The organism is Pseudomonas sp. TE3910 (genome assembly GCF_056279025.1).
Genome location: NZ_JBWBQN010000001.1, coordinates 1999701 through 2227958, shown reverse-complemented (window position 1 = coordinate 2227958; position 228258 = coordinate 1999701). Strand labels below are relative to the sequence as shown.

The following is a 228258-nucleotide window of genomic DNA, read 5'->3' as shown; positions in this document are numbered from 1 at the left end:
GCAGATAGATTCGCCTGACAAATGATGTCCCTTTCCCGTGTTGGTGTTCCGTCATAGTCGTCGATCTTTTTTGGGGCGCCGTTTATTGCATAATTTGCATGAATATTGTTGAGTATTCGGTTGCGATTGCGGAGTGGCTTTACAGGCCATTTCACGGTTGCTACGGGTAGCAACACAAAGTAATGGCCTTTTGATGCGGAGGGCGTGCTATTCGCTGCTCTCACTGGCATCGGCCTGAGCCCAATTGGCACGCCACAACTGGTTCAATGCCTGGTCGACGGGAGCGGTAAACACGCCCGCATTACCTGCAATGTAGCCGGCTTTCCAGAACGCGTAGCCTTGGGTGAAGTCTGGTACGGGTCCTTTACCTTTAAGTGACGTAACGCTGGCCTCAATGGCCGACCTGGCGAAGGGCATGTGTGGCATTGCGCTGTAGCTACCCTGAGCCCGGGCGTTCGGCATTTGGAACCCATCGACGCGAACATGCAACACATCGCCCATGTCGGGGTAGTGCTCGACCTTGAGAATGGTCAGGGTTGAGGCTTGTTCGTTGGGCCGGGTTTTATAAGACCAGATTTGGCCGGGTTGAAAGTCTTGAGCCAGAACACTGCTGGAAAGCAGCATGGCGGCGAGAGCGACGTGCGGGTAGCGCATGACAAATCCTTTTGAGCATGAAAAACAGAAGTAAATCGCAATGCTTATCGGCACGAAGTTGATTGACTGTAATCGGCGTCGACACTGATGGCTCCGACGCACGTGTTGCATTGCTATAGTGTGTTTCAAACCTCGACGCTCCGGGATGACGCTATGTATGCCGCCTATCTGCAGCCTTTGAATGACCGTGAACTGGGTAGGCTGGATGACCTCCTGCTCAAGTACGGCAACGACGATGCAATACAGACCCTGTCCGAGCTGGATGGCCTGTTCGTTGCGCTGGCTAGCTCGCCAAGTGCATTGATGCCAAGCCAATGGCTGCCTGAAATCAGTGGTGGGCGAAAGGTGAAGTTCAAAAAGGAGGCCGAGGGAGAGGCTTACTACGCGCTGTTGCTGCGACATATGAACAGTATCGAGCAAAGCCTGCAGGATGCTACCGACCGGTTTGAACCGCCTTTCCTGGGCTGCAGCGAGGGAATAGGTGTCGCAGACATGATTGAAGACTGGTGTTTCGGTTACATGCGCGGGGTTCAGCTTGCGCAATGGCCAGAGCTACCGGTAGAGCAGGCAGCCCACCTGGCCGCTATTGAACTGCACGGCCTGGAAGAAAACCTCTCCAAAGTAGAAGCGCTTACTAAAGAAGAGCATTCCGCGTCGATCGAACCCATTGTTGTCGCCGCTCGCGCCTTGAATGGCTATTTTCTGGCGCAGCGCGCTCCAGAAGACGGCGCCTCGTAGCCGATCTGATTAACCCCTTCAGCGGGGGCGGCTTTGTGGTCACGGCTGTTGCCGGAGAGGAAAGGTCGGGCTTTCCAGATAGCTATATAAGTAGCGATTCTTCTTTTTGCGGCGTTTCCAGTATTAGTGCTTGACGCCCCGTTTCATCTCTCTATAATGCGCACCTCTTCCGGCGCAGTCGAAACGGAAAACTCCTTGGTAATCAATGAGTTAGATGTTTAACGAGGGTGCTGGAAGTGCTTCGGTCGAATAGATCGGTAGCGGTGAAAAAGGTGGTTGACAGCGAGTTGAAATGCTGTAGAATTCGCCTCCCGCTAACGAGAGATCGAAGCGAGTCAAGTGGTTGAAGTTGAACGGAAAATTCTGAAAAACTTCAAAATAAACGCTTGACAGAGACAGGGGAAAGCGTAGAATGCGCGCCTCGGTTGAGACGAAAAGCTCTTAACCAACCGCTCTTTAACAATCGAATCAAGCAATTCGTGTGGGTGCTTGTGAAATCAGACTGATAGTCAAAAAGATTATCAGCATCACAAGTGACTACACGAGAAATCGAAATAGTCATTTGAGATTGCTGAGCCAAGTTTAGGGTTTTCTCAAAACCCAAGCAGTATTGAACTGAAGAGTTTGATCATGGCTCAGATTGAACGCTGGCGGCAGGCCTAACACATGCAAGTCGAGCGGATGACGGGAGCTTGCTCCTTGATTCAGCGGCGGACGGGTGAGTAATACCTAGGAATCTGCCTGATAGTGGGGGACAACGTTTCGAAAGGAACGCTAATACCGCATACGTCCTACGGGAGAAAGCAGGGGACCTTCGGGCCTTGCGCTATCAGATGAGCCTAGGTCGGATTAGCTAGTTGGTGAGGTAATGGCTCACCAAGGCGACGATCCGTAACTGGTCTGAGAGGATGATCAGTCACACTGGAACTGAGACACGGTCCAGACTCCTACGGGAGGCAGCAGTGGGGAATATTGGACAATGGGCGAAAGCCTGATCCAGCCATGCCGCGTGTGTGAAGAAGGTCTTCGGATTGTAAAGCACTTTAAGTTGGGAGGAAGGGCAGTAAGCTAATACCTTGCTGTTTTGACGTTACCGACAGAATAAGCACCGGCTAACTCTGTGCCAGCAGCCGCGGTAATACAGAGGGTGCAAGCGTTAATCGGAATTACTGGGCGTAAAGCGCGCGTAGGTGGTTCGTTAAGTTGGATGTGAAATCCCCGGGCTCAACCTGGGAACTGCATCCAAAACTGGCGAGCTAGAGTAGGGCAGAGGGTGGTGGAATTTCCTGTGTAGCGGTGAAATGCGTAGATATAGGAAGGAACACCAGTGGCGAAGGCGACCACCTGGGCTCATACTGACACTGAGGTGCGAAAGCGTGGGGAGCAAACAGGATTAGATACCCTGGTAGTCCACGCCGTAAACGATGTCAACTAGCCGTTGGAATCCTTGAGATTTTAGTGGCGCAGCTAACGCATTAAGTTGACCGCCTGGGGAGTACGGCCGCAAGGTTAAAACTCAAATGAATTGACGGGGGCCCGCACAAGCGGTGGAGCATGTGGTTTAATTCGAAGCAACGCGAAGAACCTTACCAGGCCTTGACATCCAATGAACTTTCCAGAGATGGATTGGTGCCTTCGGGAACATTGAGACAGGTGCTGCATGGCTGTCGTCAGCTCGTGTCGTGAGATGTTGGGTTAAGTCCCGTAACGAGCGCAACCCTTGTCCTTAGTTACCAGCACGTTATGGTGGGCACTCTAAGGAGACTGCCGGTGACAAACCGGAGGAAGGTGGGGATGACGTCAAGTCATCATGGCCCTTACGGCCTGGGCTACACACGTGCTACAATGGTCGGTACAGAGGGTTGCCAAGCCGCGAGGTGGAGCTAATCTCACAAAACCGATCGTAGTCCGGATCGCAGTCTGCAACTCGACTGCGTGAAGTCGGAATCGCTAGTAATCGCGAATCAGAATGTCGCGGTGAATACGTTCCCGGGCCTTGTACACACCGCCCGTCACACCATGGGAGTGGGTTGCACCAGAAGTAGCTAGTCTAACCTTCGGGAGGACGGTTACCACGGTGTGATTCATGACTGGGGTGAAGTCGTAACAAGGTAGCCGTAGGGGAACCTGCGGCTGGATCACCTCCTTAATCGACGACATCAGCTGCTTCATAAGCTCCCACACGAATTGCTTGATTCATTGAAGAAGACGATTGGGTCTGTAGCTCAGTTGGTTAGAGCGCACCCCTGATAAGGGTGAGGTCGGCAGTTCGAATCTGCCCAGACCCACCAATTACTTGTGGTGAAAGCCTGTAGCAATACGGGGCCATAGCTCAGCTGGGAGAGCGCCTGCCTTGCACGCAGGAGGTCAGCGGTTCGATCCCGCTTGGCTCCACCATCTCCACTTGCTTACCACGTCAAAGCTTAGAAATGAATATTCGCGTCGAATATTGATTTCTGAACTTTTTCAGAATCGTTCTTTAAAAATTTGGGTATGTGATAGAAATAGACTGAATAGCACTTTCACTGGTGTTTATTCAGGCTAAGGTAAAATTTGTGAGTGTCTCTTAAGTCTTAAGAGTATTGCGAATTTTCGGCGAATGTCGTCTTCACAGTATAACCAGATTGCTTGGGGTTATATGGTCAAGTGAAGAAGCGCATACGGTGGATGCCTTGGCAGTCAGAGGCGATGAAAGACGTGGTAGCCTGCGATAAGCTTCGGGGAGTCGGCAAACAGACTTTGATCCGGAGATCTCTGAATGGGGGAACCCACCTAGGATAACCTAGGTATCTTGTACTGAATACATAGGTGCAAGAGGCGAACCAGGGGAACTGAAACATCTAAGTACCCTGAGGAAAAGAAATCAACCGAGATTCCCTTAGTAGTGGCGAGCGAACGGGGACTAGCCCTTAAGTTGATTTGAGATTAGCGGAACGCTCTGGAAAGTGCGGCCATAGTGGGTGATAGCCCTGTACGCGAAAATCTCTTATCAATGAAATCGAGTAGGACGGAGCACGAGAAACTTTGTCTGAATATGGGGGGACCATCCTCCAAGGCTAAATACTACTGACTGACCGATAGTGAACTAGTACCGTGAGGGAAAGGCGAAAAGAACCCCGGAGAGGGGAGTGAAATAGATCCTGAAACCGTATGCGTACAAGCAGTGGGAGCCTACTTTGTTAGGTGACTGCGTACCTTTTGTATAATGGGTCAGCGACTTATATTCAGTGGCGAGCTTAACCGAATAGGGGAGGCGTAGCGAAAGCGAGTCTTAATAGGGCGTTTAGTCGCTGGGTATAGACCCGAAACCGGGCGATCTATCCATGGGCAGGTTGAAGGTTAGGTAACACTGACTGGAGGACCGAACCGACTACCGTTGAAAAGTTAGCGGATGACCTGTGGATCGGAGTGAAAGGCTAATCAAGCTCGGAGATAGCTGGTTCTCCTCGAAAGCTATTTAGGTAGCGCCTCATGTATCACTGTAGGGGGTAGAGCACTGTTTCGGCTAGGGGGTCATCCCGACTTACCAAACCGATGCAAACTCCGAATACCTACAAGTGCCGAGCATGGGAGACACACGGCGGGTGCTAACGTCCGTCGTGAAAAGGGAAACAACCCAGACCGTCAGCTAAGGTCCCAAAGTCATGGTTAAGTGGGAAACGATGTGGGAAGGCTTAGACAGCTAGGAGGTTGGCTTAGAAGCAGCCACCCTTTAAAGAAAGCGTAATAGCTCACTAGTCGAGTCGGCCTGCGCGGAAGATGTAACGGGGCTCAAACCATGCACCGAAGCTACGGGTGTCACTTAGGTGACGCGGTAGAGGAGCGTTCTGTAAGCCTGTGAAGGTGAGTTGAGAAGCTTGCTGGAGGTATCAGAAGTGCGAATGCTGACATGAGTAACGACAATGGGAGTGAAAAACTCCCACGCCGAAAGACCAAGGTTTCCTGCGCAACGTTAATCGACGCAGGGTTAGTCGGTCCCTAAGGCGAGGCTGAAAAGCGTAGTCGATGGAAAACAGGTTAATATTCCTGTACTTCTGGTTATTGCGATGGAGGGACGGAGAAGGCTAGGCCAGCTTGGCGTTGGTTGTCCAAGTTTAAGGTGGTAGGCTGAGATCTTAGGTAAATCCGGGATCTTAAGGCCGAGAGCTGATGACGAGTGCTCTTTAGAGCGCGAAGTGGTTGATGCCATGCTTCCAAGAAAAGCTTCTAAGCTTCAGATAACCAGGAACCGTACCCCAAACCGACACAGGTGGTTGGGTAGAGAATACCAAGGCGCTTGAGAGAACTCGGGTGAAGGAACTAGGCAAAATGGCACCGTAACTTCGGGAGAAGGTGCGCCGGTGAGGGTGAAGGACTTGCTCCGTAAGCCCATGCCGGTCGAAGATACCAGGCCGCTGCGACTGTTTATTAAAAACACAGCACTCTGCAAACACGAAAGTGGACGTATAGGGTGTGACGCCTGCCCGGTGCCGGAAGGTTAATTGATGGGGTTAGCTAACGCGAAGCTCTTGATCGAAGCCCCGGTAAACGGCGGCCGTAACTATAACGGTCCTAAGGTAGCGAAATTCCTTGTCGGGTAAGTTCCGACCTGCACGAATGGCGTAACGATGGCGGCGCTGTCTCCACCCGAGACTCAGTGAAATTGAAATCGCTGTGAAGATGCAGTGTATCCGCGGCTAGACGGAAAGACCCCGTGAACCTTTACTATAGCTTTGCACTGGACTTTGAATTTGCTTGTGTAGGATAGGTGGGAGGCTTTGAAGCGTGGACGCCAGTTCGCGTGGAGCCATCCTTGAAATACCACCCTGGCAACTTTGAGGTTCTAACTCAGGTCCGTCATCCGGATCGAGGACAGTGTATGGTGGGTAGTTTGACTGGGGCGGTCTCCTCCTAAAGAGTAACGGAGGAGTACGAAGGTGCGCTCAGACCGGTCGGAAATCGGTCGTAGAGTATAAAGGCAAAAGCGCGCTTGACTGCGAGACAGACACGTCGAGCAGGTACGAAAGTAGGTCTTAGTGATCCGGTGGTTCTGTATGGAAGGGCCATCGCTCAACGGATAAAAGGTACTCCGGGGATAACAGGCTGATACCGCCCAAGAGTTCATATCGACGGCGGTGTTTGGCACCTCGATGTCGGCTCATCACATCCTGGGGCTGAAGCCGGTCCCAAGGGTATGGCTGTTCGCCATTTAAAGTGGTACGCGAGCTGGGTTTAGAACGTCGTGAGACAGTTCGGTCCCTATCTGCCGTGGACGTTTGAGATTTGAGAGGGGCTGCTCCTAGTACGAGAGGACCGGAGTGGACGAACCTCTGGTGTTCCGGTTGTCACGCCAGTGGCATTGCCGGGTAGCTATGTTCGGAAGAGATAACCGCTGAAAGCATCTAAGCGGGAAACTTGCCTCAAGATGAGATCTCACTGGAGCCTTGAGCTCCCTGAAGGGCCGTCGAAGACTACGACGTTGATAGGTTGGGTGTGTAAGTGCTGTGAGGCATTGAGCTAACCAATACTAATTGCCCGTGAGGCTTGACCATATAACACCCAAGCAATTTGCGTCGAAAGGCCAGATTGCGGTGTTGTGAAGACGAAACGAACCGAAAGTTTGCGACTCACAACTATCACATACCCGATTTGCTGGAGCGTCGAAAGACGGTCTGGTACACAGAATTTCTTGACGACCATAGAGCATTGGAACCACCTGATCCCATCCCGAACTCAGCAGTGAAACGATGCATCGCCGATGGTAGTGTGGGGTTTCCCCATGTGAGAGTAGGTCATCGTCAAGATTAAATTCCGAAACCCCTATCTGCACATGCAGGTAGGGGTTTTGTCTTTGTGGCGTTTTTGATAGCTGGCCGTAGCCAAGTTGCCCTAAAAGGAATTAGACATGGAAGTTGATCACCTTTTTATCTGCGTAACCAATCCCACCCAAAGCGCCGCCTTGAGCGCCCTGGGTCTTGTCGAAGGCACACCGAACGTTCACCCTGGGCAAGGGACCGCGAACCGCAGGTTCTTCTTCCAAAACACATTCATTGAGTTGTTGTACCTCACGGATGCCCAGGAAGCGCAAAGCCCATTAACGGCCCCCACGCAGCTCTTCGAGCGCCTCAGCGCAACAGATAGCCAGGTATCACCCTTTGGCGTGTGCTTCAGGCCTACTACCGCAAACGAGGCGCTGCCTTTTCCCGCCTGGGAGTATCGCCCTGCTTACTTGCCAGCCAGCCTTAAAGTGGACGTAGGTCGCGCACCTGTCTCAGAGCCCATGTGGTTCTTTCTGTCTTTTGCCAAACGCCCAGACCAGATGCCGCCCGAGCGAGCTCAGCCTATTGAGCATGCCAATGGCTTTCGCCAAATCACCGCAGTACGGGTCACAACAGCCAGCGGCGAAGCATTCTCCGCAACGGCCTCTTGTGCAAATCAGCTGAGCGAATTTGAGATCATCCAGGGTAACGAGCACCTGATGGAGTTGGAGATCGACCACGGTGTTCAAGGGCAGACACGCGACTTGCGGCCTGGCTTGCCGCTGGTGATGAACTGGTAGTAAGCGTAGGCGTGCAGCCTTGCTGGCTAAAGTACTGTTTCTTCAAGAAGGGCTATTGCATTGACGCGTATTTTCTCGGGAAGCTGCCTGTGCGGCGCGGTGGCGTATCGAGTGTCGTCTCGCCCCAAAGCGGTATCTCACTGCCATTGCAGCCAGTGTCGAAAAGGGCATGGTGCTGCATTTGCCAGCTATGGCAGCGTGCCTCGCGCCGACCTGCACATCACCAAGGGTAGCGAGAGCCTCAAGGGCTACCAGTCCTCTGCAAGCGTTGTGCGGCAGTTCTGTTGCCACTGTGGCTCGTCGTTGTTTTGGTCGACAAGTGAAGGTGAATTTTCTGGATGGGTCTCAATAGCCCTGGGCTGCCTGGATACCTCTTTCACGCCTGGCCATCAAAAGCACCTGCATGTCGGAACCAAGGCCGCCTGGTATGAGATTCAAGATCACGGCCCGGAATCGGATTGACCGCTGCAGGTAAGCCTGCTGCAAAGCGTGTGTCTCTATCTCCTGCAATACAACAGTATTTCCAGGCACAAAAAAGGCCGCCTTTCGGCAGCCTTCTTGTGAACTCAAGCCAGCATCAATCCCAGCTCAAAGCCCCACCGGTCTGATACTCAATAACCCGGGTCTCAAAGAAGTTTTTCTCTTTCTTCAAGTCCATGATTTCACTCATCCAAGGGAACGGGTTGGTGGTACCCGGGTACTCTTCCTTCAGGCCGATCTGCGACAGGCGGCGGTTGGCGATGAACTTCAGGTAGTCTTCCATCATCGCTGCGTTCATGCCCAGTACACCGCGCGGCATGGTGTCACGGGCGTATTCGATTTCCAGCTGGGTGCCCTGCAGAATCATCTGCGTGGCTTCTTCCTTCATTTCGGCATCCCACAGGTGCGGGTTTTCGATCTTGATCTGGTTGATCACGTCGATACCGAAGTTCAGGTGCATGGATTCATCACGCAGGATGTACTGGAACTGCTCGGCAACACCGGTCATCTTGTTGCGGCGGCCCATGGACAGGATCTGGGTGAAGCCGCAGTAGAAGAAGATGCCTTCGAGTACGCAGTAGTAGGCGATCAGGTTGCGCAGCAGTTCCTTGTCGGTCTCGACGGTGCCGGTATCGAATTCCGGGTCGGAGATCGAGCGGGTGTAGCGCAGGCCCCAGGCGGCCTTTTTCGCGACCGATGGGATCTCGTGGTACATGTTGAAGATTTCACCTTCATCCATGCCCAGCGATTCGATGCAGTACTGGTAGGCGTGTGTGTGGATCGCTTCTTCGAAGGCCTGGCGCAGGATGTACTGGCGGCACTCCGGGTTGGTGATCAGGCGATACACGGCCAGTGCCAGGTTGTTGGCAACCAGGGAGTCGGCGGTAGAGAAGAAGCCCAGGTTGCGCATGACGATGCGGCGCTCGTCGTCGGTCAGGCCTTCCGGGTTTTTCCAGAGGGCGATGTCCGCGGTCATGTTGACCTCTTGCGGCATCCAGTGGTTGGCGCAGCCGTCCAGGTACTTCTGCCAGGCCCAGTCGTATTTGAATGGAACCAGTTGGTTGAGGTCGGCGCGGCAGTTGATCATGCGCTTCTCATCAACGGCTACACGGGCTGCAGAGCCTTCCAGCTCGGCCAGGCCTTCGGCGATGTCGAGTTCATCCAGTGCCGCTTTGGCACGGATTACGGCAGCAGAGTCAGCTGCGGTGACGGCACGGGCCTCAAGGGCGGCGGCACCGCCAGCGCTGTCGAGTTTGTCGATACCGTTTTCAATCGATTGGGTAGCACCAGCGTTTTTAGCGGCGACTTCGCCGTCGTCTTTGTCGAATTCGTCCCAGCTCAGCATGGTGGGTCTCCTGCGTGAGGGCCATGTTCAGTATGGCCTGATGGATCTTGGGTTGCGTAGCTCGCGTCGGGTACAGCAGTGCACGCAAAACTTTTGAATGCTTGAGGGGGAGGCCCCTCTGGTGGGCTGGAGCGGGTGGTGCTCCAGGCCTTTGTATCTGGTGGCGAAGGGGGCTGCCTGGCAGCCCTTTCGCCGATAAGGCCGACTCCTGTCGGAGCCGGCCGTGCGCACCTTATTGGCAGGCTTCGCAGTCAGGTTCGTCGATCGCGCAGGCCTTAGGCACGGGTGCAGGCGCCGGGGCGGTTTGCACCGGGGCGCTGTCGCCACCGCTGGACACGGCGTTGAGCTTGCCGGTGTTGATGGTCGATTTCTCGGTGCTGGTCGCGGCCAGGGCACGGAGGTAGTAGGTGGTTTTCAGACCACGGTACCAGGCCATGCGGTAGGTGACGTCCAGTTTCTTGCCCGAGGCGCCGGCGATGTACAGGTTCAGCGACTGAGCCTGGTCGATCCACTTCTGGCGACGGCTGGCAGCGTCGACGATCCACTTGGTTTCCACTTCGAAGGCAGTCGCGTAGAGCTCTTTGAGTTCTTGCGGGATGCGCTCGATCTGCTGAACCGAACCGTCGTAGTACTTCAGGTCGTTGATCATGACCGCGTCCCACAGGCCGCGAGCCTTCAGGTCGTGAACCAGGTACGGGTTGATCACGGTGAACTCGCCCGACAGGTTCGATTTCACGTACAGGTTCTGGTAGGTCGGCTCGATGGACTGCGATACGCCGGTGATGTTGGCGATGGTCGCGGTCGGCGCGATGGCCATGATGTTCGAGTTACGAATACCTTTCTGAACGCGTGCGCGAACCGGTGCCCAGTCCAGGGTCTCGTTCAGGTCGACGTCGATGTACTTCTGGCCACGGGCTTCGATCAGGATCTGTTGGGAATCCAGCGGCAGGATGCCTTTGGACCACAGCGAGCCCTGGAAGGTCTCGTAGGCGCCACGTTCGTCGGCCAGGTCACAGGAGGCCTGGATGGCGAAGTAGCTGACCGCTTCCATGGAGCGGTCGGCGAACTCGACGGCTGCGTCCGAACCATAAGGAATGTGCTGCAGGTACAGCGCGTCCTGGAAGCCCATGATGCCCAGACCGACCGGGCGGTGCTTCATGTTCGAGTTGCGCGCCTGCGGTACCGAGTAGTAGTTGATGTCGATCACGTTGTCGAGCATGCGCACAGCGGTGTTGATGGTGCGCTGCAGCTTGGCGGTGTCCAGCTTGCCGTCGACGATGTGGTTCGGCAGGTTGATCGAGCCCAGGTTACATACCGCGATCTCGTCCTTGTTGGTGTTCAAGGTGATTTCGGTGCACAGGTTCGAGCTATGGACCACGCCCACGTGCTGCTGAGGGCTGCGCAGGTTGCACGGGTCTTTGAAGGTCAACCATGGGTGACCGGTTTCGAACAGCATCGAGAGCATCTTGCGCCACAGGTCTTTGGCCTGGACGGTCTTGAATACCTTGATCTTGTTGTACTCGGTCAGCGCTTCGTAGTACTCGTAGCGCTCTTCGAAGGCCTTGCCGGTCAGGTCGTGCAGGTCTGGTACTTCCGAAGGCGAGAACAGGGTCCACTTGCCGTCATCGAAGACGCGCTTCATGAACAGGTCAGGGATCCAGTTGGCGGTGTTCATGTCGTGGGTACGACGACGGTCGTCACCGGTGTTCTTGCGCAGCTCGATGAATTCTTCGATGTCCAGGTGCCAGGTTTCCAGGTAGGCACAGACAGCGCCTTTGCGCTTGCCACCCTGGTTTACGGCAACGGCGGTGTCGTTGACCACTTTCAGGAACGGTACGACGCCCTGGGACTTGCCGTTGGTGCCCTTGATGTAGGAACCCAGCGCACGTACTGGCGTCCAGTCGTTGCCCAGGCCACCGGCGAATTTCGACAGCATGGCGTTGTCGTGGATCGCGTGGTAAATGCCCGAGAGGTCGTCCGGGACGGTGGTCAGGTAGCAGCTCGACAGTTGTGGACGCAGGGTGCCAGCGTTGAACAGGGTCGGGGTCGAGGCCATGTAGTCGAAGGACGACAACAGGTTGTAGAACTCGATCGCGCGGGCTTCTTTGTCTTTCTCTTCCAGCGCCAGGCCCATGGCCACACGCATGAAGAACACCTGTGGCAGTTCGAAACGTACGCCGTCCTTGTGGATGAAGTAACGGTCGTACAGGGTCTGCAGGCCCAGGTAGGTGAACTGCTGGTCGCGTTCGTGGTTGATCGCCTTGCCCAGTTTTTCCAGGTCGTAGTCGGCCATGGCTGGGTTGAGCAGTTCAAACTCCACACCTTTGGCGACATAGGCCGGCAAGGCCTTGGCGTACAGGTCGGCCATTTCGTGGTGGGTCGCGCTTTCGGCAACCTGCAGGAAGCCCAGGCCTTCGGCGCGCAGGGTGTCCATCAGCAGGCGAGCTGTCACGAAGGAGTAGTTCGGCTCACGCTCGACCAGGGTACGGGCGGTCATCACCAGAGCGGTGTTGACGTCCTTGATGGCCACGCCGTCGTACAGGTTCTTCAGGGTTTCACGCTGGATCAGTTCGCCATCGACTTCGGCCAGGCCTTCGCAGGCTTCCGAAATGATGGTGTTCAGGCGGTTCATGTCCAGAGGCGCCAGGCTGCCATCGGCCAGGGTGATACGGATGCTTGGGTGTGGCTGTACCGCTACGTCGCTGTTGCTGCGGGTGGCTCGTTCCTTGGCGCGCTGGTCGCGATAGATCACGTAGTCGCGGGCTACTTTCTGTTCGCCAGCACGCATCAGGGCCAGTTCGACCTGGTCCTGGATTTCTTCGATGTGGATGGTGCCGCCCGATGGCATGCGACGCTTGAAGGTCGCTGTCACTTGTTCGGTCAGGCGGGCAACGGTGTCGTGGATACGCGACGAGGCAGCAGCAGTGCCGCCTTCAACTGCAAGGAACGCCTTGGTGATGGCAACGGTGATCTTGTCATCGGTGTAGGCGACGACAGTACCGTTACGCTTGATCACACGCAGTTGGCCCGGAGCGGTGGCAGCCAGATCCTGGTTCGAATCAGCGGCCTGCGGCGCCTTGGCCTGCGGGTTCTCGCGAGTTGTGTCGGTTTGCATGGGGGTCTCCACGTTTTCTATGTTTGTTTAGGCACCGGGTAGGTGCCAACCGTTCCGTCCAAAAGCTCGACAACCGACCCGCAGGCATACGCAAGGGCAGCGTGCGGGGCAGGGCTTACCTACTTCGGGACAGATCAGGAAAAAGGGGCAATCGCTCGCCGCTCCCTGGCCGAAGTCAAAGGTCTCGGGCCGGGGCCCAAAACTGTTGCTGTCGGATGTGCCCTAGTGTGCAACACCCGTACCCGAAACAAGCCCTCTGGTGAACTTGCAACGGTCGCCTCCGCAGGAGCGGTTTGGCTGCTGATTTCTTTCAAAGTTCAAGCAAAAAAAGCATTTTGCAAGGCTTGAGTTTAATGCTCGACTTGTGCTTGGGAATTATGTGAAAACCCAAGATATAGTGTTTTGTTTCGATAGGGATACAAGATAATGCGGTATCGGGGGTATTGCAAGGCGATGCTCTGTGGATAACTTGTGCGTATTTTGTGAGTGATTCCGGGCAACGCCTTGTAGGCCGCGTCTCACCGCCATTGTGCCGTTGGTCACTCTTTTTTTACGTTGGCGACGCCCCGAACACGGAATTTTGCGGGCGCGAACCCTATCACAAAAAGCCCCATTGTCCAGCGCTCCTGGCACGGCTTTTCAGTGCCGTTGGTGGCGGTTGGAATGTGTGGGTTCGCGTCGTAGTATCCGGTGCCATTATTGCCCATTGTTGACGGGCGGTCTTCCAAGAACAACAAGCCCAGCAGAGGTGTCCGTGGAGCAGCAGCGCAGTCAGGTGTTGATCGTCGAGGATGACCAGCGATTGGCCGACCTCACGGGCGAGTACCTGCAGGCCAACGGCTTTGAGGTAGCGGTGGAGGGCGACGGTGCCAAGGCGGCCCAGCGCATCATTGATGAGCAGCCTGATCTGGTGATCCTTGACCTGATGTTGCCTGGCGAGGATGGCCTGAGCATCTGTCGCAAGGTACGCCCGCGCTATGCGGGGGTAATTCTGATGCTCACCGCACGCAGCGACGATCTTGATCAGGTGCAGGGGCTGGACCTGGGGGCCGACGACTATGTGGTCAAGCCCGTGCGTCCCCGCTTGTTGTTGGCCCGGATCAATGCTCTGTTGCGTCGCAGTGATGCCCCCAGTAGTGAGCACCAGGCATTGGTGTTCGGCCCGTTGCGGGTCGATAACACCCTGCGCGAGGCTTGGCTGCGGGGCGCGAGCATCGAGTTGACCAGCGCCGAGTTCGACCTGCTCTGGCTACTCGTGAGCAATGCCGGGCGTGTGTTGTCCCGCGAGGAGATCTTCACCTCGTTGCGAGGTGTGGGTTATGACGGTCAGGACCGCTCTATCGATGTGCGTATTTCACGCATTCGCCCCAAAATCGGTGACGATCCAATCCATCCGAAGATGATCAAGACCCTGCGCAGCAAAGGCTACCTGTTTGTAGCCGAGGCGGCCCAGGCCATGGGTCGTGAGGCATGAACTCGATTTTCCTGCGCATCTACGGCGGCATGCTGAGCGCTCTGGTGCTGGTGGCAATGCTCGGCGCCTTGAGCCTGCACCTGCTCAACGAGGTGCGCGCGGATCAATACCGTGAGCGGCTTGCTCACGGGACCTTCACCCTGATGGCTGACAACCTGGTGCCGCTCAGCGAGGTGGAGCGTACGCGTGCGCTGGCGATCTGGGAGCGCTTGCTGGGCATTCCCTTGGCGTTGGAGTCCTTGGCCCACACCGGGCTCGATGGGCGTCAGCGTAGCTTGTTGCAGCGTGGCCAGGTACTGGTAGAGAAGACCGGGCCTCATGCGGCCAGGGTGATGCGTCAGGTTGGCGACCAGCCGTTTTTGCTCATGGGTGAAGTCAAGCAGATCAGTGAGCAGTTGGCCCGCGCCACGATTTACCTGCTGGCGGATGAGTTGGTGCGTTATCCGGTTGCGGAGCAGCCTGGGCGGCTTGCGCAATTGAAGGAAGCCAAGGGTTTTGGCTTTGACCTGCGCTTGCTTTCGATGACCAAGGCTGACCTGGATGACGACCAGCGTCGACGGGTCGAGGAGGGCGACACGGTGATGGCCCTTGGCAAGGACGGTGACTCGATTCGTGTATTTTCCGGCCTTGCCGGTACGCCCTGGGTGCTGGAGCTCGGTCCGCTGTACCAGATGAATGCCTACCCACCCCAGTTGCTGGCAGTGATTGCCGTGCTGGGCTTGTGCCTGATTGGTTTGATCGTCTATTTGCTGGTGCGTCAGCTGGAGCGTCGCCTGTCGACCCTGGAGTTTGCTGCCACACGCATTGCCCAGGGTAGCCTGGAAACCCGTGTGACGGCCGATGATGATGACTCGGTTGGACGCTTGGCTGCGGCCTTCAATGGTATGGCGGAGCATTTGCAACGGTCGTTGAGTATTCAGCGTGAGCTGGTGCGTGCCGTGTCCCATGAGCTGCGCACGCCAGTGGCCCGTTTACGTTTCGGCCTGGAGATGATCGCCGGGGCCAGTAACGATCAGGCTCGGGAAAAGTACCTGGAGGGTATGGATGGTGACATTCAGGACCTCGATAAACTGGTCGATGAGATGCTCACCTATGCCCGTCTGGAGCAGGGCTCACCGGCGTTGCATTTTCAGTTGATCGACTTGGATGCCCTGCTCGACCAGGTGATCGCCGAGCTGGCGCCATTGCGTCGCGAGGTGAGCGTGGTTCGCGGCCCCTGCCAAATGGCAGAAGAGGCTGACGGCGCATGGGTAGAAGCGGAGCCACGCTACTTGCACCGGGCTTTGCAGAACCTGGTGAGCAACGCCATGCGCCATGCTGAGTCACAGGTCTGCCTGAGCTATCAATTAGGTGCCCAGCGCTGCCGGATTGATGTGGAAGATGATGGTCCGGGCATCCCCGAGCCTGCCTGGGACCGAATCTTTACCCCCTTTACTCGCCTCGACGACAGCCGCGCCCGGGCTTCCGGTGGGCACGGTCTGGGCTTGTCCATCGTACGCAGGATTATCTACTGGCATGCAGGGCGGGCCTCGGTCAGCCGTAGCGAGCGCCTGGGTGGGGCGTGTTTCAGCCTGAGTTGGCCGCGTAGCCAGGCCTCTGGTGCATAATGAAGCAGACCGTGACGCTGAGTGAGCTGCTACGTCCGGCGTACTTTCGCAGGCTGCTGCTGGCGCTCTATGGGCCTGAGTTGATGCCAGCCCAGTTGCCTGTGCTGGTGTCGCAGTGGTCCAAGTACTATTTCGCGCTGTTCTGGCGCGAGGCCGTGTCAGCCCGGTGTGCCGGGCGAGGGCTGGCGCTGCCGAACAATGTCGGCGTGAGCCTGGACGATCGTGGTCTGCCGTTGGCGTTTGAGCCGCTGGCTGCAGGCAGCGATAGCTTGCAGGCCCTGTTGGAGCACCACCTGACGCCATTGGTCCAGCAACTGGCAGCCTTGGGCTCGGTGCCGGTTGCCGTGCTCTGGGGGAATGCTGGCGATTGCCTGGAGCAGTGCCTGCAGGCCCTGGAGGTCGACCTCGTTGAGGCGCGTGACCTGCTGGATCGCCCTGGCGGCCCGTTGTTTGCGGCAGTCAGCTACGATGCGCACGGCCTGCGGCGTCGGCGAACCTGTTGCCTGAGTTACAAGGTGGCGTGGGTGGGGCACTGTACGCACTGCCCGCTCAACCCCTGACTCAGATGCTGACCAAGGTCAGGACCTGGTCATTCTGTATGCTGAACTGGCCTTCCAGCTCGTGGCCCTGGCGCCAGTCAGTGGACAGGTCTTTCAACAGGCGCAGGCGTGCATGGCCATCGGTGGACCACTCCAGCACCTCCGCGTGTTCAAAGTAGAAGCGCTGCTGCACGATAGGGTAGAGGGCCTTGAACAGGCTTTCCTTCAGGGAAAAGGTCAGGGTGACCGCCAAGGCAGCCAGGTCTGGGTCCATTCGGTGAAGTTCATCGGCTGTGAGGATCTCTGCGGCCAGGCGCTGAGCGCGTTCGTGGCTGAGCAGGGTTTCCTGATCCAGGCCAATGCCCGCGCACTGGTGACTAGGGGCAACCACCGCAGCGGCCCAGCCGTGGCTATGGGTGATGGATCCGCTGATATCGCTTGGCCAGATCGGCGCACGGTCTTCGCCGGTACCGGGGGCGTACTCCCGACCATCCAGCGCTTGCAGTGCTGCACGGGCGCAGACCCGGCCAGCGAGGTACTCGGCCTGACGCTTGGCCACCGAGCGTTGCAGGCTGCTGGTGTGTTCTATACCCGCCAGGACGAAGTCATCGGCAGCCAGTTGAGCGGGGTCGAACGAGCAACTGACCAGTGCTGCGCCGGGTACTGCGCGAGGCAGAGGCCAGTGGTGCTGGAGTGGTGCGCAGCAAGATGGGAGTCGTTTCATGGCCGTATTGTGCCGCGATCCATGGCGTCAGGCCAGTGCCCCTTCTAGTCCATCCTTTCTGCCAAAGCGCCGTCCCTCAGCACTTCAGTTCAGCGTAAACACCTTCTTCAAGAAAACCTGCAGGTCTGCCCAAGCGCTTTCGTCGGCGCTTTTGTTGTAGGCAATGTCTGGTCCGCCGTGCTCGCCGTGGCTGAGGCGGTCAGCATCCGGGTTGGTGAAGCCATGCTTGGCGCCCTGGATGCTCACGAATTCATAGGATGCACCGGCCGCATTCATCTCGTCCTTGAATTTATCCACCTGTTCTTGGGGGACCATGCTGTCTGCTGCACCGTGCTCCACCAGAATCTTGCTCTTTACGCTACCGGGTGTTGCCGGGTTGCTGGTTGCCAGCGGGCCATGGAAGCTGACGACCCCGAGCAGAGGCTCGCCTCGGCGGGCGGCATCGAGCACCACTTTTCCGCCGAAGCAGTAGCCGATGGCGGCAATTCGATTGTTGTCGGTTTGCGGTTGGATTTTTAACAGCTCTACACCGGCATCGAAGCGTTTGGCCGCCGCGTCAGGGTCTTTCATGGCCGCCTGCATGAAGGCCATGGCGTCTGCCGGGTGTTCGGTGTGCTTGCCATCGCCATACATGTCGATGGCCAGTGCGCTGTAGCCTAGCCCCGCCAACTCGCGCGCACGGCGTTTGGCATAGTCATTCAGGCCCCACCACTCGTGCACCACCACTACGCCTGGGCGCTTTTCCTCGACGCTGTCGTCATAGGCGTAATAGCCAACCAGGCGCTTGCCGTCGGCATCCTGATAGGCAATTTCGCGGGTCTGTACGGCGGCCTGGGCCAGGCTTGTGGCGCCGATCAAGGCAAGTGCGAGCAGGTAACGCATGGCGGGTACTCCTCGTTTGAGTCGATCCATCGTGTTCAGCCGCTGTTTGGACTGCGCTCAGCGACGGTTCAGGATGTCCTGCTTACTCTAGCTTCCGTGCTCCATCCTGCAACGGGTTGAGGGCGAACCCTGGCTGCGTGGGCGGATTACCGCCATTGGTTAGGTTTTTTCGCCGGTTGCGTGCGGAAATCCGCCAATGCGCAGCGTTTTTTATGCCACCTCCTAGTGCATGCAAGCCCCGAAAAACGCTGGTTCGCACCCAGAAAGCGCACGTTGGCATCGTGATTGCTAAATAGCCCTCAGAGTCCTGCCAGGCAGCTCGACAAAACAAATCCCTCCAGTGCAGGAGGGTTCGCGCTTTTGGTACCACCGCATCCTGGGAAGGATGATGGTCGGTACGCTTGAGGAATTAGCCATGACGACGCGTCAGCCGCTGTACAAATCGTTGTATGTCCAGGTGATCGTAGCGATCACCATCGGTATCCTGCTGGGTCACTTCTATCCTGAGACCGGCGTGGCGCTCAAGCCACTGGGTGACGGGTTCGTGAAGCTGATCAAGATGGTCATCGCCCCCATCATCTTCTGCACCGTGGTCAGCGGCATTGCGGGTATGCAGAACATGAAGTCGGTTGGCAAGACCGGCGGCTACGCGCTGTTGTACTTCGAGATTGTCTCCACCATCGCACTGATCATTGGCCTGGTTGTGGTCAACGTGGTCAAGCCGGGTGTTGGCATGCACATTGACGTGTCGACCCTGAACGCCAGCAGCATCGCGGCCTATGCCGCAGCGGGCGCACAGCAGACCACCGTTGGCTTCCTGCTCAACATCATCCCGAACACGGTCGTCGGTGCCTTCGCCAACGGCGACATCCTGCAAGTGCTGATGTTCTCGGTGATCTTCGGTTTCGCCCTGCATCGCCTGGGCGCTTATGGCAAGCCACTGCTGGACCTGATCGACCGCTTCGCCCATGTGATGTTCAACATCATCAACATGATCATGAAGCTGGCACCGGTCGGTGCGTTCGGTGCCATGGCCTTCACGATCGGCCAGTACGGCGTGGGCTCGCTGGTTCAACTGGGCCAGTTGATGGTCTGCTTCTACATCACCTGTGTGGTGTTCATTCTGGTGGTGCTTGGCGGTATCGCCCGTGCCCACGGCTTCAGCGTGGTCAAACTGATCCGCTACATCCGTGAGGAACTGATGATCGTGCTGGGTACTTCGTCTTCCGAGTCGGCCCTGCCACGCATGCTGATCAAGATGGAGCGCCTGGGTGCGAAGAAGTCGGTTGTCGGCCTGGTGATCCCAACCGGTTACTCGTTCAACCTTGACGGTACTTCGATCTACCTGACCATGGCTGCCGTGTTCATTGCTCAGGCCACCGACACCACCATGGACATCACGCACCAGATCACCCTGTTGCTGGTGCTGCTGGTTGCCTCTAAAGGTGCTGCTGGCGTGACCGGTAGCGGCTTCATCGTTCTGGCCGCTACCCTGTCGGCCGTTGGCCACCTGCCGGTTGCCGGTCTGGCGCTGATCCTGGGTATTGACCGCTTCATGTCCGAAGCCCGTGCTCTGACCAACCTGATTGGCAACGCCGTGGCGACAGTGGTAGTGGCCAAGTGGGTCAATGAACTGGACGAAGACAAGCTGCAGGCCGAGTTGGCCTCTGGTGGCACGTCGATCATCGACACCCGTCCAGTCGATGACCTGGGTGTGGCTGAAGGCGCTGCCCGCTAAGCATTCTGGGGTGTGCTCATCGCCGGCAAGGTCGGCTCCTCATGCAGGAGCCAGCCTTGCCGGCGATGTCGTTTATTCCACCCGTGTTTCCCCACTGAACACCAAGGTCTGCCGACAGCGTCTGCACAGATAGCGCCGCCCTTGGCGTACCAGGCCATGGCGCTGGGCAGAGAAGGGGAAGTCGCTACCTGCGCAGGGGCAGCGGTAGATATAGCGGGTCATGCTACGGCGCTTTATCGCGTAGTTGTGACAGCGATTCGGCGGCAGTTCGTAAACCCCGCGCATGATCAACTGCCACTCTTCGCCATGGGGCTGAATGCTGCCTCCGAACAGTTGGTGGGCAACCAGGTGGGCCACTTCATGGGCGACAGTCTGTTTCAGGAAGTCTTCACGGTTTTCCATGTACAGCTGCAGGTTGAAGCGCAGCAGGTTCTCATGCAGATGTGCCACGCCGGCCTTCTGCCCACGCAGCTTGAAACTGACTTCGGGGCGCTGGAAGGGGCGTTTGAAAAAGGCTTCAGCCTGCTGGAAACAAGTTTCGACGCGGGATTTGAGTTGCTCGGGCATATCGGGGAACACTCCTGACCGGCGATTATGCCGCAACCTGAGCATTACTGCCGAGACCGCCGGTCCATGCACGGCATCAGGCCGCCTTGCGGCGGCCTGAGGTTTGTTGCACCTATGTTGCTGTGTTTCTAGTTGGTATAGACGGGGCCCACGCCCAGTCCCCAGACGATTACCGTGAAGGCCATGATGGCTACCAGCACCACCAGTCCCACCGCCAACACTGAACTCGAAAACAGGAAGCCTTCGTCCGAGGGTATGTTCATGAAGGTCGGCAGGCCTACATAGAGCAGGTAGACCGTGTAGCAGATGGCTGCCGTGCCGACAATCATCCCCAGCCACAGGTGTGGGTAAAGCGCCGCCAGACCACCGACGAACAGTGGGGTGGCGGTGTAGGTTGCAAACGCGATGCATTGCGCCAGGCTGGGGTTGGCATCATAGGTGCGGGCCATCCAGTGGACGAACGCGCCCATGACGGCAACACCGCCAAGCATGGCCAGGTACGACATGATGCTCATCCAGAGCGCGCTTTCCATGGTCAGCATGACGGGCGCACGCTCGCCGATGACCCAGCCTACCTGGGTAGTGCCGATAAATGCCGATACGGCGGGAATGGCCGCCAGTATCAACGTGTGGGTCAAGTACATGTGGCTGATGCTTTCCTCTTCGCCACGAATCTCTCGCCATTCCTGATCGGGATGGGTAAACAGCCCCAGAACGTGATGGATCATGCCAGTCACTCCTTTCGTTGTTGCCATCGCCCCCCAGAGGAGCGCTTGCTGGCCCGAGGTTCGGGCCATACGACCAGGTCACATACACGGTGGCCCTATGTGGCAGTATAGGAAGGAGTTCGCTGCATAAAACCGGGTTTTTTAGAGCAAATTGCGCTGTCAGGCGATGTATTAATCACGATGCAGTCTTTATCGGATTGGCCTACGCCGCCAGTCGGTTTATGCGTAAAATAGCCGGCTTTTGTCATACCTCGCGGATTCCAAGCGCTATGGGCACCCTTTCGGTCAATCAGAACAAACTGCAAAAACGCCTTCGCCGCCTGGCGCGGGTGAGGCTGTCACCGACTTCAACATGATCGAAGACGGTGACAAGGTCATGGTCTGCCTGTCGGGCGGCAAAGACAGCTACACCATGCTCGATGTTCTGCTGCACCTGCAGAAGGTGGCACCGATCAAGTTCGAGATCGTTGCGGTGAACATGGACCAGAAACAACCGGGGTTCCCCGAGGACGTGCTGCCGGCCTACCTCAAGACCTTGGGTATCGAGTACCACATTGTCGAGAAGGACACCTACTCGGTGGTCAAGGAATTGATCCCGGAAGGCAAGACCACCTGCTCGCTGTGCTCGCGCCTGCGTCGTGGCACCCTGTACACCTTCGCTGACGAAATCGGCGCGACCAAGATGGCCCTGGGTCATCACCGTGATGACATTGTCGAGACATTCTTCCTCAACATGTTCTTCAATGGCACGCTCAAGGCCATGCCGCCAAAACTGCTGGCCGACGATGGCCGCAACGTGGTCATCCGGCCGTTGGCCTACTGCAGCGAGAAGGACATTCAGGCCTACTCGGACATGAAAGAATTCCCGATCATCCCGTGCAACCTCTGTGGTTCGCAGGAAAACCTGCAGCGTCAGGTCGTCAAGGACATGCTTCAGGAGTGGGAACGCAAGTCGCCGGGGCGTACCGAGAGTATCTTCCGTGGCCTGCAGAACGTGGTGCCGTCGCAACTGGCCGACCGCAACCTGTTCGATTTCGTCAATCTGCGCATCGACGACACCGCGACGCCGCGTTTCCTCGACGTGCTGAACATCTGACGAACCACTCGGCAAGGAACCGCCATGCGTGATTATCAATGGCTGCATGAGTACTGCCTGAACCGATTCGGCTCTGCCGCTGCACTGGAGGCGTATCTGCCGGTGCCGCGCACCCCGGCGCAGTTGCGTGCGATCAGTGACGACCGTTATCTGTCGACCCTGGCCCTGCGCGTGTTTCGTGCCGGGCTCAAGCACAGCCTGGTCGATGCCAAGTGGCCGGCGTTTGAGCAGGTATTCTTCGGCTTCGACCCGGAAAAGGTCGTGCTGATGGGCGCTGAGCATCTGGAACGGTTGATGCAGGACACCCGCATTATCCGTCACCTGGGCAAGCTCAAGAGCGTGCCTCGCAATGCGCAGATGGTGTTGGATGTGGCAAAGGAGAGGGGGAGCTTTGGCGCCTTGATCGCCGACTGGCCAGTGACTGACATCGTCGGTTTGTGGAAGTACCTGGCCAAGCATGGCAACCAGCTTGGTGGCTTGTCGGCACCCCGTTTTCTGCGCATGGTCGGCAAGGATACGTTTATCCCTACCGACGACATGGTTGCGGCCCTTGTGGCTCAGGACATCATCGACAAGGCGCCGACCAGCCTGCGGGACCTGGCGCGGGTGCAGGCGGCGTTCAATCAGTGGCACGCCGAAAGCGGGCGGCCACTGTGTCAGCTCTCAGTGATGCTGGCGCATACCGTTAACCATTGAGGTCAAGGCGGGTGGGGGATCGCTGGGCTCAGTGTTGCGCCGAGCCTTCACCCGCCAGTTTGCGGTCATACTGAAACCGCCAGCGCACATACAGCAAGGCGCTGATGAACAGCGCCAGGCTCAGCAGCACTTCCAGCCAGCCGAACAGTGCCCGGTCCGGGACGAAGGTGGCCTGTACACCGCTGATGAAATACAGGTTTACCACGAAGCAGATCCAGGCATGAGCGCGGGCACTGCCCAGCAGTATGCCCGGCATCAGTATCAGCAACGGTACCAGTTCGACGCCGAGAATCACCCAGGAGCGCGCGCCATGCAGCTCGGCGAACAGCAGGGTGTTGACGCTCAACAGGGCGATCAAGCCGACGAATGTCGCCAGGCTCAGCGCCCGGCTGATACGCACACGTGGAGCCAACCACTCCAGTGGGGGCAGTACTTTCGGCTTCTTAGCCACGGCCGTTCTCCAGTAGCGTAGCGGTGCTCGCCAAGCGTTGGCCTAGCGCCCGGCACAGGGCGATTTCATCGGCGTCCAGGGCGCGCTTGCCGTCAGCTCCGGCGTGGTGGCTGGCGCCATAAGGGGTGCCACCTCCACGGGTTTCCAGCAGTGCCGACTCGCTGTAGGGCAGGCCCATGATCAACATGCCATGGTGCATCAGCGGCAGCAGCATGGACAGCAGCGTCGATTCCTGGCCGCCATGCAGGCTGGCAGTGGAGGTGAACACCGCGGCGGGTTTGCCGACCAGGCCGCCGCTCAGCCAGAGGCTGCTGGTGCTGTCGATGAAGTACTTGAGAGGTGCGGCCATGTTGCCGAAGCGAGTCGGGCTGCCCAGTGCCAGGCCGGCACAATTACGCAGGTCGTCAAGGCTGGCATACAACGCACCGTTTTCCGGGATGCTCGGGGCAACGGCTTCGCACTCGCTGGAAATGGCCGGTACGGTGCGAATACGGGCTTCCAGGCCGCCCAGTTCAACGCCACGGGCAATCTGCCGGGCCATCTCACTGGTGGAGCCATGGCGGCTGTAATACAGAATGAGGATGTAGGGCGTGCTCACGAAAGGATCTCCAGCACCTTTTCGGGTGGCCGGCCAATCACGGCGTTGTCGCCCGCGACCAGAATCGGTCGCTCGATCAGTTTCGGGTGGCTGACCATGGCGGCAATCAGTTCATCTTCGGATAGGGCAGGGTTTGCCAGGTCGAGGCTCTTGTACTCGTCTTCGCCACTGCGCAGCAGTTCACGGGCTGTCATTCCCAGTTTGCCGAGCAGGCTGCGCAGCGTCGCCGCGTCGGGTGGTGTTTCCAGGTAGCGTACTACGGTTGGCGCCAGGCCACGGGCCTCGAGCAGTTCCAGCGCACCACGGGATTTGGAGCAGCGTGGGTTATGGTAAAGCGTCAAGTCGGTCATGTTCGGGTCGCATCCAGCATGAAGTGGCGGCTATTCTAACCGCAGCGACTTCGCATTTTGCTTGAATATTCAATAAGGATTGACCCATGACAAGGCGATTGGCAGCAGTACTGGCGATCACTACGAGCCTGTTGCTCGGCGGTTGCGGCGCAGACTATGGGCTGGATCAAAATGGCCGCAAAGTGGCGGCCGAACACGTGGATGGGCGTTGGCTGGTGCTCAACTATTGGGCTGAATGGTGTGGCCCGTGCCGTACGGAGATTCCGGAGCTCAATGCGGTGGCCAAAGACCTGCAGGCCAAGGGCGTGACGGTGCTCGGGGTGAATTTCGACGGCCTGCGCGGTGATGAGTTGAAAAAGGCCAGTGATGCGCTGGGGATAGGGTTCACCGTGCTTGCTGACGACCCGGCCGAGCGCTTTGAGTTGCCGCGCAGTGAGGGTTTGCCGGTCACCTACATCATTGATGACAAGGGCAAGGTGCGCGAGCAGTTGCTGGGTGAGCAGACCGCAGCGGGCATTACCGAGAAGCTGACCGCACTCAAGGGCGCCTGATCCGTCGGTATCCCGCGCAGCCAGGCAGTGGTTTGCGCGTCCCTGCAGGGGCCAGCAATGCCGGCCCCTGCAGAACATGACGGGTACTTAGCCTTCTTCAGGCCAAAAACGCAGTGGCTTGCCTTGTGCTGGCCAGAACCGTACCTGTTCGATTGGCGAGATGTCCCAGCGTTGTACCTCTCCCAATGCCTGCAGGAAACGTTGCTCCTGTTCCATCAGTGCCGGTGCGCAGCGCTTGCGGGTGCTGCCAATTTTACCGAAGCTCAGTTTGTTTCCGTCCAACTGATACGGCGCGAACCAGTGGTTGCAGCCCGCATTGCCATACGCCCGGCCATCGGCTGCCAAGGTCAGCGTCAGGTGGCTGTAGTCCATCAGTGGCCGTTCGCCAATCCATTCCAGTATGTAGCTTTGCTCCTGCTCCAGCTTCATTGGTTCGGCAGCGCAGCCGACCAGGCCTGCGGCTGCCAGGGCCGATAACAGAAGTTGTTTCACTGCGCCTGCCCCCGGCATTTCGGGCACGTATGTTTGTCGCCCTGGGTGGTCCAACCCAGTTCGGCAATACGCGCCACGGCGGCGGGTTGTTGGGCCTTGTTGCCCAGCTTGGCGTCTACAGCGAACTCGAAGTCGAGGCTGGCCTGGCAGCTGTCGCAGTTGACTTGCCACTGATGGATCGCCAGTTCGCCGAAGACCGGGCCACTGGCCACGGCTACCCATTGACCGGGCGGGTTGATCAGGTGGCGTACTTTTTCCACGGTCAGGCGCATTGACAGGGTCTTGCTGCCCTTGAGGGTCACCAGCAAGACATCGTCATTGTGGATTGAGCCACCATTGCCAGTGACCTGGTAGCGACCTGGTGCCAGAGAGCGGCATTCGATCAGGGTGTGTTGCGGATTAAACAGGTTGTAGCGGAAATCGTGTTCGACCATGGGTCCTCCAAATCTGCCGCGTATCCTAGCATCAACCTTCGACCAGATTCTGCGGATTCCCGACCGCCCAGCGGGCAATGTTCTCCAAGGTGGTCTGGGCAATGGCGGCCAGGGCTTCATGAGTAAGGAACGCCTGGTGGGCGGTGATGATCACGTTGGGGTAGGTCAGCAGCCGCGCCAGCACATCATCCTGTAGAGGTTGGTCGGAGCGATCTTCAAAGAACAGCTGTGCTTCTTCCTCGTAGACGTCCAGGCCCAGGTAGCCGAGTTGGCCGCTTTTCAGGGCATCACTCAGAGCTGGGGTGTCCACCAGCGCGCCACGGCCGGTGTTGATCAACATCGACCCGCGTTGCATCAACGCCAGGCTCTGCTGATTGATCAGGTGGCGGGTTTGCTCGGTCAAGGGGCAATGCAGGCTGACGATGCGTGCCTGAGCCAACAACTCCGGCAACGGCAGGTAGCGTGCGCCAAGGTCCTGCATTTGAGGGTTGGGGAAGGGGTCGTAGGCCAGTAGCTGGCAGCCGAAGCCGGCCATGATCCGTGCAAAGGCCAAGCCTATCTGGCCGGTACCGATCACCCCGACGGTTTTGCCGTAGAGGTCGAAGCCTGTCAGCCCATGCAGGCTGAAGTCGCCTTCGCGGGTGCGGTTATAGGCCCGGTGCAGGCGTCGATTGAGGGCCAGAATCAATGCCACGGCGTGTTCGGCGACGGCGTGCGGTGAATAGGCCGGTACGCGCACCACGCTCAGCCCCAAGCGTTTGGCCGCCTTCAGGTCAATATGGTTATAGCCGGCCGAGCGCAAGGCGATCAGCCGCGTGCCACCGGCCGCCAGATGCTCCAGCACCGGTGCTGATAAATCATCGTTGATGAAGGCGCAGACAATCTCATGGCCTGCCGCCAGCATGGCGGTAGCCTCGGTCAGGCGCGCAGCCTGGAAGTTCAGGGTCAGCCCTTCCATGGCGGGCGCGGCACGGAAACTCTCCTGGTCGTATGTCTGGCTGCTGAAAAATAGTGCGCGCATGGCAAAGCTCCTTGGCATCGAATGCCGCCAGTTTAAACAACAGCCACGCCGCTGGCTTTGCCTCAGGTCAGACGCTCAGCCGCGCCTGGGCGCTGAGCCGGGCAAGGGCGCGATCCAGTTCGTCGAGGGCCTGTTGGGCTTGCGGCGCATTTTGTTTAAGTAACGTCTCGCAGCGCTGGCAGGCGGCGCGCAGTTGCGGCACACCACAATAGCGGGTGGCGCCATTGAGACGGTGAACCCGTTCGATCAGCGCGGTGCGGTCACTCGCATGGCGTGCGGTACGGATGGCATCGCGGTCGGCGTCCAGTGAGGCCAGCAGCATTGCCAGCATGTCAGCCGCCAGGTCCGGTTTACCTGCGGCCAGACGCAGGCCTTCTTCCGGGTCGAGTACTTTGAGTTCGGCACTGTCGACCGGGCGCTCGCTGAAACGTTCTACAGGCGGCTTGGCCAGTGAGAGCCCCGTCCATTTCAGCAGGACCTGGGCCAATTGCCGCTCACTGACTGGCTTAGTCAGGTAGTCGTCCATACCGCTGTGCAGCAAGGCGAGTTTTTCGTTGGCCATCGCGTGGGCGGTCAGTGCCACGATCGGTAGCGCTGCGCTATCGTTTGCGGTTTCCCAGAGACGTATTTGTTCGGTGCATTCGCGTCCATCCATGCCCGGCATCTGTACGTCCATCAGAACGAGGTCGAAGCAGTCCTCCTGTACCGCCTTGATCGCCGCGCTGCCGCTATCGACGGCCTCTACCGAGGCGCCAAGGTCTTCCAACAGTGTTTGTACCAGGAGCAGGTTGGCAGGGTTGTCGTCGACACACAGCACTTTGGGTTGGCGCTGCCCCGGCACTTGACGCGTCAGTTCTGCCTCACTTCGTCGTGGTTCGGTCAAATCCAGCAGAGCGCGGCGCAGTTTGCGGGTACAGGTTGGTTTGACCTGCAATTGGCTGTGCGGGTTCGGCAGGCAGGCTTGAAACGCGCGTTGCTCGGTGGTCGGGCACAGCACCATGGTCTGGCAACCGTGTTTTTCGAGGGTTTGCACGTGCTGACCAAGTCGCTCAGGGGACAGGTTGGCAAGGCTTACGCCGAGCACCGCCAACTCAAATGGCTGGCCGGCCAGGCGAGCCGCATCCATGCCATTGAGCAACTGATCGAGCGTGTTGAACACCGTAATGCTCAGCCCGCAGTCCTGCAGTTGGTGCTGCAGGGCCTGGCACGCCAGGGGGTGCGGGTCGATTATGGCGGTGCGGCGTCCCTGCAGCGACGATGGCGGCAGGTCTTCAGCATCATCCAGGGCTTTAGGCAAGCGTAGGCTGACCCAGAACTGAGAGCCTTCGCCCGGGGTACTGTCGACACCAATTTCGCCGCCCATCTGTTCAATCAGTCGCTTGGAAATCACCAGCCCCAGCCCCGTTCCGCCTGGCTGGCGGGAGAGGGAGTTATCGGCTTGGCTGAATGCCTGGAACAGGGCGCGCACGTCTTGCGGCGACAGCCCGATGCCTGTGTCCTGAACGCTGATGCGCAGGTGGACACTGTCCTCCTGATCATCGTCGTCATCCTCTAGCATCACACGTGCGACGATGGTGCCCTCACGCGTGAACTTGATGGCGTTGCTGACCAGGTTAGTGATGATCTGCTTCAGTCGCAGCGGGTCACCAACCAGCGACAATGGGGTGTCGCGGTAAATCACGCTGACCAGTTCAAGCTGCTTGGCGTGGGCCGAAGGGGCGAGAATGGTCAGGGTTTCCTGAATGACGTCGCGCAGGTTGAACGGAATACTGTCTAGCACCAGTTTCCCAGCCTCGATTTTCGAGAAGTCGAGAATCTCGTTGATGATGCCCAGCAGGTTGTCGGCAGACTTCTCAATGGTGCCCAGGTACTCAAGCTGGCGCGGGCTCAGCTCGCTTTTCTGCAGCAGGTGAGTAAAACCGAGGATGCCGTTGAGCGGGGTGCGGATCTCATGGCTCATGTTGGCCAGAAACTCTGACTTGATCCGGCTGGCTTCCAGGGCTTCCTTGCGCGCCATGTCCAGTTCGATGTTCTGGATCTCGATGGTTTCCAGGTTCTGGCGAACATCCTCTGTTGCCTGGTCGATGCTGTGCTGCAGTTCTTCATGGGCGTTTTGCAGGGTTTGGGCCATGCGGTTGATGCCGTCGGCCAGCTCATCCAGTTCGTAACTCCCCAGCCTAGGTAGGCGTTGCTCCAGGTTGCCGTCCTTGAGCTGGTTCACCGCATGCTTGATCTGCCCTAGAGGGCCGTTAATGGTCCGGCTTATGCGCAAGGCAACCAGGGCGGTTACAACCAGGCCGATGAAAATCAGCAGCATGCTGGCAAAGAGGCTGCGGTAGCCCCGTAGGAGTGTGCCGTCATGGGACAGTTCGACTTCCACCCAGCCGAGCAGGCGGTGGGATTCGCCGGGAATCAATTCGCCCGCCAGATCGCGATGGCGGCCAAATACCGGTAGCAGATAGCGCGTCGCGTCGCTGCCGCTGCGCTGCAACAACTGGGTTGTGTCGCCATTGGGTGCCTGGTTGAGCATGCTCGGTCCGGCATGGGCAAGGCTGCTGCGGTCGGGCGCAAGAAAACCTACCGCACGTACATCGGCTTGTTCCAGTGCCTGAGCGGCGATGCGCTCCAGTTGTGCGGGGTTGTTGCTGACCAGTGCCGGTGCCACCAGAGGGGCCAGTTGCTCCGCAATCATCTTGCCGCGTTGCAGCAGTTGGGACTGCAACTCGTTTTGCTGCAGCCAGGTGAAATAGCCACCCAGTACCAGCGCCATCAGGCTGGTCGGCAAGAGCGCGAGCAACAGCACACGGCTTCTGATACCCAATCTATTCAGCACGCCACTCTCCTGTGCTCAGGCAATTGCTGTAAGACGCCGTAAGATCCAAGTGGCGGCCCAAGTCGGAAAATTACCGCGACTATCGAAGCAATGCACTCATTTGTATCTACTTTTATCTTTTTGTGGGAATTTTCCTAGATGTTTGTCGGTAATTGGTTGCTTGATGCGTATGTAATCTGAATAATCATGTTATTGAGAATTACTAGCGTCTACCAATGAGTCCCGTAATTACGCCTGTCCCCAACATTCTTGCAATCGAAGACGACCCGATCCTGGGTAGCTACGTGCATGAACAGATGCAACGCAGTGGCTTTCGGGTGACCTGGTGCCGGGATGGCGGTGAGGGGTTGGCGCTGGCAACGCGTGAGCCTTTCGATGTCGTGTTGATGGATATCCTGCTGCCGGGATTGAATGGCCTGGATGCCTTGTCGCAGTTGCGTGCGTGCAGTTCGACACCGGTCATTCTGATGTCCGCCCTAGGCGCGGAGGCCGACCGTATCAGTGGCTTTCAGCGAGGCGCGGACGATTACTTGCCCAAGCCCTTCAGCATTGCTGAGTTACGGGTGCGGGTCGAAGCGATCCTGCGCCGGGTTGCACTGGAGCGACGCCACCAGCAACCCGAGCCGATGCTTTCAGGCGGGCTGCTGTTCGATGAGCGGATCACTGATGTGTGTTTCGAGCAGCGCTGGGCCGGGCTGACCCCCAGTGAATATCGCCTGCTGGAAACCCTTCAGCGCAATGTCGAAGAGGTACTGAGCAAGCCGTTCCTCTACCAGCAGGTACTGCAGCGCGGTTACTCCCGGCACGACCGTAGCCTGGATATGCATGTGAGCCAGATTCGCCGGAAACTGAAGCGCATTGGTTACCTGGAGCGGCAAGTGCTGACTGTTTGGGGCAAAGGCTACCGGCTCAGCGCTGTCGAGGCCGGTTAAGTGCCCGGTCGTTATTCACTGTTCTGGAAGCTGGCCGTTCTGCTGGTGGGCTTCTGCCTGCTGATGATCGCGTTGAGCTGGACCTGGGGCCGTCAAATGGAGACCCGTACAGCCTTTCTCTCAAGCACCGCACGAGCAACGCTCGAGGCGTATGCAGCAGACGCCGAACAGGCCTGGCGACGCGGCTCAGAGGCGGCGGTCGATGCTTGGCTGGAAGGTGTGCGTCGCCGTGAAGGTGTCTGGGTCGGGGTCATTGGCCGTGATTTGCAATCCCTTGGCAGCCTGCCTTTGAGTGACGCCGAAAGCCAGCGCCTGACCGCCCTGCGCGGGGTTGATTGGCCGATCAGTCGCCGCGCCACGCAGCCCCCCTGGATCAAGCTGCCTTTTCCCCTGGACGCCACTCAGGGCAGTCTGGTCATCGAGTTGCCGCAGCGATTGATGCCCCAGCGCCATGTCACGTTGCTCTGGGCCGTGGTTATCAACGGGCTGATTCCTGGTCTGTTGACGTTACTGTTCTGTGTCGGGCTCTACCGCATGTTGATCATGCCGTTGAACCAACTGCGTCACCAGGCCAACGCCTGGCGGGCCAATCAGCTTTCAGCGCGGGTAGCCAGTACGACCACCAGCCGGCGTGATGAACTTGGCGAGCTGGGGCGTGCATTCGATGATATGGCCCAACGGCTACAACGTACCGTTACTCTGCAGCAGCAGTTGCTGCGAGACTTGTCTCATGAGTTGCGTACGCCCCTCAGTCGGTTGCGTGTTGCCTGTGACTCGGAGGTTGATGAGCGGGGCTTGCGTGAGCGCTTGAGCCGCGAGGTCGACGGCATGCAGCGGCTGGTTGAAGATGCGCTGCAACTGGCATGGCTTGATGCTGAGCAAAGCCCTCTGACCAGAGAGCCGATCCAGGTTCAGGCACTGTGGGAGATGCTGGTCGAGGATGCCTGCTTTGAAAGTGGCTGGTCGGCGGATCAACTGCAGTGCTCGCTGGACGGCTCCTGCTGGGTGCTGGGTAACCTCAACAGTCTGGCCCAGGCATTGGAAAACATTCTGCGCAATGCCATTCGGCATTCACCTGCCGAAGGTGTGATTCGTCTGGGTGGGCGCCGTAGCGGCAGCCTGTGGGTCCTCTGGATAGATGATCAGGGTGGCGGCGTGGCCAAGGGCGAACTGGAACGTATTTTCGATCCTTTCGCCCGGTTGGATGGTTCACGCCCCGGTGATGGCGGCTTTGGCCTGGGGTTGAGCATCGCCCGCAATGCGCTGACGCGCCAAGGCGGGCAGCTATGGGCGCAGAATACTGATGAAGGTCTGCGGCTGCTGATGCAATTGCCTGCTGCAACCGAGCTTATAGCTCAAGGCTATAAGGAGCATACATTGCGTGATATGGGCGCACGCCGTTTGCCGGTATGATGAATACCCCCGCAGTCTGGATTGCGAATACGCCATGACCTTGCAGTACCCTACGATCGCCGATTGCGTCGGCAACACGCCCTTGGTTCGCCTGCAGCGCATTGCTGGCGATACGAGCAACACCCTCCTGCTCAAGCTTGAAGGCAATAACCCGGCAGGTTCGGTCAAGGACCGGCCAGCGTTGTCGATGATTACCCGTGCCGAACTGCGCGGGCAGATCAAGCCGGGTGACACCCTGATCGAAGCGACCTCGGGTAATACCGGGATTGCCCTGGCCATGGCAGCGGCGATCAAGGGCTACAAGATGATTCTGATCATGCCGGACAACTCCAGCGCCGAGCGCAAGGCGGCCATGACCGCCTACGGTGCCGAGCTGATCCTGGTCAGTAAGGAAGAGGGCATGGAAGGTGCCCGTGATCTGGCCGGGCGGCTGCAGGCCGAAGGCCGTGGCCAGGTGCTCGACCAGTTCGGCAATGGTGACAACCCTGAAGCCCATTACGTCAGCACTGGCCCGGAAATCTGGCGCCAGACCCAGGGCACCATTACCCATTTCATCAGCTCCATGGGTACCACCGGTACCATCATGGGCTGCTCGCGCTACCTGAAGGAGCAGAACCCGGCGGTGCAGATCGTCGGCCTGCAGCCGATGGAAGGTTCTGCTATTCCTGGCATTCGCCGTTGGCCGCACGAGTACCTGCCGAAAATCTTCGAGGCCGAGCGCGTTGACCGTGTGGTCGATATGTCCCAAGCCGAGGCAGAAGACACCACCCGCCGTCTGGCCCGTGAAGAAGGTATTTTCTGTGGCGTGTCCTCTGGCGGTGCCGTGGCGGCCATGTTGCGCCTGTCTCGCGAGGTAGAGAACGCGGTCATGGTGGCGATCATTTGCGACCGTGGCGACCGTTACCTGTCGACCGGCATTTTTGACGCTGGTAACTGATGTCCAAGAATAAACGTAATAGCGGCCTGCGCTTTCAGCCGGCCGGCGGCAGCCGTACCCCACAGGTTCCTGTTGGCAAGAAGCAGCGCCTGACACTCGAACGCTTGTCCGGCGACGGCCGTGGCATCGCATTTGTTGAGGGGCGTACCTGGTTTGTCAGCGGTGCGCTGGCGGGTGAAGAGGTCGAAGCGCGGGTGCTCAGCGCCCATGGCAAGGTGGTCGAGGCACGTCTGGAGCGCGTATTCAGCGCCAGCCCGCTGCGGCGTACGGCCCCTTGCGCGCATGCGGCCCGTTGCGGTGGCTGCAACCTGCAGCACCTGCCCCATGCCGAGCAGTTGGCGCTCAAGCAGCGCCTGCTCGCCGAACAGTTGCAGCGTGTAGCGGGCGTTGAGCCTGAGCACTGGGCACCGCCGCTGAGTGGGCCTGAGTTCGGCTACCGGCGGCGTGCGCGCGTTGCAGTGCGTTGGGATGCCCGCGCCAAACACCTGGAGGTTGGTTTCCGTGCCGAGGCCAGTCAGGATATCGTTGCGATCGATGAATGTCCGGTGCTGGTCGACGCCCTGCAGCCGATCATGCAGCAGTTGCCTGCCGTGTTGCGCGGCTTGCGCAAACCTCAAGTGATCGGCCATGTCGAATTGTTCAGCGGTACGGCGCTGGCGCTGTTGCTGCGCCATACCGCTCCGCTGGCGGAGGGCGATCTTCAGCAACTGCAGGCGTTCTGTAACGACGCTGGCGTGCAACTCTGGTTGCAGGGAGAGGGTGAGCCGACCGCGGTTGATCCGAGCCAGGCGTTGGGTTTTGTTCTTGAGCCGTGGGGCCTGGAGCTGGCTTACCGCCCAGGTGACTTCGTTCAGGTCAATGCCCAGGTCAATACCGCGATGATCGAACAGGCACTGGCCTGGTTGGCACCGCAGAATGACGAGCGTGTGCTTGACCTGTTCTGCGGCCTGGGTAACTTCGCTTTGCCACTCGCCCGACAAGCCCGCGAAGTCGTGGCGGTGGAAGGGGTGCAGACCATGGTCGAGCGTGCCGCGGAAAACGCCCGCAGTAATAATTTGCATAACGTGCGCTTTTTTCAGGCCGATTTGTCCCAACCTCTGGCAGGCATGGAGTGGGCCGGTGAGGGCTTTTCTGCGGTACTCTTGGATCCACCACGGGACGGTGCGCTTGAGGTGGTCAGAAATATTGCGAACCTGGGTGCCAAGCGTCTGGTCTATGTTTCGTGTAACCCGGCCACTCTGGCGCGCGATACCCAAGCGTTGCTCGGGCAGGGTTACCGGTTAAAGTGTGCCGGGATACTCGACATGTTTCCTCAGACGGCCCATGTCGAGGCCATGGCGTTATTCGAGGCGGGCTAGCGTAGCAAGCCCGTTCGGCGGTTGCCCCTTGGATCCGGCAGGGGCAACGCCTGTGATTTCAAGCGCATTACGTATGCGCGGTAGGGAAAGGTAAACAAAGATGGTACAGGTGAGAGTGCACCAGCCGGTCAACACCGACGGTAGTATCAATCTCGAGGCATGGCTGGATCATGTGGTCAGCGTCGATACGGCGCTGGACCGGGAAGCCCTCAAGGCCGCCTGTGAGTTCACCCAGGATGTCGAGAAAAAGGGCAACCCGGCCAAGCATTCCTGGGCCGACGGTACGTCGAGTTTTCAGGCCGGGCTTGAGATCGCGGAAATTCTCGCTGATCTGAAGCTTGATCAGGATTCTCTGGTGGCCGCGGTCATCTATCGCTCTGTGCGCGAAGGCAAGGTAACCCTGGCCGAGGTGGGCCAGCGCTTTGGTCAGGTCGTGTCCAAGCTGATCGATGGTGTGCTGCGTATGGCGGCCATCACCGATAGCCTCAATCCGCGTCATTCCTTGGTACTTGGCTCTCAGGCGCAGGTTGAAAACCTGCGCAGGATGCTCGTGGCCATGGTTGACGATGTGCGCGTGGCCCTGATCAAGCTGGCTGAGCGCACGTGTGCGATCCGTGCGGTGAAGAGTGCCGACGACGAGAAGCGCCACCGGGTCGCCCGCGAAGTGTTCGATATCTACGCGCCGTTGGCGCATCGCCTGGGTATCGGGCATATCAAGTGGGAGCTGGAAGACCTGTCCTTCCGCTACCTGGAGCCTGAACAGTACAAGCAGATCGCCAAGTTGCTGCATGAGCGCCGGCTGGATCGCGAGCGCTTCATTTCTGATGTCATGAATCAGCTGCAGAACGAACTGCTGGCTACCGGGGTCAAGGCTGACATCAGTGGCCGTGCCAAGCATATCTATTCGATCTGGCGCAAAATGCAGCGCAAGGGCCTGGAGTTCAGCCAGATCTACGACGTGCGGGCTGTGCGCGTGCTGGTTCCGGAAATGCGCGACTGTTACACCGCGCTGGGTATCGTGCATACCCTTTGGCGGCACATTCCCAAGGAGTTCGACGACTACATCGCCAACCCCAAGGAGAACGGTTACCGCTCGCTGCATACCGCGGTTATCGGCCCAGAGGGCAAGGTACTGGAGGTTCAGATCCGTACCCACGCCATGCATGAAGAGGCCGAGCTCGGCGTCTGTGCGCATTGGCGCTACAAGGGCACGGATGTCAAATCCAGCTCCAACCACTATGAAGAGAAAATTTCCTGGCTGCGTCAGGTCCTCGAGTGGCATGAAGAGCTGGGCGATATTGGCGGCCTGGCTGAACAGTTACGGGTCGACATCGAGCCGGATCGGGTCTATGTCTTTACCCCGGACGGGCATGCCATTGACCTGCCCAAGGGCGCGACCCCGCTCGACTTCGCCTACCGCGTGCATACCGAAATCGGCCACAACTGCCGCGGCGCCAAGATCAATGGGCGGATCGTACCCCTCAACTACAGCCTGCAGACCGGTGAGCAGGTCGAAATCATCACCAGCAAGCACGGTAATCCGAGCCGTGACTGGCTGAACACGAACCTGGGCTATGTCACCACCTCGCGGGCACGGGCCAAGATCGTACACTGGTTCAAGCTGCAGGCCCGTGATCAGAACGTTGCCGCAGGCAAGACCTTGCTTGAGCGTGAGCTCACGCGGCTCGGTCTGCCCCAGGTGGACTTTGAGCGCCTGGCGGAAAAAGCCAACGTCAAGACCGCCGAGGACATGTTTGCCTCGTTGGGCGCGGGCGACTTGCGCCTGGCCCATTTGGTCAACGCCGCACAGCAACTGGTGGAGCCGGAGCGTGTTGAGCAACTGGAGTTCATCACCCGCAAGGCGACTGGTATCAAACCGGGCAAGCGCGGTGATATCCAGATCCAGGGCGTGGGTAACCTGCTGACGCAGATGGCGGGTTGCTGCCAGCCGCTGCCGGGGGATGCCATCGTTGGCTATATCACCCAGGGCCGCGGCGTGACCATCCACCGTCAGGATTGCGCTTCGGCGTTGCAGTTGGCCGGGCGTGAGCCGGAGCGGATCATCCAGGTAAGCTGGGGGCCGGTACCGGTGCAGACGTATCCGGTGGATATCGTCATCCGTGCCTACGACCGTCCGGGCTTGCTGCGTGACGTCTCTCAAGTGCTGCTTAACGAGAAGATCAACGTGCTGGCGGTCAACACCCGCTCGAACAAGGAAGACAACACTGCGCTGATGTCGCTGACCATCGAAATTCCGGGGCTTGATGCACTAGGACGCTTGTTGGGGCGTATTTCGCAGTTGCCGAACATCATCGAGACGCGGCGTAATCGTACTTCCTGAGGTGCTTTCGCCCGCACTGCCAGTTTCCCCGGGAGCTGCAGTGCGGGCGATGATGCCAGGCCCTCCGACACAGAGAACCCAAGATGTACACCCTAGACGACTTGCTTCATCTCATGGCGCGCCTGCGTGATCCGCAGTACGGTTGCCCGTGGGACCTCAAGCAGACCTACGCGAGCATTGTTCCCTACACGCTTGAAGAAGCCTACGAGGTGGCTGATGCCATCGAGCGCAGTGATTTCGAGCACCTGCAAGGTGAGTTGGGCGATCTGCTGTTTCAGGTGGTGTATTACAGCCAATTGGCGCGGGAGGAGGGGCGCTTCGAGTTTGAGGCTGTAGTCGATAGCATCACTCGCAAACTGATTCGTCGTCATCCCCATGTGTTTCCAACGGGGGAGCTGTATGCGCCGCTGGATACGCCGCGCCTCGATGAAGGCCAGGTCAAGCAGCGCTGGGAAGAAATCAAGGCTCAGGAGCGCGCCGAGAAGGCCGAGCCTGAGCAGTTGTCGCTGCTCGATGACGTGCCGGCAGCCTTGCCGGCCTTGTCGCGAGCGGCCAAGCTGCAAAAACGTGCGGCTCAGGTCGGCTTTGACTGGCCTGATGCCTTGCCTGTGTTGGACAAGGTCCGTGAGGAGCTCGATGAAGTGCTCCAGGCCATGGCCGACAATGACCCGGCGGCATTGGCCGACGAGGTGGGCGACTTGTTGTTTGCCGCCGTCAATCTGGCGCGGCATGTGAAAGTCGATCCGGAAACCGCGCTGCGTGGCGCCAATGGCAAGTTCGAAAGACGCTTCCGTTTTATCGAACAGGCATTGCGCGATATGGGCCGTCCGATCGAAGATTGCACCCTCGAAGACTTGGACGCGCTCTGGGGCGAGGCCAAACGTCAGGAAAAGAACCTGTCCAGCTGCGGCTGAACTGTTGCATAAGTGAGTAAGCATCCATGAGTCTTTCCCTTCGTGACCAATTGCTCAAGGCCGGTCTGGTCAACCAGAAGCAGGTCAAGCAGGTCACCAAAGAGCAGAAGAAGCAAAAACGCCTGGAGCATAAAGGCCAGGTAGAAGTTGATGACACCCAGCAGCGGCTGGCCAAGGAAGCCATGGCCGAGAAGGCCAAGCGCGACCAGGAACTGAACCGTCAGCAGCAGGAGAAGGCCGAGCAGAAGGCCCGTGCTGCTCAGGTCAAGCAACTGATTGAAGTGTCGCGCTTGCCCAAGCTGAACACTGAGGATTACTACAACTTCGTGGACGACAAGAAGGTCAAGCGCCTGTCGGTCAACGCCCTGATGCGGAGCAAGCTGAGCAGTGGCTCGTTGGCTATCGTTCATCACGGTGGAGGTTACGAAGTGATTCCACGTGAAGCTGCGCTGAAGATCCAGGAGCGCGATCCCAAGCGTATCGTCCTGCTCAACACTCAGGTTGAGGAGCCGGATGCCGATGATCCGTACGCGGCCTATCAGATCCCTGATGATCTGATGTGGTAAAGCGACAAACCCCGCTTCGGCGGGGTTTGTCGTTATTGGCGCTGATACTAAAAACCCCGCACAGCGCGGGGTTTTCAGGTGTGCTGTCGGGCTTCAGTTGCCTTTGACAGGTTTTCCGTCGACCGTACCGTCCTGCAGTATGATCACGTATTCCTTGCCGTCGGTTTCAACCTGGCGCAGTTGTACCAGCAGGTAGTCCCAGTCCTTGGCGAACCACAGTTCAGTGATGCGCTTGCTCTGGCTTGGGTCGCGTACGCGCTCGACCTTGATGGCGTCAACCTGGCCGGCCTTGGTCGAGACTTTCTCGGTGCCCAGGACGCGGAAGTCGTAGGTGTCGATCTCGTCGCCATCGACCACTTGGTAGCTGATGCTTTTCTTGCCAGCCGCAACGTCATGTTGCAGTGCAAGCTGATACGAGGACTTGTCCAGCACGCCACGGTTGAGTGGCAGCTTTACGGCATCTCCACGGTCGGTGCCGGTGATCATGTTGCTTGACCAGTCGAAGTCCAGATCAACTTTTTTCGCCTTGCCCAAGCCGCCACGTTCGAAGTGGTAGGTTTGTGGCAGCAGGGTGTCCTTGTCCATGCGCAAGGTGCTTTGCTCGGTCAGGCTGGCGATCATCATCGCGGCCTTGAAGTTGAGGCTCCAGGTACCGTTGGCATTCTTGACCAGGCTGCGCTCGGCGGTGCCGCTCATGGGCAGCTGTTTCCAGTCGGCGGTGTAGCTGGCCGAGTAGGGCTTCAGCTCGGCTGCCTGAAGCGGTAACGCAAGCACGGCGAGGGCGAAAAGCAGGGCGCGACGCATAAAATCTCCTAGGGTCGAATCAAGTGGCCGCTGGCCGCCAGAGGCTGGCCATCCATTAACGCACCGGTTTCGCCCAAGCGTAAACGACCTTCAGCGAACCAGCGAACAGCCAGCGGGTAAATCTGATGTTCCTGGCGGTGAACCCTTTGTGCCAGGCTTTCTGGCGTGTCGTCCAACTCTACCGGTATTACTGCTTGTACGACCAGTGGTCCGCCGTCGAGTTCCTCGGTGACGAAGTGGACACTGCAGCCATGTTCGCGATCGCCGGCTTCCAGCGCGCGTTGATGGGTGTGCAGGCCCTTGTACTTGGGCAGTAGGGAGGGGTGGATGTTCAACAGCCGGCCCTGATAGTGGCGGACGAATCCGGCACTGAGAATGCGCATGAACCCGGCCAGTACGACCAGTTGCGGTGAGTAGCCGTCGATCAGCTCGATCAACGCCGCATCGAACGCCTCGCGGCCATCGAAGGCCTTGTGGTCGAGTACGGCGGTGTCGATGCCTGCATCGCGGGCGCGTTGCAGGCCGTAGGCATCGGCGCGGTTGGAAATCACCGCGCGGATCCGCACCGGGTTGCCCTCGGTGCGGGTGCTGTCGATCAGCGCTTGCAGGTTGCTGCCGGAACCCGACAGCAGTACCACTACATCACAGAGCGTGCTCGGCATTAGTGCGCCTTGAGGTTTTTCAGCTCGACCTGGGCAGCGCCCTCGGCAGCGGCGGCGATCTGGCCGATCACCCATGGCTGCTCGCCGGCTTCACGCAGCACGTCCAGCGCGCGCTGGACATCGTCCTGAGCCACGCAGATGACCATGCCGACGCCGCAGTTCAGTACGCGGTGCATTTCGGTCTCGTTGACGTTGCCTTGCTCTTGCAGCCAGTTGAACACGGCTGGACGCTCCCAGCTGGCGACATCGACAACCGCCTGTGCGCCTTTTGGCAGTACACGCGGGATGTTGTCGAGCAGGCCGCCGCCGGTGATGTGCGCCATGGCCTTGACCGCGCCAGTCTCCTTGATCAGCTTGAGCAGTGGCTTGACGTAGATGCGGGTCGGGGCCATCAGCAGGTCGGTCAGCGGTTTGCCGTCGAGCTGGATGTTCTCGATGTCCGCTCCAGCGACTTCGATGATCTTGCGGATCAGCGAGTAGCCGTTGGAGTGCGGGCCGGACGATGGCAGGGCGATCAGCGCGTCGCCGTTGGCAACACGGGAGCCGTCGATGATGTCGGCTTTCTCGACCACGCCGACGCAGAAGCCTGCCAGGTCGTAGTCTTCGCCTTCGTACATGCCCGGCATTTCGGCGGTTTCACCACCGACCAGCGAGCAGCCAGCCAGTTCGCAACCCGCGCCAATACCGGTAACCACCTGGGCTGCGGTGTCGACGTTGAGCTTGCCAGTGGCATAGTAGTCAAGGAAGAACAGTGGCTCGGCGCCACAGACCACCAGGTCGTTCACGCACATGGCGACCAGGTCGATGCCGATGCTGTCGTGCTTGTTCAGGTTCAGCGCCAGACGCAGCTTGGTGCCGACACCGTCGGTACCCGAGACCAGAACCGGCTGTTTGTAGCCGGCCGGGATTTCGCAGAGGGCGCCAAAACCGCCCAGGCCGCCCATGACTTCCGGGCGCGCCGTGCGCTTGGCCACGCCTTTGATGCGTTCGACCAATGCTTCACCGGCGTCGATGTCTACACCGGCGTCCTTGTAGCTCAGGGAGGGTTGCTTGCTCATGATCCAGGCCTTTAGGGGGGAGGGATTCGGGGGAATCGACCGTGACCTGCCAGGCAAAGCGGAGGTTTTCCTGCTGCCTGACCGTCGCCGGTCTGCGAAGGCGCGCGATTTTATCAGGGTTACCGGGTAGCGGCCATCCTCAGGCCGACGGGTAGAGCCTCAATCGATAGAAAAATGATGATTAACCACCTGCGACTGGTTGCCGCGCCATGGGCTGTATAAGGTATAGCCATGGTGTACTGATGAAAATGCCGTGACGATTGAATGTTTTACCGGGGCCTGTGGTCTCAACCCCGGGCGCGGTCAAGCGGTGCCTCTATTTATGAATGGACGGGAGTCCCACATGCGTTTGTGCTCATATCTGGTCCTCGGCTGTGTCGCGCTGTTTGGCCTGACCGCTCAGGCCGAAACCCTCTCCGGTTTGTACCAGGTGCGTCAACCGGTCAGCGGCCAAGGCGCCGAGGCACGCACCCAGGCTACCGAACAGGCGCTCAATACCCTGGTGTTGCGCCTGACCGGTGACAGTAAAGCCCTGCAGAACCCCGCCGTCGTGGCCCTTCGCAAAGACCCGCAACAGATCATCAGTCAGTTTGGCTATGAAGCCGGCCCGCCCGAAACCCTGTTGGTGGACTTCGACCCGGGCACAACTGATCGGGCGCTGCGCCAGGCGGGCTTGGCCCTATGGGGGAATAATCGTCCGGCGATTCTCGGTTGGTGGTTGAACGATAGCGCTGAAGGTTCGAACCTGGTCGGCGACGGGCAAAGCAGTGCCGTGGCGTTGCGTCGTGCGGCCCAGCACCGTGGTCTGCCTCTGCGCTTGCCGCTGGGGGATCTGGGCGAGCAGTTGGTCGCTACCGCGAAAAACCTGGAAGGTACCGACCCGGCGCCGTTGCGCGATGCCTCCGAGCGTTATGGTGCCGATGCGTTGTTGGCAGTGCATGCCACCGAGGCCGACGGCAAATGGCAGGGTACCTGGCGCCTCTGGCAGGGCGACCAGCGTGAGCAGGGCAAGGTTGAGGGTGCGGACCCAGCAGCCCTGGCCGATGCGGTAATGCTGGCAGTGAGCAGTCGTTTGGCGTCGCGATTCGTTGCGCGCCCGGGAGCCAGCAGTGAAATGCAGCTACAGGTGCAAGGTGCGAATCTGGAGCGTTATGCCGAGTTGGGCCGTGTGCTGGAGCCATTTGGTGCACGCTTGGTCAGTGCCGAGAAGGACGTACTGACCTACTCGGTCACCGGTAGCAGTGAGCAACTGCGTGCCCAGCTTGGCCTGGCCAGGTTGCAGGAGGTGCCTGCAAGCACGCCGATCGCGACTGCGCCGGTCAGCGCTGATCCGGCGGTTGCCGGTACAAGCGCTGCGTCTGTTCAGCCGTTCAATGGCCTGCGTTTTCGCTGGTAAAGGGAGTTACTGATGACGGGTACGCGCCGCTGGGTGTGGTTGGGCATGGCGTTGCTCTGTGCAGCCCTGGTGTATTGGTTGCACGCGATTCTCTCGCCATTCCTGGTCGGGATCATGCTGGCGTACCTGGCCGACCCGCTGGTTGATCGGCTGGAACGTGCAGGGCTGTCACGCACCTGGGGTGTGGTAGTGGTCTTCAGCCTGTTCGGACTGGTGTTGCTGGCCCTGTTGCTGGTGTTGATTCCCATGCTGGCCAAGCAACTGGTGCGGCTCTATGAGCTGACACCGCAGATGCTGGATTGGTTGCAACACGTAGCATTGCCCTGGGTGCAGGCGCGCCTGGGGCTGGCGGACGGTTTCTGGCGTTTCGACAAGGTCAAGGCCGCGATCAGTGCGCATATGGGGCAAACCAGCGACATCGTCGGTGTGGTGTTGTCTCAGGCGACGGCATCGGGCCTGGCGTTGCTCGGCTGGTTGGCCAACCTGGTCTTGATTCCAGTGGTGGGTTTCTACCTGCTGCGCGATTGGGACCTGATGATGGCCCGGTTGCGCAGCCTGTTGCCGCGTCAGCGTGAGGCCCAAGTGGTCGTGCTGGCTGGCGAGTGTCACGAAGTGCTGGGGGCGTTCGTTCGTGGCCAGTTGCTGGTAATGCTGGCGCTGGGCGTGATCTATGCGGCCGGGTTGATGCTGGTCGGGCTTGAGCTCGGCTTGTTGATCGGTGTGCTGGCCGGGCTGGCCGCCATCGTGCCGTACATGGGGTTTATCATCGGCATTGGCGCGGCAATAGTCGCCGGGCTGTTCCAGTTTGGCGGCGAGTTGTATCCGCTGCTCGGCATTGTCGCCGTGTTCATGATTGGCCAGATGCTCGAAGGGATGGTGTTGACGCCCATGCTGGTCGGCGATCGCATTGGCCTGCACCCGGTGGCGGTGATTTTCGCCATACTTGCCGGCGGTGAGTTGTTCGGCTTTACCGGTGTGTTGCTGGCCTTGCCTGTTGCGGCGGTGATCATGGTTTTGGTGCGGCATGTCCATGACCTTTATAAAGAATCCGATATTTATGCGGGCCAGATCGATCCTGATCTTTAGGCTGATATCAGAAGGCTTGCACTCGCGCCAGGCATCTAATGCAAGCCTTTGATTTTGCTTATGGTCTTCTGCGATTGTGCGAGTGACCTCACGGGTATAAACTTTGCAGACTTTTCAAGAAAGGCCCTTTGCGGCTTCCCAAGCCGCCCAGCCAGCATGAAACCGATCCAGTTGCCCCTGGGTGTGCGTCTACGTGATGACGCCACCTTCATCAACTACTATCCGGGTGCCAACGCCGCAGCATTGGGCTACGTCGAGCGACTCTGCGAAGCCGACGCCGGCTGGACCGAAAGCCTTATCTATCTGTGGGGCAAGCAGGGCGTGGGTCGCACTCACCTGTTGCAAGCGGCCTGCCTGCGTTTTGAGCAGATGGGCGAGCCGGCGGTCTATCTGCCGCTGGCGCAGTTGCTCGACCGTGGCATAGAACTGCTGGATAACCTCGAACAGTACGAACTGGTCTGCCTCGACGACTTGCAGGCCATTGCCGGCAAGCCAGAGTGGGAAGAGGCGATGTTTCACCTGTTCAACCGCCTGCGTGACAGCGGTCGACGGTTGTTGATTGCCGCGTCCAGTTCGCCTCGCGAGCTGCCGATCAAGCTGGCTGACCTCAAGTCGCGCCTGACCATGGCGCTGATCTTCCAGATGCGTGCATTGTCCGATGAAGACAAGCTGCGCGCCCTGCAACTGCGTGCTTCGCGCCGTGGCCTGCACCTGACCGATGAGGTTGGGCACTTCATTCTTACTCGTGGCACCCGCAGCATGAGTGCGCTGTTCGATCTGCTCGAACGCCTCGATCAGGCGTCGCTGCAAGCGCAGCGCAAGCTTACGATCCCCTTTCTAAAGGAGACCCTGGGCTGGTAGCGGCGATCTAGAGCCTCGGCACATAAAAGTCACATTTTTTTCGATTGAATTTGCAAATCGACTCGATAGAGGGCATAGTTTCCCCCTCATTGAACTCTAGACACGGTCGTGCCCATGCTAAATCGCTTCGCACCCCTCGTGCCCCTCGCACTTGTAACCCTGCTTTTTGGCTGCGCGGCGCATAGCCCTGTATCGCAGCAGCAGGAGCAGCAATCCATCGCTGCTCATCACGGTTCGGTCAAATCCTCTGGCACCTCTTCGGTGTTTGATGAAGAACTGGCTACTGAAGAAGAGCTGAGCGAGTTCGGCAGCAGCAAGCCTTACCAGCTGCCTGCGCTGGCCGATAACATTCTTGAGCGCGGTATGTCCCTGATCGGTACACGTTACCGTTTCGGCGGTACTTCCGAGGCCTCGGGCTTCGATTGCAGCGGTTTCATCGGTTATCTGTTCCGTGAAGAAGCTGGCATGAAGCTGCCTCGCTCTACCCGCGAGATGATCAACGTCAAGGCGCCACAGGTTGCGCGTAACAACCTCAAGCCAGGCGATTTGCTGTTCTTCAGCACCAATGGTCGCGGTCGTGTCAGCCACGCCGGTATCTACCTGGGTGACGATCAGTTCATTCACTCCAGCAGCCGTCGCAGCGGTGGTGTGCGAATCGACAGCCTTGGCGATCGCTACTGGAGCAAAACCTTCATCGAAGCCAAGCGCGCGCTGGCAATGGCGGGTCCGACCACCATTTCGCGTAACTGAGCCTCGATCAGGTTTGACACGGCGACGTAGCCCTAGGGTGCGTCGCCGTGCTTGTTTTTAGAAAGCGTCTAATCTTCACTACCACTATTTTCTGGCCAAGTGCCAGCCGGCTTCAGACAGGATGTTCTGACTATGTCGATGATGGCGCGTTTCGCGGTACTTGCCCTGGCAGCCCTGCTGGGCGCCTGCTCAACCCAGGCTCCGGCCCCGCGAGTGGTCGAGCCTGCGGTCATGGCACCGCAAGTCTATTTCTCCCCGGTTGCCGAAGATGTACTGTTCCGCGCCTTGGGCCTGGTGGGTACGCCGTATCGTTGGGGTGGCAACACGCCAGACTCCGGATTCGATTGCAGCGGCCTGATCGGCTATGTTTATCGTGATGCCGCAGGTATTTCCCTGCCGCGTTCTACCCGCGAGATGATCGGCATTCGTGCGCCGAACATCGAACGTAATGCGCTGCAGTCTGGCGATCTGGTGTTTTTTGCCACCAATGGTGGCTCCGAGGTCAGCCATGCCGGTATCTATGTGGGCGAAGGGCGTTTTGTCCATGCGCCTCGTACCGGTGGTACGGTGCGGCTGGACTACCTCGCGAACAGCTATTGGCAAAAGGCTTACCTGAACGCCAAGCGTGTGCTGCAACCGCCGCAGCCGAACCTGGCACGCAACCCCTGATCTGAATCGAGGTGGGCGATGACCGGTCAGACGCTCTACCTCGACGATGCCCTCTATCTCTACCTGCAAGGTGTTTCACTGCGTGAGACGCCGCTGTTGGCGCGTCTGCGTGCTGAAACCCAGGCGTTGCCAGAGGCGCGCTGGCAGGTTGCGCCAGAACAGGGGCAGTTGCTCGCCTTGCTGATACGGTTGATCGGTGCCCGTCGAGTCATCGAGGTGGGTACCTTCACTGGCTACAGCGCCCTGTGCATGGCGCAAGCCATGGATGGGGGGCATCTGCTGTGTTGCGATCTGCCAGGCCATTACAACGCCACGGCACAGCGCTACTGGCAAGAGGCCGGTGTTGCCGAGCGTATCGAGTTGCGCCTGGGGCCGGCGCTGCAAACCCTGGCAACGCTCGATGCAGAAGCCTTCGACTTGATCTTCATTGATGCCGATAAGGCCAATTACCCGCGTTACCTGGAGGAAGCCTTGCGCGTGCTGCGTCCGGGTGGCCTGCTGGTGTTCGACAACACCCTGTGGAGTGGGCGCGTGCTTCAGGTCGTACCGGACAGTGAAGACACCCGTGCAATCCAGGCGCTGAACGCGGCATTGAAGGACGACCTGCGGGTGGATTTGTCGTTGCTGCCGCTGGGGGATGGGCTGACCTTATGCCGCAAGCGCTGAACGTGTCTGTCGTGCCTCGCGCATGGCACGGCGTCAGCAGGTGTTCTGACAGCTTTAATTGACGCTCCCGGCCCAACCCTCTAACCTTCGCGACTTGTTTCAGGTGCTCTGCAGCCGTGGCGGTTGGCAGGGTGAAACAGGGAAGCCGGTGGGCGCTTGCAGCGCGATTCCGGCGCTGCCCCCGCAACGGTAGGTGAGTCAAGGTTACGCAGGGCCACGGGGTCTACGACCCGGGAAGGCGCGTCGCCAGGGTGTGCATGACCCCGCTCACAAGCCCGGAGACCGGCCTGTTACAGCCAACGGCATCACGGAGGGTGATGCGCGGTACGCCGGCCTCTGGCCGCAGCCCTGCGCGTTTTTCGTGTGCTTTGTCCATTCATCTGTCGCGCCGCCCAGTGGCCTTTCCAAACCCCAGCCCGTGCCGGTCGTCGTTGCTGACGATGGCCTGTGGTGCCCGGCCGACAGTTGCCTGCGGAGACTAGCGATGACTGAATCCACCGAGCGTGACGAACGCCACTTGGCGCGCATGCTGCGTAAAAAAGCGGTGATCGACGAGCGTATTGCCAATTCCCCGAACGAGTGCGGCTTGCTGCTGGTATTGAGCGGCAATGGCAAGGGCAAGAGCAGTTCGGCGTTCGGCATGCTTGCCCGCGCCATGGGCCACGGCATGCAGTGCGGCGTGGTGCAGTTCATCAAGGGCCGCAACAGCACCGGAGAAGAACTGTTCTTCCGGCGTTTCCCCGAGCAGGTGCGTTATCACGTGATGGGCGAGGGGTTTACCTGGGAAACCCAGGACCGGCAGCGTGACATTGCCGCGGCTGAAGCCGCCTGGGTGGTGACGCGCGAGTTGCTACAGGATCCGACCATCAGCCTGGTGGTGCTCGATGAACTGAACATCGCACTCAAACATGGCTACCTCGACCTGGAACAGGTGCTCACCGACCTGCAGGCCCGGCCACCGATGCAGCATGTGATCGTTACCGGTCGCGGTGCCAAGCCGGAGCTGATCGAACTGGCCGATACCGTCACTGAGATGGGCATGATCAAGCATGCGTTTCAGGCCGGTATTCGTGCCCAGAAAGGCGTCGAACTATGAGTGAAACCCGGCATTGCCCGGCGGTATTGATTGCGGCGCCGGCGTCCGGTCAGGGCAAGACCACGGTCACTGCGGCGCTGGCGCGGCTGCACCGCAACCAGGGTCGCAAGGTGCGGGTGTTCAAATGTGGCCCGGACTTTCTCGATCCGATGATCCTTGAGCGTGCGAGCGGCGCCCCGGTCTACCAGTTGGACCTGTGGATGATTGGCGCCGAGCAGAGCCGACGCTTGCTGTGGGAAGCAGCGGCTGAAGCCGACGTGATTCTCATCGAGGGCGTCATGGGCCTGTTTGACGGTACGCCATCCAGTGCCGATCTGGCTCGGCACTTTGGTGTGCCGGTGCTGGCGGTGATCGACGGTACAGCCATGGCGCAAACCTTCGGTGCGCTGGCGTTGGGCCTGGCACGCTATCAGCCAGACCTGCCATTTGCTGGCGTACTGGCCAACCGCGTCGGTTCATTGCGCCACGCACAACTGCTGGAGGGTAGCCTCACCGAGGGGCTGCGCTGGTATGGCGGCCTGTCACGGGAAACCGCCATCGAGTTGCCAAGCCGTCACCTGGGGCTGGTTCAGGCCAGTGAACTGAACGACCTCGACCTTCGCCTTGATGCGGCCGCCGCGGCGCTGGGGGGAAGTTGCGAATCGGCGTTGCCACCGAGCGTAGCATTTTCAGCCCCCCAACCGCACACGGTTGAGCCTTTGTTGGCCGGTGTCCGCATCGCAGTGGCCCGTGATGAGGCGTTTGCCTTTACCTATGGCGCCAACCTCGATGTGCTCCGCGACATGGGCGCGCAACTGAGCTTTTTCTCGCCGCTGCATGACGAACAGTTACCGGAGGCCGACAGCCTCTATTTGCCGGGCGGTTACCCTGAACTGCACCATCAGGCCCTGGCGGCCAACAGACCCATGCTGACGGCCATTCGTACCCATCATCAATTGGGCAAGCCGCTGTTGGCCGAGTGCGGTGGCATGCTCTACCTGCTGGATGCCCTCACTGATGTGGCGGGTGAGCGTGCCGAGTTGCTCGGCCTGTTGCCCGGTGAGGCCGTGATGCAAAAGCGCTTGGCGGCGCTGGCGTTGCAAGCGGTGGCATTGCCGGAAGGCACCTTGCGCGGGCACACCTACCACCATTCGTTGACCCAGACCGAGTTGACCCCGATTGCTCGCGGGCAGAGCCCCAATGGTGGGCGTGGAGCCGAAGCGGTCTATCGCTGTGGGCGGCTGACCGCCTCCTATGTGCATTTCTATTTTCCTTCCAACCCCCACGCGTCGGCGGCGCTACTGGCACCATGAGCGAACACGATTTCAGCGCGGACGAACGGGCAGCGGTGTACCGCGTGATTGCCGAGCGCCGTGACATGCGTCACTTCATCGGCGGCAAGGTGGCACCTGAGCTTCTGGCGCGCCTGCTTCAGGCTGCGCACCAGGCCCCCAGCGTTGGCTTGATGCAACCCTGGCGCTTTATCCGTATTACTGACCGCAGCTTGCGTCAGCGTATCCAGGTGGTCGTGGAGCAGGAGCGGGTGCGCACGGCCGAAGCGCTTGGCGAGCGTGCCGACGACTTCATGAAACTCAAGGTCGAAGGCATCAGCGACTGTGCCGAGGTGTTGGTGGCGGCATTGATGGATAAGCGCGAGGGGCATATTTTCGGTCGCCGTACGCTGCCGGAAATGGACCTGGCGTCACTCTCCTGCGCTATCCAGAACCTCTGGTTGGCGGCGCGGGCCGAAGGGCAGGGGATGGGCTGGGTATCGTTGTTCGAGCCACAGGCACTGGCGGATTTGCTGGGGATGCCCGAAGGGGCCAAGCCATTGGCCGTGCTCTGCCTGGGGCCGGTGGCGGCATTTTATCCTGCGCCAATGCTTGAACTGGAAGGCTGGACCAAGGCGCGTCCGCTCGATGACATGCTGTATGAAAACCATTGGGGAGAGCGTTGATGAGTGTGGCTTTGCTGAGCGTGGCCGGTGTGGCGCTGGATGCGCTGCTGGGTGAGCCAAAGCGTCGCCATCCGCTGGTCGCTTTCGGGCGCTTCGCCTCGCGCCTGGAACAGCGTTTCAATGCGGGTGGGCGTGGCTGGCGCAGCCATGGTGTCACGGCCTGGTTTCTTGCTGTGGTACCACTGACCCTGGCGGCTACGCTGTTGTCCTGGTTGCCCTACATCGGATGGGGGGTGGAGATCCTCGCCCTCTATTGTGCCTTGGGGCTGCGCAGTCTCGGCGAGCATGTCATGCCAGTGGCCGATGCCTTGCGCCAAGGCAACCTTGACGAGGCACGGCGTCGGGTCGGTTTTCTGGTCAGTCGCGAGACCCGTGAGCTGGACGAGACGGCCGTCGCCCGGGCGGCTACCGAGTCGGTGTTGGAAAATGGCAGCGATGCCGTGTTTGCCGCCTTGTTCTGGTTTGTCGTCGCCGGTGCGCCGGGAGTGGTGCTCTATCGGCTGAGCAACACCCTGGATGCCATGTGGGGCTATCGCAACGAGCGTTTTGAGCGCTTCGGTTGGGCGGCGGCGCGCATTGACGATGTACTCAATTATATTCCTGCGCGGTTGGTGGCCCTGACCTATGCCGTGCTGGGCAAGACTCGCCTGGCCTTGCGCTGCTGGCGTCGCCAGGCGCCGCAATGGGACAGCCCGAACGCCGGGCCGGTGATGGCATCCGGGGCCGGCGCGCTGGGTGTCGAGTTGGGTGGCGCGGCGGTCTACCATGGCGAACTGCATGAGCGAGCTCAGTTGGGCGAGGGCCCTGCAGCCGATGCCGACGCTATCGAGCGTGGCTGGCAACTGGTGTGCCGTGGTGTCTGGTTGTGGTTGCTGGTGTTGTGCCTGGGAGCAGAATTCTATGCTTGAACACGGAGGGCGCCTGCAGCGGGCGATCCAGCAGTACGGTATTGCTCAGGAGTGCTGGCTTGACCTGTCCAGTGGCATCGCGCCCTGGCCATTCAGTGTCCCGCCGATTCCGTTGCGGGCCTGGGCACGGCTGCCGGAGACCGACGATGGCTTGGAGCAGGCTGCCGCCGAATACTATGGCGTCAAGCGCCTGCTGCCGGTCGCGGGTTCCCAGGCGGCTATTCAGGCGCTGCCGCGCCTGCGGCGTACTGGCAAGGTCGGCGTGCTGTCGCCGTGTTACGCCGAACATGCCGAGGGCTGGCGGCGTGCCGGGCACCGGGTGCGTGAGCTGGACGAGACGCAGATCGAACACTACCTCGACAGCCTTGATGTACTGGTGGTGGTCAACCCCAACAACCCGACCGGGCGCGTCGTGTCGCCAGAGCAGCTGCTGAACTGGCATGCGCGCCTGGCCCAGCATGGTGGCTGGTTGCTGGTTGACGAGGCGTTTATGGACAACACCCCCGCGCAGAGCATTGCGGCTTACGCGGATCGCCCCGGCCTGATTGTGTTGCGTTCGTTCGGCAAGTTCTTCGGGCTTGCCGGGGTGCGTTTGGGGTTTGTCGTGGCCGAGCGGCAAATGCTGCAACTGCTGGCTGAGCAGCTCGGGCCGTGGGCGGTCAGTGGGCCAACCCGTGTGCTGGGGCAGGCCTGCCTGCAGGACCGGGCCGCTCATCAATTGCAGATCAAGCGTTGTGCCGATGCGAGCCGGCGCCTGGCCCTTTTGCTGGAGGCTGCCGGCCTGCCGCCCAGTGGTGGCTGTGACCTGTTCCAGTACCTGGTGACTGAGCGGGCGGCCCACATCCATGAGTTCATGGCACGACGCGGTATTTTGCTGCGCTTGTTCGAGCAACCGGCCAGCTTGCGGTTTGGTTTGCCCGATACGGAAGACGATTGGCAGCGCTTGAGCCTCGCGTTGAATGACTACTGCAAGGAGCAGCCATGACGACCCTGATGGTGCAAGGCACCACCTCGGATGCTGGCAAGAGCACCCTGGTGACCGCGTTATGCCGCTGGCTGGTACGCCAGGGGGTTGGCGTCGTACCGTTCAAGCCGCAGAACATGGCGCTCAACAGCGCGGTAACCGCCGACGGTGGCGAGATTGGTCGAGCCCAGGCTGTACAGGCCCAGGCTGCAGGCCTGGCGCCGCACACCGACATGAACCCGGTGCTGCTCAAACCGAACAGTGATACCGGTGCCCAGGTCATCGTCCATGGGCGTGCTGTCACCAACATGAACGCCGTGGCGTATCACGACTACAAGGCCATCGCCATGCAGGCGGTGTTGGCATCGCATCGGCGGCTCAGCGAGACGTATCCCGTGGTGATGGTCGAGGGGGCGGGCTCGCCGGCGGAAATCAACCTGCGTGCCGGCGATATTGCCAATATGGGCTTTGCCGAGGCGGTGGATTGCCCGGTGATCCTGATCGCCGACATCAACCGGGGTGGGGTATTTGCGCACCTGGTCGGCACCCTGGAACTGCTGTCGCCAACGGAGCAGGCGCGAGTCAAAGGCTTTGTGATCAACCGTTTTCGTGGTGACATCGCCCTGCTTCAGCCTGGCCTCGATTGGCTGGAAGCGCGCACCGGCAAGCCGGTGTTGGGTGTGTTGCCCTATGTGATGGACCTGCACCTGGAGGCCGAGGACGGTCTCGATCAGCGTCAGGGCGACAAGGTCGCGCAGGTACTCAAGGTGATTGTCCCGGTGTTGCCGCGTATCAGTAACCACACCGATTTCGACCCGTTGCGCCTGCACCCGCAGGTTGACCTGCAGTTCATCGGCCCCGGCCAGGCGATTCCGCCTGCCGACCTGATTATCCTGCCGGGCTCCAAGAGCGTGCGCGGCGACCTGGCGCAATTGCGTGAGCGTGGCTGGGAAGCGGCTATCGCGCGTCATTTGCGCTACGGCGGGAAAGTATTGGGCATCTGTGGCGGCTTGCAGATGCTCGGTCAGCGGGTGGACGACCCGCTGGGCCTGGAAGGTACCGCCGGTTCCAGCCCGGGCCTGGGCTTGCTGGACTTTGTCACCGAACTGGAAGCTGAGAAGCAGTTGCGCAATGTCGCCGGTCAGTTGTCGCTGGAAGCCGCGGCGATCAGCGGCTACGAAATCCATGCCGGGGTCAGCCGTGGCCCGGCACTGGAGCAGCCCGCCGTGTACTTGAGCGATGGTCGCCATGACGGTGCGATCAGTGCCGACGGGCAGATCCTCTGTACCTACCTGCACGGCTTGTTCGAGTCGCCCGCTTCCTGCAGCGCACTGTTGCGCTGGGCAGGCTTGGACGACGTTGAACAGGTCGACTATCACGCCCTGCGTGAATTGGACATCGAGCGCCTGGCCGACCTGGTCGACAGGCATCTGGATACCTCTCGGTTACGACAATTGTGTGGGCTTGACTGACATGCTCAATCTGATCCTCGGTGGTGCCCGCTCTGGCAAGAGCCGCCTGGCTGAACAGCAGGCGCAGCACAGCGCCTTGCCGGTGACCTACATTGCCACCAGCGAGCCGCTGGATGGCGAAATGAATGCTCGGGTGCAACTGCACCGCGAGCGTCGGCCTGCTGAATGGGGGCTGATTGAAGAGCCTCTGGCACTGGCCCGAACCTTGATCGAAAACGCCGCACCCGGGCGTTGTCTGTTGGTGGACTGCCTGACCCTCTGGCTGACCAACCTGCTCATGCTTGAAGACACGCAGCGCTTGAACGATGAGCGCAACGCGTTGCTTGACTGTCTGCCCAACCTGCCGGGCGAGATCATTCTGGTGAGCAATGAGACTGGCCTGGGGGTTGTGCCCATGGGCGAACTGACCCGCCGTTATGTCGATGAAGCCGGCTGGCTGCATCAAGCCATTGCCGAGCGCTGTCAGCGTGTGGTGCTGACTGTTGCCGGCTTGCCCCTCGTTTTGAAAGGACCTGCACTATGAGTCAGAACTGGTGGCAGAACCCCTGCCAGGCACCGGATGAAGCGATCCACCAGCAAGCACTGGAGCGACAGCAACAATTGACTAAACCGGCGGGCTCGCTGGGCCGTCTGGAGGGATTTGCGGTGCAGTTGGCCAGCCTGCAAGGGCGGCTCAAGCCTGACTTGGCACAGGTCTGGATCACGATCTTCGCGGGGGATCATGGCGTTGTCGCGGAAGGCATCTCTGCGTATCCGCAGGCCGTCACTGCCCAAATGTTGCAGAACTTCGTCAGCGGTGGTGCGGCGATCAGCGTTCTGGCGCGCCAGCTGGACGCGCGTCTGGAGGTGGTCGACCTCGGTACAGCCACCCTGCAAGACGACTTGCCGGGCGTGCGACATGTGCGTATCGGCGCGGGGACTGCCAACTTCGCCAAGGCGCCGGCGATGACGCTTGAGCAGGGGTTGCAGGCCTTGCAGGCTGGGCGTGAAAGCGTTTTGCGGGCTGCTGCGAACGGCGCGCAGTTGTTTATTGGCGGTGAAATGGGCATTGGCAACACCACCGCCGCGAGTGCCCTGGCATGTGCGTTGCTCGGGTGTGCGGCCAGCGACCTCAGCGGCCCAGGAACTGGTCTGGATGCGGCAGGTGTGCGGCACAAGGCCGAAGTGATTGAGCGGGCCCTGAAACAGCATGCCGTTTCCGGTGATGACCCTCTGCAGGTTCTGCTTTGCTTCGGCGGTTTTGAGATCGCCGCGTTGGTGGGTGCTTACCTGGCCTGCGCTCAGGAAGGTATCGCCGTGCTGGTCGATGGATTCATCTGCACAGTCGCCGCATTGCTGGCGGTTCGTCTGAACCCGCAGGCCCACTGCTGGCTGCTGTTCGGGCACCGTGGTGCCGAGCCAGGTCATCGCCTGGTATTGGCGCAGCTGGATGCCGAACCGGTGCTGGAGCTCGGTTTGCGGTTGGGAGAGGGCAGTGGTGCTGCGTTGGCGGTGCCGCTGCTGCGTCTTGCCTGTGAGCTGCATGGGCAGATGGCGACCTTTGCCGAGGCCGCCGTTGCGGATCGTCCGGCATGATCATTGACCTGCTGCGTCATGGCGAAACCGAACAGGGGGGCGGCTTGCGTGGCAGCCTTGATGACGCCCTGACAGATCAGGGATGGGCGCAGATGCGCGCGGCGACCGCCAGCCGCGCACCGTGGCAACGGCTGATCAGTTCACCACTGCAGCGTTGTGCACGCTTTGCCGAGGCCCTGTCCGGGCAACTGGGCGTGCCATGTGAGTTGGAGCCAGAGTTGCAGGAGCTGCACTTTGGTGAGTGGGAAGGACGCAGCGCGGCGGCGTTGATGGAAACCCATGCGCAGGAACTGGGTCAGTTCTGGGCTGATCCCTATGCGTTTACCCCGCCCGGTGGCGAGCCGGTTGCAGGGTTTGAGGCCCGAGTGCTGCGTGCCTTGGCGCGCTTGCAGCAGCGATATGTGGGCGAGCACCTGTTGCTGGTCACCCACGGTGGGGTGATGCGGCTGTTGCTGGCGCGTGCCAGAGGGTTGCCACGTGAGCAGTTGTTGCAGGTCGAGGTCGGGCACGGAGCGTTGGTGCGACTGGTGCTGGATGCCGACGGACAATGGCAAGAGGCCCGCTGATGTTGCCCTTCTGGATTGCCTTGCAGTTCCTCAGCAGCCTGCCTGTGCGTCTGCCGGGCATGCCGGCTGCCGAGCAGATGGGGCGTTCGTTGCTGTTCTACCCCGTGGTGGGGCTATTGTTCGGCGTGCTGCTGTGGGCCTTTGACAGCCTGCTGGCCGCAAGCCCGTTGCTGCTGCATGCTGCGCTGCTGCTGACGCTCTGGGTGTTGCTCAGTGGCGCGTTGCACCTGGACGGGTTGGCTGACAGTGCTGACGCCTGGCTGGGTGGCTTTGGTGATCGTGAACGAACCCTGACGATCATGAAAGACCCGCGCAGCGGGCCAATTGCCGTGGTTACCCTGGTTCTGGTGTTGTTGTTGAAGTTCACGGCGTTGCTGGCGCTGGTTCAGGCCGGGCAGAGCATGGCGTTGCTGCTGGCGCCTCTGATCGGGCGTGCGGCCATGCTTGGGTTGTTCCTCTGTACGCCTTATGTACGCGCTGGCGGGCTGGGTCAGGCTTTGGCCGAGCACCTGCCGCGGCGCAGCGGTCACATCGTCTTGGTGCTCAGTGGCGTGGCCTGTGTGCTACTCGCTGGCTGGCAAGGCGTGCAGGCACTGTTGCTGGCATGTGTTGTGTTCTTTTGGCTGCGCAGCCTGATGGTGCGCCGATTGGGCGGCACCACGGGTGACACGGCTGGCGCCTTGCTGGAGCTGCTTGAGTTGGCGGTACTGGTCGGCTTGGCGTTGTAGCGATTGCCGCCTGCCGTTGGCCTGTGATCGCGCGATGTTCTGCGTTAATGCTTGTGTTGAAGCCGATGCGGGTATATACACGTACCATGTTGACCAGCCAATGCCTCTGTACCCACTTGCGTCGCGCTGCCCGAGGGGTGAGCCGCCGTTATGACGAAGCCCTTGAAGGCTTCGGCATCAATGTTGCCCAATTTTCCTTGTTGCGGCACTTGCAGCGCCTCGACCGTCCGAGCATCTCCAGCCTGGCCGAAGCCATGGGCCTGGACCGCAGCACCTTGGGGCGCAACCTGCGGGTGCTGGAGGCCGATGGCCTGGTGGCGCTGGCTGAGGGTGATGACTTGCGTAATCGCCTGGTACTGCTCACCGAGCAGGGCAAGGCGCGGCTGTTGGCTGCTGAGCCTGCCTGGGAGCAGGCGCAGTTGAAGATGCTGGCGGCGTTGGGCGAAGCGCAACGCGACGAACTGGTGCGCTTGCTGAAGCAGTTGGCGTGAAACATGACCCTAAACGCGGGTATATACCCGCGTAACCTTGCGGCAGTCGGGAGACAATAATAATGACCACGGTATGGCGAACGAGCGGCTGGATACTTTTGGGCGCAGCCCTGATTTTGGCGTTATCGCTTGGTGTGCGGCACGGTTTTGGTCTGTTTCTGGCGCCAATGAGCGCCGAGTTCGGTTGGGGGCGCGAGGTTTTTGCCTTTGCCATCGCCCTGCAAAACCTCATCTGGGGCCTGGCGCAGCCCTTTGCCGGCGCCCTGGCTGACCGTCTAGGCGCCGCTCGGGTAGTGATTATCGGCGGGGTTCTGTATGCCGTCGGCCTGCTCATGATGGGGATGGCCGATTCGCCCCTGTCGTTATCACTCAGCGCTGGTCTGTTGATTGGCATTGGCCTGTCAGGCACCTCGTTCTCAGTGATCCTTGGGGTCGTGGGCCGTGCGGTACCCGCAGAGAAGCGCAGTGTGGCCATGGGTATTGCCAGTGCTGCTGGCTCGTTTGGCCAGTTTGCGATGCTGCCAGGAACGCTGAGCCTGATTGGCTGGCTCGGTTGGTCAGCGGCATTGCTGGTACTGGGGCTGCTGGTTGCATTGATCGTGCCGCTGGTGGGCATGCTGCGCGACCGTCCATTGCCGAGCCACGCAGATGAGCAGACCTTGAGCGAAGCCTTGCGCGAGGCCTGTTCGCACTCAGGGTTCTGGCTGTTGGCGCTGGGCTTTTTTGTCTGCGGTTTTCAGGTGGTGTTTATCGGGGTGCACTTGCCGGCGTACCTGGTTGACCAGCACCTGCCTGCCACCATCGGCACTACGGTGCTGGCGCTGGTTGGCCTGTTCAATATTTTCGGTACCTACACGGCCGGCTGGCTTGGTGGCCGGATGTCCAAGCCGCGCCTGCTGACGGCACTCTACCTGTTGCGTGCCGTCGTGATTGTGCTGTTCATCTGGGTGCCCGTATCGGCCGTCAGTGCCTATTTGTTTGGTATCGCCATGGGCTTGCTCTGGCTGTCCACGGTGCCCTTGACCAATGGCACCGTCGCCACCTTGTTCGGTGTGCGTAACCTGTCGATGCTGGGTGGGATTGTCTTCCTGTTCCACCAGTTGGGTGCGTTTCTGGGGGGCTGGCTGGGCGGTGTGGTGTATGACCGTACGGGTAACTATGACCTGGTCTGGCAGATCTCGATCCTGCTCAGCCTATTGGCTGCGGCGCTCAACTGGCCTGTGCGCGAACGTCCGGTTGCGCGGCTGCAAGCGCAAGTGGGGGCGGCGTGAGCCCCCAGGCGTTGCGCTGGCTTGTGCTGGCAGGCGGCCTGTTGGTGCTTGGCCTCGCCTGGTGGGGCTGGCATCAGGGCGGGTTGGCTTTGATGCAATTGGGCATGGGCGCTTGCTAGGCGTATTCTGAACCCTCGGACTGCATTCACAGGAGAGGCATGATGCGTACACGCTGGTTGTGGATTCCGTTGTTAACGCTTGTTTCCGGGGCAGCGGCTGTTGCCGGCCAATGCCCTGAACTGTTGCAAGGTGAGCTGCCCAAGTTGCGCGCCAAGGAGCAGATCAACCTGTGTGAACAGTTTGCCGGCAAGCCGCTGGTGGTGGTCAATACCGCCAGCTACTGCGGCTTTGCGCCACAGTTTGAAGGCCTTGAGGCGATTTACCAGGCCTATCACGAGCAAGGCCTGGAAATGCTCGGGGTGCCGTCCAATGACTTCAAGCAGGAAGCTGCCAGCAGTGTCGAGACGGCCAAGGTCTGTTATGCCAACTACGGCGTCACGTTCACCATGACCGAACCGCAGGCCGTACGTGGCGACGATGCTACGCACCTGTTCCGGGAGCTGGCACGCCAGAGCAGTGCGCCGAAGTGGAACTTCTATAAATATGTTGTGGACCGTCAGGGTAAGGTCGTCGCCAGTTTCTCCAGCCTGACCAAGCCGGATGACCCGCAATTCAAGGCGGCCATCGACAAGGCCATCGCTTCACAGCCCTGAGGGGCTATGGGCAGACCGAGCCGATGGAAGACTACCGGGTGCCGGCAGGGCAGGCCTAGAAACACAAACGCCCCGAGTTCGTCGGGGCGTTTGTATTGCACGGGCGGCGGTAACCTGCCGCGTGCATGAGATCAGAAGCGGTAGGTGAGCGATGCACCCACACCGTGTGCGCTGTTCTCGTACTTGGCGTTGTAGGTGCCTTTGAAGTGCGCAGGGTCCAAACTGGACTGATTGACGGTGGTGTCTTCTTCCATTAGATAGGAGTAGGCGACGTCGATGGTCATGTCGTCGCTTGGGCTCCAGCCTGCGCCAAGGCTGAACACCTTGCGGTCGCCGGTCGGAATGCGTGGCGAGCGGTTGACGTTATTGGTTGGCGACTGGTCAACGGTGAAACCTGCGCGCAGGGTCCATTCCTTGTTCACTTTGTAGGCGGCACCGACGGCATATGCCCAAGTGTCATGCCAGTTCTGTTCTTCGCTGATCTGCCCCAAGCTTGGCGCTAGTGGGGCCGGAACGCCTTCATTGTTGGCAGTGATGGCTTCCAGGCGGCTCCAGCGGGTCCAGGTGCTGCCCGCGTAGAGGGTCCAATGGTCGTCCAGTTCGTGGGTGAGCGAGAAGTCTACCGATTCTGGCGTCTTGATTTTCAGCGAGGCGTCGTACTTGCTGCCGCTGAATGGGCCGAAACCAGTACCGTTAATCTCGGTGTCGCCTTTGAGCTTGTAGTCGACCATCGAGTGGTAGGTCAGGCCGACGCGTGTGCTGTCGGTGGCCTGTACCAGGATGCCGATGTTGTAGCCTATGGCGGTGTCGTCGCCAGAGATTTTTACCTTTCCGTCGTTTGTGCCGGGGCTTGCGGGATTCAGCGTAGCAGACTCCAGGGTGCCATCAATGCGGTTGATGGTCGGGCCAAAACCGATGGAAACCTTGTCGTTGAACGCATAGCTAATGGTTGGCTGCAGGGTGACGACTCGTACCTCACTCTTGCTGCCGAAGTAGCGGCCGGAAAAGCTGTTTTCATAGTCGGTGAGCAGGCCGAAAGGTACGTACATGCCCAGGCCGAATGCCCAGTGTTCGTCGATAGGTTTGACGTAATAGCCCATGGGCACGCCAACTACCGGGACCATGTTGCCGTTGCTAGTGCCGCCAAAGGTACCCGTGCCGTCGATATCGGACCTGGCGATGACAGCGGCGCCGCCAACGGTCACTTGTTCGCGCTTGAGGCGTGACATGCCTGCAGGGTTACCGAATACGGTGCTGGCATCATCGGCAGAAGAAGAGCGACCCGCAAAGCCGGTTCCCATGCTGCTGATGCTTTGTTCGTTAAGAGCAAAGCCGCTGGCGAACAGTTGAGTGGACGCGAGCGTGACAGCGAGACCTAGCGACGTTTTGAGTATTGCTTTTTTCATTATTAGAACTCCTTGGGATCACCGGCTCGCAAACTACCAACATTTTGTCCGTCGCGCTATAGGGCATATCCCGGGAGATAGCGCGCTTTTGTAGGACAATCTGACCAAAATTCCTTTTTTTTGCGTTTCGATGGCAAGGGGTTCTCAGCAGGCTTGAAGGTGTACCGGGTCGATGCACAGGTGCCATGCCTGGGTGAAGTCGCGCAGGCGGCCCTGGGGCTGGAAGATCTGGCGCCAGATACGTGCCAGGCCCAGCAGGTCATTGGCGTCTGGCAATTGTGGGCGTTGTTCTTCGATCAACATCCAGGCGATAGCGGTGGCATAGCGTAAGTTGACTGTCAGTTCCAGGTGAGGTCCGGCGAGGAATGCATGCTGGCTGGCAAGGCCGCGGATCAGGCTGGCCAGTTCGGGGTCGCGGGCGAGGAAGCGGTCCCAGAGCGATTGGTGGCGCGGCTCGGAAATTCGATACAGGCCGTGGCCGCGACGATCGTGAAGGGCGTCGCCAAGCCTGGATTGGCTGGCCGCTATGCCCAGTAACAGTGCCTCTGCGCTGGCGCAATGGCGATTCAGATAGAGCAGCGTGGGGCGGATCACGTGCTGGCTTAACTCGCTCGCGGCGATACCCATAATGCCCTCGCACTTGAAAGTGGCCGGCGGGGCGCTGGTGCTTGGCAGCTGGAGAATCGGTCAGGCCCGCCGGAAGCGGTCTGTACCGCTTGAGTTGAAGTGTAGTGTCATATTCGTGGTGTAAAGGGCTGTTTTTAAATCGTTTCTGGTGCGTGGTTATAGCGCATATGCACTTGGGTGCTTAGCGGGTGATCGTTGGTGTATGCGCAGCGGGCAAAAAAAAGCCCCGCTGCAAGGGCGGGGCTTGGGGGTGTTGCGTAACGTCGGGTTACGCAACCAGCGACTGGCGTGCGCGGTCGATGACCGCTTGCAGCGGTTTGGCGCCGGTGTACTGGTCCGGGTACAGTCGCTCGGTGTGTTGAGCGATACCGTGTTCATTGACCAGGGTGAAGCTGAAGCTGCCCTTGCGTGAAGCAAGGATCAAGCAGTTCAGGGGGGCAAATGCCTGGCTTAGGGTGCGAATCGCAGCCTGAGTATGGGTGCTATGTTTCATCATTATTGGAAGTTCCTGCAAAAGACACGGCAATGGAGCCGTGTACGCTTTAAACGTTCCAGTAACGCCTGGCTTTAGGCCGGTGCGAAGAACCTGACTGGAACAGGGCAGCCAGTTTGGAGCGCATTATCATGTGGCGCTTGGGCTGACTGGTAGGTACTCAGAGGGCAGGCAACACGCCAGAGTCAAGGTTCTTGGACGCTGGGTGAGAGAAATACTGCTCAATCTGCAGGTTGGTTCATGCGAACAAAGAGACTTGTGTGCGAACCATCAGGTGGCCGGTCCTGGTTTCAGCAGCGCGCTATCGTTTGAGATGAGCATCGCCTGCAAGGACCGCTTTGGCCAGAATTGAATTTCAGCTTGGTACTAACGGTGGCAAGACTACCGTGCCGGCTTTGGTTTGGCAAGCGCTATTGGTTTGTTTCTGGCGAGCCGGCCAGTATCTCTGCTTTTGGGCCTTCTGTGAAGCCTCTGTGCCAGGCGTTGTGCCAAATCCGTGCAGGGGGTCGCCTTTCTTTAGGGCGGTTGTACACACATGGAGCACGCACTGTCGCAGCGATGCAACAGGTGTTCGGTGGCCGGCCAATGACTCGCTCTCAGGGACAAGTCAATGAAAAAAAACACTTTTTTTAGCTGGTGAAAAAATCGACAGTTTGACTGAAGCCCACATTCTATGGGGCTTTGCGGGGTGTGAAGGGGGGTTGTCCACCGAGTTATCCACAGCTTCTGTGGATTGTCCCGAGCGCTTGCTCTAGGACGGGCGTTCCAGCTTTTTGCTTGCTGTCTGACAATCCGGGGTGGTGGTGGTTTGTGTGAAATGTCTCTGTGAAAGCGTCAAGAAAAAATGTGCCGAACGGACGAAAAAAACTGTCGAGTCCGGTTGAGCCATTGCTGAATAAAAGGAGTAGAGTGGCGCGCCTCTCGAGTTACCTCCATCGTTTTTATGAAGTTTCGCAGTAAAGTCCCCGCGTCCAGCCTTGTTCAAATGCCGCTTCCCGAACCACGACGCCTGTCGCTGAAGGTTGCCCTGTGGTTGCTCGACAGCCCGCGTCTGGGTGATAACCGCAACATCAAGCACATTGCGGGTCGTCTGCTCAAACAGCCCGCTCGCCAGGGCGTAGTGGTTGCTCAAAGTCGCTTGGGGCAAATGCTCTGCCGCGATTGTGGTAATGCCCGCGACCGACGAATCGGTCATGAACTTTTGCGCCAGGCCGCCCGTGCCGGTGATCGCCGTGCTCAGTTGGAATATGGCCGACTCTGTGCCCAGCCTCAGTTCAACGCGCCTGAGCAGGCCCGTCACTGGCTGGAGCAGGCCGCAGGCCAGGGCTCGCAGGAGGCCGCACGCCTGCTCAAGCAATTGCTCGAGCGCTAGATACAGCGCGCTGTCCGGGGCTGTTAAGCTGGGGCAGTTTTTCCTTGGGAGATGGCTATGGCGGTGGATCTGACCAGTATTTTGCTGGGCGTATTGGCGGCTGCGTTGCCCTGTTTGGGCCTGGTCCTGCAGTTGCAGCGTCGTTTGGCTGCTCGTCAGGCTGAAAGTGCGCTGCTTGAGGAGCGGCTGGGCAATGCTCAGCTGGCTCAAGAGGGCTTGGTTGCGCAGTTGGATGCCTGCCGTGATGAGGTCAGTGACCTGGGGCAGGCCAATGCCGCCAAGCAGGCGACTCTGGCCGCACAGGCACGCGAGCTCGAACTGCTGCAGATCGAACGTGACAACGCCAGCGATGCCGCTCATGCCTGGCAACTTGAGCGCGCCGCCAAGGAGGCTGAGCTACGCCGGCTGGATGCCCACTGTGCCGCGCTGGCTGCCGAGCTGCGTGAGCAGCAGGACAGCCATCAGCAGCGCCTGCAGGACTTGCAGGGCTCGCGTGATGAACTGCGCGCCCAGTTTGCCGAGATGGCCACGAAGATCTTCGACGAGCGTGAGCAGCGTTTTGCACAGACCAGCCAGCAGCACCTGGGGCAACTGCTCGACCCGCTCAAGGAGCGAATCCAGGCCTTTGAGAAGCGTGTTGAAGACAGCTACCAACAGGAGGCCCGCGAGCGCTTTTCCCTGGCAAAAGAGCTGGAGCGTTTGCAGCAGTTGAACCTGCGCCTGAGTGACGAAGCTACCAACCTGACGCAGGCGCTCAAGGGGCAGAAAACCCAGGGTAACTGGGGCGAGTTGATTCTTGAACGGGTACTTGAGCACGCAGGGTTGGAAAAAGGGCGTGAGTACCAGACCCAGGTCAGCCTCAAGAGTGCTGACGGCGAGCGTTTCCAGCCCGATGTGTTGATCATGTTGCCGGGCGACAAACAAGTGGTCGTCGACTCCAAGGTCAGCCTCACGGCCTACCAGCAATATGTGGCAGCGGCTGACAACGAGATCGCTCAAGCGGCGCTCAAGCAGCATGTGCTGTCCTTGCGCAACCACGTCAAAGGGTTATCCGGTAAGGACTACAACCGCCTTGAGGGGTTGCACAGTCTCGACTTTGTGCTGTTGTTCGTCCCCATTGAAGCGGCGTTTTCGGCGGCGCTGCAGGCTGAACCCAATTTGTTCCAGGAAGCCTTTGATCGGCAGATCGTGATCGTCAGCCCGACCACCTTGCTGGCGACCCTGCGCGTAATTGACAGCCTCTGGAAGCAGGAGCGGCAAAGCCAGAACGCACGGGAAATTGCCGAGCGTGCAGGCTGGCTCTACGACAAGTTTGTGCTGTTCATCCAGGACCTGGACGAGCTCGGTAGTCGTCTGCAGCAGGTCGACAAGGCGTATGCGGCAGCGCGCAACAAGCTGTGCGAGGGGCGCGGCAACCTGATCAGTCGCAGCGAGCAGCTCAAGCTGCTCGGTGCCCGGGCCAGCAAGAGCCTGCCCGCCGACCTGCTTGAACGGGCACTGAGCGACAACGATGGTCTGGCTGCCGAGGTGCTTACTGGACCAGGCTCAGATGCCGATTGAGCAAGGCGCGCAACGCTGCCGGCTTGACCGGCTTGGCCAGGTAGTCGAGGCCGGCGGCATGCACTTGGGCAACCATTTCGCTCCGACCGTCGGCACTGATCACCACGCCCGGTACTGGCTCGCCGAGGCGTGTACGTAACCAGGCCATCAGTTCGGTACCGGTTTCGCCATCATCCAGGTGGTAGTCCACCAGTGCCAAGTGTGGGCGCAGCCCTTTGGCCAGCAGTGCCTCGCATTCGTCGCGGTTGCGCGCAGTCCAGACCTGGCAACCCCAGCGGCTGAGCAGGCTGTTCATGCCGATGAGGATGCTGTCCTCGTTGTCGACACACAGCACCTGCATCCCCGCCAGGGGTTGTCCGGCTTGTTCGGCAACAGGCGCGGGTGGTGCGACTGGCGTCGTGGCCAGTGGTACGCAGACCCGAAACACGCTGCCTTTGCCAGGCCATGAGTGTACTTGCAACGGATGGCCTAATACGCGGCAGAGACCGTCAGCGATCGCCAAGCCCAGGCCGAGGCCTTTTTCTGCGCGGGTCTGGTGGCTGTCCAGGCGTTTGAATTCCTCGAAAATCACCTGCAGCTTGTCGTTGGCGATGCCCGGGCCGCGGTCCCAGACTTCCAGCCACAGGTTGTCCTGGCTACGCCTTACGCCAAGCAGGATCGGGCTCTTGCCGTAGCGGAAGGCGTTGGTCAGGAAATTCTGCAGGATCCGCCGCAGCAGTTTCATGTCGCTTTGCACCCGTAAACGACTACTGCGCACGCGGAAGTCCAGGCCCTGTTCCCGGGCCAGTACCTTGAACTCGGCGCCCAGGGTATCGAACAACTCGTTCAGGGCGAACGGCTTGGCGTCGGGGGTGATCTTGCCGTTTTCCAGGCGGGAGATGTCCAGCAAGTCGCTGATCAATTCTTCGGCGGAGCGCAGCGAACTGTCCAGATGCTGAACCAGTTGCTGTGCCTCGGTGGACAGCCCGTCGCCTTGGTGGGAGAGCGCGGCGGAGAACAGCCGGGCGGCGTTCAGTGGCTGCATCAGGTCGTGGCTGACCGCCGCGAGGAAACGGGTCTTGGACTGGTTGGCGGCTTCGGCGTGGCTTTTCGCTTCGGTCAGGGCCAGGTTCAGTTGCGACAGTTCGTGGGTTCGCGCAGCAACCCGCTGCTCGAGGCCCTCGTTGGCATCCTTCAGGGCTTGTTCGGCTTCGCGGAACGGCGTGATGTCGGTAAAACTCATGACGAACCCGCCACCCGGCATCGGGTTGCCGATCAGTTCGATGACCCGGCCATTGGGGAACAAGCGCTCGGACGTGTGGGCGCGGCCCTGGCGCATCCAGTGCAGGCGTCGGGCAACATGGACCTGAGCCTCGCCGGGGCCGCACAGGCCGCGTTCGGCGTTGTAGCGAATGATGTCGGCAATTGGCCGGCCGACACTGATCAAGCCGTCCGGGTAATTGAACAGTTCCAGATAACGGCGGTTCCAGGCCACCAGGCGCAGTGACTGGTCGACCACACTGATGCCCTGGCTGATGTTTTCGATGGCGCCCTGCAAGAGTGCCCGGTTGAACTGCAGCACCTCGGAAGCCTCGTCGGCGATACGCACGACATCTTCGAGTTGCATGTCGCGGCCTTCGATGGCCGCCTTGACCACGGCCCGGGTCGAAGAGGTTCCGAGCACGCCTGCGAGCAGTCGTTCGGTATGCTCGATCCAGTCACCGTCGGCGTTCTGATTAGGGTTGAAGCCCTTGCCCTGGCGGTAGGCGAAGCGGATGAAACTTTGGCGCGCACGCTCTTCGCCGACAAACCGGGCTGCCAGGTTCAGCAGGTCGTTGATCTGTACTGCCAGCAGCGAGCGGTTGCTCGGGCGGGCGTTGGTTTCCTGGCCGATGAAGCGGCCTGCCTGCCAGTGCTCTGATACCCGTGTGCGGGAGAGGATCGACACCCATGCGAACAGGGTGAAGTTACCGGCCAGCGACAACACCACACCCTGCGTCAGCGGGGTTATCGGCAGGTTCAGTGGGTTGCTGTGCAGCCACGCCAAGCCTGGGAGCAGGTTGAGCGACCAGCCGAGGCTGTGAGCGGCGATGGGCAGAACCAAGGTGTAGAACCAGATGAAAATACCGGCTGCAAGACCGGCAAAAACACCACGGCGGTTGGCCTGTTTCCAGTACAGCGCACCAAACATGGCTGGGGTCAGTTGGGTGATGGCGGCAAAAGCAATCTGGCCGATGGTTGCCAGGCTTGCCGTGGAACCGAGCAGGCGGTAACTGACATAGGCCAGCAGCAGGATCGCAACGATCGATACCCGGCGAACCGAGAGCATCCAGTGGCGGAATACTTCAAAGGGGCGCTCGGCGTTGTTACGCCGTAGCAGCCACGGCAGCAGCATGTCGTTGGAGACCATGGTCGACAGCGCCACGCTGGCGACGATCACCATGCCGGTAGCCGCCGATGCGCCACCGATAAATGCCAGCAACGCCAGGGCCGGGTGGGCTTCGGCCAGCGGCAGGCTGATCACGAATGAGTCGGGGATGACCGAGTCGGGCAGCATCATCTGCCCGGCCAGGGCTATCGGGACTACGAACAGTGCGGCGAGGATCAGGTAGGCCGGAAACACCCAGCGCGCCAGGCGCAGGTCCTGAGGGTCGATGTTTTCCACCACGGTGACATGGAACTGCCGCGGCAGGCAGATGATCGCCATCATTGCCACACCGGTCTGGACCACCATCGACGGCCAATTGATGGTTTCCTGCCAGTAGGTTTCCAGGCGGGGCGCCAATCGTGCCTGGCTGAACAGGTCGTCGAAGCCGTCATACAGGTTGAAGGTGACGAAGGCGCCGACGGCGAGAAACGCCAGCAGTTTGACCAGCGACTCAAAGGCAATAGCCAGCACCATGCCACGGTGGTGTTCGGTGACATCCAGGCTGCGAGTACCGAAGACGATGGTGAACAGTGCCAGCACCAGCGAGACCACCAGAGCGGTGTCCTGCACTCGGCTGCCAGTGGCGTCGGCGCCTGCGCCTATCAGCAGGTTGACCCCCAATACGATGCCTTTGAGTTGCAAGGCGATGTACGGCAGCACACCCACCAGGCAGATCAGTGCGACCACCACGGCCAGTGCCTGCGACTTGCCGTAACGGGCGGCGATGAAGTCGGCAATCGAGGTGATGTTTTCCTGCTTGCTGATCAGCACCATCTTCTGCAGCACCCAGGGTGCAAACAGCATCAGCAGCACCGGGCCGAGGTAGATAGGCAGGAATGCCCAGAGTTGTTCGGCGGCCTGGCCGACCGAACCGAAGAATGTCCAACTGCTGCAGTACACGGCCAGCGAAAGGCTGTACACCCAGGCACGCAGGCGCGGGGGCAGCGGCTTGCTGCGGCGGTCGCCGTAGAAAGCGATGGCGAACATGATGGCCATATAGGCCAGGGCGACCAAGGCGATCAGCCCACTGGACAGCGACATGACAACTCCGAAGAAAAGGGGGAGTACACCTCCAGCCTAACGGTATACCTCGATCTATCAGTCTGGCATGCCGTTCGTGCTTAGTCAGTGCCGACCATGGTAGCAGTGGCGCAGCGTCGCAGGGGCATCACGGAGGGTCATCCATTGCACCGTGATCAGCAGCCGATTGAAGGCCATCGCAATGCCGGGGTCTGAAGCACACCACGAATTATCAGGTTGTATCGGCAAAATAGATAACAGTTAGAGAAATTACCCGTTTTATAGATATTAAAGGCGCCTCTACCATGGGCTCTACCTCACCAGAGGACAGGAGTGCAAACCATGCCATGCCCGACCAGCAGCGCCGTATCGCTGCGTCCGTTCCATCAACTGGCCCATCCACGCGAAGTGATTCGCCAGTTCACGCCTAACTGGTTCGCCGTCACCATGGGGACCGGTGTTCTTGCCTTGGCGCTCAAGCAGGCGATGCCAGCGCTGAGTGGCGTGGCCGAGGCCTTGTGGCTGCTGACGATCGCTTTATTCATTCTATTCAGCGGCGTCTATGCGGCGCGTTGGGTGTTGTACTTTCATGAGGCACGCAGGATCTTTGCCCACTCTACGGTTTCCATGTTCTTTGGGACGATTCCGATGGGCCTGGCAACGATTCTCAATGGTGCCCTGCTGTTCGGCCTTGAACGCTGGGGGCAGGGAATCTTGCCGTGGGTCGAGGCGCTGTGGTGGTTCGACGTGGCACTGGCCGTGCTCTGCGGCGTGGCCATTCCGTACCTGATGTTCACCCGTCAGGAGCACAGCATCGATCAGATGACCGCCGTCTGGTTATTGCCGGTGGTGGCTGCCGAGGTGGCGGCGGCCAGCGGTGGCCTGTTGGCGCCGCATCTGGCGGATCCGCATCAGCAGTTCCAGGTGTTGATCGTCAGCTATGTGTTGTGGGCGGTCTCGCTGCCGGTGGCGTTCAGCATCCTGACCATCCTCTTGTTACGCATGGCCCTGCACAAGTTGCCCCATGCCAGCATGGCGGCTTCAAGCTGGCTGGCCTTGGGGCCGATTGGTACCGGCGCGTTGGGCATGTTGTTGCTGGGCAGCGATGCACCTGCCGTGTTTGCCGCCAACGGCCTGGGCGGGCTCGGCGAAATTGCCCGGGGTATTGGCCTGATCGCCGGCATCGTGCTGTGGGGCTGCGGCTTATGGTGGTTGCTGACGGCAGTGCTGATTACCCTGCGATACATGCGCCACGGCATGCCGTTCAACCTTGGTTGGTGGGGCTTTACCTTTCCGTTGGGGGTGTATGCCCTGGCAACGCTGAAGCTCGCCGCCTGGCTTGAATTGGGCTTCTTTCAGATCATCGGCAGTGTGTTGGTGCTGGCGCTGATCGGCCTCTGGCTGCTGGTGGCCAGCCGGACGCTGCGTGGCGCCTGGCGTGGTGAGCTGTTCGTGTCGCCGTGTATTGCGGATCTTCGGGCCTGAGTGCTCTGTAGGTGCTGGTCTTGCAGGTGGCTCGGTTGCTGGCAAGACCGGCTCCTGCAAGGGCGTTTGTGCTACAACTGTGGCTTTTACGGCACAGCTGACCTCCAATAACAAAGCCCCATGCAGGTACACGGACGATGAGTCACCCCTCGCAATTCACATTGCTCGGCAAGCGCCGATTTCTGCCGTTTTTCATTACCCAGTCGCTGGGTGCCTTCAATGACAACATCTTCAAGCAGTCGTTGATTCTCGCCATTCTCTACAAGCTCAGCATCGAGGGTGACCGGTCGATCTGGGTCAACCTGTGTGCGCTGCTGTTTATCCTGCCGTTCTTTCTGTTCTCTGCACTGGCCGGGCAGTTTGGCGAAAAGTTCGCCAAGGACGCATTGATCCGTGTGATCAAGCTGGCCGAGATCGGCATCATGGCGGTCGGTGCCATTGGTTTTCTCACCAATCACCTGGCGCTGATGCTGTTGGCGTTGTTTGCCATGGGCACCCATTCGGCGTTGTTCGGCCCGGTCAAGTACTCGATCTTGCCGCAGGCGCTGCATGAGGAAGAGTTGGTGGGGGGTAACGGCCTGGTTGAGATGGGCACCTTTCTCGCCATCCTGGCGGGCACCATTGGCGCGGGTGTGATGATGTCCAGTGGTCACTATGCCCCTGTGGTTGCGACCGCCGTGGTATCGGTGGCTGCGCTCGGTTACCTGTCCAGTCAATGGATTCCGCGTGCCGCTGCTGCTGCGCCGCAGATGAAACTGGACTGGAACATCTTCACCCAGTCCTGGGCGACCCTGCGCCTGGGCTTGAATCAGACCCCGGCGGTGTCGCGTTCGATCGTCGGCAACTCCTGGTTCTGGTTTGTCGGGGCGATCTACCTCACCCAGATTCCTGCCTACGCCAAAGACTGGCTGCACGGCGACGAGACCGTGGTCACCTTGGTATTGACCCTGTTCTCAGTGGGTATCGCGCTCGGTTCGCTGTTGTGTGAGCGGCTTAGCGGACGCAAGGTCGAGATCGGCCTGGTGCCGTTCGGCTCTTTTGGCCTGACCCTGTTTGGCCTGCTCTGGTGGTGGCATTCGGGCGATGTCGTGGCCGGGGCGCAGCCGCACGACTGGCTGACCCTGCTGGGTATGAGTCAGGCCTGGTGGATCATGCTGTCGATCCTCGGGCTGGGCGTGTTCGGCGGCTTCTACATCGTGCCGCTGTATGCCTTGATCCAGTCGCGTACCGCCGAGAATGAGCGGGCCCGGGTCATTGCTGCGAACAACATCCTCAACGCACTGTTCATGGTGGTCTCGGCCATCGTCACCATTGTGCTGTTGAGTGTGGCCAAGCTGAGCATTCCACAGCTGTTCCTGGTGGTCTCGCTGCTGAACATCGCGGTCAACACCTACATCTTCAAGATCGTCCCCGAATTCACCATGCGTTTCATGATCTGGCTGCTCAGCCACTCCATGTACCGTGTCGAACACCGCGACCTTGAGTTGATTCCCGATGATGGTGCAGCCCTGCTGGTGTGCAACCACGTGTCCTTCGTCGATGCATTGTTGATCGGTGGTGCGGTGCGGCGGCCGATCCGTTTCGTGATGTATTACAAGATCTACCGCCTGCCGGTGCTCAACTTCATCTTCCGCACCGCTGGGGCCATCCCGATTGCCGGGCGCAAGGAAGACCCGCACATTTATGAACGGGCTTTCGAGAAAATAGCCGAGTGCCTGCGGCAGGGTGAGTTGGTGTGCATCTTTCCGGAAGGCAAACTGACCTCGGACGGTGAAATCGATGAGTTCAAAGGCGGTGTACGCCTGATCATCGAGCAGACACCCGTGCCGGTGATCCCGATGGCCTTGCAGGGCTTGTGGGGGAGTTTCTTCAGCCGGGATCCGGCCAAGGGCTTCTTCCGTCGCTTGTGGTCGCGGGTGACCCTGGTGGCCGGTACCGCCGTCCCGGTTGAGGCGGCAGAGCCGGCCGTATTGCGCGAGCGGGTCAGCGCGTTGCGTGGCACGGTGCGCTGACCCGGGTAGGGCAGGTCAGCTGGCGCTGACCTTCAGCCCGACCAGGCCGGTGACGATCAGGGCAACGCTGGCCAGGCGCATCAGGGCCATGGATTCGCCGAACAGGATAACCCCGGCGATCACCGTGCCCACTGCGCCGACGCCGGTCCAGATGGCATAGGCCGTGCCGAGCGGCAGCTCCTTCATGGCCAGGCCAAGCAAACCCAGGCTGACCAGCATGGCTGCAATGGTCAGCAGGGTTGGCAATGGGCGGGTAAAGCCGTCGGTGTACTTCAGGCCGACAGCCCAGCCGACTTCGAACAGGCCGGCACAAAACAGAATGATCCAGGACATGCAGTGTCTCCATCAGGTGATGGGGCCGTCCCCGGATTGATCACGCGATGCGTCGTGAGGTCGTCCTCACTGTGGGCATATAGAGTGCACAAACTCGAGGGGTAGGGCAATACGCCGGCGAGTACCTCAGGGGGCGACGCATGTTTGTGGCTATTGGCACTCGCTTCGTGAACATATCCATTCCCTGCAGTGGCACCGGTGGCTGGTTTCGCCTTTTACGGCGACCCACTTTTGAAGGGCACAAAAGTGGGCAAAACGCCCTGTCCCGACATCCGGCCCTACGCTGCGCTTCGGGTTCCTTCCTTACGCCATCGCTCCCGTGTGGACGCGCCGACGGGCCATCCATGGCCCATCAGCGCTTGCGAGGCATTCATGCCTCGCACCCCACTACGCGATGGCTCCACTCAGCCTACTGAAGGGACACCCTGCAGCGCCTGCCACTGCGCGCACTGACAAACAAAGCCCACGCAGGAAATCGACGCTATCCATCAAGGCGCCAACCTTGGCGCCGATGCTTTTCCATACGCTGACCTCGCAGGCGCCGCCAAATTGTCCCTTCAGGAGGTCGAACGCAGGCAGTGCGTAGTCGGGTGCCAGGCAAGGATGCCTGGCAAGGGCTGAGGGCCAGGAAGGCCCTTCAGCACGGCCCCGGCGGGAGCACTGCCGGAGTGAGAGAACCCGCAGCGCAGCGGAGGGCCGGATGTTGGGACGAGGGTTTTGGTTACTTTTGTCCGACAAAAGTGACCCGCCGTAAAGGCGGAACGGGGTATCGGGCCCGACATCGCGAATGGATATGCCTGCTTGCATCAGCGGCGATACACCCTTGTGATGTGTGGCATTCACTTCGCGAACATATCCATTCCCTGCAGTGGCACCACCGACTGGTTTCGCCTCTTACGGCGACCCACTTTTGAAGGGCACAAAAGTGGGCAAAACGCCCTGTCCCGACATCCGGCCCTACGCTGCGCTTCGGGTTCCTTCCTTACGCCATCGCTCCCGTGTGGACGCGCCGACGGGCCATCCATGGCCCATCAGCACTTGCGAGGCATCCATGCCTCGCACCCCACTACGCGACGGCTCCACTCAGCCTCCTGAAGGGACGCCTTGCAGCGCCCGCCACTTCGCGCACTAAAAGCCAAGCGCTCCTGAACGCTTGGCCGTGACGCGGTTGCTTGAGCACGCTTGAACACTCAAAGGACTTAAGTGAAGAGTATTAGGCTCTGTACGAAAAGCCTTGATACTCGGTGATGCTGCGTTGAAAACAGCCTCGGAATGCTCATTTACAACCCGTAAACTCCGCTTCCTCGGCTGTTTTCGCCTTGCCTGACCTTCGTCTCAAGACTTTTCATGCAGACCCTAGGGGAACCCATGCGGCTTGAGCAGGCATGCCTGCGATGGCATCGGTGAGGTGCCAGTGAGTGCGTGGTGCCTCTATCACGGGCAACACCAGCCACCCGCTCTCATGCAGGTGAACTGGCTTGCTCGCGATCTAGACGTTGCGCTTAGATCCCCTGGGGGATCTCTTCGCCACCCAGCGCTTCAAACAGGGCCGGCAGGAACTCACCGAAAGTGAGCATCATCAGGGTGAAGCTGGCATCGAGTTGGCCCAGGGCCTCATCACCACCGTCTTCCTCGGCCTGATCCTGCAGCAGCTCTTCGAACTTCAGGCGTTTGATCACCATCTTGTCGTCGAGCACGAAGGACAGCTTGTCCTGCCAGGCCAGCGACAATTGGGTGACTTGCTTGCCAGTGCCCAGGTGCATCTGGATCTCGTCGCTGGTCAGGTCCTGACGTTTGCAGCGAACGATACCGCCGTCTTCATGGGTGTCACGCAGCTCGCACTCATCCAGGACATAGAAGTCTGGGGCGGCTTGTTGGGTTTTCACCCACTCGGTCATGGTCGCGCTTGGGGCGATCTTCACGCTCAGTGGTCGTACGGGAAGCGAGCCCATCACTTCACGCAGGGTGGAGAGCAGGTCTTCGGCACGCTTGGCGCTGGAGGCGTTGACCAGAATCAGGCCCTGCTTGGGGGCGATGGCGGCGAAGGTTGCCGAGCGACGGATAAAGGCACGTGGCAGGAACGCCTGGATGATTTCATCCTTGATCTGATCACGTTCCTTTTTATAGACCTTGCGCATTTGCTCGGCCTCGATCTCGTCGATCTTCTCTTTAACCGCATCGCGTACGACACTGCCAGGCAGGATACGTTCTTCTTTACGTGCGGCGATCAGCAGGAAGTCCTGACTGACATGCACCAGTGGAGCGTCTTCACCCTTGCCAAATGGCGCGACGAAGCCGTAGGTGGTCAATTCCTGGCTGGCACAAGGGCGCGCTGGCTTGCTGGCCAGAGCGGTTTCCAGCGCCTCGGGGTCAAACGGGATGTCCTGGGTCAGGCGATAGATCAGCAGGTTTTTGAACCACATGGGGTGCATCTCTCCTTAACACATAAGGGGGGCATTATTCTCCGAGCAGCCGTCTCAGGCCAAGTCTGCTAAGTCGTTGGAAGGCTTGAAAAATTTTTTTAAAAAAGTGCTTGCCAGACTCTAAGGTGCTCCGTAGAATGCGCACCACACCGAGACGATGGGTGATTAGCTCAGCCGGGAGAGCATCTGCCTTACAAGCAGAGGGTCGGCGGTTCGATCCCGTCATCACCCACCACTTCTCAGTGTTAGCGCAGCGGTAGTTCAGTCGGTTAGAATACCGGCCTGTCACGCCGGGGGTCGCGGGTTCGAGTCCCGTCCGCTGCGCCATATTCAAGCTTCCAGGGCCCACTGAACACCCGGAAGCCACAAAGAAAGCGACCTTAGGGTCGCTTTTTTTGTTTCTCATTCCCGCTACTCAGGAAGAGTCCCATGATGCAGGATGCAAGCACCCCCCGTACGCCCTTGCTGGGTATCGACCTGGGTACCACCAACAGCCTGATTGCCGTCTGGCAGGACGGGCGAGCGCAGTTGATCCCCAACGCCCTTGGCGAATGGCTTACCCCGTCCGCAGTCAGCATCGATGAGGATGGCAGTATTCTGGTCGGTCAGGCGGCTCGCTCACGGCTGACCACGCACCCGGAACGTAGCGCAGCAGCGTTCAAACGCTTTATGGGCAGTGAAAAACGTCTGGAGCTTGCCGGCCAGACCTTCAGCCCTGAAGAGTTGTCTGCACTGGTGCTCGGTGCGCTCAAACAGGACGCGGAAGCCTGGCTGGGTTGCCCGGTAAGCGAGGCGGTGATTTCGGTGCCGGCTTACTTCAGCGATGAACAGCGTAAACGCACCTGTTTTGCTGCCGAGCTGGCCGGGCTCAAGGTACAGCGCCTGATCAACGAGCCTACCGCTGCCGCCATGGCCTACGGTCTGCATGAGCAGAAATTCGAGCGCACGCTGATTTTCGACCTGGGTGGCGGCACCTTCGATGTGACCGTACTGGAGTACGCCTTGCCGCTGATCGAGGTGCATGCCTCTACTGGCGACAACTACCTGGGGGGCGAGGATTTTACCCATGCACTGCTGCAGGCTTGTCTCAAGGACCTGCAACTGGCGACCGACAGCGTTGAGCCGCAAGCCCTGGCTTCGCTGTACGACGCTCTGGAGCAGATCAAGCGCAAGCTCAGCGAAGGTCCGCAGCACGTGCAGTGGCGTTGTGCCGGTGAGCTGCGCGAGTGGTCGTTGGATGAAGCGCGTGCGCAAAAGATCTGGGAACCCTTGCTGACGCGCCTGCGCGCCCCGGTGGAGCAGGCGTTGCGTGATGCCCGGCTGAACCCGCGTGACCTCGATAGCCTGGTGCTGGTGGGAGGCGCCACGCGTATGCCGGTGGTCCAGCAGATGGTTGCCACCTTGTTTGGGCGTTTGCCTTACCGGCACCTGGACCCCGACACCATCGTTGCCTTGGGGGCGGCCAGCCAGGCCGCGTGCAGGGCACGTGACCAGGCCATCGAAGAGCTGATCCTGACCGATGTGTGCCCCTATACACTGGGTGTTGCAGCCATGCGCGGTGAAAGCCGGCGCCAAGCATTTGTGCCGATCATCGAGCGTAATACGGTCATTCCAACCTCGCGGGTCGAGCGCTTTCAGAGTACTCATCCCGAACAGAAAACCGTGCGCATTGAGGTCTATCAGGGGGAGCGACCCTGGGTGAGCGACAACATCTTCATCGATGCATTCGATATCGAGTTGCCGCAGGCCGGCCGGATTCAGTCCATGGATGTGCGTTTCAGTTACGACATCAATGGCCTGTTGGAAGTGGATGTTGCCCTGGAGGACGGCGAGCGCCACAGTCATGTGATCGACCGCAGCCCCGCAGGGCTCGACGACGCGGCCCGGGCGGCCAGCCATGGTCGCCTGGCGGCGTTGAAGATTCACCCGCGCGATGCGCTGCCCAACCGTGCACTGCTGGCGCGTCTGGAGCGTGCCTGGATGCAATGCCTGGGTGAGCAGCGTGATCAGGTCGGTCAGTGGCTTGAAGCCTTTACTGCAGTGCTGGGTAACCAGCATGCGCAGGACATCAACAGCACTCGCCAGCGCCTGAATACAGCGCTGGACGAGCAGGGCCTCTGAGCCGCTAAGCGTTCAGGCGCCGCAGGGCGGCTTGCAGGCCGCCTTCCAGTGCATGCTTTTCGCCACCGGGTGGTACACCGTAACGGTTCGGCAGGCTGTCGCCGGGCAAGACCAGCAGCACCAACGGCAGGAACGGCAGCACGATGGTCAGGGCCATGCCAATCAGCAGCATGGCTACGCCAAACCCGATGTCATGCAGCCGCCGCAGGATGATGCTCAGTTGCACCAGCACGGTAACGGCCACGATCCCTAGCGCCACCTGCGCGTTGCCGCTGGCGAGGCTCAGAAAAACAGCCAATCCCTGGCACATCAGGCTCTGTTGGGCGCAGGCAACACGCCCCAGGCGGCTGTTCAGGCTCAGCATGTTCCATTCTGATACCGGTTGGCTGCCCGATCTGGCCAGCATCAGGCGCTCGCTCCAGGACAACAGCGCCGCCAAGGCCAGGCGCAGGCCTGGTCCATGGCGCGGATCATCCTTGGCCTGCTGCAGTTGGCGCAGAACCTTGGTGCGCGGCACGCCGGTACGGTTCTCCACCAGCACCAGCCTGCTCAGGGTATCGACGCCGAGATAGAAGGCGCTGCTGTCGATGCCTTGCTGCTCTTCGAGGATCTCCCGGGGTGGGCGTACCGGTTCGCCCTTGATCAAGCCATCCCGGAATGACTCGAACCAGGCATCGGAGCAGGCGATCCCGGCGATATTGTTCAGCAGTACACGGTGCTGCTCGGCATCCAAGGTCGGGTCCTGATAGAGCACGCCACAGAGCAACATCAAGCCCAGCAGATCATCGCTGAAGGTGTCGTAATCGCTCACGACGCAGTCGTACAGGCGTGTGTTGCTCAGCAGCCTGGCACTGCCCAACGCCTGAGGCACGGTGAGCAGGTTCAGTGCGACGTCGTTCTGCACAGGCTCCTCATTCTGACAGCCAGCCCAGCAAGCCATTGAAGTGGCCTTCCTGTTGATGCACGCGCTGCAACAGCGGCAGTACGCGCGACAGTGGATGCCCGGTGTCGGCACGCATGCTGTGAAGCAGTGCAGGGGAAATCAGTGTCAGCCAGCGCAGCGGGTCGGACATCAGGGCAATGAAGAACAGCGCTTGCCGGTGCCATTCCCACAGCTGTTCACCGTCAGGTTGGGGCGGCAGCACGACGCCCTCGCGATTGAGTAGCGCGAGCATCTTTACCCCAAACGGTAGCGAGGCAATGAGCTCCTGTTCAAAGGCGCTGTCCAGGCGCGTCCATTGCGCTGCAGTAAAGGCCTTGAGCCGGCGCAGCCAATGTTGGGTGACGTCCAGTGCCAGGTCCTGACCCAACAGCGGGTTCAGTTGCACGCTGTCATCCGGGGCGTTGATAAAGGCTGTCAACGCCTGTGGAATGGGAGCGTGCTGCAGCCAGTACAGGTGTTGTTCGGCCTGGTACTTGAGGCCTTCCAGCACCAGTGAATCGAGCACATCGTTACTGTCGGGTTCGGCCAGCAGGCGTTCCAGCAGGGCGGTGTCGCCACGGTGCAATGCCCAGGCCTGGCGATACAGGTTCGTTAACACCGCATCGCCAGGCTCATCGAGCAGTAACGCCAGCAATGGCAGTTCATCGCCGTCCAGGCGCCAGTTCACATAAGCTCCGGCAAGGCCTCCGAGGTTCTGGCGACCCGCATTGAGCCAGCGGGTCAACGTCTCCGGGCGCTGCGCCGGGCTGCCCCAGGCCTGGGCTGGCTCACTCAGGTTGTTCGGCCAGTCGCGGAAATGCTCGCGGCGGTCGAACGCTTGAATCAACAGCGGCAGGCGCTGTGGCTGATGTTTGCCGCACAGTTCGAGCAGCCACTGTGCGGCCTGCGGATGTTGGTGCTCGCGCCACAGGCGCAACCAGTTGCTCAGGGCTTGCTCTTCCAGGCCAAGGGCACTGCACTGACGGGCCAGCAGGTACAGCCAGTCGACATTATCCGGTGCGTGCCGATGTTTTTCAGCACACAGTGCGTAGAAGGTCTTGCTCGCAACATCGGCCTGGGTGAGTTGTACCAGCAGACGCTGCAGCCAGGCGTCGTCGTTCGGCAGCGGCAGGCAGGTAGGCTGGTTGACGAAGTCGCGGAGCTCGTCCAGCGGCCGTTCCTGATAGAGGTGTTCCAGGGTGTTCAGGTACCAGAGGGTTTCGATCTGTGCCGGTGGTGGCCAGGACGAGATCGTTGCGGTATCGAAGAGGTCTGGCTGTGCGATGCGTTCGATAAACGCTTCGACCTGCTCGACGTTATCGATACGCAGCAGGTTGCCCTGCCAGTCCAGCCGCTCGGCCAACAGGCGTGCGCAATTGTTGGAGATCGGCCCGCTGTCGATCAGCCGCTCCAGCAGGCTCCAGCGCAGCGCTTCGACAACCTCAAGTGAGACGCTGTCGAAGCGTTCGATATAGCTCCGCCAGGCGGCCGGGTCGAAACGTCGTGCGCCGTCGCTGAACAGTTCGTCGAATGCGTCCAGCAGCTCGCGGGCCGGGCTTTGCTCATCGTCGGCGTCTGCGGTTTCGACGCTACGGGCTTCCTTCAGTGCGGCCTCGTAGGCTTCACGCAAGGCCTGAAAACCTTGTGGGTCGGTTTCCGGATGATGCTCTGGCAGGCGCGTACGGTAGGCGCTGCGGATGGCGTCCTGATCGCGGGTAGGCTCGATGCCCAGGGATATCCAGCAGCTCATGACCAGTTGAACTCCGCAAGCGAGTCAGGTTTTTGTGGCAGGTTCAGGGGCAGGTCCCAAGGCAGTTCGGCAAACAGTTCGGCGGCGTCCTGAGCGAGGGCCCGAGCGCTGCAGCGGCTCCAGTAGGCGTAGCCTTCGCGGTCAAGGGCGTGGCCGAGCTCGTCGTCTGCGCTGTCCAGGCAGCACCAGTACATGCGGCCGGTCATGTAGCCGCCCAGGTAGGTGCTCCAGCTGTTGTAGTAATGACGTGCCCTCAAGGCCAGTCGGCTGTGTAGCCAGAGGCTTTCATCAAGGTTGATCCAGCCGCTGCGCAGGCCGTTGCGCAGCAGGAAACCCATGCGCCCCAGGTCCCAGGCACGAATGCCGCCGTGGCCGCATTCGCTGAAGGTCCGACTGGCAAACTCATGCAGCGCGCGTTGCCGTGGCGCCAGGCCGTCGAGCAGGGCCGACCATTCACTGGGCAGGCAGCGCTGCCAGTTCCAGTAAGCCTCGAGCATCCCGCTGGCATGGCCACGGTCGGCCATGTAGAGCATCTCGAGCAACTGCTCGCGATTGCTGATGCCCCAGCCGTCCTGCAGGTCCATCTCGATGTAGTCCGGGGCGGTGTAACTGGAACCGTTGAGGGCTGCCATGGGGGCAGAAAGGGCGTACAGCCAGCGCTGTTCTATTTCTTCCATGAAAAATGCTCCTGAGCCGGCGGGGGAGTGGAGAGCGCCGGCACTAATTGGCGCGAATTGTAGAGACCTGGCTGGTTAGCAGCAAACTGCAGTCTTCAGCACCTGCCTCGCACTGGTGCGGGTTGTTCCGCAATGGTGCGTTGCTACCCCTGTGGTGTTGGTTTGACGCCGCAGATAACGGGGTATTGCAGTTTGGCGCGGCCCTTGCTTTGGCTTGTTCATCAGGCAATCAACGCAGATTGCTCTATTCACGACAAAGGCGCCGTGTCGCTCCCGCTTGCAACGCAAGCAGGAGCGGCAGGGCGCCTTTTTGTTTTGCCTAAGCAGGAGACCGGGTAATGACCCAGACAACCGTGCGCAGCGTCTGCCCCTATTGCGGCGTCGGCTGCGGCATTGTCATGACCGTGGCCGAAAACCGGGTAATCAAGGTCAGTGGTGACAAACAGCACCCAAGCAATTTCGGGCGACTCTGCACCAAAGGGCAGACCTGCCATCAGCCGCTGCGCGAGTCGGGGCGCATGGAGCAGGCCTTTGTCCGTCACTCGCGTCAGCGCGACCCGGTGCAGACCGCAATTGATCAGGCGATCGACGAGGCGGCCCGGCGCCTGAAGACCCTCCTCGTCGAGCATGGCCCGGATGCCCTGGCGTTTTACGTTTCCGGGCAGCTGTCGCTGGAGGCCCAGTACTTGATCAACAAGCTGGCCAAAGGCTTCGTGCGCAGCCGGCATATCGAGTCCAACTCCCGGCTGTGCATGGCCAGCGCGAGCAGTGGCTACAAACTCTCGCTGGGCGCGGATGGCCCGCCTGGCAGCTATGAGGACTTCGACCACAGCGAGCTGTTCTTTGTCATTGGCGCCAACATGGCGGACTGTCATCCGATCCTATTTCTGCGCCTGCTTGACCGGCGCAAGGCCGGTGCCCGGCTGATTGTGGTCGACCCCAGGCGCACCGCGACAGCGGAAAAGGCCGACCTGTTCTTGCAGATCAAACCCGGCACCGACCTGGCACTGCTCAATGGTCTGTTGCACCTGTTGTTGATCAACGGCGCGGTGGATACGGCGTTCGTTGAGCGCTTTACCGAGGGCTGGGAGGCCATGCCGGACTTCCTGCAGGACTATGCGCCGGCGCAGGTGGCGCAGATTACTGGCCTGGCCGAAGCCGATATCCGCAAGGCCGCCGAGTGGATCGGCCAAGCACCCGCGTGGCTCAGCTGCTGGACCATGGGCCTGAACCAGAGTATTCACGGCACCTGGCAGACCAATGCGCTGTGCAACCTGCACCTGGCCACCGGGGCGATCTGCCGCCCCGGCTGCGGACCGTTTTCGCTGACGGGCCAGCCCAATGCCATGGGCGGACGTGAGATGGGCTACATGGGGCCGGGGTTGCCCGGCCAGCGTTCGGCGCTGGTAAAGGCTGACCGTCATTTCGTTGAGGACCTCTGGCAGGTGCCGCGTGGCAGCCTGAGGGCCGAGGCCGGAGACGGCACCGTCGCCATGTTCGAGGGCATGGCTGCAGGGCGGATCAAGGCCTGCTGGATCATCTGCAGTAACCCAGTGGCCAGTGTCGCCAACCGTCAGCAGGTGATCGAGGGCCTGCAAACGGCCGAGCTGGTCATCACCCAGGACGCCTTTCTCGATACCGAAACCAATCGCTATGCCGATATCCTCCTGCCGGCAGCGCTCTGGGCTGAAGCCGATGGGGTAATGGTCAACTCCGAGCGCAACCTGACCCTCACGGCGCAGGCCGTCGAGCCACCGGGCGCGAGCCTGGCGGACTGGCAACTCATCGCCCGAGTGGCCTGTGCGATGGGCTATGAGGCTGCGTTCAGCTACACCTGTGCCGAACAGATTTTCGATGAACTGCGCCAGGCCTGGAACCCCGACACAGGTTACGACCTGCGCGGTATCAGTTACCCCTTGTTGCGCCAGGCGCCACGGCAATGGCCCTGTGCACCCGATCAGGCTGATACACGGCACCCGCAACGCTACCTGAATGACGGTATCAGTCAGCGGCTGCACGAGGACGCCCAAGGCCAGCGGCCGTCACTCGCCTTTGCTACGGTCAGTGGCAAAGCACGCTTTTTTGCCCGGCCCTACCTGCCTCCAGCGGAGCTACCGGACGAAGCTTACCCGCTGGTGCTCAATACCGGGCGGGTACAGCACCATTGGCACACCCTGACCAAGACCGGCAAGGTCAGCGCGTTGAATGCGCTGGAGCCTGGCCCGTACCTGGAAATTCACCCCGAAGATGCACGGCAATTGGGTATCGCTGAGCACGATCAGGTGCAGGTTCGCTCCCGGCGTGGTGAGGCGTTATTGCCGGCGCGCCTGAGTGAGCGGGTACTGCCTGGCAACTGCTTCGCCCCCTTTCACTGGAATGATGTCTATGGCGAGCGTTTGGCGATCAATGCACTGACCAGCGATGCCATCGACCCGGTTTCCCTGCAACCTGCGTTCAAGTACTGCGCCGTGGCCCTCAGCCGGGTTGCCGGTGAACGTATTGCCGCTGTTGAACTGCCGGTCCACACGCTTCAGGAGTCTGCGACCATGCCGATCGAAACCCTCAGCCAACTGCTCGGCCTGAACAACCGCGTTGAACTGGCTTTGGCCGAGGATGAACAACTGTATATGCAGGGTTATGTGCTGGGTCTGCGTAACAGCCCTCAGCAGGGCGTACCGAGCTTGCCGGTCAATGCACCACTGGCGCCGGCGCGGCGTCTGTTGGTGGAAGGGTTGCTGGCGGGGTTGTTTTCGCGCAGTACCTCGGTACAGGCCCCTGCAATCCAGGCCCCGGAGCCTGCCGAAGCCACTAGCCATTGGCTGCTCTGGGCTTCGCAGACCGGCAACGGCCAGGCTCTGGCGCAACACTGTGCGCAGCGTTTGCGGGAGGCCGGTCTGGCTGTTCAGGTGAGCAGCATGGAGCAGGTCAGCCTTGAGCAGGTGAGCAACGCCGCCAGCCTGCTGCTGGTGGCGAGCACGTTTGGCGATGGTGAGGCACCGGATTGCGCCAAGGCCTTTTGGCAGGCCCTGCAGGCCGCGTCCGCCAACCACTGCACCGGGCTGCGCTACGCGGTACTGGCCCTGGGAGACTCCAGCTACGCAGAGTTCTGTGGTTTCGGCCGCAAGCTGGACCAGCGTCTGGCGGAGCTTGGCGCTGTGCGCCTGCTGGAGCGGGTCGAGTGCGAGCCGGACTTCGACGAGCCGGCCGAGCAGTGGCTGGGCACGCTGGTGACGGCCCTTGGGCAGGCGCCAAGTGCAGCGGCGCCAGCGGTCACGTCCTCGGCGGCGACAGCGCCAACCTTCAGCAAGCAGCAGCCGTTGCCGGTAAGGGTGGTGGAAAACCGCCTGCTCAATGCGCCCGGTGCCGCCAAGGAAACCCGGCACGTGGTGTTCGATCTTGCGAGCAGCGGCCTGACGTATCAGGCGGGCGACGCCTTGGGCGTCTGGCCGCGCAACTGCCCGGCACTGGTCGAAGAGCTGCTGAGTGCCATGAAACTTGACGGGGAGGCGAGTGTCAGCCTCAAGGGCCAGCCACCCATGCCGTTGCGTAGCGCACTGCGCGATCGACTGGAGATTGCCCGTATCACGCCTGCGCTGCTCGAACAGGTCGCCCGCTGCAGTGCTGATCCTGAGTTGCAAGGCCTGCTGGAGCCGGCGCACAACGCCGCGTTGCAGGACTGGCTATGGGGGCGGCAACTGGTCGATCTGCTGCAGCAGTTTCCCGTAAGCATGCCGCTCGACACCTGGCTGAGCCTGCTCAAACCCCTGCAGCCGCGTTTGTACTCCATCAGTTCAAGCCCGTTGTTGCACCCGCAGCAGGTTCACCTGACGGTTTCGACGGTGCGCTACCGCCAGCGTAAAGGTGTGTGTTCGACCTTCCTCGCTGATCGTGCCGAAGCCGGGCAGGTTGGGATCTTTGTGCAGCCCTCGGCTCATTTCCGCGTACCGAGCGATGATACGGCGCCGCTGATCATGGTCGGGCCGGGGACCGGGATCGCACCGTTCCGGGCGTTTCTCCAGGAGCGTCAGGCGCGCGGCGCCCGAGGGCGCAACTGGCTGCTGTTCGGCGAGCAGCGCGCTGACAGTGATTTTTACTACCGCGACGAGTTGCTGGCCTGGCAACGCGATGGCCACCTGACGCGGCTCGACACGGCGTTCTCCCGTGACCAGGCAGAGAAGGTCTATGTACAGCAGCGCATGCTGGAGCAGGGCGCCGAGCTGTGGCGCTGGCTGGAGGCGGGCGCGTACTTCTATGTCTGTGGCGATGCCGGACGCATGGCGCGGGATGTGGAGGCCGCGCTGCAGCAGGTGGTGGCCGAGCACGGTGGGATGAGCACCGAGCAGGCCGGCGAATATGTTGCGGCGTTAGGCCGGGCCAAACGCTACCGGCGAGATGTGTACTGAAATGCCCCAGAACGGGTAGCACTGCACCAGGATGGCGCCGCGGGAGGCCTAGAGTTTGCGGCGATGCCCTTGAATAGGCGGGGTTGGCGCAGTTGGCACGGTATCTGCTGAAGACACATTACAACGTCCAGGGGTGATCAACGGCGATCCGCCCCACGGACCACGACTATGAACGACCAGGCAAAGGCGCCTGGAGCTTCGGCTCCAGGCGCCTTTTTTTGTGGGTGTTTTTCCGGCCGCCGTGATCGGCCAGTGTGAGGAAACGCTATGAACGCTCAAGCGACCATCGAGCAACGGGAACGTCTGATCATCGTCGGCAACGGCATGGTGGGCCATCATTGCGTCGAACAACTGATCGAACGCGGCGCCTTGGCCCGCTTCGACCTGCGGGTGTTCGGCGAGGAGCGTCAGCGTGCCTACGACCGCGTGCACCTGTCGGAGTACTTCAGTGGCAGCGATGCTGAAACCCTGGCGTTGGGTGATGCGCAATTGTATGCCGAGCATGGCGTGCGGCTGCACTTGGGGGAGGCGGTCGTCGAGATCGACCGCGAGGCCGGTGAAGTGGTGACGGCGCAGGGCCGCTACCCGTTTGATCGGTTGATCCTGGCCACCGGTTCCTATCCCTTCGTGCCGCCGATTCCCGGGCCGGACGGTGCGGCGCGACTGGTCTATCGAACCCTGGACGACCTGGATGCGATTCGCGCGGCGGCCTATGGCGCACAGCGTGGCGTGGTCATCGGTGGTGGCCTGCTGGGCCTGGAGGCAGCCAACGCCCTCAAATCCCTGGGGCTTGAAGCCCATGTGGTGGAATTCGCGCCGCGCCTGATGCCGGTGCAACTGGATGCTGAAGGCGGTGCGGCCCTGCGCGCCCAGATTGAGGCGTTGGGTGTCGGCGTACACCTGTCTCGCGCCACCCAGAGCATTGTTGAAGGCAGTGACTTCCGTTATCGGATGAATTTCGATGGCGACCAGTTCCTGGAAACCGACCTGATTGTGTTTTCGGCTGGCATTCGCCCGCAGGACAGCCTGGGCCGTGGCTGCGGGCTGGAAATCGCGCCACGGGGCGGGGTCGTGATCGATGGTGAATGCCGCACCAGCGACCCACGGATTTTTGCCATCGGCGAGTGTGCTTCCTGGAACGGCAGCGTCTTTGGCCTGGTGGCCCCGGGTTACAGCATGGCCCGCAACCTGGCGTCAGCCTTGGCGGGTGAGCCATTCGAGGCCTTTGCCGGTGCCGACATGTCGACCAAGCTCAAGCTGTTGGGGGTGGATGTCGGTTCCATTGGCGATGCACACGCGGCGACCCCCGGTGCGCGCAGCTACCGCTTTATCGACGAGGCTGGCAGCGCCTACCGGCGCTTGGTGATCGACGCCGAGGGCAAGCGCGTTCTGGGGGCGGTGCTGGTCGGTGATAACCGTTACTACGACACCCTGTTGCAGTACGTGCAGAATGCTATTGCCCTGCCAGCGGACCCCGCCGGCTTGATCCTGCCAATGGGCAGCGCCACGCCAGCACTGGGTGCAGATGCCTTGCCAGACGCCGCCACCATCTGCTCGTGCCATAACGTCAGCAAGGGCGCGATCTGTGCTGCCATCGACGGGGGGTGTAGCGACCTGGCACAACTCAAGGGCCAGACCAAGGCCTGCACCGGTTGCGGTGGCTGCGCCGCCTTGCTCAAGCAGGTCTTCGAGCATGAGCTGAGCGCCCGCGGTGTGGCGGTGGACAAGAGCCTTTGCGAGCACTTTGCCTTCACCCGTCAGGAGCTCTATGCGCTGGTGCGGGTCGAGGGCATTACGACGTTCGAAGACCTGCACGCCCGTCATGGTCGTGGCCACCTGGGCTGCGATATCTGCAAGCCGACGGTAGGCTCGATCCTCGCGTCCTGCTGGAACCAGCCGATCATGGATGCCGCGCTGGTGCCGTTGCAGGACACCAACGACACCTTCATGGCCAACATGCAGAAAAACGGCACGTACTCGGTGGTGCCGCGTATTCCGGGTGGGGAAATCACACCGGACAAGTTGATCGTGATTGGTCAGGTGGCCAAGAAGTACGACCTCTACACCAAGATCACCGGCGGCCAACGCATCGACCTGTTCGGCGCGCAATTGCATGAATTGCCGGAGATCTGGGCCGAGTTGATCGCCGCTGGCTTTGAGACCGGGCATGCCTATGGCAAATCAACCCGCACGGTGAAGTCCTGCGTCGGCAGCACATGGTGCCGCTATGGCGTGCAGGACAGCGTGGCCATGGCGCTTACCCTGGAGGACCGCTACAAGGGCCTGCGTTCGCCACACAAGCTCAAGTTCGCCGTATCTGGCTGTACCCGCGAATGCGCCGAGGCGCAAAGCAAGGACATCGGCGTGATTGCCACCGAGAAGGGCTGGAACCTTTATGTCTGCGGTAACGGTGGCATGCGTCCACGGCACGCCGAGCTGTTCGCCACGGACCTGGACGATGCCGGCCTGATTCGCACCATCGACCGCGTATTGATGTTCTACATCCGTACCGCTGACAAACTGCAGCGCACGTCGGTCTGGCGCGAGCGCCTTGAGGGCGGGCTGGATTACCTCAAGGCGGTGATTCTCGACGACAGCCTGGGCTTGGGCGCCGAGCTGGAAGCGCAGATGCAGCAGGTAGTCGATCGCTACGAGTGTGAATGGGCCAATGCCCTGAAAGACCCCGAGAAGCTCAAGCGCTTCCGTACTTTCGTCAATGACCACCGTGCAGATCCGGCGATTCATTTCGTCAAGGAGCGCGGTCAGCGCCGGCCGGTGGGCAAGGCCGAGCTTCACCTGATCCCGACCACTGAAGAGGTGCTGTGATGAACCCGTCGAATCAAGCGGTACGTGTTGACCTGCAAGACTGGCAGGCAGTGTGCAGCCGCCATGACCTGGTACCCAATTCAGGGGTGGTGGCCCGCTTGGGCGACGCTCAGGTGGCGCTGTTCTACTTGCCGGAGGCTGCGCAGACGCTGTATGCCGTGGACAACCATGACCCGCAGTCCGGCGCCAATGTGATCGGGCGTGGAATCATTGGCAGCCTCAAGGGGCAACCGGTCGTGGCGGCGCCGCTGTACAAACAGCATTTCAGTCTGCTGGACGGGCGCTGTCTGGAAGACCCGCAGCAGGTACTGCGAGTATGGGCTGTGCGCTTCAATGGCGACTGCGTCGAGGTGGCTGCCCCTTAGCACACGTCGGCCACGGCGGCTTTTGAGCGGGCGGTGGTGGCTGTTCAAAGCAGTCGCCGCCTGCGCGGCAGGCCGTTACACTGCCTGGCATGAACCTCGACACCCGTATCAAATACCGCCATCTGCTGTGCTTTCTCGAAATCGCCCGGCAGGGCAGTTTCGCCAAGGCTGCCGATGTCCTGGCAATCAGCCAGCCTGCAACCTCCAAAACCCTCAAGGAGCTGGAGGACTTGCTGCAGGCGCGCTTGTTCGAGCGAGGCAAACAGGGCGTTGAGCTGACCCCGGCCGGATTTCGCTTCATGCGTTATGCAGGCCCTAGCGTGCAGGCCTTGCGTGAGGGCGTGAGCAGCGTGCGCGGTGAGGAGCACGCACCGCCGCAGGTGCGGGTCGGGGTGCTGTCCACGGTCGAAAGCCTGTTGATGCCCGAGGCGCTCTGCCGTTTGCACCAGCGTCATGAGGCGCTGGTGGTCAGTGTCGCCACCGGCCCCGGTGCCTATCTGTTGGCGCAGTTGCATGTCGGCGAGCTGGATCTGGTCATTGGCCGAATGACCGACAGCCCGCAAATCCAGGGCCTGATCTTCGAGCACCTGTACAGCGAGTCGATGGCCCTGGTGGTGCGTCCGGGCCATCCGTTGTTGCAGCGTCAGCCGCTGGAACGCAACCGTGTCGGCGATTACCCCTTGGTGTTACCGTTGGCCGGGACCACCATCCGCAAACATGCCGACAGTTTGTTCGTGCAGTGCGCGATCGAGCCGTCGTTGCAACGCCTGGAAACCCTATCCCCAGCCTTGAGCCGCCGGTATGTCTTGGGCAGTGATGCGGTCTGGGTCGCGCCACGCGATGCCGTACGGGTCGATCTTGATGCGGGTGAGCTGTGCGAACTGGACCTGGGCGTGCGTGAGCCGGGCGGTTCGGTTGGTATTTGCAGCAATGCCGCCTTGCCCCCGTCACTGCCTGCACAGTGGTTGTGCGAGGTGCTGCGCGAGGTTGCCGGAGCGTATCGCGCTGAGCGATAGCGGCCATTGGCTGTCATCTGGATGAAGAAGGTTTTATCTGTCTGAACTTATCCCCGTTTTCTCGCTCTCATGCCGGTAGCCATTGGTCGTGGCGGCCTGATAAGCTCGCGGCTTTACTCGATTGCCCTATTGGCGCATGAACAAGGAAATAGCATGAAACAGCATCGGTTGGCGGCTGCGGTTGCCCTGGTTGGCCTGGTACTGGCGGGTTGCGATTCGCAGACCAGCGTCGAGCTGAAAACTCCGGCACAGAAAGCCTCCTACGGTATCGGCCTGAACATGGGCAAGAGCCTGGCTCAGGAAGGCATGGACGACCTCGACTCCAAGGCGGTCGCTCAAGGCATCGAAGATGCTGTCGGCAAGAAAGAGCAGAAAATCAAGGACGAGGAACTGGTCGAAGCCTTCGCCGCACTGCAGAAGCGTGCCGAAGAACGTCTGGTCAAGATGAGCGAAGAGTCGGCCGCTGCCGGCAAGAAGTTCCTCGAAGAAAACGGCAAGAAGGCGGGTGTTGTCACCACCGCTTCCGGCCTGCAGTACGAAGTCGTGAAGAAGGCCGATGGCGCTCAGCCCAAGCCGACCGACGTGGTCACTGTTCATTACGAAGGCAAGCTGATCGACGGCAAGGTCTTCGACAGCTCGGTTGAGCGTGGTAGCCCGATTGACCTGCCGGTCAGCGGCGTGATTCCGGGTTGGGTCGAAGGCCTGCAACTGATGCACGTTGGCGAGAAGTACAAGCTGTACATCCCGTCCGATCTGGCATACGGCGCACAGAGCCCAAGCCCGATGATCCCGGCCAACTCCGTGCTGGTATTCGAGCTGGAACTGCTGGGCATCAAGGATCAGCCGAAGCCAGAAGCCGAAGCTGACGCCAAGTAAGTTTGCGCCTGTACTGACAACGCCCCGTACTCACGGGGCGTTGTCGTTTCTGGGGCAGGGCGACATTTCCCTGTACCATCAGGCCCATGCAGGGCGAGGTCTGAATCGCCCAACCTGTTGACGCTGCAGCCGAACGATTGCGTATTTAAACAGGTGTGTAAAAAACGCCCGATTTGAGTAAGGCCCTTGTGCTACGGGCACCCTGAGCCTCAAAAGCGGGTCTGTTCACAAGGTTATCCACAATAATTGTGGATAACCTTCCCTGAGGTATTGCTTGGAGGCTCCATGAAAGCTCCGTGGAATTTCACTCGTTTTCTGCCTTTGGCCGAGCGTTTGCTCAGCCGTGGGCGGCTCCCTGCGCTGATTTTTGCCGTGGCCCGCAAAGGGCCGCAGCTGGGCAAGCTGAAAGATGATGTACGCCTGTTGCAGGCGTTGTGCCTGGCCTGGTGGCGCGGCGAGTATCGGGCAATCAGCCCCAAGGCCATGGTCACGGTAGTGGCGGGCCTGTTGTACTTTGTCAGCCCTTTGGATGCCATCCCAGACTGGTTGCTGGGGGTGGGCTTGCTCGATGACATCGCGGTACTGGCCTGGGTGCTCAAGGCGGTGGGCGATGAAATGGCGGCTTTTCGCGCCTGGCGTGATCGGCAGGCACCGGAGAAGCTGCGCGTTGTAGAGCGTTTGCCTGATTCGCCTGAGGCATTGTCCCTGGAGCATAAAAAAAGCTGACGCCGCACGCTTCCGTTGGCTGGTAATATAATTGGCATAAGGATTATGCCTACCGATTACATGCGAGTTGTCCTACGAGGGGGTTGTAATGGGTATTCAGGTCATCAGCCGGGACGGCCAACCGGAATATGCGGTCGTACCCTGGGAGCACTACCAGGCCCTGCTCAAGGCCGCCGGCCAGCCTGCGGTTGATTCAAGCGGCCAGCAGGTTACCTGCGAGCCGGTTGTCGAGCCGGCACCGGCCCGTGTTCCGAGCTTGAGTGAGTTGGCTCAGTTGCGTCAGGCCAAGGGCCTGGCCCCGGAGCAACTGGCACGAACCGTGGGTATCAGCCCGGCCTACCTGGGCATGATTGAGCGTGGCGAGCGCCAGCCCGATGCCGCCATTCGCCGTAGCCTGGCGTGGGAACTTGGTGTGCCTGGCTGGAGTGATCCATCGTGAGCAGCGTGCGTATCAGCCGCCAGCAGTGGGAAAGCCTGCTGGGCGAGCTGGACGTCGCGCGTCGGCAGCGCCATCTACTGACCTATCGCGCCTTGCTTGAGCGCCTGCAACTGCCGAGCCCGGCCATGCAGACCCTCACCGCAGCACTGGAGTACCTGGCCGTGCTGGATGCCCGTGCCGAGCAGCCGCTGCGCAGTTCGCTGGTGATCAGCCAAGGCGCCAGTCGCTTGCCACGCACCGGCTTTTTCGAGTGTGTCGAGCGCCTGGGGCGTTTTTCCGGGCCGTCCGATGGCATGGCTGCTGCGTCCTGGCATGCGTCAGAAGTGGTTCGGGTGTTCGAGTACAGTTACCCGGCCGAGGCTGAGGCCTGAGCCAGTTCGGCGGTTTCGATCACGTAGAGGCTGTAGCCTTTGACGTCCTTGGCATGGTGCTTGGCCTTGGAGGCCAACTCTGCCAGTTGCCCGGCATTGAGCTGCAGGCCCGCTTGTGCGTGTAGCTGTACCACGCCGATAGACAGCGACAACAGTTCAAAGGACTGACGCTGCCCTTGACGGTCATGGCCGACGAAACATCCTGCCTCCAGGTGTTCGGCGCGGTAGAAGCGTCGGCACTGTTTCTGAAAGTCTTCCAGCAATTGCTTCAAGCGTGTGTGCCAGTCACTGGCACTGAGCACCAGCATGAAGTCATCGCCGCCGATATGCCCGACGAAGTCGCGGCTGGGGTCTACCCGTTCACTCAGGCACTGCGCCAGGCACAGTAGAACCTCATCACCACGGGCATAGCCGTAGATGTCATTGAACGGCTTGAAGTTATCGATATCCACATAGCAGATGGCTGCCTCACGTTGCTGCTGCAGCAGGTGCGTCAGGCATTGCTGGATCGGCACGTTGCCCGGCAGCAAGGTCAGGGGATTGGCGTAGCGCGCCTGCTGGATTTTTTGCTCGGTGATCAACTTGAGCACGTCGATGACCCGCCCCAGGCCCAGGTACTGCCCGTGCTGGGTGATGATGAAGTCTTCCTCGATGCGCTGGCGTGCCCGGCTGGTCAGCAGTCGGCTGACCTGCTGCAGTGACTGGCTAAGCTCCACGGCAAGAAAGTCCTCGCTCATTAGCCGGCTGATTGGCTTGCGTGCGAACAGGTCGGTCGCGAAGGGCTTGAGCAGGGCGTCGGAGAACGCATGCCGGTGAACGATGCCGCAGGGGCGCTGGTTGGCATCCAGCACGGCCAGTGAGTTCAGGTTGGCCTGGCGGCGGAACGATTCCAGTACCAGTGCGGTAGGGGTATCGCCCATCACCGCCGGCTGGTCGATCAACAGCGCCTCGAGGTCGCTACTCTCCTCGCTGAGGGTTTGACTGACGTTCGTCTGGCTTGGCAGCACGTTCTGGATACTGCGCGGTGGCTGTTCCTGAGGGCGGCCCAGCAGGTAGCCCTGAACCAGGTCCACCCCCATTTCGGTGAGCACGCTGAGCTCTTCGGCCAACTCGATGCCTTCGGCAATCACTTGCGCCCGCGAGGCTTTGGCAATTTGCAGGATAGAACCGACGAACTCTCGTTTGACCGCGTCCAGGTGAATGCCATCGATAAAGTGGCGGTCGATCTTCACGTAGTCCGGACGCAGTTCCGACCACAACCGCAGGCTCGAGTAACCGGCACCGAGGTCGTCCAGGGCGATGGAAAAACCCATGTCGCGGTAGTGGTGCAGGGCATTGAACAACAGTTGGAAATCATCTGTGGGGGTCTGTTCAGTCAACTCAATGACCACCCGGCTTGGTGACAGGCCCATGTCTTCCAGCATTTTCAGGGTGCGCCCCGACTGATACTGCGGCTCCAGCAACGACTCCGGCGAGACGTTGAGGAACAGCTTGCCCTCCAGTTTTTGCTGGCTGAAGCGACGACAGGCACTTTCTCGGCAGGCCACTTCCAGCTCAGTCAGCCGACCCGCCTGACGGGCCACCGCGAACAGGTTGATGGGGGAGTGCAGCGGGCTGTTGGAAGGGCCGCGGCTTAAGGCTTCATAACCGAGAATACGCCGTTCTGATAGGCAGACGATGGGTTGGAACAGGCTGTGCAAGCCGCTTTGAGCCAGGATGGAGCTCAGCGCGCTAAGCTGTTCGGTCACGGTCATGTCAGGCGTTCCTTACGAAAAAAGGGCTGCGTACCCGTGGTACGCAGCCCCTTATTTCACGACAGATAAATGACTGTTTGATGACGCGCCAGCGTCCAGCCATATTATTTTGCCATTAGTGCTTCAATGCTTGGCCACCGCTGAGTTCAGGCTCAGGTAATCCAGCAGGATGCGCCCGGTTTCAGCCAGGTAGGCGTCATCCTCGGGTTTGGTGTCATCCGGCTCGGCCGGCAGAGCATCCTCGTCTTCTTTTTTCAGTTCCTTGAGCGGTTCCTCGCCCTTGGCTTTACGCCGGGTGTTCTCCAGCGCCAGTTGCTTGCCTTCGATCGTGGCGTGTCGGGCACGACGTTCGGTTTCGTTCAGGCTCACGGATTTTTCGTTCATCAGCTTCTGGGTCAGGGCCAGGCGATCGCGGATGTAGACGAACTCTGGATCCTTGGAGCTGCGCTCGTCATGACGCGCCTTGAGCTGAGCCAGGAACGGCTTGAACGGATCGCTTGCAGGCTTGATCGCCGGGCGAATGGTGTCCCATGGCATCGCCTCGGGCAGGGCGCTCTCGCCGATTTCCTTGGTGTCGATCACCGACGGGTAGTCGATGTCTGGCAGTACGCCCTGATGCTGGGTGCTCTGGCCAGAAACACGGTAGAACTTGGCCAGGGTCAGCTTCAGTTCGCCATGGTTCAACGGCTGAATGGTCTGCACCGTGCCTTTACCGAAGGTCTGGCCACCGATGATCAGTGCGCGGTGGTAGTCCTGCATGGCGCCAGCGAAAATCTCCGAGGCGGAAGCCGACAGGCGGTTGACCAGCAAGGCCATCGGGCCTTTATAGAAGGCACCGTTGTTTTCGTCCTCAAGCACATCGACTCGACCATCGCTGTTGCGCACCAGCACGGTCGGGCCGTTGTCGATGAACAGGCTGGTCAATTCGGTGGCTTCCTGCAGGGAGCCACCGCCGTTGTTGCGCAGGTCGATGACCACGCCGTCGACTTTTTCCTTCTGCAGCTCGGTCAGCAGCTTTTTCACGTCACGGGTGGTGCTCTTGTACTCTGGATCGCCAGCACGGAAGGCTTTGAAGTCCAGGTAGAAGGCCGGGATCTCGATGATGCCCAGCTTGTAGTCACGGCCATCCTGCTTGAGCTTGAGCACCGATTTTTTCGCGGCCTGCTCTTCCAGCTTCACCGCTTCACGGGTGATGGAGACGATCTTGCTGGTCTGGTCGTTAGGCGCATTGCTGGCTGGAATCACTTCCAGGCGCACCACCGAGCCTTTCGGGCCGCGGATCAGCTTGACCACTTCGTCCAGGCGCCAGCCGATCACGTCAACCATTTCCTTGTCGCCCTGGGCCACGCCGACGATCTTGTCGGCTGGCGCGACTTGCTTGGTCTTGGCGGCAGGGCCAGCCGGCACCAGGCGGACGATCTTGACCTGATCGTTGTCGCTTTGCAGGACTGCGCCGATACCTTCGAGCGACAGGCTCATGTTGATATCGAAGTTCTCTGCGTTGTCGGGCGACAAATAGTTGGTGTGCGGGTCGTAGGACTGGGCGAACGTGTTGATGTAGGCCTGGAAAATATCCTCGGCACGGGTCTGGTCCAGGCGCGACAGCTGGTTCTTGTAGCGCTTGGTCAACAGTTCCTGAATGGCCTTGGGTTCCTTGCCGGCGATCTTCAGGCGCAACACTTCGTCCTTCAGGCGCTTGCGCCAGAGGTCGTCAAGCTCGGCTTCGTTTTTCAGCCACGGGGCGTCCTTGCGGTCGACCAGCAAGGTTTCCTGGGTGTTGAAGTCGATGCTGTCGACGCCCTTGTCCAATTGCGCGAGGGTGAAGTCCAGGCGCGATTTGACGCGGTCCAGATAGCGCTTGTAGATCGTGAAACCAGGATCGAGATTGCCACTTTTGAGGAAGTCATCGAACTGAGTCTTCCACTTGTCGAATTCGGCGATGTCACTGGCCAGGAAATAGCTGCGCGCCGGGTCGAGCAGCTTCAGGTAGCTGTCATAGATGATGACTGAGCGAGCGTCATTGAGCGGAGGTTTGCTGTAATGATGGCGCTTGAGCAGCTCGACCACGTTCAGGCTTGCGACCACTTCGTCACGGTCGGGTTGCAGTTTGTCCCAACTGTTGGCGGCATAAGCATTGCCCACCAGCGGTAGGCTGCCAAGGCCGATCAACAATGCGAGGGCGGTACTGGGCAGAAAATGCTTCATGCTGATTCGACGTAAGGGCAATTGATCACGCATATTAGGCCGTCTTTGAATTCGCCGGTTCCATAAAAACCGGACGCATACTGCAAAAAGCCCGACGCATTCGCACTCGGGCTCGTGATAACACAACTATGGAGGCACTGTGAAGGCATTGCAAGGCGTTGACGGACATGTGGAGTGGGTTACGACGACAAGTCCAACCTGCGATGTAGGTCAAGTACGAATCCGTGTTGCGGCTGCGGGCCTCAATCGGGCCGATCTACTGCAAAAAGCCGGGCTTTATCCGCCACCTCCGGGCGCGAGCGAGTACCTGGGCCTGGAATGTTCCGGGGTGATCGTCGAAGTCGGCCCTGGCGCGTCCTGGCAGGTCGGTGATCGGGTCTGCGCGTTGTTGTCCGGTGGCGGCATGGCCGAGGAAGTGGTGGTCGATGCCCGCCACGTGCTCCCCGTGCCTGAAGGCCTGAGCCTGCACGAAGCGGCGGCGATCCCTGAAGTGTATGCCACCGCCTGGCTCAACCTGTTCCAGTTGGGGGGGCTCAAGCCGGGCGAGAAGGTGCTGTTGCACGCGGGCGCCAGTGGTGTCGGCTCGGCGGCAATCCAGCTGTGCAAGGCGTTTGGTAGCCCATGCTGGGTCAGCGTGGGCTCGGCCGATCGGCTGGCTTACTGCCAGGGCCTCGGCGCCACGGGCGGTGTAGTGCGTGGTGACGACCTGGAAAGCCTGAACGATTTCGCTCCGTTTGACGTGATTCTCGATCCGGTTGGTGCCAGTTACGCGGCATTGAACCTCAAGTTGCTGGCGCGTGATGGGCGTTGGGTGATCATTGGCCTGATGGGCGGTCGCAAAGCCGAGCTGGACCTGGCCCAGGTGCTGGCCAAGCGCGTGCAGGTGACCGGTTCGACCTTGCGTAACCGTGATGATCAGTTCAAGGCCGACCTGCTCAGTGACCTGAGCCAGCAGGTGTGGCCGTTGTTCACTGAAGGGCGGCTCAAGCCGCAATTGGTCGGTCGTTACCCGATCAAGGATGCCGAGGCTGCCTTTGCCGAACTGGCGGGTAACCAGGTGTCGGGCAAGCTGGTGCTGGTGATTGACGAAAGCCTGGTGTAATTCGTTGCGCAAGGAAACGGCATAGCCTGGTATCAGGCCCGACATCGCGAATGGATATGCCTGCTTGCATCAGCGGCGATACAGGTTTGTGATTTGTGGCACTTGTCTCGCGGACATATCCATTCCCTGCAGCGGCACCACCGGCTGGTTTCGCCTTTTACGGCGACCCACTTTTGAAAGGCACAAAAGTGGGCAAAACGCCCTGTCCCGACATCCGGCCCTACGCTGCGCTTCGGGTTCCTTCCTTACGCCATCGCTCCCGCGGGGGCGCGCCGACGGGCCATCCATGGCCCATCAGCGCTTGCGAGGCATCCCTGCCTCGCACCCCACTACGCGACGGCTCCACTCAGCCTTCTGAAGGGACACCCTGCAGCGCCTGCCACTGCGCGCACTGACAAACAAAGCCCACGCAGGAAATCGACGCTATCCATCAAGGCGCCAACCTTGGCGCCAATGCTTTTCCATACGCTGACCTCGCAGGCGCCGCCAAATTGTCCCTTCAGGAGGTCGAACGCAGGCAGTGCGTAGTCGGGTGCCAGGCAAGGATGCCTGGCAAGTGCTGAGGGCCAGGAAGGCCCTTCAGCGCGGTCCCGGCGGGAGCACTGCTGGAGTGAGAGAACCCGCAGCGCAGCGGAGGGCCGGATGTTGGGACGAGGGGTTTTGGTTACTTTTGTCCCGCACAAAAGTGACCCGCCGTAAAGGCGGAACGGGGCATCGGGCCCAACATCGTGAATGGATATGCCTGCTTGCATCAGCGGCGATACACGCTTGTGATGTGTGGCATTCACTTCGCGAACATATCCATTCCCTGCAGCGGCACCACCGGCTGGTTTCGCCTTTTACGGCGACCCACTTTTGCCCCGACAAAAGTGACCCGCCGTAAAGGCGTAACGGGGTATCAGGCCCAACATCGCAAACGGATATGCCTGCCGCCATCAGGGGCAACGCATGTTTGTGGCTATTGGCACTCACTTCGTGAACATACCCATTCATTGATGTGGTTGATTGACGTATCAAGCACTCCAAGGGCTCAAGTGAACAGCCCTGGTCAGCTCCAACTCAGGATTGGCCAGCCGTGTTGCTCGGCGTGCCCGCGCAGTACCGGGTCGGGGTTCACCACGACGGGGTGGTCCACCTTGAGCAGCAGCGGCAAGTCGTTGCGCGAGTCCGAGTAGAAACTGGCACCCTCCAGGTTCTCTTCTTCCTGATCCAGCCACTCCAGCAGGCGGGTGATCTTGCCTTCGCGGTAAGTCAGCACACCCCGGGTCTTGCCGGTGTACACGCCGTTCACAACCTCAAGATCAATGGCGAGAAATTCGTCGATACCCAGCCGCGCCGCAATCGGTGCCACCAGGTGGGTGCCGGAGGCCGATATCACCAGCACCCGGTCGCCACGTTTGCGGTGTTCGGCGATCCGCTTGCAGGCTTCGCTGAAGATGATCGGCTCAATGATGTTCTCGACCCAAGGCTCCACCAGGTGCTGCAGTTCTTCCTGGGTACGCCCGGCAATGGGCTCCAGGCTGAACGCCATGTAGTCCTCCATGGCCAGGTGGCCACGGCCATATGCATCCATCAACTCACGGTCGCGGCGCAGAAAAGACTTACCTTCGACCCAACCCAGGCGGGCCATTTCTTCACTCCACAGCGAGGCGCAGTCACCGTGGATCAAGGTTTCGTCCAGATCGAAAATCGCTAAAGCCATTTCACTCAAACTCCTGTGCAACCCTCAGGCAACTTCGCAGAGGGCGGTGGGATCGATGGACAAGGATACCCGTTGACCATTGGGATGCAGATCGGCAGACGAGCGATTCAGTACATCGACCAGTAACTCGACACCCCGGGCCTCGACCCGGTAACGGATCACGTTGCCCAGCAGACTATGACTGCGTACCTGGCCTTCCAGTTCGCCGTTCAGGCTCAGGACGATGGCTTCCGGGCGAATGGCCAGGCGACTGCTGATCGGTCGTTGCAGCAAGCGGCTGGCGCTGTCGGCATCGAGCAGGTTGTAGTTGCCGATAAAACCGGCGGCGAAGGCATCGGCGGGGGCGGTGTAGAGGGTTTCGGCATCGCCGCTTTGGACGATACGCCCCTGGTTCATCAGGAAAATGCGATCCGACAGGATCAGTGCTTCCTCCTGGTCATGGGTCACAAAGATGGTCGTCAGGCCCAACTCACGCTGGATATTTCGGATTTGTTCGCGCAGGTGCTTGCGGATCCGCGCATCCAGGGCCGACAGCGGTTCGTCGAGTAGCAGCAGGCGTGGCCGGGTCACCAGTGAGCGGGCCAGGGCCACACGTTGACACTGGCCTCCGGAAAGCTGGTGCGGATAGCGGCTGGCGAAGTCTTGCAGCTCGACCAGTTGCAGTACCTCAAGCACGCGGCTGCGGCTTTCTTCGGGGGCAACCTTCTGCATACGCAGGCCAAAGGCGACGTTCTGCTCCACGGTCATGTTGGGGAACAGGGCATAGCTCTGAAAGACCATGCCGATTCCGCGTTTCTGCGGGCTCAGAGGCACCAGGTCCTGGCCGTCCAGAAGAATCTTGCCGCTGTCCACTGCCGTTAGCCCGGCGATGCAGCGCAGCAGGGTGGATTTGCCGCAGCCGGAAGGGCCGAGCAGGGTGACGAACTCACCGCGTTCGATGTGGCAGTTGATGTCATTGAACACCGGGTTGCCGGCATAACGTTTCTGCAGATTTTGCACACTGACGAAGCTCATATCACGACTTGTCCTTGTTCAGGCGGTTGGCTGCCCAGGTCAGCACCAGCACGAAGAGGAAATAGGAAATCACCAGGGCGCTGTTGAAATGGCCGCTGCTGTTACGCATGTTGTTGAGGTACACCTGCAGGGTTTCATAGCGCGTGCCGACCAACAGGTTGGCGAAGACGAACTCGCCAAACAGGAACGAGAACGACAAAAGCAGCGCGACCATCAGGCCCTTGCGCAGGTTGGGCAGTACCACCAGCAGCGCGGCCTGAAAGGTACTGGCGCCGAGTAATTGGGCGGCGTCCATCAGGTCACGCAGGTTAATGGCTTGCAGGTTGTTGGTGATTGCCCGGTACATGAAGGGCAAGGCCACGGTGAAATAGCAACCGATCAGGATCCATGGCGTACCGACCATCGCCAGCGGCCCCGAGCCATAGAGCTGCAGCAGGCCCACCGAGGACACCACCGGCGGTACCGCGAAGGGCAGCAGGATGAGGATGTTCATCAGTGCGTCGAGCCGGGGGAAGTGGTAATGCACCACGAACAGCAACGGCAGAATCAGCAGTACCGAGAGAATCAACGCCCCCACGCATACCAGCAGCGATTGGCCGAATGCGGCAAGAAAGCGCGGGTCGCTCCACAAGGCCAGGTACCACTTGAGGGTCAGCCCACTGGGCAGAATGCTCGCTGACCAACTGGTGGCCAGGGAGTAGAGCAAGGTGCCGGCCAGGGGCAACAGCAACAGCAGAAACAGGGCGTAGACCACCAACCGATGATAGAGGTGGGTCGAAGCGGGTTCAGCGCGCGACATGGTAGCTCCTCTTCAGCATCCATTGGTGAACCAGGGTAACCAGCGTCATCAAGCCGACCAGGATCATGGCCAGTGCACTGGCCAGGTTCGGGTCCAGGGAGATGTCGCCCGCGACTAGCGCGGCGATGCGGATCGGTAACACGTTGAAGTTGCCGGTGGTCAAGGCGTACACCGTGGCGTAAGCCCCCAGCGCGTTGGCCAGCAGGATCACGAAGGTGCCGAGCAGGGCCGGGGTCAGCACCGGCAGGCCGATGTGCCGCCAGTACTGCCAGGCGTTGGCACCGAGCAACTCGGCGGACTCACGCCAGTCTTCACGCAGGGCGTCGAATGCCGGATAGAGCAGCAGCACTCCCAGTGGGATCTGGAAGTAGGTGTAGAGGATGATCAACCCGCTTTTGGAGTACAGGTTGAAGTCTTCGATGATCCCGGCCTGCTTGAGCAGCATGGTCAGGGCACCGTTGAAACCCGAGCAGGATGATGAAGGCGAAGGCCAGTGGCACCCCGGCGAAATTGCTGGTCATGTTGGCGAAGGCGTTGACGAAGTCGCGCAGCCGCGAATCGACCCGGCGCAGCGAGTAGCTGCCGAGGATGGCGATCAGGATGCCGAACAGGCTCGACCAGAAACTGATCTCCAGGCTGTGCTGGATAGCCTGGCGGTAGAACTTCGAGTTGAACACCTTGCTGAAGTTGTCCAGGCCCCAGCCACTTTCGGCCTGAACACTGTGTATGGCGACCCAGGCCAGCGGGGCAATTTGAAAGACCAGGAAAAACACCGCAAAGGGCAGCAGGCAGAGCAGCGCCAGGTATTTACCGCGAGTGAGCGCGTTCACGTGAGTAGCTCCCGGCACACCGGCTTGTCATGGGCAATGCCCATCAGCTCGCAAATCGTGCCACACAACTCGGTCTGCAAGGGTTTGGCGGCAGGGTCGAGGCTGAAGGCATCGCCAAACACGAACAGCGGCACTTCGCGCTCTTCAGGCAGCAGGCCATTGTGCGAGTGGTCGTTGTTCATGCCGTGGTCAGAGGTGACGAGTACCTGATAGCCACTGTCGAGCCAGCCTTGCAGATAGTCGGCCAGCAGGATGTCGGCGCCGCGTGCACTGTTACGGTACTGACGGCTGTCCAGCCCGTGGCGATGGCCTGCGTCGTCAATGTTCATCGGATGCACGAGCAGGAAGTTCGGGGCATGCCGGCGTCGCAGGTACTCGGCATCGGCAAACAGGTGCGAGTCCGGGTAGTGATCGACGTAATAAAACAGGCCGTGTTGAATCGGCAGTTTCGGCGAGTGCGTGTGGCGATCACGCAACGGGTCGAACGGTGAGCGGTTGTACAGTTCGCTGACCCAGTGGTAGGCCGCTGCCGCCGTGCTCAGGCCTGCTTCGTGGGCGTAATGAAAGATGCTGCGCTGTGTGGACAGGCGCGTGACGTTGTTGTGAACAATACCGCTGTCGATGGGGGCTACGCCGGGTAAGGATGCACTCATACAGCGGGCGGGACAGTGCCGGCAGCTCGCATTCGAGGCGGTACAGGGCTGCGCGGTCGGCTTCGACATAGGCATGCAGGTGGCCCATGGCGTGATGTGCGACCTGATAGTTGAGGCCATCAAGCAGGACCAGAATGACGTTGTGTTTCATGATTTCTCCGAAGTACGCGGGAGGGCTTCATCGCTGGCAAGCCAGCGCCCACATGAGCCTTGTGGGAACTGGTTTGCCGGCGATCGGGGCGACACGGTTTCCCGGTTGCGCCCACAGCCTCACTCCATCTCGATGATCACTTGCTCCTGCCACATCTGCGGCAGTTTCTTCGAGGTGGCTTCCCAGGCCGCGGCATCCTTGATCGGCTGAGCGGCCTTGTACTGCTCATTGGGCAGCAGCTTGGCCTGTACATCGGCGGGCAGTTTCAGGTGCTCGGCACGAATCGGCCGGGCGTTGCCGCGGGCGAGGTTGGTTTGCCCGGCATCGCTGAAAATGTATTCGCGGGTCAGTTTGGCGGCATTGGGGTTCTTGGCGTACTTGTTGATGATGGTGGTGTAGCCCGAGATCACCGAGCCATCTGCCGGGATCAAGACCTCAAAGCGCTTCGGATCGATCTGTTCGCGGTAGCTCAGGCCGTTGAAGTCCCAGACCACGCCCACTTCCACTTCACCCTTTTCCAGGGTCTGGATGGTGGGGTTGGCCAGCGACAGACGCTTCTGCTGCGCCAGCTTGGTGAACAGTTGCAGGCCCGGCTCGAGATTCTTCTCGTCACCCTTGTAAGCGATGGCGGCAGCCAGTACACCGTTGGCCGCCTGGGCGGCGGTGCCAACATCACCGATCGCGACCTTGTACTTGCCCTTTTCCAGGTCATGCCAGGTTTTTGGCATGTCGGCTTCCTTCACCAACTGTTTGTTGATGATGAAGGCGATGGTGCCGGTATAGGCCAGCGCCCAATGGCCATCCTTGTCCTTGGCCCACGCAGGCACTTGATCCCAGGTGCTGGGCTTGTAGGGTTGGGTCACGCCTTTGGCTGCGGCAATCGGGCCGAAGGCGGCGCCAACGTCGCCGATATCAGCGCTGGCGTTGTCTTTCTCTGCCTCGAACTTGGCCACCTCCTGAGCCGAACTCATGTCGGTATCCATATGCTTGAGGCCATACTTGCTGGCCAGGTCTTCCCAGGTTCCTTTCCAGTTGGCCCAGGCGTCGGGCATGCCGACGCTGTTGACCGCGCCCTCTTTACGGGCAGCGTCCTCCAGGGCTTTCAGGTCGGTACCGGCGGCCATCGCCGAGGTGCACAGGGCAATGGTAGAACCTAACAGTGACGCCAGGAAAAGCTGTTTCATCCGAAGCTCCTTATTGGGTGCCTTGCAAAACGCATGGGGTGTTGGACGTTGTTGCGATTCGGTTGGTCTAGGTCAGCAATACCTGAGCCAAGGTAGGCCGGGTGCATGACATTTTGATGTCGATGCGGGTTGTTCCGGCATGGCAGCTGGCTCTGAAAATACAGCGTAGACCAGATTCAAGTGCTTGATCCGCAACGCCTGAAGGCCTTGTTCGAGAGGGTTTTGATGACCGTTGAGCGGTAATGTCATCTGGCGTTCATCTGCATTGCCTAGTCTTGAAGTATTCCCGTGCGCCCCTTTCTGAGCGTTTTACTGCTCAGTATTGGCGCTGGACTAGTCCAGATAGGTAACCTTTGATGCGTCCACTGCCACCACGCGCAGTAACAGCCATATGCCAGGCGTTGCAGGAACAGATCGAGCACGGCCTGCTGGCCGCCGGTTGCAAGTTACCGGCCGAGCGCAAGCTCAGCGAAGTGTTCGACACGACGCGTATTACCCTGCGTGAAGCGCTGGTGCAGCTTGAAGCCCTTGGAGTGATCTACCGTGAGGAGCGTCGTGGCTGGTTCGTTGCACCCGAGCGATTGACCTATGACCTGATCGAGCGTAGCCACTTTCACGCCATGGTGCGCGCCCAGGGACGGGTGCCGGCTACCGAGTTGTTGTCGGCACGTCTGCAACCTGCGCCCGCCGCGATTTGTGCGCGCTTGCAACTGTCGCCGCTGTCCAGCGTGATTCAGATCTGTCGGTTACGGCGTATCGACGGGCGTGCGGTGCTGTATGCCGAGCACTACCTGAACCCTGAGTACTTTCCGGATATCCTCAGCTTCGACCTGGGCCAGTCATTGACTGAGTTGTACGCCGAGCACTACGGGATCCAGTACGGCCGGGTGTGTTTTGAAATTCTGCCTACGGCATTGCCCGTCGCCGCGGGTATGGCCCTGAAAGTATCGTCGGGCAGCCCCGGGCTGCAGATCACTCGGGTCAACAGCGATCAGCACGGGCGCTTGATCGACTGCGACCTGGAGTATTGGCGGCATGATGCGATTCGCATTCGAGCCGATGCCGGTTAAGCGTTGTTGCCCTCGGCGCCGCCACCGGCGGTGATCACCTGCACCGACAGGCGCGGAGTGGCCAGGTCCAGGCCGGCTTCATCGAGCTCGCGCTTGAGCGCCAGGTTGAACGCCCTTGAAACCTCCCACTGTTTGATCGGTGCGGTCTTGAACCGCGCCCGCAGGATGGCCGAGCCAGACTCGAAGCTCTCCACGCCTTGCAACTCCAGCGGTGACCAGATGCTGCGGCGTTGCAGCGGGTCGTTGCGCAGCTTCTGGCCAACATCGCGAACCAGGCTGATGGCCTGATCGATGTTCATGCTGTGGGGAATGGCGATGCGGAAGATCGCGTAACCAAACTCCCGCGAGTAGTTCTTGATACTTTTGATCTCGCTGAACGGGATGGTATGGACGATACCGTCGATATCGCGCAGGCGTACGGTACGGATAGTCAGGCCTTCGACGGTTCCCAGGTGGCCGCCGACATCGACATAGTCGTCAATGGCCAGGGAGTCCTCGATGATGATGAACAGGCCGGTGATCAAATCGGCCACCAGCGACTGCGCGCCGAAACCGATCGCCAGGCCGATGACCCCTGCACCCGCCAGCAGCGGCGTGACGTTCATGCCCATGTTGGCCAGGGCGACGATCACCGCAATGATGAAAATGGCCACGAACAGCACGTTGCGGATCAGCGGCATCATGGTTTGTGCACGGGCATTGGCCGCGCCTTTGCGTGAGCGCGTCAGGGCATGGTGCACGGCGGTATCGCTGAGTATCCACACCAGCCACGCGGCGAGCAGCGTGCCGCCCAGGCCAAGCAGGCGCATGGCAGCGTCATGGCCGTCGCCCTCGGCGAAACCGATCAGCGAGAAGCCCCAGACCCGAAGCCCCAATTCGATGAACAGCAGCCAGATCGTCAGGTGTACCAAGGTGTAGCCAAAACTTTTGAGCCGCTCGTAGTAGAGCGGTTGGCGGCGGTTGCTCCGGTGCGGTTTTGCAGCATGGCGACGGACCAGGCCGTTTATCACCATGCACAGCACCAGCAGTACGGCGCACATCAGCGATTGGCGCAGTGCGGTGCTGGTGTCGCCTGCTGAAATAAACGTGGCAAACAATGAGATGGCCACCAGCACCAACGCCGGCAGGTACCAGAAACTGCCGAGAATCTCGATGGTGTCGCTCAGGGCACGGCGTGTCAGGCGACGCGACAGCGGTTGGTTGCGGATCAGGTGAGCGATAGGGCGCCGGAAACGCAGGATGAACAGCCCGCTGGAAAGGGCTGCCAGCACATTCGCCAGCGTTGCCAGGCTATGCGCCAGGTGTGTGCCCAGCGCAGTCGCCAGGCGCGGATCGTTCATCGCCTCACCGAACGCGGCAAAACTGCCGATCAGCCACAGCGGGCGGAACGCGCGGCGCCGTAAAATGTGCAGCGCATGATGGCGGTGCGGGCCGTCGAGCAGGGAAAAGGCAATCACGCAAATGGCCGAGAAACAAGTGCCGACCACCAGTGCGTAGGCCAGCACCATGGCCATTGACTTGCCCAGTGACGAGGGCAGGGCAAAACTCAGGTACAGGGTGATGATCAGCGCCACCAGCCAAGGGCCAAGCTTACGCAAGGCGAAGCGCACCATGTCCCAGGTTTTGGGGTGATGGGGGAGTTCCTCGGTCAGGCCGAAGCGTAGCCGCACCCGATGCCCGACCCAGATAAAACCGTAAGCCAACAGGCTCCAGAGGGCGATGACCGCGGCAAAGCCGAACAGTATGGCGGGCAACTCTTTCACTGGCACCATCAGGGCGGCCAGCTCCTCCTGAGCCTGGTCCAGCTCCTGCGACCACCGCGTGAAGGGGCTGGCATCACCACTGAACTGCTTCTCGAGGCTGGCCACGGTGTTGCCAATCACCCCCAGTACGCCTTGCTCTACCGACGGCTGCGCCTGTTTGGTGCTGTCGCGCAGCTTCTTCAGATCGGCCAGCAAACTGGCACGTTGCTGATCGTTTTCCAGGCGCTTGATGACCTCGTCCAGGGACTGGCTCAGCGGCTCGGTGGCTTCGGGCTGGGCTTTGCTACTGCCGAGCAAACCCGGCAAACCTGCTGCCTGTGCCAGGCTGACGGGCGCCAGCAGTATCAGAAACAGCGCGAAAAAACGGAAAAAGGCAGGCACTGGCAAATCGACCTCAGGCAATCAATCGCCCGAGTGTAGTGTATTTGTCAGTTCAGTTTCTCAAGGATCTTCCAGGCCATGATGCCAATCATGCCCAAGGTTCCGATCCACATCATCAGCACCCCGATATTGCGCTCACGCATGTTGAAACCGACGGTCAACAGGATCAGGCCGGCGATCACCGGGAGGAACATCATCTGGAACTCTGACATGCGCAAGAACCTTCTCAAAGCGTGGAATTTCATGGGGCAAGCATAGGCCGGAATCGCTGGGCCGGGGTTGATGGAGGTCAGCGTGGGCACGGCCCGTGCTGATTCTAACAGCAGAGAAATTTCCTACATCGATATCAGATCGCGTCTGATACAGCGCCCAAGGCTTCCTGCCGACTGGTTAAAAGCGTCATGAGCGATCGATGAATCTCCCCGGCACGGACATGCAGCAACAGCTGCGTGTCGTTAACCTTTGAATGGATGTCGCGAATGATAAATATCAAGAAAGTGTTGTTGGGTTCTTTTGTGGTGTTGGGGTGTACGGTGGGTGGGGCGGTACAAGCGGCCAATCTGGCGACTGTGACAGTTGTAAATGAAACCAGTGCAGAAGCTGTGTACGGCTATGAGTATTTTTTTGGAAGTGTTAATCCCCTGCCGACAAATATATTACAAAACTCCAGTATTAGGTTTGTTCATACCAGTGGAAGTGATATTGCGTCCGGTATGCGATTTACTTACGCAGTGGGCTCGAAAAAATGCCGGTTCTCGGCATCGCACCTGGTTGAAATGCATCTGGGTGGATACCTGCCTAGCTGGAAGAAGGATGCAGTGTCTATTGGTTCGAGCCCTGCAACCTGTACCGCAACACTGGTGGGTGCAGATTCCAATCTACCCTTCAATTACACCGTGAAGTTCTCTATTAAGTAATCGTTCAGCGAGGCACTTGAATAAGTGCCTCGTTGTATTGGAGCGGTTGGAGGGATTAGTATGAAAATAGGCACAATTCCATCATCGGTAGCTATTGTTAGAGCACCACCAAAACCAGCACCCACAGAAGACCTTTCAACCTCAAATACGAAGGAGAGCGTGAGCCTCTCGGCGGAGGGGTTGAAGTTGAGCGCCAACATGGCGCAGGTCGATCGCCAGAATGATCAAGCCAGGGATAAATACGAAAGAATTTACGGTGCCCATGGCCTTGGTAAAACGGCCTTTTTACGGGTAAGGATGTATGGCGCAGAGGCTTTCAAACAGGCCGAGGTGTCGGCAGATTGTTCGCCTGAGCAACTGTCTCGAAAGCAGAGGTCTTTTGATTTTCTGCTGTCCATTCATGAGGGAAAGGGTAAGCCGTCTAACCCGTTTGCAGGGCTGTCCCGTCCGGAACTTGCGGCGATCGTGGAGTACGAAAGCGGTGAGTATACGGATGAAGAGCGTTATGTGGCGCTTCATGCCAAAAGTGACTTGGATTTCGAATATTTTCAGGCTTCAACCAGCTTTATTTTTCCAGGAGGCGATGCTCGCCCTTTTTATCGCAGTTACATAGAGTTTCTGGACAACCTCAGCCCTGTAGAGCGTTTGCGATATCCGGCGGGTGATCGCGAGAAAGTTGAACGCTTTCTTGCTCAGGAAGAACAACGCCTCGGCAAACTCCCCGCCGAGTTCTCCATCTGGGAACTTATGGCGCAGGGTTGATGTGTTTCAGTGGTTGGCCCGGCAAAAGGCAGCATCGCAGGCAAGCCTTGCTACCACAGAAAATGCAGTGTTCTGCGTAGTTCCCTGTGGGAGTAGGCTTGCCTACGATGGGATCAACGGCCTGCCAGCCAGTGCGCGATACGCACATCGCCGGCAAAGCTTGATCCCACACGGCCCGGTTCAAATACTCAGCAAGGCCTGCTTCTGCAGGCCGGGTGTTACGGCAGGTCGCGGCTGCGGTAGAACGCCGTCAGTACTTTCACCAGATGCGCCAGGTCATTGCTGCCGCACAGCTCGCGAATGGAGTGCATGGCAAAGGTCGGCAGGCCGATGTCGACGGTACGCACGCCCAGGTGGCTGGCGGTGATCGGGCCGATGGTCGAGCCGCAACCCATGTCGCTGCGTACCACGAAGCTCTGCACCGGCACTTCCTCGGCCATGCACAGATGGCGGAAGAAACCCGCGGTTTCGCTGTTGGTGGCGTAACGCTGGTTGTTGTTGACCTTGATCACAGGGCCGGCGTTGAGCTTGGGGCCGTGGTTGCCGTCATGCTTGTCGGCGTAGTTCGGATGAACGCCGTGGGCGTTGTCGGCCGAGACCAGCAGCGAGCGCTGAATGGTCCGGACGAAATCATCGCCGTCAGGCAGCAGGCGGCGCAGGGTTTGTTCCAGCATCGGGCCATCGGCACCACAGGCCGAGGAAGAGCCGACTTCCTCGTGGTCATTGCACACCAGCACACAGGTTTCGTCACTGTCGGCGGCGAGCAGGGCTTGCAGGCCGGCGTAGCAGGACAGCAGGTTGTCCAGCCGCGCCCCGGCGATAAAGTCGCCGTTCAGGCCAACCAGCGCGGCGGTCTGGGTGTCGTAGAAGCTCAGTTCGTAGTCCAGCACCACGTCGGCGTTCAGGCCGTGCTCACGCGCCAGTTGATCGGTGAGCAGGGCGCGGAAGTCAACGCGCTCATCGCCGGCCACCTGCGCCAAAATAGGCGGCAGCTCGGTCTGGGCGTTGATTGCCCAGCCCTCATTGGCGGCGCGGTTGAGGTGGATCGCCAGGTTGGGAATCACCGCAATCGGCAGCTTGAAGTCGATCAGTTGGCTTTCAACCTTGCCGTCACGGCGGAAGGTTACCCGCCCGGCCAGGGACAGGTCGCGGTCGAACCACGGCGCCAGCAGCGCGCCGCCGTAAACTTCCACGCCCAATTGCAAGAAGCCCAGGCGTTGCAGTTCCGGCTGTGGCTTAACCCGCAGGCACGGGCTGTCGGTATGGGCGCCGACCAGACGGATACCGTCGATCAAGGGCGAGTGTCGACCGAGCTTGAACGCGATGATCGAGGAGTCGTTTCGGGTCAGGTAGTAGCGGCCGCCAGCGGTGGTGGCCCAACTGTCGCGCTCGTCAAGGCGCTGGAAACCCGCCGCTTCAAGGCGTAAAGCAAGGCCGGTGGTGGCATGGAACGGCGTGGGGGAGGCCTTCAGAAAATCGATCAGGCCTTGATTCAGAGCATCGCGCATAAGTCACTCCAGACAGCAGTGGCGCGAGTTTAACGTATTGCTTGGGGATTGGGGCGGCCCGAATCGCCAGTAAGGTCGGCTCCAGCAAGGGGGCTGGAGCTGGCCTTGCCAGCGATAGAGGCGATGCAATCGATCAGAACGGCGCCGGGCACTCGAAGCGCAAACGCTCGCCGGTCACCGGATGGGTAAAACTCAGCATGCTTGCATGCAGGCACAGCCGTTCATGGGCCGCCAATGCTTCGGGGTTGGCGTACAGCCGATCGCCCAGCAGCGGATGGCCGATGGAGAGCATGTGCACGCGCAACTGATGCGAACGGCCGGTAATCGGCGTCAGCTCAACTCGGCAATGGTCACCGCAACGCTCGACGATACGCCAGAAGGTCAGTGCATGTTTGCCCTGTTCATGGTCCACCACATGGCGTGGCTTGGTTGGCGGGTCGTAGCGCAGGGGCAGGTCGATACTGCCGCTGTCCAGTTCCGGTTGCCCCCAGCACAGTGCGGTGTAGGCCTTCTCGGTTTCCCGGTCATGGAACTGTCGGGACAGCTCGCGGTGGCTGTCGGCATCACGTGCCAGCAGGATGATCCCGGAGGTTTCCCAGTCCAGGCGATGGACGATACGGGCTTCCGGGTAGCCGTTTTCCTGCAGGCGGGTAATCAGGCAGTCGCGGTTGTCCTCGGCGCGGCCCGGGACGGACAGCAGCAGGGTCGGTTTATTGACCACCAGGACAGCGGCATCCTGGTGCAGGATGTGGACGTTGGACAGCGGCATTGCGTGCTCTCTGTAAACACCAACGGCGACCGTCGAGCCCTCGCAGTGCGAAGGCCCGGCGGCCGCCGTGGTGGCTTGCCCGGCTGTCTGTTAGCGGTCGGGCAGGGTGATGTTGAGTTCCAGGATCGAGCAGCTGCCCTGGTTTTCCAGAGCGACCTGCACATCATCGTTGCCGATGTTGACGTACTTGCGGATCACCTCCACTAGCTCCTTCTGCAAGGCTGGCAGGTAGTCCGGGGTACTGCGCTGACCGCGCTCGTGCGCCACGATGATCTGTAGACGCTCTTTCGCAACCGAGGCGGTACTTACTTTTTTGCTGGCACGAAAGAAGTCAAAAAGGTTCATTGATTAGTTGCCTCCAAACAGGCGCTCGAAGAATCCCTTCTTCTGTACATCGAGGAAACGATGCTCCACGGTTTTGCCCAGCAAGCGGTCAACGGTATCGCTGTACGCCTGGCCAGCGTCGCTCTGGTCATCGAGGATGACGGGAACGCCCTGGTTGGATGCCTTGAGCACCGCCTGGGATTCAGGGATAACGCCCAGCAGCGCCACGGCGAGAATTTCCTTCACGTCTTCAACGCCGAGCATTTCGCCCTTGCTCACGCGCTCTGGATGGTAGCGGGTGATCAGCAGGTGTTCCTTGATTGGGTCTTCGCCGTTTTCGGCGCGGCGCGACTTGCTCGCCAACAGGCCGAGCATACGGTCGGAGTCACGTACCGAGGAGACTTCCGGGTTGGTCACGACGATCGCTTCATCCGCGAAGTACATGGCCAGGTGGGCACCTTTCTCGATACCGGCCGGCGAGTCGCATACCACGTAGTCGAACGAGTCCTTGAGTTCCATCAGGACTTTTTCGACGCCTTCCTGGGTCAGCGCGTCCTTGTCACGGGTCTGGCTGGCAGCCAGTACGTACAGGTTTTCAAGGCGCTTGTCTTTGATCAGGGCTTGTTGCAGGTTGGCTTCGCCGTTCACGACGTTGACGAAGTCATACACCACGCGGCGCTCACAGCCCATGATCAGGTCAAGATTACGCAGGCCAACGTCGAAGTCGACGATGACTGTCTTGTGGCCACGCAGAGCGAGGCCGGTACCGATAGCGGCGCTGGTGGTGGTCTTACCCACACCACCCTTGCCGGATGTAACCACGAGAATCTTGGCCAAGGTGTATCACCCCTAAAGAAAAAAGGACGTTCAGTCCCAAAAAATACAAAACGGCAACGTCGAAAAAAGTTGCGCGGAAAATGGCGGCAGTATCCGTTAAAGACGGGTGATGTTCAACACGTCGCCGGACAGGCTGACCTGTACCCCGGCCCCCCACAGCGGATCGCGGCGCAGGTCTTCGGAGACCTTGTATTGCCCGGCGATCGAGACCAGTTCAGCGGTCATTTGCTGGCAGAAAATCCGTGCCTTGGTGTTCCCCTTGATCCCTGCCAGGGCGCGTCCACGCATTGCCCCGTACACATGGATATTACCGTCGGCAAGAAGTTCCGCCCCCGGGCTGACCGATGAAATCACCACCAGGTCGCCGCCCTGAGCATAGATCTGTTGGCCGCCGCGTACAGGCGAAGTGATGATTTTGGTCGGTTTTACCGCAGGTTCTGCCGGTGGTTCGGGCTTTTTCTTCTCGACCACCGGCTCTGGCAGCTCCACGGGCCGCTCACGGGCGCCGGAAGGCGGCAGCACGGGCAGGTCGATGGCTATCGCGGCAGCAATGTCCTCGATACGGCTGGCGCGAATCGCCAGGGTGCGCAGGCCGTGCTGACGGCAGACGCGCATCAGCCCCGGCAGGTCTACGGCGCCCTCGCTGGCGGGCAACTTGTCCAGGGCCAGTACCAGCGGCGTATTGCTGAAGAAATTGGGGGCCTGGGCAACCTTGGCGGCCAATTGCCGATCCAGGCCCTCAAGGTTGTTTTGCGCAAGCTCAAGCACAGTAATGGCGAGCATGCTGCCCTTGAGCTGGAACACGGGTTCTTGGTCGGGCGTCTGAGTTTGGCTCATGGTCTGCATCGGGCGACTTGTTACGAAAAAGTGCCCAGACTTATAACGAGATCGTTCGTTAGCCGCAACCCGCACCGAACCGTTGTAGAATGCGCGGCCTTTGTCTTTCCGGAATCTTGAATGGATCGCCCGCGTTTTCGTCCGTATTTTTTGCACCCGCGCTTCTGGCCTTTGTGGCTGGGCCTGGGCCTGCTCTGGTTGATCGTACAGTTGCCTTACCGGGTATTGCTGGCTATCGGCCGTGGCCTCGGGCTGGCCATGTACCGCGTCGCTGGCGAGCGTCGGCGTATTGCCGCACGCAATCTCGAGTTGTGTTTCCCCGAGCTGTCGTCCGACGAGCGGACTCGCCTGCTCAAGGAAAATTTCGCCTCCACCGGTATCGCATTCTTCGAGATGGCCATGAGCTGGTGGTGGCCAAAAGCCCGCCTGGCACGCCTGGCGCACATCGAAGGGCTGGAACACCTGCAGGCCGCGCAGCGTGATGGCCAGGGCGCCATCCTGATGGCGTTGCATTTCACCACGCTGGAGATCGGTGCGGCCTTGCTTGGCCAGAAACACACCATCGACGGCATGTACCGCGAACACAAGAACCCGCTGTTCGACTTTGTTCAGCGCCAGGGGCGCGAGCGGCACAACCTCGACTCGCTGGCGGTGGAGCGTGAAGACGTGCGCGGCATGCTCAAACTGCTGCGTGCCGGCCGGGCGATCTGGTACGCGCCAGACCAGGACTACGGCGCCAAGCAGAGCCTGTTTGTGCCGCTGTTCGGCATTCAGGCTGCGACCGTGACGGCAACCACCAAGTTCGCCCGCCTGGGCAAGGCCAGGGTGATCCCCTTTACCCAGCAGCGCCTGGCCGATGGTAGCGGCTACCGGTTGGTGATCCATCCGCCGCTGGCTGACTTCCCTGGTGAGACCGAAGAAGCCGATTGCCTGCGCATCAACCAGTGGGTTGAGGCCTCGGTCCGTGAATGCCCTGAGCAGTATCTCTGGGCGCATCGACGCTTCAAATCGCGGCCACCAGGGGCGCCGAAGCTTTACGAAAAACGGCGTTAGTCCATATACGGACTTTCCAGCGAGTTCTCAGGGAGCAACAGCATGGCAGCAGCAGAACCGGTCACCGGTCTGATCCTTTCCGGCGGCGGGGCCCGTGCCGCTTATCAAGTCGGGGTGCTGGCCGGGATTGCCGATCTATTGCCAGCGGGTGCTGCCAATCCCTTCCCGGTGATTGTCGGTACCTCGGCCGGCGCCATCAATGCCGTCACCCTGGCCAGCGGCGCCATGCAGTTTTCCGAGACGATTCACAAGCTCACCGAGCTTTGGCAAGGCTTTCGCAGCAGTCAGGTGCTGCGCAGTGATTGGCCAGGCGTGGTGCGCCAGGCTGCGCGCTTTGTCTTTCACAGCCTGTTGGGGCTGGGTAGGCCAGTACCGGTTGCGTTGCTCGACAGCTCCCCGTTGCGCGGTCTGCTCAATACGCATTTGAACCTGAATGGCATTACCACGGCGATCGAGCAAAAACACCTGCACGCCGTGGCGGTGACCGCCTTCGGTTACGAGTCGGGGCAGGCCGTGACCTTCTATCAGGGGCGTGGTGCTATCGACCCTTGGTTGCGCCACCGACGCATCGGCATGCCCACGCGCTTGACCATCGAGCACCTGCTGGCCAGCTCGGCGATCCCCTTGCTTTTTGCGCCGGTCATGTTGGGCCAGGAGTTCTATGGTGATGGTGCGGTGCGCCAGTCGGCGCCGATCAGCCCGGCGCTGCACCTGGGCGCGAACCGGGTACTGGTGGTCGGGGTCAGTGGTAACCCCCAGCAGCCATCGGTACCTCACCCGCATCAGCGCAGCTTCAGAGGCCAGCACCCGAGCTTGGCGCAAATTGGCGGGCACATGCTCAACAGTACCTTCATTGACAGCCTGGAAGACGACCTGGAGTTACTGCAGCGGCTTAACCACCTGAGCCACCTGTTGCCGTCCGAGCGACGCCCCAAGCACTTGGGGTTGACGCCAGTGGAAGTGCTGGTGGTCGCGCCCAGCCAGCCGCTGGATGAAATCGCAGCCCGTCACCGGCGCGAGTTGCCAGCGGCTTTGCGCCTGTTCCTGCGTGGGCCGGGGGCGACCAGGACCAGCGGCGCCGGAGTGCTCAGCTACCTGCTGTTCGAGGCCAGCTACTGCAGTGAGCTGATTGAACTGGGGCGGCGCGATGCCCTGGCCAAGCGTTCGCAGCTCAGCCGGTTTCTCGGGCTCTGATCACTCATTGATCTGCAGTTGCCGTGCTGCCGTGTAAACGTAGCGCACCTTCTCATATTCGAATGGCGAGTTCGTCTGGCCATAGCGGAAGCTGGTGGTGTAGCGCTTGTCGACCGCGCGTAGTACGACCAGTTCCGGGTGATTGCTGCTGACCTCGGCAACGTTGAGGAAGTTGATCTGCGTCTCGCCGCTATAGTCCACCACCAGTCCGCCGGTATCACGCAGGTTGGACGGGCCGAGGATCGGTAGCATCAGGTAGGGGCCTTCGGGCACACCATAGAAGCCCAGTGTCTGGCCGAAGTCTTCGCTTTGGTGCGGAATGCCCATTTTGGTGGCCGGATCCCACAACCCTGCGACTCCAATCGTGGTGTTCAGCAACAGGCGCGCGGTGACCTCCATCGAGCGCTTGCCCTTGAGCTGCAACAGGCTGTTGAACAGGTTAGGTACATCGCCCAGGTTGCTGAAGAAGTTGCTTACGCCGCTACGGACGAAGCCCGGCGTAATCGCCTGATAGCCATTGACCACGGGCAGGAACACCCACTGATCGAAGCGGTAGTTGAAGTGGTACACCCGGCGATTCCAGGACTCCCATGGGTCGTAGACGTTCAGGGCGGTGAGCGTCGAACGCTCAAATTCGCGCTGGTCCAGGCCTGGGTTGAACTTCAGGGTCTTGAGCGGCTGGGTAAAACCATCCGCGTCCGCCGTACGCGTCTGGTTCGAAGGGCCGTCGGCCTGGGCCAGGCCTGCGGTGAACAGCGCCGATAGGAATAGAAGTTTTTTAACCACGGAAAAACTCCAGCATGGCGTCGCTGTTGACGCGGTAATTGATGTTGCCGCAATGGCCTCCATGTGGGTAAAGCGTCAGGCGGTCACCAAAGGTGCTACGCAGAAAACCGATATCGCCGGGGCCGAGGATCACGTCGTCGGCGTTGTGCATCACGGCGATTTTCGAACTGCCCTTGAGGTAGTCCTTCAAGGCATACAGGCTGACCTGATCGATCAGTTGCAGCAGGCTGCCACCGTCGGTACGGGCACGCCACATCGGGATGACCTGCTCAGTCAGGTAGCAGTCGAAGTCGCACTGCAGGGCGCGCTTGAAGAAGAGCGTCAGGCTACTGCCTTCGGTGATCGGGTACTTGGGCGGGGTGATCAGGCCGCGGCGGTTGATCAGGTCCGAAGTGAAGGCAATATCGGCCGCGGAAAATCGGAACGAGGTACCAATCACCATGGCCATCTGCTCGTTGGACAAATGCTGGCGCGACTGCTGGAAGTCGTAGAGCAAGGCATCGTTGAGGTCGATGTAGCCCTTTTGCTGGAAGTAACGGGTCAGCTTGCCCAGCACCAGCTCGTAGAACGTGGTGCTGTTGTTGATGCCCTTGACCTGCGTCTGCACCAACTTGTCGAGGTTGCTGACGGAGGTATAGAGGTTCACGGGTGGGTTGAGCAGCAGTACGCGCTTGAAGTTGAAACTGCGTCGGGTCTCATCCAGATGGCTGACAAACGCCGCATCCAGGGCGCCGAGGCTGTAGCCGGTGAGGTAGAAGTCGGTAATGGGCAAATGTGAGTGCTGAGCCCTTACTGCTTGCATCACCCGGTACATGTCTTCGGCGTCGTCCTTGGAAACCCCGGGGGTGGCGAAGCGCGAAGCCGAGGTCATGAAGTCGAAACTCGTGGGCGACGACAACTGCACTACATGGTAACCGGCCTTGTAGTAGAGCTTCTTCAGGTACTCGTTGAGGCTGCTGTTGTAAGGCGCACCGGTACCGGCAATGAGGAAAATCAGCGGTGCGGGGTGGTCCTGACGGGCCATTCGATAGCGCAGTTTTTTCACGGGCCAAAAATTGTCGGGCAGGCTGAACGCCCGCTCAGGCCTGAGATTCAGGCTGTAATCGGACTGACGGATATCCTCATCACTGGGCAGCTCCGGGCGCAGCTCGGGCGGGGTCGAGGCGATAGTCGCTTCAAAGGGATTGGTCAGTGGGTAACCGTAGCTGGCGGCATCGATATCGGCCGCCAAGGCGCACGCACTCAGCAGGAGGCCACCCAACAAAGTGGCAAGGTGCAGTGATCGAAGCATGACGAGTCCCCGGAAAATACAAGCGAAATGCGCAGGTTAGGACAACCCTGAGGCTGGCAAAGTTGCCAAGCGGTGTTGCATTCATCGCAGCCGATAGTGCCGTTGCGGCATCTGTTGCTGCAACAACAGGTTTGATTGGTCATACGGGTAAAGTAGCCCAGGCTGGCGCTTTCGCCTTGCATAGACCGTTTGGACGATTATGCTGGGTGCCGATTTTCAGTATTTTGGAGTTGCGCATGCCCCGCTTGTTACCGTTTGTCGCTTTGCTGGTTTTGCTGCCGTTGTGGCTGGCCGCAAGCTACGGGGTGCGTTACGTGTTGATGGAAGACCCACAGTGGGTTGGCCTGTGCCTGGAGCAGGCGACGACCTGGTCGTGTCAGGTGCGTTCGACGTTGGGTTTGATGATCCACTGGCGGGTACTGGCCTGGACGGCGTTGGGCCTGGCACTGCTGGCGATGCTGATCCCGGGGCGTGCCGGCTGGCGCATGGCGGTGTTGGCATTACTGTTCGGGATTCCGGCCTTGGTCTTGTACACCGCCAGTATGGCCGTGTTTGCCGTGGTGCTGGCGGCGTTGCGCCTGGTTAGGCAGGCGCCGCGTACCCCCTGAGACCGTGTTGAGCCTATCGCAGGTAAGCCTGCTGTGGCAGCCAAACGCCGCGAACTCAAGGACACCCCACCGACGCCATCGCAGGCAAGCCAGCTCCAACAGCGCCCGCGTAACCTGTAGGAGCCGGGCTTGCCCGCGATGCAGCCACCGCGTACTCGCTGACACCCCACCGACGCCATCGCAGGCAAGCCAGCTCCAACAGCGCCCGCGCAACCTGTAGGAGCCGGGCTTGCCCGCGATACAAACACCGCGAACTCAAGGACACCCCACCGACGCCATCGCAGGCAAGCCAGCTCCAACAGAACCCGCGCAGCCTGTAGGAGCGGGTCTTGCCCGCGATGCAAACGCCGCGAACTCACGGACACCCCACCGATGCCATCGCAGGCAAGCCAGCTCCAACAGCGCCCGCGCAACCTGTAGGAGCCGGGCTTGCCCGCGATACAGCCGCCGCGAACTCACTGACACCCCACCGACGCCATCGCAGGCAAACCTGCTCCAACAGAGCCCGCGTAACCTGTAGGAGCGGGTCTTGCCCGCGATGCAGCCGCCGCGAACTCACTGACACCCCACCGACGCCATCGCAGGCAAACCTGCTCCAACAGAGCCCGCGCAACCTGTAGGAGCCGGGCTTGCCCGCGATACAAACGCCGCGAACTCACGGACACCCCACCGACGCCATCGCAGGCAAGCCAGCTCCAACAGAACCCGCGCAAGTTGTAGGAGCCGGGCTTGCCCGCGATACAAACGCCGCGCACTCACAGGCACCCCACCGACGCCATCGCAGGCAAGCCAGCTCCAACAGAACCCGCGCAGCCTGTAGGAGCCGGGCTTGCCCGCGATGCAGCCACCGCGTACTCGCTGACACCCCACCGACGCCATCGCAGGCAAACCTGCTCCAACAGCGCCCGCGTAACCTGTAGGAGCGGGTCTTGCCCGCGATGCAGCCACCGCGTACTCACGGACACCCCACCGACGCCATCGCAGGCAAGCCAGCTCCAACAGAACCCGCGCAGCCTGTAGGAGCCGGGCTTGCCCGCGATGCAAACACCGCTTACTCGCTGACACCCCACCGACGCCATCGCAGGCAAACCTGCTTCAACAGCGCCCGCACCAGCTGTGGTAGCGTCTGTACGTTACTGACGCACCCTCAAACTCCGCCACAATCCCACCACCATCACCACACTGACTGCCGCCCAGATCCACGCTTGCTGGTTGCCCAGGCCCTCACGGAACAGTTGCGGCGCGATACCGGCCCCGATGATAAACGTCAGCACACCGACCTCCGCCCGTGGCGCACGTACCGGCCGCAGGGCATAGACCAGTGCCGGCAACACCAATGCCGCACTTGGAAAACTGCGGTAACGCGGGTCAAACACCAACGCCAGCATGCTTACCGCTGCCGCAAAGCCTGCCGCCACCAGCCACCATCCCGCTCGGGCCTCCAGCCAGTTGAAGGCGCGATCACGCCAGCCTTCACGTGTCGCCAGTGCCAGGGCCGCATGGGCCAGCACCAGCAGGTTCAAGCCGACCAACAGGCCCGCCCACAACCACTCACCGGCAAACCGGCTGTTGATTCGCGCAAGCTCACCCCACAGCCCGATGCTGGCGGCACCGGTTGCTGCCAGCAAAGGCAGCAGCAAGGCCGAGCGGGTGCCGCGCACGGGGCCGGCAAGCCACAGCGTGATCAGGAACAGTACGCCACCGAAGCCCAGCCACTGCGGCCAGAGCGGCAGGTTCGACACCGGCCCTTCAAGCACGCCCTTGTCCTGGCGGTCTGCGTCATACAGCCCCCAGTAACCGCCGACGGCACCTTCGCTGGCGCGTTTCCACGGCTGGTCAAAGGCTTCGATCAGGTTGTAATGCCAGCCCTGCTGCTCGGCCATGGCCACGAAACCACGAATGAAGCGTGCCTCGTTGACCCGGCTGGGCAGGGCGGTTTCGCGCTGGCGACCTTCGCTGGGCCAGCCCGTTTCACCAATCAGGATATCCTTGGGCGCGAAGCGGTTGCCGAACACCTGGCGGATCTCGCCGACATGGGCGAGGGCGTCGTCGATTCGCTTCGGATCGTCTTCCCAGTAGGGCAGCAGGTGGATGGTCAGAAAGTCCACCTCCGGGGCAATCTCAGGATGTTTCAACCAGAACTCCCAGACATCGGCATAGGTCACCGGCACGCTGACCTGGCTTTTCACCCGGGCAATCAGGCCGGCCAGTTGCGGGCCGGTCACTTCCTTGCGCAGCAGCGCCTCATTACCGATGATCACCGCACGAACGACGTCCTTGTTGGCATTGGCCGAGGCAATCAGTGCCTGGATTTCCTTCTCGGTGTCTGCCGGGTTGCTGTTGATCCAGGCACCCAGCATTACCTTCAGGCCGTGCTTGCGTGCCAGTTCAGGGATCGCCTCAAGGCCGGTCATTGAGTAGGTGCGAATGCACTCGAAACGTTTGGCCAGCAATGCCAGGTCGGCATCCATGCGCGCCGGGCGCAGTTGGAAAGGCTGGTCGAACGGGGACTGGTCTTTATCGAACGGCGTATAGGACGCGCATTGGAGTTTGTGCGTAGCACTGGCGGCGTCGGGCAGTACCACCGGTTTCCCCAGTCCGTACCAAAGCCCGGCAAGGGCAAACAGGCCGAGCAGGCAGGCGAACAGGTAAGGCAGCACGGGGAAGCGGGCGGTAGAGGACATTAATCGACGCCGTCTGGTAACAAAGCCGCCAATAGTACCTGCAAACGCCGCCCGCTAAAGCCTTGGCATGCAAAGTTCGGGCATAACCGGCAGCCGTTCGAACCACGCCCCGGCCTGCTGGCCTGATGATGTCGTTTCTCGGTGTCTTGAGGTCGCTGCCAGAGCAGGTTCCCGAGACGTGTCGGTTGATGATGCCTTGCATCAGTACTCCGCTGATGCTTCGGCTGTCCTGGTAAGTGGGCGTGACGGGGGCGCCATGCACCAAAACAACGTGACGATGCTCGACCATCGTCGGGCGCTGCACTTTCCGTGAAGTAACGAGGGGAAGCTTTGATGAAAATGCGACGACTCCTGGGGGCGGCCTCCGCCCTGGTACTGGCAATGGGCGCCACGCAGGCGATGGCCAAGGAAGTGAGCATCGGCTACGTCGATGGCTGGTCGGACAGCGTCGCGACGACGTTTGTCGCGGCACAAGTGATCAAGGAAAAACTCGGCTATGACGTCAAGCTGATGCCCGTTGCGACCGGCATCATGTGGCAAGGCGTCGCCACCGGCAAACTGGACGCCATGCTTTCCGCCTGGCTGCCGGTCACCCACGGCGAGTACTGGAGTAAAAACAAGGACAACGTGGTCGATTACGGCCCTAACTTCAAGGACGCCAAGATCGGCCTGATCGTGCCGGAGTACGTCAAGGCTGTTTCGCTGGCCGATTTGAAGACTGACGACAGCTTCAAGAAAAAGATTGTAGGTATCGATGCCGGCTCCGGCGTGATGCTCAAGACCGATCAAGCGATCAAGGACTACGACCTGACCGGCTACAAGCTGCAAGCCAGTTCTGGTGCGGCGATGACGGCTGAGCTGGGGCGTGCCTATGCCAAGCAGCAGTCGATTGCGGTCACCGGCTGGGTACCGCACTGGATGTTCGCCAAGTGGAAACTGCGCTTCCTTGAAGACCCAAAAGGGGTGTACGGCGCTGCTGAAACCGTCAACAGCATTGGCAGCAAAGAGCTGGCGACCAAGGCGCCAGAAGTCGCCACGTTCCTGAAAAAGTTCTCTTGGCAGTCGAAAGACGAAATCGGCGAGGTCATGCTTGCGATTCAGGAGGGCGCCAAGCCTGAGGCCGCCGCCAAGGATTGGGTTGCTAAGCACCCTGAGCGCGTCGCGGAGTGGACCGCCAAGTAACGGCTTCAAGCCTTTTTTTCGGGGCTCCAGGGCTGCATGAATCGTTGCGATCATGCAGCCCTTTGCATTTCTGGCTGTTACAGAAACTGCAAAAGAGTTTTACATCTAAGACTAAGGTCGTCTGGAGTGAGTCCCAAGGCAGCATAAAGTAGCGGTGAGTTCTTTCTACTCTGTGCTGCGAGGACAAAAACAATGAACGACAGCATTTACCTCTCGATACAAAACAGCCCGCGGTTCAAGGAGCTGGTTTCGAAACGGGAGCGGTTCGCCATGATTCTATCGGCGATCATGCTTGGGCTTTACACTGGCTTCATCCTGCTTATCGCTTATGGTCCCCAGATTCTGGGCACCAAGATCAGCCCTGAGAGTTCGATTACGTGGGGCATTCCTGTGGGTGTCGGCATTATTGTGGCGGCCTTCATTCTCACTGGGATCTACGTACGTCGCGCGAACGGTGAGTTCGACGACCTGAACAACGCGATTCTCAAGGAGGCTCAGCAATGATCCGGCGTTTACTGGCAACACTGGCCTTCGGCGTATTCGCGCCGGCCGTCTGGGCGGGAGAAGCCCTGACCGGTGAGGTCCACAAACAACCCCTGAACATCTCTGCCATTGTGATGTTCGTGGTTTTCGTTGGCGCCACCCTGTGCATTACCTACTGGGCATCCAAGCGCAACAACTCGGCAGCGGATTACTATGCTGCGGGTGGTCGTATCACGGGCTTCCAGAACGGTCTGGCAATCGCCGGTGACTACATGTCCGCGGCGTCCTTCCTGGGTATTTCCGCACTGGTGTACACCTCTGGCTACGATGGCCTGATCTACTCGATCGGCTTCCTGGTCGGCTGGCCAATCATTCTGTTCCTGATCGCTGAGCGGTTGCGTAACCTGGGCAAATACACCTTTGCCGACGTCGCTTCCTATCGCCTGAAGCAGAAGGAAATCCGCACCCTGTCGGCCTCCGGCTCGCTGGTGGTGGTAGCGTTCTACCTGATCGCTCAGATGGTGGGTGCAGGTAAACTGATCCAACTGCTGTTCGGCCTGGACTACCACGTTGCGGTGATCCTGGTGGGCATCCTGATGGCGCTGTACGTGTTGTTCGGCGGCATGCTGGCGACCACCTGGGTACAGATCATCAAGGCTGTACTGCTGCTGTCCGGTGCGAGCTTCATGGCACTGATGGTCATGAAACACGTCAACTTCGACTTCAACATGCTGTTCTCCGAGTCGATCAGCGTTCACCCTAAAGGTGAAGCGATCATGAGCCCGGGTGGCCTCGTGAAAGACCCGATCTCGGCGTTCTCGCTGGGCCTGGCACTGATGTTCGGTACCGCTGGCCTGCCGCACATCCTGATGCGCTTCTTCACTGTGAGCGACGCCAAGGAAGCGCGTAAGAGCGTGCTGTATGCAACGGGCTTCATCGGCTACTTCTACATCCTGACCTTCATCATCGGCTTCGGCGCGATCCTGCTGGTCAGCACCAACCCGGACTTCAAGGACGCGGCTGGCGCGCTGTTGGGCGGTAACAACATGGCAGCTATCCACCTGGCCAAAGCGGTGGGCGGCAGCATCTTCCTCGGCTTCATCTCGGCGGTGGCGTTCGCGACCATCCTGGCTGTGGTTGCAGGCCTGACCCTGGCCGGTGCCTCGGCAGTGTCCCACGACCTGTATGCCAGCGTGTTCCGTAAAGGCCGCGCCAACGAGAAGGACGAGATCCGCGTTTCGAAGATCACCACGATCGCTCTGGCGGTACTGGCAATCTTCCTGGGCATCCTGTTCGAGAAGCAGAACATCGCGTTCATGGTAGGCCTGGCGTTCTCCATCGCTGCCAGCTGCAACTTCCCGGTACTGCTGCTGTCGATGTACTGGAAGAAACTGACTACCCGTGGCGCCATGATCGGCGGCTGGATGGGCCTGGTCAGCGCAGTAGGCCTGATGGTTCTCGGCCCAACCATTTGGGTACAGATCCTCGGTCACGAGAAAGCCATCTACCCGTACGAGTATCCAGCGCTGTTCTCGATGCTGATTGCCTTCGTCGGTATCTGGTTCTTCTCGATCACCGACAAGTCCAAAGCAGCTGATGAAGAACGTGCACTGTTCTACCCGCAGTTCGTTCGTTCGCAAACCGGCCTGGGCGCCAGCGGTGCGGTATCGCACTAAGACGCTGAGCGGTTAAGCCACAGAAAAATGCCAGTCGATTGACTGGCATTTTTTTTGGGGCTTTTACGTCGCAGGTGCTGGTTTCAAGTCTCCAGCCCTACGGTGCTTTCAGGTCACACCGTTCATTTAGCCTGCGCCATTCAGCAACCTGATGAAGGATGGGGCCGGCCCATGCCTTCGCTACACTCGCCGAACGTATCCATGGTTGAACGAGGCATCCGTCTATGCAAAACCGCATGATGATCACTGGCGCCGGATCGGGGCTGGGCCGGGAAATTGCGTTGCGTTGGGCGCGTGAGGGCTGGCAACTGGCACTTGCCGATGTCAATGAGGCCGGCTTGCGGGACACCCTGGCCCTGGTGCGTGAGGCCGGTGGAACAGGCTTTACCCAGCGCTGCGACGTGCGCGACTACAGCCAGCTGACAGCATTGGCGCAGGCCTGCGAAGAGCATTTCGGTGGCGTTGATGTCGTCGTCAACAATGCCGGCGTTGCCTCTGGCGGCTTTTTCGCCGAGTTGTCGCTGGAGGACTGGGATTGGCAACTGGCAATCAACCTGATGGGCGTGGTCAAGGGCTGCAAGGCGTTCTTGCCCCTGCTGACCCGCAGCAAGGGGCGGATCATCAATATTGCGTCCATGGCGGCCTTGATGCAGGCCCCTGCCATGAGTAACTACAACGTGGCCAAGGCGGGCGTGGTGGCCCTGTCGGAAAGCCTGCTGGTGGAGTTGCGCCAACAGGAGGTCGCTGTGCACGTGGTGTGCCCCTCGTACTTCCAGACCAACCTGCTGGACTCGTTCCGTGGCCCGACGCCAGCAATGAAAGCGCAAGTGGGCAAGTTGCTGGAAAGCTCGCCGATTACGGCGAGTGACATCGCCGACTATATCTACCAGCACGTCGCGCAAGGCGAATTCATGATCCTCCCTCACGAACAAGGTCGCCAGGCCTGGCAACTCAAGCAGCAAAACCCTCAGGCGCTGTATGACGAGATGGCCACAATGGCCGAGAAAATGTGCGGCAAGGCTCGCTCGACGCAGGCTTGAGCGTTCGCCTCAGGTATTCTGGGCGCCTTTGCTGAACAACCCAAGGTGCCCTGGCGTGATCAATTACTTCTGGTTCTTCCTCGCTGCAGTCTTCGAGATTGGCGGTTGTTATGCCTTCTATCTCTGGCTACGACTGGGCAAGAGCGCGTGGTGGATCGCGCCAGCGTTGTTCAGCCTGACCCTGTTTGGGCTGATCCTGACCCGGGTCGAGGCGGCCTATGCCGGTCGGGCATACGCGGCTTATGGCGGTATTTACATTGTCACCTCGTTGATCTGGTTGGCAGTCATCGAACGCGCCAGGCCGTTGAGCACGGACTGGATGGGCGCGCTGCTGTGTGTGCTGGGCGCCACCCTCATTGTATTGGGGCCGCGTTTTCACAGCGCCTGAAAGCCTCTTTTTTAAGTTTATTTGTAGGGAAAATCTGAAAGTGCGGTGGGAACTGTCTAAATCCCGCTCGCAGCATTGATGGCACCTTGCCCATGCAGCAGTCTCCAGATTCGCCAAAAGCTGGAGGAAAAAGCGATGCTGGTTATCGGACGTGAGGTAGGTGAGGTGATCGCCATTGATGGTCAGATCAGGATCGAAGTGTTGTCCGTGGAAGGCGGTACCGTACGTTTCGGTATCAGCGCTCCACGGCATATCGAGGTGCACAGGGCGGAAATCTACCGGCGTATTGTCGAGCAGGCCGGCAAGAAGATGAGCACGGACTGATTCAGTCCAGCAGTTCCCGAGGGACTTCGTGCTTGGGCAGCAACTGGCACTGTTGGCTTTCCAGGTCGAAGAGGATAAAGGCCTGACCTTTGAGCAGCGCTTGGCGAACCCGCAGTACGCGGGTTTCGAGCGGGGTTTCGTCACCGTTGTCGGTACCGTCGCGGGTGACGAAATCCTCGATCAGGCGGGTCAGGGTCTCAGCTTCCAGTTGGTCGTAAGGAATCAGCATAAAAGGACTTGGACGTAGTTAAGAGTGCCCACATCCTACGCGAATCGTTACTGGCTGGCTTCGCCCTGTCTGCGCTTGCCGCGAACCAGTTCACGCAGCATGAAGCGGTTCGGATGGCAGGCTTCGGCGACTGCACGGGGCAGTGGCAGCGGCGCACCGTCAGCCCAGGCAGCAACCAGCTCGCCTGAAAGCGGTGCGGTGATCAACCCACGCGAGCCATGGCCGCTGTTGATGTACAAGCCCTCAAGCCAAGGGCAGGGCGTGCTCGGTTGTTGCCGGGCGTCTTTGGCCAGCACCGCATAGGCCTGAGCGAACGCTTTTTGATCAGCCAGCGGGCCAACGATTGGCAGGTAGTCCGGGCTGGTACAGCGGAACGCGGCCCTGCCTTCCAGCACCTCGGGGTCGAGATGATCGGCGCCCAGGCGCATCGCCAGGTCGGCGGAGATCTCTTGTAGCAACGCCAGGTTGCCTTGGTGCTCGGCGGCGGTGGGCGTCAGCTCGGTGGCGGTGAAGTCGAAACTGGCGCCGAGGGTGTGTTCACCCAGGCGCGGTGGGGCAACGTAACCCTCGGCGCAGACCACGGTGCTCAAGGTTGAACTCTGCCCAGTGGCCGGCAGGCGGGTGATTTGCCCGCGAATGCGCTTGAGCGGCAGTTCACTGCAGCCCTCAAACCGATGGATCTCCGCCGCGCAGGCCAACACCGCGAGCGGCGCGCTGGCCAACAGGCGCTCGCCCTCCCAGGCCTGCCACTGGCCATCGGCTTTGCGCAGTTCCAGCACCTGGTGATGCATCAGCAGGCGGATGTTCGGATGCTTGGCCTGCCAGGCGCACAGCGCCGGCGGGTGAACCCAGCCACCTTCAGGGTAGAACAGGCCGCCACTGGCCAGACCGATGCCCGCCATGGTTTCGGCGTCGGTGCGGTTCAGGCGTTGCAGTAATGTCGGGTCGAAGGCCTCGGCCAGTTTGGCCTGGCGCTGATCTTCCTTGTCGTCGAAGGCTAACTGCAACACACCGCAGGCGTCCCAATCACGGCCACGCTGCAATTGTTCCAGCAAGCGTCGGGTATAACCGAAGCCGCTGATGATCAACCGCGACAGGGCGGTGCCGTGGGCTGAGAGCTTCAGGTAGAGCACACCTTGCGGGTTGCCCGAGGCCTCGCTGGCCGGTTGGGCATGGCGATCCAGCAGGCTGACCTGCCAGCCCCGTGCCGCCAGGCTTGCGGCCGTCGCACAGCCAGCCAGGCCGGCGCCAATCACCAGCGCCTGGCGTGGGCCCGGCAGGGCAGGCGGGCGGGCGTACCAGGGCGCGACAGTTGCCGGGGCAGCCTGCTCGGGTGGGCAACCTTCATAGACGCCGCGCACGATTTCCCACTTCTTGCCGATGCCGGGGATCTTTTTCAGCGCGAAACCGGCAGCCATCAACCCGCGACGAACCCAGCCGGTGCTGGTAAAAGTGCCGAGTGTGGCCTGTTCGGCCGAGAGCCGGGCCAACTGAGCGAACAGCTCCGGGGTCCACATTTCCGGGTTTTTCGCCGGGGCAAAACCATCGAGGAACCAGGCGTCGACCCGGGCATCGAGTTGCGGCAACTGCTCCAGCGCATCGCCCACCATCAAGGTCAGCGTGACCCGACCCTGCTCGAAGACAAACTGCTGGAAGCCTTCATGCACCGCCACGTACTCGGCCAACAGGGCATTGCCGAAATCTGCCAGCTCCGGCCACAGGGCCAAGGCCTTGGCCAGATCGGCGCGGCTCAGGGGGTATTTCTCGACCGTCACGAAATGCAGGCGAGCACCAGGGCCGGCGCATTCGGCGAACAACTGCCAGGCGCAAAGAAAGTTCATCCCGGTACCAAAACCGGTTTCGCCGATCACCAGGCACTGGTTGTCCTGCAGGGCGCTGAAACGCTGACGCAGGTTGTTCTGCTCAATGAACACATGACGGGTTTCTTCAAGGCCCTGTTCCTTGGAGAAATAGACGTCATCGTACTGCCGCGAATGCGGGCGTCCCTGGTCGTCCCAGTCAATCTGGGCATAGTTGGTTACGTCGGTCATGTTCGGCTCGAAAACGGCAAGACCGGCATTTTAGCCGATCGGTTGAACGCTGTTTGACTTGGCGCATGGTACTGATTTTTCTGCCGACAAAAGCCGCGCTGATCCGCTAGGCTTGCTTATCAACCAAGGGAGCCTGGTACATGTTCGAATCTGCTGAAATCGGTCACGCCATCGACAAGGACACCTATGACGCTGAAGTCCCGGCGTTGCGAGAAGCGTTGCTTGAAGCGCAGTTCGAACTCAAGCAGCAGGCACGGTTTCCGGTCATTGTATTGATCAATGGCGTCGAAGGTGCAGGCAAGGGCGAGACGGTCAAGCTGCTTAACGAATGGATGGACCCTCGGTTGATTGAGGTCCGTACCTTCGATCAGCAAAGCGATGAAGAGCTCGCCCATCCACCGGCCTGGCGCTACTGGCGGGCTTTGCCGGCCAAGGGGCGGATGGGGATTTTCTTCGGCAACTGGTACAGCCAGATGTTGCAGGGGCGGGTTCATGGTGTGTTCAAGGACGCCGTGCTCGACCAGGCCATTGGTGGTGCCGAGCGCCTGGAACAGATGCTCTGTGATGAAGGTGCGCTGATCTTCAAGTTCTGGTTCCACCTGTCCAAAAAACAGATGAAAGCCCGCCTCAAGTCCCTGCAGGACGACCCGCTGCACAGTTGGCGGATCAGCCCGCTGGACTGGCAACAGTCACAGACCTATGACCGCTTCGTGCGTTTTGGTGAGCGGGTGTTGCGCCGTACCAGCCGAGACTATGCGCCATGGCATGTCATCGAGGGTGTCGACCCCTATTACCGAAGCCTGGCAGTCGGGCGCATTCTGCTTGAAGGCTTGCAGAACGCGCTGAAGACCGAAGGGCGCGTGGTTCGTCCGAGTAACATCGCGCCGTTGAGCCAGAGCATTGATCAGCGCAGCTTGTTGGGCAGCCTGGATTTGAGCAAGCAACTGAGCAAGGACGAATACCAGGAGCAACTGATTACCGAGCAGGCTCGCCTGGCCGGGCTGCTGCGTGATAAACGCATGCGCCGCCATGCCTTGCTGGCCGTGTTCGAAGGGAATGACGCGGCGGGCAAGGGCGGTGCGATCCGTCGCGTGGCCGCAGCACTGGACCCGCGTCAGTACCGAATCGTGCCGATTGCCGCCCCGACCGAAGAAGAACGTGCGCAGCCTTACCTCTGGCGGTTCTGGCGGCACGTCCCGGGGCGCGGCAAATTCACCGTGTTCGATCGCTCCTGGTACGGCCGGGTGCTGGTGGAGCGAGTCGAGGGGTTTTGCCAGCAGGCAGACTGGATGCGGGCCTATGGCGAGATCAATGATTTTGAAGAACAGTTGAACAACGCTGGCGTGGTGCTGGTCAAGTTCTGGATGGCGATTGACCAGCAGACCCAACTGGAGCGCTTCCAGGCGCGCGAACAGATCCCCTTCAAGCGCTTCAAGATCACCGAAGAGGACTGGCGCAACCGTGACAAGTGGCCGCAATACGCCGAAGCGGTGGGCGATATGGTTGACCGTACCAGCACCGAAATTGCGCCTTGGACCCTGGTCGAAGCCAATGACAAACGCTGGGCCCGGGTAAAAGTGCTGCGCACCATCAACGAAGCGCTGGAAGCGGCGTTCAAGAACAACAAGAAATAGCCACCAACGCCATCGCAGCCCGCGCAGCCTGTAGGCGCCGGGCTTGCCCGCGATACAAACGCCGCGAACCCACTGACACCCCACCGACGCCATCGCAGGCAAGCCAGCTCCAACAGAGCCCACGTAACCTGTAGGAGCCGGGCTTGCCCGCGATACAAACGCCGCGAACTCACGGACACCCCACCGACGCCATCGCAGGCAAGCCAGCTCCAACAGAGCCCGCGTAACCTGTAGGAGCCGGGCTTGCCCGCGATGCAAACACCGCGAACCCACTGACACCCCACCGACGCCATCGCAGGCAAGCCAGCTCCAACAGCGCCCGCGTAACCTGTAGGAGCCGGGCTTGCCCGCGATGCAAACGCCGCGAACTCACTGACACCCCACCGACACCATCGCAGGCAAGCCAGCTCCAACAGCGCCCGCGCAGCCTGTAGGAGCCGGGCTTGCCCGCGATGCAGCCACCGCGAACTCACGGACACCCCACCGACGCCATCGCAGGCAAGCCAGCTCCAACAGAGCCCGCGCAGCCTGTAGGAGCCGGGCTTGCCCGCGATACAAACGGCGCGAACCCACTGACACCCCACCCAGGCCATCGCAGGCAAGCCAGCTCCAACAGAGCCCGCGTAACACTTGCAGGCTTTCATGGAATGAGATGCTGAATTCTTTTCTATATCTGTAACTGTGTAAGTTGCGGTGACCGCCGTAGAATCAAGCCTCCCCCCACCATAGGGTTTTTCGAGGCGGTCATGCATATTTCTTCCGGACGCTGGGTCTACGGTCTGTTCCTGGCGTTGTTGACGGCCGTGCTCTGGGGCATCCTTCCGATCAAGCTCAAGCAGGTGTTGCTGGTGATGGACCCGGTCACTGTCACCTGGTTCCGCCTGCTGGTTTCTGGTGGCCTGCTGCTGGCCTTTCTTGGCGCCACGCGGCGTCTGCCCTCCGTGCGTGCCCTGGGGCGAAACGGGCGTTTTCTGCTGTTGCTCTGCGTGGGCGGGCTGGTCGGCAACTATGTGCTCTACCTGATCGGTCTGAACATACTCAGCCCCGGCACAGCGCAACTGATGATCCAGATGGGGCCGGTGCTGCTGTTGATCAGTAGCGTTGTGGTTTTCAAGGAGCGTTTCAGCCTGGGGCAGGGGATCGGCCTGGTCATTCTGCTGCTGGGCTTCGGGTTGTTCTTCAATCAGCGCCTGGACGAGCTGCTGACCTCCTTGGGCACGTACACCAAGGGCATTCTGATTATCCTGCTGGCCGCTGCGGTGTGGACGTTCTATGCCTTGGGCCAGAAGCAGTTACTCACCGTGTGGAGCTCGCCACAGGTGATGATGGTGATCTACCTGATCTGTGCCTTGATCCTGACGCCATGGGCACACCCACTGGAGGCGCTGCAACTGAGCCCGCTGCAAGGCTGGTTGCTGTTGGCCTGTTGCCTGAACACGCTGGTTGCCTACGGTGCCTTTGCTGAAGCGTTGGCCCACTGGGAAGCATCGCGGGTCAGTGCGACCCTGGCGATCACCCCGCTGGTGACGTTCGGCTGTGTTGCCCTGGCGGCCATGCTCTGGCCAGGTTATGTGCAACCCGAGCAGATCAATGGCCTGGCGTACATCGGTGCCGTGATCGTGGTGCTTGGCTCGGTGCTGATTGCGCTGGGGCCGTCACTGATTGCCGGTTGGCGTGCCAGGCGCGTGCGCCTGGCACGCTGACTCAGCCGTTGTCGCCCGCATCGAGCATGTGTTCGGGCCGTACCCATTGGTCGAACTGCTGGTCGCTGACATAGCCCAGCGCCAGTGCGGCCTCGCGCAAGGTACTGCCTTCGGCATAGGCCTTTTTGGCAATCTCGGCGGCTTTGTCGTAGCCGATGTGCGGGTTCAGCGCTGTCACCAGCATCAGCCCGCGTTCCAGGTGGTCGGCCATTTGCTGAGGATCCGGCTCAAGCCCGGCAATACAGTGCTGCTGGAAGTTATGGCAGCCGTCGGCCAGCAGTTCGATCGACTGCAGCAGGTTATGGATGATCACCGGCTTGAACACGTTGAGCTGAAGGTGCCCCTGGCTGGCGGCAAAGCCGATCGCGGCGTCGTTGCCCAGCACCTGGCAGGCCAGCATCGACAGCGCCTCGCATTGGGTCGGGTTGACCTTGCCGGGCATGATCGAGCTGCCCGGCTCGTTGGCCGGCAACCGCACTTCCGCCAGCCCGGTGCGCGGGCCGGAGCTGAGCAAGCGCAAATCGTTGGCCAGTTTCATCAGGGTGATCGCCAGGGTTTTCAGCGCCCCGGCCAGGAGCGTCAGTGGTTCATGCCCGGCCAGCGCGGCGAATTTGTTCGGTGCGCTGACGAAGGGCAGCCCGGCCAGGGCCGCAAGCTCTGCGGCGATGGCTTCGGCAAAGCCTTTCGGCGCGTTCAGGCCGGTACCGACTGCCGTACCGCCCTGTGCCAGCTCGTAGACTGCCGGCAGTGTCGAGCGGATTGCCCGTTGTGCGTAGTCGAGTTGGGCGACATAAGCCGACAGTTCCTGGCCGAAGGTAATCGGTGTGGCGTCCATCATGTGGGTGCGCCCGGTCTTGACCAGGTGCTGATGACGCACCGACTGTTCTGCCAGGCCCGCAGCCAGTTCGCTGATCGCCGGCAGTAGCCGCGCATGTACTGCCTGTGCTGCGGCGATGTGCATGGCGGTGGGGAAGCAGTCGTTGGAGCTCTGCGAGCGGTTGACGTGATCGTTGGGGTGGACCGGGGTTTTCCCCCCTCGGCCCTGGCCGGCGAGCTCGTTGGCGCGGCCGGCAATCACCTCGTTGACGTTCATGTTGCTCTGGGTGCCGCTACCGGTCTGCCAGACCATCAGCGGAAACTGCTCGTCGTGTTGCCCGGCCAGTACCTCGTCAGCGGCTTGCTCAATCAGCCGGGCAACGTCGGCTGGCAGGTTGCCGTTACGCACGTTGACCCGGGCGGCCGCCTTCTTGATCAGCGCCAGGGCGTGCAGGACAGCCAGCGGCATTCGTTCCTTGCCAATTGCGAAGTTGATCAGCGAGCGCTGCGTCTGGGCGCCCCAGTAGGCCTGATCCGGAACTTCGACCGTTCCCAGGCTGTCTGTCTCGTTACGGCTCATGCTGCGGTCACTCCTTTGTCGTCTGATTCCGCAGTTTAGGTCCTGATTCGACACGGCGGTTTCTTTACGTGTCGATCCACTTGAGCGCTCAGCCCGAGTCGGCGCAGAATGCTCTACTCTGAGGTGCCACCTCTTCCGACAATTAAGGATTTCCGATGACCCGTCTTCGCGCCCTTTGCACCGCAGTTGTACTGGTTTGTGCCAGCGGCCAGGTGCTTGCCGATACTGCCAGCCACAATGCCAGCGCCGAAGCCTTCCTTAAGCTGGCGCACGCCGACAAGCTCGGAACCCCGGTCTACATGCAAGTGCAGCAGATGTTCGCCCAGCGCTTTGAACAGACCAAGGCACCTGCTTCGAAAAAGGCTGTGCTGGACAGCTACCAGGCCAAGGCCAATGCCGCCCTTGACCAGGCGATCGGCTGGAACAAGCTCAAGCCCGATATGGTTAAGCTCTACACCAGCACCTTCAGCGAAAGCGAGCTGAAAGACCTGGTGAAGTTCTACGAGTCGCCACTGGGCAAGAAAGTCCTGGAAAAAATGCCGATGGTCACCCAGCAGTCGGCTCAGTTGACCCAGCAGAAACTGGAAAGCGCAGTACCGGTGGTCAACAAGCTGCTGTCTGACATGACCACCGAACTGGACCCGTCCGCGGGCAAGGCCGCGCCGGCCAAGAAGCCGTAAGCGGAGCCCGTCATGTCGATGCAGCAACGAATTGAGCAAAGCCTGGCCGCCCTGGCCCCGCAGCACCTTGAAGTGCGTGATGAAAGCCACATGCACAGCCGTGGCCAGGAAACCCACTACAAGGCGATTTTGGTCAGTGAGCAGTTCGAGGGGCTGAACAGCGTCAAGCGCCACCAGAAGGTGTACGCCACCCTGGGCGAGTTGATGAGCCAGTTCCACGCCTTGGCCTTGCATACCTACACGCCGCAGGAGTGGGAAAAGGTCGGTGCAGCCCCGGCCTCGCCAACCTGTGCCGGTGGTAGCAAACACTGATTTTGCTGCCGGGTTTTTGTTAGAATGTGCAACGCGCCGCTCGTCGGCGCGTTTTTTTTGACACCCGGTTCGTCCTTTGCGAGGACAGCCACCTGGAGAATCAAGGCATGACCCAAGCTATCGTCGTGGCGGCGCTGTACAAATTCGTTACCCTCGAAGATTACGTCGAACTGCGTGAACCGCTGCTCGAAACGATGACCGCCAATGGCGTCAAAGGCACCCTGTTGCTGGCTGAAGAAGGCATCAACGGTACGGTGTCCGGTACCCGTGAAGGCATCGATGGCCTGCTGGCCTGGTTGCGCAGCGATGCGCGCCTGGTAGACATCGACCACAAAGAGTCCTACTGCGATGAGCAGCCGTTCTACCGCACCAAGGTCAAACTGAAGAAAGAGATCGTCACCCTGGGTGTTCCGGGCGTCGACCCGAACAAGAAGGTCGGTACCTACGTCGAGCCCAAGGACTGGAACGCACTGATCAGCGATCCGGAAGTGCTGTTGATCGATACCCGTAACGATTACGAAGTGTCCATCGGCACCTTTGAAGGGGCGATCGACCCGAAAACCACGACCTTCCGTGAGTTCCCCGAGTACATCAAGGCCAACTTCGACCCAAGCCGTCACAAGAAAGTCGCCATGTTCTGCACCGGCGGCATTCGCTGTGAAAAAGCCTCCAGCTACATGCTCGGCGAGGGGTTCGAAGAGGTCTATCATCTCAAGGGTGGTATCCTCAAATACCTTGAGGAAGTGCCGCAGGAAGAGAGCCGCTGGGAGGGCGAGTGCTTCGTCTTCGACAACCGGGTCACCGTTCGTCATGACCTGAGCGAAGGCGATTATGACCAGTGCCACGCCTGCCGCACGCCGATCAGCGTGGAAGACCGTGCTTCGGAGCACTACTCGCCAGGTATCAGCTGCCCGCACTGCTGGGACAGCCTGAGCGAGAAGACGCGCCGCAGCGCCATCGACCGGCAGAAGCAGATCGAACTGGCCAAGGCCCGCAACCAGCCGCACCCGATTGGCCATAATTACCGCAAAGCTGCCGAGGTTTGATGATGTCCGCTCGCCTGCTCTATGTGATGGACCCGATGTGCTCCTGGTGCTGGGGTTTTGCACCAGTGGCCGAGGCCCTGATCGCCCAGGCGCACGCGGCGGGGGTGCCGACCCATCTGGTGGTCGGTGGCCTGCGTAGCGGTAGCAGCGCACTTGATGTGTCTACCCGACGCTACATCCTTGAGCACTGGCAAGCGGTGCACGAAGCGACTGGCCAGCCGTTTCGCATTGAAGGGGCGATGCCCGAGGGTTTCGTCTACGACACCGAACCTGCGTGCCGCGCCTTGGTGACGGCACGCAGCCTTGACCCGCAACGCGCGTGGGGCCTGCTCACGCTTATCCAGCAGGCCTTCTATGAGCGCAGCGAAGATGTCACCCGTGCGCCGCAATTGGTTGAACTGGCTACCCAGGCAGGCTTTGAGCGTGCGGTGTTTTCCGAGCGCTTCACCAGCGCCGAGCAACGCCAGGCCACGGCTGCCGATTTCGTCTGGGTGCAGGATTTGGGTATTGCCGGTTTCCCGACCCTGCTGGCCGAGCGCAATGGCCAGTTGGCGCTGTTGACCAACGGCTACCAGCCTCAAGACGCGTTGGCGCCGTTGCTCGGTCGTTGGCTGGAGCGCGCCGCTCATGCTTGACCTGCCGGGCTCACCCGACCCGGTGCCGGGTTCACCGGCAAGTCATGGCGATCGTCTGAGCTGGGCTGAAATTCGTCGCCTGGCACTGCAACATAAAAAAGCCCTGTGGATCGCCAATGGCGTTGCCGTGCTGGCGGCGCTGTGCAGTGTGCCGATCCCGCTGTTGCTGCCGCTGCTCGTCGACGAAGTGCTGCTGGGGCATGGCGACGCCGCGCTGAAATGGATGAATCAGTTTCTGCCGCAGGCTTGGCACGTGCCCGCTGGCTATATCGGCCTGATGCTTCTGGTGACCCTGTGCCTGCGGGTATTCGCGCTGGCATTCAACGTGGTTCAGGCCAGGCTGTTTGCCGGTTTGGCCAAAGACATCGTCTACCGCTTGCGTATCCGCCTGATCGAGCGGCTCAAGCGCATCTCCCTGAGCGAGTACGAAAGCCTTGGCAGCGGAACGGTCACGACGCACCTGGTGACCGACCTCGACACCCTGGACAAGTTTGTCGGTGAAACCCTCAGCCGCTTCCTAGTAGCGGTACTGACCTTGACCGGTACGGCCGGCATCCTGATCTGGATGCATTGGCAGTTGGCGCTGTTGATCCTGCTGTTCAACCCGTTGGTGATTTTTGCCACCGTGCAATTGGGCAAGCGGGTCAAGCACCTGAAAAAACTGGAGAACGACAGCACCTCGCGGTTTACCCAGGCGCTGGCCGAAACGCTGGATGCCATTCAGGAAATTCGAGCCGGTAACCGCCAGGGCTATTTCCTTGGGCGACTGGGGGTACGTGCCCAGGAGGTTCGCAACTATGCCGTCGCCTCGCAGTGGAAGAGTGACGCCAGTGGGCGTGCCAGTGGCCTGTTGTTCCAGTTTGGTATCGATATTTTCCGCGCGGCGGCAATGCTCACCGTGCTGTTCTCCGACCTTTCCATTGGCCAGATGCTGGCCGTGTTCAGCTACCTGTGGTTCATGATCGGGCCGGTGGAGCAGTTGTTGAACCTGCAATACGCCTACTACGCCGCTGGCGGTGCGCTGACCCGCATCAACGAACTGCTGGCGCGTGACGACGAACCGCAGTTTGCCGGGGGCGTCGACCCGTTCAAGGGCCGTGACACCGTTGGCATCGACGTGCGCGGCCTGCGTTTTGCCTACGGCGAGGAGCCGGTGCTCGACCAGCTCAACCTGTCGATCGCACCCGGCGAAAAAGTGGCGATAGTCGGTGCCAGCGGTGGCGGCAAGAGCACCTTGGTGCAGTTGTTGCTGGGGCTCTACACACCGCAAGCCGGGACGATCCGCTTCGGTGGCGCGACCTTGCAGGAAATTGGCCTGGAAACCTTGCGTGAGCAGGTGGCCGTGGTGTTACAGCACCCCTCGCTGTTCAACGACACCGTGCGCGCCAACCTGACCATGGGCCGCGACTGCACCGACGAAGCATGCTGGCAGGCATTGGGCATTGCCCAGCTAGATGGCACCATTGCTGCGCTGCCTCAGGGCCTGGACAGCGTGGTAGGGCGCTCCGGGGTACGCCTGTCCGGTGGGCAGCGTCAGCGTCTGGCCATTGCCCGGATGGTACTGGCCGAGCCCAAGGTGGTTATCCTCGATGAAGCCACGTCTGCCCTGGACGCGGCGACCGAGTACAACCTGCATCAGGCCCTGGCCCGTTTTCTCAGTGCCCGCACGACCTTGATCATCGCCCACCGCCTGTCGGCGGTGAAGCAGGCAGACCGTGTTCTGGTGTTCGATGGGGGGCATGTTGCCGAGGACGGTTGCCATCAGCAGCTCATCGCTGATGGCGGTTTATACGCCAAACTGTACGGGCATCTGCAACAAAGTTGAGCGGGAAAAGCGAATTTTGAGGTAAAGGCCATTTGCCCTGGTGGCAAATATCCTAGTCTGTTGTAGGTTTAGACTCATACGGCTCTGCAACAAGGGACCTCATGAAGGGAAAACGGACTCTCGAAGCGCCAAAGTTGCTGGGCATCATTTGGCCATTTGTCGCGGTCGTGCTGTTTCAGGCGTTGCTAGGAAGCATCAGCCTTTACGCGCTCTCGGCTGTGCGTGGTTACGTGGGTGGCGAAAGCCTCTGGTCCAAGGGCCAGAAGGACGCCATCTACTACCTTACGCTGTATGCCGACAGTGGCGATCAGGCGGCGTTCGAGAAGTACCAGCGGGCTATCGCCGTGCCCATGGGGGGGCATGAGCTGCGCACCGCACTGGATTTGCCGACACCGGACATCGCAGCGGCTCGCAAGGGCATGTTGCAGGGTGGCAACCACCCCGATGACGTCTCCAGTGTGATCTGGTTGTACCTGAATTTTCGTCATGTCAGTTACCTGGAAAAGGCCATTCAACTGTGGGCCGTCGGCGACGGCTTCGTGCAGCAACTCGACACTCTTGCCCAGGAAATACGCCAAGGCTTTGCGCGTGGGAAGGCCTCGGCCAGGAAAGTGGCCGACTGGAAGGCCAGGATTGCCTCGATCAATGAGGGCGTGGCGCCTGCCGCCAAGGCGTTCAGCGATGCCTTGAGCGAAGGCTCGCGGGTGCTCCTGCGCCTGTTGCTGTTCATCAACGTGGCGACCGCATTGTTCCTGATTGCCCTGGCCTGGAAGCGCTCGCACAAGCTGCTGGTTCAGCGCCAAGCCTTTGCCAGTGCGCTGCAGGTTGAAAAAGAGCGTGCGCAAGTCACCCTGGCGTCGATTGGCGATGGTGTGATAACCACCGACGTCGATGGCTGTATTACCTACATGAACCCGGCTGCCGAGCAGTTGACCCACTGGGATGCCCAGCAGGCGCAGGGCTTGCCCTTGGCGGCACTGTTCAATCTGCTTGATGAGCATGCCGAGAAGGACAGCCTGACGCTGATTGAGCACATTCTCAACGGCACCCTGCATGAAGGCGGTGAGCATGCCAAGCTGATTCAGCGGCTCGATGGCAGCACCGTTTCCGTCGCCCTGGTGGGCGCGCCGATACTCAACGAAGGGCGTATCAGTGGCGTTGTAGTGGTGCTGCATGACATGACCCAGGAGCGCCAATACATTGCCAACCTGTCCTGGCAGGCCACCCATGACGCCCTGACAGGGTTGGCCAACCGCCGGGAATTCGAGTTCCGCCTGGAGCAGGCGCTCGCAGGCCTGAGCCGAAGTACGGCGCGCCATTCATTGCTGTTCCTGGACCTGGATCAGTTCAAACTGGTCAACGACACCTCTGGCCATGCGGCGGGTGATGAGTTGCTGCGGCACATTTGTGCCTTGCTTCAGGGTGGGTTGCGTGAAGGGGATACCTTGGCGCGTCTCGGGGGGGATGAGTTCGGCATCCTGCTGGAAAACTGCCCGCCGGAACAGGCCGAGCGCATTGCCGAAAACCTTCGTCAGACAGTGCAGAGCCTGCATTTTGTCTGGAAAGGGCGCCCGTTCATGACCACGGTCAGTATTGGCCTGGTTCCCCTCAGCCAGCCTCCGGCTACCCTGGAAGCGTCGTTACGGGCCGCGGACATGGCGTGTTATATGGCCAAGGAGAAGGGGCGTAACCGCGTTCAGGTCTACCATGCCGACGACACCGAGTTGTCCATGCGCGTTGGTGAAATGGCCTGGATTCAGCGTTTGCACGTCGCATTGGAAGAAAACCGCTTTTGCCTTTACTCCCAGGAAATTGCTGCACTGGGTGAGCCTGGCAATGCCGGTGGGCACCTTGAGATTCTTCTGCGGCTGCACGATGAGAGTGGGCGCACCATCCTGCCTGACAGCTTTATCCCGGCCGCCGAACGATACGGGTTGATGACCGCGCTGGACCGTTGGGTCGTGCGCAACGTGTTTCAGGTGATTCGCGAAGCCCTGGACAGGCCGCGCCAAGGGCCGTTGGCCATGTGCGCGATCAACCTGTCCGGGAGCAGTATCGGCGACGACAACTTCCTTGAATACCTGCACCGCATGTTCAGCGAGTTTTCGATTCCACCGCAGCTGGTCTGCTTTGAAATCACTGAAACCAGTGCCATTGCCAACCTGGGTAGCGCCATTCGTTTCATCAACGACTTGAAGGGGTTGGGCTGCAGGTTCTCGCTTGATGACTTCTGCGCAGGCATGTCGTCGTTCGCCTATTTGAAACATTTGCCAGTAGACTTCCTTAAGATCGACGGAAGTTTCGTCAAGGACATGCTGGATGACCCGATTAATCGGGCGATGGTCGAAGTGATCAACCACATTGGCCATGTCATGGGCAAACGCACGATCGCCGAGTTCGTCGAAACCCCGCTGATTGAACAGGCCTTGCGGGAAATTGGCGTGGACTACGCACAGGGGTACCTCATCGAGCGTCCGGCGGTGTTTTCGTGCGACAGCCTGCAGCGCAAACGTGCGCCGGAGCGCGCTCAGATGATGAAGGCGCCAGGAACGTTTCGCTGAACATTAACAATCACAAGGAAAAGGAGCTGACAGTGACTGATGCATTTGTTCGAATCGGTCCGTTGATGGATCCCGCCAGTTACCCGCTCTGGGCCCAACAGTTGATTGAAGCCTGCAGCGAAAGTAAGCGAAAGGTGGTCGAGCACGAGCTTTACCAGCGTATGCGAGATAACCGCTTGGGGGCTCGAACGATGCGTCAGTACCTGATTGGTGGCTGGCCGGTGGTTGAACAGTTCGCCCTGTACATGGCACAGAACCTGACCAAGACCCGCTTTGCCCGCCATCCCGGTGAGGACCTGGCGCGCCGCTGGCTGATGCGCAACATTCGCGTCGAACTCAATCATGCCGATTATTGGCTGAACTGGTGCCATGCCCATGGCGTCAGCCTCGACGACCTGCAGGCGCAGCAGGTGCCGACAGAGCTGCAGGCGTTGAGCCACTGGTGCTGGCACACCAGCTCGGCAGACCCACTGATCATCGCGATTGCAGCGACCAACTATGCCATTGAAGGGGCTACCGGCGAGTGGTCGGCCTTGGTCTGTTCTACCGGTGCCTATGCCGAGGCGTTTCCGGAAGCGCAGCGCAAGCGCGCCATGAAGTGGCTGAATCTGCACGCTCAGTATGACGATGCGCACCCATGGGAGGCGCTGGAGATCATCTGCACGCTGGCTGGCAATAACCCGTCCAAGGCCTTGCAGGCCGAGCTGCGGCAGGCCATCTGCAAGAGTTACGAATACATGTACCTGTTCCTTGAGCGCTGCATGCAAATGGAAGTGTCGCATGAGCGCCAGAGCCCCCGCGAACGGATGGCTCTGGTGCAAGGCTGAAGCTTACTGCGCGTCGAACGCCTGGCCGTTGATGCCGGCGCTGTCCGGGCCCATCAGGTACAGATACACCGGCATGATATCGGCCGGCAGCGGATTGCTTTCGGGGTTTTCGCCCGGGTAGGCCTGGGCGCGCATGCTGGTGCGGGTTGCGCCTGGGTTGACACTGTTGGCGCGCACAGGGGCAACGCCCTCCAGCTCATCTGCCAGGGTTTGCATCAGGCCCTCGGTGGCGAACTTCGAGACGCCATAGGCGCCCCAGTAGGCGCGGCCTTTGCGGCCAACACTGCTGGAGGTGAAGATCACCGAAGCGTCCTCCGACAGCTTCAACAGTGGCAGCAGGGTGCTGGTCAGCATGAACGTGGCGTTCACGTTGATATGCATCACCCGCATGAAGTTGTCGCCAGACAGCTGTTCAATCGGTGTCCGTGGGCCAATGATCGAGGCGTTGTGCAGCAGGCCGTCGAGCCGACCGAACTCATTCTCGATCATCACCGCCAGTTCGTCGTACTGGTGTGGCAGCGCCGTTTCCAGGTTGAACGGAATGACCACCGGTTGTGGATGCCCGGCCGCTTCGATTTCGTCATAGACCTGGGTCAGGTTGGCTTCGGTCTTGCCCAGCAGTAGCACCGTCGCACCGTGGGCAGCGAAGCTCTTGGCGGCGGCTGCGCCGATGCCGCGACCAGCGCCAGTGACAAGGATGACCCGGTCTTTGAGCAGGTCGGGGCGGGCGGAGTAGTCGAACATGGTGTTTACCTCTAAATAGTCGCTATCAGCAGCCGCAGAGTGCGCTGTCGATCACCTTGCGCAGTTCCAGTGGATGGTCGACCACCACGTCCGCACCCCAGTTGTTCGGGTTGTCTTCGGGGTGGATATAGCCATAGCGCACGGCAGCGGTGCGGGTGCCGGCATCGCGCCCCGACTCGATGTCACGCAGGTCGTCGCCCACGAACAGCACGCTGGCCGGGTCCAGGTTCAGGGTTTTGCAGGCCAGGATCAGTGGCTCTGGATCGGGCTTGCTGTTCTTTACATGGTCCGGGCAGATCAGCAGCGCCGAACGCTCGGCCAGGCCGAGTTGTTGCATGATCGGCTCGGCGAAGCGCACGGGCTTGTTGGTGACCACACCCCACAGCAAGTTGCCTTTTTCGATGTCGGCCAGCAATTCGGCCATGCCGTCGAACAGGCAGCTGTGGACCGCGCAGTTGGCCTGGTAGCGCTCAAGGAACTCCAGGCGCAGTGCTTCGAACGCAGCGTCGGCTGGGTCCAGCGCGAAGGTTGCCGAGACCATGGCCCGGGCACCACCGGAAATCACATCACGGATTCTCTGTTCGTCTACGGGGGGCAGGCCGCGGTCGGCCAGCATGGCCTGGCAGATGGCGACGAAGTCCGGCGCCGTATCCAGCAAGGTGCCATCCATGTCAAAAAGTACGGCTCGCAAACGCATGCTCATTCCTCGCGCAGGGTTTGAATCATGTAGTTGACGTCGACATCGGCCGCCAGCTTGTAATGCTTGGTCAGCGGGTTGTAGGTCAGGCCGATGATGTCCTTGACGCTCAGGCCGGCTTCACGGCTCCAGGCGCCCAGTTCCGAGGGGCGGATGAACTTCTTGAAGTCATGGGTGCCACGCGGCAGCAACTTCATGATGTACTCGGCACCAATGATCGCAAACAGGTACGCCTTGGGGTTGCGGTTGATGGTCGAGAAAAATACCTGGCCGCCCGGTTTGACCATGCGGTAGCAGGCGCGAATCACCGAGGATGGGTCAGGGACGTGCTCCAGCATCTCCAGGCAGGTGACCACGTCAAACTGGCCTGGCATTTCCTCGGCCAGAGCTTCGGCGGTGATCTGCCGGTACTCAACGTTCACGCCCGATTCCAGCTGGTGCAGTTGGGCGACGGCCAGCGGTGCCTCACCCATGTCGATACCGGTGACGGTCGCGCCGCGCTGGGCCATGGATTCGCTGAGAATGCCGCCGCCGCAGCCAACGTCGAGCACCTTCTTGCCGGCCAGCTTGACGCGCTCGTCAATCCAGTTGACCCGTAGCGGGTTGATGTCGTGCAGCGGTTTGAACTCGCTTTCGCGGTCCCACCAGCGGTGGGCGAGGGCTTCGAATTTGGCGATTTCAGCGTGGTCGACGTTGCTCATGGAACAGTCCTCTGAAGCTTCAATAATACGTTACGGGTCGGCAGTGGGGCTGGCGACGGGTTATTCGTGATGGCCGCCAATGCGCTGGCCCCAGGCGCGGGCTGCGCTGCTCAGGGCCTGTTCGTCCAGGCGCGTCAGGCGCCGCTCGTCCAGCAGTTGCTTGCCGTTGACCCAGACATGCTTCACGCAGTCACGGCCGCAGGCGTAGATCAGTTGCGAAACCGGATCGTAGACCGGCTGCTGAGCCAGGCCCGAAAGGTCGAAGGCGGTCAGGTCGGCGGCCTTGCCCAGCTCCAGTGAGCCGGTAATCGCATCAAGGCCCAGTGCGCGTGCGCCATTGAGGGTCGCCATGCGCAGGGCGCGGTGTGCGTCCAGTGCGGTGGCCGAGCCAGCCACTGCCTTGGCCAACAGGGCCGCAGTGCGTGTTTCGCCGAGCAGGTCGAGATCGTTGTTGCTGGCCGCGCCGTCGGTTCCAACGGCGACGTTGACGCCGGCTTGCCACAGGCGTTCGACCGGGCAGAAGCCGCTGGCCAGTTTCAGGTTCGATTCCGGGCAGTGGACAACGTTGGTGTTGCTTTCTACCAGCAGCGCCAGGTCTTCGTCGCTGACCTGGGTCATGTGTACCGCCTGCAGGCGCGGGCCAAGCAGGCCGAGGCGGGCCAGGCGTGCCAGAGGGCGCTCGCCACGCTGCTCAAGCGACTGCTGGACCTCAAAGGCGGTTTCCTGGATATGCATGTGAATCGGCGCGTCCAGTTCCTCGGCGATCACCCGGATTTTCTCCAGGTTCTCGTCGCTCACCGTGTAAGGCGCGTGCGGGCCGAAAGCCACGGTAATGCGTGGATGGTGGCGCAGGTCGCCGAACAGCTCGACGCCCTGGTGCAGCGCTTCATCGGTGCTGCGTGCGCCAGGAATCGGGAAGTCCAGCAGGGGAATGGCGATCTGGGCGCGAATGCCGCTCTCGTGTACGCGCTCGCTGGCAATCTTCGGGAAAAAGTACATGTCCGAGAAGCAGGTGATGCCGCCCTTGAGCTGCTCGGCGATAGCCAGGTCGGTACCGTCGCGCACGAAGGCTTCGTCGACCCAGCGGCTCTCGGCCGGCCAGATGTGCTTTTCGAGCCAGGTCATCAACGGCAGGTCGTCGGCCAGGCCACGGAACAGGGTCATTGCCGCGTGGCCGTGTGCGTTGATCAGGCCGGGGCTGAGCAGGCAGCCTGGCAACTCGCGGATCTCCCCGGCGCCGTGGCGCAAGGCATCTTCGCGTGGGCCCACGAAGGCGATCTTGCCGTCACGGATGCCCAGGCCGTAGTCCTTGAACACCACCCCGGCCGGTTCGACGGGCACCAGCCAGGTTGGCAGGAGCAACAGGTCGAGGGGGGTGGCAAGCTTCGGCATGGCAGAAAATCCAAGGGCTAAAGGAGTAAGGGCGAAGTATACCCGAGCGCCCGCGCCTGGGGATCGTTATAATCATTCGCTTTTGATGTCTGAATGGTGGGGTGAGGCATGCGCGATCGACTGTTGGCTGCAGAGAAGGTAAAGGCCATCGATTGGCGAGACGGTGCCTTGTACCTGCTCGACCAGCGCATCCTGCCAGCGGAGGAAACCTGGCTGGCGTATACCGATGCGCACGGTGTGGCCGAGGCGATTCGTTCCATGGTGGTGCGTGGCGCACCTGCAATTGGCATCAGCGCTGCCTATGGCATCGTTTTGGCAGTGCGTCAGCGCCTGGCCGCCGGTGGCGACTGGAAAGCGGCGCTGGAAGAAGATTTCACTGTTCTGGCCGAGTCGCGGCCAACCGCAGTCAACCTGTTTTGGGCGCTGAACCGCATGCGCGAGCGCCTGGAACGCCTGAAGAGTACCGATGACCCGCTGGCGCTCATGGAGGCTGAGGCCATCGCGATTCACGAAAGTGACCGCGAGGCCAACCTGACCATGGCTCAGCTGGGTGTCGAGCTGATTCGCAAGCATCAGGGCAGCGAGCAGGCGGTACTGACCCACTGCAACACGGGTGCGCTGGCAACGGGTGGTTTTGGTACTGCGCTGGGGGTGATTCGCGGTGCCTGGCTGGAGGGCATGATCGAGCGCGTCTACGCCGATGAAACCCGGCCCTGGTTGCAAGGCTCGCGGCTGACCGCCTGGGAACTGGCCAACGAAGGCATTCCGGTGACCCTGAATGCCGATTCGGCGGCGGCTCACCTGATGAAGACCAAGGGCATTACCTGGGTCATCGTCGGGGCAGACCGCATCACTGCCAATGGCGACGTGGCGAACAAGATCGGTACCTACCAACTGGCGGTCAACGCTATGCACCATGGTGTGCGTTTCATGGTGGTGGCGCCGAGTTCGACCATCGACATGAGCCTGGCCAGTGGCGATGACATCCCGATCGAAGAGCGTGCCGGCAGTGAGTTGCTGGAAGTCGGCGGGCAGCGCGTCGGTGCCGATGTCGATGCCTTCAACCCGGTATTCGACGTGACCCCGGCGGACCTTATCGACGCCATCGTCACCGAGAAAGGCATCGTCGAGCGCCCGGATACCGCGAAAATGGCTCAATTGATGTGCCGCAAGCGCCTGCATTGACTGAGTGGCCCTTGGCGGCCTTTATCGTCGCGGGTGCTAGGGTGCCTGCACCGGCGACGCTTTGCCGTACTCCCAAGCCCTCGGCGACTGTGGTAACATCCGACGGTTTCCAAGACCGCTCAATTTGGCTGTCTTTACTGCGCAGATCCATGGCTTAACTCGTTGATTTGTCGTAAGTCGTTGCAGGGCAGCAGCTTTGCGGCGGCGAGCTTCGTTCGTCCGATCACGGATGTGGCGGAGTTTCACCAGAAAAAGGAATCAGGCTTCTCATGGGCGAACTGGCCAAAGAAATCCTCCCGGTCAATATCGAAGACGAACTGAGACAGTCCTACCTCGACTACGCGATGAGCGTCATTGTCGGGCGAGCACTGCCCGATGCGCGTGATGGCTTGAAGCCCGTGCATCGTCGTGTTCTGTTTGCGATGAGCGAGCTGGGTAACGACTGGAACAAACCGTACAAGAAATCTGCCCGTGTGGTCGGTGACGTGATCGGTAAGTATCACCCTCACGGTGACACGGCGGTCTACGACACCATCGTACGTATGGCTCAGCCTTTCTCCCTGCGCTACCTGCTGGTCGACGGCCAGGGTAACTTCGGTTCGGTCGACGGCGACAACGCAGCCGCGATGCGTTACACCGAAGTGCGCATGACCAAGCTGGCCCACGAGCTGCTGGCCGACTTGCACAAGGAAACCGTCGACTGGGTGCCCAACTACGATGGCACCGAGCAGATCCCGGCGGTCATGCCGACCCGTATCCCGAACCTGCTGGTCAACGGTTCCAGCGGTATCGCCGTGGGCATGGCCACCAACATTCCGCCGCACAACCTGGGCGAAGTCATCGACGGTTGCCTGGCGCTGATCGATAACGCGGACATCACGGTCGATGAACTGATGCAGTTCATCCCGGGTCCGGATTTCCCGACTGCGGCCATCATCAACGGCCGTGCCGGCATCATCGAGGCCTACCGCACGGGCCGTGGCCGCATCTACATGCGCGCCCGCTCCACGGTCGAAGACATCGACAAGGTCGGTGGCCGTCAGCAGATCGTGGTCACCGAACTGCCGTATCAGCTGAACAAGGCACGGTTGATCGAAAAAATCGCCGAGCTGGTCAAGGAAAAGAAACTCGAAGGTATCACCGAGCTGCGTGACGAGTCCGACAAGGACGGTATGCGCATCGTGATCGAACTGCGTCGTGGCGAGGTGCCTGAGGTCATTCTCAACAACCTCTATGCCCAGACCCAGCTGCAAAGCGTGTTCGGCATCAACGTTGTCGCGCTGATCGACGGCCAGCCAAAGGTTCTGAACCTCAAGGACCTGCTTGAGGCATTCGTTCGTCACCGCCGTGAAGTGGTTACCCGTCGTACCGTATTCGAGCTGCGCAAGGCGCGTGAACGTGGCCATATCCTTGAAGGCCAGGCGGTTGCTCTGTCCAACATCGACCCGGTCATCGCCTTGATCAAGGCATCGCCAACCCCGTCCGAGGCCAAGGAAGCGCTGATCAGCACCCCTTGGGAGTCCAGTGCCGTGCAGGTCATGGTCGAGCGCGCTGGCGCCGATTCCTGCCGTCCGGAAACCCTCGACGAGCAATACGGCCTGCGCGACGGCAAGTACTTCCTGTCGCCTGAACAGGCTCAGGCGATCCTTGACCTGCGTCTGCACCGCCTGACAGGCCTGGAGCACGAGAAGCTGCTGGCCGAGTACCAGGAGATTCTCAACCAGATCGGCGAGCTGATCCGCATCCTCAACAGCGCCGAGCGCCTGATGGAAGTGATCCGCGAAGAGCTGGAACTGATCCGTGCCGAATACGGCGACGTGCGCCGCACCGAAATTCTCGACGCGCGCCTCGACCTGACCCTGGGTGACATGATTCCGGAAGAAGACCGGGTTGTGACCATCTCTCATGGCGGCTACGCCAAGACCCAGCCGCTGGCGGCCTACCAGGCCCAGCGTCGCGGCGGTAAAGGCAAGTCGGCGACCGGCGTCAAGGACGAGGACTACATCTCGCACCTGCTGGTTGCCAACAGCCACACCACGCTGCTGCTGTTCTCCAGCAAGGGCAAGGTGTACTGGCTGAAAACCTACGAAATCCCTGAGGCCTCGCGTGCCGCCCGCGGTCGTCCGCTGGTCAACCTGCTGCCGCTGGATGAGGGTGAGCACATCACCACAATGCTGCCGGTCGAGGAATACACCGAAGGCCACTTCATCTTCATGGCGACCGCCAACGGTACCGTGAAGAAGACCCCGCTGGAGCAGTTCAGCCGTCAGCGCAGCGTTGGCCTGATCGCGCTGGAGCTGGACGAGGGCGATATCCTGATTTCCGCTGCCATTACCGATGGCGAGCGTGAGGTCATGCTGTTCTCCGACGCGGGCAAGGTGACACGCTTCAAAGAGTCCGACGTACGTGCCATGGGCCGTACCGCGCGCGGTGTGCGCGGCATGCGTCTGGGCGAAGGTCAGAAACTGATCTCGATGATCATTCCGGAGGAGGGCAGCCAGATCCTCACCGCGTCCGAGCGTGGCTACGGCAAGCGTACGGCGATCACCGAGTTCCCAGAGTACAAACGCGGCGGCCAGGGTGTAATCGCCATGGTCAGCAACGAGCGTAACGGCCGCCTGGTCGGTGCAGTTCAGGTGCAGGACGGTGAGGAAATCATGCTGATTTCCGACCAGGGCACCTTGGTACGCACCCGCGTCAGCGAAGTGTCCAGCCTGGGTCGTAATACCCAGGGCGTAACCTTGATCAAACTGGCGAGCGACGAGACCCTGGTGGGCCTTGAGCGCGTGCAGGAGCCTTCCGAAGAGGAAGGTGACGAGGAAGGTTTCGAAGGTGAAGCCGACACCGCCGTCGATGCAGATGCAGACGTTGATACCGACGTTGATGCTGGCGCTGACGCGGACGCAGAAGAAGCGCCGCAGGAATAGTGTAAACGCGGATTTTATGTGGGAGGGCCTGCGGGGCTGGTAATCGGCCTCGCAGCGAATCCCGCAGACATCAAGAGCAGAGCGAGAGTGGATGTGAGCAAACGAGCCTTTAACTTCTGCGCAGGCCCTGCTGCGCTTCCTGATGCTGTGCTGCAGCGTGCCCAGGCCGAGATGCTGGACTGGCACGGCAAAGGCCTGTCGGTCATGGAAATGAGCCACCGTAGCGACGACTACGTGGCCATCGCCGAGAAAGCCGAGCAGGATCTGCGTGATCTGCTCTCTGTTCCCTCCAACTACAAGGTCCTGTTCCTGCAGGGCGGTGCCAGTCAGCAATTCGCTGAAATTCCACTGAACCTGCTGCCCGAGGGTGGCACTGCGGACTACGTGGAAACCGGCATCTGGTCGAAGAAGGCGATTGAAGAAGCGCGCCGCTTCGGTCACGTCAATGTTGCCGCCAGCGCCAAGCCATACGACTACCTGGCGATTCCTGGGCAGAACGAGTGGAACCTGACCAAGGACGCCGCCTACCTGCACTACGCCTCCAACGAAACCATCGGCGGCCTGCAGTTCGACTGGGTTCCGCAAACCGGTGACGTGCCGCTGGTGGTCGACATGTCTTCGGACATCCTTTCGCGCCCGATCGACGTCTCGCAGTTCGGCATGATCTATGCCGGTGCGCAGAAAAACATCGGCCCGAGCGGTCTGGTGGTTGTGATCGTTCGTGAAGACCTGCTGGGCCATGCCCGCAGCAGCTGCCCGACCATGCTCGACTACAAGGTCGCAGCCGACAACGGCTCGATGTACAACACCCCGGCGACCTACTCCTGGTACCTCTCCGGGCTGGTCTTCGAATGGCTCAAGGAGCAGGGCGGCGTCGAGGCCATGGAGCGTCGTAACCGGGCGAAGAAAGACCGCCTGTACGGCTTCATCGACAGCAGCGAGTTCTACACCAACCCGATTGCGCACAATGCCCGTTCGTGGATGAACGTGCCGTTCCGCCTGGCGGACGAGCGTTTGGACAAAGCCTTCCTGGCCGGTGCTGATGCCCGTGGCCTGCTCAACCTCAAGGGCCATCGCTCGGTAGGCGGCATGCGTGCGTCGATCTACAACGCTCTGGGCCTTGAAGCGATCGAGGCACTGGTGGCCTACATGGCTGAATTCGAGAAGGAACACGCCTGATGTCCGAACAGGAGCTCAAGGCGCTGCGCGTGCGCATTGACAGCCTCGACGAGAAAATCCTCGAGCTGATCAGCGACCGCGCGCGTTGCGCCCAGGAAGTTGCACGGGTCAAGATGGCGTCCCTGAGCGAAGGCGAAACCCCGGTGTTCTATCGTCCCGAGCGTGAAGCACAAGTGCTCAAGCGGGTCATGGAACGCAACCCGGGGCCGCTGGGCAACGAGGAAATGGCGCGTTTGTTCCGCGAAATCATGTCCTCCTGCCTGGCCCTGGAGCAGCCGCTGAAAGTGGCTTACCTCGGCCCAGAGGGCACCTTCACCCAGGCGGCGGCCCTGAAGCACTTTGGCCATGCCGTGATCAGCAAGCCAATGGCGGCAATCGACGAGGTGTTCCGCGAGGTTGCAGCCGGTGCCGTGAACTTCGGTGTCGTGCCGGTGGAAAACTCCACCGAGGGTGCGGTCAACCACACCCTGGACAGCTTCCTCGAACACGACATGGTGATCTGTGGTGAAGTCGAGCTGCGTATTCACCACCACCTGCTGGTGGGCGAGAACACCAAGACCGACAGCATCAGCCGTATCTACTCCCATGCCCAGTCGCTGGCCCAGTGCCGCAAGTGGCTGGATGCGCACTACCCGAACGTCGAGCGCGTTGCTGTATCGAGCAACGCCGAGGCGGCCAAGCGGGTCAAGGGCGAATGGAACTCCGCGGCAATTGCCGGTGACATGGCGGCTGGGCTCTATGGCCTGACCCGTCTGGCGGAAAAAATCGAAGACCGCCCGGATAACTCCACGCGCTTCTTGATGATCGGTAACCAGGAAGTCCCGCCGACGGGCGACGACAAGACCTCGATCATCGTCTCGATGAGCAACAAGCCGGGTGCGCTGCATGAACTGCTGGTGCCGTTCCACGAGAACGGTATCGACCTGACCCGCATCGAAACCCGTCCGTCGCGCAGCGGCAAATGGACCTACGTCTTCTTCATCGACTTCGTCGGGCACCACCGCGATCCGCTGATCAAGGCCGTGCTGGAGAAGATCAGCCAGGAGGCGGTGGCCCTGAAAGTACTGGGCTCCTATCCGAAAGCCGTACTCTGAGGTATAGCCATGCGTGATGTTCTGAACAGGGTGCCGGTTTGTGGTTGACGTGACAGTAGAAAAGGCTGAGCCCATTATTACGCGCCTGGTCGTTGTCGGCCTGGGCCTGATCGGTGGGTCCTTCGCCAAGGGCCTGCGCGAAAGCGGCCTGTGTCGTGAAGTGGTCGGGGTCGATCTCGACCCGCAGTCGCGCAAGCTGGCGGTTGAGCTGGGTGTAGTCGATCGCTGCGAAGACGACCTGGCCAAGGCCTGTGTCGGTGCCGATGTCATTCAATTGGCCGTACCGATTCTGGCCATGGAAAAGCTCCTGGCCAAACTCGCGCAGCTCGAACTGGGGCAGGCGGTACTGACAGATGTCGGTAGCGCCAAGGGCAATGTCGTGCGCGCAGCGCGCGAGGCCTTTGGCTCACGCCTGCCGAACTTCGTGCCAGGGCATCCGATTGCCGGCTCCGAGCAAAGCGGCGTCGAAGCCTCCAATGCCGAGCTGTTTCGTCGACACAAAGTCATTCTGACCCCACTTGCCGAGACCGATCCCGCCGCCTTGGCGCTGGTTGATCGCCTCTGGCGTGCGCTGGGTGCCGACGTCGAGCACATGCAGGTCGAGCGCCACGACGAGGTGCTCGCGGCAACCAGTCATCTGCCGCACCTGTTGGCCTTTGGTCTGGTCGACTCGTTGGCAAAACGCAACGAAAACCTGGATATCTTCCGTTACGCTGCGGGTGGCTTTCGCGATTTCACGAGAATCGCCGGAAGCGACCCGGTCATGTGGCACGACATTTTTCTCGCCAACCGCGAAGCTGTTCTGCGCACGCTGGATACATTTCGCAGCGACCTCGACGCCTTGCGCGATGCGGTCGATGCAGGGGACGGGCACCAGCTGCTGGGTGTGTTCACCCGCGCTCGGGTAGCTCGCGAGCATTTCAGTAAAATCCTGGCCCGCCGGGCCTATGTGGACGCTATGAACTCCAACGATCTGATTTTCCTGGCAAATCCTGGTGGTCGCCTGTCCGGCCGTATTCGTGTACCAGGCGACAAATCGATTTCCCACCGCTCGATCATGCTCGGCTCGCTGGCCGAAGGCACCACCGAGGTGGAAGGTTTCCTTGAGGGCGAAGATGCGCTGGCTACCCTGCAGGCCTTCCGTGACATGGGTGTGGTGATCGAGGGCCCGCATCACGGCCGCGTGACCATCCATGGCGTTGGCCTCAATGGCCTGAAGCCGCCACCTGGGCCGATCTACCTGGGTAACTCCGGTACTTCGATGCGCCTGCTGTCCGGCCTGCTGGCCGCGCAAAGCTTCGACACCGTACTGACCGGCGATGCCTCGCTGTCCAAGCGTCCGATGAACCGTGTGGCCAACCCGCTGCGCGAAATGGGTGCGGTCATTGAAACCGCTGCCGAAGGTCGTCCGCCGATGACCATCCGTGGTGGTCACACGCTCAAGGCGCTGAACTACACCCTGCCAATGGCCAGTGCCCAGGTGAAATCCTGCCTGCTGCTGGCGGGCCTGTATGCCGAAGGCAAGACCACCGTTACCGAACCTGCACCGACCCGCGACCATACCGAACGCATGCTGCGTGGCTTCGGCTACCCGGTCACGGTTGAGGGGGCGACCGCATCGCTGGAGTCCGGGCACAAGCTCACTGCCACGTCGATCGAAGTGCCTGCCGACATCTCCTCGGCGGCGTTCTTCCTGGTGGCAGCGTCGATTGCCGACGGCTCCGAGTTGCTGCTTGAACACGTTGGCATCAACCCGACCCGCACTGGTGTCATCGACATCCTGCGTTTGATGGGCGGCGACATCACCCTGGAAAACCAGCGCGAAGTCGGCGGCGAGCCTGTGGCAGACCTGCGCGTGCGTGGCGCCAAGCTCAAGGGCATCGAAATTCCTGAGGCGCTGGTACCGCTGGCCATCGACGAGTTCCCGGTATTGTTCGTGGCTGCCGCCTGTGCCGAAGGCCGTACCGTACTGCGTGGCGCCGAAGAATTGCGGGTCAAGGAATCCGATCGCATCCAGGTCATGGCTGATGGCCTGCTGACCCTGGGCGTGAAATGTGAGCCGACCCCGGATGGCATCATCATCGATGGCGGCCCTATCGGCGGTGGCGAAGTTCATGGGCACGGTGACCACCGTATCGCCATGGCCTTCAGTGTTGCCTCGCTGCGTGCAAATGCGCCGATTCGCATCCATGATTGTGCCAACGTCGCCACGTCGTTCCCGAACTTCCTGGCGCTGTGTGCCGAAGTCGGCATCCGTGTTGCTGAAGAGGGCAGGTCGTGAACCAGCAAGCACCAGTCATCGCCATCGACGGGCCTAGCGGCTCCGGCAAGGGCACCATTGCCGGGCTGCTCTCCAAGCGCCTGGGCTGGAACCTGCTCGACTCGGGCGCGCTGTACCGTTTGCTGGCCTATGCGGCTGGCAACCACGGTGTAGACCTGACCAACGAAGAACTGCTCAAGGCGCTGGCCGCTCATCTGGATGTGCAATTCATCGCTGCCAGCGATGGCCAGCCGCAGCGTATTATTCTGGAAGGCGACGACGTCAGCGATGTCATTCGCAACGAGACCGTGGGGGCGAATGCCTCCAAGGTGGCTTCACTGCCGGCCGTACGGGATGCATTGTTGCAGCGCCAGCGTGCATTCCAGGAATCGCCGGGGCTGGTCGCTGATGGTCGTGACATGGGCACCGTAGTGTTTCCCGATGCCCCGCTGAAGATTTTCCTGACGGCCAGTGCCGAGGAGCGTGCGCGTCGACGCTACTTGCAGTTGAAGGCCAAGGGCGATGATGTTAGTCTGTCGAGTCTGCTAGATGAGATACGTGCGCGCGATGAGCGCGACACCCAGCGCGCAGTGGCCCCGCTCAAGCCGGCGCCCGACGCAATTCAGCTGGATTCCACGGAATTGTCCATCGAGCAGGTGTTGGAACGCATCATGAGTGAAGTCGCACTGCGCGACATCGCCGGGTGATCAGGGAGGTTTGCAGGTCCACCAGTCAACGTCCTGCAGGCTGCCCTTACTATGAACGAAACCCACATTGTCTGGAGTGTGGTTGCTGGGCGTCTGTTTCGCCCTAATCTACAGGAATTAAAATGAGCGAAAGCTTTGCAGAACTTTTTGAAGAAAGCCTGAAAACCCTCAACCTTCAACCAGGTGCGATCATCACCGGTATCGTTGTTGATATCGACGGTGACTGGGTTACTGTCCACGCCGGTCTGAAATCCGAGGGCGTCATCCCGCTCGAGCAGTTCTACAACGAAGCTGGCGAGCTGACCATCAAGGTCGGTGACGAAGTTCACGTTGCGCTGGACGCGGTCGAAGACGGCTTTGGCGAAACCAAACTGTCCCGTGAAAAAGCCAAGCGCGCCGAGTGCTGGATTGTTCTGGAAGCAGCTTTCGCCGCCGAAGAAGTGGTCAAGGGCGTTATCAACGGTAAAGTCAAAGGCGGCTTCACTGTTGACGTCAACGGCATCCGCGCCTTCCTGCCAGGTTCCCTGGTTGATGTCCGCCCAGTGCGCGACACCACCCACCTGGAAGGCAAAGAGCTGGAATTCAAGGTCATCAAGCTGGACCAGAAGCGCAACAACGTTGTCGTTTCCCGTCGCAGCGTCCTGGAAGCCGAAAACAGCGCCGAGCGCGAAGCTCTGCTGGAATCGCTGCAGGAAGGCCAACAAGTCAAAGGTATCGTCAAGAACCTCACCGACTACGGTGCATTCGTTGATCTGGGCGGCGTCGATGGCCTGCTGCACATCACCGACATGGCTTGGAAGCGTATCAAGCACCCATCGGAAATCGTCAACGTTGGCGACGAGATCGATGTCAAGGTTCTGAAGTACGATCGCGAGCGTAACCGCGTATCCCTGGGCCTGAAGCAACTGGGCGAAGACCCATGGGTTGCTATCAAGGCACGTTACCCAGAGAGCACCCGCGTCATGGCGCGCGTCACCAACCTGACCGACTACGGCTGCTTCGCAGAGCTGGAAGAAGGCGTGGAAGGCCTGGTACACGTTTCCGAAATGGACTGGACCAACAAGAACATCCACCCATCGAAAGTCGTTCAAGTTGGCGACGAAGTGGAAGTTATGGTTCTGGACATCGACGAAGAGCGTCGTCGTATCTCCCTGGGCATCAAACAGTGCAAGTCCAACCCATGGGAAGACTTCTCTGGCCAGTTCAACAAGGGCGACAAGATCTCCGGCACCATCAAGTCGATCACCGATTTCGGTATCTTCATTGGTCTGGACGGCGGTATCGACGGTCTGGTTCACCTGTCGGACATCTCCTGGAACGAAGTCGGCGAAGAAGCCGTACGTCGCTTCAAGAAGGGCGACGAGCTGGAAACCGTCATTCTGTCGGTTGACCCAGAGCGCGAGCGCATCTCCCTGGGCATCAAGCAGCTGGAAGACGATCCGTTCTCCAACTACGTTGCTGTCAACGACAAGGGCGCTATCGTCAAAGGTATCGTGAAAGAAGTTGACGCCAAGGGCGCTGTAGTTACCCTGGCTGATGACATCGAAGCTACTCTGAAAGCCTCCGAAATCAGCCGTGACCGCGTTGAAGACGCGCGTAACGTCCTGAAAGAAGGCGAAGAGATCGAAGCTAAGATCATCAGCGTCGACCGTAAGAGCCGCGTAATCAACCTGTCCATCAAGTCGAAAGACGATGCAGAAGAGCGCGAAGCGATCCAGAGCCTGAAAACCGCTCCAGAAGTCACCGGTGACACCACCATGGCTGCCCTGCTGCGCGAGGCAATGGCCAAGCAGAACTAAGTTCTGACTGGTTAAGAAAAAGGGCGACTTCGGTCGCCCTTTTTTGTGCCCGCAAAAAAGCACCCCTGAGCAGGTCCTTGTGGGAGCGGGCTTGCCCGCGATGGCATCGGCGCGGTGCCAATAAGTTCGCGGCGCCTGCATCGCGGGCAAGCCCGGCTCTTATAGCTCGCACGGCCTTTGTAGGAGCGGGCTTGCCCGCGATAGCGTCATCAGCCTCAACCCAGCCCTTGCAGACCGGCACCCGCTTCCTGATGCCAGCCCATCATCCTGGGCCATCCCCACCATGGTGCAATTTTGAATTTTTGATTAAGTCAAGATCCACCCTGTTCAAATCCCTCCGAGCATGCTACAAACAGAAGAAGCAATGATCTAGCTGCTTGATAAAGAAGGGAAAAATATGACGAAGTCCGAGTTGATCGAACGTATTGTCACCCATCAGGGGCTGCTCTCGTCCAAAGATGTGGAGCTGGCCATCAAGACCATGCTTGAGCAAATGTCCCAGTGCCTTGCGACGGGTGACCGCATTGAAATTCGCGGTTTCGGCAGCTTCTCGCTGCACTACCGCGCACCCCGCGTAGGGCGCAACCCCAAGACCGGTCAGTCTGTCAGCCTTGATGGCAAGTTCGTGCCGCATTTCAAACCCGGTAAAGAGTTACGGGATCGGGTCAATGAAGACGAGGAACAGGCGTGATACTGTCTGGAAAAGGAGATAAACATGCGCAACCTTAAACGCCTGCTGCTGGTGCTGTTCGTTCTGGCGGTGGCTGCGGTTGTGCTGCTGTTTGTGCTGGAAAACCAACAATCCGTGGCGCTGGTTTTGTTTGGTTGGTCTGCACCGGCCTTGCCCGTTGCGGTGATTGTGCTGGTGGCGCTATTGATGGGGCTCGCCGTAGGCCCACTGCTGGGAATGTACATCGCCCTGCGCGCCAAAGGCCGTGCTCGCCGCTCCAGTGTCTGAGGCCAGCCTGGCTTCAGGCAACGGAATACTGGAGAGCACTAAAAAATAGGGCTTTTCCTACAACCATCCCCTCCGATTCTGGCACTGTGCCCGCGCGATTCTGTGGAGTAATAGCGCTCCATAAACACGCACGGAACGGGCTTGTATGGTTTTTCCCGCTATTACCCACCACGGCGCCACCCAAGGCGTAACCGGCTCCTGTCACCAGCTTCATCTTGATGTTGCCCACAGCCTGCTGATCGATTGCGGCCTGTTTCAGGGTGACGAGTCGAGCCCTGCGGCTAACCTTGAAGTCGACTTCCCGGTCGAGGGCATCGAGGCCCTGCTGATCAGCCATATTCACATCGACCATGTAGGGCGCATTCCCAACCTGCTCGCCGCAGGTTTCAATGGCCCGATCATCTGCAGTCAGCCTTCTGCCAAGCTGCTGCCGCTGGTGTTGGAAGATGCTTTCAAACTCAGCGTTACCCGTGATCAGAACACGGTAGATCGCTACCTCAAGCGCGTAGAGCAAGCCATCATTGCCGTGCCCTATGACCAGTGGCATGCGCTCATCAATACCCCGGAGCTGGTCTGCAACATCCGCCTTCAGCGTGCGGGGCATGTGCTGGGGTCTGCTTACATCGAGTGCGATATCCACTACCCGAAAGCCGCGACCAGCAAGCGCGTCGTGTTCTCCGGAGACCTTGGTGCGGCCCATACACCGTTGTTGCAGCCGCCCAAATCGCCAGAGCGCGCCGACATCCTGGTGCTGGAAAGCACCTACGGCGACCGCCTGCATGAAGACCGCACTCACCGCCAGCAACGGCTCGAACAGGCAATAGACCAGGCCTTGGCTGACCATGGCACCATCCTCATTCCGGCATTCAGTGCCGGCCGCACCCAAGAACTGCTCTACGAAATCGAAGACATCCTCCATCGCAAGGCGCTGCTGCCTGCCGAGCCTTGCACGGGCGAGCGGGAAGCGCCGCAAGGGCTGCCCATCGACTGGCCGCAACTGCCCATCATCCTTGACTCGCCCCTGGCCAGCCGATTCACCCAGGCCTACCGTGAACTCAACGACTTCTGGAACGATGAAGCCCAACAACGCCTTAGCGAGGGGCGAAAACCGCTGCGCTTCAGGCAACTGATCACCCTCGACAGCCATGTGCAGCACCAGAAAACCGTCAACTACCTGGCGAGCACCGGCAGGCCTGCTATCGTCATTGCAGGTAACGGCATGTGCTCAGGTGGGCGAATCGTTAACTACCTCAAGGCCATGCTCGGCGACCCGCGGCACCAGGTGCTGTTTGTGGGCTATCAGGCTAGGGGCACGCCGGGTGCGGTGATCCAGGCCAGCGAGGGCGCCGAAGGCTTTGTGATGATTGACCTGGATGCAGAGATGTACGAAATCAAGGCCAAAGTCGCAACGCTGGGTGGCTACTCGGCCCACGCCGACCAAAAAGGCCTGGTGGATTTCGTCACCGGAATGAAGCAGTGGCCTGAAAGGGTGCTGCTGGTGCACGGAGAGAAGCGGGCCAAGGCCGCATTGGCGCACGCATTGACGTGCCGTTACAACGAGCAAGGAAAGGCACTTTCGGTGGAAATACCCGCATAAAGCCCCAAGGTGAATAGCGCTACTGCTAGTTATTATCATTAATGATAAATGCAGTTTTTTCGACGATCGGCAGCCAGGTGAAATGAACTTCACTTCATCTGGCGAGTCGTATTAATCTGTATTTTTCTGACATGGAACAGTTGTAAATAGAGCGCAAAAAAGCGGGGCCTTACTGCGTGGTACCAGGAGAAAAACCGAGCGGTAAGGTCAGAAACAAGCAAGGTAAAAGGCAGTTCTTCAATTCATGGCTTATTGCCATATTCTCTGTCATTTCCAGCTCGCGAGTGCCCTGAACGTTTTAGGAGTTGATATCACAACTCATTTACAATTTGGATCCAGGAAAAAAAGAATAAATGGCCCAAGACCGCGAACGCTTGATCGCATCCGATGACATCGACCTGATTGAGCTGATCAAAGGCTTATGGCAGCAGAAAATGCTGATTATGGTCACGACCGCCGTGATTTTTCTGTCAGCTCTTGCCTATGCGCTTCTGGCAAGGCCTGTTTATGAAGCCAAGGTATTCGTCCAGCCCCCGACGCAGAATGACATCGCGCACTTCAACTATGGGCGCGGTCCCGACACCGGGCTAGATACGCTTACGGTCAAGGATATCTACGATGTCTACGTGAAACACCTGCAGTCCGAGTCGCTGCGCCGCAGCTTTTTCCAGACCGCCTACCTTCCTACGCTCACAGAGCAGGAGCGCAAAGGCTCTCAGGATCTGTTGTACAGCGATTTCAACAAGCTGCTGGTTGTGGCGGTCGCCGCCAAGGACACCCCGACGCGCTTTGCCATTACCGCGAACGTTTACAGCCCGCAGCAGGCTGCCGAATGGGTGACGAACTATGCCCAGTTGGCAGGGGAGCGCGCCAAGCAGGAAGTGCTCAAGAACATCAAAAGCGATGCCACGGTAAAGGCCAACAACCTGCAGCGGCAAATCCTGACCGCGCAGGAAACCTCACGCAAGCAACGCGAAGATGACATCGTGCAATTGAAAGAGGCGCTTCTGGTCGCCAAGTCCATTGGCCTGGAAAAGCCGCCGATCATTTCCGGTAACCTCTCCACTGAAGTGTCTGCGGGCATGGAAGGTTCGCTGACCTATATGCGCGGCAGCAAGGCGCTGGAGGCAGAAATTGAAAACCTGCAGAAGCGCCAGTCCGATGACCCATTTATTCAGAACCTTCGCCAGCAACAGGCAGCCTTGACGTTTTATCGCAACCTGAGCATCGACCCTGCGTTGGTTGCGGCTTACCGGCAGGACGGTGTGGTAGAGCAGCCAGACAAGCCGGTAAAACCCAAGAAGTTGCTGATTGTACTGCTCGGCCTGGTTGCAGGTGTGGTGGTGGGGGTGGGGTTGGCCTTGATGCGCCACTTGTTCCGGCAAGCGCTCAGGCCGAGGCGCTCCCCATTAGCGGGCGTCTGAACGAGAGTCGTTAGCGTTACTTAGTTTCAAGGGTGGTTCACTATTACAGAAACTGTCACAATGCCGCCTTGCGTCGTCTGACGACAGGGAGTGTTCGAGGATCGTAGTCGGCAGCGATGACGATGGACGTTTTTGCCTGTCTTGGGCGAGTCAGTTCAACTCAATCAGACAGGCATTTGGTGTGACCAGTATTACCCGCGTACCTTCCGTTGTCGCCCACGATGAAATTGACCTTTTTGCAATGATGCAGTCCATCTGGAAGCAAAAAAAGCTGATTGCGGCTACGGCGTTGTTCGTGGGCGCCATTGCCGGCGCTTATGCGTTTTTGGCCACGCCTGAGTATGAAGTGAGCACGCTGCTGCGCCCTGCAGCCCTCAACGACCTGGACGCCTTGAACCGTACCGAGGTCTATTCCCTACCGCCTGGCAATGCCTTGGTGCGAGTAGGTGCGGCGCTGGACTCCTACGACACACGCCTCAGCTATTTTCGCGCCAACCCCAAACTGTTTGAAGCGTTTGGCAAGGCAGGGCAGTCGCCCGAGCAGGTGTTTGACGAGTTCAACCGCGACTCACTCAAGCTGGTACAGCCAGACCCCAAAAAGGCTGACCTGCTGAGCGCCTATATAGGCTTGCAAATGCGCTATCCCAAAGGGGTAGAGGGTGATGAAATTCTCAATGGGTTTGTTCAATACGCCATTGAAAATGAACGTAAACAGATCGCTGACGACCTGAAGGTCATCATCAGTAACCGCTTGAGCGAAGTGGACACCAAGCTGGACGCCGCCCGTGCTGCCTATGATGCCGAGAAAGAAGGCAAGATTGCGGCCTTGCTGGAGGCCGATAACCTCAAGCGTGCGCAGTTGCAGGACGAACTCAAGGCGCTGCGCGTGCAGCTAAAGGTACGCCGTGAAGACCGTATCGCCCAACTGGATGAAGCCATCAGCATTGCGCGTTCGCTAGGCCTGAAAAAACCGTCAACGCCATCGTCCATGGCCAGCGAAGGTGAGTCGGGCAGCAACATCATTCGAACCGAAGTCAACAACCAGCAAATCCCTCTGTACTTCATGGGCACCGACGCCCTCGAGGCAGAGCGTAAAGCCTTGCGTCAACGCACGTCTGACGATTTTGCCGACCCGCGGGTAGCGCAAATTCGCAAGGAGCTCTTGTTGTTGAACACGAACCGCCAGGTTGAGGTGCTCAACCAGCGGGAAAATGAAGAAGTGTTTTTGAGTGATATCGCGCCACTTAGAGCTGAGCGTGTGCGCTTGTCGAGTATCAGTACCGATATGCGTGGATTGAGTCTGGTTAATGTTGACCGACTCGCAGTGGAGCCAGCCGATCCAGTCAAGCCCAAGAAAGTTCTGATCATTGCATTGGGGGTGGTAGTGGGTTGCTTGCTGGGCGTGTTGATGGCTGTTTTCCGCCATTTGTTGGTGGTTCGCCGTATGCACCTACTCCGTTCCAGTCCTGCAGCATTGTCTCAAATGACCGGGGCTGCCATTCAGCCTGATAGCCCGTTGCGATAAGGCGCCGCACGGTTAAATTATTAGGAGTATGAGGGGCACCTTGGCGTGGTGATTTCAGATCAGACGCACTGGTTTGGTAGTGTGAAGCTTTGTTTTCTGGGATGCCTTGGATGAAGTGACGCTAGGGGGGGCAAGAGGGCTTGCTCAGAGTAGCCATCGGCAATCCAAGCGCGCTAACGCTTCTGTTATGCTGAGATGTCTTTTTGATGTGTCGAGATGTGCCACAGTGAGGGATGACTGCCATCAATGCTGCAGAGGTTTGAGGCGGTTTGGTTGAACCTTGGTAAGCCCTGAAGAAGCCTGTCGCGATGCTGTTATTTTGATGTCATACAGCATCATCCAACGAGCGTATGCAGCTTGAACGGGATCGAGTTTATCGGTGTTGAGTCACTGCCTAAAAACGGTACTGCATGATTCCTCAAAAAAATTGGTACCTGGTGCATTGCAAGCCGCGCCAGGACGAAAGGGCAGAAGAAAATTTGGCGCGCCAAGGCTATGTCTGTGCTCGCCCAATCTGTACCCGCGAGCGTATTAGCCGTGGAAAGCGTCATACAGTGGCTGAGTCATTGTTCCCTGGCTACCTGTTCATTCAAATGTCGGATGAGTCTTCTTGGGCACCTTTGCGTTCAACGCGTGGTGTTAGCCGTGTTGTCAGTTTTGGAGGCCGGCCGCTGGCCGTTGGGGATGAACTGATTGCCCGCCTTCAAGAGCAAGCAGGCGGTCATAGTGTTGCGAATTTCCAAACAGGCGAAAACGTTCGGATCATAGAAGGCAGTTTTTCAGCGCTTGATGCCATATTCATGGCAATGGACGGAGAAGAGCGTGTCGTGTTGTTGATTGACCTTTTGAGCCGCCAGCAGCAGGTGAGTTTACCGTTGGCGAGTGTTTCAGCGTATTGAGTTGCATCTGGCCAGAAGGCTGGAGGTAGAAATGGTGTGGCAACGTTTTCAGGAAACAGACGAAAAATCCTGTGGCGGTAGCGTGCCTAAATTATGGTTTCTGCATTGCGCATCAAGGTAGGCACTGTCTCCAGCGTTCCAATCCTGATGAATATGATGATTTAGTGAGTATCTCGGATGACAACGGTTGCATTTATACCCGCCCGTGGCGGCTCTAAAGGGGTTCCTGGCAAGAACGTCAAATTGATAGCTGGCAAGCCGCTGCTCGCATGGAGCATTGAACAGGCGAAAAGCGCTAGTCTGATTGACAAGATTGTTGTGTCTACCGATTGCCCTGAAATCGCCGCCTGTGCTCGTCAGTACGGTGCCGAAGTGCCATTCATGAGGCCTGCTGACATCTCGGGTGACACTGCTACAACTGAAAGCGCAATGCTGCACTATTGCGAGTGGCTAAGTGCCCGTGGCGAGAAGTTTGATAACTTTTTGCTGGTGCAGGCAACATCGCCCATTCGAGCAGCGGGGCGTTTCGACGATGCGATCCGGTTTTTTGAAGCGGAGCAGTTCAATAGCTTGTTGACGGTTACACCGTCCCATCGTTTTTTCTGGAAAAATCCATCTGCGCCTGAAGCATCATATGATTTCATGAAACGTCCTCGTCGGCAGGATATTCCTGAGTCTGATAGAAGATACATGGAAACAGGGTCATTCTATATTACCCGCTGGGATGATCTGGTTAGCACGCGTAACCGGCTTTGTGGCAAGGTCGGCATGTACATAACACCGGAAGAGGAGTCCTATGAAATTGACTCCTTGGTAGATTTTAAAGTTTGCGAAAGCATCATGTCCGCGCTGGAAGGGAATTGAATATGTATATTACAAAAAGCACTCAGAAATATATTGTTTTTTCTGAGGATTCCCTGGTTGATGTTTTGAAAAAAATTAATGAAAACAAGTCTAGAATTGCATTTGTCGTTTCAGAGCATGCAGTCCTAATGGGTAGTATTTCTGACGGAGACGTTCGTCGCTGGTTGACCAACAGTACTGAAATTGACCTTAATGTGCCGGCACATAGCATCATGAACACCGCATGCAAGCGTGTTGTGCTAGGTGAAGAGAAGAGCACCTATAATTCATTGTTTCACAGCGGTGTTGATTGCCTGCCTGTTGTCGATGAGGCAGGGCATCTGGTGCAGTTGGCATTCCAGAAGTCTGAAGGCTTCTATATTGGTTCTCGTGAAATCTCCGAGAAGTCGCCGTCTTTTATCATTGCCGAGATAGGGAACAACCATCAGGGCGATATTAAACTGGCTAAGCAACTGGTTGATCACGCTGTTGCTGCAGGCGTGGACTGCGCAAAATTCCAAATGCGCAACGTCAAACAGCTTTACAAGAATGAAGGCAACAGCAACGATGCCTCGGTGGATTTGGGGGCACAGTATACGATGGACCTGCTGGAGAAATTCCAGCTGAGTAACGAAGCGCTATACGAGGTTTTTGATTACTGTAAAGAAAAGAACGTACTTCCGCTGTGCACGCCGTGGGACCATGACTCACTGGCGGCACTGGAAGCCTATGGCATGCCTGCTTACAAGGTAGCCTCGGCGGACTTCACTAACTACGAGTTGCTGGAAGCGATTGCTAAAACGGGCAAACCATTTTTGTGCTCAACAGGCATGTCCAGCGAAAGTGAAATTAAAAGTACCGTTGCTTTTCTAGATCGCCTCGGTGCGGATTATGTGCTGTTGCATTGCAACTCTACGTACCCGACACCGTACAAAGACGTAAACCTGAAGTACCTGACTCGGTTGAAGAAAATTACCGGAAAACTCGTTGGGTACTCTGGGCATGAGCGTGGAATATGCGTTCCTATTGCATCTATTGCATTAGGTGCTTGTGTGATTGAGAAACATTTGACGGTTGATCAGGGGTTGGAAGGAACTGACCATAAAGTCAGTCTTCTGCCTGATGAGTTTGCCGAGATGGTACGGCAGATTCGCAACGTCGAAGAGGGGCTGGGGTCAGACGAGTTGCCAAGAGAAATTACACAAGGCGAACTCATGAACCGCGAAAACCTGGCGAAGAGCTTGGTTGCAAATACGCCCATCAAGCAGGGCACTATCATCACGCGGTCAATGGTGGCTATCAAGAGCCCTGGCCAAGGTATTCAGCCAAACCGTATCGATGAACTGGTCGGCAAGGTTGCCAATCGTGATATTGACGCCGGCGGTTTCTTCTACGACTCAGATATTAAAGGCGTTGTGCAGAAACGCGCGGACTATAAATTTGATCGCCCGTTTGGTGTACCAGTTCGATACCACGATTATCGCAAAATCGTGACAGACTCAAACCTCGATTTTGTCGAGTTTCACTTGTCTTACAAAGACCTTGAAGTGAACCTGAACGACTTCTTCGACGGCCAGGAGCCAATTGGCTTTGCAGTACACAGCCCTGAGCTGTTTGCCGGTGACCATATTCTGGACCTCTGCGCCGATGATGAAGAATATCGCCAGCACTCAATTCGGGAGCTCGAGCGAGTGGTTGGCATTACCCGTGAACTGAAGAAGATTTTCCCGAAAACTGAACGGCCGGTAATTGTAGTTAATGCGGGTGGTTGGGATAACAAAGGGTTTATTGATCCAGCGCTGAAGCCTGCAATGTATAGAAAGATTGCTGATGCGTTCAACGGTATGGACTTGAGCGGTGTTCAGATCGCTGTTCAGACCATGCCTCCTTATCCGTGGCATTTCGGCGGTCAGAGCTACCATAATTTGTTTGTCTGCGCTGAGGAAATACGAGCATTCTGTGAAGAAAATCCTGAGATTAAGATCTGCTTGGATGTTTCTCACTCAATGATGTCCTGCAATTACTATGGTTGGGATCTCATAAAATTCGTAGAAATCATAGCTCCATATAATGTCCACATGCATATTGTTGATGCCAAAGGCGTTGACGGTGAAGGCATTGAGATTGGCAAGGGTGATGTTGATTTTACTGCGCTGTCTAAATTGCTTGCAGAAAAAAACCCGGGTGTTCAGTTTATTCCTGAAGTTTGGCAGGGGCATAAAAACGGCGGTGAGGGTTTCTGGTTGGCATTGGACTTTCTTGAGTCTGTATTGAAGTGAGCATTAAAGTTATATTTGAGTCCAAGCGAGGTCTGCTTGGACTTTCTTTAACATACTTTGAGAATTTCTTACGCTTATTTTATGGCGTTGGAATTCTGCTTCTCGCAAGACGTGAGCTCGTGGGAGATGAGTTCGCGGAGTTTAGCTTTTATTTAACGGTTGGACTGGCATGTTACATGTTTTCAAGGTTTTCATTTGATGCTTACGCAATTAAAGAGTTTGTGTCGAATGCTGAAGGTGCTGTTCATGTTCTTGTTCGTTTGGTTGCCTTAAGGATATTGGGTTCTCTGGCGGTTATATCAATTGCTATAGTGCTGCTTGCGTTATTCGGTCAGCTTCGCTGGCTGCTAGTTCCTGTTATTTTTTTACAGTTTTTTCGCGCTTTTGATTTGGTAGAGTTGTACCTGAGAGCTAGGGGGGATTTACTGACTCAGTCGGTAGTAAGAATTTTTTCTATGCTTCTTGCATTTTGTTTTCTGCTTGTTTCTATCATGTTTTTTAGCTCTTCTCTTGAGGTGTTTATATATTCTCAAGCTATCGAGTGGTTAAGTATTTCTATTTTCTATGCGGGCTCCTTGTGTTTTTTTTGTAAAGCGAAGGGAGGCACGAAAGAGTTGCATGGGGCTGTGCTTGAGTCCGTTAGAAAAGTTTTGAGAGGGTCAGTGTTTGTTCATATTAGCTTCGGGCTTTTTTTAGTTTATAGTAAATTTGATCAGTTTCTTTTGAAGTGGGTTGTAGCTGCTGGTGAGTATGGCGATTATATGATTGCAGCTCGTTTGACAGAGGCTTCAATTGTTTTGATTTTGTCTCTTAACATGTTTTTTTATCCGAGACTTGTCAAGGCGCACAGGGAGTCATATTTGTTGTTTAATAATATGATCCGCTCGCTGTCGATATTTTTTCTGTTGCTGTCTTTGTTGGTTGTTGTCGTTGTGTGGATTTTTAAGGCTTTTTATTATTCGGTTCCTGTCCTGGTTTCAGACTATGTCCCATATGAGGTGCTAAATTTACTTTCGCTTCTGATATTTTCTACGGTTCCAGTTTTCTTTTTCGGCTTAAGATCTTCGTATTTTTCAATAGTTGATAGTCCTAGAGATGTTGTAGTGGGTGGTGTTTTGGGCGTTTTGTGTGCCCTGTTAGTTGGTGTGCCCTTTGTGCTCTATCATGGAGTATTTGGTGCAGCAATTGCTGTTTCAGTCATTGCATTGGTTGCGCTCGGTTTTTCTAATTTTTGTTCTCGTCAAGGGCGAGCTTACCTAAGAATAGTATTTGGTTTTTCTGGTGCTGGCGTACCTAATAAATAAGGGGTTGCCTGTATGCTAGGTTTAGGCAGGGTTTTCAGTCCATTGCTCTTTGTGATGGTAATTGTTTCGGTTGCTCTTTTTGATGATTTTTTGTTTTTTCTCTATGGGTCAGTTTTTGTATGGTGCTTAGGACTTTTTCTGCTTGATTCCAAAAACTTTGTCGCTCGATTTTATTGGGTTATATTTGGTGTTTTCTTTATTCTTCCTGTTTTAGTTCTAGGTGGCCAGTCTTATTTAGAGCACGGTACTATTTTAGGGTCAATTTTTTTGGCGCCTGAAGACACGGTTACCTTAGTCAAGGTGATTTTTTTATTTTTGTCGACATTTGTAGTTACCGCTGCATTGGGAGGCCCAGTTTTTAGAGGCGCCCGATGTTTCTAGAGGAATAAAGCGTAAGCCCTTGTTTTACTTGTTTCTCGGTTTGTCGTTTTTGGTTGTGGTTTCATTTAATTTGACCGAGATGGATGCGATCTATAGTCAAGGTTACGTTGCGTTTCAAAAAGGGGAGCTTGAGGTTAAGAAAAGTTTCGCTGTTCTTCTTTTTGAAATATTATTTATGGTTCTAGTTTCTCTCGGTTTGTATGTGAGAAGTGGTATTTGCTTTGTTGCATTGATGGTGTATGCATTAACCTCAATGTTTACAGGTGTCCGTATGCCGGGCGCCACACTTGCTTTTTTTGGTGTGCTCTATTTTTATCCGCACTGGCGTGTAAGATTGGTTCCGGTTTTGCTGGTTATGATGGTATGTGCGCCACCATTATTGATGTTAACTCAGGATTTGAGGGTGCTAGGTTACTCTGCTTTTTCTCAGTTTGATCTTGGTAGGGGCTACTATGATCTGATCAAGGTTCTTGGGTTTACTGTTGATACCTTAAAGGCTGCAATTGTTGTGGAGTCTGATGGTTTCAATATTTCGCCATTTTTTAAGCCGCTGCAAGTACTTTCGGTTTTCCTTGAACGCGTGCTAGGTATTGAATTTTCTGTTCCATACACCTCGTTTGGTCCTGCGCTTACTCAGTATTTTGAGCCTGAATTGTATGAGCGTACCGGGACGACATTCGGCTCTTCCGCTATTGCGGAGGCTTGGTACTATCTGGGTTATTTAGGCATAGTTTTTTTAGGGGTCGGAGCTTTTTATATCAGTAAGTTCTTTTCCTTTTTGAGTTACGGCTCTAGGGTATGGGGTACGCTCATCTATCTTATATTTTTGCCTAGATTCATTATGTCTGTGCGTAATGAACTCTTTGGGTGGTTTTTTGAAGGGGCAATTTTTTTCGCGTTGTCTATCCCATTTGTTTTGCTTGTTATCCTTTTGTTCGGCTCTGGCAGGATAGTGAGGAGTAATTTTGGAGGTGAGGATGTCGCTCCGCTCAATGATTAAGTCCAATAAGACTCTATTTTTGTGGCTTCGTGAGCAAGTCATGCGATATAGGAAGTTTCGCTATGGCTGGAAGAATATTTCGCACAAAAGCTGGGTTGTTCCTGATCAAAAATATATAGCTAAAGATTTTGAGCTTTCAGATTACGGTTTTGTGGGAGCAGGCTGCACGATATACCCTAGGGTTAAGGTGGGGCGATTTTTATTGATGGCCCCAGGTGTATCTATAATTGGTTCCGACCATGAGTTTTCTATTGTAGGTGTACCGACCTGCTTTTCTGGTCGACAGCTTCTGGAGCAAACGGAAATCGGTGACGATGTGTGGGTTGGTCAAGATGCACTAATCATGGCGGGAGTGAAAGTTGGCTCCTGTTCAATAATCGCTGCTAAGTCTGTAGTCACGAAAGATGTTCCGCCGTTTGCTATTGTTGCAGGGGTGCCGGCAAAGGTAATACGTTATCGTTTTACAAGTGACTTGGAACGGCAGCGCCATCTCGCTGCTGTTTCAAGTCACAAAGGCTATGGTGAGTTGGTCGGCGACTTGGAGTGACGTATGAGTTTTCAGAAAAGATTTTATTATTTGCTGCAGGACTTTGTTCCTCGTATTTTTATGCCCTATGTTCTTAGGGTCGCTGTTTTGTTTCGTTTTTTGGCTGCGCGAAATAAACAGGTTTTGAAGAAAAATTTGGATCTGAAAAATATTGCAGCCGGCAAGGATGCTTTTTTGTTGGCGACCGGACCAAGTTTGAAAGGAATTGATCTGGGTTTTTTGGCTGGAAATGATTGCTTTAGTGTGAGTAATTTTATTTTACATCCGCAGTTGAATGTGATCAGGCCGAAGTTTCATTTTTTTGCGCCATATCATGAGCCTCTGGTTTATGAGGAGTATATTTCTTGGCTTGTTAAGGCTGATAAAGAGTTGCCTTTGGAAACATCTATAGTGCTGGGTTTGCAAACCAAAGTAGATGTTGAAAAGTTTGGTATTTTTCAATCCAGGTCTATTTATTATTTGTGCTTGGAAAAATCCCAAATTTCAAGCGATATTGATCTTACTCGTCCTGTGCTAGCTCCGCAGACCAGCCCTATTATGGTTTTGCCAGTGCTCCATTACATGGGCTATAAGCGAGTGTTTCTTCTTGGTTGTGATCATAATATATTAAAAGATTATGGTGGCGTTGTTGAGAATTTTTATGAGGCAGGTCAGGATCCAAGGAAAAATGCCACCTCGGGTGATAATTGGCGTGACGGTATAATCAAGCATCTGGATAATGCGAAAAATGTATTTGTGCAATATGAGTATTATCGAAAGATTTTTGAATCGTCAGGTAGGTCTCTGAAGCATACTTCTAAACATGGTTGGCTTGATTTTATTGAGTATGTCCCACTCAATAAAGATGATATTTTTAAGGCGGAAAAATGAAAAAAGCACTTATTACCGGCGTTACAGGGCAGGACGGCTCTTACTTGGCTGAGTTTCTCTTGGAGAAAGGCTATGAAGTACATGGTATTAAGCGCCGTGCTTCGTCTTTTAATACTCAGCGTGTTGACCATATCTACCAGGACCCGCACGTAGATAATCGCAATTTTGTTTTGCATTATGGCGATTTGAGTGACTCTTCTAACCTCACCCGTATTATTCAGGAAGTACAGCCTGATGAGGTGTACAACTTGGGGGCACAGTCCCATGTTGCAGTGAGTTTTGAGTCCCCGGAGTACACCGCAGACGTTGATGCCATGGGCACACTGCGTATTCTTGAAGCTATTCGTTTGTTGGGCTTGGAGAAAAAAACACGCTTCTATCAGGCGTCGACGTCTGAGCTCTATGGACTGGTGCAAGAGATTCCTCAAAAGGAAACGACACCGTTCTACCCTCGCTCCCCTTATGCGGTAGCCAAGCTTTATGCCTACTGGATTACAGTAAACTATCGTGAAGCTTATGGTATGTATGCCTGCAACGGCATTTTGTTCAACCATGAGTCGCCACGTCGTGGTGAAACATTCGTAACACGTAAGATTACACGCGCCTTGGCGAACATCGCCCAAGGCCTGGAAAAGTGTTTGTTCCTCGGCAATATGGATGCCCTACGTGACTGGGGTCATGCCAAGGACTACGTCCGCATGCAATGGATGATGTTGCAGCAAGAACAACCTGAAGACTTCGTGATTGCAACCGGCGTGCAATATTCGGTGCGTGAGTTCGTGCGGTGGTCGGCTGCTGAACTTGGTCTTACGCTGCGCTTTGAAGGTAAAGGCGTCGAAGAGCATGCGATTGTCGAACACATTGAAGGTGACAAGGCGCCGGCACTGAAGGTAGGTGATGTCGTTGTGCGTGTGGATGCACGTTATTTCCGGCCTGCAGAGGTGGAAACCTTGTTGGGCGATCCAACCAAGGCTAAAGAAAAATTGGGTTGGGTGCCGGAAATTACCGTACAGCAAATGTGCGAAGAGATGGTGCGCGAGGACTTGAAAGCAGCTCAGCGCCATGCGCTTCTGAAGTCCCACGGCCATGACTTGCCTGTATCTGTGGAGAACTGATTGTGGCCCGTAATCTGGAACAGTCGATTTTTGTGGCCGGCCATCGTGGAATGGTTGGCTCAGCCATCGTTCGCAGGCTCAAGACGCTTGGCTACTCGAACATCCTCACCGCAACGCGGGATGAGTTGGATTTGCTCGACCAGGCGGCGGTTCGGCAATTTTTTCAAACTCATGCCATTGACCAGGTTTATCTTGCCGCAGCCAAAGTGGGTGGTATTCACGCGAATAACACCTATCCGGCCGATTTTATTTTTGACAACCTGATGATTGAGGCCAACATCATTCAGGCTGCTCACATGAGTGGTGTTCAAAAGCTGCTATTTCTCGGTTCTTCCTGCATCTATCCAAAGCTGGCAGTGCAGCCTATGACGGAGGCTGCGTTGCTGACAGGTGTGCTTGAACCAACGAACGAGCCTTATGCATTGGCCAAAATTGCTGGCATCAAGCTCTGTGAAAGCTACAACCGTCAGCATGGCCGCGATTATCGTAGTGTGATGCCAACCAACCTCTATGGCCCGCACGATAATTATCACCCTGAAAACAGCCATGTTATTCCAGCGTTATTGCGTCGCTTCCACGAGGCTACTCAGCGAGGTGATACCGAGGTTGTGATCTGGGGCAGTGGCAAGCCAATGCGCGAATTTCTGCATGTCGACGATATGGCTGCTGCCTGCGTGCATGTCATGGAGCTCGAGCCCCAGCTATATCAGGCACACACACAGCCAATGCTTTCTCACATCAACGTTGGTACGGGCGTCGATTGCACGATTGCTGAGTTGGCGCACACGGTTGCCAAGGTGACCGGATTTCAGGGCAAGCTGACGTTTGATGCGACGAAGCCTGACGGTGCTCCGCGCAAGTTGATGGACGTTTCGCGTTTGGCCGCGTTGGGCTGGACAGCCAGTATTGGCCTTGAGCAAGGCTTGCAGAGTGCCTATCAGTGGTACGTCGACAATGTGCAAAACGCTCGGACTCACTGATGAAAATTCTGCTTTATGGCATCAATTACAGCCCAGAGCTGACTGGAATCGGTAAATACAGCGGCGAAATGGCCCGCTGGCTTGCTGAGCAGGGCCATGAGGTGCGGGTTGTTACCGCACCACCGTACTATCCGGATTGGAAAGTGTGGCCTGCGTTTTCGTCCTGGCGTTTTAACTGTACTCAAGAGGAGGGCGTCAGTGTTTACCGGTGCCCGCTCTATGTGCCGGCTAAACCGACGGCACTAACGCGCTTGTTGCACCTGGCAAGTTTTTCTATCTCATCTTCGTTGGCAGTGCTGGCACAGTTGAGGTGGAAGCCAGACCTGGTCATTCTGGTGGTCCCGACGCTATTTTGTGCACCTCAGACGCTCCTGCTGGCTAAGCTGACGGGCGCTAAGTCCGTTCTGCACATTCAGGATTTTGAAGTCGATGCATTGTTTGGTCTGGGGATTGCCAACAGCGGCGTGCTAAAACGTATTGCTTATGGTGCAGAACGGCTCATTTTGCGTGCATTTGACCGTGTTTCAAGCATTTCTGCGGCCATGCTGCGGCGCGCCCAGAGCAAAGGTGTCAGCGTTGAGCAGTTGCGTTTTTTTCCTAACTGGTCTGAAACCGCACGGTTTGCCAATGTTGCGCGTAATGACGCATTGCTTGCGCGGCTGGGCATTGATCCAGCCAAGAAGGTGCTGCTTTACTCCGGGAACATAGGCGAAAAGCAGGGGCTGGAAAGTGTAATCGAAGCAGCGGATCGCCTTAAGGGCCGGGCAGAGCTTGTGTTCCTGATCGTTGGCGAAGGCGCAGGTAAGGCCCGATTGCAAGCGTTGGCAGCATCGAAGCAACTGTCTAATGTGGTCTTTGCACCTTTGCAACCCTATGAGGACTTGCCCGCGCTGCTCGCCAGTGCCGATTGCCATTTGGTCATTCAGAAACGCGGGGCTGCAGATGCGGTACTGCCATCAAAACTGACCAACATCCTTGCAGTAGGCGGCAATGCAGTGATAACCGCAGACCCTGAGACCAGTCTGGGCTTGTTGTGCCTGGACCATCCAGGCATTGCAGAACGGGTAGAGCCCGAGTCTGTCGAGGCATTGCTTAGGGGGATTGAGGGTTGCCTGACTATGCCCTTGCCTAACCTGATTGCTACAGCATATGCCCATGATTTTCTCGACAAGGATCGGATTCTGGCTCGGTTTATCGATGAGGTTTAATTTTCTTTCTTGTTGTAATGTGTTGGGCGTGCTGCACGGCATGCAGAATTCATTTTTTGGTAGTACGACTTCAAAGGACAAAAACACATGTTGCTTCCGGTAATCATGGCTGGCGGTTCCGGCTCGCGTCTCTGGCCGCTTTCGCGTCAACTTAACCCTAAGCAATTTTTGCCGATGGTCGACCAGAATCAGTCCATGCTGCAGGCAACGATTGAGCGCCTGCAGGGGCTGGACGCCCAAGCGCCGCGCTTGATTTGCAACGAGCAGCATCGGTTTCTTGCAGCAGAGCAGCTACGTCAGATTGGCCTGGAGCAGGCCAACATTCTGTTGGAGCCAATGGGGCGTAACACGGCACCTGCGATCGCTTTGGCGGCATTACAGGCCATAGAAGAAGGTCAGGATCCGTTGCTGCTGGTTTTGGCTGCCGATCACTTGATTCAGGACGTGCCTGCGTTCCATGCCAGTATTGAGGCTGCCATGGTGTTAGCCAAAGCAGGCAAGCTTGTTACCTTTGGCATCGTACCGGCCTACCCTGAAACCGGTTATGGCTACATCCAGAAGGGCGAAGTGCTTGGTAGTGAAGGGTTCAAGGTTAACCGTTTCGTTGAGAAGCCCGACCTGCCCACAGCCCAGCATTACGTTGCCTCTGGGGACTATTTTTGGAACAGTGGCATGTTCATGTTTCGTGCCAGCCGCTACTTGGCGGAGCTGGAGGCGTTCCAGCCCGACATTCTCAAGGTGTGCCGTCAGGCATTGGCGGGGGCAGAGCAGGACCTGTACTTCACCCGTATTGATGCAGATGCCTTTCGCCAGTGCCCGGACGACTCGATCGATTATGCGGTGATGGAAAAAACGGCCGATGCCGCCATGGTGCCGCTGGATGCTGGATGGAGTGACATTGGGTCATGGTCTGCACTGTGGGATGTCAGCGAAAAGGACAGCAACGGGAATGTCTTGAAGGGGGATGTCCTTCAACACGGTACTCGTCATAGCTATGTGCATGCCGAGCATCGCTTGGTGACGACGGTAGGGGTCGAGGACCTGGTTATTGTTGAGACCAAGGATGCTGTCCTGGTTGCTCACAAGAGTCATGTGCAAGACGTCAAAAAGATTGTTGAGCAGCTCAAGCAGGACCAGCGCCATGAGCATGCCAATCACCGTGAAGTGTATCGTCCTTGGGGGGTATACGATTCGATCGACAGTGGGCATCGTTACCAGGTTAAGCGTATCACCGTAAAACCGGGAGCCAAGCTATCCGTTCAGATGCACCATCACCGTGCCGAGCACTGGATTGTGGTGAGTGGTACAGCGAGTGTCACCAATGGCGACAAAACCTATCTGGTCACCGAGAACCAATCCACTTACATACCTATAGGCCAGGTTCATGCTTTGGAAAATCCAGGCGTTATCCCATTGGAGCTCATCGAGGTTCAATCAGGTACGTACCTGGGGGAAGACGATATCGTTCGCTTTGAAGACAAGTACGGGCGTGTCAAACCAAAAAATAAAGCATGACTGATAGTGACTCAGGCGGGGCTGGCCGGTGCCGGCGCCTCTGAGTTGCTGTGTAGGGTTGGGGGTTTTGGCTGCGGGGGCGGTGCCTGGCTGCAGTGCACGCTAACCAGTGTTTTATAGAGATTGGGGCCTGTTCAAAGACATGCAAGTCACTCATCGGTATCAACCAACATTTGCAGAACGGTATCCCGTTCCTTTTTTTGTCGCGTTAACGGACATGGTCATCGTCTTGGTGGCGGGCTTGTTTGCCTTCCATTACCGTTTTCAGCACTTTGAAATGACGGGGCGTTACAACACCGCAACGATGATTACGGCCATTGTGGTCGTGATCTGCCTGGCGTTGGGCGGTGTTTATGGCTCGCAACGAGGTCAGTCCTTCTGGCGCCAACTCAGTGTCCTGGTGGTTTGCTGGCTGTCTGCTGCAGGCATTCTTTTATCGTTGACGTTTTTCCTGAAGATTTCAGATAACTATTCCCGCATCTGGTTCAGCGTAATGTTATTTACGGGGGGCGCATTGTGTTTGTTGCTGCGCCTTTCCGTATTTTTGTTTTTACGCCGCATACGCGGCTCTGGGCTTAACCTGAAGAGTGTACTGCTGGTTGATTCTGGAGGGCAGTCCGCCAGCCAGCTAAACAGTGGCCGCACCTTGGAAGAAGACGGTTTTCGTATTTCCGCAAGCCTTGCGTTTAGTCAAAGCGACGGCTGGATGGACAACCTGGTCGCCAAAGTTGATGAGTTAGGCGTGCATGAAGTATGGCTGTGCCTGCCGCTCAGTGAAGGGGGCGTCATTCGCTCCATCATGTATGCCCTTCGCCACCACACCGTTGCAGTTCGCTTCATTCCGGAATGGGGTGATATCCGCTTGCTGAACCACAAGGTGAGCCATATTGCCGGCTTGTATTCATTGGACCTTAGCTGCAGCCCGATGGATGGCTCGGCGTTGGTGGTCAAGCGGCTTGAAGACCTGATCATCGGAGGCTTGATCAGCCTTATGATACTCCCGGTTTGCCTGGTGATTGCTGTTGCAATCAAGGTGTCGTCCCCAGGGCCGATTTTGTTTAAACAGTATCGAACGGGCATCAACGGCAAACATTTCAAAGTGTACAAATTTCGCTCAATGGTAGTGCATAGCGAAGGTGGCGTTACCCAAGCCACGCGCAACGATGTGCGTGTGACCAAAGTCGGGGCGTTTTTACGACGTACCAGCCTTGATGAATTGCCGCAGTTTTTCAATGTGCTCCAAGGGCGTATGTCGATTGTTGGGCCTCGCCCTCATGCGTTGGCGCATAACGAGTACTACAAGGACTTGGTCGAGTCTTACATGCAGCGGCATAAGGTCAAGCCAGGTATTACCGGCTGGGCTCAGGTCAGCGGCTACCGCGGGGAGACTGATACGCTTGAAAAAATGCAAAAGCGTGTCGAGTACGATCTTTGGTACATCGATAACTGGTCACTTTGGGTTGACCTGAAAATTATATTTCTTACTGTTTTTAAAGGCTTCATTAATAAAAACGCATTTTGATTTTGTTTGGGGAAGTAGTAGTAGTTATGAATGGAATAGAAGTATTGCGAGGTGATTGCTCTAGAGGTCGAAGCTGGCAGCTTGTTTTGATCTGGATGCTGGCTATCGGGTTGTTCATTCAGTTGAGTGGTAAGGTTTGGATTCAGTCCGGTAGTGCGAGGAACGCTCAAATATATATATGGCTTCTTTTGCCGGCGTTAATTTTTGTTTTCTACAAATTGATCGTTCGGAGTAAATGTGTACCGTCGGTTCACTATATTCCGTGGGTTTTTTTTCTGCTTTGGGTCGGCTTGAGTGCACTATGGGCAACAGGGTCTGAAAAGGATGCGTTCTCGCTTGCGAAGCGAGGGTTGTTGATTGCCCTGTATCTTCAAGCGATCTACTTATTAATGTCCTACAATGAGGCCTTTCTGAAAAAAGCGTTGTTGGCAGGGGTGGTCATGGTGGCTGTAGGTGCCCTTGTCAGTATTGTTTATCAGTTTGGCATTCTGGATAAACCATTAGCCTATCGTGCTTACCGTATAGATCGCTCGGGTATCGGCAATTTTGCCAATTACGGCTGGCCTGTAGTGGCCGGTATTTTTCACGGTGCAATCGCTGTTTGGGCGCTCGGTGTGGCACTGGATAAGCGCACGGTGTTCAAGTCAGTGCTGTTTTGGCTCGCTATCTTCATGCTGTTGAGCCTCTATGTATTGTTGACCTATACCAGGGGGGCATGGTTCGCCTTGCTGGGTGGTATTGTGGCTGTCGTCATTTTACAAAACTCCAGGCTCGGTTGGTGGTTGCTGGGGATTGGTACAGTGCTTGTTCTTGCACTGGTCATCAAGTTTTGGCCACAGTTGGTCATCGAGTTTCAGGAAAAACAGTTGTCTGGGCGCGGGCCTATTTGGGTCTACTATTTTAAAGTCATGACAGGTCACTGGGCCGTTGGGCACGGGCTGGGCACACCATTCGAGTATCGCTGGCCTGATGGTGTTCATGTTTCCCCTCATGCCCATAGCTTGTACCTCCAACAGGTCTACGATAGCGGTATCGTTTCGCTTGCCTTGCTAGGCGCGGGTCTACTGGGGTTGGCCCATAAAGCGTGGAAACTGCGCAGCAACTATTGGGTACGCCTTGCATTTCCGGCATTGGTCTTTGCGCTGATCGCCATGCTGACGGATGTTGAGCGGATCTTTACTCGACCTGGTGACTACTGGACGTTGTTCTGGTTGCCAGTGGCGATTTTGTTGGCGGTGCCGATGCGGTCTAAAAACGCTGATAGAGTCACTGTATTGAATTAGTAGCTTTTAGGCAGGCGCATTGGCGTCTGCCTTTTTCAATTTTTGAGCAGCCTAAGCACCCCATCTCTACATAAGTAAACCTAAAAAGCGACTCATTCCCAGTCCTGTATGCTCTGATTTCCGGCGTAGGCAAGGAGTTAGATGTTTACGCTAGGTATTTGGTCATGGAATGAGATGGTGCGGATTAATTGTGAAGTGGTCTGGATTTTGAGTCTAGGCCTTACAGACTACCTTAAAGTTTGTACGCCATCACAAAGCGTTTAGATGCCTAGCGAAGTTGTAAGCCATTACGGAAGCCAATATGTGGGTCTTCAGAGCATAAAAATCTGGCTAATGGAGCGCCTTTACCGTCGACTCTTTTATCGTTCGATTCATTCGTTCGACTTGGCCGTTAGTCCAAGGATGGAAAGGCTTGGTTAGGCGGTGTTTGATGCTGTATTCGTGGCTAACGCGATCAAAGATATGCCCCCAAAACGGTTGGTGGCGCTGCTTCGATACCTTGGGTTGCTCGGTAAACGCTGCGCCGTTACGTTTCGTTGCCGCATCGAAATATTCGACGTACGTGAATTTTTCCCCCGATCAATGGCGACGAACATATGCTGCTTACTCTCTCCAACCGCAGTTCAGAGCTGTCGATGTGGATATAACCCATTTCAGTCAGCGCGAATTTTCCGCGCGTGGCCGCGCTAGCGTTCTTGGTAGTTTGGCTGATCCCGTGACGCATCAGACAGCGATGCAAGGCGCCACGGCTCAACTGGGGAAGACGCTTATGAAGATTCCCCAGCACGTTGTCCAGAGGCAGCATTGTTCGCCGGCGGAGCACAATAATGGTTGATTATGTCAGCGTATGCCGAAAAAAAGCCCGCGGTTGGGGGCGTTGGGTATGTGAACAAGGTGTGCTAAATAGCACTCATGGGGAAAACGTAAATCTTTGATATTTTAGAAAGTAGATGTGCTGGGTAAGACTGAAGTAGGCTCGTTTATCGTCATGAATCAGAATCAATCTTGGTATTTGGACTGAAAATGCAGAGAAATGAAACGGTTGACTTAATAAAAGGGTGCTTGATAATCCTGGTAATGCTTGGGCATATAATACAAGGGGCCATGCAGGAATCCTTGGTAAGGAGCTTTATTTATACCTTTCATATGCCATTATTTTTCTTCGTGTCAGGCTACCTTGTCGACTATAAAAAGCTAAGTGAAACAGCAGTAGGGGATTTCCTGGGTAAGTACATGCTTAATGTATTTATTCCATGGGCTATAGCAGTTACGGCTTATTATGTTGTGGTAATCAAAGTCCACACGATGGAAGGCTACGTAAGGGCGTTTTTGCATCCGTTCTATCATCTATGGTTCATAGTGGCATTCTTGGTTTATGTGCTGTATGCATATATTTTTTCAAGAATTTTTAACGGAAAACATGTATTCGCATTGCTTTTGGTGTCAATAGCTATTTCGCTTGCGGCGCTAACAATTGGTGGCTCATTAAATCAGAATGTTATTGCTGAACACGTTTATTATGATCTGCGACTCACAAATTTAATGTATTTTGCAATTGGTATATCGCTTAGGTACTACGCGCCAAAAATACCCTCATCAATTCTGAATTTGACACTTCCATCAATAGCGCTAATACCCTACATATTTTATGGTGGAACTCTTTTTTCGGATAGGGCGCTTGGTGTGCTTATCAATATTGCACTATGTTTTTCGATATATTCAATAGTGACGAATTTTATAGGTAGGAAAATTTCGCTTCTAAATTATATGGGTAGGCATAGCATGTATTTTTACCTGTATCATGTGTTCGCAATATATGTAAGTGCAAAGCTTACGGTTCAGGAAAATAGTTTTGATTTCTTTTTTCTCTGTATAATATTCACGGCTCCAATATATGCATTGATTTTTGCCAAGGATGCACTAAAGGCACTTGCAAAAAAGACTGTATCAATTATTTTTCCGAAAAATGTAATTGATTGAGTAGAGCAAGGCGTGGAAAGTGCTGGATGTCAAAATTAACACTTTCCAGTTAGGTGGATGCAAAGAAATCACAGCAAACGCAAAGCATATGCAAGCCAGCGCGCAAGGTTGATTGAACCCATAGCGTACCCGTGCCGCCAGTATCGTAAGCGATCCACAAATTTATGGTCACCCCCAATACCCTGCAAGGGCTACGCTTTCGCAGGGTATTTTATTTTCGGAGGCCGTCTTCATGAGCGAGTCAGCGCTGGTTGGTATCGATATCGGCAAACACAGTTTTCACCTGCACGGCTAGGACAAATCGGGTCGAGCAGTGTTTCGCAAAAAGTGCTCTCGTTAACAGATGATGACGTTCTTCGGCAATCTACCGGCCTGTACCGTGGTTATGGAAGCCTGTGCTCGTGCACATTTCATCGCTCGCGAACTTATGATCATGGTGCATCAAGCCAAGTTGATTTCCCCGCAGTTCGTTGGGCCCTTCGTCATAGGCAACAAAAACGATTTCGTCTATGCCGAAGCGACTTGTGAAGCCGCGTCGTGCCCGTCGATGTGCTTTGTCTCGCCCGAAACCGAGGCCCAGCAGACGCTCTCCGTATTGCATCGTTTGCGTGAGTCGCTGGTGCGCGACCGCACCAAAATTGCCAACCAGATGCATGGCTTCTTGCTAGAGTTTGGCATCAGGCTGTCAAGAGGCTGGCTATCATGAAACGCCTATCCAGTGTCCTGGCCGAACATGTACTCCTTGTTCGATTGACGGTGCTGTTGCAACGGCTGCATGACCACTTCGTCTATTTGGATGGACAGATCAAAGAGCTGGATAAAGAACTGGCAGGCCAACTGGCCAACGATGATCTGGGCAGTCGTTTGCTGAGTCTGCCGTGTGTTGGGCTGATCACCGCCAGCTTGCTGGCTGTGGAAATGGGTGATGGCCAACAGTATGGATGCAGTCGCGACTTCGCCGCGTGTGTTGGCCTGGTGCCCAGACAGTACCGCAAGGGCTGCAGGGCGAATTTGCTGGGGATCAGTAAGCGCGGTGACGAGAATCTCAGACGACTACTGGTTGAGTGCGCGAGGGTTTACATGCAAAGGGGCGCTGGCCGATTGGGTGCGCTCGCTACTGATGCGACCGCATTCCAATGAGGTTGCTTGTGCCCTAGCGAAAAAACTGGCGCGGATCGCTTAGGCGATAGCGGCCTGCCATAGCGAGTTCGAAGCAGGGCCAGACACCTTGAGTGCCTAACCCTGCGGTTGTTGCAGTACCACGATTTACCTTTCAGGTTTTGCGGTAGTTGAATAACGAATGATGTGAACGGCCCTCCGGCCTGGCGAAGACCCCGATCCAGAAACCGGCTATATGAAGTCGCTGGAGTTTTTAGGATCGTTAGACGCGACTCTCATCGTGGCGCGGGGCATGCCCCAAATAGGCGCTGGATTGATTTAAGCAAGCCAACCACTTCACCCCGCTAATCAGTATTGCAAAAACGGGGGGGACCATAGATTTATGGAGCGCTTACAAACCACCTCTCCGCAAAACACCCCCCGCCGTTCCTTGCGCCCAATATGCTGGTGCTTGCTCTCCTCGTACACCTTGGCAAACCGTAACTTATCCACAGCCGGGTACGCTTTCAGCGCGTCGTACACCAGCGCGTCGTACCGTGCTTCTGTGATGAAGCGATAAATTTCCCGGTGGTAGAAAAAGCCAAACTGAAAGCCCAGGGTTTCGCTCAGGTCTTCGGGCGCTTTCAGGAAGCAGTTCTCAAGGTCGATGGCATGTGCAGGGGCGTCGCCGGTATTGGCGAGCATCACATTCGCGGCCCACAGGTCCATGTGGATGATGCCTTTGCTGTTCAGGGCTTGCAGCAATTCGAACGTTTTTGCGATGAGGTGTTCTACCCCATGAGGGTTGGCATTCACCCATTCCAGGCCATCGGTGTGGTCGGGCAGTAGCTCGGTGATGATGATCACGTCGTTTGCCAGCCCCACAGGCGAGCGGGTGTAGCCAAAGGCGATCAACGACGGCACGCGTACACCGCGCCGTTGGGCTTCAGCCGTGTTCATCAACTCTTCTATGGGCCAGTCATACATGCCGCAGCGTTTGGCGCTGCCCCTGGCGATACGCATTTTTTTCTTGAAGGTGTCGATGGGCTGGCGTTTTGCGAACAGGCGGCAACCGCTGCTGAGTACCGGCGCACTCACGCGTTTGTCTTGGCGTGCCTGGTTTAGCAAATGTTTCATCGCATCGGCGACACGGGGCGTAATCGGCGTGCTGAAGTGCAGGGTCGAGCGCTGATGGGTGTAGGTAAAAGGGAAGTCCTTGACCAGTTGTTTCGCATCCCTGCCCACGTTTGAAGCCCTATATCAAAATGCCATGTGACTGATGAACATAGCATTTTTAGGTTTTTTTACATTTTTTTTACATTTCCTTTACGAATTTTGCATTCGTTTGGGTGGGTGTCTGTTGAGGTGTGCAGGCAAGGCTGGGGGTGAACGCGTTGTCGAATTTAGTAAAAAATCCTCGGCTTATCGCGTTTGACGCACGGCACTCAGGGGCTAGGTTTCAGGGGCAGCCAAGGAAAAGCTGCCTCAGCAAGCAAACGACCTAAGGAGTGTCACCTTATGCGCCATATGTACTTGTCCTCTCTGCTGTTAGCCCTGTTCGCGACCTTTTCATTGCCCGCTTCGGCGGCGCCAACGGCCCCGGCCCAGCCTGTCGCTCAGGTTGTTGTTGAGCAAAGCGTGGGTAAGGTTGATTTGAATAAAGCCAGTGCCGCTGCCCTGCAAAGTGAATTGACCGGTATCGGTAAAGCCAAGGCCGAGGCTATCGTCGCCTACCGTGAGGCTCACGGGGACTTTGCGTCGGTTGATGAGCTGCTGGAGGTCAAGGGTATTGGCAAAGCGCTGCTGGAGCGTAATCGCGATAAGTTGACGGTTAACTGATCAGGAGTGGGGCGGATGTGTCGGCGCGGCGTTGTGAGCGTTTGGCGCTGGGGAGGTGTTGCCTTCCATCGCGGGCAAGCCCGCTCCCACTTTTTGGACTGCCTCCGAGAAATTGGACACAAATCCATCCCTTGGTGGGCAGTCCATTTTTTCGGGCGGGCTCGGTCCCGCATGTTTAGCGGTCCTTGGCGTCTTTGGCGTCCATTTCGGCGTTGCGTTCGTGAATGCGCTTGAGCTGTTCTTCGGTCAGCGGCAGTTTTTGTGCGGTGTCGCGCAGCAGCATCAGGCCGCCAATGATGGAGCCAAGGGCAACCACCAGGATCAACCAGGCATACCAGGGCATGGGGTGCTCCTTGTTTAGTGTTGGGTCTATTACCTGAAGTATAAGAGGGCTAGCGGGTTGACGGCGAATTCGTGATCAGTGGGCCCCCTTGCGCCGCTGCATCGGCTACAATGCGCGCCGATTTCGACTTGCCAAGAGACTTGCCCATGTCCGTCTGCCAGACGCCTATTATCGTCGCCCTGGATTTCCCCTCCCGTGACGCCGCCCTGAAGCTGGCCGATCAGCTGGACCCTAGCCTGTGCCGGGTCAAAGTCGGTAAGGAGCTGTTCACCAGCAGCGCTTCGGGCATCGTCGAGAGCCTGTGTGAAAAAGGCTTCGAGGTGTTTCTCGACCTGAAATTCCACGACATTCCGAACACCACCGCCATGGCTGTCAAAGCGGCTGCCGAGATGGGCGTGTGGATGGTGAACGTGCATTGCTCCGGCGGCCTGCGCATGATGGCGGCCTGCCGTGACGTGCTGGCCCAGCGCAGCGGCCCTCAGCCGCTGCTGATTGGTGTTACCGTGCTCACCAGCATGGAGCGCGAAGACCTGGCCGGCATCGGTCTGGACATCGAGCCGCAAGAGCAGGTGCTGCGCCTGGCTGCGCTGGCCGAGAAGGCCGGTATGGACGGCCTGGTCTGCTCGGCTCTGGAAGCCCCGGCGCTGAAGGCAGCTCACCCGTCGCTGCAACTGGTCACCCCCGGGTATCCGCCCTGCGGGCAGCGCTCAGGATGACCAGCGCCGTATCCTGACACCTCGTCAGGCGCTGGATGCCGGCTCCGACTACCTGGTGATCGGTCGTCCGATCAGCCAGGCCGCCGATCCAGCCAAGGCGCTGGCCGACGTGGTTGCCGAGATCAGGGCTTAAGCACCAGCTTGCCGAAATTTTCCCCGTTAAACAGCTTCAACAGGGTTTCGGGGAAGGTTTCCAGCCCTTCGACCACGTCCTCCCGGCTTTTCAGCATGTCGGTGGCCAGCCAGCCGGCGATTTCCTGCGCGGCGGCGGCAAACTGCGGGGCGTGGTCCATCACCACAAAGCCTTCCATCCGTGCCCGATTCACCAGTAGCGACAGGTAGTTGGCCGGTCCTTTCACCGCCTGCTTGTTGTTGTACTGGCTGATGGCGCCGCAAATCACCACCCGCGCCTTGAAGTTCAGGCGGGTGAGCACGGCATCCAGGATGTCGCCTCCAACGTTGTCGAAATAGATATCCACACCCTTGGGGCACTCGCGCTTGAGGCCTTCGAGGACGTCTTCGGCTTTGTAGTCAATGACGCCGTCGAAGCCCAGCTCATCGATCAGGTAGCGGCACTTCTCCTGCCCACCGGCAATACCGACCACGCGGCACCCTTTGAGCTTGGCGATCTGCCCGGCGATGCTGCCGACCGCACCGGCCGCGCCGGATATCACCACGGTTTCACCGGCCTTGGGTGCGCCAACGTCCAGCAGGGCGAAGTAGGCGGTCATGCCGGTCATGCCCAGTGCCGACAGGTAGCGCGGCAGCGGTGCCAGCCGTGGATCGATGGTGTAGAAGCCTTTGGGCGCCCCGAGGTAGTAGTCTTGTACGCCGAGTGCGCCGTTGACGTAGTCGCCCACGGCGAAGTCGGGGTGTTTCGAGGCGATCACTTCGCCAACGCCCAAGGCGCGCATCACTTCACCGAGAGCCACTGGTGGAATGTAGGACTTGCCCTCATTCATCCAGCCGCGCATGGCCGGGTCCAGCGACAGGTAGAGGTTTTTGACCAGCACCTGGCCGTCTGCCGGTTCGTCGACGGGCACCTGCTCAAAGGTGAAGTCATCCCGCGTCACGGCGCCCACTGGGCGTTTGGCGAGCAGGAAACGGCGGTTGTTCAAGGCGGGCATGGCGTCGTTCTCTAATGAAAAGGTCAAGCCTGTTCATAGCCCCTGCGGGCGGTATCGGCAAGGGTTAGCGTTTGGCGAAATACTCGATGATTGATCTGGGTGATTGAGCCTGAGGGGCTGTTTGCCGAATGTGGCCTGTCCCGTACAGCGGGTATTTTCAGGCGGTAACCCAGGCATCGTAAGCGCGACCTTCAGCTTACTGAAAACGACGCGCACCTAGCTTTTTGCCATTATTCCGACGCCAAAGGCTTGTGCGGCGGCTTGCGTGATTGCCACTCTGCGTCCTGGGGATTTTCCGGGGTTTCCGGGATGGCAGCAGGGGAGCGGGGCGCAATGAATTCGGCCAGCAAGGGTGGTTTTGCCAATTGGGGAATGGCTCGCAAGATGGGCCTTGGGTTTAGCCTGGTGTTGTTGTTGACGACGCTGGTAGCGGGGCTGGGTGTTGCCGCGTTGTTTGGCGTAGGCAAACGGTTCGATGGCCTCAAGCAAATGACTGCGGTCAACGATGCGTTGTTGCAGGTACGCCTGCGTGAGCAGACCTACGCGCTGACGTCCGATCCCAAGGCGGTTGAAGCCTTGCACCAAGGGGTGGAGGTTTTGCAGGCGCAGGCCCGCGAACTGCCGCAGCTGGCCAGCGCGAGTGTTGAGCCGTCACTGCTTGCCTATCGCCAGGCATTCGACCAGGTCGTCGAGTTGACTCAGGCCAAGGAGCTGGCGCTGGACATGGCCAATTGGTCGGTCTCCAGCGTGGCCAACAACCTTGACGTCTTGCAAGCCGGGCTCGCGGATGACGGCACCTGGACCCTGAAAGACTCGCAGGGCACGCGAGGGGCAGAGTTCGTTGAGCAGGCCGGTCAGGTCGCCCAGGTGGCGCGGCTGATGCTGCTGGCCATGGACGAGGCCCGGGTACGGCTGGAGCAGAGCCGCAAGGGCGCGGAGGACGTTCGTCAGGGGCGTATCGAGCAGGCGGAGCAAGCGGCAGCGCTGGTCGCGCAATTGAAGGGCAGTGTGCAGGATGCCGGTTACCAGGCCGTGCTCACGGAGGTGGCCACCCATATTGCCAGCTTTGGCGAGAAACTCGGCGAATACACCGACCTGCTGGCCCGCGAACAACAACTTAAACAGCAGCTGCAGCAGCGCGCCGAGCAGGTCATGGCACAGGTCGATCAGGCGTCGACCGCCGAAGAAGCGGCCATGCAGGCTGAGCTTGTGCGCAACACCTGGCTGATTATTGCCGCTTCACTGTTGGCGCTGGTGGTCGGTGTTGTTGCCGCATGGTTGATTACGCGGGCAATCGTTGGGCCGCTGCGCCGGGTGATTGGCCGTGCTCAGCAGATCGCTGCTGGCGATTTGAGCGGCGACATTGCCGTTGATCGGCATGATGAGGTGGGCCAGTTGCTTCTGGCCATGCAGCAGATGGGCAGTGGCCTGGCGGGTATCGTCAGTGGGTTGCAGGTAGGTATCGAGCAGTTGGCCGGCAATGCTCAGTCGTTGTCGGCCGTCACCGAGCAGACTAACCGTGAGGTCAGCAGCCAGAAGGAGGAAACGGAACAGGTTGCCACGGCCATGCACCAGATGACCGCGACCGTTCACGATGTGGCCCGCAATGCCGAAGAAGCCGCTCAAGCGGCCCAGGCGGCGGATGACAAGGTTGAGAGCGGCCATCAGGTGGTGCGCCAGAGCATGCAGCGTATCGAGGCGTTGGCCAGTGCTTCTACGTCGGCCAGTGAAGGCATCGAGCGCTTGAGTGCCGAGGTGCAGAACATCGGCAAGGTGCTCGAGGTGATCAAGAGTGTGGCCGAGCAGACCAACCTGCTGGCGCTCAACGCGGCCATCGAAGCCGCACGGGCAGGCGAGCAGGGGCGTGGTTTTGCGGTGGTCGCGGATGAGGTGCGGGCACTGGCCAAGCGTACCCAGCAGTCCACCGAAGAAATCGAGCGGTTGGTCAGCAGCCTGCGCAGTAACGCCCAGGCTTCGGTTGAACAGATTCAGGGCAGTGGTGAGCTGGTCAAACTGGCCGTTGCCGATGCACTGCAGACGGAGAGTGCCTTGGGCAGTATTGCGGCTGCAGTGTCGTTGATTCAGCAGATGAACCAGCAGATTGCCGCCGCTGCCGAGCAGCAGAGTTCGGTGGCGGAGGAGATCAACCGTAGCGTCAGCAACATTCGCTGCAGTGCCGATCAGTCCGCGCTGGCCATGCAGGGCAATGCCAGTTCAAGTATTGAACTGGCACAGCTGGGCACCGAGTTGAAAGGGATGGTCGGGCACTTCCGCTTGTGAGGGCTGGCGCTGCCCACCTAAGGCCGCTGCGCTCAGGCGGCCTTGCGCCAGTTCAGAATCATTAGCGTCAGCACCCCGGCCACGATCCCCCAGAACGCCGAACCCACGGAAAACAGCGTGAAGCCCGAGGCGGTGACCATAAAGGTGATCAGTGCTGCCTCACGCTCCTTGGCTTCGTTCATGGCCACGGTCAACCCGTTCATGATCGAGCCAAACAGCGCCAGGGCGGCAATCGACAGCACCAGCTCCTTGGGCAGCGCCGCGAACAAGGCCGCCAACGTCGCCCCGAATACCCCGGCAATACCGTAGAAAATCCCGCACCAGACGGCGGCGGTGTAGCGCTTGCTCGGGTCTTCATGCGCGTGCGGGCCGGTGCAGATCGCCGCGCTGATCGCTGCGAGGTTGATGCCGTGCGAGCCGAATGGTGCTAGCACCAGCGAGGCCAGGCCGGTGACCGTGATCAGTGGCGAGGCCGGCACTTGATAACCATCGGCGCGCAGCACGGCAACACCTGGCATGTTTTGCGACGTCATGGCGACGACAAACAGCGGGATACCAATGCTGATGGTGGCGGCGAGTGAGAAGGACGGGGTTGTCCACACCGGCGTTGCCACTTCCAGGCTGAAGCCGCTGAAGTCCAGCAGGCCAAGGGCGCCGGACAGCGCCGTACCCACCAGCAAGGCCGCGAGCACCGCATAGCGAGGCGAGAGGCGCTTGATCACCAGGTAGCTGAAGAACATCCCCAGTACCAGCAGGGTGCGGTGCTGGGCTGCAATGAAAATCTCGCTGCCAATCTTGAACAGAATGCCCGCCAGCAAGGCCGACGCCAGCGAGGCAGGGATGCGCTTGACCAAGCGCTCGAAGCTCCCGGTCAGGCCGCAGATCACCACCAGCACTGCGCAGGTGATGTAGGCGCCGATGGCTTCGCCATAGCTGACGCCGCCCAGGCTGGTAATCAACAATGCTGCCCCCGGGGTTGACCAGGCGATGGTCACCGGTGTGCGGTAGCGTAACGACAGGCCGATGCTGCAAACCGCCATGCCAATCGACAGGGCCCAGATCCAGGAAGAAATCTGCCCGCTGCTAAGCCCAGCCGCCTGACCCGCCTGGAACATCAACACCAATGAACTGGTGTAGCCGGTGAGCATGGCGATAAAGCCGGCGACCACTGCGGAGGGTGAAGAATCGGCCAGTGGGCGCAGGTGCGCAGAAGTGGCGTCGGTCATGCGGGCAGTCCTTGTTCGTGTGTAAGCAGATTTTTCAGACTAACCTGCACTACCGCGATGTTTGCAGTACAGCAATCGTTGCATTTGGCCGTACAGTCACCAACTATTGCAGACAGTTTCGTTTCAGCACTCAAAAGGGGAGGGGAAATGTACAAGGTCTATGGTGATTACCAGTCGGGCAACTGCTACAAGATCAAGCTGATGCTCCACCTGCTGAACCTGCCCTATGAGTGGCACCCCATCAACATCCTCAGTGGCGACACCGAGACCCCCGAGTTTCTTGCCAAGAACCCTAACGGCAAGGTGCCGGTGCTGGAGCTTGAGGACGGCACCTGCCTGTGGGAGTCCAACGCCATTTTGAACTTCCTCGCGGACGGTACGGAGTATTTGCCCACCGAGCCGCGCCTGCGAACCCAGGTGCTGCAATGGCAGTTTTTCGAGCAGTACAGCCATGAGCCTTACCTGGCCGTGGCGCGTTTCATCCAGTTCTACCTGAGGCTGCCTGAAGACCGGCTGGACGAGTACAAGAAGCTGCAAAAAGGCGGGCACAAGGCCCTGCGGGTGATGGAGAAGCAGCTGCAGCTAACGCCTTATCTGGTGGGCGATGAGTATTCGATTGCCGACGTGGCCTTGTATGCCTACACCCATGTCGCCCATGAAGGCGGCTTCGACCTTTCTGGTTACCCGGCGATCCAGGCATGGCTCAAGCGCGTGGCCAGCCATCCGCGCCATGTGACCATGCTGGGCTAACTGTCCTGAAGTCGCGTCGCCTGCCACGGTGGGCCGCGCAGGGCATGTGGGTTTTCTGTTGGAGCAGGCTTGCCTGCGATGGCGACGGCGGGGTGTCAGTGCGTTCGCGGCGTCTGCATCGCGGGCAAGCCCGGCTCCTACAGGTTGCGCGGGGCCTGTTGGGGCAGGCTTGCCTGCGATGGCGTCGGTGGGGTGTCAGTGAGCTCGCGGCGTCTGCATCGCGGGCAAGCCCGGCTCCTACAGCTGGCGCGGGCTCTGTTGGAGCTGGCTGGCCTGCGATGGCGTTTGTGGGGTGTCAGTGGGTTAGTGGGGCCTGCATCGCGGGCAAGCCCGGCTCCTACAGGCTGCGCGGGCTCTGTTGGAGCAGGTTGGCCTGCGATGGCGTCGGTGGGGTGCCCGTGGGTTCGCGGCGGTTGCATCGCGGGCAAGCCCGGCGCCTACAGGCTGGCGCGGGCTCTGTTGGAGCAGGCTGGCCTGCGATGGCGTCGGTGGGGTGTCAGTGAGTTCGCGGCGTTTGTATCGCGGGCAAGCCCGGCTCCTACAGGTTACGTGGGGTCTGTTGGAGCAGGCTTACCTGCGATGGCGTCGGTGGGGTGTCCGTGAGTGCGCGGCGTTTGTATCGCGGGCAAGCCCGGCTCCTACAGGTTACGTGGGGTCTGTTGGAGCTGGCTTGCCTGCGATGGCGTCGGCGCGGTGACAGTGAGTTCGCGGTGCCTGCATCGCGGGCAAGCCCGGCTCCTACAGGTTACGCGGGGTCTGTTGGAGCAGGCTTGCCTGCGATGGCGTCGCCTCAGGCTGCTGAGAAGCGCTGATCCAGGTACGCGATGATCGCCTTGGATTCATACATCCAGGTGGTCTTGCCGTCTTCTTCGATGCGCAGGCACGGTACTTTGATCTTGCCGCCACCTTCAAGCAGGGCCTGGCGATGCTGTTCGTCGTTCTTTGCATCACGCAGGGCCACTGGCACGTTCAGGCGGTGCAGGGTGCGGCGGGTCTTCACGCAGAAGGGGCAGGCGTGGAACTGATACAGGCTCAGGCCTTTTGCATGCTGTTCGATCTTGGCTTGTGCGGCCGGGTCACGCTTGAGTTTGCGCGGGCGGGTGATCAGGTCGAGAACGACGATCAGTTGGCCGAGGCCAATGCGAAGGGCTTTGACGATCATGACGGCATCTCACAATAAAAAGCCGACCCCGTGAGGTCGGCTTGAAGGTGTACAACCGATCACTTGATCAGGTTGAGGAACTCGCTGCGGGTGGCGGCATTTTCGCGGAACTCACCCAGCATCACCGAGGTGACCATGGACGAGTTCTGCTTTTCTACGCCGCGCATCATCATGCACATGTGCTTGGCTTCAATGACCACGGCCACGCCGAGGGCACCAGTCACTTGCTGGACAGCATCGGCGATCTGGCGGCTGAGGTTTTCCTGGATCTGCAGGCGGCGGGCGTACATGTCGACGATACGCGCGACTTTCGACAGGCCCAGGACCTTGCCAGACGGGATGTAGGCGACATGCGCCTTGCCGATGAACGGCAGCAGGTGGTGCTCGCACAGCGAGTACAGCTCGATGTCCTTGACCAGGACCATTTCGCTGTTGTCGGAGCTGAACAGCGCTCCGTTGGTCACCTCTTCCAGGGTTTGGGAATAACCGCGGCAAAGGTACTGCATGGCCTTCGCGGCACGCTTGGGCGTGTCGAGCAGGCCCTCGCGGGAGACATCCTCGCCCAGTTGGCCGAGGATCGCGGTGTAGTTCTGTTCCAGGGACATGGATCTACCTGTGGGGAATAATCGCAAACGCGAAGGGTACGGCGGCGGCGGCGGCGCTGCAAGCACAGCTTACTCGTCGCGTCCTTCGAGCATGGTACGTTTGAGCATGACATACACCGCGCCAGTGCCGCCGTGACGGGCCTGGCAGGAGGTGAAACCCAGCACCTGCGGATGTTGACGCAGCCAGGTGTTGACGTGGCTCTTGATCATTGGCCGTTTGCCATCCAGGCGTACCGCCTTGCCGTGGGTGACCCGTACACAGCGCACCTCGAAGCGGGTGGCTTCGGCGAGGAAGTCCCAGAGGGTTTCCCGGGCTTTTTCCACGCTCATGCCATGCAGGTCGAGGCTGCCCTCAAAGGCGATCTGCCCAAGCTTGAGCTTGCGCATCTGGCTTTCCTGGACACCGTCACGGCTCCAGTGCAGGTCATCTTCCGGGCCGACATCGATCACGAACTGGTCGGAGAGCCCATCGACTATTGTCTGGTCGCTGCGCACGGTCGCCGCTTGGCGCAGGCCGGCCAATTGCTTGCGGTCGGCCTTGGGTTTGCCAATTTCGGCGCGATCATGCTTGATCGGCTTGACGCCGCGCACTTCGCTCTTGAACAGGGAAAAATCGTCGTCTTGCATGTAAGCCTCCGCCTGGGCGGCGCAGTTTACGCGACTCCCCGCGTCTCGTTAATTCAATCGTGCTTTTTCATCAAGTGTGGCGCCAGGTTCAGCTCCCGGCCACGCCGCAGCCGTGCCCGGCAACGGCGCCACAGCCATACGCCCAGCCACAGCAGCAACACGCCCGCGCCGACGATGACAGCCGCCGCGGCACGGTTGTTGGCCAGCTCGCCCAAGGCCGGTGCATGGCCCAACAGGCTGGCGGTGCCAGCCATCGCCAGCAGTACGCCAAGGGTCGCCAGCAGGGCCGAAAAGGCAGCCGCAAAACGCATTGACCAATTACGCGGTTCGCGTGAGCGAAGGCGCTTGGCGTCGAAACCATCGGATAACTTCATTCCGATTTCCTCTATGGATATCGGGCCTTCGACCTGAAAGTACCGATGTGGTTCCGCCAGCTGTCAGGTCAAATCAGGCTAGCGACTTGGGTCACGCAGGCAAAGTTGTCGGCCATGATCGCCATTTCACTTTGCTGGATCTGCGCTGCGGGTATCACGCCGCCCTTGAAGGGCAGGTCGCGGGTGGTGCAGGCGTCTTCGACCAGGGTGCAGCGGTAGCCGTAGTCCTTGGCCCGACGTACGGTGGTGCTGACGCTGGAGTGGCTCATGAAGCCGCAGACAATCAGGTCCAGATGACCGAGTTTCTGCAGTTCCTCATGAAGCTTGGTGTTCTTGAACGCGTTAGGCATGCGTTTTTCGATGATGACTTCATCGCCCTGTGGCTCGAGGCCGGGGATGAACTCGCCACGTTCGCCCTGTGGGTCGAACAGGCCGCCAACCGTGCCGAGGTGGCGTACGTGAATCACTGGTCGGCCGGCCTTGCGCGCCGCGTCGAGCAGTTTGCCGATGTTGGCCACGGCTTCGTCCATGCCTGACAGCGCCAGAGGACCACTCAGGTACTCTTTCTGCGCATCGATAATCACCAGGCTGGCGTTACTCAGCTTGGCCGGCGGATAACCGCGACCGCTGAGGTGGAACATCGTCATTGGAACGGACATCAGGGGCTCCTTTGGATAGGGCTTTTCGCCTATTCTCCCCTGCTTGGACGCAGATGTGAATCGCTTAGCGTACAAGCGGCGTGGTTAGTGGCCTGCAGCCATGTTGGCCAATCGCTTAAAACGTCATGGGCAGCCATATTCCTGGCCAGGCTGTTAGAATCGCCGGTCGTTTCTCTAGGAGTCTACCGTGACCACTTCCCGCCTGCGCACCCTGCGCGACCATATTCGTTGGGCTGTCAGCCGTTTTCACGAGAAGGAGCTGTTCTTCGGCCATGGCGCCGACAACGCCTGGGACGAGGCGCGCCTGCTGGTGCTGGGCGCAGTTCACCTGCCATGGGAAGTGGCCGACAGCTACCTTGACTGCCGCCTCGAAGACGAGGAAGTGGCGCACCTTCAGGCACTGCTCAAGCGTCGTATCGAAGACCGCGTTCCGACGGCTTACCTGTTGGGTGAGGCGTGGTTCTGCGGTATGTCGTTCATCGTCGACGAGCGTGTACTGATTCCGCGCTCACCCATTGGCGAGTTGATCGAAAAGCGTTTCGAGCCGTGGTTGGCGGCAGAGCCGCAGCGCATTCTTGACCTGTGCACCGGCTCTGGCTGCATTGGTATCGTCAGTGCCGAAGTGTTCCCGGACGCTGAAGTGGTGCTGGCCGACCTGTCCTTCGAGGCCTTGGAAGTCGCGAATCAGAACATCGAGCGTCATGGCCTGGAAGAGCGGGTTTTTACAGTTCAGGGCGATGGCTTCGAGGGGCTGCCGGGTCAGCGTTTCGACCTGATCCTGTCCAACCCGCCGTATGTCGATGCCGAAGACTTCGCCGACATGCCGCAGGAGTACCACCATGAGCCTGAGCTGGGCCTTGCCTGTGGCGACGATGGCCTGGACCTGGTCCGGCGGATGCTGGCTGAAGCGGCGGATCACCTGACCGAGAAGGGCTTGTTGATTGTCGAAGTGGGCAACAGCCAGGTGCACCTGTCGGCCTTGTACCCCGAGGTGGATTTTGCCTGGCTGGACTTCGAGCGCGGTGGTCACGGCGTATTCATGCTGACGGCGCAGCAGTGCCGTGAGCATCAGGCGCTGTTTGCTTCGCGGGTGTAAGCGCTAGCGGCGTCTGTATCGTTGGCAAGCCAAACCCCACAAGTACGGTGGGGCGCTTGCCAGCGATAGCACCTGCAGGTTGTCAGCGTTGGGTTGCAATCCAGATCAGCAGCCCGGCCTGGAACACGGCGAAGGCGACCAGGCAGGTGATGGTGAAGCGCAGGCCGCTGTCCTCGCGCTTGTATTTGTTCACGCGCTCGTCCCGCTCACGCAGTTGCGTTTCTTTTTCCTGCAGGGTCTGTTCGGCCTGCTGGAGCATGCCCGCAGCCTCGATGATCTCGACCTGTTGGACCTTCTCGTTGTTCCAGCCACCCTTGAGCTCACCCACCTGCACTTCCAGGTAGCGGCCTTTCATGTGCTGGACATCGGCGTACTCGACCTCCAGCCCGACGTTTTTCAGCACATGGTCACGGCGTTGGCGGGTGTCTTCGTTCAGCGCGTCCTTGCTCGGGAGTGCCGCACCCTCGATCCGGTAGTGCGACCACTTTTGTTGTGCCCACTGCACCCCTTGAGCCAGCAGAAAACGTCCGAGGCCACGGTTCAGGGGCTCCATCTGCAGGCCACTGTCAGGGCCGAAGCTCACGTGGTGCGTCTCATGGTCGACGCGGATGTCCAGGCGATTCTGCTCCTTGCGCACTTTTTGCCCAGGCAGACGAATCTCCATGCGCAGCAGGCTGTGCGTCTTGCTGTGCCGTTCGGCATAGCCGTACTGGACGAAACGCAAGGGCCGCGCACCGGTGGCCCGGTCGGTCGGCAGTGGGGCCAGGCGCAGCATGCGAAAGTGCTCCGGCTTCAGGTCTTCCCACGGCAGCGGGGCAGGTTCTGGAGCGACCGTTTCGGCGCTTGCTTCGGGGGCATCCTGGGGTGGGACATCGGTCATCACGGCAATCCTCTTGTGCGCAGCAGGCTGGCCGTAATTTGGATGCCAGCACCGGCTTATCGGCAGGGTTGGCCTGGACTGGAGTGCATTTTTCCGGAACTTCTGCTCAAGCTGCCGGCAATCGACGAATAAACTCGACGATTCTCTCGCCCAGTGCGCTGGCCAGTGGCAGCGCCGGGTTGAGGTAGCTTTGCTGTTGCTGGTGCACGTCAGCCGGGGCGATCCGCAGCATATGGTTCATGCCCTCGATCAGTGCCAGTTCGGCATCGGGTTTGGCGGCCTTCAGGCGCAGGGCATCGTCGACACTGACCTGCACGTCATGGTTGCCTTGCACGATCAGCGCCGGGATTTTCAGACGGGCAAAGGCGGCTGCCGGGTCTTGCCGGAACAGTGAAATCAAATAGGGTTGAACGCTGGGGCGCAGAATGTCCTGCAAGGGCGGGGGCACGTCGCTCGATGTACGGCCGGCTTTGAGCTGGTCGATGATCGCCTGGGCCCGTGTTTGGTAACGATCAGGTACGCGCTCGGCAATCTGGGCATGCAGCACGTCATGCACCGGGCGCCCGCTGCCAGCCACTGAAATTACTGCACTGGCCCCGGCCGGTTCGGCCGCGAGGCTGGCGATCAATGCACCTTCGCTGTGGCCCAGCAGCACCAGTGGGCCGAAGCGTGGGTCGGCGTTGAGCGCACGGCCCCAGGCTACGGCATCGGCCACATAACCCTCGACGCTCAGGTCACGTTCGTCGGGTGTCGCCTCCAGGCTGGCGGCAACGCCACGTTTGTCATAGCGCACGCTGGCGATATTGTTGCGTGCGAGCAGCAGCGCCAGGCGCTTGAGGTTGTCGGTGTGAGCCCCGTTGGGGTTGTTGCCATCGCGGTCGGTCGGGCCTGAGCCGGCAATGATCAACACCACGGGCGGCGGTCGCTCGCTGCGGGTCAGCAGCAGGCTGCCGCGCAAGATGCCGGCGCCTGTATCGAGGTCCAGGGGCCGCTGTAGAACGCTTGGGGCCGCCGCTTGGGCGAGACTGCTGAGGCACAGAAGAAGCAGGGTGAGGGCGCGTAACATTACAGGGCCGCTGCTGGAGAGATGAAAGTTGGACACACGCCGGGCTAGAAGGTTCGCCAACAGGGATGAACTCGCCGGTGAGCCTGCGTATACTGGCGGCCTTGTTCAAATCAGGCTGATTCGCGGAGCGTCCTGCATGTCCGGCAATACCTATGGCAAGCTGTTCACTGTCACCACCGCTGGCGAAAGCCATGGTCCGGCGTTGGTCGCCATTGTCGACGGCTGCCCGCCGGGCCTCGAGCTTTCGCTGGCCGACCTGCAACACGACCTGGACCGGCGCAAGCCTGGCACCAGCCGCCACACCACGCAACGCCAGGAAGACGACGAAGTCGAAATCCTCTCCGGCGTTTTCGAGGGCCGTACCACCGGCTGCGCAATTGGCCTGCTGATCCGCAACACCGACCAGAAGTCCAAGGACTATTCGGCGATCAAGGACCTGTTCCGCCCGGCGCATGCCGATTACACCTACCACCACAAGTACGGTGTACGTGACTACCGTGGCGGTGGCCGCAGCTCGGCGCGCGAAACCGCGATGCGGGTGGCCGCCGGTGCCATCGCCAAGAAGTACCTGGCCAGCCAGGGCATCACCATTCGTGGCTACATGAGCCAGTTGGGGCCGATTGAAATCCCCTTCAAGACCTGGGAGTCGGTTGAGCAGAACGCGTTCTTCAGCCCAGACCCGGACAAAGTGCCAGAGCTGGAAGCCTACATGGACCAGCTGCGTCGCGACCAGGACTCGGTCGGGGCGAAAATCACCGTTGTCGCCGAAGGCGTCATGCCTGGCCTGGGCGAGCCGATCTTTGATCGCCTGGACGCCGAGCTGGCTCATGCACTGATGAGCATCAACGCAGTCAAGGGTGTGGAGATCGGTGCGGGCTTCGCCAGCGTGGCCCAGCGCGGTACCGAACACCGCGACGAGCTCACCCCGGAAGGTTTCCTCAGCAACAACGCTGGCGGCATTCTGGGTGGGATCTCCTCGGGTCAGCCGATTGTCGTGCACCTGGCGCTCAAGCCAACGTCGAGCATCACCACCCCGGGCCGTTCGATCGATATCGACGGTAACCCGGTCGACGTCATCACCAAAGGGCGCCACGACCCTTGCGTAGGCATCCGTGCCACCCCGATTGCCGAGGCGATGATGGCCATCGTGCTGATGGACCACCTGCTGCGTCACCGTGGGCAGAATGCCGATGTGAAGGTCAGCACGCCGGTGCTGGGCCAGTTGTAATGCCCCGAGTGTTCGATCGCGCCATGGCCGTTTGAGCCGTGGCGCCGATCCCTTACTGGCGACTGTCCAGCTTCTATCTGTTCTATTTCGCCTTGCTCGGTTCGACAGCGCCATTCCTGGCGCTGTACTTCGATCACCTGGGGTTTTCCAGTGCGCGGATCGGCGAGCTGGTGGCCATCCCCATGCTGATGCGCTGCGTGGCGCCGAATCTGTGGGGCTGGCTGGGGGACCGCACCGGCCAGCGCCTGCTGATCGTGCGGCTTGGTGCGTTGTCGACGCTGGCGAGTTTTTCGCTGATCTTCATCGATAAGAGCTACGCCTGGCTGGCGTTGGTGATGGCCCTGCATGCGTTCTTCTGGCACGCGGTGCTGCCGCAGTTCGAGGTCATTACCCTGGCACACCTGCAGGGGCAGACCGCACGCTACAGCCAGGTCCGCTTGTGGGGTTCAATCGGCTTTATCCTGACGGTTGCGGGGCTGGGCCGCTTGTTCGAATGGCTCAGCCTGGATATCTACCCGGTGGCGCTGGCAGTGATCATGGCCGGTATCGTCCTGGCCAGCCTGTGGGTGCCCAATGCACACCCGCCCGGGCAGCATGTGCGCGATGCTGGCGAGGGGTTTATCCGGCAATTGCTTCGCCCCGGCGTGCTGGCTTTTTATACCTGTGTGGCCCTGATGCAATTGAGCCATGGGCCGTATTACACCTTTCTGACCTTGCACCTTGAGCGCCTGGGGTACAGCCGTGGCACCATTGGCCTGCTCTGGTCGTTGGGCGTGGTGGCCGAGGTGCTGATGTTTCTGGCCATGAGCTGGATCATGGCGCGGGTGTCGTTGCGCCGGGTGCTGCTGGCCAGTTTCCTGTTGGCAGCGTTACGCTGGATGCTGCTGGGCGAGTACGCCGAGCACCTGGCCGTGTTGCTGGTCGCGCAGTTGATGCACGCGGCCACCTTCGGCAGTTTTCATGCTGCGGCCATCGCCTTCGTGCAGCGCAGCTTCGGGGCGCGCCAGCAAGGGCAGGGGCAGGCGTTGTATGCCGCATTGGCCGGCACCGGTGGCGCATTGGGTGCCTTGTACTCGGGCTACAGCTGGAATGCGTTGGGCCCCACTACAACCTTTAGTATTGCCAGCGTCGCTGCCGTGGCGGCAGCCGTTATCATTGCGACTCGAATGAAAGAGGACAGGGCATGAGCCTTACCCGTGAACAATTGGCCTTGGAAATCATCGAAGCCGGGCGCTTTCTTTATGGCCGTGGCTGGTCGCCGGCCACCAGCAGCAACTATTCCACCCGCCTTGCGGCGGATCAGGCGCTGTTGACGGTCTCCGGCAAGCACAAAGGTCAGCTGGGCATGGACGATGTCCTGGCCACCGACCTCGCTGGCAATAGCCTGGAGCCGGGCAAGAAACCCTCGGCGGAAACCTTGCTGCATACCCAGTTGTACGCCTGGCGGGCAGACATCGGGGCCGTGCTGCATACCCACTCGGTCAATGCCACGGTGCTGTCACGAGTGACCGCTGGGGACTACCTGGTGTTCGAAGACTATGAACTGCAGAAAGCCTTCAGTGGTATCTCGACCCACGAGTCGACGGTGCAGGTGCCGATTTTCGAGAACGATCAGGACATCGCCCGCCTGGCGGCCAAGGTTCAGCCCTGGCTTGAGGCGCACCCCGACTGCGTCGGCTACCTGATCCGTGGCCATGGCCTGTACACCTGGGGCCCGCGCATGAGTGATGCGTTGCGTCAGGTCGAAGCCTTCGAATTCCTCTTCGAGTGTGAATTGAAAGTGCGATCGGTTACCGGTCGTTGAGTCGCTACAACTAGGAGTTGCCCCTGATGAGCAGCCTGACCGTGTACCACCAGTCCACCCCGGACATCCCGAACAAGGTGCTGACCCACGTTGAGGACATCGCCTCGACCCTGGCAGAGCAGGGCGTGCGTTTCGAGCGTTGGGCCGCCAATGCGCCGATCCAGCCGGGCGCTAGCCAGGAAGAGGTGATTGCGGCCTACCAGGCCCAGATCGACAAGCTGATGACCGAGTGCGGCTACATCACCGTCGATGTGGTGAGCCTGAACAGTGATCACCCGCAGAAGGCCGAACTGCGTGCCAAGTTTCTGGATGAACACCGCCATGCGGAAGACGAAGTGCGCTTTTTCGTCGCCGGGCGAGGCCTGTTTACCCTGCACATCGACGAGTATGTCTACGCCGTGCTCTGCGAGAAGAACGACCTGATCTCGGTGCCGGCTGGCACCCCTCACTGGTTTGACATGGGCGAGAACCCGCATTTCGTTGCCATTCGCCTGTTCAACAACCCTGAAGGTTGGGTAGCGCAGTTCACTGGCGACAAAATCGCCGATCAATTCCCGCGTATCGACGACTGACCGGAGCCTGCATGACTATCAAAGCCATCCTCACCGACATTGAAGGCACTACCAGCGCGGTGAGTTTTGTCTTCGACGTGCTGTTTCCGTTCGCGGCCAGGCACCTGCCCGATTTTGTCCGTACCCATGCGGCTGAGCCTGCCGTGGCGGCCCAATTGCAGGCTGTGCGCACCGACAGCAATGAGCCCGCTGCTGACGTTGAGCGGGTAATTGAAATCTTGCTGCAGTGGATTGCTGAAGACCGCAAGGCCACGCCACTCAAGGCGTTGCAAGGCATGGTCTGGGCCGAGGGCTATCAGGCGGGGCTGCTCAAGGGCCATGTCTACCCGGATGCGGTTGAAGCGCTCAAGCGCTGGCATCAGGAAGGCTATGCCCTGTACGTGTACTCCTCGGGCTCCATTCAGGCGCAGAAGCTGATTTTCGGCTGCTCTGAAGCCGGCGACCTGACCCCGCTGTTCAGCGGGTATTTCGACACGACGTCCGGTGGTAAACGCGAGGCGCAATCCTACCGCACCATCGCCCAGGCGATTGATTTGCCGGCAGAGCAGATCCTGTTCCTCTCGGACATCGTCGAAGAACTGGATGCGGCTCAGCAGGCCGGCATGGCGACCTGCGGGCTGGTACGCCAGGGTGGGGAACTGGCGGGCCACAGCAATGTAGTCAGCTTCGCCTTGATCGACGTAAACCAGTTCTGACGCTTTGCATCACAGGCAAGCCTGCTTGTAGGAGCCGGGCTTGCCCGCGATGCAAACGCCGCGCACTCACAGGCACCCCCGCCGACGCCATCGCAGGCAAGCCTGCCTGTAGGAGCCGGGCTTGCCCGCGATGCAGCCGCCGCGAACTCACTGACACCCCACCGACGCCATCGCAGGCAAGCCTGCCTGTAGGAGCCGGGCTTGCCCGCGATGCAGCCACCGCGAACTCACGGGCACCCCACCGACGCCATCGCAGGCAAGCCAGCTCCAACAGAGCCCGCACAACCTGTAGGAGCCGGGCTTGCCCGCGATACAAACGCCGCGCACTCACAGGCACCCCACCGACGCCATCGCAGGCAAGCCAGCTCCAACAGAGCCCGCGCAACCTGTAGGAGCCGGGCTTGCCCGCGATGCAGCCACCGCGAACTCACAGGCACCCCACCGACGCCATCGCAGGCAAGCCAGCTCCAACAGAGCCCGCACAACCTGTAGGAGCCGGGCTTGCCCGCGATACAAACGCCGCGCACTCACAGGCACCCCACCGACGCCATCGCAGGCAAGCCAGCTCCAACAGAGCCCGCGCAACCTGTAGGAGCCGGGCTTGCCCGCGATACAAACGCCGCGCACTCACAGGCACCCCACCGACGCCATCGCAGGCAAGCCAGCTTCAACAGAGCCCGCGCAACCTGTAGGAGCCGGGCTTGCCCGCGATGCAGCCACCGCGCACTCACGGACACCCCACCGACGCCATCGCAGGCAAGCCAGCTCCAACAGAGCCCGCGCAGCCTGTAGGAGCCGGGCTTGCCCGCGATGCAGCCACCGCGAACTCGCGGGCACCCCTGCGTACCAATAGATTTCTTCTGTTGCATCAATGCGTTATTCCGCTTTGACCCCCAGCCCGTGCTGGCCAAGACTTGGGCTTTTCCGGCAGCCAGGAGCCCCCCATGTCCGACCAACTCACTTGCGAACAACTCAACGACGAAGCCATTGCCTTTGCCGAGCAGGTTTTCGATTGCGCCCGTCAAGGTGATGCCGTTGCTTTTGAGCGCTTGTTGCAGCAGGGGCTGCCGGCCAATCTCTGCAACCACAAAGGCGATAGCCTGTTGATGCTTGCCAGCTACCATGGCCATGTCGAGGCGGTGCGTGTGTTGTTGCAGTACGGTGCCGATCCGCACGTCGCCAACAACAATGGCCAACTGCCGCTTGCCGGCGCCGCATTCAAGGGCGACCTGGCCATGGTGCAACTGCTGGTGGAGCAGGGCGCCAGCGTCGAGGCGGCGACGGCTGATGGTCGTACGGCATTGATGATGGCGGCGATGTTCAACCGAACCGCAATCGTGGACTATCTGCTGGCACAGGGGGGCGACCCCAAACGTGCAGATGCCAAGGGCATGACTGCATTAGGCGCAGCCCAGGCCATGGGCGCACAGGACGCCGTGACGCAGTTGCAAGCGCTGGCCGGCTAACCCTCGGTGGGTGTTTACCGTTATCCTTGGCGCCTTTTATCGTCGTAAGGGGCCCCTCATGAAAAACCAACTGGTCGAACTCATCGGCAAAATCAGCTCCGGCTGCCTGCGTGAGGATGACATCGAGCGGATCGCTGACGAAGCCGCTCAGGCGTATGCCGATCCAGCCGGGTTTCTGGCCGCCAACCCCGATATCAACTACGACGACACCTTCCCGATTCCCCTGGGTGAATGGGTTGTGGTGGGCAGCCTGCCGGACACCGTGCTGTTCCAGGCTGACAGCTACCAGGACCTGTTCGCCCAGATCGTCGCCTCCTTCGGCCCCGATGTGGCGTTCAACATCAAGCCCAAGCAATTGGCCAAGACTGAAGCCTTGACCGCACTCAACCGCATCCAGATCCAGATGAGCAGCATGAACAAAGAGGCGGGCGGCTATGTGTTGCTCGACTTCAGTGAGCCGCTCGACGATGAATTGCAGGTCGTGCTGGTTTACGGCAACGACCTGGAGCGGGTGCTTGAGTTGTCTGCCGAAGTCGGGATTTCCGCCGCGCCGTCGCTTGAAGCACTGCGGCTGGCCTTGCACGTTTAAGTCGGTGTGGACACCAGGGTGTTGAGCGCTGGCTATGCTCAGTGGCACATCCCGTCACAGGAGCGGCATCATGGGTTCGACATTTAATGGCTTTCTTGGCCTGATCATCCTGGCCCTGGACATCTGGGCAATCATCAACGTGATTAAAAGCAGCGTAGGGACCGGGCCCAAGGTGCTCTGGGTGCTGCTGATCCTGCTGTTGCCGGTGCTGGGCCTGATCATCTGGGCGATTGCCGGCCCCCGGGGCAATGTCCGTCTGTAGGTGCCTGCGCGGCCTGCGGTACCTCGACGAATATTCGACCTGTCATGATCGACAACGTACACTGCGCCCTTTTCTATGGCGGGTGCGTTTGCGCCCGTTGTCAGCCGCTTTTATTGGAGGTCCCGCAATGAGCGACTACCTGGAGACGTTGTACGAAGGCTATGGCCAGCGCTTTCGCATGGACAAGCTGCTGCACGAGGTTCGTACCGAGCACCAGCACCTGGTGATTTTCGAGAACCCGCGCATGGGGCGCGTGATGGCGCTGGACGGTGTGATCCAAACCACCGAGGCCGATGAGTTCATCTACCACGAGATGCTCACCCACGTCCCGATCCTGGCCCATGGCACTGCGCGGCGCGTACTGATCATCGGCGGCGGTGACGGTGGCATGTTGCGTGAAGTGACCAAGCACCGTGGCGTCGAGCACATCACCATGGTCGAGATCGACGGTACCGTGGTCGACATGTGCAAGGAGTTCCTGCCGGAGCACTCCAAGGGCGCCTACGATGACCCGCGCCTGAATCTGGTCATTGATGACGGCATGCGGTTCGTCGCCACCACCGAAGAGAAGTTCGACGTCATCATCTCCGACTCCACTGACCCGATTGGTCCGGGAGAGGTGCTGTTCTCCGAGAACTTCTACCAGGCCTGCCACCGTTGCCTGAACGACGGCGGTATTCTGGTCACTCAGAACGGCACGCCGTTCATGCAGTTGTCTGAAGTTCAAACCACCGCAAGCCGCATGCGCAGCCTGTTCGCCGATTGGCACTTCTACCAGGCCGCGGTACCGACCTACATCGGCGGTGCAATGACCTTCGCGTGGGGCGCTACCAACACCAGTTACCGCAAACTGCCGCTGGAAACCCTGCGTCAGCGTTTCGCCGGCAGTGGAATCGTTACGCGTTATTACAACCCGGAGATTCACATCGGTGCGTTTGCCTTGCCGCAATACGTGCTGCAGGCTGTAAACAAGCCCAGCAACGATTGATGCTGCACTACGGCGCCTTAGGGCGCCGTAGTCGATTTCATGAAGCGTGGCAAGTTTCTGAACAGAATTTTCACATTCGATTGCCGACAATTCGTGCGCTCAAATGCCTGTTCGACGAATGGCTCCCCAGTGCCCGGTTGTTTAGGGCAGGCTTGTTATTTTGCTCTTCGTTTCTTTCAAATCTGAATCTTTGGGATCTTCCTATTCATGGCTAACACGGACGCCTTGAGTCATCAGCGTGCTGCTTCGCGCGCGCTGCAACCGACCGTCAAATCGCACCTGGCCTATACGCTGCTGAGCGGCCTGGTGATCATGCTGATGCTCAGCCTGGTGAGGCTGGCGCTGCTGGTTTACAACAGCGATCAGATCGGCAACACCCCGGTCTCGACGTTGGCTGAGGCGTTCGCCAACGGCCTGCGTTTCGACCTGCGCCTGGTGGTGTACCTCTGCATTCCGCTGATGCTGGCACTGTTGAGTGTTCGGGCGATGGCCGCACGCGGCCTGTTCCGTTTCTGGTTGACCGTGACCGCCAGTGTGGCCATGTTCCTCGGCCTGATGGAGATGGACTTCTACCGTGAATTCCACCAGCGCCTTAACGGATTGGTCTTCCAGTACGTCAAGGAAGATCCGAAGACCGTACTGAGCATGCTGTGGTACGGCTTCCCTGTCGTACGTTACCTGTTGGCCTGGGCCTTCGGGACCTGGTTGCTGAGCCTGCTGTTCAAAGGTGTCGACCGCATGACGCGGCCTCGTGGCGTATACGGCAGCAGTGTGGCCGGTGCGCGTAGCGTAGCGCCTTGGTATGTGCGCGGCGGCGTGTTCTTCATGGTGCTGTTGGTGGCCGTGGTTGCCGCACGCGGTACCTTGCGTCAAGGCCCGCCGATGCGTTGGGGCGACGCTTACACCACCGATTCGAACTTTGCCAACCAGTTGGGCCTGAACGGTACGCTGACCCTGATCACCGCTGCCAAGAGCCGGATGTCCGAAGAGCGTGACAACATCTGGAAGGCCACCCTGCCGCAGGATGAAGCGCAGGAGACCGTGCGCAGCATGTTGCTGACGCCTCACGACAAGCTGGTCGATGCCGATGAAGCGGCTGTGCGCCGTGAGTTCACCCCGCCAGTCGAGAAAACCCTGCCGATCAAGAACGTCGTGGTGATCCTGCTGGAAAGCTTCGCCGGGCATTCGGTGGGTGCGCTGGGTGCCACCACCAACATTACGCCGTACTTCGACAAACTGGCCAAGGAAGGGTTGCTGTTCGACCGTTTCTTCTCCAACGGCACCCATACCCACCAGGGTATGTTCGCCACCATGGGCTGCTTCCCCAACCTGCCAGGTTTCGAATACCTGATGCAGACGCCTGAAGGCAGCCACAAACTGTCGGGTTTGCCAGCGCTGCTCAGTGCACGCAAATACGATGACGTCTATGTCTATAACGGCGACTTCGCCTGGGACAACCAGTCCGGGTTCTTCAGCAACCAGGGCATGACCACTTTCATTGGCCGTAACGATTTCGTCAATCCAGTATTCTCCGACCCTACCTGGGGCGTTTCTGACCAGGACATGTTCGACCGTGGTGCTGAAGAACTGGCGAAAAACTATGGCAAGAAACCGTTCTATGCCTTGCTGCAAAGCCTGTCCAACCACACGCCGTACGCGTTGCCGAAAAACCTGCCGGTAGAGCCTGTGACGGGCCAGGGTCGTCTCGACGAGCACCTGACCGCCATGCGTTATTCCGACTGGGCATTGGGTCAGTTCTTCGAGAAGGCGCGCAAAGAGCCGTACTTCAAGGAAACCTTGTTCGTTATTGTTGGCGACCATGGTTTCGGCAACAACCAGCAGGTCACCGAACTCGACCTGAGCCGCTTCAACGTACCGCTGCTGCTCATTGCGCCGGGTATCCAGGAGAAGTTCGGTGCGGTCAGCCACACCGTGGGTACCCAGATCGATATCGTGCCGACCATCATGGGTCGCCTCGGTGGCGAAACCCGTCATCAGTGCTGGGGGCGTGACCTGCTTAACCTGCCGGAAGGCGACCAGGGTTTTGGCATGATCAAACCGTCGGGTAGCGAGCAGACCGTTGGCCTGGTAACGGGTGATCGGATTCTGATCGAGTCCAAGGACATGTCGCCACGCATGTACCGCTACCAACTGGGTCGCGAGTTCAAGGCCGAGCGAATCGAAAGCCCGGACCAGGCTGAACTGACGCGCAAGCTGGAGTCGTTCATCCAGACGGCGACCAAGAGCCTGCTGGACAACACCGCCGGTGTGGTTCACGGCATGCCGGACTGATCACCGGTACTACGTGATGCCTGTTTGACCAAAGCCCCGATTTATCGGGGCTTTTGTTTTTTGATGTGTCGATACGACTTACATCGGTTGGCACGAGCGCTGCGCAAGCGCTAGGATGCACTCAGGGTCTACCTGATTCACGCTTCCCGGCCCTGTCTTGATCACTAGCTCGAAGGCCCGCGCCTCTACTGTGGGCGATAGCGTCACGCACTGAAGGTTAATCCATCGGTATTTGCGGAGGACGATTCATGAGCAGCCAATATGATGACATCAGCATTAATGTCTTGCGCAGCATGAAGGAAGGCGGGTTCGACTTTGCCCGTATCCACCCCATCGAGTTCTATGCCGTTTTCCCCGATGAGGAGCGTGCCCGCAGAGCAGCCGGGAAATTCCGCGGCGAGTCGCTCAATGCACAGGTCTGTGAATGTGCAGATGGCGGCTGGCATCTGGAGTTGAGCAAGGTGATGTATGCCACCCATGGCGGCATCGATGAGTTCGAACAGGGCTTTGAGGCGGTGATCGCACCGCTGGGTGGTGAGGTTCAAGGCTGGGGGGTCAAGCAAGAGCGTTTGCTGGCCTGAGCCCATCGACCGTCAGCCGGGCACTGCCTCGCAATGAGGCGCCGTCGCCCGGTTGACGGTGTATCTCGCACTGCTCTGGTGCGGTGTTTTTCCCTCGCTTCTATAACCACTTGAAATAAAAGCATTTATGCCGATGGCACGGGGCTTGCGATGACGTCTTGGTCCGGATGACAAGGAGTTCGGCATGATCCGCAGCTTTTATGACGAAATGTATGCCGGCAACGGTGAAGTCCGAGCGCACTACAGCGGATTCGCCAGTTGGCTGGCCGAGACCCCGCCGGAACTGTTGGCACAGCGTCGTCGGGAAGCCGACCTGCTGTTTCATCGTGCCGGTATTACGTTCACCCTCTATGGCGATGAGCAAGGCACTGAACGCCTGATCCCGTTCGACACCATTCCCCGTAGTATTCCCGCCGCTGAGTGGCGCGTGATCGAACGGGGCTGCATCCAGAGGGTCAAGGCCCTCAACCTGTTTCTCGCCGACCTCTACCATGATCAGCGCATTCTGCGGGCCGGCGTCATTCCGGCCGAGCAGGTGCTCGCCAACGAGCAGTATCAGTTGGCAATGCAGGGGTTGAATCTGCACCGTGATCTCTACGCGCATATCTCCGGGGTCGATCTGGTGCGCGACAGCGACGGCAGCTACTACGTACTCGAGGACAATCTGCGTACCCCCAGCGGTGTGAGCTACATGCTCGAAGACCGCAAAATGATGATGCGCCTGTTCCCGGAGTTGTTCGCCGCTCAACGCATTGCCCCGATCGATCACTACCCGAACCTGTTACTCGACACCCTGAAAAGTTCCAGCCCGCTGGATAACCCCAGTGTTGTGGTGTTGACCCCCGGTCGTTTTAACAGTGCCTTCTTTGAGCATGCTTTTCTCGCCCGTGAAATGGGCGTGGAACTGGTCGAAGGCGCGGACCTGTTTGTACGGGACGAGCGTGTGTACATGCGCACCACGGACGGCCCCAAGGCGGTCGATGTGATTTACCGGCGCCTGGACGATGCCTTCCTCGATCCGCTGGCCTTCAACCCTGACTCAATGCTGGGCGTGCCCGGCCTGTTGTCTGCCTACCGCTGCGGCAACGTGGTACTGGCCAACGCAATTGGTACCGGGGTCGCCGACGACAAGTCGATCTACCCCTATGTCACCGACATGATCCGTTTCTATCTGGACGAGGAGCCGATTCTGAAGAACGTGCCGACCTGGCAATGCCGCAAACCGGCTGAGTTATCCCATGTGCTGGCGCATTTACCGGAGCTGGTGGTCAAGGAAACCCAGGGCTCGGGCGGCTACGGCATGTTGGTCGGGCCTGCCGCCAGCCGTGCCGAACTCGAAGCCTTTGCGGCGCGGATCAAAGCGCGCCCTGCGGCCTACATCGCGCAGCCGACGTTGTCGTTGTCGACCTGTCCGACCTTTGTCGAGAACGGCATTGCCCCACGGCATATCGATTTGCGTCCCTTCGTCTTGTCCGGCCGGGAAACCCGCGTGGTGCCCGGTGGTTTGACCCGGGTGGCGCTGCGTGAGGGCTCGCTGGTGGTCAACTCGTCCCAGGGGGGCGGTACCAAGGACACCTGGGTCGTTGAGGATTGAATCATGTTGAGTAGAACGGCCTCGGATCTGTATTGGATGTCGCGTTATCTGGAGCGGGCGGAGAACCTCGCGCGGATGCTTGATGTCAGTTATTCACTGTCACTGATGCCGCAGGACGGCCGTGGAGGCGGCCTTGATGAGTTGGCGATGCCGTTGCTGATCACGGGCACCCTTGATGACTACCTCGAACGTCATGGCGAACTGCACGCCGAGCGACTGTTGCAGCATTTCGCCCTGGACCAGGGCAACCCGGCCAGTATCTACAGTTGTCTTGGCTCGGCACGGGCCTGTGCGCATGCGGTTCGTGGGCGAATTACCGCCGACATGTGGGAGAACATCAATGCGGCCTGGCTGGAAATCCGTGGCATTGCCGAGCAGGGCGTAGGGCGTTATGGCCTGAGCCGTTTTTGTGAGTGGGTGAAGGAGCGCTCACACCTGTTTCGCGGTGCTACCTACGGCACCATCATGCGCAACGATGCCTTTCGTTTTATCCGGCTGGGCACCTTTATCGAGCGTGCCGACAACACGTTGCGCCTGCTCGACGCCCGCTATGAAGTGCTTGGTGATGAAGCCGATGCGGTCAGTGACAGCTCGGCCCGGGGTTACTACCAGTGGAGCGCCTTGCTCAGGGCCCTGTCGTCTTTCGAGGCTTACACCGAGATCTACCGCGATGCACCTGCGGCGCGGCATGTGGCCGAGTTACTGTTGCTGCGTGCGGATGTGCCGCGTTCGTTAAGGGCTTGCACTGAAGAGATCGACCAGATCCTGGCCAGCCTGCCTGGCGCCAACGGCCGTCCGGCACAGCGCCTGGCTGCCGAGGTGGATGCGCGCCTGCGCTACACCGGTATCGACGAAATCCTCGATGCGGGCCTGCACCCTTGGTTGAGCGACTACATCCCGCTGGTACGCCAGTTGGGCAACGCCATTCACAGCGCTTACCTGGAGGTCGTATGAGACTGACCATTAGTCATGAAACCGCCTATCACTATGAAGACCCGGTACGCACCAGCATCCAGTACCTGCGCCTGACCCCACACGACACCGAGCGGCAGCAGGTGTTCAATTGGCACCTCGACCTGCCACGACCGGCACGGGCGCAAGTAGACCCATTCGGCAATATCCTGCACGTGTTGAGCCTGGATGAACCGCATTCCGAATTGATTATCCGGGCTCGGGGGCAGGTGGAGATCGACGAGCAGTTCGAGGTTGAACATGAGGCGGGTTCGGCACTGCCGTTCTTGCGTTTCACGCGGTTGACCGAGGCCGACGAAGCACTGCGCGCATTTGCCGAGCGCCAATGCCGCAAGCGCCGTGATCGTTCCGCGCTGATTGACCTGATGCAGGGATTGCACGAGCGCATTGCCTATACCCCCGGGGCGACGGCGGTGGAGACCAGTGCCGCGCAAGCGTTTGCAGGTGGTGCGGGCGTCTGTCAGGACCACGCCCACGCGTTCCTGGCGTGCGCCCGCAGCCTTGGCATTCCGGCACGTTATGTGTCTGGCTACTTGTTCGACAGCGACAGCCAGCACCTGGCCAGCCATGCCTGGGCAGAGGCCTGGCTGGACAATGGCTGGTACAGCTTTGATGTCACCAACCAACTGCAGCGCCCCGAACGGCACCTGAAGTTGGCGGTCGGCCTGGATTATCTGGACGCGTGCCCGGTGCGCGGCATGCGTCGGGGTGGTGGCTTTGAGCAGATGCACGCCAAGGTGCTGGTCACCCCGACCCTCGGCGCGCAGCAGCAATAGCCCTAGGGCTGCTTGCGCCCGGCCATGTGTTGGAGATAGGCGAGCAGGGCGTCAAGCTCGCCGTCGCTGAGCACACTGCTGCTGAAGCCGGGCATTTTCGCCTGTGGCCACTGACGCAGGCTTTGCGGGTCACGGATGTAGCGGCGCAGGTGGTCGAGGTGGAAGTACTCGGTCGGGTTGTAGGGCAGGTTCAGGTCCGGGCCAAACTGTGCATCGCCGGCGCCGTTGAGCGTGTGGCAGGCCAGGCAGTTTTTCTGGAACACGGTAAAGCCGAGGTTGACCGGGCTATTGTCTGCAAGCCCAGGTGCGGGGCGCATGGCCGGGAAGCGTTCGGCGACGGCGTCCAGGCGGCGAATGCTGGCAACCTGGAAAGGCCACTGTTCAGGGCTGATATGACCTGCCTGCGGGTTCGTCCATACCAGGTAGAAGGGGCCTGCGCTTGGTTTGCCTTTGCCGAGGCCCGGCCAGGGTTTGGCGGGGTCCTCAATGGCCAGCCAGGCCCGTGCTGGCCCCTTGGCGAGCAGTGGCGCCGCTGGCATCTCGGCGGCGAAGCCGTCCAGCGCAACTGCCTGCAGGTGATCCTGTGCCGAAACTCCGGTCAGCAGGGTGCTGAGGGGGATGGCGCGGTAGTGCATGGCTTTCTTGTAGGAAACATCGTCCGCGATGCTGATCGACTGCGCTTGCGGGTGCTTGAGCAAGTCTTCGGTTTGCCAGTTGATCGGCGCATCACCCAGTTCCAGAACCAGTTGAGCGGCCTGTAACGGTAGGCTCAGCACGGCAAACAGCAGGGCAAGGCAGCGTCGCATGGAACAGTCTCCAACCAATGAGACCGGCAGCATACACTACGGCTGATAGGTTCCTGAGGCGTGCGCGTCGCTCAGCCGAACAGCCGCGATAGATTCGGCAGAATCAAGAGTAGGGTAGTGGCAAAGAGGATGAGCCCTGCCTGACGTACTTTCGTGTGCTTGAACATGGCTGACTGCCTTTTTGTTGTTATTCCTGAATGCCGAGTGGCTTCCCTGTCGAAGGTTTTACGTGTGATTTCGGGCCTGCCAGGCGCCGACACAAACCTGCTGAAAGTGGGTATACAACTAACCTTAGGGTCAACGTCACCCATCTTTTAGAACGGTTTGGTATTTCCAGCGTTTAGAATCTTTGCTTTGGCTATCAGGCGTTTTGCCATGCCATGATGATCGCCCTTGCTAGACACGTGCGTGCAGTTCGTCGGTGGATCCAGTCTGCATGACCGTTCGTCAGTGCATTCTACTTGCTTACAGGCCTTAATCGCGGCAGGCTCTAGCACGCATTTCGCCTTTGTCGTTCGGGACTATCTCTATGTCGCTACGCATCTGCATCCTTGAAACCGACGTCCTGCGGCCGGAACTGGTCGAGCAGTTTCAGGGCTACGGCCGGATGTTCGAGCAACTGTTTGCCCGCCAACCCATCGCCGCCGAGTTCAGCCTGTATAACGTAATGAACGGCGAGTACCCCAGCGATGAGCAATCGTTCGATGCTTACCTGGTTACCGGTAGCAAGGCCGATTCGTTTGGCAGCGATCCCTGGATTCAAACCCTCAAGACTTTTTTGCTTGAGCGCTACCAGCGTGGCGACAAGTTGCTTGGCGTGTGCTTTGGTCATCAGTTGCTGGCGCTGCTGTTGGGGGGCAAGACCGAACGTGCGACGCAGGGCTGGGGCGTCGGTATTCACCGTTATCGCCTGAACGCACAGCAGCCGTGGATGACCCCGGCGATCGAAGACCTGACCTTGTTGATCAGCCATCAGGACCAGGTCACCCGGTTGCCGGAAAACGCCACGCTGATCGCGTCCAGCGAGTTCTGCCAGTATGCGGCCTATCACATCGACGATCAGGTGCTGTGTTTCCAGGGGCACCCCGAGTTCGTTCACGATTACTCACGGGCGCTGCTTGATTTGCGTCAGCAGCACCTGGGCGATGAGGTCTATCGGCAAGGGCTGGCCAGCCTGTCCAGCGAGCACCAGGGTGAAACCGTGGCCGAATGGATGATGCGCTTCGTGGCCCATAAGCCCGAAGGCACGACGGCCTGAGGGTGCACCTCAGAGCCAGCCGGAGCGCTTGAAACTGGCAAAGAGTGCGGAGCAGCCTACGGTGATCACCCCCAGTACGGCAAAGTAGCCGTACTGCCAGCCAAGCTCAGGCATGTTCTGGAAGTTCATGCCGTAGATACCGGCCACGGCGGTGGGGAAGGCCAGTATCGCCGCCCAGGCGGCGAACTTGCGCTGGACGATGCTTTGCCGCGATGACTCCAGCAGCATGCCGATCTCGATGGTCTGGCTGGCGATGTCACGAATACCGGCCAGGTCTTCCATCTGCCGGGTCACGTGAATCTGCACATCTCGAAAGTACGGGCGCATGTTCTTGTCGATGAACGGGAACGTCAGGCGTTGCAGTTCCTCACTGATCTCGACCATCGGCGCCACATAGCGACGCAAGCGCAGAATGTCCCGGCGCAGGCCGTGCAGGCGCTTGATGTCGTCTTCGTTGAGTGCACCACTCAGTACGCTCTGTTCCAGCTCTTCGATTTCGCCGTGAATCGCTTCGCTGACTGGCTGATAGTTTTCGGTGACAAAGTCGAGCAGGGCGTAGAGGACGAAGTCCTCGCCATGCTCCAGCAGCAGCGGGCGGGCTTCGCAGCGTTGGCGTACCAGCGCGTAGGACTTCGAGTGGCCATTGCGGCAGGTGATGATGTACCCCTTGCCGGCGAAGATGTGCGTCTCGATGAACTCCAGCTTGCCCTCGTGGCGCACGGGCGAATACGTCACGATGAACAGCGCGTCGCCGAATGTTTCCAGCTTCGGCCGGCTGTGTTTTTCCAGGGCATCTTCAATGGCCAGTTCGTGCAGGTTGAACTGGCGCTGCAGATTGGCCAGCGCCTGCGCATCAGGCTCTTCCAGGCCGATCCAGACAAAGTGCCCTGGCTTGCTGGCCCAGTGGCTGCCTTCGTCCAGTTCGATTGACGTAACTTTTCTGCCGGCGCTGTACACCGCGGCTGCAACGACTCGTCCCATGACTGCTCGCTTCTTCAGGTGATCCTGTCAGCTTGGTATGACTGCATCGATCCGGCAACTGCTCAGGCCGGCGGCAGTTCGTTTTCCATCGTGTCGATGCAGCGCTGCATCTGTTCCCGGCACTGTTGGATCAACGCCGGGATGTCCTCTTTGCCGAGGCCGCTGGTCGAGATGGGCGCCAGCGAGCGGATGATGACGTCGCCGCTGTTCCAGCGATTCAGGCGCATGCGTTGTGCATAACGGCTGACACACACCGGGACGATGGGAACCCCTGCTTCAATTGCCAAGCGGAACGCACCGCTCTTGAAGTCCAGCAACTGGTTGCCGGGGTTGCGTGTACCTTCCGGGAAAATCCAGATCGAGGTGTTGTTGTGCTGCACTATCTGGGTGGTGGCATGGAGCGCCTGCCGTGCATGGTAGGCGTTGCTGCGGTCGACCAGAATGTTGCCGCCAAGCCAGAAGATCTGACCGAAAAAGGGTATCCAGCCCAGGCTTTTCTTGCCGATGCACACCGTGCGTGGTGGGACGACACCGCCGAGGACGAACAGGTCGAAGTTGGACTGGTGGTTGGCGATGATCACGCAGCCGGGCGGCTGGTCGAACAAGGGGCCGACTTCGGCCTTGACCCGCAGGCGCAGCAACCCGCCAATGGGCCAGGCATACAGGCGAGCGAAAATCCGGCTGTTGTCTGGGTTGAAGGGGCGGCACAGGCCAATCAACAAGCCAAGCGTACCCGCCAGCAGAAAGTGTATGCCCAACAGAAGCATACGGATCAGATAAAGCATCGAGTGACTCACACTGGGCAAACGCGGCGCAGTGTACGGCTGTGCACTCGTGGGGGCAAACACTGATGGTGCTGGCCGAGGGCCAAGGCATCGCAGGTAAGGTCGGCCCGGTGTGAAAGCCAATGCCTTGTGTGGGGCCTGTGGTGAACAGGCTCGCCTGCGATGCGCCGGAGACGTTAGCCCAGGTGTTCCTGATCGAGAATGATTGCATCGTCCAGGGTGTCGAGCAGGGCCTTGCGCACCTTGAGCTTGGTGTTTTTGTGCGCGCTCATGTTGATTTTCTTCAGTTGCCGGGCAGCGGCGAGGGCGGCCTCCTGCAACTGCTCGGCAGCCACGACTTTATCCAGGAAGCCGGCGTCGACGGCGCTGATCGGGTCGAACATCTCGCCATTGATCACCGAGCGGTGAAACGCCGAGCGGCGCAGGCGGTCGCGGGCCAGTTCGATGCCCGCGTGGTGCATGGTCATGCCGATCTGTACTTCGTTCAGGCCGATACTGAAAGGGCCTTCGACACCAATACGGTAATCAGCCGAGAGCAGCAGGAAGGCACCCTTGGCCACGGCGTGCCCGGGGCAGGCGACAATCACCGGGAACGGGTGAGCGAGCAGGCGCCGTGACAGGGTAGAGCCTGCAGTGACCAGGCTCACGGCCGCCTGTGGCCCGGAGGTCATCACCTTCAGGTCATAACCGCCGGAGAGGATGCCCGGTTGGCCGGTGATAATTACCACTGCACGGTCTTGCTGCGCACGATCCAGCGCGCTGTTGAACGCGGCGATCACATCGGGAGAGATCGCGTTGACCTTGCCGTTGTTCAGGGTCAGGGTCGCGATACCCTCGTCCAGGTGGTAGGTAATCAGCTCACTCATGAGAGGGATCCTTTGTTAAGAGTGAGGCAGACGTTACTCAGCCTCTGCAGCCAGGTAAAGCGCCAAGGCTGACTGGCCGGTCAGCGCTGGCGCCTGCGGCCCCGTACGCTGGGGGGCGACGGTGAAAGGCGGGTAAAGCGCTTTATAGATTGGCGGCTTTGCCCTATTTGGCAGGCAAGCGTGGCCGTGGCCCTTAAGCGCATGAAAATTCTGAAAAAAACCTTTGCCAAAAGAAAAACTTTCGACTACATTAGCGCCCCTCGACAGGCTGAACAGCTTGACGAGATCCGGTGAAGTGTCCGAGCGGTTGAAGGAGCACGCCTGGAAAGTGTGTATACAGGAAACTGTATCAAGGGTTCGAATCCCTTCTTCACCGCCAGACAAATGAAAGCCCCGAACTCCAGTAGTTCGGGGCTTTTTTGTTTATGCCATGGAATCAGGGAGTAAGGCGTTTCATATGATCAGTGAATATTTCAACGCGTCACAGGTGAAAGCGGCTGAGCAATTGATCATTGCCATCAGCGCTTCGGACGAGCTGCGTGATCGCCATCTGCAAATGTTGCGCGAAACCGAGCTGGATGGCGATGACGCCGAGGAGGCTGAGGGCGACCCATCCCGGCTGTTGTGGATCATCAAGGACATCATCGACTGGGAAACCGGTTTTTACGTCGACTGGAGTGACACGGAGTCTTTCGTCGAATGCATGGGCGAGCTTGCCGAAAGCCGCGGTGTGACGCTGAGCTTCGGCGTTGAAGACCCGCTGGCCGAAGAATTTCTCGACGAAGTCGAGGTGCCTGAATTGATGCTCCGCGCTCACGCCGAACTGGCCGCGCAAGGCCTGGTGCTGTGGAACTGGGACACCGAGGGTGATGCATATGGCGGCTGGATCAGTCGCCCAGACGCGGCGCCTGTGATGGCGACCGTTTCCGAGGTCCTGGGTGTCGAGATTCGCGAAGGCAGCGAGTCGTTTTAATGCCAGCGGCCGCCATCGCCCGCCACTGGCGCGATGGCGGCTGTCGACCGCTGCCGTGTCGACCTTAGAAGCTGACCGACGCCGATACCCTGGCTGTGCGTGGCGCACCGGGGAACAAGTAGCCATCCCCCAGGTACTCGCTGGCGTCACGCCAATAACGGCGGTCGAACAGGTTGTCCACTGTCAGGCGCAGTACCGTGTCGTATCCGCCGATGCGGGTGCGGTAGCGGCTGCCAAGATCAAACACGGCATAACTGCCGACGGCCACGCTGCCGGCATGGTTGGCGTATTTGCTGGCGCTGTAGCGGGCACCGCCGAGCAGCGCCAGGCCGGGTAGGCCGGGCAGGCTGTAGTCGGCCTGCAGGGCGGCGCGGAAGTTCGGTATGTTGAGGGCTTGGTGGCCTTCGTAATCGGCGGTGTCGCTTCCCTCGACCCGGGCGCGAATCGCCGCAGCACTGGCATTGATCTGCAGGTTTGACGTCACCCAGCCGCTCGCGCCCAGTTCCAGGCCTGTGTTCTTCTGTTGGCCCTGTTGCACATAGGTGAACGCCCCGGCGCCGTCCGGGCGCATGTACTGGTACGCCTGGCGCAACTGAAACAGCGCTGCGCTGAGGCTCAGGCGTTGCCAGTCGCGTTTGATGCCGACTTCCAGTTGGCGTGACAGGGTAGGGGCCAGGGTTTCTGATGCGTTGCTGGAAAAAAGTGGTGCGGTGCCGCCCGACGACAACCCTTTGCTGTAGCTGGTGTAGATCGAAATGTCCTGGCGCGGTTTGTAGATCAGCGCGGCATTGGGCAGCAGTTCGTAGCGCTGTGTGGTGCGTGTTGAATTGCCGTCTTCATCGAAGGCGTGCTCATCCAGGCGCACCTCGCGCGCGCCTAGCACGGTCTGCCACTGTTCGTTGAAGCTGATGCGGTCACTGATGAACAGGCCGTACTGACGGCTGTCGAGGCGGCGGGTGCTCTGGCCAACATCCGCCTCGGTTGTGGGCATCGTTGCAGGATCCTGAGCAATATTGCCAGTGCCTACCGGATTGGAAACAGTAGGTCGTTGATCCAGTGTTCGCCGCTGCGCACTGCTGCCGACCGTCAGGTCATGCTCCAGGCTGGCAGCGGTAAAACGGCCATTGAGCGTAATCTGGGCTTCGTCGATGCGTCGGGTATCATCGGGGCTGCGGTAGTCGTAGATATCGTAGTCGCCGCTGGGGCTGAAGAAGTTGCCTGGCGGAGGGTTGTTGCAGGTGGCATCCCAGCAACCAAAGGCAAACGAGCTGTAGTCGTCGATCACCACCTTGCTGCGCGAGGCGCTGAGGCTGCCGGTCCAGATATCGCTGAAGCGGTACTCGAAGCGCCCACCCAGGTTCAGCGAGTCAATCGTCACGGGCTTGGCCCAACGTTGGTAGGCCAGGTGATCCTCGGGGTCGACACTGTGCGGCAGGCTGTTGCCGCCCAGCAGTTGATAGCCAGGCGCCGAACGCTGCTCGCGCTGCTGATACTCGACGTCCAACTGCAACAGGGCGTCGGGGTTGAGCTGCCAGTCGAACGCCAGCGACGCGAAATCCCGTTGCCCATCGGCGTGTTCGACATACGAGCGAATGTCTTCATGTGCCAGGTTGGCCCGCAGGCCGAATTGCCGTTCGCTGCCGAACCAGCCGCCCAGGTCGGCGGCCATGTAGCGCTCACCCTGATCATCGCCTGCCAGGGTCAGTGAGCGAACGTCCTCAGGGCGTTTGGTGACGTAGTTGATCACTCCGCCCGGCGCGGATACGCCGCTCTGCAAGCCTGAGAGCCCCTTGAGCAGTTCCACCTGCTGTTTGTTTTCCAGTGCTACGTTCTGTTCCCCGGCGATGGTCTGGCCGTTGATCTTGTAGCTGCTGGCCGCATCCAGGCTGAAGCCGCGCACCATGAAGTTCTCGTAGTAGCCCACGGGCGCATAGTTTTCGCCGACAGAGGCATCGCTTTGCAGCACTTCGCTGAGCAGACGCACCTGGCGGTCGGCAATCAGCGACTCGGTAAACACCGAGACCGAGGCGGGCGTGTCGAGCAGTGGGGCGGGCTGGAAGCCACCGACGGTCGCTTCGTGGGCCTGGTAGCCCTCGTCCAGTTGCTCAGAGACTGTCAACGGTGCCAGTGTGATGCCGTTTTCGGCCATGGTGTGCGATGAGCTCAAGGCCAGGCTGAAGCTCAGCAGGCCGAGGGGCAGGCGGTGCAGGGTCATGCGAAAAGCTCCTTGAGGGCCTGCAGCGGGTGCGCCGTTATAGCTCGGCTGCTACCCAAGTGCTGGAGGCCCGGTGCGGCGAAACATTAAGTGCGCTAGAACGCGATAACTACCGGCATTGCGCCGGACAGCTGCGGGGGCGAGAAACGGCCGCTATCTTAGCAGGGGCGCCATGGACAAGGCGCCCCTGAGTTCACCGAAAATTCAGTGAGTTGTAAGAAGGGGGGAGGGCTCTAGTGCTCTGACGGCGGCGACGATGGCTTGTGTTTACGCCACTGGCCGTCAAGCTTTGACCAGGTCTTGCCGTCGGTGACAGCCATCAGTTTGCGCCCGTCCTTGAGTGTGGCCACGAAGGTCACCTCTTCTTCCTTGCCGCCCAGCCAGAGGCCGGCGATCAAGCCAAGAGGGCCTGCCATCAGTGCGCCGGCCACGCCCCAGCCAAGGGCGCTGCTCAGGCTGCGATTAAACTCCTGATTGGCGATTTTCATGTCCCTGATGCGTGACAGGGTGATTTTTTCTCCGGGCATGGGGTTTTTGCAGGTCTTGAGTGTGAGCGATCCATTGCGGTACTCGCCCTCACCTTGCAAGAAATCGCCGGCTTGAACCGTGAGTCTTGTCATAGCGCTTCCCAGTGAGTAAAGGGGCTGTTGACCAACGCCCTACTCAGCCCTTTGCGCTATGACAAGTCAATCACTAGGCGACGGAGGGTCGTGTTCTGATTTTCAGGCGGGACTGGTCAGGCGAGCGCGTTTGTACTGTGCCAGTAGCCATACCAGTAGCGCCAGGCCACCGATGATCGTTCCGGCCAGCGCGATCCCGTCCCAGCCATAAGCCTGGAACAGTTGTGTACCGAGCAATGAACCCAGTGCGCCGCCGATGAAGTAGCAGGTGATATAGCCTGCGTTCAGCCGGTTACGTGCCTCCGGGCGCAGGGCAATCACCGCATTCTGGTTGCTCACGTGTACCAGTTGTACCGCCAGATCCAGAACCAGCACGCCAACCAGCAATGCAGCCAGTGACGATTGGGCGAAGGCCAGCGGCAACCAGGCCAGCAGCAATGCCAGCAGGCCGACCAGGGTGCCCATTGAGCCCTTGCCTCGGTCGGCAAGGCGTCCGGCCCAGTTGGCGGCCAGGGCGCCGGCGGCACCGGCCAGGCCGAACAGGCCGATGATCGCGTCGGTGTAGTGATAAGGCTCGGCAGACAGCAGGAAGGCCAGCGGTGTCCAGAACAGCGCGAACAGGCTGAAGGCCAGCAGGCCGAGCAGTGAGCGCAGGCGCAACACCGGCTCTTCGGCGAACAGGCGGAACACCGAGCCGATCAGGGCGGGATAGCGCATGCCTGCAGGTTGATGGCGCGATGGCAGGGCGCGCAGCAGGGCAAGGGTGCACAGGGTCATCAGCCCGGCTGCCAGCAGGTAAATACTGCGCCAGTCCCCCAGGGTTGCCATAAAGCCGGCTGCGGTGCGCGCCAGCAGGATGCCCAGCAACAAGCCGCTCATCAGTGTGCCTACCACCCGGCCGCGCTGCCCCGGATCACTCAGGCCGGCGGCCATGGGTACCAGTACCTGGGCCACCACCGAGAACAGGCCGGTCAACGCGGTGCCCAGCAGCAACCAGGGCAGGCTCGCAGATAAGGCGCTGATCAGCAGGCCGAGGGTGCTGATGCTCATCATGGTGACAATCAGGCGTCGCTGTTCGAACAGGTCACCGAGTGGCACCAACAGCAGCAGCCCGACGCCGTAGCTCAGTTGGGCCGTAACGACGATGCTGCCCGCGCTTGCGGTGCTGAGGTTGAACTGCTGGGCAATGCTGTGCAGCAGTGGTTGTGCATAGTAGTTGCTGGCGACGGCGAGGCCCGTGGCGATGGCCATCAGCAGAATCAGTGCGCGGCTCAGTGGTGGCGTGGCGGCGGTCATCGGACGTTCCCTGTATCGGTGGTTGGTGCGTGCTGGTGCCTAGTATCGACAGCGCCTTAATATGACGCCAATGTATCGTTTTCATTCGATCAATCTATAAAACAGATGAATGTATGAACCTCAAGCAGATCGAGTACGCGTTGGCTGTTGCCGATACCGGCAGTTTCACCCTGGCTGCGCAGCGTTGCCATGTCGTGCAGTCGGCATTGAGCCACCAGATTGCCCGGCTTGAAGAGACCTTGGGGGCGCGACTGTTTGAGCGAAGCTCGCGACGGGTGAGCCTGACGCCCGCCGGCGAAGCCTTTGTGGTCAGCGGCCAGGCTGCGCTGGAGGCCGCCCGGCGGATTGGTGATGATGTCGCCGCCGCCTGTGGAGAAGTGCGTGGGCGCTTGTCCATAGGCGAGATCAGCTCTCTGACAGAGCTGGATCTGGTCGACCTGTTGGCAGGTTTCCATCATGAGTACCCGCAGGTTGATATTCGCTGGCTGATCAACAAGAGCGAGGTGTTGATGGCGGATGTGCGGGAGCGGCGCCTGGATGTTGCCTTTATCGGTGTCTGGCCTGGTGAACCGATCGAGGGGGTGGCGTCGCGGCTGCTGGCCAGGGAAGAACTGGTGGCGTTGTTGCCTGCGGGGCATCCGTTGGCCTGCCAGTCACGCGTGTGTCTGGCCGACCTGGAAGACCAACCGCTGGTGGACTTTCCAGCGGGTACAGGCGCTCGGCGCCAGACCGATGAAGCCTTCACCGCCGCCGGGGTGCGCCATCGGGTGCAGTTCGAGGTCGGTAGTGTGATGTTGGTGGAAAAGTTTGTTCAGCGCGGGTTGGCCCTGGGGTTGGTGGCCGCACCCATTGCCCGAGGTTTCAAGGGGGTGGTTGCCTTGCCGGTCAGTGATGCCCCTGTGCGCCATGTCTACGCCATTTGGTCGAATTCGCCGTCGCCGGCCGCCAAGGCGTTCCTGCAGGTGCTGGAGCGCTGTCTTGATGCCAGGGCCAACAACTACTGAACGGCAATCACCTCATAGTCCTGGCGTACCCCGGCCAGAACCAGGCTGACGGCGTCGCCTTCCTGCTTGCCCATCAGGCTCTGGCCCAGTGGCGAGCGGGGGGTGATGACGGTAATCAGGGTTTGCGCCTGGGTGATCGTGAGGCCGGCGGCCTCGGGGCCGATGAACAGATGCCGTTGATGGCCGTTTTCCGCTTCCAGGGTCACCAGGTTGCTGACCTGAATGCCGCGTTCCGGGTCGTAGGGGCGCAGCAGGAGCTGTTGGTAGGCAATTCGTCCCTGGCGGATTTCTTCTGTGCGGCGTGCCTGGCCTGTGGCCAGGTATGAGGCTTCCAGGCCCAGGGTGTCGTATTTGTTCTCGGCGATGTTCTCTTCGTGGGTCGCGGTTTCATAAGCGGTCTGGGCCGCGCGCTGGGCAACCTCCAGGTCAATACCCAGTTTTTCGATGATCTGTTGCAGCAGTTCGGCCTTGTTCATGTCAGTTGCAAAATTCCAGGACGTTGGCGCGGCTTTTATCGGTTGGTGCAGTGCGGTTCTGTTGCAGCCAGAACTGGCACTTGGGGTTGGACAGGTTACGTGGATTGCTTTCCATCTGCTCCTCGGCCTGCTGCACTTCCTGTTTGCGCAGTATTTCCTTGTAGCGCTCGAACATTGGGTTATCGGCCGCAGCAGGTTGTTGAGGCGCCTGTACCGGAGCTGGGCGCAGGGTTTCAACCGCCTGGCTCAGCGGCGCGGTGGCTTGCGGCGCAAAATGCAGGGCCAGCCAGATGGTCAGCGCGATGGCGGCGAACCCCAGCCACAGGCCCAGGGCAATGCAGATGATCAATTGAAACGGTTTTAGGGTAATGCTCAGGGCGTGACGTCGTGCGCGAAGGGGCATGGCAGCCTCCTGGCCAGGGCGAGGAAAATGCAATTGTCGCATGCCGTTCCGGGTTTTTTCAGTGTCGGTGCTTTTGTCTGCGATGATTTATCCGGACAATCCACGCTTTTTTCTGACCGATACCTGAGGTGCCTCACATGAATGCTTCCTGGGACATCTTCTGTCGTGTGGTCGATAACTATGGCGATATCGGCGTCACCTGGCGCCTGGCCCGGCAGTTGGTGGCGGAACAGGGGCTGGCGGTGCGTCTGTGGGTGGATGATCTGGGGGCGTTCGTACGTATTTGTCCACAGGCTGATCCGGCTGCCGGGCAACAGTGGCAGCAGGGCGTTCAGGTCTGCCAGTGGTCCGTCGATTGGCAGCCAACCCCGGTGGCCGATGTCGTGATCGGAGCCTTTGGCTGTCAGCTGCCGCCTGCCTACGTTCAGGCCATGCTGGAACACCCGACGCCGGTACTGTGGTTGAACCTTGAGTACCTCAGTGCCGAGGATTGGGTTGAGGGGTGTCACGGGTTGCCGTCGCCTCAGGCCAATGGGCTACGCAAGGTCTTTTTCTTTCCGGGTTTTACCGCCAGGACGGGCGGGCTGCTACGTGAAGCGAGCCTGTTGGCGCGGCGTCAGGCGTTTGAGCAGGATCCGCTGGCGCGGCAGGCGTTTTTGCGGGGCATTGGCGTGCAACCACACGGCAATGCCCGGCTGATTTCATTGTTTGCCTACGAAAACCCAGGGGTGGCCAGTTGGCTCGAGGCCCTGGCTACCGACAGTCGGCCCAACCATCTGCTGGTGCCCGAAGGGCGCATTCTGGGTGATGTGCAGGCATGGCTGGGGGAGACGGGGCTGGCGCCCGGCAGCATCGCTCGCCGTGGTGCATTGACCGTGCAGATCCTGCCGTTTGTCAGCCAGGACGAGTACGACCAGTTGTTGTGGTGCTGCGATTTCAATGCGGTGCGCGGGGAGGACTCGTTTGTCCGTGCGCAGTGGGCTGGGCGCCCACTGCTCTGGCATATCTATGTGCAGGAAGCGTACGCCCACTGGGAAAAACTCGAGGCCTTTCTGGAGCACTACACCCAAGGTCTGTCGGCAGCGGCGAGTGCCGCGTTGGTGGATCTCTGGCGTGCCTGGAACATGGATCGTGATATGGGGCCGGCCTGGCAACAGCTGCTTGCGCACTGGCCGGAACTGGACGCGCACGCCCGGCGTTGGTGCGCTACGCAGGCCGCTCAGCCGGACCTTGCCACGACGCTGGTACAGTTTTACCGAAATTGGCTATGATATGCGGCCTCGATTTTTGTAAATCCATCCAAATTCGGATATCTCGTAATGAAAACTGGTAAAGAGCTGAAACCCGGTACCGTACTGCGGATCGACAACGACCCGTGGCTGGTTCAGAAAGCGGAATTCACCAAGTCGGGCCGTAACAGCGCGATCATGAAGACCAAGCTGAAAAACCTGCTGACCGGCTACAAGACTGAAACCGTTTACGGTGCAGACGACAAGCTGGACGACGTGATCCTGGATCGCAAAGAAGCGACCCTGTCGTTCATCAGCGGTGACTCCTACACCTTCATGGACACCTCCGACTACACCATGTACGAACTGAACGCCGAAGACATCGAGGCCGTTCTGCCGTACATCGAAGAAGGCATGGAAGACGTCTGCGAAGCCGTATTCTTCGAAGGCCGTCTGGTTTCCGTTGAGCTGCCGACCACCATCAGCCGTCAGGTTGTGTACACCGAAAACGCCGCACGTGGCGACACTTCGGGCAAGGTCATGAAGCCAGCCAAACTGAAGAACGGTACCGAGATCTCGGTTGCTGACTTCATCCAGATCGACGAGTGGATCGACATCGACACTCGCGACAACAGCTTCAAGGGCCGTTCCAAGAAGTAATTTCCTGGCACCCACGAAAAACCCGGCCTTTGCCGGGTTTTTTTGTGTCTGCAGTGCCGTGAAAGGGGGGCTTACTGCCAGCGCAGCTCACTGCGCAACGCCAGGTCCCATGGCGGTACCGGGCTGAAGCGGCTCTTGAGGAACTCAAGCAGCAAGCGGCTGCGGGAGTTGGTTTCGTGCTCCAGGCGCAAGGCATAGATGCCGCTGCTTTCCGCTGCTGGCAGGCCGTTGTCGCAGAACAGCGGCAGCAGCTCCCCGCGTAGCAGGTACTCGCTGATCAACCAGGTCGGCAGGTGGGCGATGCCCAGCCCGGCCAGTGCGCCGAACAACAGGGTTTCTGCGTTGTTGGCGCTCATGCGCATGCGTGAGGGCCGCAGCAGGCGCATCTGTCCGTCGATGGCAAAACGCCAGGCGAACGGCGGGGCCAGGCCGTCCCAGTCCAAGCCATCATGTTCTGGCAGTTCCTGCGGGCTGCTCGGCACACCGCGCTGTTCCAGGTAGGCCGGGCTGGCGCAGGCAATGCGCACCATGTAGGCCAAGGGTGTCGCTACCAGGCGGGTATCGGCCAGTGGCCCGGCACGCAACACCAGATCGACTTCGCCCAGATGCGCGCCATGCAGGTCGACGAAGCTGTCGATCAGGCGCAGTTGAACATCCAGACCCGGGTAGGCCACCAGGAAATCAGCGATTGCAGGCGCCAGATGACGGCGTCCGAACGCGGCGGGCGCATCAATGCGAATCAGGCCTTCAGGCGCGTTGCTCAGTGACACGGCTTCGGCCCGTGCCAGGCGCAGTTCTTCAACGATACGCCGGGCGCGCTCGGCGAATGCTTTGCCAGCTGGGGTGGGACGCACCGCGTGGGTGCTGCGCACAAACAGTCGGCTGCCTACGGCGGCCTCCAGGGCATCGATGCGCCGGGCCACAGCAGACGGCGTTAGCGGGTGGCGTCGGGAGGCCGCGGAAAAGCTGCCTGCCGCTAGAACATCGAGGAAAAGGCTGAGTTGTTCGGTGAGGGCATCAGGGTTCATCGGCTGTATCGCCTTTGCGTAATTGGCATAGCCATTGTGCGTTGCTGTGCGTTTCCCTACTAGCCCTGGCTGGGTAGCATGTGACGATTGATGACCTTCAAGGGGCCGGAATGATCGAGTGGATGATGTACATCGCGTTGGGCGCCGCCTTGGGTACGATGGGTGGGTTGTTTGGCATCGGCGGCGGTTTGATCGCGATTCCTGCGCTGGGCCTGCTGTTTGGCCTCGATCAGCAGTTGGCACAGGGCACTGCGTTGGTGATGGTGGTGCCTAACGTGTTGCTGGCCCTGTGGCGCTACCATCAGCGCAACCGGATTGCCTTGCAGCATGCGTTGCCGCTGGCCGCAGCGGGCTTTGTCTTTGCCTGGCTGGGGTCGATCTGGGCCGTGGGCCTGGATGCTGGTGCGATGCGCCTGGGCTTTGTCGGTTTCCTGATCGCGCTGGTGGTCTGGAACCTGGCGCGCATGTTCATGCGCAGCACGCCGCCCTCGAGCGAGTTGCGCCAACCCTGGCCGTGGCTGGGCGTGCTGGGCAGTGGCGCCGGTGTTGTGGGTGGCCTGTTCGGTGTGGGCGGTGCGGTGATTGCCACGCCGGTGCTGACCAGCGTGTTCGGCACGACTCAAGTGGTCGCCCAAGGCCTTTCGCTGGCCTTGGCGGCGCCCAGCACGGCGGTAACTCTGGTCACATATGGCGTGCATCAGCACGTGGATTGGAGCATGGGCGTTCCCTTGGCGCTGGGCGGGCTGCTCAGCATCAGTTGGGGGGTAAAACTGGCCCATGCCTTGCCGGAGAAGGTGCTGCGTTCGCTGTTCTGCGGGTTTCTGGTGCTGTGTGCGGTGATGCTGGCGTTCAAGGTGTGAGGCGGACACATCGGTGTGCTACCCAAGCCAGGGTCCTTGAGTGTCAGGACCGTGGCTTGGGCTTTGGCATTTGTGTCGGCGCGTACAGGTCTAGCGACGCACCTGCTTGAGGGTTTCGGCAATCAGGAAGGCCAGCTCCAGTGACTGGTCCGCGTTCATGCGTGGGTCGCAGTGGGTGTGGTAGCGGTCCGACAGTGCATCTTCGGTGATCGGACGGGCGCCGCCGATACACTCGGTGACGTTCTGCCCGGTCATCTCGATGTGGATACCACCGGCATGGCTGCCTTCGGCCTGGTGAACCTGGAAGAACTGTTTGACCTCGCTGAGGATCTGCGCAAAGTCTCGGGTCTTGTAGCCGCTGCTCGCCTTGATGGTGTTGCCGTGCATGGGGTCGGAGCTCCAGAGCACCTTGCGCCCCTCGCGTTCCACGCTGCGAATCAGCGCCGGCAAGTGGTCGCCGACTTTTTCCGCGCCCATGCGCACAATCAGGTTGAGGCGCCCCGGGTCGTTTTCCGGGTTGAGCACGTCAATCAGGCGAATCAATTCCTCGGTGTTCATGCTTGGGCCGACCTTGACCCCAATGGGGTTGTTCACCCCGCGCAGGAACTCGACATGCGCGCCGTCGAGCTGGCGGGTGCGGTCGCCAATCCAGAGCATGTGCGCCGAGCAGTCGTACCAGTCGTTGGTCAGGCTGTCGCGGCGCACGAAGGCTTCTTCGTAGTTGAGCAGCAGCGCTTCATGGGCGGTGAAGAAGCTGGTTTCGCGCAACTGCGGTGCGCTGTCCAGGCCACAGGCGCGCATGAAGGCCAGGGTTTCGTCGATGCGGTCGGCCAGTTGGCTGTACTTCTCGGCCAGGGCCGAGTTGGCGATGAAGTCCAGGTTCCATTTGTGCACCTGATGCAGGTCGGCAAACCCGCCCTGGGCAAAGGCGCGCAGCAGGTTCAGGCTGGCAGTGGACTGGTGGTAGGCCTGCAGCAGGCGCTCTGGATCCGGTACGCGGCTTTTTTCATCGAAACCAATGCCGTTGACGATGTCGCCGCGATAGGCGGGGAGGGTGACACCGGCGATGGTTTCGTCGCCCGCCGAACGGGGTTTGGCAAATTGTCCGGCCATTCGGCCGACTTTCACCACCGGGCAGCCGGCCGCAAAGGTCATGACAATGGCCATTTGCAGGAGCACTTTGAAAGTGTCGCGAATTTTTGCCGCTGAGAACTCCGCGAAGCTTTCGGCGCAGTCGCCGCCTTGCAGCAGGAAGGCGCGGCCCTCGGTGACTTCCGCGAACTGACGGCGCAGTTCGCGGGCTTCGCCGGCAAACACCAGCGGTGGATAACTGTGCCAGCGTCTGCTCGACCTTGTGCAGGTGCGTCGCGTCAGGGTAGGTCGGTTGTTGCTGGATCGGCAGGGCGCGCCAGCTGTCAGGACTCCAGGGTTGGCTCATCGCAGACTCGGTTGTTATCAGATTATAAAGAGGGCTGGGGTCATGGTAACAGTTGCAAGGCGCCTTGTTGCACTGCCTGCATTGGCGGACAATGGCGGTTTTGCTTGGGCAGGCATCGGTGCCGGGAGACGAAATGACAGAGGAACGGGTAGAGCGGCTGCTGGCCCAGGTTCACGACGAGTACGGCACCATCAGTGTGCTGGAGGTCGAGGACTACCGCTTCCTTGAGTTCGGTGAGGCCATAGAGCAGAGCTGTGTGTTCACGGCCGATCCAAGCTGGCTGGAGTACGACTACACCCGTGCCATGCTGATTGGCGCGTTGTGCCATGCCGAGCCGGAAAGTGCCTTGTTCCTCGGGCTTGGTGCCGGCACCCTGACCCAGGCCTGCCTGAAGTTCCTGCCGCTGGACGATGTCGAGGTGATCGAGCTGCGCCCGGATGTGCCGCGCCTGGCCATTGAGTACCTGGGGCTGGACGACGACCCGCGGCTGTATATCCGCGTGGGCGATGCGGTGGAGCTGCTGGAAACCGCCGAAACCGCCGACCTGATTTTCGTCGACCTGTATACCGATCACGGGCCGAGCGTGGGGCATCTGGCCTGGCGCTTTTTGGAGAACTGCCAGAAACGCCTCAATCCCGGCGGTTGGCTGGTGATCAACCAGTGGGCGGCGGATGACGGCAAGCCGCTGGGGGCTGCGTTGTTGCGCGGGCTGTATCATCGGCACTACTGGGAGCTGCCGGTGAAGGAGGGTAACGTCATTCTGCTGGTTCCGGCAGACCTCGAGCAGACGCTGGACATGCCTGGCCTTGTCGCTCGGGCCGATGCATTGGCACCACGTTTGGGCTACTCGTTGCAACCGTTGATCGGAGCGATCCGCCCGGCGAGTTGAGGCGGCTGCTGCTGAAATAATCGATTCAGCCCATGCCCCGGGGCGATATGCGCGTAATCCGGGGCGCCGCTCTATGCTGTCATCTTTCGATAAAAAACTCTCACGTGAAGCGCTATTTCAGGTATAGTACGCGCCGGTCTTTTACTAGACCTCGTCTTAGGTAGTGCAATTTCCCGAAGCCAGCTTCGGCTGCGCGTCCGCACAGCGGACTCTCCTTGACGTTCCTTTTTCTTCAATCGTTTTCGCAAATCCCCGCCGACAAAGCTGCCAGGGTGACCCGTGGGTCTTACAAGGCATGCGCAGCTTTGGAGCATGGGTCTTTGCGGATGCACTTAGAGGCAGACCCATGACCCAGGAAACCGGCGGCTTCGCCGCTCTCGACCTTCATCCGAGCATTGTTGCTGCTGTATTGGCTACCGGCTACGAAGAGCCATCCGCCATTCAGCAACAATCGATCCCGATTATTCTCGCCGGTCATGACATGATCGGCCAGGCGCAGACAGGTACCGGTAAAACCGCTGCCTTCGCACTGCCAATCCTGAATCGCATCGACCCGAGCAAGCGCGAGCCGCAAGCCCTGATCCTGGCGCCAACCCGTGAGTTGGCGCTGCAAGTAGCCACCGCCTTTGAAACCTACGCCAAGCAAATGCCGGGCGTAACCGTGGTGGCCGTGTACGGTGGTGCCCCAATGGGCCCACAATTGAAAGCAATCCGTAACGGCGCGCAAATCGTCGTTGCTACCCCGGGCCGTCTCTGCGACCACCTGCGTCGTGATGAGAAAGTCCTGGCGACCGTCAATCACCTGGTGCTCGACGAAGCCGACGAAATGCTCAAGCTGGGCTTCATGGACGACCTGGAAGTCATCTTCAAGGCCATGCCGGAAAGCCGTCAGACCGTACTGTTCTCGGCGACCTTGCCTGCTTCTATCCGTGCCATCGCCGAGCGCCACCTGCGCGATCCGAAGCACGTCAAGATCCAGAGCAAGACCCAGACCGTAACGGCCATCGAGCAGGCTCACCTGATGGTCCACGCGGACCAGAAAGTAGCCGCTGTCCTGCGTTTGCTGGAAGTTGAAGAGTTCGATGCGCTGATCGCCTTCGTACGTACCAAGCAAGCGACCCTGGACCTGGCCAGCGCCCTGGAAGCCAAAGGCTACAAGGCTGCAGCACTGAACGGCGACATCGCCCAGAACCAGCGTGAGCGCGTCATCGACTCGCTCAAGGATGGCCGTCTGGACATCGTCGTCGCGACCGACGTTGCTGCTCGTGGTCTGGACGTACCGCGCATCACTCACGTGTTCAACGTTGACATGCCGTACGATCCTGAGTCTTACGTTCACCGTATTGGCCGTACTGGCCGTGCAGGTCGTGAAGGCCGTGCACTGCTGCTGGTCACCCCGCGTGAGCGTCGCATGCTGCAGGTTATCGAGCGTGTAACGGGCCAGAAAGTTGCCGAAGTTCGCCTGCCGAACGGCCAGGCTGTTCTGGATGCGCGTATCAAGAAGCTGACCAACAGCCTGGCGCCGCTGGTAGCCGACGCTGAGTCGACTCATGGCGACCTGCTGGACCGCCTGACCGCCGACATCGGTTGCAGCCCACGTGCCCTGGCTGCTGCCCTGCTGCGCAAAGCAACCAACGGTCAGGCGCTGACCCTGGAAGCGGTTGAGCGTGAGCAGCCACTGGTGCCGACCTACACTCCGCGTGAGCGTACTGCGGGTGATCGTCCAGAGCGCAGTGATCGTGAGCGTCGTGCGCCAATGCCGCTGGGCGAAGGTCGCGCTCGTTGCCGTACCGCGCTGGGTGCGCGTGATGGTATCGCTGCCAAGAACCTGCTCGGCGCTATCCTCAACGAGGGTGGCCTGGCACGTGAAGCAATCGGTCGCATCCAGGTGCGTGACAGCTTCAGCCTGGTTGAGCTGCCAGAAGACGGTCTTGAGCGTCTGCTGACCAAGCTCAAGGACACTCGCGTTGCCGGCAAGCAGCTGAAGCTGCGTCGCTACCGCGAAGATTGATCCGCGCGTCATAAAAAAATCCCCGACTGGTTCGGGGATTTTTTTTGCCTGTCGGCTGGGTGAATGGCTCAGTCGAAGCGGTAAATGTCCATTCCCAATGCACCCAGGGTGAAGCCTTGGTGAACAATGCTGAAATGCTCGCCTGCGCCGCGAGCGAAGTACAGCGGCAGCAAGTGTTCATCGCTGGGGTGGTTGCGCACCGCAAACGGTGCCTGGCGGCGATAGTCCAGCAGCGCGGCATCGTCACCGGCTTCGAGCTTTTCCACCATCCAGTCGCGGAATGCCAGTGCCCAGGGTTCTACGCTGTCCGGGCCTGCGTGCCAGGATAGCTCGCGCAGATTGTGGGTGATGCTGCCGGAGCCAATCAGCAGGATGTTTTCCTGGCGCAGCGCAGCCAGGGCATTACCAACCAGTTCCTGTAACTGTGGGCCCAGGTGGCTGGGCAGGGACACTTCTACGACCGGAATGTCGGCCTGTGGATACATCAGTGACAGCGGTACCCAGGCGCCATGGTCGAATGGGCGCTGTGGGTCGAGCGAAGCCGTCAGGCCGGCGCTCTTGAGCTGCTCGACAATCTGGGCTGCCAGTGCTGGTGCGCCGGGGGCGGGGTACTGAACGGCAAAGAGTGCCGGTGGAAAGCCGCCAAAGTCATGCCAGGTTTTCGGGCTTGGGTGGCTGCTCACGCACAACGCCTGGCTCTCCCAGTGCGCAGAGACCACGATGATGGCTTTGGGTCGAGGCAGTGCTTCTGCCAGTCGTGCGAGGGCAGGGCCGCTCTCGCCGGGTTCCAGGGCGAGCATGGGCGAACCGTGGGAAATAAACAGACTGGGCAGCATGGAAGAGGTCCTGAGGTTAAGATGGGGTTATCTTCTGTCAGTTCATTTATCTAAATCTAATATAAGTTTTCGTATCATTTGATCGAAATTTTGGAGCCATTCATGCAGCCGGAATTTTGGCATGACCGCTGGGCGCGTAATCAGATCGGTTTTCACCTGGATCAGGTCAATCCTTACCTGCAGCGACACTGGCCCAGCCTCGGCTTGATGGCAGGCGACAAGGTGCTGGTGCCCTTGTGTGGCAAGAGTCTTGATCTGTTCTGGTTGGCCGGGCAGGGATTGCGGGTGCAGGGTATTGAGTTGTCCGAGCGCGCGGTAGAGGCGTTTTTCAGCGAGCATCAGTTGCATCCGCAGGTATCTCGACGTGGCGCTTTCAAGGTCTACCAGTGCGAGGGGCTTGAGCTCTGGTGTGGCGATATCTTTGCCCTGACCGCCGAAGATGTTGGCGATTGCTCGGCCCTGTATGACCGTGCAGCGCTGATTGCCTTGCCCGCACCGATGCGCCAGCGCTATGCCAGCCACCTGCAAGCGTTGCTGGCGGCACACGCCAAGGGGCTGTTGATCACACTGGACTACGATCAATCAACGATCGACGGGCCGCCCTTTGCCGTACTTGAGGCAGAAGTCCGTGCCCTGTACGCAGGGTGGCGGGTTACCCTTGGAGAGACACGAGACATTCTCGCGGAGAGCCCAAAGTTCCAGGCAGCGGGAAGCGCGGGCTTGTTGGAGCATGTGTATCGGCTCGAACGCTGACCACAGGCCTGGCACCCCGCTGACGCCATCGCAGGCTGTAGGAGCCGGGCTTGCCCGCGATGCAAACGTCGCGAACTCACAGGCACCCCGTTGACGCCATCGCAGGCAAGCCAGCTCCAACAGAAAATGCAGCCTGTAGGAGCCGGGCTTGCCCGCGATGCAGGCGCCGCGCACTCACAGGCACCCCACTGACGCCATCACAGGCACGCCTGCTAATGCAGCCTGTAGGAGCCGGGCTTGCCCGCGATGCAAACGCCGCGAACTCACAGGCACCCCACTGACGCCATCGCAGGCAAGCCAGCTCCAACAGAGCCCGCGTAACCTGTAGGAGCCGGGCTTGCCCGCGATGCAGACGCCGCGCACTCACAGGCACCCCACCGACGCCATCGCAGGCAAGCCAGCTCCAACAGAGCCCGCGTAACCTGTAGGAGCCGGGCTTGCCCGCGATGCAAACGCCGCGAACTCACTGCCCCCCCCCCACCGACGCCATCGCAGGCAAGCCAGCTCCAACAGCGCCCGCGCAACCTGTAGGAGCCGGGCTTGCCCGCGATGCAGACGCCGCGAACTCACAGGCACCCCACTGACGCCATCGCAGGCAAGCCAGCTCCAACAGAGCCCGCGTAACCTGTAGGAGCCGGGCTTGCCCGCGATGCAGACGCCGCGTACTCACAGGCACCTCACCGACGCCATCGCAGGCAAGCCTGCTAATGCAACCTGTAGGAGCCGGGCTTGCCCGCGATGCAGACGCCGCGCACTCACAGGCACCCCACTGACGCCATCACAGGCACGCCTGCATCCCACAGGAAATGCAGCGTTCTGCACACAAAAAAAGGGCGACCTGAGTCGCCCTTTTGTCTATTGCGTAACGGTCAGCCGTGACGGCGCAGGGCGTCGATACGGTCTTCCAGCGGTGGGTGGCTCATCAGCAGACCCGCCAGGCCATGCTTGAGGCCGCCATTGATGCCGAAGGCATTCAGAGTGTCAGGCATGTGCACCGGTACGCCCTGTTCCGAACGCAGGCGCTGCAGGGCGCCAATCATGGCGTTGGTGCCGGCGAGGCGGGCACCGGCTTCGTCAGCGCGGTATTCGCGTTTACGCGAGAACCACATGACGATCATGCTGGCGAGAATGCCCAGTACCAGTTCGGCAACGATGGTCGCAACGTAGTAGGCAATACCTTGGCCTTCTTCGTTCTTGAAGATTACCTTGTCGACAAAGTTACCGATGATGCGGGCAAAGAACATCACGAAGGTGTTGACCACGCCTTGGATGAGCGCGAGGGTAACCATGTCGCCGTTGGCAACGTGGCCGATCTCGTGGGCCAGCACTGCTCGTACTTCGTCGGGTGAGAAGCGTTCCAGCAGGCCTTGGCTGACCGCTACCAGGGCGTCATTGCGGTTCCAGCCGGTCGCGAAGGCGTTGGCCTCGTAGGCAGGGAAAATACCCACTTCCGGCATCTTGATACCGGCTTCGCGGGAGAGCTCTTCAACAGTCTGGAGCAGCCATTGCTCGTGACGCGTGCGCGGCTGGCTTATGATCTGCGTGCCGGTGCTCATCTTCGCCATCCACTTGGAGATGAACAGCGAGAACAGCGAGCCGGCGAAGCCGAACACAGCACAGAAAATCAGCAGTTGATTGAGGTTGAGGTCAACCCCGTTGGCTGCCATGAACCCGTTGAAGCCAAACAGACTCAGGGTAATGCTGG

At 59.4% G+C, this 228258-nt stretch carries 196 protein-coding genes, 5 tRNA genes, 3 rRNA genes, 7 pseudogenes and 1 riboswitch (2 of these 212 running past the window's edge); of the genes and pseudogenes, 135 read left to right on the top strand and 76 right to left on the bottom strand.

Features of this window, described 5'->3' with window-relative positions:
* Positions 1-55, bottom strand: partial view of a diguanylate cyclase gene (locus ACZ9H3_RS10025; RefSeq protein WP_099775583.1) — the beginning only. It extends 1010 nt beyond the left edge of the window; the window shows 55 of its 1065 coding nt (coding positions 1-55); it begins with the start codon at positions 53-55; its stop codon lies off the left edge, out of view.
* 152 nt (positions 56-207) lie between these two features.
* Complete coding sequence (locus ACZ9H3_RS10020; protein WP_476220598.1) at positions 208-654, bottom strand: hypothetical protein; 447 nt, start codon at positions 652-654, stop codon at positions 208-210.
* Between the two features lie 153 nt (positions 655-807).
* On the opposite strand from ACZ9H3_RS10020, the gene ACZ9H3_RS10015 reads away from it, so the two are divergent.
* The 8 genes from ACZ9H3_RS10015 (at position 808) to ACZ9H3_RS09980 (ending at position 8392) form a co-directional block, all read left to right on the top strand.
* Positions 808-1392: a UPF0149 family protein gene (locus tag ACZ9H3_RS10015; protein WP_330523139.1), complete on the top strand. Its 585-nt coding sequence runs from the start codon at positions 808-810 to the stop codon at positions 1390-1392.
* 612 nt (positions 1393-2004) lie between these two features.
* A 16S ribosomal RNA gene (locus tag ACZ9H3_RS10010) occupies positions 2005-3541 on the top strand.
* Between the two features lie 65 nt (positions 3542-3606).
* A tRNA-Ile gene (locus tag ACZ9H3_RS10005) sits at positions 3607-3683 on the top strand.
* 30 nt (positions 3684-3713) lie between these two features.
* A tRNA-Ala gene (locus tag ACZ9H3_RS10000) sits at positions 3714-3789 on the top strand.
* 243 nt (positions 3790-4032) lie between these two features.
* A 23S ribosomal RNA gene (locus ACZ9H3_RS09995) occupies positions 4033-6923 on the top strand.
* 136 nt (positions 6924-7059) lie between these two features.
* A 5S ribosomal RNA gene (gene rrf / locus ACZ9H3_RS09990) occupies positions 7060-7175 on the top strand.
* Together the 16S, 23S and 5S rRNA genes with 2 tRNA genes alongside form the textbook arrangement of a ribosomal RNA operon.
* Before the next feature lie 101 nt (positions 7176-7276).
* A complete protein-coding gene (locus tag ACZ9H3_RS09985; RefSeq protein WP_476220596.1) occupies positions 7277-7930 on the top strand; it encodes a VOC family protein in 654 nt (217 codons plus the stop codon).
* 60 nt (positions 7931-7990) lie between these two features.
* Entirely contained in the window at positions 7991-8392 is a 402-nt protein-coding gene (locus ACZ9H3_RS09980) for a GFA family protein (protein ID WP_102053911.1), read from the top strand.
* A 115-nt stretch (positions 8393-8507) separates the two neighbouring features.
* On the opposite strand, the gene ACZ9H3_RS09975 is transcribed toward ACZ9H3_RS09980, so the two are convergent.
* Together ACZ9H3_RS09975 and ACZ9H3_RS09970 are read right to left on the bottom strand one after the other, a co-directional pair.
* On the bottom strand, positions 8508-9755 hold the full coding sequence (locus ACZ9H3_RS09975; RefSeq protein ID WP_099775580.1) for a ribonucleotide-diphosphate reductase subunit beta: 1248 nt from the start codon (positions 9753-9755) through the stop codon (positions 8508-8510).
* A gap of 232 nt (positions 9756-9987) precedes the next feature.
* Positions 9988-12870 (bottom strand): ribonucleoside-diphosphate reductase subunit alpha, encoded by a 2883-nt coding sequence (locus ACZ9H3_RS09970; protein WP_102053255.1) that lies wholly within the window; start codon positions 12868-12870, stop codon positions 9988-9990.
* A gap of 754 nt (positions 12871-13624) precedes the next feature.
* Between ACZ9H3_RS09970 and ACZ9H3_RS09965 the strand changes: the two genes are divergently transcribed.
* The 3 genes from ACZ9H3_RS09965 to fhuF are packed head-to-tail and all read left to right on the top strand — an operon-like array spanning position 13625 to position 16511.
* Positions 13625-14344: a response regulator gene (locus ACZ9H3_RS09965; protein ID WP_065761345.1), complete on the top strand. Its 720-nt coding sequence runs from the start codon at positions 13625-13627 to the stop codon at positions 14342-14344.
* Positions 14341-15951, top strand: a complete 1611-nt coding sequence (locus ACZ9H3_RS09960; RefSeq protein ID WP_476220592.1) for an ATP-binding protein — start codon at positions 14341-14343, stop codon at positions 15949-15951. The genes ACZ9H3_RS09965 and ACZ9H3_RS09960 overlap by 4 nt, the downstream gene beginning before the upstream one ends.
* The gene (gene fhuF / locus ACZ9H3_RS09955; RefSeq protein ID WP_476220590.1) at positions 15951-16511 is read left to right on the top strand and encodes a siderophore-iron reductase FhuF; all 561 of its coding nucleotides are present in this window, start codon (positions 15951-15953) and stop codon (positions 16509-16511) included. The genes ACZ9H3_RS09960 and fhuF overlap by 1 nt, the downstream gene beginning before the upstream one ends.
* A 1-nt stretch (position 16512) precedes the next feature.
* Here fhuF and ACZ9H3_RS09950 read toward each other — a convergent pair whose 3' ends face one another.
* Both ACZ9H3_RS09950 and ACZ9H3_RS09945 read right to left on the bottom strand, forming a co-directional pair.
* Positions 16513-17214: a 4'-phosphopantetheinyl transferase family protein gene (locus ACZ9H3_RS09950; protein WP_476220588.1), complete on the bottom strand. Its 702-nt coding sequence runs from the start codon at positions 17212-17214 to the stop codon at positions 16513-16515.
* 84 nt (positions 17215-17298) lie between these two features.
* Positions 17299-18096: a dienelactone hydrolase family protein gene (locus ACZ9H3_RS09945; protein WP_476220586.1), complete on the bottom strand. Its 798-nt coding sequence runs from the start codon at positions 18094-18096 to the stop codon at positions 17299-17301.
* Between the two features lie 415 nt (positions 18097-18511).
* Here ACZ9H3_RS09945 and ACZ9H3_RS09940 point away from each other — a divergent pair, with 415 nt between their 5' ends.
* Complete coding sequence (locus tag ACZ9H3_RS09940; RefSeq protein WP_102053260.1) at positions 18512-19834, top strand: dicarboxylate/amino acid:cation symporter; 1323 nt, start codon at positions 18512-18514, stop codon at positions 19832-19834.
* 72 nt (positions 19835-19906) lie between these two features.
* Here ACZ9H3_RS09940 and ACZ9H3_RS09935 read toward each other — a convergent pair whose 3' ends face one another.
* Both ACZ9H3_RS09935 and ACZ9H3_RS09930 read right to left on the bottom strand, forming a co-directional pair.
* A complete protein-coding gene (locus ACZ9H3_RS09935; RefSeq protein WP_454240030.1) occupies positions 19907-20401 on the bottom strand; it encodes a SprT family zinc-dependent metalloprotease in 495 nt (164 codons plus the stop codon).
* Between the two features lie 128 nt (positions 20402-20529).
* Complete coding sequence (locus tag ACZ9H3_RS09930) at positions 20530-21129, bottom strand: Yip1 family protein (protein WP_330522874.1); 600 nt, start codon at positions 21127-21129, stop codon at positions 20530-20532.
* Between the two features lie 269 nt (positions 21130-21398).
* Here ACZ9H3_RS09930 and ttcA point away from each other — a divergent pair.
* Together ttcA and ACZ9H3_RS09920 are read left to right on the top strand one after the other, a co-directional pair.
* Positions 21399-22225 (top strand): annotated as a pseudogene (ttcA, locus tag ACZ9H3_RS09925) (tRNA 2-thiocytidine(32) synthetase TtcA).
* 24 nt (positions 22226-22249) lie between these two features.
* Positions 22250-22921, top strand: a complete 672-nt coding sequence (locus ACZ9H3_RS09920) for a DNA-3-methyladenine glycosylase I (RefSeq protein WP_099775571.1) — start codon at positions 22250-22252, stop codon at positions 22919-22921.
* 28 nt (positions 22922-22949) lie between these two features.
* Here the strand turns inward: ACZ9H3_RS09920 and ACZ9H3_RS09915 are convergent, their stop codons facing one another.
* Genes ACZ9H3_RS09915 through arsC form a run of 3 tightly spaced genes read right to left on the bottom strand, consistent with a single transcriptional unit; the run spans position 22950 to position 24320 of the window.
* On the bottom strand, positions 22950-23372 hold the full coding sequence (locus tag ACZ9H3_RS09915; RefSeq protein WP_065761848.1) for a DUF2069 domain-containing protein: 423 nt from the start codon (positions 23370-23372) through the stop codon (positions 22950-22952).
* Entirely contained in the window at positions 23365-23970 is a 606-nt protein-coding gene (gene wrbA, locus ACZ9H3_RS09910) for an NAD(P)H:quinone oxidoreductase (protein WP_065761847.1), read from the bottom strand. The genes ACZ9H3_RS09915 and wrbA overlap by 8 nt, the downstream gene beginning before the upstream one ends.
* On the bottom strand, positions 23967-24320 hold the full coding sequence (gene arsC / locus ACZ9H3_RS09905; RefSeq protein WP_102053264.1) for an arsenate reductase (glutaredoxin): 354 nt from the start codon (positions 24318-24320) through the stop codon (positions 23967-23969). Before arsC ends, wrbA begins: the two co-directional genes overlap by 4 nt.
* A gap of 86 nt (positions 24321-24406) precedes the next feature.
* Between arsC and ACZ9H3_RS09900 the strand changes: the two genes are divergently transcribed.
* Positions 24407-24871: a TlpA disulfide reductase family protein gene (locus tag ACZ9H3_RS09900; RefSeq protein ID WP_099775570.1), complete on the top strand. Its 465-nt coding sequence runs from the start codon at positions 24407-24409 to the stop codon at positions 24869-24871.
* A gap of 87 nt (positions 24872-24958) precedes the next feature.
* Here ACZ9H3_RS09900 and ACZ9H3_RS09895 read toward each other — a convergent pair whose 3' ends face one another.
* The 4 genes from ACZ9H3_RS09895 to ACZ9H3_RS09880 form a co-directional block, all read right to left on the bottom strand.
* Positions 24959-25363 (bottom strand): META domain-containing protein, encoded by a 405-nt coding sequence (locus ACZ9H3_RS09895; RefSeq protein WP_099776761.1) that lies wholly within the window; start codon positions 25361-25363, stop codon positions 24959-24961.
* Positions 25360-25797, bottom strand: coding sequence for a hypothetical protein (locus ACZ9H3_RS09890; RefSeq protein ID WP_099775569.1), 438 nt, complete (start codon positions 25795-25797; stop codon positions 25360-25362). Before ACZ9H3_RS09890 ends, ACZ9H3_RS09895 begins: the two co-directional genes overlap by 4 nt.
* 31 nt (positions 25798-25828) lie before the next feature.
* Positions 25829-26818, bottom strand: a complete 990-nt coding sequence (locus tag ACZ9H3_RS09885) for a 2-hydroxyacid dehydrogenase (protein WP_476220581.1) — start codon at positions 26816-26818, stop codon at positions 25829-25831.
* A gap of 67 nt (positions 26819-26885) precedes the next feature.
* Complete coding sequence (locus tag ACZ9H3_RS09880) at positions 26886-29651, bottom strand: response regulator (protein WP_476220579.1); 2766 nt, start codon at positions 29649-29651, stop codon at positions 26886-26888.
* A gap of 215 nt (positions 29652-29866) precedes the next feature.
* On the opposite strand from ACZ9H3_RS09880, the gene ACZ9H3_RS09875 reads away from it, so the two are divergent.
* From ACZ9H3_RS09875 to ACZ9H3_RS09845, 7 genes are all read left to right on the top strand, one after another.
* A complete protein-coding gene (locus tag ACZ9H3_RS09875; protein ID WP_102053267.1) occupies positions 29867-30583 on the top strand; it encodes a response regulator transcription factor in 717 nt (238 codons plus the stop codon).
* Positions 30584-31996 (top strand): sensor histidine kinase, encoded by a 1413-nt coding sequence (locus tag ACZ9H3_RS09870; RefSeq protein WP_305885272.1) that lies wholly within the window; start codon positions 30584-30586, stop codon positions 31994-31996.
* 34 nt (positions 31997-32030) lie between these two features.
* On the top strand, positions 32031-32933 hold the full coding sequence (gene cysM / locus ACZ9H3_RS09865) for a cysteine synthase CysM (protein WP_065761440.1): 903 nt from the start codon (positions 32031-32033) through the stop codon (positions 32931-32933).
* Positions 32933-34291, top strand: coding sequence for a 23S rRNA (uracil(1939)-C(5))-methyltransferase RlmD (rlmD, locus tag ACZ9H3_RS09860; protein ID WP_330522868.1), 1359 nt, complete (start codon positions 32933-32935; stop codon positions 34289-34291). The genes cysM and rlmD overlap by 1 nt, the downstream gene beginning before the upstream one ends.
* Before the next feature lie 100 nt (positions 34292-34391).
* Entirely contained in the window at positions 34392-36632 is a 2241-nt protein-coding gene (relA, locus tag ACZ9H3_RS09855) for a GTP diphosphokinase (RefSeq protein WP_065761442.1), read from the top strand.
* Positions 36633-36715: 83 nt separating this feature from the next.
* The gene (mazG, locus tag ACZ9H3_RS09850; RefSeq protein WP_065761443.1) at positions 36716-37546 is read left to right on the top strand and encodes a nucleoside triphosphate pyrophosphohydrolase; all 831 of its coding nucleotides are present in this window, start codon (positions 36716-36718) and stop codon (positions 37544-37546) included.
* Between the two features lie 26 nt (positions 37547-37572).
* On the top strand, positions 37573-38112 hold the full coding sequence (locus tag ACZ9H3_RS09845; protein ID WP_065761444.1) for a DUF2058 domain-containing protein: 540 nt from the start codon (positions 37573-37575) through the stop codon (positions 38110-38112).
* 93 nt (positions 38113-38205) lie between these two features.
* Here ACZ9H3_RS09845 and ACZ9H3_RS09840 read toward each other — a convergent pair whose 3' ends face one another.
* From ACZ9H3_RS09840 to purM, 3 genes are read right to left on the bottom strand one after another with little or no spacing between them, the layout of a single operon-like run.
* Positions 38206-38916, bottom strand: a complete 711-nt coding sequence (locus ACZ9H3_RS09840) for a DUF3108 domain-containing protein (RefSeq protein ID WP_065761445.1) — start codon at positions 38914-38916, stop codon at positions 38206-38208.
* An 8-nt stretch (positions 38917-38924) separates the two neighbouring features.
* Positions 38925-39578 (bottom strand): phosphoribosylglycinamide formyltransferase, encoded by a 654-nt coding sequence (purN, locus tag ACZ9H3_RS09835; RefSeq protein ID WP_099775565.1) that lies wholly within the window; start codon positions 39576-39578, stop codon positions 38925-38927.
* Positions 39578-40636 (bottom strand): phosphoribosylformylglycinamidine cyclo-ligase, encoded by a 1059-nt coding sequence (gene purM / locus ACZ9H3_RS09830; protein ID WP_099775564.1) that lies wholly within the window; start codon positions 40634-40636, stop codon positions 39578-39580. Before purM ends, purN begins: the two co-directional genes overlap by 1 nt.
* Before the next feature lie 343 nt (positions 40637-40979).
* On the opposite strand from purM, the gene ACZ9H3_RS09825 reads away from it, so the two are divergent.
* The 19 genes from ACZ9H3_RS09825 to ACZ9H3_RS09735 all read left to right on the top strand — a co-directional run bounded on the left by ACZ9H3_RS09825 (position 40980) and on the right by ACZ9H3_RS09735 (position 57784).
* Complete coding sequence (locus ACZ9H3_RS09825) at positions 40980-42032, top strand: DUF2066 domain-containing protein (protein WP_065760511.1); 1053 nt, start codon at positions 40980-40982, stop codon at positions 42030-42032.
* Between the two features lie 12 nt (positions 42033-42044).
* Positions 42045-43118: an AI-2E family transporter gene (locus ACZ9H3_RS09820; protein WP_099775563.1), complete on the top strand. Its 1074-nt coding sequence runs from the start codon at positions 42045-42047 to the stop codon at positions 43116-43118.
* Between the two features lie 156 nt (positions 43119-43274).
* Positions 43275-43979, top strand: a complete 705-nt coding sequence (gene hda, locus ACZ9H3_RS09815) for a DnaA regulatory inactivator Hda (protein ID WP_065760513.1) — start codon at positions 43275-43277, stop codon at positions 43977-43979.
* Positions 43980-44093: 114 nt separating this feature from the next.
* Positions 44094-44729: a C40 family peptidase gene (locus ACZ9H3_RS09810; protein ID WP_065760514.1), complete on the top strand. Its 636-nt coding sequence runs from the start codon at positions 44094-44096 to the stop codon at positions 44727-44729.
* Between the two features lie 132 nt (positions 44730-44861).
* Complete coding sequence (locus ACZ9H3_RS09805; RefSeq protein ID WP_099775561.1) at positions 44862-45398, top strand: C40 family peptidase; 537 nt, start codon at positions 44862-44864, stop codon at positions 45396-45398.
* An 18-nt stretch (positions 45399-45416) separates the two neighbouring features.
* A complete protein-coding gene (locus ACZ9H3_RS09800) occupies positions 45417-46064 on the top strand; it encodes an O-methyltransferase (protein ID WP_476220571.1) in 648 nt (215 codons plus the stop codon).
* 84 nt (positions 46065-46148) lie between these two features.
* A riboswitch (cobalamin riboswitch) is annotated at positions 46149-46369 on the top strand.
* A gap of 179 nt (positions 46370-46548) precedes the next feature.
* Positions 46549-47160: a cob(I)yrinic acid a,c-diamide adenosyltransferase gene (gene cobO, locus ACZ9H3_RS09795; protein ID WP_099775559.1), complete on the top strand. Its 612-nt coding sequence runs from the start codon at positions 46549-46551 to the stop codon at positions 47158-47160.
* On the top strand, positions 47157-48452 hold the full coding sequence (locus ACZ9H3_RS09790; RefSeq protein WP_099775558.1) for a cobyrinate a,c-diamide synthase: 1296 nt from the start codon (positions 47157-47159) through the stop codon (positions 48450-48452). The genes cobO and ACZ9H3_RS09790 overlap by 4 nt, the downstream gene beginning before the upstream one ends.
* Positions 48449-49096, top strand: a complete 648-nt coding sequence (bluB, locus tag ACZ9H3_RS09785) for a 5,6-dimethylbenzimidazole synthase (protein WP_476220569.1) — start codon at positions 48449-48451, stop codon at positions 49094-49096. The genes ACZ9H3_RS09790 and bluB overlap by 4 nt, the downstream gene beginning before the upstream one ends.
* Entirely contained in the window at positions 49096-50004 is a 909-nt protein-coding gene (cbiB, locus tag ACZ9H3_RS09780; RefSeq protein ID WP_065760520.1) for an adenosylcobinamide-phosphate synthase CbiB, read from the top strand. Before bluB ends, cbiB begins: the two co-directional genes overlap by 1 nt.
* Positions 49997-50989: a threonine-phosphate decarboxylase CobD gene (cobD, locus tag ACZ9H3_RS09775; protein WP_476220566.1), complete on the top strand. Its 993-nt coding sequence runs from the start codon at positions 49997-49999 to the stop codon at positions 50987-50989. Before cbiB ends, cobD begins: the two co-directional genes overlap by 8 nt.
* Entirely contained in the window at positions 50986-52440 is a 1455-nt protein-coding gene (locus ACZ9H3_RS09770; RefSeq protein ID WP_065760522.1) for a cobyric acid synthase, read from the top strand. Before cobD ends, ACZ9H3_RS09770 begins: the two co-directional genes overlap by 4 nt.
* 1 nt (position 52441) lies before the next feature.
* Complete coding sequence (cobU, locus tag ACZ9H3_RS09765; RefSeq protein ID WP_476220564.1) at positions 52442-52963, top strand: bifunctional adenosylcobinamide kinase/adenosylcobinamide-phosphate guanylyltransferase; 522 nt, start codon at positions 52442-52444, stop codon at positions 52961-52963.
* Positions 52960-54015, top strand: a complete 1056-nt coding sequence (gene cobT / locus ACZ9H3_RS09760; protein WP_065760524.1) for a nicotinate-nucleotide--dimethylbenzimidazole phosphoribosyltransferase — start codon at positions 52960-52962, stop codon at positions 54013-54015. The genes cobU and cobT overlap by 4 nt, the downstream gene beginning before the upstream one ends.
* Positions 54012-54581: an alpha-ribazole phosphatase gene (cobC, locus tag ACZ9H3_RS09755; protein ID WP_065760525.1), complete on the top strand. Its 570-nt coding sequence runs from the start codon at positions 54012-54014 to the stop codon at positions 54579-54581. Before cobT ends, cobC begins: the two co-directional genes overlap by 4 nt.
* Positions 54581-55309: an adenosylcobinamide-GDP ribazoletransferase gene (locus ACZ9H3_RS09750; protein WP_102053276.1), complete on the top strand. Its 729-nt coding sequence runs from the start codon at positions 54581-54583 to the stop codon at positions 55307-55309. Before cobC ends, ACZ9H3_RS09750 begins: the two co-directional genes overlap by 1 nt.
* A gap of 86 nt (positions 55310-55395) precedes the next feature.
* Positions 55396-55800 carry a MarR family winged helix-turn-helix transcriptional regulator gene (locus tag ACZ9H3_RS09745; RefSeq protein WP_476220560.1) on the top strand — a complete coding sequence of 135 codons (405 nt, stop codon included), beginning with the start codon at positions 55396-55398 and terminating at the stop codon, positions 55798-55800.
* Positions 55801-55862: 62 nt separating this feature from the next.
* Positions 55863-57071: an MFS transporter gene (locus ACZ9H3_RS09740; protein WP_099775551.1), complete on the top strand. Its 1209-nt coding sequence runs from the start codon at positions 55863-55865 to the stop codon at positions 57069-57071.
* A 161-nt stretch (positions 57072-57232) separates the two neighbouring features.
* Positions 57233-57784, top strand: coding sequence for a glutathione peroxidase (locus ACZ9H3_RS09735; RefSeq protein ID WP_476222744.1), 552 nt, complete (start codon positions 57233-57235; stop codon positions 57782-57784).
* Positions 57785-57915: 131 nt separating this feature from the next.
* On the opposite strand, the gene ACZ9H3_RS09730 is transcribed toward ACZ9H3_RS09735, so the two are convergent.
* From ACZ9H3_RS09730 to ACZ9H3_RS09720, 3 genes are all read right to left on the bottom strand, one after another.
* The gene (locus ACZ9H3_RS09730; RefSeq protein ID WP_476220558.1) at positions 57916-59190 is read right to left on the bottom strand and encodes an OmpP1/FadL family transporter; all 1275 of its coding nucleotides are present in this window, start codon (positions 59188-59190) and stop codon (positions 57916-57918) included.
* Between the two features lie 144 nt (positions 59191-59334).
* The gene (locus ACZ9H3_RS09725) at positions 59335-59817 is read right to left on the bottom strand and encodes a hypothetical protein (RefSeq protein WP_476220556.1); all 483 of its coding nucleotides are present in this window, start codon (positions 59815-59817) and stop codon (positions 59335-59337) included.
* Positions 59818-60085: 268 nt separating this feature from the next.
* Entirely contained in the window at positions 60086-60310 is a 225-nt protein-coding gene (locus tag ACZ9H3_RS09720) for a hypothetical protein (RefSeq protein WP_099776760.1), read from the bottom strand.
* A 943-nt stretch (positions 60311-61253) separates the two neighbouring features.
* Between ACZ9H3_RS09720 and ACZ9H3_RS09715 the strand changes: the two genes are divergently transcribed.
* Complete coding sequence (locus tag ACZ9H3_RS09715; protein ID WP_065760531.1) at positions 61254-61682, top strand: tetratricopeptide repeat protein; 429 nt, start codon at positions 61254-61256, stop codon at positions 61680-61682.
* A gap of 171 nt (positions 61683-61853) precedes the next feature.
* A complete protein-coding gene (locus tag ACZ9H3_RS09710; RefSeq protein ID WP_176717442.1) occupies positions 61854-63242 on the top strand; it encodes a DNA recombination protein RmuC in 1389 nt (462 codons plus the stop codon).
* Here ACZ9H3_RS09710 and ACZ9H3_RS09705 read toward each other — a convergent pair.
* Positions 63214-66690, bottom strand: coding sequence for a PAS domain-containing hybrid sensor histidine kinase/response regulator (locus ACZ9H3_RS09705; RefSeq protein WP_102053280.1), 3477 nt, complete (start codon positions 66688-66690; stop codon positions 63214-63216). The genes ACZ9H3_RS09710 and ACZ9H3_RS09705 overlap by 29 nt on opposite strands.
* 321 nt (positions 66691-67011) lie before the next feature.
* Between ACZ9H3_RS09705 and ACZ9H3_RS09700 the strand changes: the two genes are divergently transcribed.
* Positions 67012-68154: a TDT family transporter gene (locus ACZ9H3_RS09700; RefSeq protein WP_330522864.1), complete on the top strand. Its 1143-nt coding sequence runs from the start codon at positions 67012-67014 to the stop codon at positions 68152-68154.
* Between the two features lie 137 nt (positions 68155-68291).
* Positions 68292-70166 (top strand): MFS transporter, encoded by a 1875-nt coding sequence (locus ACZ9H3_RS09695; protein WP_099775544.1) that lies wholly within the window; start codon positions 68292-68294, stop codon positions 70164-70166.
* 15 nt (positions 70167-70181) lie between these two features.
* Here ACZ9H3_RS09695 and sugE read toward each other — a convergent pair whose 3' ends face one another.
* Both sugE and rdgC read right to left on the bottom strand, forming a co-directional pair.
* Positions 70182-70499, bottom strand: a complete 318-nt coding sequence (sugE, locus tag ACZ9H3_RS09690) for a quaternary ammonium compound efflux SMR transporter SugE (RefSeq protein ID WP_065760536.1) — start codon at positions 70497-70499, stop codon at positions 70182-70184.
* 1502 nt (positions 70500-72001) lie between these two features.
* Positions 72002-72922, bottom strand: coding sequence for a recombination-associated protein RdgC (gene rdgC / locus ACZ9H3_RS09685; RefSeq protein WP_102053282.1), 921 nt, complete (start codon positions 72920-72922; stop codon positions 72002-72004).
* A 159-nt stretch (positions 72923-73081) separates the two neighbouring features.
* On the opposite strand from rdgC, the gene ACZ9H3_RS09680 reads away from it, so the two are divergent.
* From ACZ9H3_RS09680 to ACZ9H3_RS09670, 3 genes are all read left to right on the top strand, one after another.
* Positions 73082-73157: transfer RNA gene (locus ACZ9H3_RS09680), tRNA-Val, on the top strand.
* Positions 73158-73172: 15 nt separating this feature from the next.
* Positions 73173-73249: transfer RNA gene (locus ACZ9H3_RS09675), tRNA-Asp, on the top strand.
* A 105-nt stretch (positions 73250-73354) separates the two neighbouring features.
* Positions 73355-75043 (top strand): molecular chaperone HscC, encoded by a 1689-nt coding sequence (locus ACZ9H3_RS09670; RefSeq protein WP_330522882.1) that lies wholly within the window; start codon positions 73355-73357, stop codon positions 75041-75043.
* A gap of 4 nt (positions 75044-75047) precedes the next feature.
* On the opposite strand, the gene ACZ9H3_RS09665 is transcribed toward ACZ9H3_RS09670, so the two are convergent.
* Genes ACZ9H3_RS09665 through ACZ9H3_RS09655 form a run of 3 tightly spaced genes read right to left on the bottom strand, consistent with a single transcriptional unit; the run spans position 75048 to position 78392 of the window.
* Positions 75048-75947 carry a DUF805 domain-containing protein gene (locus ACZ9H3_RS09665; RefSeq protein WP_476220551.1) on the bottom strand — a complete coding sequence of 300 codons (900 nt, stop codon included), beginning with the start codon at positions 75945-75947 and terminating at the stop codon, positions 75048-75050.
* 7 nt (positions 75948-75954) lie between these two features.
* Positions 75955-77715, bottom strand: a complete 1761-nt coding sequence (locus tag ACZ9H3_RS09660) for a hypothetical protein (RefSeq protein WP_476220550.1) — start codon at positions 77713-77715, stop codon at positions 75955-75957.
* A complete protein-coding gene (locus ACZ9H3_RS09655; RefSeq protein WP_099775541.1) occupies positions 77712-78392 on the bottom strand; it encodes a DUF1266 domain-containing protein in 681 nt (226 codons plus the stop codon). Before ACZ9H3_RS09655 ends, ACZ9H3_RS09660 begins: the two co-directional genes overlap by 4 nt.
* Positions 78393-78730: 338 nt before the next feature.
* Between ACZ9H3_RS09655 and ACZ9H3_RS09650 the strand changes: the two genes are divergently transcribed.
* From ACZ9H3_RS09650 to ACZ9H3_RS09615, 8 genes are all read left to right on the top strand, one after another.
* Positions 78731-82795 carry a sulfite reductase subunit alpha gene (locus ACZ9H3_RS09650; RefSeq protein WP_330522862.1) on the top strand — a complete coding sequence of 1355 codons (4065 nt, stop codon included), beginning with the start codon at positions 78731-78733 and terminating at the stop codon, positions 82793-82795.
* Between the two features lie 267 nt (positions 82796-83062).
* Entirely contained in the window at positions 83063-85621 is a 2559-nt protein-coding gene (nirB, locus tag ACZ9H3_RS09645) for a nitrite reductase large subunit NirB (protein ID WP_330522861.1), read from the top strand.
* Positions 85621-85986 carry a nitrite reductase small subunit NirD gene (gene nirD / locus ACZ9H3_RS09640; RefSeq protein ID WP_476220547.1) on the top strand — a complete coding sequence of 122 codons (366 nt, stop codon included), beginning with the start codon at positions 85621-85623 and terminating at the stop codon, positions 85984-85986. The genes nirB and nirD overlap by 1 nt, the downstream gene beginning before the upstream one ends.
* A gap of 89 nt (positions 85987-86075) precedes the next feature.
* On the top strand, positions 86076-87002 hold the full coding sequence (pcaQ, locus tag ACZ9H3_RS09635; protein ID WP_330522860.1) for a pca operon transcription factor PcaQ: 927 nt from the start codon (positions 86076-86078) through the stop codon (positions 87000-87002).
* Between the two features lie 153 nt (positions 87003-87155).
* Positions 87156-87878 (top strand): FKBP-type peptidyl-prolyl cis-trans isomerase, encoded by a 723-nt coding sequence (locus tag ACZ9H3_RS09630; RefSeq protein WP_065761451.1) that lies wholly within the window; start codon positions 87156-87158, stop codon positions 87876-87878.
* Between the two features lie 285 nt (positions 87879-88163).
* Positions 88164-88604, top strand: a complete 441-nt coding sequence (locus ACZ9H3_RS09625) for a YkvA family protein (protein WP_065761452.1) — start codon at positions 88164-88166, stop codon at positions 88602-88604.
* An 88-nt stretch (positions 88605-88692) separates the two neighbouring features.
* Positions 88693-89043: a helix-turn-helix domain-containing protein gene (locus tag ACZ9H3_RS09620; protein ID WP_102053507.1), complete on the top strand. Its 351-nt coding sequence runs from the start codon at positions 88693-88695 to the stop codon at positions 89041-89043.
* Positions 89040-89414, top strand: a complete 375-nt coding sequence (locus ACZ9H3_RS09615; protein WP_065761454.1) for a hypothetical protein — start codon at positions 89040-89042, stop codon at positions 89412-89414. Before ACZ9H3_RS09620 ends, ACZ9H3_RS09615 begins: the two co-directional genes overlap by 4 nt.
* Here the strand turns inward: ACZ9H3_RS09615 and ACZ9H3_RS09610 are convergent.
* Both ACZ9H3_RS09610 and ACZ9H3_RS09605 read right to left on the bottom strand, forming a co-directional pair.
* Positions 89390-91168, bottom strand: coding sequence for a bifunctional diguanylate cyclase/phosphodiesterase (locus ACZ9H3_RS09610; RefSeq protein ID WP_102053508.1), 1779 nt, complete (start codon positions 91166-91168; stop codon positions 89390-89392). The genes ACZ9H3_RS09615 and ACZ9H3_RS09610 overlap by 25 nt on opposite strands.
* A gap of 123 nt (positions 91169-91291) precedes the next feature.
* A complete protein-coding gene (locus ACZ9H3_RS09605; RefSeq protein ID WP_476220542.1) occupies positions 91292-93373 on the bottom strand; it encodes a carboxy terminal-processing peptidase in 2082 nt (693 codons plus the stop codon).
* 139 nt (positions 93374-93512) lie between these two features.
* Here ACZ9H3_RS09605 and ACZ9H3_RS09600 point away from each other — a divergent pair, with 139 nt between their 5' ends.
* On the top strand, positions 93513-94475 hold the full coding sequence (locus ACZ9H3_RS09600; RefSeq protein ID WP_065761457.1) for an NAD(P)H-quinone oxidoreductase: 963 nt from the start codon (positions 93513-93515) through the stop codon (positions 94473-94475).
* A gap of 1048 nt (positions 94476-95523) precedes the next feature.
* Here the strand turns inward: ACZ9H3_RS09600 and ACZ9H3_RS09595 are convergent.
* The 6 genes and pseudogenes from ACZ9H3_RS09595 to ACZ9H3_RS09570 all read right to left on the bottom strand — a co-directional run bounded on the left by ACZ9H3_RS09595 (position 95524) and on the right by ACZ9H3_RS09570 (position 100808).
* The gene (locus tag ACZ9H3_RS09595) at positions 95524-96177 is read right to left on the bottom strand and encodes an HAD family hydrolase (protein ID WP_476220540.1); all 654 of its coding nucleotides are present in this window, start codon (positions 96175-96177) and stop codon (positions 95524-95526) included.
* Between the two features lie 24 nt (positions 96178-96201).
* Complete coding sequence (locus ACZ9H3_RS09590; RefSeq protein ID WP_065760422.1) at positions 96202-97191, bottom strand: ABC transporter ATP-binding protein; 990 nt, start codon at positions 97189-97191, stop codon at positions 96202-96204.
* Position 97192: 1 nt separating this feature from the next.
* A complete protein-coding gene (locus ACZ9H3_RS09585) occupies positions 97193-97990 on the bottom strand; it encodes an ABC transporter permease (RefSeq protein ID WP_065760421.1) in 798 nt (265 codons plus the stop codon).
* Positions 97977-98820 (bottom strand): annotated as a pseudogene (locus ACZ9H3_RS09580) (ABC transporter permease). The gene ACZ9H3_RS09585 and the pseudogene ACZ9H3_RS09580 overlap by 14 nt, the downstream one beginning before the upstream one ends.
* A pseudogene (locus ACZ9H3_RS09575) lies at positions 98817-99624 on the bottom strand (alkaline phosphatase family protein). Before ACZ9H3_RS09575 ends, ACZ9H3_RS09580 begins: the two co-directional pseudogenes overlap by 4 nt.
* A gap of 119 nt (positions 99625-99743) precedes the next feature.
* Positions 99744-100808, bottom strand: a complete 1065-nt coding sequence (locus tag ACZ9H3_RS09570) for an ABC transporter substrate-binding protein (RefSeq protein WP_065760418.1) — start codon at positions 100806-100808, stop codon at positions 99744-99746.
* 356 nt (positions 100809-101164) lie between these two features.
* On the opposite strand from ACZ9H3_RS09570, the gene phnR reads away from it, so the two are divergent.
* A complete protein-coding gene (gene phnR, locus ACZ9H3_RS09565) occupies positions 101165-101878 on the top strand; it encodes a phosphonate utilization transcriptional regulator PhnR (protein WP_099775534.1) in 714 nt (237 codons plus the stop codon).
* On the opposite strand, the gene ACZ9H3_RS09560 is transcribed toward phnR, so the two are convergent.
* Together ACZ9H3_RS09560 and ACZ9H3_RS09555 are read right to left on the bottom strand one after the other, a co-directional pair.
* Positions 101875-104028, bottom strand: coding sequence for a mechanosensitive ion channel family protein (locus ACZ9H3_RS09560; RefSeq protein WP_476222741.1), 2154 nt, complete (start codon positions 104026-104028; stop codon positions 101875-101877). The two genes, phnR and ACZ9H3_RS09560, sit on opposite strands and share 4 nt — an antisense overlap.
* Before the next feature lie 41 nt (positions 104029-104069).
* Positions 104070-104234: a hypothetical protein gene (locus ACZ9H3_RS09555; protein ID WP_167524074.1), complete on the bottom strand. Its 165-nt coding sequence runs from the start codon at positions 104232-104234 to the stop codon at positions 104070-104072.
* Between the two features lie 267 nt (positions 104235-104501).
* Between ACZ9H3_RS09555 and ACZ9H3_RS09550 the strand changes: the two genes are divergently transcribed.
* Both ACZ9H3_RS09550 and ACZ9H3_RS09545 read left to right on the top strand, forming a co-directional pair.
* Positions 104502-104939 carry a hypothetical protein gene (locus ACZ9H3_RS09550; protein ID WP_157767158.1) on the top strand — a complete coding sequence of 146 codons (438 nt, stop codon included), beginning with the start codon at positions 104502-104504 and terminating at the stop codon, positions 104937-104939.
* A 60-nt stretch (positions 104940-104999) separates the two neighbouring features.
* Complete coding sequence (locus ACZ9H3_RS09545; RefSeq protein WP_476220534.1) at positions 105000-105701, top strand: hypothetical protein; 702 nt, start codon at positions 105000-105002, stop codon at positions 105699-105701.
* Positions 105702-105919: 218 nt separating this feature from the next.
* On the opposite strand, the gene ACZ9H3_RS09540 is transcribed toward ACZ9H3_RS09545, so the two are convergent.
* The 5 genes from ACZ9H3_RS09540 to minC form a co-directional block, all read right to left on the bottom strand.
* Positions 105920-107209, bottom strand: coding sequence for a M18 family aminopeptidase (locus ACZ9H3_RS09540; protein ID WP_476220532.1), 1290 nt, complete (start codon positions 107207-107209; stop codon positions 105920-105922).
* Positions 107210-107342: 133 nt separating this feature from the next.
* Positions 107343-107978 carry an RluA family pseudouridine synthase gene (locus tag ACZ9H3_RS09535; protein ID WP_065760413.1) on the bottom strand — a complete coding sequence of 212 codons (636 nt, stop codon included), beginning with the start codon at positions 107976-107978 and terminating at the stop codon, positions 107343-107345.
* 90 nt (positions 107979-108068) lie between these two features.
* Entirely contained in the window at positions 108069-108323 is a 255-nt protein-coding gene (gene minE, locus ACZ9H3_RS09530; protein WP_065760412.1) for a cell division topological specificity factor MinE, read from the bottom strand.
* A 3-nt stretch (positions 108324-108326) separates the two neighbouring features.
* The gene (gene minD / locus ACZ9H3_RS09525; protein ID WP_065760411.1) at positions 108327-109139 is read right to left on the bottom strand and encodes a septum site-determining protein MinD; all 813 of its coding nucleotides are present in this window, start codon (positions 109137-109139) and stop codon (positions 108327-108329) included.
* 96 nt (positions 109140-109235) lie between these two features.
* The gene (minC, locus tag ACZ9H3_RS09520) at positions 109236-109976 is read right to left on the bottom strand and encodes a septum site-determining protein MinC (RefSeq protein ID WP_065760424.1); all 741 of its coding nucleotides are present in this window, start codon (positions 109974-109976) and stop codon (positions 109236-109238) included.
* A gap of 120 nt (positions 109977-110096) precedes the next feature.
* Here minC and ACZ9H3_RS09515 point away from each other — a divergent pair, with 120 nt between their 5' ends.
* Both ACZ9H3_RS09515 and ACZ9H3_RS09510 read left to right on the top strand, forming a co-directional pair.
* Positions 110097-111029, top strand: a complete 933-nt coding sequence (locus tag ACZ9H3_RS09515; RefSeq protein ID WP_099775532.1) for a lipid A biosynthesis lauroyl acyltransferase — start codon at positions 110097-110099, stop codon at positions 111027-111029.
* Positions 111030-111071: 42 nt separating this feature from the next.
* Positions 111072-112223, top strand: a complete 1152-nt coding sequence (locus tag ACZ9H3_RS09510) for a patatin-like phospholipase family protein (RefSeq protein ID WP_330522854.1) — start codon at positions 111072-111074, stop codon at positions 112221-112223.
* Here the strand turns inward: ACZ9H3_RS09510 and ACZ9H3_RS09505 are convergent, their stop codons facing one another.
* Both ACZ9H3_RS09505 and ACZ9H3_RS09500 read right to left on the bottom strand, forming a co-directional pair.
* On the bottom strand, positions 112224-113009 hold the full coding sequence (locus tag ACZ9H3_RS09505) for an MlaA family lipoprotein (protein WP_065760408.1): 786 nt from the start codon (positions 113007-113009) through the stop codon (positions 112224-112226).
* On the bottom strand, positions 113002-114300 hold the full coding sequence (locus ACZ9H3_RS09500; protein ID WP_065760407.1) for a serine/threonine protein kinase: 1299 nt from the start codon (positions 114298-114300) through the stop codon (positions 113002-113004). Before ACZ9H3_RS09500 ends, ACZ9H3_RS09505 begins: the two co-directional genes overlap by 8 nt.
* 236 nt (positions 114301-114536) lie before the next feature.
* Between ACZ9H3_RS09500 and ACZ9H3_RS09495 the strand changes: the two genes are divergently transcribed.
* On the top strand, positions 114537-114908 hold the full coding sequence (locus tag ACZ9H3_RS09495) for a hypothetical protein (RefSeq protein ID WP_065760406.1): 372 nt from the start codon (positions 114537-114539) through the stop codon (positions 114906-114908).
* A 1133-nt stretch (positions 114909-116041) separates the two neighbouring features.
* On the opposite strand, the gene ACZ9H3_RS09490 is transcribed toward ACZ9H3_RS09495, so the two are convergent.
* A complete protein-coding gene (locus ACZ9H3_RS09490; protein WP_476220527.1) occupies positions 116042-117592 on the bottom strand; it encodes a glycoside hydrolase family 17 protein in 1551 nt (516 codons plus the stop codon).
* A 333-nt stretch (positions 117593-117925) separates the two neighbouring features.
* On the opposite strand from ACZ9H3_RS09490, the gene ACZ9H3_RS09485 reads away from it, so the two are divergent.
* From ACZ9H3_RS09485 to csrA, 6 genes are all read left to right on the top strand, one after another.
* Positions 117926-118774, top strand: a complete 849-nt coding sequence (locus ACZ9H3_RS09485; protein WP_102053877.1) for a glycine betaine ABC transporter substrate-binding protein — start codon at positions 117926-117928, stop codon at positions 118772-118774.
* 192 nt (positions 118775-118966) lie between these two features.
* Positions 118967-119278 (top strand): DUF485 domain-containing protein, encoded by a 312-nt coding sequence (locus ACZ9H3_RS09480; protein WP_065760403.1) that lies wholly within the window; start codon positions 118967-118969, stop codon positions 119276-119278.
* A complete protein-coding gene (locus ACZ9H3_RS09475; RefSeq protein ID WP_476220524.1) occupies positions 119275-120933 on the top strand; it encodes a cation acetate symporter in 1659 nt (552 codons plus the stop codon). Before ACZ9H3_RS09480 ends, ACZ9H3_RS09475 begins: the two co-directional genes overlap by 4 nt.
* A gap of 224 nt (positions 120934-121157) precedes the next feature.
* A complete protein-coding gene (locus ACZ9H3_RS09470; protein ID WP_476220522.1) occupies positions 121158-121973 on the top strand; it encodes an SDR family oxidoreductase in 816 nt (271 codons plus the stop codon).
* 55 nt (positions 121974-122028) lie between these two features.
* Complete coding sequence (locus tag ACZ9H3_RS09465; RefSeq protein WP_102053875.1) at positions 122029-122361, top strand: YnfA family protein; 333 nt, start codon at positions 122029-122031, stop codon at positions 122359-122361.
* A gap of 135 nt (positions 122362-122496) precedes the next feature.
* Complete coding sequence (gene csrA / locus ACZ9H3_RS09460; RefSeq protein WP_065760399.1) at positions 122497-122685, top strand: carbon storage regulator CsrA; 189 nt, start codon at positions 122497-122499, stop codon at positions 122683-122685.
* Position 122686: 1 nt separating this feature from the next.
* Here the strand turns inward: csrA and ACZ9H3_RS09455 are convergent, their stop codons facing one another.
* Together ACZ9H3_RS09455 and mnmC are read right to left on the bottom strand one after the other, a co-directional pair.
* Positions 122687-122914, bottom strand: coding sequence for a YheU family protein (locus tag ACZ9H3_RS09455; protein ID WP_065760398.1), 228 nt, complete (start codon positions 122912-122914; stop codon positions 122687-122689).
* Positions 122915-122961: 47 nt separating this feature from the next.
* A complete protein-coding gene (gene mnmC, locus ACZ9H3_RS09450; protein WP_476220519.1) occupies positions 122962-124965 on the bottom strand; it encodes a bifunctional tRNA (5-methylaminomethyl-2-thiouridine)(34)-methyltransferase MnmC2/FAD-dependent 5-carboxymethylaminomethyl-2-thiouridine(34) oxidoreductase MnmC1 in 2004 nt (667 codons plus the stop codon).
* A 140-nt stretch (positions 124966-125105) separates the two neighbouring features.
* Between mnmC and pap the strand changes: the two genes are divergently transcribed.
* Positions 125106-126599 carry a polyphosphate:AMP phosphotransferase gene (pap, locus tag ACZ9H3_RS09445; RefSeq protein WP_476220517.1) on the top strand — a complete coding sequence of 498 codons (1494 nt, stop codon included), beginning with the start codon at positions 125106-125108 and terminating at the stop codon, positions 126597-126599.
* Positions 126600-127345: 746 nt separating this feature from the next.
* Positions 127346-128302, top strand: coding sequence for a DMT family transporter (locus ACZ9H3_RS09440; RefSeq protein WP_065760838.1), 957 nt, complete (start codon positions 127346-127348; stop codon positions 128300-128302).
* A 1-nt stretch (position 128303) separates the two neighbouring features.
* Here ACZ9H3_RS09440 and ACZ9H3_RS09435 read toward each other — a convergent pair whose 3' ends face one another.
* The gene (locus tag ACZ9H3_RS09435) at positions 128304-129698 is read right to left on the bottom strand and encodes a class II fumarate hydratase (protein ID WP_330523867.1); all 1395 of its coding nucleotides are present in this window, start codon (positions 129696-129698) and stop codon (positions 128304-128306) included.
* A gap of 155 nt (positions 129699-129853) precedes the next feature.
* Between ACZ9H3_RS09435 and ACZ9H3_RS09430 the strand changes: the two genes are divergently transcribed.
* The 7 genes from ACZ9H3_RS09430 (at position 129854) to ACZ9H3_RS09400 (ending at position 137584) form a co-directional block, all read left to right on the top strand.
* On the top strand, positions 129854-130378 hold the full coding sequence (locus tag ACZ9H3_RS09430) for a DUF2059 domain-containing protein (protein ID WP_065760840.1): 525 nt from the start codon (positions 129854-129856) through the stop codon (positions 130376-130378).
* Between the two features lie 12 nt (positions 130379-130390).
* The gene (locus ACZ9H3_RS09425) at positions 130391-130690 is read left to right on the top strand and encodes a BolA family protein (RefSeq protein ID WP_065760841.1); all 300 of its coding nucleotides are present in this window, start codon (positions 130391-130393) and stop codon (positions 130688-130690) included.
* A gap of 107 nt (positions 130691-130797) precedes the next feature.
* Positions 130798-131736 (top strand): oxygen-dependent tRNA uridine(34) hydroxylase TrhO, encoded by a 939-nt coding sequence (trhO, locus tag ACZ9H3_RS09420; RefSeq protein WP_177442419.1) that lies wholly within the window; start codon positions 130798-130800, stop codon positions 131734-131736.
* Between the two features lie 2 nt (positions 131737-131738).
* Positions 131739-132371, top strand: a complete 633-nt coding sequence (locus ACZ9H3_RS09415; RefSeq protein WP_476220512.1) for a DsbA family protein — start codon at positions 131739-131741, stop codon at positions 132369-132371.
* A complete protein-coding gene (locus ACZ9H3_RS09410; RefSeq protein WP_102053755.1) occupies positions 132364-134196 on the top strand; it encodes an ABC transporter ATP-binding protein in 1833 nt (610 codons plus the stop codon). The genes ACZ9H3_RS09415 and ACZ9H3_RS09410 overlap by 8 nt, the downstream gene beginning before the upstream one ends.
* A 101-nt stretch (positions 134197-134297) precedes the next feature.
* Positions 134298-136757, top strand: coding sequence for an EAL domain-containing protein (locus tag ACZ9H3_RS09405; protein WP_102053756.1), 2460 nt, complete (start codon positions 134298-134300; stop codon positions 136755-136757).
* A 32-nt stretch (positions 136758-136789) separates the two neighbouring features.
* Complete coding sequence (locus tag ACZ9H3_RS09400) at positions 136790-137584, top strand: TenA family transcriptional regulator (protein ID WP_476220509.1); 795 nt, start codon at positions 136790-136792, stop codon at positions 137582-137584.
* A 3-nt stretch (positions 137585-137587) separates the two neighbouring features.
* Here the strand turns inward: ACZ9H3_RS09400 and ACZ9H3_RS09395 are convergent, their stop codons facing one another.
* The 4 genes from ACZ9H3_RS09395 to ACZ9H3_RS09380 are packed head-to-tail and all read right to left on the bottom strand — an operon-like array spanning position 137588 to position 141118.
* Positions 137588-138328, bottom strand: coding sequence for a YciK family oxidoreductase (locus ACZ9H3_RS09395; RefSeq protein WP_065760847.1), 741 nt, complete (start codon positions 138326-138328; stop codon positions 137588-137590).
* A gap of 25 nt (positions 138329-138353) precedes the next feature.
* Positions 138354-139025 (bottom strand): N-acetylmuramic acid 6-phosphate phosphatase MupP, encoded by a 672-nt coding sequence (mupP, locus tag ACZ9H3_RS09390; RefSeq protein ID WP_102053758.1) that lies wholly within the window; start codon positions 139023-139025, stop codon positions 138354-138356.
* Positions 139026-139027: 2 nt separating this feature from the next.
* Positions 139028-139726 carry a bifunctional 2-polyprenyl-6-hydroxyphenol methylase/3-demethylubiquinol 3-O-methyltransferase UbiG gene (gene ubiG / locus ACZ9H3_RS09385; protein WP_065760849.1) on the bottom strand — a complete coding sequence of 233 codons (699 nt, stop codon included), beginning with the start codon at positions 139724-139726 and terminating at the stop codon, positions 139028-139030.
* A gap of 60 nt (positions 139727-139786) precedes the next feature.
* Positions 139787-141118, bottom strand: a complete 1332-nt coding sequence (locus tag ACZ9H3_RS09380; RefSeq protein ID WP_102053759.1) for a TRZ/ATZ family hydrolase — start codon at positions 141116-141118, stop codon at positions 139787-139789.
* Between the two features lie 108 nt (positions 141119-141226).
* On the opposite strand from ACZ9H3_RS09380, the gene mtnA reads away from it, so the two are divergent.
* From mtnA to ACZ9H3_RS09245, 27 genes and pseudogenes are all read left to right on the top strand, one after another.
* Positions 141227-142303 carry an S-methyl-5-thioribose-1-phosphate isomerase gene (gene mtnA / locus ACZ9H3_RS09375; RefSeq protein ID WP_476220505.1) on the top strand — a complete coding sequence of 359 codons (1077 nt, stop codon included), beginning with the start codon at positions 141227-141229 and terminating at the stop codon, positions 142301-142303.
* A gap of 269 nt (positions 142304-142572) precedes the next feature.
* Positions 142573-145230 carry a DNA gyrase subunit A gene (gyrA, locus tag ACZ9H3_RS09370; protein ID WP_330523862.1) on the top strand — a complete coding sequence of 886 codons (2658 nt, stop codon included), beginning with the start codon at positions 142573-142575 and terminating at the stop codon, positions 145228-145230.
* Between the two features lie 93 nt (positions 145231-145323).
* Complete coding sequence (gene serC, locus ACZ9H3_RS09365) at positions 145324-146409, top strand: 3-phosphoserine/phosphohydroxythreonine transaminase (protein WP_099776753.1); 1086 nt, start codon at positions 145324-145326, stop codon at positions 146407-146409.
* Positions 146409-147503: a prephenate dehydratase gene (pheA, locus tag ACZ9H3_RS09360; protein WP_065760853.1), complete on the top strand. Its 1095-nt coding sequence runs from the start codon at positions 146409-146411 to the stop codon at positions 147501-147503. The genes serC and pheA overlap by 1 nt, the downstream gene beginning before the upstream one ends.
* Positions 147504-147576: 73 nt before the next feature.
* On the top strand, positions 147577-149784 hold the full coding sequence (locus ACZ9H3_RS09355; RefSeq protein ID WP_476222739.1) for a bifunctional prephenate dehydrogenase/3-phosphoshikimate 1-carboxyvinyltransferase: 2208 nt from the start codon (positions 147577-147579) through the stop codon (positions 149782-149784).
* Positions 149781-150470, top strand: a complete 690-nt coding sequence (gene cmk, locus ACZ9H3_RS09350; RefSeq protein WP_065760854.1) for a (d)CMP kinase — start codon at positions 149781-149783, stop codon at positions 150468-150470. Before ACZ9H3_RS09355 ends, cmk begins: the two co-directional genes overlap by 4 nt.
* 122 nt (positions 150471-150592) lie before the next feature.
* A complete protein-coding gene (gene rpsA, locus ACZ9H3_RS09345; protein ID WP_065760855.1) occupies positions 150593-152269 on the top strand; it encodes a 30S ribosomal protein S1 in 1677 nt (558 codons plus the stop codon).
* A 397-nt stretch (positions 152270-152666) separates the two neighbouring features.
* On the top strand, positions 152667-152960 hold the full coding sequence (gene ihfB / locus ACZ9H3_RS09340; protein WP_099775518.1) for an integration host factor subunit beta: 294 nt from the start codon (positions 152667-152669) through the stop codon (positions 152958-152960).
* Positions 152961-152984: 24 nt separating this feature from the next.
* On the top strand, positions 152985-153227 hold the full coding sequence (locus ACZ9H3_RS09335) for a LapA family protein (RefSeq protein WP_102053165.1): 243 nt from the start codon (positions 152985-152987) through the stop codon (positions 153225-153227).
* Between the two features lie 145 nt (positions 153228-153372).
* Entirely contained in the window at positions 153373-154824 is a 1452-nt protein-coding gene (locus ACZ9H3_RS09330) for an MBL fold metallo-hydrolase RNA specificity domain-containing protein (protein WP_476220499.1), read from the top strand.
* 353 nt (positions 154825-155177) lie between these two features.
* Positions 155178-156248, top strand: a complete 1071-nt coding sequence (locus tag ACZ9H3_RS09325) for an LPS O-antigen chain length determinant protein WzzB (RefSeq protein WP_476220498.1) — start codon at positions 155178-155180, stop codon at positions 156246-156248.
* Between the two features lie 181 nt (positions 156249-156429).
* A complete protein-coding gene (locus ACZ9H3_RS09320; RefSeq protein ID WP_476220496.1) occupies positions 156430-157773 on the top strand; it encodes a Wzz/FepE/Etk N-terminal domain-containing protein in 1344 nt (447 codons plus the stop codon).
* 410 nt (positions 157774-158183) lie between these two features.
* Positions 158184-158672, top strand: coding sequence for a transcription/translation regulatory transformer protein RfaH (gene rfaH / locus ACZ9H3_RS09315; protein ID WP_476220494.1), 489 nt, complete (start codon positions 158184-158186; stop codon positions 158670-158672).
* A gap of 177 nt (positions 158673-158849) precedes the next feature.
* Positions 158850-159536 (top strand): acylneuraminate cytidylyltransferase family protein, encoded by a 687-nt coding sequence (locus ACZ9H3_RS09310; RefSeq protein WP_476220493.1) that lies wholly within the window; start codon positions 158850-158852, stop codon positions 159534-159536.
* A gap of 2 nt (positions 159537-159538) precedes the next feature.
* Positions 159539-161794 (top strand): N-acetylneuraminate synthase family protein, encoded by a 2256-nt coding sequence (locus tag ACZ9H3_RS09305; protein ID WP_476220491.1) that lies wholly within the window; start codon positions 159539-159541, stop codon positions 161792-161794.
* A complete protein-coding gene (locus ACZ9H3_RS09300) occupies positions 161791-163098 on the top strand; it encodes an MATE family efflux transporter (protein ID WP_476220489.1) in 1308 nt (435 codons plus the stop codon). Before ACZ9H3_RS09305 ends, ACZ9H3_RS09300 begins: the two co-directional genes overlap by 4 nt.
* Before the next feature lie 400 nt (positions 163099-163498).
* Entirely contained in the window at positions 163499-164479 is a 981-nt protein-coding gene (gene wzy, locus ACZ9H3_RS09295) for an O-antigen polysaccharide polymerase Wzy (protein WP_476220479.1), read from the top strand.
* On the top strand, positions 164472-165026 hold the full coding sequence (locus ACZ9H3_RS09290) for an LbetaH domain-containing protein (RefSeq protein ID WP_476220477.1): 555 nt from the start codon (positions 164472-164474) through the stop codon (positions 165024-165026). Before wzy ends, ACZ9H3_RS09290 begins: the two co-directional genes overlap by 8 nt.
* A gap of 3 nt (positions 165027-165029) precedes the next feature.
* On the top strand, positions 165030-165896 hold the full coding sequence (locus ACZ9H3_RS09285; protein ID WP_476220475.1) for a hypothetical protein: 867 nt from the start codon (positions 165030-165032) through the stop codon (positions 165894-165896).
* Entirely contained in the window at positions 165893-167011 is a 1119-nt protein-coding gene (gene gmd, locus ACZ9H3_RS09280) for a GDP-mannose 4,6-dehydratase (RefSeq protein ID WP_330523848.1), read from the top strand. Before ACZ9H3_RS09285 ends, gmd begins: the two co-directional genes overlap by 4 nt.
* Before the next feature lie 2 nt (positions 167012-167013).
* Positions 167014-167991: a GDP-L-fucose synthase gene (gene fcl / locus ACZ9H3_RS09275; RefSeq protein ID WP_476220473.1), complete on the top strand. Its 978-nt coding sequence runs from the start codon at positions 167014-167016 to the stop codon at positions 167989-167991.
* Positions 167991-169199, top strand: a complete 1209-nt coding sequence (locus tag ACZ9H3_RS09270; RefSeq protein ID WP_476220471.1) for a WcaI family glycosyltransferase — start codon at positions 167991-167993, stop codon at positions 169197-169199. Before fcl ends, ACZ9H3_RS09270 begins: the two co-directional genes overlap by 1 nt.
* Before the next feature lie 87 nt (positions 169200-169286).
* Positions 169287-170714 (top strand): mannose-1-phosphate guanylyltransferase/mannose-6-phosphate isomerase, encoded by a 1428-nt coding sequence (locus ACZ9H3_RS09265; protein WP_476220469.1) that lies wholly within the window; start codon positions 169287-169289, stop codon positions 170712-170714.
* Positions 170715-170856: 142 nt separating this feature from the next.
* Complete coding sequence (locus ACZ9H3_RS09260; protein WP_476220467.1) at positions 170857-172236, top strand: undecaprenyl-phosphate glucose phosphotransferase; 1380 nt, start codon at positions 170857-170859, stop codon at positions 172234-172236.
* 26 nt (positions 172237-172262) lie between these two features.
* On the top strand, positions 172263-173519 hold the full coding sequence (locus tag ACZ9H3_RS09255) for an O-antigen ligase family protein (protein ID WP_476220465.1): 1257 nt from the start codon (positions 172263-172265) through the stop codon (positions 173517-173519).
* Positions 173520-174542: 1023 nt separating this feature from the next.
* Positions 174543-175499 carry an acyltransferase family protein gene (locus ACZ9H3_RS09250; RefSeq protein ID WP_476220463.1) on the top strand — a complete coding sequence of 319 codons (957 nt, stop codon included), beginning with the start codon at positions 174543-174545 and terminating at the stop codon, positions 175497-175499.
* Between the two features lie 232 nt (positions 175500-175731).
* A pseudogene (locus ACZ9H3_RS09245) lies at positions 175732-176682 on the top strand (IS110 family RNA-guided transposase).
* Between the two features lie 284 nt (positions 176683-176966).
* On the opposite strand, the gene ACZ9H3_RS09240 reads toward ACZ9H3_RS09245, so the two are convergent.
* Complete coding sequence (locus ACZ9H3_RS09240) at positions 176967-177695, bottom strand: lipopolysaccharide kinase InaA family protein (RefSeq protein WP_476220461.1); 729 nt, start codon at positions 177693-177695, stop codon at positions 176967-176969.
* A 420-nt stretch (positions 177696-178115) separates the two neighbouring features.
* Between ACZ9H3_RS09240 and ACZ9H3_RS09235 the strand changes: the two genes are divergently transcribed.
* Positions 178116-178436: a ComEA family DNA-binding protein gene (locus ACZ9H3_RS09235; RefSeq protein WP_102053178.1), complete on the top strand. Its 321-nt coding sequence runs from the start codon at positions 178116-178118 to the stop codon at positions 178434-178436.
* Positions 178437-178611: 175 nt separating this feature from the next.
* Here the strand turns inward: ACZ9H3_RS09235 and ACZ9H3_RS09230 are convergent, their stop codons facing one another.
* Positions 178612-178779: a DUF2897 family protein gene (locus ACZ9H3_RS09230; protein ID WP_065759863.1), complete on the bottom strand. Its 168-nt coding sequence runs from the start codon at positions 178777-178779 to the stop codon at positions 178612-178614.
* A 146-nt stretch (positions 178780-178925) separates the two neighbouring features.
* Between ACZ9H3_RS09230 and pyrF the strand changes: the two are divergent.
* A pseudogene (gene pyrF, locus ACZ9H3_RS09225) lies at positions 178926-179628 on the top strand (orotidine-5'-phosphate decarboxylase).
* On the opposite strand, the gene ACZ9H3_RS09220 reads toward pyrF, so the two are convergent.
* Entirely contained in the window at positions 179618-180622 is a 1005-nt protein-coding gene (locus ACZ9H3_RS09220) for an NADP-dependent oxidoreductase (RefSeq protein WP_476222737.1), read from the bottom strand. The pseudogene pyrF and the gene ACZ9H3_RS09220 sit on opposite strands and share 11 nt — an antisense overlap.
* 309 nt (positions 180623-180931) lie before the next feature.
* On the opposite strand from ACZ9H3_RS09220, the pseudogene ACZ9H3_RS09215 reads away from it, so the two are divergent.
* Positions 180932-182035, top strand: a pseudogene (locus ACZ9H3_RS09215) (HAMP domain-containing protein); the annotation flags it as partial.
* Positions 182030-182902: a methyl-accepting chemotaxis protein gene (locus tag ACZ9H3_RS09210; protein WP_371918270.1), complete on the top strand. Its 873-nt coding sequence runs from the start codon at positions 182030-182032 to the stop codon at positions 182900-182902. The pseudogene ACZ9H3_RS09215 and the gene ACZ9H3_RS09210, both read left to right, overlap by 6 nt.
* 32 nt (positions 182903-182934) lie before the next feature.
* Here the strand turns inward: ACZ9H3_RS09210 and ACZ9H3_RS09205 are convergent, their stop codons facing one another.
* Positions 182935-184128, bottom strand: coding sequence for a benzoate/H(+) symporter BenE family transporter (locus tag ACZ9H3_RS09205; protein ID WP_099775494.1), 1194 nt, complete (start codon positions 184126-184128; stop codon positions 182935-182937).
* 147 nt (positions 184129-184275) lie between these two features.
* On the opposite strand from ACZ9H3_RS09205, the gene ACZ9H3_RS09200 reads away from it, so the two are divergent.
* On the top strand, positions 184276-184878 hold the full coding sequence (locus tag ACZ9H3_RS09200) for a glutathione S-transferase family protein (RefSeq protein WP_065759868.1): 603 nt from the start codon (positions 184276-184278) through the stop codon (positions 184876-184878).
* Between the two features lie 790 nt (positions 184879-185668).
* Here the strand turns inward: ACZ9H3_RS09200 and ACZ9H3_RS09195 are convergent.
* The 5 genes from ACZ9H3_RS09195 to ACZ9H3_RS09175 form a co-directional block, all read right to left on the bottom strand.
* Positions 185669-186040: a glutathione S-transferase N-terminal domain-containing protein gene (locus ACZ9H3_RS09195; RefSeq protein ID WP_099775493.1), complete on the bottom strand. Its 372-nt coding sequence runs from the start codon at positions 186038-186040 to the stop codon at positions 185669-185671.
* Between the two features lie 59 nt (positions 186041-186099).
* Complete coding sequence (folE, locus tag ACZ9H3_RS09190) at positions 186100-186645, bottom strand: GTP cyclohydrolase I FolE (protein ID WP_099775492.1); 546 nt, start codon at positions 186643-186645, stop codon at positions 186100-186102.
* A gap of 69 nt (positions 186646-186714) precedes the next feature.
* A complete protein-coding gene (locus tag ACZ9H3_RS09185) occupies positions 186715-187272 on the bottom strand; it encodes a Smr/MutS family protein (protein ID WP_065759871.1) in 558 nt (185 codons plus the stop codon).
* 53 nt (positions 187273-187325) lie between these two features.
* Positions 187326-187646: a hypothetical protein gene (locus ACZ9H3_RS09180; protein ID WP_099775491.1), complete on the bottom strand. Its 321-nt coding sequence runs from the start codon at positions 187644-187646 to the stop codon at positions 187326-187328.
* A gap of 68 nt (positions 187647-187714) precedes the next feature.
* Positions 187715-188305 carry a cysteine hydrolase family protein gene (locus ACZ9H3_RS09175; RefSeq protein ID WP_065759873.1) on the bottom strand — a complete coding sequence of 197 codons (591 nt, stop codon included), beginning with the start codon at positions 188303-188305 and terminating at the stop codon, positions 187715-187717.
* Between the two features lie 187 nt (positions 188306-188492).
* Between ACZ9H3_RS09175 and prmB the strand changes: the two genes are divergently transcribed.
* Positions 188493-189401, top strand: coding sequence for a 50S ribosomal protein L3 N(5)-glutamine methyltransferase (gene prmB, locus ACZ9H3_RS09170; RefSeq protein ID WP_065759874.1), 909 nt, complete (start codon positions 188493-188495; stop codon positions 189399-189401).
* Between the two features lie 82 nt (positions 189402-189483).
* Here the strand turns inward: prmB and ACZ9H3_RS09165 are convergent, their stop codons facing one another.
* Together ACZ9H3_RS09165 and ACZ9H3_RS09160 are read right to left on the bottom strand one after the other, a co-directional pair.
* Positions 189484-190281, bottom strand: a complete 798-nt coding sequence (locus ACZ9H3_RS09165) for a hypothetical protein (protein WP_065759875.1) — start codon at positions 190279-190281, stop codon at positions 189484-189486.
* 106 nt (positions 190282-190387) lie between these two features.
* Positions 190388-191347 (bottom strand): alpha/beta hydrolase, encoded by a 960-nt coding sequence (locus tag ACZ9H3_RS09160; protein WP_476220456.1) that lies wholly within the window; start codon positions 191345-191347, stop codon positions 190388-190390.
* Between the two features lie 136 nt (positions 191348-191483).
* On the opposite strand from ACZ9H3_RS09160, the gene aroC reads away from it, so the two are divergent.
* The 14 genes from aroC (at position 191484) to ACZ9H3_RS09090 (ending at position 205166) form a co-directional block, all read left to right on the top strand.
* Positions 191484-192575 (top strand): chorismate synthase, encoded by a 1092-nt coding sequence (gene aroC / locus ACZ9H3_RS09155; protein ID WP_476220454.1) that lies wholly within the window; start codon positions 191484-191486, stop codon positions 192573-192575.
* A gap of 38 nt (positions 192576-192613) precedes the next feature.
* Entirely contained in the window at positions 192614-193762 is a 1149-nt protein-coding gene (locus ACZ9H3_RS09150) for an MFS transporter (RefSeq protein WP_065759878.1), read from the top strand.
* A complete protein-coding gene (locus ACZ9H3_RS09145) occupies positions 193759-194379 on the top strand; it encodes a methylthioribulose 1-phosphate dehydratase (protein ID WP_476220452.1) in 621 nt (206 codons plus the stop codon). Before ACZ9H3_RS09150 ends, ACZ9H3_RS09145 begins: the two co-directional genes overlap by 4 nt.
* Before the next feature lie 26 nt (positions 194380-194405).
* Positions 194406-194951, top strand: a complete 546-nt coding sequence (locus tag ACZ9H3_RS09140; RefSeq protein WP_065759880.1) for a 1,2-dihydroxy-3-keto-5-methylthiopentene dioxygenase — start codon at positions 194406-194408, stop codon at positions 194949-194951.
* Between the two features lie 11 nt (positions 194952-194962).
* Entirely contained in the window at positions 194963-195646 is a 684-nt protein-coding gene (mtnC, locus tag ACZ9H3_RS09135; RefSeq protein WP_065759881.1) for an acireductone synthase, read from the top strand.
* A gap of 944 nt (positions 195647-196590) precedes the next feature.
* On the top strand, positions 196591-197112 hold the full coding sequence (locus ACZ9H3_RS09130; RefSeq protein WP_476220449.1) for an ankyrin repeat domain-containing protein: 522 nt from the start codon (positions 196591-196593) through the stop codon (positions 197110-197112).
* Between the two features lie 58 nt (positions 197113-197170).
* Positions 197171-197701: a hypothetical protein gene (locus tag ACZ9H3_RS09125; protein ID WP_065759883.1), complete on the top strand. Its 531-nt coding sequence runs from the start codon at positions 197171-197173 to the stop codon at positions 197699-197701.
* 70 nt (positions 197702-197771) lie between these two features.
* A complete protein-coding gene (locus ACZ9H3_RS09120) occupies positions 197772-197963 on the top strand; it encodes a PLDc N-terminal domain-containing protein (protein ID WP_099775484.1) in 192 nt (63 codons plus the stop codon).
* A gap of 127 nt (positions 197964-198090) precedes the next feature.
* Positions 198091-198951 (top strand): polyamine aminopropyltransferase, encoded by an 861-nt coding sequence (gene speE / locus ACZ9H3_RS09115; protein WP_065759885.1) that lies wholly within the window; start codon positions 198091-198093, stop codon positions 198949-198951.
* Positions 198952-199158: 207 nt separating this feature from the next.
* Positions 199159-201243, top strand: a complete 2085-nt coding sequence (locus ACZ9H3_RS09110) for an LTA synthase family protein (protein WP_476220445.1) — start codon at positions 199159-199161, stop codon at positions 201241-201243.
* Between the two features lie 248 nt (positions 201244-201491).
* Positions 201492-201824 carry a ribonuclease E inhibitor RraB gene (locus ACZ9H3_RS09105; protein ID WP_065759887.1) on the top strand — a complete coding sequence of 111 codons (333 nt, stop codon included), beginning with the start codon at positions 201492-201494 and terminating at the stop codon, positions 201822-201824.
* A gap of 184 nt (positions 201825-202008) precedes the next feature.
* Positions 202009-203418, top strand: coding sequence for a circularly permuted type 2 ATP-grasp protein (locus ACZ9H3_RS09100; RefSeq protein ID WP_476220443.1), 1410 nt, complete (start codon positions 202009-202011; stop codon positions 203416-203418).
* Between the two features lie 3 nt (positions 203419-203421).
* On the top strand, positions 203422-204372 hold the full coding sequence (locus tag ACZ9H3_RS09095) for an alpha-E domain-containing protein (protein WP_476220441.1): 951 nt from the start codon (positions 203422-203424) through the stop codon (positions 204370-204372).
* Positions 204369-205166: a transglutaminase family protein gene (locus ACZ9H3_RS09090; RefSeq protein ID WP_330523481.1), complete on the top strand. Its 798-nt coding sequence runs from the start codon at positions 204369-204371 to the stop codon at positions 205164-205166. Before ACZ9H3_RS09095 ends, ACZ9H3_RS09090 begins: the two co-directional genes overlap by 4 nt.
* 2 nt (positions 205167-205168) lie before the next feature.
* On the opposite strand, the gene ACZ9H3_RS09085 is transcribed toward ACZ9H3_RS09090, so the two are convergent.
* The gene (locus tag ACZ9H3_RS09085; protein WP_476220438.1) at positions 205169-205972 is read right to left on the bottom strand and encodes a cytochrome c; all 804 of its coding nucleotides are present in this window, start codon (positions 205970-205972) and stop codon (positions 205169-205171) included.
* A 529-nt stretch (positions 205973-206501) separates the two neighbouring features.
* Here ACZ9H3_RS09085 and ACZ9H3_RS09080 point away from each other — a divergent pair.
* Entirely contained in the window at positions 206502-207230 is a 729-nt protein-coding gene (locus tag ACZ9H3_RS09080; RefSeq protein ID WP_065759892.1) for an amidotransferase, read from the top strand.
* A 9-nt stretch (positions 207231-207239) separates the two neighbouring features.
* Here the strand turns inward: ACZ9H3_RS09080 and ACZ9H3_RS09075 are convergent, their stop codons facing one another.
* The 3 genes from ACZ9H3_RS09075 to ACZ9H3_RS09065 all read right to left on the bottom strand — a co-directional run bounded on the left by ACZ9H3_RS09075 (position 207240) and on the right by ACZ9H3_RS09065 (position 209862).
* Positions 207240-208211: a magnesium and cobalt transport protein CorA gene (locus tag ACZ9H3_RS09075; RefSeq protein WP_065759893.1), complete on the bottom strand. Its 972-nt coding sequence runs from the start codon at positions 208209-208211 to the stop codon at positions 207240-207242.
* A 62-nt stretch (positions 208212-208273) separates the two neighbouring features.
* Positions 208274-208996 carry a lysophospholipid acyltransferase family protein gene (locus ACZ9H3_RS09070; RefSeq protein WP_330523479.1) on the bottom strand — a complete coding sequence of 241 codons (723 nt, stop codon included), beginning with the start codon at positions 208994-208996 and terminating at the stop codon, positions 208274-208276.
* A gap of 176 nt (positions 208997-209172) precedes the next feature.
* Positions 209173-209862, bottom strand: coding sequence for a crotonase/enoyl-CoA hydratase family protein (locus ACZ9H3_RS09065; RefSeq protein ID WP_065759895.1), 690 nt, complete (start codon positions 209860-209862; stop codon positions 209173-209175).
* A gap of 289 nt (positions 209863-210151) precedes the next feature.
* Here ACZ9H3_RS09065 and ACZ9H3_RS09060 point away from each other — a divergent pair.
* Positions 210152-210241 (top strand) — tRNA-Ser (locus ACZ9H3_RS09060).
* A 78-nt stretch (positions 210242-210319) separates the two neighbouring features.
* Positions 210320-210835 carry a DUF6630 family protein gene (locus ACZ9H3_RS09055; RefSeq protein ID WP_476220435.1) on the top strand — a complete coding sequence of 172 codons (516 nt, stop codon included), beginning with the start codon at positions 210320-210322 and terminating at the stop codon, positions 210833-210835.
* 64 nt (positions 210836-210899) lie between these two features.
* On the opposite strand, the gene ACZ9H3_RS09050 is transcribed toward ACZ9H3_RS09055, so the two are convergent.
* The 3 genes from ACZ9H3_RS09050 to ACZ9H3_RS09040 form a co-directional block, all read right to left on the bottom strand.
* Positions 210900-213050 (bottom strand): TonB-dependent siderophore receptor, encoded by a 2151-nt coding sequence (locus tag ACZ9H3_RS09050; RefSeq protein WP_476220433.1) that lies wholly within the window; start codon positions 213048-213050, stop codon positions 210900-210902.
* Between the two features lie 233 nt (positions 213051-213283).
* Complete coding sequence (locus ACZ9H3_RS09045; RefSeq protein ID WP_065761888.1) at positions 213284-213670, bottom strand: hypothetical protein; 387 nt, start codon at positions 213668-213670, stop codon at positions 213284-213286.
* 102 nt (positions 213671-213772) lie between these two features.
* Positions 213773-214966 (bottom strand): MFS transporter, encoded by a 1194-nt coding sequence (locus tag ACZ9H3_RS09040; RefSeq protein ID WP_102053193.1) that lies wholly within the window; start codon positions 214964-214966, stop codon positions 213773-213775.
* Positions 214967-215079: 113 nt separating this feature from the next.
* Here ACZ9H3_RS09040 and ACZ9H3_RS09035 point away from each other — a divergent pair, with 113 nt between their 5' ends.
* Positions 215080-215970, top strand: a complete 891-nt coding sequence (locus ACZ9H3_RS09035; protein ID WP_099775474.1) for a LysR family transcriptional regulator — start codon at positions 215080-215082, stop codon at positions 215968-215970.
* Here the strand turns inward: ACZ9H3_RS09035 and ACZ9H3_RS09030 are convergent.
* Positions 215964-216446, bottom strand: coding sequence for a GreA/GreB family elongation factor (locus tag ACZ9H3_RS09030; RefSeq protein ID WP_409278786.1), 483 nt, complete (start codon positions 216444-216446; stop codon positions 215964-215966). The two genes, ACZ9H3_RS09035 and ACZ9H3_RS09030, sit on opposite strands and share 7 nt — an antisense overlap.
* Before the next feature lies 1 nt (position 216447).
* On the bottom strand, positions 216448-216849 hold the full coding sequence (locus tag ACZ9H3_RS09025) for a hypothetical protein (protein ID WP_102053194.1): 402 nt from the start codon (positions 216847-216849) through the stop codon (positions 216448-216450).
* Positions 216850-216986: 137 nt separating this feature from the next.
* On the opposite strand from ACZ9H3_RS09025, the gene earP reads away from it, so the two are divergent.
* The gene (gene earP / locus ACZ9H3_RS09020) at positions 216987-218120 is read left to right on the top strand and encodes an elongation factor P maturation arginine rhamnosyltransferase EarP (protein WP_476220428.1); all 1134 of its coding nucleotides are present in this window, start codon (positions 216987-216989) and stop codon (positions 218118-218120) included.
* 48 nt (positions 218121-218168) lie between these two features.
* The gene (efp, locus tag ACZ9H3_RS09015; protein WP_102053196.1) at positions 218169-218738 is read left to right on the top strand and encodes an elongation factor P; all 570 of its coding nucleotides are present in this window, start codon (positions 218169-218171) and stop codon (positions 218736-218738) included.
* Positions 218739-218809: 71 nt separating this feature from the next.
* Here the strand turns inward: efp and ACZ9H3_RS09010 are convergent, their stop codons facing one another.
* Complete coding sequence (locus ACZ9H3_RS09010) at positions 218810-219766, bottom strand: LysR family transcriptional regulator (protein WP_476220425.1); 957 nt, start codon at positions 219764-219766, stop codon at positions 218810-218812.
* A 110-nt stretch (positions 219767-219876) separates the two neighbouring features.
* Between ACZ9H3_RS09010 and ACZ9H3_RS09005 the strand changes: the two genes are divergently transcribed.
* Positions 219877-220626 carry a sulfite exporter TauE/SafE family protein gene (locus ACZ9H3_RS09005; protein WP_099775471.1) on the top strand — a complete coding sequence of 250 codons (750 nt, stop codon included), beginning with the start codon at positions 219877-219879 and terminating at the stop codon, positions 220624-220626.
* Between the two features lie 90 nt (positions 220627-220716).
* Here ACZ9H3_RS09005 and ACZ9H3_RS09000 read toward each other — a convergent pair.
* A pseudogene (locus tag ACZ9H3_RS09000) lies at positions 220717-222064 on the bottom strand (class II 3-deoxy-7-phosphoheptulonate synthase).
* A 133-nt stretch (positions 222065-222197) separates the two neighbouring features.
* Here ACZ9H3_RS09000 and ACZ9H3_RS08995 point away from each other — a divergent pair.
* Positions 222198-222953: a spermidine synthase gene (locus ACZ9H3_RS08995; RefSeq protein ID WP_065760473.1), complete on the top strand. Its 756-nt coding sequence runs from the start codon at positions 222198-222200 to the stop codon at positions 222951-222953.
* A gap of 346 nt (positions 222954-223299) precedes the next feature.
* Complete coding sequence (locus tag ACZ9H3_RS08990) at positions 223300-224964, top strand: DEAD/DEAH box helicase (protein WP_065760472.1); 1665 nt, start codon at positions 223300-223302, stop codon at positions 224962-224964.
* 68 nt (positions 224965-225032) lie between these two features.
* Here the strand turns inward: ACZ9H3_RS08990 and ACZ9H3_RS08985 are convergent, their stop codons facing one another.
* Complete coding sequence (locus ACZ9H3_RS08985) at positions 225033-225800, bottom strand: DODA-type extradiol aromatic ring-opening family dioxygenase (protein ID WP_476220421.1); 768 nt, start codon at positions 225798-225800, stop codon at positions 225033-225035.
* Between the two features lie 102 nt (positions 225801-225902).
* On the opposite strand from ACZ9H3_RS08985, the gene ACZ9H3_RS08980 reads away from it, so the two are divergent.
* Complete coding sequence (locus ACZ9H3_RS08980; RefSeq protein WP_454242107.1) at positions 225903-226553, top strand: thiopurine S-methyltransferase; 651 nt, start codon at positions 225903-225905, stop codon at positions 226551-226553.
* Between the two features lie 869 nt (positions 226554-227422).
* On the opposite strand, the gene htpX is transcribed toward ACZ9H3_RS08980, so the two are convergent.
* Positions 227423-228258, bottom strand: partial view of a protease HtpX gene (htpX, locus tag ACZ9H3_RS08975; RefSeq protein ID WP_065760469.1) — the 3' portion only. Its footprint extends 52 nt past the window's final position; the window shows 836 of its 888 coding nt (coding positions 53-888); its start codon lies beyond the right edge, outside the window; the stop codon is at positions 227423-227425.

Bases quoted from the DNA above. Each gene is read 5' to 3' on its own strand.
- ACZ9H3_RS10020 (WP_476220598.1), bottom strand. From the start codon at position 654: ATGCGCTACCCGCACGTCGCTCTCGCCGCCATGCTGCTTTCCAGCAGT.
- ACZ9H3_RS10015 (WP_330523139.1), top strand. From the start codon at position 808: ATGTATGCCGCCTATCTGCAGCCTTTGAATGACCGTGAACTGGGTAGG.
- ACZ9H3_RS09985 (WP_476220596.1), top strand. From the start codon at position 7,277: ATGGAAGTTGATCACCTTTTTATCTGCGTAACCAATCCCACCCAAAGC.
- ACZ9H3_RS09975 (WP_099775580.1), bottom strand. From the start codon at position 9,755: ATGCTGAGCTGGGACGAATTCGACAAAGACGACGGCGAAGTCGCCGCT.
- ACZ9H3_RS09970 (WP_102053255.1), bottom strand. From the start codon at position 12,870: ATGCAAACCGACACAACTCGCGAGAACCCGCAGGCCAAGGCGCCGCAG.
- ACZ9H3_RS09960 (WP_476220592.1), top strand. From the start codon at position 14,341: ATGAACTCGATTTTCCTGCGCATCTACGGCGGCATGCTGAGCGCTCTG.
- fhuF (WP_476220590.1), top strand. From the start codon at position 15,951: ATGAAGCAGACCGTGACGCTGAGTGAGCTGCTACGTCCGGCGTACTTT.
- ACZ9H3_RS09950 (WP_476220588.1), bottom strand. From the start codon at position 17,214: ATGAAACGACTCCCATCTTGCTGCGCACCACTCCAGCACCACTGGCCT.
- ACZ9H3_RS09945 (WP_476220586.1), bottom strand. From the start codon at position 18,096: ATGCGTTACCTGCTCGCACTTGCCTTGATCGGCGCCACAAGCCTGGCC.
- ACZ9H3_RS09940 (WP_102053260.1), top strand. From the start codon at position 18,512: ATGACGACGCGTCAGCCGCTGTACAAATCGTTGTATGTCCAGGTGATC.
- ACZ9H3_RS09935 (WP_454240030.1), bottom strand. From the start codon at position 20,401: ATGCCCGAGCAACTCAAATCCCGCGTCGAAACTTGTTTCCAGCAGGCT.
- ACZ9H3_RS09930 (WP_330522874.1), bottom strand. From the start codon at position 21,129: ATGATCCATCACGTTCTGGGGCTGTTTACCCATCCCGATCAGGAATGG.
- ACZ9H3_RS09920 (WP_099775571.1), top strand. From the start codon at position 22,250: ATGCGTGATTATCAATGGCTGCATGAGTACTGCCTGAACCGATTCGGC.
- arsC (WP_102053264.1), bottom strand. From the start codon at position 24,320: ATGACCGACTTGACGCTTTACCATAACCCACGCTGCTCCAAATCCCGT.
- ACZ9H3_RS09900 (WP_099775570.1), top strand. From the start codon at position 24,407: ATGACAAGGCGATTGGCAGCAGTACTGGCGATCACTACGAGCCTGTTG.
- ACZ9H3_RS09890 (WP_099775569.1), bottom strand. From the start codon at position 25,797: ATGGTCGAACACGATTTCCGCTACAACCTGTTTAATCCGCAACACACC.
- ACZ9H3_RS09885 (WP_476220581.1), bottom strand. From the start codon at position 26,818: ATGCGCGCACTATTTTTCAGCAGCCAGACATACGACCAGGAGAGTTTC.
- ACZ9H3_RS09875 (WP_102053267.1), top strand. From the start codon at position 29,867: ATGAGTCCCGTAATTACGCCTGTCCCCAACATTCTTGCAATCGAAGAC.
- cysM (WP_065761440.1), top strand. From the start codon at position 32,031: ATGACCTTGCAGTACCCTACGATCGCCGATTGCGTCGGCAACACGCCC.
- rlmD (WP_330522868.1), top strand. From the start codon at position 32,933: ATGTCCAAGAATAAACGTAATAGCGGCCTGCGCTTTCAGCCGGCCGGC.
- relA (WP_065761442.1), top strand. From the start codon at position 34,392: ATGGTACAGGTGAGAGTGCACCAGCCGGTCAACACCGACGGTAGTATC.
- mazG (WP_065761443.1), top strand. From the start codon at position 36,716: ATGTACACCCTAGACGACTTGCTTCATCTCATGGCGCGCCTGCGTGAT.
- ACZ9H3_RS09845 (WP_065761444.1), top strand. From the start codon at position 37,573: ATGAGTCTTTCCCTTCGTGACCAATTGCTCAAGGCCGGTCTGGTCAAC.
- ACZ9H3_RS09840 (WP_065761445.1), bottom strand. From the start codon at position 38,916: ATGCGTCGCGCCCTGCTTTTCGCCCTCGCCGTGCTTGCGTTACCGCTT.
- purN (WP_099775565.1), bottom strand. From the start codon at position 39,578: ATGCCGAGCACGCTCTGTGATGTAGTGGTACTGCTGTCGGGTTCCGGC.
- purM (WP_099775564.1), bottom strand. From the start codon at position 40,636: ATGAGCAAGCAACCCTCCCTGAGCTACAAGGACGCCGGTGTAGACATC.
- ACZ9H3_RS09825 (WP_065760511.1), top strand. From the start codon at position 40,980: ATGCGTTTGTGCTCATATCTGGTCCTCGGCTGTGTCGCGCTGTTTGGC.
- ACZ9H3_RS09820 (WP_099775563.1), top strand. From the start codon at position 42,045: ATGACGGGTACGCGCCGCTGGGTGTGGTTGGGCATGGCGTTGCTCTGT.
- hda (WP_065760513.1), top strand. From the start codon at position 43,275: ATGAAACCGATCCAGTTGCCCCTGGGTGTGCGTCTACGTGATGACGCC.
- ACZ9H3_RS09810 (WP_065760514.1), top strand. From the start codon at position 44,094: ATGCTAAATCGCTTCGCACCCCTCGTGCCCCTCGCACTTGTAACCCTG.
- ACZ9H3_RS09805 (WP_099775561.1), top strand. From the start codon at position 44,862: ATGTCGATGATGGCGCGTTTCGCGGTACTTGCCCTGGCAGCCCTGCTG.
- ACZ9H3_RS09800 (WP_476220571.1), top strand. From the start codon at position 45,417: ATGACCGGTCAGACGCTCTACCTCGACGATGCCCTCTATCTCTACCTG.
- cobO (WP_099775559.1), top strand. From the start codon at position 46,549: ATGACTGAATCCACCGAGCGTGACGAACGCCACTTGGCGCGCATGCTG.
- ACZ9H3_RS09790 (WP_099775558.1), top strand. From the start codon at position 47,157: ATGAGTGAAACCCGGCATTGCCCGGCGGTATTGATTGCGGCGCCGGCG.
- bluB (WP_476220569.1), top strand. From the start codon at position 48,449: ATGAGCGAACACGATTTCAGCGCGGACGAACGGGCAGCGGTGTACCGC.
- cbiB (WP_065760520.1), top strand. From the start codon at position 49,096: ATGAGTGTGGCTTTGCTGAGCGTGGCCGGTGTGGCGCTGGATGCGCTG.
- cobD (WP_476220566.1), top strand. From the start codon at position 49,997: ATGCTTGAACACGGAGGGCGCCTGCAGCGGGCGATCCAGCAGTACGGT.
- ACZ9H3_RS09770 (WP_065760522.1), top strand. From the start codon at position 50,986: ATGACGACCCTGATGGTGCAAGGCACCACCTCGGATGCTGGCAAGAGC.
- cobU (WP_476220564.1), top strand. From the start codon at position 52,442: ATGCTCAATCTGATCCTCGGTGGTGCCCGCTCTGGCAAGAGCCGCCTG.
- cobT (WP_065760524.1), top strand. From the start codon at position 52,960: ATGAGTCAGAACTGGTGGCAGAACCCCTGCCAGGCACCGGATGAAGCG.
- cobC (WP_065760525.1), top strand. From the start codon at position 54,012: ATGATCATTGACCTGCTGCGTCATGGCGAAACCGAACAGGGGGGCGGC.
- ACZ9H3_RS09750 (WP_102053276.1), top strand. From the start codon at position 54,581: ATGTTGCCCTTCTGGATTGCCTTGCAGTTCCTCAGCAGCCTGCCTGTG.
- ACZ9H3_RS09745 (WP_476220560.1), top strand. From the start codon at position 55,396: ATGTTGACCAGCCAATGCCTCTGTACCCACTTGCGTCGCGCTGCCCGA.
- ACZ9H3_RS09740 (WP_099775551.1), top strand. From the start codon at position 55,863: ATGACCACGGTATGGCGAACGAGCGGCTGGATACTTTTGGGCGCAGCC.
- ACZ9H3_RS09735 (WP_476222744.1), top strand. From the start codon at position 57,233: ATGCGTACACGCTGGTTGTGGATTCCGTTGTTAACGCTTGTTTCCGGG.
- ACZ9H3_RS09730 (WP_476220558.1), bottom strand. From the start codon at position 59,190: ATGAAAAAAGCAATACTCAAAACGTCGCTAGGTCTCGCTGTCACGCTC.
- ACZ9H3_RS09725 (WP_476220556.1), bottom strand. From the start codon at position 59,817: ATGGGTATCGCCGCGAGCGAGTTAAGCCAGCACGTGATCCGCCCCACG.
- ACZ9H3_RS09720 (WP_099776760.1), bottom strand. From the start codon at position 60,310: ATGAAACATAGCACCCATACTCAGGCTGCGATTCGCACCCTAAGCCAG.
- ACZ9H3_RS09715 (WP_065760531.1), top strand. From the start codon at position 61,254: ATGAAGTTTCGCAGTAAAGTCCCCGCGTCCAGCCTTGTTCAAATGCCG.
- ACZ9H3_RS09705 (WP_102053280.1), bottom strand. From the start codon at position 66,690: ATGTCGCTGTCCAGTGGGCTGATCGCCTTGGTCGCCCTGGCCTATATG.
- ACZ9H3_RS09700 (WP_330522864.1), top strand. From the start codon at position 67,012: ATGCCATGCCCGACCAGCAGCGCCGTATCGCTGCGTCCGTTCCATCAA.
- ACZ9H3_RS09695 (WP_099775544.1), top strand. From the start codon at position 68,292: ATGAGTCACCCCTCGCAATTCACATTGCTCGGCAAGCGCCGATTTCTG.
- sugE (WP_065760536.1), bottom strand. From the start codon at position 70,499: ATGTCCTGGATCATTCTGTTTTGTGCCGGCCTGTTCGAAGTCGGCTGG.
- rdgC (WP_102053282.1), bottom strand. From the start codon at position 72,922: ATGTGGTTCAAAAACCTGCTGATCTATCGCCTGACCCAGGACATCCCG.
- ACZ9H3_RS09670 (WP_330522882.1), top strand. From the start codon at position 73,355: ATGCAGGATGCAAGCACCCCCCGTACGCCCTTGCTGGGTATCGACCTG.
- ACZ9H3_RS09660 (WP_476220550.1), bottom strand. From the start codon at position 77,715: ATGAGCTGCTGGATATCCCTGGGCATCGAGCCTACCCGCGATCAGGAC.
- ACZ9H3_RS09655 (WP_099775541.1), bottom strand. From the start codon at position 78,392: ATGGAAGAAATAGAACAGCGCTGGCTGTACGCCCTTTCTGCCCCCATG.
- ACZ9H3_RS09650 (WP_330522862.1), top strand. From the start codon at position 78,731: ATGACCCAGACAACCGTGCGCAGCGTCTGCCCCTATTGCGGCGTCGGC.
- nirB (WP_330522861.1), top strand. From the start codon at position 83,063: ATGAACGCTCAAGCGACCATCGAGCAACGGGAACGTCTGATCATCGTC.
- nirD (WP_476220547.1), top strand. From the start codon at position 85,621: ATGAACCCGTCGAATCAAGCGGTACGTGTTGACCTGCAAGACTGGCAG.
- pcaQ (WP_330522860.1), top strand. From the start codon at position 86,076: ATGAACCTCGACACCCGTATCAAATACCGCCATCTGCTGTGCTTTCTC.
- ACZ9H3_RS09630 (WP_065761451.1), top strand. From the start codon at position 87,156: ATGAAACAGCATCGGTTGGCGGCTGCGGTTGCCCTGGTTGGCCTGGTA.
- ACZ9H3_RS09625 (WP_065761452.1), top strand. From the start codon at position 88,164: ATGAAAGCTCCGTGGAATTTCACTCGTTTTCTGCCTTTGGCCGAGCGT.
- ACZ9H3_RS09620 (WP_102053507.1), top strand. From the start codon at position 88,693: ATGGGTATTCAGGTCATCAGCCGGGACGGCCAACCGGAATATGCGGTC.
- ACZ9H3_RS09610 (WP_102053508.1), bottom strand. From the start codon at position 91,168: ATGACCGTGACCGAACAGCTTAGCGCGCTGAGCTCCATCCTGGCTCAA.
- ACZ9H3_RS09605 (WP_476220542.1), bottom strand. From the start codon at position 93,373: ATGAAGCATTTTCTGCCCAGTACCGCCCTCGCATTGTTGATCGGCCTT.
- ACZ9H3_RS09595 (WP_476220540.1), bottom strand. From the start codon at position 96,177: ATGGCTTTAGCGATTTTCGATCTGGACGAAACCTTGATCCACGGTGAC.
- ACZ9H3_RS09590 (WP_065760422.1), bottom strand. From the start codon at position 97,191: ATGAGCTTCGTCAGTGTGCAAAATCTGCAGAAACGTTATGCCGGCAAC.
- ACZ9H3_RS09585 (WP_065760421.1), bottom strand. From the start codon at position 97,990: ATGTCGCGCGCTGAACCCGCTTCGACCCACCTCTATCATCGGTTGGTG.
- ACZ9H3_RS09570 (WP_065760418.1), bottom strand. From the start codon at position 100,808: ATGAAACAGCTTTTCCTGGCGTCACTGTTAGGTTCTACCATTGCCCTG.
- phnR (WP_099775534.1), top strand. From the start codon at position 101,165: ATGCGTCCACTGCCACCACGCGCAGTAACAGCCATATGCCAGGCGTTG.
- ACZ9H3_RS09555 (WP_167524074.1), bottom strand. From the start codon at position 104,234: ATGTCAGAGTTCCAGATGATGTTCCTCCCGGTGATCGCCGGCCTGATC.
- ACZ9H3_RS09550 (WP_157767158.1), top strand. From the start codon at position 104,502: ATGATAAATATCAAGAAAGTGTTGTTGGGTTCTTTTGTGGTGTTGGGG.
- ACZ9H3_RS09545 (WP_476220534.1), top strand. From the start codon at position 105,000: ATGAAAATAGGCACAATTCCATCATCGGTAGCTATTGTTAGAGCACCA.
- ACZ9H3_RS09540 (WP_476220532.1), bottom strand. From the start codon at position 107,209: ATGCGCGATGCTCTGAATCAAGGCCTGATCGATTTTCTGAAGGCCTCC.
- ACZ9H3_RS09535 (WP_065760413.1), bottom strand. From the start codon at position 107,978: ATGCCGCTGTCCAACGTCCACATCCTGCACCAGGATGCCGCTGTCCTG.
- minE (WP_065760412.1), bottom strand. From the start codon at position 108,323: ATGAACCTTTTTGACTTCTTTCGTGCCAGCAAAAAAGTAAGTACCGCC.
- minC (WP_065760424.1), bottom strand. From the start codon at position 109,976: ATGAGCCAAACTCAGACGCCCGACCAAGAACCCGTGTTCCAGCTCAAG.
- ACZ9H3_RS09515 (WP_099775532.1), top strand. From the start codon at position 110,097: ATGGATCGCCCGCGTTTTCGTCCGTATTTTTTGCACCCGCGCTTCTGG.
- ACZ9H3_RS09510 (WP_330522854.1), top strand. From the start codon at position 111,072: ATGGCAGCAGCAGAACCGGTCACCGGTCTGATCCTTTCCGGCGGCGGG.
- ACZ9H3_RS09500 (WP_065760407.1), bottom strand. From the start codon at position 114,300: ATGCTTCGATCACTGCACCTTGCCACTTTGTTGGGTGGCCTCCTGCTG.
- ACZ9H3_RS09495 (WP_065760406.1), top strand. From the start codon at position 114,537: ATGCCCCGCTTGTTACCGTTTGTCGCTTTGCTGGTTTTGCTGCCGTTG.
- ACZ9H3_RS09490 (WP_476220527.1), bottom strand. From the start codon at position 117,592: ATGTCCTCTACCGCCCGCTTCCCCGTGCTGCCTTACCTGTTCGCCTGC.
- ACZ9H3_RS09485 (WP_102053877.1), top strand. From the start codon at position 117,926: ATGAAAATGCGACGACTCCTGGGGGCGGCCTCCGCCCTGGTACTGGCA.
- ACZ9H3_RS09480 (WP_065760403.1), top strand. From the start codon at position 118,967: ATGAACGACAGCATTTACCTCTCGATACAAAACAGCCCGCGGTTCAAG.
- ACZ9H3_RS09475 (WP_476220524.1), top strand. From the start codon at position 119,275: ATGATCCGGCGTTTACTGGCAACACTGGCCTTCGGCGTATTCGCGCCG.
- ACZ9H3_RS09470 (WP_476220522.1), top strand. From the start codon at position 121,158: ATGCAAAACCGCATGATGATCACTGGCGCCGGATCGGGGCTGGGCCGG.
- csrA (WP_065760399.1), top strand. From the start codon at position 122,497: ATGCTGGTTATCGGACGTGAGGTAGGTGAGGTGATCGCCATTGATGGT.
- ACZ9H3_RS09455 (WP_065760398.1), bottom strand. From the start codon at position 122,914: ATGCTGATTCCTTACGACCAACTGGAAGCTGAGACCCTGACCCGCCTG.
- mnmC (WP_476220519.1), bottom strand. From the start codon at position 124,965: ATGACCGACGTAACCAACTATGCCCAGATTGACTGGGACGACCAGGGA.
- pap (WP_476220517.1), top strand. From the start codon at position 125,106: ATGTTCGAATCTGCTGAAATCGGTCACGCCATCGACAAGGACACCTAT.
- ACZ9H3_RS09440 (WP_065760838.1), top strand. From the start codon at position 127,346: ATGCATATTTCTTCCGGACGCTGGGTCTACGGTCTGTTCCTGGCGTTG.
- ACZ9H3_RS09435 (WP_330523867.1), bottom strand. From the start codon at position 129,698: ATGAGCCGTAACGAGACAGACAGCCTGGGAACGGTCGAAGTTCCGGAT.
- ACZ9H3_RS09430 (WP_065760840.1), top strand. From the start codon at position 129,854: ATGACCCGTCTTCGCGCCCTTTGCACCGCAGTTGTACTGGTTTGTGCC.
- ACZ9H3_RS09425 (WP_065760841.1), top strand. From the start codon at position 130,391: ATGTCGATGCAGCAACGAATTGAGCAAAGCCTGGCCGCCCTGGCCCCG.
- trhO (WP_177442419.1), top strand. From the start codon at position 130,798: ATGACCCAAGCTATCGTCGTGGCGGCGCTGTACAAATTCGTTACCCTC.
- ACZ9H3_RS09415 (WP_476220512.1), top strand. From the start codon at position 131,739: ATGTCCGCTCGCCTGCTCTATGTGATGGACCCGATGTGCTCCTGGTGC.
- ACZ9H3_RS09410 (WP_102053755.1), top strand. From the start codon at position 132,364: ATGCTTGACCTGCCGGGCTCACCCGACCCGGTGCCGGGTTCACCGGCA.
- ACZ9H3_RS09405 (WP_102053756.1), top strand. From the start codon at position 134,298: ATGAAGGGAAAACGGACTCTCGAAGCGCCAAAGTTGCTGGGCATCATT.
- ACZ9H3_RS09395 (WP_065760847.1), bottom strand. From the start codon at position 138,328: ATGTTCGACTACTCCGCCCGCCCCGACCTGCTCAAAGACCGGGTCATC.
- mupP (WP_102053758.1), bottom strand. From the start codon at position 139,025: ATGCGTTTGCGAGCCGTACTTTTTGACATGGATGGCACCTTGCTGGAT.
- ubiG (WP_065760849.1), bottom strand. From the start codon at position 139,726: ATGAGCAACGTCGACCACGCTGAAATCGCCAAATTCGAAGCCCTCGCC.
- ACZ9H3_RS09380 (WP_102053759.1), bottom strand. From the start codon at position 141,118: ATGCCGAAGCTTGCCACCCCCCTCGACCTGTTGCTCCTGCCAACCTGG.
- mtnA (WP_476220505.1), top strand. From the start codon at position 141,227: ATGCGCGATCGACTGTTGGCTGCAGAGAAGGTAAAGGCCATCGATTGG.
- gyrA (WP_330523862.1), top strand. From the start codon at position 142,573: ATGGGCGAACTGGCCAAAGAAATCCTCCCGGTCAATATCGAAGACGAA.
- pheA (WP_065760853.1), top strand. From the start codon at position 146,409: ATGTCCGAACAGGAGCTCAAGGCGCTGCGCGTGCGCATTGACAGCCTC.
- rpsA (WP_065760855.1), top strand. From the start codon at position 150,593: ATGAGCGAAAGCTTTGCAGAACTTTTTGAAGAAAGCCTGAAAACCCTC.
- ihfB (WP_099775518.1), top strand. From the start codon at position 152,667: ATGACGAAGTCCGAGTTGATCGAACGTATTGTCACCCATCAGGGGCTG.
- ACZ9H3_RS09335 (WP_102053165.1), top strand. From the start codon at position 152,985: ATGCGCAACCTTAAACGCCTGCTGCTGGTGCTGTTCGTTCTGGCGGTG.
- ACZ9H3_RS09330 (WP_476220499.1), top strand. From the start codon at position 153,373: ATGGTTTTTCCCGCTATTACCCACCACGGCGCCACCCAAGGCGTAACC.
- ACZ9H3_RS09325 (WP_476220498.1), top strand. From the start codon at position 155,178: ATGGCCCAAGACCGCGAACGCTTGATCGCATCCGATGACATCGACCTG.
- rfaH (WP_476220494.1), top strand. From the start codon at position 158,184: ATGATTCCTCAAAAAAATTGGTACCTGGTGCATTGCAAGCCGCGCCAG.
- ACZ9H3_RS09310 (WP_476220493.1), top strand. From the start codon at position 158,850: ATGACAACGGTTGCATTTATACCCGCCCGTGGCGGCTCTAAAGGGGTT.
- ACZ9H3_RS09305 (WP_476220491.1), top strand. From the start codon at position 159,539: ATGTATATTACAAAAAGCACTCAGAAATATATTGTTTTTTCTGAGGAT.
- ACZ9H3_RS09290 (WP_476220477.1), top strand. From the start codon at position 164,472: ATGATTAAGTCCAATAAGACTCTATTTTTGTGGCTTCGTGAGCAAGTC.
- ACZ9H3_RS09285 (WP_476220475.1), top strand. From the start codon at position 165,030: ATGAGTTTTCAGAAAAGATTTTATTATTTGCTGCAGGACTTTGTTCCT.
- gmd (WP_330523848.1), top strand. From the start codon at position 165,893: ATGAAAAAAGCACTTATTACCGGCGTTACAGGGCAGGACGGCTCTTAC.
- ACZ9H3_RS09270 (WP_476220471.1), top strand. From the start codon at position 167,991: ATGAAAATTCTGCTTTATGGCATCAATTACAGCCCAGAGCTGACTGGA.
- ACZ9H3_RS09265 (WP_476220469.1), top strand. From the start codon at position 169,287: ATGTTGCTTCCGGTAATCATGGCTGGCGGTTCCGGCTCGCGTCTCTGG.
- ACZ9H3_RS09260 (WP_476220467.1), top strand. From the start codon at position 170,857: ATGCAAGTCACTCATCGGTATCAACCAACATTTGCAGAACGGTATCCC.
- ACZ9H3_RS09255 (WP_476220465.1), top strand. From the start codon at position 172,263: ATGAATGGAATAGAAGTATTGCGAGGTGATTGCTCTAGAGGTCGAAGC.
- ACZ9H3_RS09250 (WP_476220463.1), top strand. From the start codon at position 174,543: ATGCAGAGAAATGAAACGGTTGACTTAATAAAAGGGTGCTTGATAATC.
- ACZ9H3_RS09235 (WP_102053178.1), top strand. From the start codon at position 178,116: ATGCGCCATATGTACTTGTCCTCTCTGCTGTTAGCCCTGTTCGCGACC.
- ACZ9H3_RS09230 (WP_065759863.1), bottom strand. From the start codon at position 178,779: ATGCCCTGGTATGCCTGGTTGATCCTGGTGGTTGCCCTTGGCTCCATC.
- ACZ9H3_RS09220 (WP_476222737.1), bottom strand. From the start codon at position 180,622: ATGCCCGCCTTGAACAACCGCCGTTTCCTGCTCGCCAAACGCCCAGTG.
- ACZ9H3_RS09210 (WP_371918270.1), top strand. From the start codon at position 182,030: ATGCAGCAGATGGGCAGTGGCCTGGCGGGTATCGTCAGTGGGTTGCAG.
- ACZ9H3_RS09205 (WP_099775494.1), bottom strand. From the start codon at position 184,128: ATGACCGACGCCACTTCTGCGCACCTGCGCCCACTGGCCGATTCTTCA.
- ACZ9H3_RS09200 (WP_065759868.1), top strand. From the start codon at position 184,276: ATGTACAAGGTCTATGGTGATTACCAGTCGGGCAACTGCTACAAGATC.
- ACZ9H3_RS09195 (WP_099775493.1), bottom strand. From the start codon at position 186,040: ATGATCGTCAAAGCCCTTCGCATTGGCCTCGGCCAACTGATCGTCGTT.
- folE (WP_099775492.1), bottom strand. From the start codon at position 186,645: ATGTCCCTGGAACAGAACTACACCGCGATCCTCGGCCAACTGGGCGAG.
- ACZ9H3_RS09185 (WP_065759871.1), bottom strand. From the start codon at position 187,272: ATGCAAGACGACGATTTTTCCCTGTTCAAGAGCGAAGTGCGCGGCGTC.
- ACZ9H3_RS09180 (WP_099775491.1), bottom strand. From the start codon at position 187,646: ATGAAGTTATCCGATGGTTTCGACGCCAAGCGCCTTCGCTCACGCGAA.
- ACZ9H3_RS09175 (WP_065759873.1), bottom strand. From the start codon at position 188,305: ATGTCCGTTCCAATGACGATGTTCCACCTCAGCGGTCGCGGTTATCCG.
- ACZ9H3_RS09165 (WP_065759875.1), bottom strand. From the start codon at position 190,281: ATGACCGATGTCCCACCCCAGGATGCCCCCGAAGCAAGCGCCGAAACG.
- ACZ9H3_RS09160 (WP_476220456.1), bottom strand. From the start codon at position 191,347: ATGTTACGCGCCCTCACCCTGCTTCTTCTGTGCCTCAGCAGTCTCGCC.
- aroC (WP_476220454.1), top strand. From the start codon at position 191,484: ATGTCCGGCAATACCTATGGCAAGCTGTTCACTGTCACCACCGCTGGC.
- ACZ9H3_RS09145 (WP_476220452.1), top strand. From the start codon at position 193,759: ATGAGCCTTACCCGTGAACAATTGGCCTTGGAAATCATCGAAGCCGGG.
- ACZ9H3_RS09140 (WP_065759880.1), top strand. From the start codon at position 194,406: ATGAGCAGCCTGACCGTGTACCACCAGTCCACCCCGGACATCCCGAAC.
- mtnC (WP_065759881.1), top strand. From the start codon at position 194,963: ATGACTATCAAAGCCATCCTCACCGACATTGAAGGCACTACCAGCGCG.
- ACZ9H3_RS09130 (WP_476220449.1), top strand. From the start codon at position 196,591: ATGTCCGACCAACTCACTTGCGAACAACTCAACGACGAAGCCATTGCC.
- ACZ9H3_RS09125 (WP_065759883.1), top strand. From the start codon at position 197,171: ATGAAAAACCAACTGGTCGAACTCATCGGCAAAATCAGCTCCGGCTGC.
- ACZ9H3_RS09120 (WP_099775484.1), top strand. From the start codon at position 197,772: ATGGGTTCGACATTTAATGGCTTTCTTGGCCTGATCATCCTGGCCCTG.
- speE (WP_065759885.1), top strand. From the start codon at position 198,091: ATGAGCGACTACCTGGAGACGTTGTACGAAGGCTATGGCCAGCGCTTT.
- ACZ9H3_RS09110 (WP_476220445.1), top strand. From the start codon at position 199,159: ATGGCTAACACGGACGCCTTGAGTCATCAGCGTGCTGCTTCGCGCGCG.
- ACZ9H3_RS09105 (WP_065759887.1), top strand. From the start codon at position 201,492: ATGAGCAGCCAATATGATGACATCAGCATTAATGTCTTGCGCAGCATG.
- ACZ9H3_RS09100 (WP_476220443.1), top strand. From the start codon at position 202,009: ATGATCCGCAGCTTTTATGACGAAATGTATGCCGGCAACGGTGAAGTC.
- ACZ9H3_RS09095 (WP_476220441.1), top strand. From the start codon at position 203,422: ATGTTGAGTAGAACGGCCTCGGATCTGTATTGGATGTCGCGTTATCTG.
- ACZ9H3_RS09090 (WP_330523481.1), top strand. From the start codon at position 204,369: ATGAGACTGACCATTAGTCATGAAACCGCCTATCACTATGAAGACCCG.
- ACZ9H3_RS09085 (WP_476220438.1), bottom strand. From the start codon at position 205,972: ATGCGACGCTGCCTTGCCCTGCTGTTTGCCGTGCTGAGCCTACCGTTA.
- ACZ9H3_RS09080 (WP_065759892.1), top strand. From the start codon at position 206,502: ATGTCGCTACGCATCTGCATCCTTGAAACCGACGTCCTGCGGCCGGAA.
- ACZ9H3_RS09075 (WP_065759893.1), bottom strand. From the start codon at position 208,211: ATGGGACGAGTCGTTGCAGCCGCGGTGTACAGCGCCGGCAGAAAAGTT.
- ACZ9H3_RS09070 (WP_330523479.1), bottom strand. From the start codon at position 208,996: ATGCTTTATCTGATCCGTATGCTTCTGTTGGGCATACACTTTCTGCTG.
- ACZ9H3_RS09065 (WP_065759895.1), bottom strand. From the start codon at position 209,862: ATGAGTGAGCTGATTACCTACCACCTGGACGAGGGTATCGCGACCCTG.
- ACZ9H3_RS09055 (WP_476220435.1), top strand. From the start codon at position 210,320: ATGATCAGTGAATATTTCAACGCGTCACAGGTGAAAGCGGCTGAGCAA.
- ACZ9H3_RS09050 (WP_476220433.1), bottom strand. From the start codon at position 213,050: ATGACCCTGCACCGCCTGCCCCTCGGCCTGCTGAGCTTCAGCCTGGCC.
- ACZ9H3_RS09045 (WP_065761888.1), bottom strand. From the start codon at position 213,670: ATGACAAGACTCACGGTTCAAGCCGGCGATTTCTTGCAAGGTGAGGGC.
- ACZ9H3_RS09040 (WP_102053193.1), bottom strand. From the start codon at position 214,966: ATGACCGCCGCCACGCCACCACTGAGCCGCGCACTGATTCTGCTGATG.
- ACZ9H3_RS09035 (WP_099775474.1), top strand. From the start codon at position 215,080: ATGAACCTCAAGCAGATCGAGTACGCGTTGGCTGTTGCCGATACCGGC.
- ACZ9H3_RS09030 (WP_409278786.1), bottom strand. From the start codon at position 216,446: ATGAACAAGGCCGAACTGCTGCAACAGATCATCGAAAAACTGGGTATT.
- ACZ9H3_RS09025 (WP_102053194.1), bottom strand. From the start codon at position 216,849: ATGCCCCTTCGCGCACGACGTCACGCCCTGAGCATTACCCTAAAACCG.
- earP (WP_476220428.1), top strand. From the start codon at position 216,987: ATGAATGCTTCCTGGGACATCTTCTGTCGTGTGGTCGATAACTATGGC.
- efp (WP_102053196.1), top strand. From the start codon at position 218,169: ATGAAAACTGGTAAAGAGCTGAAACCCGGTACCGTACTGCGGATCGAC.
- ACZ9H3_RS09010 (WP_476220425.1), bottom strand. From the start codon at position 219,766: ATGAACCCTGATGCCCTCACCGAACAACTCAGCCTTTTCCTCGATGTT.
- ACZ9H3_RS09005 (WP_099775471.1), top strand. From the start codon at position 219,877: ATGATCGAGTGGATGATGTACATCGCGTTGGGCGCCGCCTTGGGTACG.
- ACZ9H3_RS08995 (WP_065760473.1), top strand. From the start codon at position 222,198: ATGACAGAGGAACGGGTAGAGCGGCTGCTGGCCCAGGTTCACGACGAG.
- ACZ9H3_RS08990 (WP_065760472.1), top strand. From the start codon at position 223,300: ATGACCCAGGAAACCGGCGGCTTCGCCGCTCTCGACCTTCATCCGAGC.
- ACZ9H3_RS08985 (WP_476220421.1), bottom strand. From the start codon at position 225,800: ATGCTGCCCAGTCTGTTTATTTCCCACGGTTCGCCCATGCTCGCCCTG.
- ACZ9H3_RS08980 (WP_454242107.1), top strand. From the start codon at position 225,903: ATGCAGCCGGAATTTTGGCATGACCGCTGGGCGCGTAATCAGATCGGT.